This window comes from Streptomyces sp. NPDC058000, assembly GCF_042886435.1.
Lineage (GTDB): Bacteria > Actinomycetota > Actinomycetes > Streptomycetales > Streptomycetaceae > Streptomyces.
Map to the genome: position 1 here is coordinate 236,697 of NZ_JBHVQS010000002.1, position 226,203 is coordinate 462,899.

The window sequence follows — 226,203 nt, forward strand, 5'->3', positions numbered from 1 at the left end:
CGGCGCGCAGCCTCCGCCCGGCGGCGTGGGCACGGCTGAGGACCACCGCGGGCCCGGCGAAGAGGCTCTTGGTGAACATCGCGGCACTGACGGCCGGGCGGTCCGAGGCCACGATCGAGATGTCGTCGCCGTGGTCCCGCAGTCCGCCGTGCCCGGTGAAGGCCCGGAAGCCGACCGGCCATACGAGATCCGCACCACCGGGAGAATAATCATGCGTCATGCGGAATACTTTTGCAGGGAGTTGGCGGGCTGTCCAGCGCTTTTCGCCCCCCGCGTCAGGTCCGGGCACACGCCACTTCCGCACGATGGCCCGATGCGGCGCATACGAAAGTGATCAGGTTTGCGGCGAGCCGGCCCGGAACATGAATCAACCGCCCCGACGCCCTCCCCGCTCCGCGCAGCGTCCTTCACCCCGGGCAAGGGGCCCTGTGTCGCGCAGTCGAGCAGGCCACCAGGCGAGGAAAGGTATTCCAGCCCATGCCCCACGTGCCGCCGCTCACGTCGCCGCATTCCACCGCCCCGTCCTTACCGACCGAAGCCTGCGCCCCCACCCCACCCACCGGCCATCACCCCATCAACGGGCAGGGACCCGCGGCGAGTTGCCCGTCGCGCACCCTCGACACGCGCCCGCTCGGATGAGCCGGCCCGCCCCCGGCCGGGACGGTGCGGCCACCGCCCCCGCACCCCGCCGGCGCATCGGTCTCGAACTCGAATTCCCGGTCGTGTCACGCGCCACCGGCCGGGGCATGGACCGCGCCACGGCGGCGAAGCTGTGGCCCGCATTCGCCGCCCGGAACGCCTCGTGGACCCTCGCCCGGGAAGAGATCACCGGCATCACCCTCGGCGTGACCCGGCCCCACGGGGAGTACGCGGACCACGTGAACACCGACACCGGCATCTGCACCGTCGAGCTGTCCCTGGCCCCCGCGGAGACCGTCGGCCAGGCGGTGACGGCCGCCCACACCGTCCTGCGCGATCTCCGCCAGGCCCTCGACCCCCTCGGCCACACCGTGCTCAGCGCCGGCATCCAGCCCCACACCTGGTTCGACTCCGCCCGCAAGACCCGGAAGGACTGGTACCTGCTGCTGGCCCGGCGCTGGCACTTCCACCACTGGTTCGTCCCGATCGCCTCCCACCAGGTGTCGGTCGACGTCACACCGCACGAGGCGGCCCGCGCGGTGAACGTCCTCAGCGGCTTCGCCGGGGTCTTCACGGCCCTCACGGCCGGTTCGCCGATCGCCCGGGGCCGGATCCAGCCGTGGAAGGAGACCCGGAACTGGGTGTGGCACGAACGGAGCGGGAGGGTTCCGGCCGAAGAGGCGCGGTACACCTCCAACGCCATTCCGGCGGCCCCCTACCCCGACATCGGGGCGTACATCGAGCACTACTGGGCCTCCCACATCTACTTCCTCACCAACCGCAAGAGCGGCGGCTGCGAGGTGCTGGGCGGCGCGTCGTTCCGGGACTTCCTGCTGTCCCCGGAGCCGGTCCCGGCCCGACAGGTCACCGGCGAACGGATCATGGTCGCCCCCGAGCGGAACATGCTCGACCGCATCCACCAATACGGCTGGCCGGCCGCCAAGTTGCACTACGGCTTCGACCCCGGCACCCACCTCGACGACGTCCGCGCCGCCCTCACCCAGGGCCGGATCGGGCCGTACTTCGAGGAGCACGCGGTCAACTGCTACGTGGAGAACCGCACCAGCGGCGTCGCCCCGCAGGGAGAGGAAGGCGTCGCCGCGGCCCTGACCCTCGGGCTCGTGGAACGGCTCGACGAGGCCGAGGCACTGCTGCACAAGGTCCCCTGGGACGACTGGCGCACCCTGTGGGTCCGTGCCAGCAAACACGGACTCGGCGCGGAGGACCCCGCCTCGCTCGCCCGTATCCGGGAGCTCCTGGAACTCGCCGCCGACGGCCTACGCGCCCGCGGCGCCGGGGAAGAGACCTACCTCGCGCCGCTGTTCACCCGCCTGGCGCGGCGCGAGACCCCCGCCGACCGCATGCTGGCGGCGTTCCGCGACGGCGGCGTCCCCCGCCTCCTCGACGCCTTCGGCCACACCCCCTGACACCACCCGACCACGACGCCGCCGACTCCGGCCCCGCCGCCCCACCTCACCCCTTCGACCGGCGCCGCCCACTACGCCGCGGCGCCGGCTCGGCCCCACCGAGCAGACTCAACCGCCGTTCCTCGCCGTGGGTTTCGACCTGCACCACGACCCGGCGGAGCAGCTCCGCCACGCACCGGCACTCCGCACCGTCGAGCTGCCCGGTGACGAACGCCTCCTCGGCGTTGAACTCGGGCACGACCCGGCACATCAGGGCCTCGCCCTCCGCCGTCAGGCGGAGCAACACCAGCCTGCCGTCGTCGGGGTGGTCGGCGCGCCGTAGCAACCCCCGGGACTCCAGGGTCCGGACGACACCGGTGAGGGTCCCCTTGGAGATCCCGACCTCCTCGGCCACGTGCCGGGTCTCCGACTCGCCCCGGATCCACACCACCCAGAGCACCACGAACGCGGTCCACGTCAGGTCCGGGCCGCGCAGCACGGAGTTCTCGACGTGCTGCCGTACGGCCGAGGCCGCGCGGTGAACGCCCGCGACCACCGCCATCTGCTCGTAGTGCACCGGAAGGCCGCCGAGCTTCACCTCGACCAGTCTCCCGACCTCCTCAACGGAACGCTGGCCCAGCACGGAACCCTCCTCCATCGGCGATGCACACCGTGCCCCGCGGTGCGGGCACGAGACCGTTCGGAGCCAAAATATACGCAGTAATCATGACAAATCGGCGAACCACACGCCGGGAGGACGGGCTCGACCAGTTGCCGGCCCGACTCGTGGCCCCTTCCGTCACGGAGGCGACGGTCGCGCTCCCCTCCGCCCCGCTCGGGGGCGGAGGGACGCCGCCGTCACGCCGTTCCGTCCGTCCCCGTGCCCGTCCCCTCCCCCGGTTCCGGGAGCCAGTGCGACATGAAGGGCCGACTGGTGACGAAGTCCCGGAACTTCAGGGCGGCCGCGGACGCGTAGGCGTCCTCGTGCCAGACCAGGGTCAGGGTCCGGTGACAGTGGGGGGCGTCGACGCGCACCCAGGCGCCCTGGTGGCGGGTGGCGAGCCGGCGGGACATGGCCGGCACGAGGCCGATGCCCAGGCCGGCGCTGACCAGGTCTCCGCTGGCACCCGGCTCGTCGCCCTCGCAGGACAGCTTCGGCGTGAGGCCCTCCGCGGCGAAGAGGCGCTCCAGTAGGGCGCGGGGCCAGGTCCCGATGCGGGTGGTGACGAAGGGTTCGTCGGCGAGCTCCGGGATGGTCACCCGGTCCCGGTCGGCCAGCGGGTGCCCGAGCGGCACGGCGAGCAGCACTTCCTCGCGTGCCAGCTCGACGATGTGGAGGTTCGGACCGGTCAGCGGCTGGGACGCGATGCAGAAGTCGACCTCCCTGGCGCGCAGTCGGCGCTCCATCTCCTCCGCGGTCGCTTGGAAGAGCCGTACCTCAGCGCGGGGGTAGGCGGCGCGGAAGGCGCCCAGGAGGTGGGTGAGGGTCAGCAGGGTCTCGGCGGCGACGGAGACCCTGCCCAGGACCTGGTCACGGGCTTCGAGCAACGCCCGTCGTCCGTCGTCGAGTTCGCTCAGTGCGCGCTCGACGTGGCGCAGGAACGTCATGCCGTACTGGTTGAGCCGGATGCGGCGGCCCCGCCGGTCGAAGAGCGGTGTGCCCACCTCGGTCTCCAGTCGGGCGATGGCGCGGCTGAGCGAGGGCTGGGCGACCCGTAGTTCCTCCGCGGCCCGGCTGACGTGTTCGTACCGGGCCACGACCTGGAAGTAGCGCAGCTGCAGGAGATCCATCGTCGACCTTTCCTTGGTTGTTCGTGATCCTCACCATGGGACTGGTCCCGCTCGTGGCGCTCATGCACACCCGTGCCGCGCTCACCCGGGATCCCGCCCCTCGACCGCGGCCGGATCCGGGCCGGGTGACGGCAAGAAGGGCGGGCGGGGCGGGCGGAGCGGTCAGGGGGCCGGGGCGGTCGTCAGGGTCAGGGCCTCGGGGAGGGCCGCGCTGGCATCGCGGAGGTGGGTGGCCAGGTCGCTGCGGGTGGGGTCGCCGGGCAGCGACGTCCAGCTGTCCAGTGCGCAGTGGAAGGCGGCGACGAGCAGGTCGACGGCGAGCCGGGGGCGGAGGTCGTCCGCGGCGGGGAGGCCGAAGCGGCGGTGGAGGACGTGGACTGCGGCGCGGCTGGTGTCCTGGCAGAAGCGCAGGCCGTGCGCGTCCATGGACGGGTTCTGGGCGGCCAGCCGGCGGCTGAGGCGAACGCGTTGCGGCCAGTCGGCGGCGGGCGTCCCGTCCAGTGCGGTGAGCAGCGCCTCCTGGAGCAGTTCCATGAGCGGTCCGCCGGTGGGCTCGCAGGTCTCCAGGTCGGCCAGGAAGGCCCGCCAGAGGTCCTGGAGCGGCGCCATGGCGACGTCTTCCTTGCTGGTGAAGTGCCGGAAGAAGGTGCGCTTGGAGGTGTCCACCGCATCGCAGAGCTCGTCGAGCGTCACGCGGTGGAAGCCGCGCTCGGTGAAGAGTTCCAGGGCGGTGTTGACCAGGGCTTCCCGGGTCCGCAGCTTCTTGCGTTCGCGCAGCGGCAGGCGGTCTGCGGCGTCGAGCGGTGGAGGTGGGGTGCCCATGCCGGACAGCGTACCCGAGGGGTGAATGCCACTTGCGAGCTTATGCCACTCAGTGGCATAACTGGGGATCACTGGTTCCCGTCGTCTCGCGAAGGGTGCACCGCGCCATGCGTGCTCTGCTCGTCGACCGCTCCACCTCCACCGGCCTCCGGCTCGGCCGGGCCCCCGAGCCCGAACCCGCGCCGCACCAGGCCCTGGTACGGGTGGCGGCGACCTCCCTCAACTACGGCGAGGTGAGCACCGGCCTCCAGCAGGCCGCCAACGGCACCGTCCTGGGATGGGACGCGGCCGGGGTGGTCGAGCGCGCGGCGGCCGACGGTTCCGGCCCGGCCGCCGGCACGCCCGTGGTGACCCTCGGACCGGGTGGGGGCTGGGCCGAACTCCGCGCCGTGGACACCGACTTGATGGGAGTGGTACCCGACGGCGCCGACCCCGGAGCGCTCAGCACCATCCCGGTGGCCGGCACCACCGCACTGCGCGCCCTGCACCGCCTCGGCCCCCTCCTGGGACGACGCGTCCTGATCACCGGCGCCACCGGCGGCACCGGCCGCTACGCGGTCCAGCTCGCCCGACGCGGCGGAGCGCACGTCACCGCCTCCACCGGCTCCCCGGAACGGCACGGTGCGGGCCTGCGCGACCTCGGCGCGCACGAGGTGGTGGCCGACCCCCGGCAGCTCGCGGCCGCCGTGGACGGCGTCGTCGACCTCGTGGGGGGACCGCAACTCGTCGACGCCTACGAGCGGTTGGCCGAAGGCGGCACGTTGGTCGCGGTCGGGCACTCCGCCCATGCGGACGAGTCCTTCCCCTACGGGGCGCTCTTCGGCGACCAGGGGCGGCACGACCGTTCCCTCACCACGTTCTTCCTGCTCGGCTGCACCGGACTCGCCCGCGACCTGACATGGCTCGCCGACCGGGTCGCGGCCGGCGAGCTCACCCCGCACCTCGCCTGGCGCGGCACCTGGGACGACGCCGCCGGCGCCCTCGACGCCCTGCTCGGCCGGCGGCTGCACGGCAAGGCCGTCCTGGACATCGGCTGAGCCGGGCGGCTCCGGAGCCGAGCCGGTGGGCGGGGCGGGCCGGTGGTGCGTAGCGTGGTGGCTGAGGAGGGGCGTCCCGCTCTGGAGGCGCGTACGTGAGGTCGGACATCGACTACCGGGCGCTGTTCGTCGCCACGCCGAGCCCGTACCTGGTGCTGGGTACGGACCTGGTGGTCGTCGACGTCAATGACGCGTACTGCCGGGCCACCGGCCGTTCCTGCGAGGAACTGGTGGGGCAGCACCTGTTCACCGCGTTCCCGGACAACCCCACGGACAGCTTGGCCGACGGGGTGCGCAACCTGCGCGCCTCCCTGGAACGGGTGCTGGCCACCGGCCGGACGGACACCATGCCGGTGCAGCGGTACGACATCCCGGTGCTCAACCGGCCCGGGGGCTTCGAGGAACGCTGGTGGTCACCGGTCAACACGCCGGTGCACGGACCGGACGGGCAGGTGGCCTACATCATCCACCGGGTGGAGGACGTCACCGATTTCGTGCGTACCCGCCGGCTCCACGGCCCCCGCCCCTTGGCCGAGCGGGCGCAGAGCATGGAGGCCGAGCTGTACGTCCGGGCCCGTGAACTGCAACGGCTCAACGACGAGCTGCGGGCCGCGCACGCCCGGGAGCGCCAGGTCGCCGTCACCTTGCAGGAGGCGATGCTGCACTCCCCCGACCTGGCCCGGCACGGGGACGTCGCGGTGCGTTACCTGCCGGCGGTCGGCTCGCTGAACGTGTGCGGCGACTGGTACGACACCGTCGACCTGGCCGACGGTCGCTTCTCGGTCGCCGTCGGCGACGTGGTCGGTCACGGCCTGGAGGCCGCCACCGTCATGGGCATGCTGCGCAGTGCGCTGTCCGCGGCCAGTCGGGCGGTGTCCGGGCCCGCACAGGCGCTGGAGGTACTGGGCCTGTACGCCCGCTCGGTGGACGGTGCCCTGGCGACGACCGCGGTCAGCGTCTTGATCGACACCCGCTCGAAGCTGATCGTCTACTCCAGCGCCGGCCATCCGCCTCCCGTGCTGCTCGGCGCCCAGGGCACCCACCAGCTGCTGGACCAGGCCACCGACCCGCCGTTGGGGGCCCGGCCCGAGCACGTGCCCCGCCCGCAGGCCGGCACTTCCTACCGCACCGGTGACACCCTCGTGCTGTACACCGACGGCCTCATCGAGCGGCGGGGCGAGGACATCGACGCCGGTCTGGGCCAGCTCACCGACGCGCTGTCCACCATGAGCCACCTCAGCCCCCAGCGGCTGGCCGACGCCCTGCTCGCCCGGCTCGGCGTGGCGGGCGGCGCCCGGGACGACGTCGCCCTCGTCGTCGTCCGCCTCTGACCCGCGGGCAGCCACTCGTAGCCGCCGCCCCGCGTCGCGCCCGCCGCGGGGGGACAGAACCGCGTATGGGGCCTATGCCCGGAGATTATGCGACCGATGACCAACAGGTCTTGGACAACATCACAGCGCCGCATGAAAGTTGAGGGGCCGGAGCTCGTGCCACACCGGATCACACGGCAAGGACGGTCTGATGTCTCACGCGTGCCCGATGTCCGCCGCGTCCCCGACGCATCGGAACGCGACGCCGTGCCCCCTCCCCAGCACGTCGTCCGGCGCCCCGTCCCCTCTCCCCCACCCGTGCCGCGCCACGCACCGTGCAGTGCGTTGACGACGGTGGGCTGCCGGTCCCGGTCGCGCTCACGGACTGGCCCTGCCCACCTCCCCCTCGCAGTCGCGGGCACGAGAAAGGTTCGCTGTGGTACTTGCCGAATCCCACGTCCGTCCGGAGATCCGCCGGGAGAAACCCGTCAGGGTGGCCATCGCCGACCATCAGGAGTTCGCCCGCGTCGGAATCGGCGCGCTGTTGGAACGGGGCAAGGAGATCCAGGTGGTCGGCGTGGCCGAAGACTCTTCGGGGGCGTTGGACCTGGTGGCGAGGGAGCGGCCCGATGTGCTCCTGATGGATGCGTCGCTCCCGCCCAAGGGGTGGCACGAAGTGAGCAGCGTCGTGCACCGGGCCGGACCGCGGCGATGGCCCACCCGCATGATGGTCATGGTGGAACGGCACACCGACGACCTCCTGTTGAGCGCCATGCGGGGCGGCGTCACCGGATACGTGCTCAAGGACTCCCCGGACTGGATCCTCTCGACGGCCATCCGCTCGGTCGCCGAAGGGGACACCTTCCTCGCGGGCTCGGTGATCCGCCGCCTCTTCTCCGGTTTCACCCTCCTGCCGAACGACGGCTCGGCCGGCCTGTCCGCGGAGTTGGCCGAACTCAACGAACGGGAGCTGCACGTGGTCCGCGGCATCGGCGGCGGACTGTCGAACCGGGAGATCTCCCGGCGCCTCGGCGTCGCCGAGAACACCGTCAAGTCGTACGTCTCGGTGATCATGGCCAAGCTCAAGGTGCGCAACCGCGTGGAAGTGGCTTTGACCGCCTGCCGGCTCGGCCTCGTCCCGCTGCGTTCGTTCACGGACGCGGAGCGCCCGCGGAACCCGTGACGGCCCCTGGGCGGTCGGCCGTCAGCAGTGCGTCCAGGTGCTGGGCGAGCTGCTCGATGCCGGGGTACTCGTAGAAGACCGCCAGCGGTACGTCGAGTCCGAAGACCTCGGCCACCGCCCTCCGTACCCTCGGCACCTTCAGGGAGTCACCGCCCAGGGCGAAGAAGTCCCCCTCCTGACCGTCCGCGGCGACGCCCAGGACGTGGGACCAGATGTCGGCCACCTTCCGCTGTGTGGCGGAGAGTTCGGCGGACCGGGCGTCCGACGCCCGGTCCGTGGTGGTCGCGTCCTGGGCGGTGGCCTTCAGGGTGCGCTTGTCCACCTTGCCGGAGACCGTCAGTGGCATCGCGTCGATCAGCACGAACCGGGCGGGCACCATGGTGTGCGGGAGGCGGGCCGCCAGTGCGGACCTCAACTCCGCGGGGGAAAGCGTGCCTTGTTCCCTCGGCTGGACGTAGGCGTGCAGCTGCCGGTCGCCGGTGTCGCCGGTCACCGGGATGACCGCGGCGTGCAGGACGCCGGGGAGCTCCGCCACGGCCACCTCGATCTCGCCTAGCTCCACCCGGACACCGCGGATCTTCACCTGGTCGTCGATCCGGCCTTCGAAGACGAGGGTGCCGTCGGGCCGTCGGGCGGCGAGGTCGCCGGTGCGGTAGACGCGGTAGCCCGGTGCGTCGTGCGGATCCGGGAGGAAGGCGCGCTCGGTCTCGGCGGGGCGATGGAGATATCCGTGCACCAAGAAACGGCTGCGGACGCGTATTTCTCCGATGTCGCCGTCCGGTACGAGGGTGCCGTCCTCGTGGCACAGCAGCACTTCACGGCCGGGCAGCGGAATTCCTATGGGCACCGTTCGGGAATCGTCGGGGCTTTCCGTGATGCGGTGGTAGGTCGCCAGAATGCATTCGGCCGGTCCGTACATGTTGAAGAGGTCGGCCCGTGGGAAGACCCGCCGTGCCTCCTGCGCGAGCGCCGGCGACAGGGCTTCGCCGGCGATGGTGATACCGCGCAAGGCGTCCAGGGTGGCGTGCCCGTCCGTGGCCGTCACCGCGTCGAAAAGCGCGCGATACAGGCTCGGTGCGGTCTGAATATGGGTCACGTCATGGCGTCGTATCCAGTCGAGTACGAGGTGCACATCGGCCTTGACGGACGGCGGCGGCATCACCAGCGTCGCGCCGGTACCGATGGCGGAGAAGATCTCCACATAGGAGGCGTCGTAGACGAACTGTGCCCATTGGAGCACCTTCGACCGTTCGGTCATGCCGACTTCCGCCGTGAACCAGCGGGTGAACTCATCGATATTGGCGCGTCGCTGGACGATGCCTTTCGGCGTGCCGGTCGAGCCCGACGTGTAGACGATCACGGCGGTGTCCTCGGGGACGGCCCCGGACTGGCGGCGTCGGCCCAGGCGCTCGACGGCGGCGGTCGCGGTCCCGTCGATCTGCACCACGGCGAGGTCCGGTCCGGCGAGGTCGCGGACCATACCGTCCCCGCGGCCGCCGGCGTCGGTCACCAGGCATCCGGCCCCGGAATCGGCCAGCACGGTGCGGTTCCGGGCGGCCGGCTGGGCGCCGTCCAGCCAGACGAAGGCGGCACCGGTCTCCACCGTCGCCAGCATCGCCGCCACCGCGTCCGGTCCGCGTTCCAGGCTGAGCGCCACCGTCGTGCCCGCCTCGGCGCCGGTGAAGGCGAGGACATCGGCGTAATGGTCGATGCGGTCGCGCAGTTGGCCGTACGACAGGATTTCGCCGTCGGAAATGATGGCGGGGCGGTCGTCGCCTTTGCGGATTCGGTTCGTGAAGTCCATCTGCTGGTGTGTGGAGATGCCCACGCCGCACGCTCCGTTCTGGTGGCATCGGGGATATGCACGCACCTGGGCAATGGCCCGTATCAGATGCGTCGAAGAGTGCATCGACCGGCGAGCGGTCAACTTCGGGCAGGTTATGGGCGGGCCGGAAAGCGGGTCAAGTGGCGTGTTATTTTCCGGAGTTGTTCGGCTACTTCCGGGCGGGCGGCGAAGTACCAACGAAGATGCCCGGATATGCGGAGGTGCCGGGTCGGCCATGAATAGGGAGGTCCGACATTGACGCTGGCCGGGAACCGCGTCAAAGATCCTCGCGGTACATCGTGAACTTCTGGGAGAACCCGTTGGTAAGGAGTGCACGGAACTCCGGCCAGGCGCCTCCTGGTGTGACCGGCGAGGGGAAGACACTGGAATGAATGCGGCGAGCCATCCCGATACATCTCCCGGGAATCTGGTGGAGGCCCTGCGGCGTCGTGCCGAGCGGAACCCGGACGACGTTCTCTACACGTTCCTGCGCAACGGTGAGGAGGCGGCGGAGAGCCTCACCTGCGGCGCACTGGACCGGGCGGCGCGAGCCCGCGCCGTCCAGCTCCGGAACGCGGGGCTCGCCGGCACCAACGTGCTGCTGGCCCATCCCCACGACCTGGAGTTCGTCCGCGCCTTCGCCGGCTGCCTGTACGCCGGTGTCGCGGGCGGCCCGGTCAAGTTCCCGCGCAGCAACCACGACCTGCGGCGGCTGCTGCCGGTGGCCCGGGCCGCCGGGACGACCACGGTGCTCACCACCCGCACCGGCCACCAGGAGCTGCTGGAGCGCTTCCCGGACGCGGCGGAACTGCGTGACCTCCAGTGGATCGAGACCGACGCCGCCGACGGGTCGGCGGCCGACGACTGGACTCCGATCGAGGTCTCGGGGAGCGACCTGGCGCTGCTCCAGTTCACCTCCGGCTCCACGGGGCAGCCCAAGGGCGTCATGGTCTCGCACGACAACTTCGCCCGGCAGTCGTCCGAGATGAACGACGCCCTGGCCATCGGGAGCGACGGCGTCCTCGTCTCGTGGGCGCCCTTCTTCCACGACCTCGGCCTGGTGTTCAGCGTCGTCAACCCGCTGTGGCTCGGCACGCCCGCCTACCTCATGGCGCCGGAGTCCTTCATCCGCCGCCCCCGGCGGCTCCTCGAAGCCCTCTCCCGGTTCCGCGGCACCCACTGCGGCGGCCCCAACTTCAGTTACGACCTCTGCGTGCGCAGTGCGGCGGACGACGTGGACCAACTCGACCTGTCGAGCTGGCGGGTGGCCGTCAACGGCGCCGAAACGGTGCGGGACGCCACACTGCGGACGTTCGCCGAGACCTTCAAGTCCGCGGGGTTCGACCCCCGGGTGGCCACTCCCGTCTACGGCATGGCCGAGACCACGCTCATCGTGACGGCCAAGCGCCTCGGGGAGGAACCGCGGACCCTGTGGGTCTCGGCGAGCTCCCTCGCCAGCGACCGGATCGTTCCGATGGCCCCGGAGAGCGCCGACGCCACGCCCGTCGTCAGCTGCGGCGTCACCCAACCGGGCACCCGGGTGCGGATCGTCGACCCCGTGCGGGCGCTGCCCCGCGACGACGGCGAGATCGGGGAGATCTGGGTGCAGGGCCCCTGCATCACCGGGGGGTACTGGAACCTTCCGGACGTCACCGAGGAGACCTTCGGGGCCAAGATCGCCGGGCAGGAGGCGGAGGGCGCCTTCCTGCGGACCGGTGACCTGGGTTTCCGGTACGACGGGGAACTGTTCGTCGCCGGACGCCTGAAGGACGTGATCATCCTCCAGGGGCACAACCACTACCCGCAGGACATCGAGTACGTGGCCGAGAGCTGCCACCCCTCCCTCGCCAGTGGCGCATCGGCCGCTTTTCCCCTCGAACGCGACGGCGAGGAACGACTCGCCGTCGTCGTCGAGGTGGCCGGCGGGGTGGCGAAGGAGATCGGCGCCGAGGCCCTGGCGCAGCAGGTCAGGGACGCCATCTGGGAGGACTGCCAGATCACCGCGGCCGAGGTGGTGATCGTGCGCCGGGGCGCGCTGGCGAAGACCACCAGCGGCAAGATCCAGCGTCGCGAGTGCCGACGCCGCCTGGAGAGCGGGGAGTTCGACCGGTCGACCCTGGCCACCCTGAGTTCCGCCCCGGGCCGCCCGGCCCCCGGCGGCACACCCGCCGCCGCGCCCGCGCTGCCCGGCACCCTCCTCAAGCCGCTGGTGCGCACCCTGCTCTCCCGCATCGTCGGCGTTGCCCCGGCGGAGATCGTCGACGACCGGTCCTTCTCCCACTACGGCCTCAACTCGATCGGCGCGGAGCAACTCGCCGCCGCCCTGGAGCCCGTGGTGGGGCGGCCGGTGCCGGTGATGCAGGTGCTCAACCACGCAACCGTCGACCAACTCGCCGCCGCACTGGGTGCGTTGGGAGGGGCGGAGTGAGGAGCGCGCCCGACACCGCCGGCGGTACCGTCGCCGACCCGGCCGGGCACGACATCGCGGTCGTCGGGATGGCCTGCCGCTTCCCCGGCGGGGTGCGCAGCCCCGAGGACCTGTGGCGGCTCTCGCTGGCGGGGGCGGACGCCGTCGCCGAGATCCCGCGGTCCCGCTGGCAGGCCGCCGACCGGTACGCGCCGGATCCGGAGCAGCCGGGTGCGATCAGCACCAAGTGGGCCGGCTGCATCGAGGACGTGGACCGTTTCGACGCCGGCTTCTTCGGCATCTCACCGCACGAGGCCCGGCAGATGGACCCGCAGCAGCGGTTGCTGTTGGAGACGGCACACGAGGCGTTGGAGGACGCCGGCGTGCCGCGGCGCTCTCCGCTGCTGGCCGGCGGCGGCGTCTTCGTGGGCATCAGCGGCAGTGACTACGGCCGGCTGCTGGGCCGGGACCTGGCGGCCGTGGACGCGCACTTCAGCACCGCGCAGGCCAGCTCGATCGCCGCGAACCGCCTGTCCTACGTCTTCGACATGACCGGACCGAGCATGGCGGTGGACACCGCCTGCTCCTCCTCCCTGGTCGCCGTGCACCTCGCCGTGCGCAGCCTGCGGGCCGGGGAGTGCGGACTCGCCCTCGCGGGCGGTGTCAATGTGGTGCTCGCGCCCGACCAGTGGGTGTCGGTGTCCAAGGCGGGCATGATGTCGCCGACCGGCCGGTGCCGCTCCTTCGGGGCCGGGGCCGACGGGTTCGTCCGCAGCGACGGCTGCGGGGTGGTGGTGCTCAAGACACTGGCCCGGGCGCGCGCCGACGGCGATCGGGTGCTCGGGGTGATCCGGGGCTCCGCGGTCAACCAGGACGGCAGCAGCAACGGCCTGACGGCACCCAACGGCCCCGCCCAGGAAGCGGTCATCCGCGCGGCGTTGGCCGATGCCGGTACCGACCCCGCACGGATCGGCCTGGTGGAGGCGCACGGTTCCGGCACACCGCTGGGCGACCCCATCGAGATCGGTGCGCTGGCCGCCACGTACGGGCGGGCCGGCGAGCCGACCGACCCGTGCCTGGTGACGTCCGTCAAGTCCAACCTCGGCCACACCGAGGCCGCGGCGGGCATGGCCGGGCTGATCCGGCTCCTGCTGTGCCTGGGTGCCGGGCAGGTGCCGCCGACGCTGCACACCTCCGCCCTGAACCCGCGGCTGCCGCTGGACGGCACCCGCCTGGCCATCGCGCGGCGGACGGAGGAGTGGCGGGCTCCAGGGCCCCGGGTCGGCGCGGTGAGCTCCTTCGGGTTCGGCGGCACCAACGCGCACGTCATCGTCGAGCAGCCCGCCCCGGAACCCGCCCGGGAGCCGTACCGACCGCCCGCGCTGCACGTGCTGCCGCTCTCCGCCGCCGCCCGGGAACCGCTGGCGGAACTCGCCGCCCGCTACCTGACGGCCCTGGACGCCCTGCCGGACGGCGATCAGCCGCTGGGCGACCTGTGTCACAGCGCCGCCGTGTGCCGCGGGCACCACCCGGTCCGGGCCGCGTTCACCGGCCGGGACCGGGCGGAGCTACGGCGGCAGGTGGCCGCCTTCCGTCAGGACGCCCCGGGCCCGGACGCCTCGCCCACGACGGGCGGCGCGCCGTGGCGGGACACCGTCTTCGTCTTCTCGGGGCAGGGGCAGCAGCTGGCCGGGAGCGGCGCGGAGCTGTTGGCCGAGCCGGTGTTCGCCGCGCACGCCCGGCGCTGCGCCCGGGCCTTCGACGCGGAACTGGGCGTATCCGTCCTCGACGAGCTGGGCCGGGAAGCCGGGGCGGCCGAGCCGTCCGCCGGGCGCACCGACGTCGAACAGGCCCTGCTGTTCACCCTCCAGACCGGACTGGCCCGGCTGTGGGAGTCGTTCGGGCTGGCGCCCGCCGCGGTGCTCGGGCACAGCGCGGGCGAGGCGGCGGCGGCCCACGTCAGCGGGCTGCTGGACTTCGATGCCGCGACCGCCCTGGTCCTCGCACGCGGCGCGGCCATGCAGACCGCGTCGGGCGCGGGGCTCATGGTGTCGGTGTCGGCGCCGGTGGAGGACGTCGCCCCGCTGCTGGCGGGGTACGGGGACGCGCTGGTGGTCGCGGTGGAGAACGGGCCCCGCAGCGTGGTGGTCTCCGGGCCGGCGGCCGCGGTGCGGGAGTTCACGGACGAGGTGGCGCGCCGCGGGTTCTCCCACCGGCCGCTGCCCGGCGGTTTCGCGTTCCACAGCCCCGCCATGGCGCCGGCGGCCGCCGCACTGCGCGGTACCGGCGCGGGCCGGCCCACCGGCCCGAGCGCGGTGCCGTTCTTCTCGTCCGTCACCGGTGCGCTGTTCGACGCCGCGCGGCGGGACCCGGGGCACTGGGCGGACGGCGTCGCCGGGCGGGTGCGCTTCCGGCAGGCCGTGCGGTCGGCGGTGACCTGGGGCTTCGGCAACTTCCTCGAAATCGGGGCGCGTCCGACCCTGGAGGGCGCGGTGCGCGCCACCGCCGCCGAGGCCGGTACGGCGGCGCAGGTGCTGCACGGTGCGCGGCCCCGCGGCGACGGTGCCGCGGGCCCCCGCGCCGTACTCGCCGAACTGTACGGGCGCGGCGCCCACATCGACTGGCAGGCGGTCTGCGCCGGGGGCCGCTATCTGCCGGGCACGCCCGCGTACCCCTGGCAGCGGCCACGCCACTGGGCGCTGCCGGACCGGCCCGGCGCCGACGAGGAGCGCGCCGCCCCGACGGACCACGAGCCGACGCCCCCGCGCGTCAACAGGAGGAATCCCTTGACAGAGCAGCACGACTGGGCGGTCGACGAGGTCCGTGGCGCACTCTCCCAGGTGCTCGGCCATCCGCGGGAGGACATCGCGCAGGGGGCCCGGTTCCTGGAGCTGGGCGCCGACAGCATTCTGTTGCTGCGCCTGGTGACCGCCGTCAACGAACGGCACGGCACCGGGTTCAAGGCGCACGACCTGTTCGAGACGTACGCGACGGTCGGCGATCTCGCCGCGGCCCTGGCGAAGGAGTCCGCGGCCCCGAGCCCGGCGGATCCCGTACCACCGGTGGCGGCCGCGCAGCCCCTCGTCCCGGCGGCGCCCCGGCCCGCCACGGCGCCCACCACACCCCTCGTCGAGCAGGTGGTGCGGGATCAACTCGCCTTGATGCAGCAGCAGTTGTCGCTGCTCGGGCAGTCGGCGGAGGGGGTGCCGACGCCGTCGGCCACAGCCCTCCCCGCGGCGCAGACCGGCCCCCCGGCGGTGACCACGCGCCCCGCCCCGGCGGCGCCGCCGGCACCCGTGCGCGCGGGCGCCCGCCCCGGCGCGGCGGCGGCCGGTAGCGGGCTGACCGGGCGCCAGCAGGAGTACGTGGACGGCATCGTCCGGCGGATGGAGGGGCGCAGTCCGCGGTCGAAGCAGCTCGCCGGCCGCTACCGCAAGCACCTGGTGGAGAGCCGCACCTGGGCCAACTTCCGCCCGGAGCTGAAGGAACTCAACTTCCCCATCGCCGTGCGGCGGGCCCGCGGCGCCCGCTTCTGGGACGTGGACGGCGCCGAGTACACCGACTACTGCCTGGGCTTCGGCGTGCACTTCCTCGGCCACAACCCGCCGTACGTCGAGGAGGCCGTCGCCCGGCAGCTGGGCCGCTCGGTGTCGCTGGGCCCGCAGCAGGAGCTGACCTACCGGGTCGCCGAGCAGTTCTGCCGGGTGACCGGGCACGACCGGGTGACGTTCACCAACACCGGTTCGGAAGCGGTGATGGGCGCGGTCCGGCTGGCCCGGCTGGCCACCGGCCGGCCCAAGGTGGTCTATTTCGAGAAGTCGTACCACGGCATCACCGAGGGGATGCTCGGGCGGGGCACCGGGGAGTTCGGTGGCGTCGACCCGATCTCCCCCGGCCTGTCTGGCGGTGCGCTGGCCGACGTGGTGGTGCTGCCGTACGACGATCCGGCCTCCCTGGACTACCTCCGGGCGCACGTCCACGAGATCGCCGCGGTCCTGGTCGAGCCGGTCCAGGCGCGCAACCCGGTGACCCAACCCGTGGCGTTCCTGCGCCAATTGCGGGAGCTGACCGCGACCACCGGCACCGTTCTGATCTTCGACGAGATGATCACCGGCTTCCGGGTCGGGATCCGCGGTGCGCAGGGCCTCTTCGGCATCACCCCCGACCTGGCCACGTACGGCAAGATCCTGGGCGGTGGGCTGGGCATCTCGGCCATCGCCGGGAAGAAGGCGCTGCTGGACGGTCTCGACGGCGGGGACTGGTCCTACGGTGACGACAGCGCACCGTACGCGGAGACCACGCTGTTCGGCGGGACGTTCCAGAAGCATCCGCTGTCGATCGCCGCGGCCGGGGCCGTGCTGACCCACCTCGAAGAGCACGGGGAGCGCCTCTACCAGGAGGTCAACGACCGGGCCGCCGGACTCACCAGCGCGCTGTCCGACCTCTTCCGGCAGCGCGAACTCCCCTACTCCGTGGCCACGTTCGGCTCACTGTGGCGCTTCCAGTACGGCGGGCTCTCCAATCTGTACCAGCCGCTCCCCCTGGAAATGCTGTACCACAGCCTGCTCGCGGACGGTCTGTACGTCTGGGAGGGCCGGACGTTCTTCCTCTCCACCGAACACACCGACGGCGACGCCGAGCGGTTCCTGGCCGCGGTGGACCGGAACCTCGACGCGCTGCACGAGGCCGAATTCCTCACCCTGGGCGGCGCGGACCGGCCCGGCCGGACGGCGACGCCCGCGGTCCCCGCACCGCCGCGCGCCCAGTGGCCGATGTCCGCCCAGCAGCGGGAACTGTGGGCGCTGTGCCGGCGCGCGGAACCGGACTCGGTCGCCTACAACGAGGCGGTGGTGCTCGAACTGCACGGCCCGGTGGACGACGCGGCCCTGGGCACGGCCCTGGCCGCCGTGCGGCAGCGGCATCCGGCCCTGCGCGCCGTGTGCTCGCCCGACGGCGCGCAGTTGAGCGTCGTCGAGACCGCGGACGAGGTGCTGCGGTGCGCCGAAGCGGCCGACGACGCCGCGGCGAAGGCAGCCGTCGACGCCTTCGTGAACGCGCCGTTCGTCTTCGAGGCCGGGCCGCTGTTCCGCTGCCTGCTGCTGCGGCGCGCCGAGGACCGCAGCGACCTGGTGATCGCCGCCCACCACCTCGTCTTCGACGGGATGTCCGTGAGCACGGTCCTCACGGATCTGGTCGCCGCCTACGCGCAGGCGATGGAGGGGGTGGACCCGGCGGCGGAGGTCGCCGTCCGGCAGCCGGTGGCGCTGCCGGCCGGCCCGGTGTCGACGGACCTGGTGAGCTACTGGCGCCGGCGGCTCGCCGACTCCCCCGCTCCCTTGTGGGGCGCCGGCCCGGCCGCGGACGGCGCCCGGCCCGGCCGTCCGACCCGCCGGACGTTCCAGCTGGAGCAGGAGGTGTGGGACGCCGTGACCGCGCGCTGCCCCGCGCTGCGCTGCACCCCGTTCATGGTGGCGTTCAGCGCCTTCACGGCGGCGCTGCACGCCACCTGCGGCCGGGACGACCTGGTGGTGTCGGTCCCCGTCGATCAGCGGCCCGGCGAGCGGGAGCGGGACTGGGTCGGGCACTACGTCAGCTACGTGCCGGTGCGCAGCACGGCGGGGGCCGCCGACGTGCGGGCCCACCACGACCGGACGAGCCACCTGCTGACCCAGGACCTCGGGCACGCCGACGTCCCGCTGCACACCGTGTTGGACGCGTTGGAGCAGGAGGGCACCGTGCCGGACGCCTGGCGCACGCGCCGGGAGGTGACCTCCGTGGTCTTCGATCTCAACCCGGCCGTCCCCACGGTGAAGTTGGGCGCGGTCACCGGCGAGCTCCGGTTGCCGGAGGTGGCGGAGGCCAAGTTCGACCTCTTCTTCGACGTCATCCCCGTCGAGGGCGGTGTCCTGGTCGACATCATGCACCGGGACCACGTGCCCGCCGGGGACGTGGAGCGGCTGTGGACGCAGTGGTGCGCGGCGCTGCGCCGGATCATCGACGACACCGCGGTGGAATGAGCCGAGCGGGGGGCCGGGGCGGGCGTGGTGGTGCATCGCGCCCGCCCCGGCCGCGGCCGGTATCGGTCCTGGTCCTGGTACCGGTACCGGTACCGGTCAGGCTGCGGCGAGTTGTGCGCGCAGCGTGTCCAGGCCCATGGAGCCCAGTTCCAGGGCCCGCCGGTGGAACGCCTTGAGGTCGAAGGCGTGACCGTGCCGGGCGCGCGCCTCGTCCCGGGCGGCCAGCCACAGCCGCTCGCCGATCTTGTACGCGGGGGCCTGCCCCGGCCAGCCGAGGTACCGGTCGATCTCGTCCCGGGCCTGGTGGGGGTCGGCGAGGGTCCGCGTCAGCAGGAACTCCAGGCCCAGGGCAGGGGTCCAGCGCGCGCCCCCGTGGAAGCCGCAGCCGGCCGGAATCCGCAACTGGAGGTGCATGCCCACGTCCACCACGACGCGGGCGGCCCGGAACAACTGCGCGCCGAGCATGCCCAGCAGATCGCCCTCGTCGTCGAGGTGGCCCAGTTCGCGCATCAGACGTTCGGCGTACAGGGCCCAGCCCTCGCCGTGCCCCGGCACCCAACACAACAGCCGCTGGTAGGAGTTGAGGCGGTCCGCGCGGTGCACGGCGGTGCCGATCTGGAGGTGGTGGCCGGGCACGCCCTCGTGGTACACGGTGGTGGTCTCCCGCCAGGTGGCGAACACCGCACGGTCGCGCGGGACCGACCACCACATGGTGCCGGGCCGGCCGAAGTCCTGGCTGGGGCCGTTGTAGTAGGCGCCGACGCCGCCACCGGACGGCGCGATCCGGCAGCTGAGCGTCATCAGCTCGTCGGGGATGTCGAACTCGGTACCGCGCAACCGGTGCAGTGCCCGGTCCGACAGCTCCTGCATCCACGCCCGCAGCCCGTCCTGGCCGTGCACCTGGTAGCGGGGGTCGTCGTCGAGCAGTGCGGCGGCCTCGGCCGGAGTCGCCCCGCTGCGGATGCGTCCGGCGACCTGCCGCAGCTCCTCCTCGATGCGGAGGAACTCCGCCCACCCCCAGGCGTAGGTCTCGTGCGGATCGAGCCGGGCGCCCGTGCAGGACCGGGATTTCAGCCGGTAGGTGTCGGCGCCGACGGCGTCCCGCTCCGGTGCCCGGGGCGCGAGCCGGTCGCGGAGGAAGCCGGCGAAGTCCGCGTACCCCTCGGCGGCGTCCCGCGCCCCGGTCTCCAGGGCGGTGCGCAGCGGGCCGGACAGCCCGTGCGCCGCCGCGGGGGCAGTCACCGTGGTGAAGTACGACGGTTCGCCGCGCAACCCCGCCCAGCGCGCGCACTGTTCGGCCACCTGCCGCACCTGCCGCACGGCCGGCGCCGTGCCGCGGTCCACCGCGGTCAGCAAGGAGGCGCGCAGCCCGGTCAGCGCGACGGGCACCTGCGCCAGCCGGTCCGCCACGGCCGCCCAGTGCTCCGGTGCGTCGGCGGGCATCAGGTCGAACACTTCCCGCAGGTGCTGGACGGGGCTGAACGTCACGTTCAGGGCCGCCAGGTCGAGTCCGGCGGCGTGCTCCTCCTGGAGCAGCCGATGGCGTTCGAGGAAGACGGCCCGGGCGACGGTCTCGGCCTCGTCGGCGGGAGTGGCGGCCTCGACCCGGCGGAGGGCCCGGGCGCTCAGGTCGGCGCGCGCCTCGTATCCGGCCGGCGAGAAATCCGTCAACTCCCGCTCATTTCCCGGGACACCGAGATAGCTGGCCATGATCGGATCGAGTTTCGCGTAGTCGACCACATACGCGTCGCATATTCTGTGCACCTCTCCGGGAGTGGTGCACGCATCACTGTCATTCGGGGAATGCAATCCCACGCTGGTCCTCCCGGGGCAGGCGGAATACCGCTCCGTAGAGTCGGGAACATCGGGTAGTGAGCCGAGGGTATCCGCTGCCCGGCAGCGGATGACCAGCACCTTGGTTTCTTTTCCGGGGCACGAAGGTATATCCGCGCATGCCCTTTGGTAGTGCCCGTCCGGCGCTTGGTGTGGAGGCCGGCGTCAAGTGGTGTGATCTCGTTGACTTGCCCCCTCGGCGCGGACACGCTGAAGCTCCGGAATGGCACGCGGTGCGGAAATCCGGATCCCCTCTTCGATGAATGTCTCGCGTTCCGCAGATCGAGGAAAGGTATGCAGATGAAGAGTGAGAACGGGGACGCCACCCGGTCCGTATCCGCCGCGGACGGCGACCGGGTGATTCCCGCTTCTCCGGCACAGCACCACCTTTACCGGCAGCAGGCGACACCGACCGCGGCCGCCGGCGGCCTCGCGCACTGCCTCACGCTGCCCGGGACGACCGCGGCCCCGACGCTGCGGGCGGCCGTCGCCGACCTGGTGCGCCGGCACGAGGCCCTGCGGACCCGCTTCGCCGTGCGGGACGACGGCGTGGTGCAGGTCATCGCGGCGTCCAGCGGGTTCGACTGGCAGCTGCGCGAGGCCGCGGACGCGCCCTCGGCGCGCGCACTGCTCGCCGCGGAGGCCGTCAGGCCGTTCGATCTGCACGCCGGCCCCCTGCTGCGGGCCGTTCTGGTCCGCGCGCCCGGCGCCGATCCCACCCTGCTGCTCGCCGCCCACCGGACCGTCGCGGACGCCCGGTCGATGGCGGTGCTGGCCGACGAGCTCGTCCGCGGCTACCGCGCCATGCTCCTGGGCGAGTACGAGCCGCGCGAACCCGCGCCCTCCTACGCGGAGTTCACGGCCCGGCACGAGGCGTGGCTCGACACTCCGGAGGGGCACGCCGCGGCGGCCTTCTGGCGGGAACAGCTCGCCGACGAAGCGCCGCGTCCGCGGTGGCCCTCCGGTGGGCGGGACGCCGGCTCCGCAGCCCTCCGGCGCAGCCACCGTTTCCCGCTGCCCGCGCCGGCCGTCACCGCCCTGGAGGCGCAGTGCCGAGCGGCCGGAACCTCCCTGGCCACCGGCCTGTTGGCGGTCTTCGCCGTGTTGACCAGCCGATACGGGGGCACCACCGACGTCCGGGTCGCCGTCCCCGACACCGGCCCGGACCCCGCCCCCCTGCCGTTCCCCGACCCGGTCGGCCCCCTGGGCGCCACCTCCGTGCTCCGCTGCGACCTGACCGACGCCCCGTCCTTCGGCGACCTGCTGTCCCGGGTCGCCCGGACCGCGGAACGGGCGTCGGCGCACCGGCGGTTGCCGCTGGAGAGCGCGTCTCCGCACCTCGCCCCCGCGCACACCGCCACCCACCACGTGGCCTTCACCGCCCGCGACACCCCGGGGCGGCGCTGGGAGGTGCCCGGGGGCACGGTCGTCGAGACCGCGACACCGGACACCGGCGCGTTCGCCGGGCACTGCGACCTCGCCCTCGACGTGATGCCGACCGACTCGGGTCACGAGGCCGTGCTGCACGCGGCGGAGGGCGTCCTCGACGACGACGCGATGGCCGCCCAACTGGCGTGCCATTACGTGCAGTTGCTCACCGGCGTCAGTCATGACCCGGACGTCTCCGTGGCCCGAGTGCCACTGCTGACCGCCGAGGAGCACCGGCGGCTGGCCGCGCCGCCGCGCCCGAACCCGAGGCCGACTCCGGAGGTGGTCTGCCACGAACGGTTCGCCGCACAGGCCCGGCTGCGCCCCGACGCCACCGCCGTGATCTGCGCCGGCCGGACCCTGACCTACCGCGACCTCGACCGTCGGAGCAACCGGCTGGCGCACCACCTCCGCGCCCGGGGAGTGCGCCCGGAAACCCGCGTCGGCCTGTCCACCGCCCGCACCGAACACCTCATCGTGGCGCTCCTGGGCATCCTCAAGGCCGGCGGGGCGTACGTCCCCCTCGACCCGTCCTCACCACCGGAGCGGCTGCGCCACATCGCCGAGGACGCCGGGATCGCCCTGCTGGTGCGCGACGGCGGCGAGCCCGGCGCACCGCTGGCGTACGACGGGCCGGTGGTCGACCTGACCGCGGACGCCGACGCCCTCGCCGCCTGCCCCGACCACGCCCCGGAACCGGCGGCGACCGGCGACGACCTCGCCTACGTCATCTACACCTCGGGCTCCACCGGACGCCCGAAGGGCACCCTGATCCCGCACCGCAACATCCTCCGGCTGTTCGACACCACCCAGCAGTGGTTCGGCTTCACGGACCGGGACGTGTGGACGCTGTTCCACTCGTACGCCTTCGACTTCTCGGTGTGGGAGATCTGGGGGGCGCTGCTGCACGGCGGCACCCTCGTGGTGGTGCCGTACGACGTCAGCCGGTCCCCGGAGGACTTCCTGCGCCTGCTGCGCAGCACCGGCACGACGGTGCTCAACCAGACGCCGTCCGCCTTCCACCAGTTGATGAAGGCCGAGGAGGCAGCCCCCGCGGGCGGGGCGACCGGCGGGCTCGCGCTGCGCTGGATCGTCTTCGGCGGCGAGGCCCTTGACCTGCGGGCGTTGCGCCCCTGGCTGCTGCGACACGGTGCGCAGCGGCCGCGGCTGGTGAACATGTACGGCATCACCGAGACCACCGTGCACGTGACCTACCGGCCGATCACGCTGGCGGACACGGTGGCGGGACCGCGCAGCGCCATCGGCCGGCCCGTGCCGGACCTCCAGCTGTACGTCCTGGACGCGTACGGCCAGCCCGTGCCGCCGGGCGTGCCGGGCGAACTGTTCGTCGGCGGCGCGGGGTTGGCCCGCGGCTATCTGAACCGGCCCGAACTGACCGCGGAACGCTTCCTCGCGCATCCCTTCGGCGACGATCCGGACGTCCGCGTCTACCGCACCGGCGACCTGGTCCGGCTGCTCCCGGACGGGGACCTGGAGTACTGCGGACGGCTCGACGACCAGGTGAAGCTGCGCGGGTTCCGGATCGAGCTGGGCGAGGTCGCGGCGGCGCTGGCCGAGTCGCCGGCGGTCGAGGAGGCGGTGGCCGTCCTCAGGACGGATCCGCAGGGCGCGGAGTACCTCGCCGGGTACGTGCGGACCGCGGACGGGGAACTCGACGAGGCGCCGCTGCGCGACGCGTTGGCGCGGCGGCTCCCCGACTACATGGTGCCCGCGGCCCTCGTGGCCCTCGACCGCTTCCCGCTCACCGGCAACGGCAAGGTGGACCGCGACCGGCTGCCCGATCCCCGGCCACCGCACACCCCGGCGGAGGCGGCGAACACCGCCGTCGACGACGCCGCCGCCGTCGACGGGCGGGACGACGTGGAACGCGCACTGGCGGGCATCTGGGCCAAGGTGCTGGGACTGCCGCGGGTCGGCATCGACGCGAACTACTTCGCCTCGGGTGGCGACTCCATCCGCAGCATCCAAATCCTGGCCAGGGCCCGGGAAGAGGGCCTGGACTTCGCCATCCCCGACCTCGTCCGCCATCCGACGATCCGCGCACTCGCGCCGCTGGTGAGCGTGTCGGCGCGGCCGGCGGCGGCCCGGGCGGACGCGCCCTTCAGCGCCCTGAGCACGCGCGAGCGGGCCCGGGTCCCCGCCGGGGTGCTCGACGCCTATCCCCTCTCCTCCCTCCAGGCCGGGATGGTCTACCACAGCGAACTGACCGGGGGCGGCGGCGAGCAGCTGTACCACAACGTCACGAGCTATCACCTCCGCACCCCGTACGCGGAGGCGGCCTGGCGCACGGTGATCGGGACCGTACTGGCCCGGCACGAGGTGCTGCGGTCCTCCTTCGACCTGGACACCTTCGACGAGCCGGTGCAGTTGGTGCACGACCGGGTCGAACCGCCGCTGACCTTCGAGGACGTGAGCCACCTGGCGGAGGCGGAGCAGCGGGCGGCGGTGGCGGAACGGTTCGCCGCGGAGCGGCGCCGCCCCTTCGACTGGCGGGTCGCGCCGCTCATCAGGTTCCACGTGCAGCGGCGCTCGGCGGACACCTGCCAGCTGTTCGTGGTGGAGCACCACGCGATCCTGGACGGCTGGAGCGAGCGGTCGCTGACGGCGGAACTGCTCGACCGGTACCGCGGCGAGGTGGGCGGCGCCGCCCACTCCTGGCCGGACGCGGCCCCCGCGTCGCGGTTCCGCACCTTCGTCGCGCTGGAACGCGCGGCGCGGGACGACGCCGCACAGCGGGAGTTCTGGGCCGCCGAACTCGCCGGCGCCGAAACCGCACCACTCCCCCGCTGGCGGTCCGCCCGGCCCACCGGGGAGATGGTGTGCGCCGAGGCGCCGCTCCCCGCCGCGCTCTCCGACGACCTCCGCGACCTCGCCGATGCCCTCGGGGTGCCGCTGCGCATCGTCCTGCTGACCGCGCACCTGCGGGTGCTGGGGCTGCTGGGCGGCAGTGACGACGTCCTGACCGGCGTCGTCTGCAACGGGCGGGCCGAGGAACGCGACGGCGACAAGACGCTCGGGGTGTTCCTGAACACCGTGCCGATGCGCTGCCGTTTGGCCGACGGGACCTGGATGGACCTGATCGGGCGGACCGCGGAGCTGGATCTGCGCGTCCAGGACCACCGGCGCTACCCGGCGGCGGACCTGATGTCGCTCGCCGGCACCGGCCCCGCGTACGACACGTTCTTCAACTACACGCACTTCCACGTGTCGCAGTCGGTCGGCGCGGGCGACGGACTGGACGTCCTCGCGGAGGAGTGGGCCGCGCACTCCAACTTCCCCTTCGGGGTGGAGTTCTCGCTCGACGACGCCGCCGACCGGCTGGTGATGGCGCTGCGGTACGACGCCGGCCGCTTCGAGGCCGCACAGATCGAGCTGATCGACGGCTACTACCGGACCGCGCTCCGGGCCATGAGCGAGGACCCCTCGGCCCGGTACGCCGACCACCCGCTCCTGTCCGGGACGGAGGAGAAGTGGCTCGCGCAGTGGAACGACACCCGGCGGGAGTTCCCCGAGGACCACGTGCTGCACCACCTCGTCGCGCGACAGGCCGCCCGCACCCCGCAGGCACCGGCCGTCCGCTTCGAGGGGGCCACGCTCACCTACCGGGAGCTGGACGAGGCCGCCGGTCGCCTGGCGCACCGGCTCCGGGAACTCGGCGTCACCCGCGGCCGGTTCGTGGCGGTGCTGCTGGAGCGGTCCGCCGAGCTGGTGATCGGCTTGCTGGCCGTCCTGAAAGCGGGCGGCGGCTACGTCCCGCTGTCGCCGGAGGACCCGGACGAGCGGGTGCGCGAACTGATCGAGGACGCCCGGCCGACCGTCGTGCTGACCACCGGGGCCGCCGCGGCCCGGCTGGCCGGTACCGGGGCCGTCGTGGAGTGCGTCGACGGCCATGAGCGGCGGTGGGCGGACCGCCCGGCCACCGGCCCGTCCGACGCCGCCGGCCCGTCCGACCCGGCGTACGTGATCTTCACCTCGGGTTCGACCGGGCGGCCCAAGGGCGTCGTGGTACCGCACCGCGCGATCAGCAACCGGCTGCTGTGGATGCAGGCCGAGTACCAACTGCGGTCCGGTGAACGGGTGGTGCAGAAGACCCCGGCCACCTTCGACGTCTCGGTGTGGGAGTTCTTCTGGCCGCTGATCACCGGCGCCGTGGTGGTCCTCGCCCGGCCGGGCGGCCACCGTGAGCCGCGCTATCTGGCGGAGCTGATCGCCCGGGAGGAGGTGAGCACGGTCCACTTCGTCCCGTCGATGCTGCGCGCGTTCCTCGACACCCTCGACGACCGCGACCTGGCCCGCTGCGCCCCGTTGAGCCGGGTCTTCTGTAGTGGGGAGGCGCTCGACAGCGCGCTGCAACGGCACTGCCTGGCACGCCTGGACGTCGACCTGTTCAACCTCTACGGCCCGACCGAGGCGGCGGTGGACGTCACCTCCTGGCACTGCCGGGACGACGGGCGGGAGGCGGTGCCCATCGGCCGCCCGATCGCCAACACCGAGACCCACGTCCTGGATCGGCACCGCCAACCGGTGCCGGTCGGCGTGACCGGCGAGCTGTACCTCGCGGGCGACTGCCTCGCGGACGGCTACCACGGGCAGCCCGAGCTGACGGCGGAGCGCTTCCCGCGCCTGACGCGCCGGGACGGGACCGGCGTCCGGCTCTACCGCACCGGCGACCTGGCCCGGTGGACGCCGGACGGCGTCCTGGAGTACGTCGGCCGCGTCGACCACCAGGTGAAGATCCGCGGGATGCGGGTGGAGCTGGGCGAGATCGAGGAGGTGCTGGTGCGGCACCCGGCGGTGCGCGGGTGCGCGGTCCTGCTGACGGCGGACCGGCTCACCGCGTACCTGGTCGGCGCCGACGCACCGGACACCGCCGGGTGCGCGGCCTTCCTCAAACAGCGGCTCCCCGCGCACATGGTCCCGTCCGCCTGGCACTGGATCGACCGGCTGCCCCTCACGCCGAACGGCAAGGTGGACCGCAACGCCCTCGCCCGCCTGGCCGCGGCGGAGCCACCGCCCACGACCGCCCCGGCCCCGCCGCGGGACGACTGGGAGGTGCGGCTGACGTCGGTGTGGGAGGACGTGCTGGGTGCCCCGGTGCACAGCGTCCACGACGACTTCTTCGACCTCGGTGGGCATTCCCTGTCCGCGCTGCGGCTGGTGGCGCTGGTCCGCCGCACGTTCGGCGCCGAGCTGCCGCTGTCGGCCCTGCTCGGCCACGCCACCGTCGCCGAACAGGCCGCGCTGCTGCGCACCGGCGCGGCGGCGCCGGCCACGGGCGGCGCCCCGGTCCCGCTGCGCCCCGGGGGCGGCCGGCGCCCGGTGTTCCTCGTCCACCCGGTGGGTGGCACCGTCTTCGGCTACCGGGATCTGGCCGCGGCATTGGCCGACGGCCACCCCGGCCTGCCCGTCTTCGGCTTCGCCGCCCGCGGCTTCGAGCCCGGGCAGCGCCCGCGGGAGACGGTGGCGGAACTGGCCGACGAGTACCTGGCCGAGCTCTTCCAGGCGCAGCCCGAAGGCCCGTACCGCCTCCTGGGCTGGTCCTTCGGCGGCCTGGTCGCCGTCCAGATGGCCACCGCGCTGCGCGACGCCGGCCAGGAGGTGGAACTGCTCGGCGTACTGGACAGCGCCTGCCCGCCCGCTCCCGCACCGACCGTGGCCGACGAGGCGGACGTCCTGCGCCACTTCGCCGAGGACCTCTACCGCTCCGCGGGCCTGACCCGCCCCGCGGAGGACGAGTCGGCCCGCCCCCTACGGCTCCGCCCCCTCCTGGACGAGCTGCGCGCCGCACAGGTCCTCCCCGACCTGGAGGCGGACCGGTTCACCCGCGCCTTCGACGTCTTCCGGGCGCACCTCTCGGCACAGGCCGGCTACCGCCCGCCCGCCTACCCAGGACGGCTGCTGTACGTCCACAGCGACGACCCCGACGGCACGGACCGCGCGCAGCGGTGGCAGCGGGCCACGGGTGCCGACCTCCTCGCCCGGCCGGTCCCCGCCGATCACTACGCGATGTTGCGCCCGCCCCACGTGGCCCGCATCGCGCACACCATCACGCAGTTGCTGGACAACGGTACGGAGGGACGATGACGGGCCCGGGAGCGATACGGCCACTGGCCACCGCGGCACAAGCGCGACTCTGGGCGGCCGAACAGGTAACGGCGGGGACGGGCGAGCTCAACGTGCCGGTGGCCCTGCGGCTGCACGGCCCGCTCGACTCCGACGCCCTCGTGCGGGCAGTACGCGCCCTGATCACCCGGCACGAGTCCCTGCGCAGCACCTTCGCCCTGGACACCCGCGGCAGACTCCGCTGGACGGCCCACGTGCCGGAGCACGTCCCCGTCCACGTCGTTGACCTCACCGACCGGTCGGACCCGCACGCCGCGGCGCAACGCTTCATCGAGGACATCGCCTGGCGCCCCTTCGACCTGGCGTCGGAGGTGCTGCGGACCGCGGTGCTCACCCTGGCCCCGGACGATCATGTGCTGGTGTGCACCGGTCACCACGTGGTCTTCGACGACTGGTCGGTCGCGGTGTTCTTCCGGGAGTTGGAGGTGCTGTACGCCGCGGCCCTCCGGGGGCTGGACGGCGCCCGGATGCTCCCGCCGTTGACGTTCGGCTACACCGAGCTGAGCTTCGAGGAACAGCGACTGCGTTCCCGTGGCGCCCTGGACGAGCAAATGGCCTACTGGGTCGGCCAGTTGGCGGGCGCCGAGCCGGTCGCCGTGCCCGCGGACCGGCCGCGGCCCGCGGTGCGCACCGCACACGCCGACGAGCACCCGTTCGCCCTGCCCGGCCCCCTGGTGACCCGGCTCGACGAGGTGGGGCGGACTTGTGGCGCCTCCCCCTTCATGACGCTGCTCGCCGGGTTCCACGCGCTGCTGCGGCGGTGGACCGGGCAGACCGACATCACCGTGGGGACGCTGGTGACCGGCCGCACCACACCGGAACGGGAAAAGTTGATCACGTGCCTGGTCAACACGCTCGCCATCCGCTCGACCGCCCCCGCGGGGGTCGCCTTCGCCGACCTGCTCGCCGGGATCCGGCACCGCACGCTGGACGCCTTCGCCCATCAGGAGGCGCCGTACGACCAGGTCGTCGCCGCGCTCCCGGAGCCGGCGCCCGCCGGCCGACGCCCGCTCGTCCAGGTCACCTTCGAGCTCCAGAACACCACCACCGACGTGGCCGCGCTGCGCGGCGGCCGGGGCGAACTCCCCGTCTTCCGGGGCCTGTCGACCGCCGCCCATCCCGTGCCGCGCCTGACCGCGCGCCACGACCTGGAACTGGCGCTCGGCACCGGCGCCGGGGACGCGGAGCTGTCCGGGCGGGTCGTCTATCCCACGGACCTCTTCGACGCGGGCACGATCACGGCGGTGGTGCGGGACTTCCGGGCCCTGCTGGACGAGGTGGCGGCCGATCCGCTCCGCGCGGTCTGAACCCGCCGTCGGCCGCTGAGCGGCACCGGCCCCGGATCCGAACCGTGCCCGCACCCCGTCACGTCGGCCCCCGCACCGCCCCGCACACCCGCTCTGGCAAGATTCGCCGGTCCGACCTTTTGGAGGTAGTCCGGTGACTCACGACCAGGATGTGCGTACGCCCACGGTGGCGGCCGGCGAACAGGCCCCGGCGGCGCGCGGCCGGCCGGCGATGGTGGCCACGGTGGTGTTCCTGCTGTTCACCGTCATGCTCGGGGGTGCCCTGCCCACCCCGCTGTACGGGCTCTACAGTGCCCGCTTAGGGCTCACCCCGGTGCTGGTCACCGTCGTGTTCGCGCTGTACGCGGTGGGCGTGGTGGCCGCCTTGCTGCTCGGCGGGGTGTCCGACCGGATCGGCCGCCGGGCCGTGATCGGGCCGGCCATGCTCATCGCGGCGGTGAGCTGTGCGGTGTTCGCGGTCTTCCCGACGCTGCCGGGGCTGCTGATCGGGCGTCTGCTCAGCGGCATCTCGGTCGGGCTGGCCACCGGGGCCGCCACCGCCTATCTCCGGGAGCTGCACCCGCGGCCGGCCACCGCCGCCCTGTTGGCCACGGTGACCAGCATGCTCGGCCTGGCCGGCGGGCCGCTGCTGGGCGGTGTGCTGGCCGAGTTCGCGCCCCGCCCGCTGCTCACGCCCTATGTGGTGGTGGCGGCCCTGCTGCTGTCGGGCCTGGTGCTGTTCCGGCTGCCCGAGACGGTCATACCCGCCCAGGGGCGGTTCCGTGTGCAGCGGTTGGCGGTGCCGCCGCAGGCGCGGAGGGTCTTCGCCCCGGTGGCGGTCTCGGTGTTCGCGGGCTTCTCGGTGCTCGGTCTGCTGGCGGGCCTCACCGGCACGTTCCTGGCCGAGGGGCTGCATCGGCACAGTCCGCTGCTGACCGGGCTGGTGGCCGGCTGCGCCTTCGCGGCGGCCGGCCTCGCGCAGGTGGTGTCCGCCCGGGCGGAGGCGGTGCGGGCCATCGTGGTGGGCATGCTGATGATCCCGGTGGGCCTGGCGCTGATCATCGCCGCGCTGCCCGCCCGCTCCCTCACGCTGTTCCTGGTGGGGGCCGCGCTCGGGGGCGGCGGTGCGGGAGCGGCGTTCCGCTCCGGCCTGACGGCGCTCACCGCCCGGGTGCCCGCGGCCCGCACCGGCGAGGTCGCCTCCAGCTACTTCGTGGCCGCCTATCTGGGGCTCACCCTGCCGGTCATCGGCGTGGCGGTGCTGCTGTCCTGGTTCTCCCTGGTGACCGCCGCGGGCGCATTCGCCGGGGTCGTCACCCTGCTCGCCCTGGCCGGGGTCCGCAGCGCCCTCACACTCCGCCGAAACGGCGACTGAACTCCCTTTTTACATAATCCCGTTGGAAAATTGGCAGGAATTCGGCGTCCCGTCACCGCCCGGTGGCGGGACGCCGTACTGCGCGGCGACGCCGGCCCCGCAGAAGGCGGGCACAGTTCGGCCGCAGCACGCCGATCGCCCCGAACCTGATCGCTCGCCCTGACCACTGCCGCGTCACAACGTCGTCCCTCGCTCCGAACGTCGTCCCTTTCTCAGGGGGCAGCAGCCCGGTCGGCGAACGGCAAGACCTCCCTTTGCGCCGACTTCCGCTCTTCGGTCCGCTCGCTCTGTCGGGGCCCCGCGGCGCCTCCTATAGTGATCATCCGAGATCCCGGACCTGCCGAATATTCCTGCACGCTCCGAAAAGCAATGAGACAAGGACAGTGCCGTGAGTGGGAAGTTGAACGGGAAGGTCGCCCTCGTCACCGGTGCGAGCCGAGGAATCGGCGCGGCTGTCGCGAGGCGGCTCGCCGAGGACGGCGCCGATATCGCCCTCACCTACCGGTCGAACCGCGAAGCCGCTCACTTCACCGCGGATTCCGTGGCGAAGGAGACCGGCCGGCGGACCCTCGCGATCCGGGCCGATGCCGCGGACGCCGAGGCGATCACGTCCGCGGTGGAACAAACCGTCCGGGAATTCGGCCGCTTGGACATCCTGGTGAACAACGCCGGGGTCAGCGACATGACGCTGCCGAACATCGTCGACATGCCGGTGGAGACCATCGACCGGATGCTCGACGTGAACATACGCGGTGCGATCCTCACCGCCCGCGCGGCGGCCCGGCACCTACCGTCCGGCGGGCGGATCATCACCATCGGTTCATGTCTGGGCGAGCGGGTCACCGGCCCCGGCTTCGCGGTCTACGCGGCGAGCAAGGCGGCGATCACCGGTCTGACGAAGGGCCTGGCCCGCGATCTCGGCCCGCGCGGGATCACCGTGAACGAAGTGGCGCCGGGGCCGACGGACACCGATATGAACCCGCAGGACGGCCCGGCCGGAGAACTCCAGAAGGGACTGTCCCCGCTGAACCGCTTCGCGGCCCCGGCCGAGATCGCCGCCGCCGTGTCGTACCTGGCGTCCCCGGAGGCCGCCTTCACCACCGCCGCCCGGATCGGGGTTGACGGCGGCGGCACCGCGTGATGCGGGCCCGACGCGCGCCTGGCACGGCTCAGTTGGGCACGGCGAGCGGTGCGCCGCGTCGTTCGACGGCCTGCTGGTAGAGGCGGCCGGCGCGGTAGGAGGAGCGGACCAGCGGGCCGGACATGACGCCGGCGTAGCCGATCTCGTCGGCCTCCTCCTTGAGCTCCACGAACTCGGCGGGCTTGACCCAGCGCTCGATGGGGTGGTGCCGCACGGAGGGGCGCAGGTACTGGGTGATCGTGATCAGCTCGCAGCCCGCGTCGTGCAGGTCCTGGAGTGCCTGGCTGATCTCCTCGCGGGTCTCGCCCATGCCCAGGATCAGGTTGGACTTGGTGACCAGGCCGGCCTCGCGGGACTTGGTGATGACCTCCAGCGACCGCTCGTAGCGGAAGCCGGGGCGGATCCGCTTGAAGATCCGCGGAACCGTCTCGACGTTGTGCGCGAACACCTCGGGGCGCGAGGAGAAGACCTCAGCCAGCGCGTCCGGCGCTCCGTTGAAGTCGGGGGCCAGCAGTTCCACCTTGGTGTGCCCGGCCTCGCGGGTCGCCGTCATCGCGTGGATCCGGCGGACGGTCTCGGCGTAGAGCCAGGCGCCGCCGTCCGCCAGGTCGTCGCGGGCGACGCCGGTGATCGTCGCGTAGTTCAGGTCCATGGTGACGACGGACTCGCCGACCCGGCGCGGTTCGTCGCGGTCCAGCGCCTGCGGCTTGCCGGTGTCGATGAGGCAGAAGTCGCAACGGCGGGTGCACTGGTCGCCGCCGACGAGGAAGGTCGCCTCACGGTCCTCCCAGCACTCGAAGATGTTGGGGCAGCCCGCTTCCTGGCAGACCGTGTGCAGACCCTCGCTCTTGACCAGGCCCTGGAGGTGGTTGTACTCGGGCCCCATCTTCGCCCGGGTCTTGATCCACTCGGGCTTGCGCTCGATGGGGGTCTGACTGTTCCGGGCCTCCAAGCGCAGCAACTTGCGTCCGTCAGGCGCGACAGCAGGCACGTCCGGTACCTCTCTTCTGCCCCCGCAAGGGGTATGGATCATCCTTCGGCCGGCCCAGGCTACGCCCACCAACGGGACGCGACCGGTGCGATTCGGCCCGGCCCGATCGCCGGCGAACGGGCCGGAACGACCGCGGTGTCGGGGCGGAACGCCCGGAGAAGCTGGCGTGAAACCGCTGTCCTCCGGCCATCGAGGAGCGGGGTGCGCGCCGGTTCGGCGTCCCGTTCGGTCGGCCCGCGGACCGCCGGACGGGGCCGCGTTGCCCGTTTGCCTCTTTTGAAAGGCAATGGCCAACTCGTTCAGATCGCCGCTGCGCCGAGAAGAGAGATGGTGCTACTGGGGTAAAAGTGGTGAGCTGTGACAGAGGAGCTTTATGCATCGCACAGACGAGGGACCAAAGACGTCCATGACGGGGCGTCAGGCCGAGCTGCGTCGACTCGGCGCCGCCCTGGAGGACGGCGCCCACGGCGGCCCGGTCCGCGCTCTGGTCACCGGCGAACCGGGCATCGGGCGGACCACCCTGCTCCGCACGTTCTCGGCCTCCGCCCGCGCACAGGGCCACGTCACCATCGACGTGCTGTGCACCCTGCACGACCACCAGCCGCCGTTCGGCCTCGCCCGCCAACTGGCCGCGAGAATCGCCACGTTACTGCCACCGGAGCATCCCCGCCGCACCGCCCTCGACGCCGCCTTACCCGCGGCGGCCGGCCGCACCAGCCCACCGGACCCGGCACCGGCGGAGACGGACGCCTTACTGGCCCACGTCCGGGCCGCCCTCACCGCGCTGACGCCCGACGGTCCCGTCGTCCTCACCCTCGACGACGCCCACCGGGCCGACACCGCCTCACTGGACTTCCTCCGCCGACTCCTCCTCACCCCGCCCCCCGCCCGCCTGGTCCTGATCGCCTCCGTACGGGACGGCGAGAGCCGGGGCGGCGGTCCCGGAGAGCTGCACGAACTCTTCGTCGGCGCACGGCACATACCGCTGGTGGGGCTGGCGCCGTCCCAGTCCGCCGCGCTGATCCGGCGCGTGGCGCGCCGCGCACCGGCCGCCGACGTCGTCGCGGAGTGCCACCGTGCCTGTGCGGGCAATCCCTACCTGCTCACCGAGGTCGCCCGGATCCTGCGCGACCGGCCCGCGACCGGCGCCGAGCCGACGCCGGCCGCCGCCCTGCGGCCCGCCCCCGTAGCGGAGTTGATCGGGACCCGGCTGGCCGGGCTCGACCCGAACGCCGGGAAGGTCGCCCTGGCCATCGCCATCGCGGAGACCCACTCCGCGGCTGATCCCCTCCTCGTCTCCCACCTCAGCGGACTGACCCTGGCCGAAACCCTCGCCGCCGTCGACCTGTTGGTGTGCATGCACCTCGTCGGCGATGACCACGAGTTGTCCCTGCGCCACCGGGTCGTACGCAACGCGCTGCTGGGCCGGATGACCCTGATGGCCCGCAACGCCGCCCACCTCGCGGCCGCCGCCTACCTCCACGGCAGGCAGGCGCCCGCCGAACGGATCGCCGATCACCTCACGGCGTCGACGGTGCCGCTGGACGAACCCTGGGCCGCGCCGGTACTGCTGCGGGCCGGACAGAAGGCCCTCGCGGCACGGGAACCGGACCGGGCACGGCGCTATCTGGAGCACGCCGTCCAGGCGGCGTCGGGTGAGGACCGGAGGGTCGCGGTCCTGGAGCTGATCGACGCCAAGATCGGTATCGACCTGGTCCAGGGCCTCCACGAGGCGGTCAGGACGCTGGAGGAGACCACCGAGGACGCCCTCCGGCTCCCCCTGCTGGCCCGCGTCAGCACCGCGCTGTACCTGGGCTCCGACCCCGGCACGGCGGCCCGGACGCCGCTCACCGCCGGCCGCGCCCGGTCCGGCCGCTCCGACTGGCAGCAGGTACACCGTCTGCTCGACGGCCTGCACGCCTACCCGCTGCCGAGCGCCGCGCACCTCGGCGAGGAGCGCCTCGCGCCCAAGGGCCACGGACTGGGACGCCGCACGGCCGCCGAGGCCGACTTCTGCGGCCCGGACCGCGTGGCGGCGGCGACCTCCGTCGTGAACGCGCTGCGCAGTCACCTGACGTGCCGGCCGGCCGAGGCGGTGCGCGGCGCACGGGAGGCGTTGCGGGAGGAGACCGGGCTGTGCCTGCACCCGGTCCTCAGGCTGCTGGCGCTGATGGTCCTGACGTGGAACGGCCGCGACGAGGACGTGGCGGCCCAACTGCGGCTCCACCACGACTGTGCGGACTGCCACGAGCACCCGCTGAACCGGGCCCTGCTGTTGCCCGTCACCGCACGCCTGGCCCTGATGCGCGGCCGGCTGCGCACCGCGCACGATCAGCTCGGCGAGTGCCTGGACGCGCTCGTGCACTACGGGACGCGGCCCCAACACCCGCTGCTGCTCTGGATCGTGGGGACGCTGGCCGAGGTCCGGCTCGCCATGGGGCTCGGCGCCGAGGCCCGCGCGCTGCTGCGCGAGCACGGCTGCCTGGGCGGCCTGCCACCGGACTGGCTGCACCGCGACGTATGGCTCACCCGCGCCCGGCTACGGGCCGACAGCGGCGATCTGCCGGGCGTCTCCACGGACCTGGCGGAGGTGACCGGTACGACCACCCCGCTCGGCCCGACCGGCGGCGTCCACGCGTACGTCCACACCGTCGATCTGCTGACGCAGTTGGGACGCGACGCGGAAGCCCGGGACACCGCCCTGGCGCTGCTGCGGACCGCCGAGGCCATGGACACACCGCGGGAGCGCGGTATCGCCCTGCGGGTGCTCGGCGCGCTGGGCGGGGCGCCCGAGGGCGAGGGGCTGCTGCGCGAAGCGATGCGGCTGCTGGCGGGCGCGCACGCCGACTTCGACCTCGCGCACGCCGCCGCCGACCTGGCCTGCCTCCTGTTCGACGACGGGCGCTACGAGGAGGCGATGGCGGAGCTGAGCACGGCGCTGGAACTGGCGGACCGCTGCGGCGCACGGCCGCTCGCGACGCGGGTGCGGCAGCGGCTCGCCGCCGCGGAGGGGCGGTCCGCCGGCCGGTCACCGCTGGGCGGCGTACTGAAGCTGACCAAGCGGGAGAAGCAGATCCTCATCGACGCCGTGCGGGGCTCCACCAACGAACGCATCGCGACGACCCTGCACATCACCCGCCGCACGGTCGAACTCCACCTGTCCAGTGCCTACCGCAAGCTCGACATCACCGGCCGCAAGGACTTCCCGCACCTGTTCCGCACCGCGGGGCTGTGGCCCTTGCTGGTGGATTCCGCCGCCATCTGACCGGGGGCCGCGTTCCCGCACCGGCCGGGGAGCTTCGGGAACGCGGATTCTCTCGGGTCCCGTCCGGCGCCCCTCGGTACCCGGCCGCACGCGCTACGGCACGGGCCGTGATGTGCCGCGCCCCGGCCGCCGCCACGATGGCCCGAGGCACCCGACTGCCCCTTGTCCCGGTTGTTCGGTTTCCCTTCCCACTCCGGAGGTTTTCTGATGGACCAAGACGACAGCCGCACCGATCCGTTCACCGCAGTGGTGGTGCTGTCGGGAGGCATGGACTCCACGACGCTCATGGCGCACTACGCCGCACTGCACCACTCGCTGATCGCCGTCACCGTCGACTACGGGCAACGCCACCACCGCGAGATCGAAGCGGCCCGGACGGTGGCCGCCCACTACGGCGCCCAGCACCACGTGGTGGACCTGCGGAGTTTTGGGTCGCTGCTCCGTGGGTCGGCGCTGACCGACGAACAGGTCGACGTCCCCGACGGGCACTACGCGGAGCAGTCCATGCGGGCCACCGTCGTGCCGAACCGCAATGCGGTGCTGGCGAACGTCGCGGTGTCGGTCGGGGTGGCGCACCGCGCGTCGGTGGTGGCCCTGGGCATGCACGCCGGTGACCACTTCATCTACCCGGACTGCCGGCCCGCGTTCGTCAGCGCGCTGCGCGACCTGGTCGCCGTGGCCAACGAGGGCTTCGCGGTGCCGCAGGTGGAGGCGCCGTTCCTCTCCTGGTCCAAGGCCGACATCGCCACGCACGGCACCCGGCTGGGCGCCCCGCTGGAGATCAGCTGGTCCTGTTACAAGGGCGGCAGCCGGCACTGCGGCACCTGCGGCACCTGCTACGAGCGGCGGGAGGCGTTCCGGAACGCCGGGCTGGCCGACCCGACCGACTACCTCGACGATGTGACGGACTACGCGGCGCCCTGATCACGCCCGGCCCGCCCGCGGGCCGGCAGCCGGAACGGGCCGGACTCCCACAACAGGAGTCCGGCCCGTCGGCCGTCGGGTCCCCGGTACGGCGCCCCCGCCCGGCGCCGGGTGCGGTCACGCCGCCCGGTCCGCCCCGAGGATCAACTCGCCCAGGTCCGCGGCCGAGTGCAGCACGACGTCCGGCCCCTCGGGCGTCCCCTCGGGCGGCAGACCGCCGCCGTTCCCGGTGCGCACGCCGACGACCACGGCCCCCAGCCGGCGTCCCAACGCGATATCGGACGGGGTGTCACCGACGACGTAGAGCCGGTGGTCGGGCGCGTGGCCGAGCCCGTCCAGCGCGCGCCGTGCCAACTCTGTCTTGCAGTCGGCGTCGGGGACCTGCGCGTCCCGAACCGCCAGATCGTCCCGGGTCAGGACCGGACCGAAGCACTCCCGGACCGCGTAGCGCTCCAGCAGGGCGACGGTGGACTCGGTGCCGACCCAGGAACTGACCAGCGCGAGCCGCACACCGGCGCCGGACAGTCCCAACAGCATCGGTACCACTCCCGGGTAGAGCGTGCCGTGCGCCATGTAGCGGTGGGCCACCTCGTCCACCCGGTCCCGCACCCGCACCGACCCGATGTGCAGGGCGCCGCTGGTGATCGCGGACCAGTAGCCGAACCCGAGGATCTCCTCGCGGGGCGGCGGTGTCACCCCCTCTTGCCTGTGCAGGTCCAGGACGAACCGGTGGAACATCTCGTAGAAGTCCAGCAGGGTGCCGTCCCGGTCCAGCACGACCGTCGTCCGCGATGCGCGGCCTATCTCATCCGTCATGTCGATCACACCCGTAACGGTACGGCGAGTTCGTCGGCTCCGGGCGGTGCTTCCCAGGGGAAGACCGTCCAGTCATCCACCTCGACCGCCTGGAAGTCGGCGGTGTTCGCGGCGCCCAGATTGCGCACCACCACGACGGTGCGGACCTCGGCGGCGCCGAGCTCCAGCACGGTGCGCTTGGCCAGGGCCATGGTGCCGCCGTCGCCCATGATGTCGTCGACCAGCAGCACGCGGGAACCGCTGAACGACCGCTGCGGGACGACGTAGTTGAGGACGGCCTCGTCGCGCTCGCTGTAGCGGGAGTTGGAGGTGTTCCGGGGGATGCCCAGGATGCGGAAGTCCTCGATCGCCAGCAGGTTCGACAGGGCGATGGCGGGCGGCAGGCCGCCGCGGGCGATGCCCGCCACCACGGTCGGGGCGAAATCACTGGCGCGGATCTCCTCCGCCAGGCCGTTCACCATCCGGCCCATCGCTTCCCAACTGATGGTCAGCAGACGGTCCCGTCGCCACATCGGAGTACCACTCATCGCTCGCCTCCCGAGCCGATCGTCATGGTGCCGGCCGCGCCGGCGGGCCGGTCGTTCCACCGGTCGACCACGTCGGCGGTGCCCGGACCGGTCCCGATCAGATCCACCGGCAGTCCCAGTCCTTCCTCGATCCGCGCCACGAACGCCGCCGCCGCCTCGGGCAACTCCCCGGTGCGCACGGCGCGGCACGACGCGTCCACGTGGTCGAGGAAGGTCAGCGCGATCCGGGTGGGCCGGTTGACGCGGACCGCGGCCCGCGCCTGGTCCAGGTCGAAGGTGCCGGCCCGGCGCCGGCGCCCGGTCACCGTGCCGTACTCCACGATGCCCAGCCGCTCGGCCTCTTCCTCGGTCATCTCCGTGGGGAACGGCCCCGCGCCCACCCGGGTCGGATAGGCCCGGAAGACCAGCACCACCTCGTCGATGGCCGTCGGACCGAGTCCGGCGTCCGCGGCCGCGGTGCTCGCCGTGCTGTCCTTCCCGACGGTGTACGGGTAGGTGCCGTACAGCACCGACAGGCCGAAGCCGTTGGTGCCTTCGACGTGTACCCGGTCGCCGGCGTCGATCGCGTCGTTCGCCTCCCGCACGGTGTCCGCGAGGTAGGGGGCCAGTTCCGGGACGTCCTCGGCGCGGCGGGCCGCGCGCATGGCGCGGGCGGCCAGTGCCGGGCCGTGTCCACTGCCGGTGCTGCGCACCCGCTCGCTCAGCACCGCGTCGGCCGCCTCCGCGGTGACGTGTTCGGGGTCGATGACGGTGGCGCGGAAGTCCACGCCCACCCGGGACTCCGCGGAGAACTCCTTGATCTCCCGCAACAGGACGTCCGGGCGGATCAGCACGCCGGCGCCGAGCAGCAGGCGGGTGGCCGGGCGGATCACCGCACTGGGCAACTGGCGGAGTTTCATGGTGCGTCCGGCGTGCACCACGGTGTGTCCGGCCCCGGGCCCCAGGCCGGCACGCACCGCCACCGCGGGTTCGTCCCGGACCGCCAGGTAGCTGGAGATCTTCCCCTTGGCCTCGTCGCCCCACTGGCCGCCCACGATCACCGTGCCGGGCATGTCCGAGCTCCTTCCGAAGACTGTCCGAGCACTTCCTCGGCCCGGCGTACGGTGTCGTGCGTCAGGCTCTCGCAGAAGCCGGTGTCCGCGGCCGGTCCGGCGAGTGCCGCGAGGTCCTCCCGGGGCAGTACCGCGGTCACCGACGCGTCGTCCGCCAGCACCGACACCAGGTCGCGTGCGTCCCGGGCGGCGATCCCGCTGGCCCGTTGCAGGGCCCGGTAGGCGTCGATCCGGTCCGTTCCGCGGTCGACCATCGCCAGCAGCACGGCTTCGCTGAGGTGACTGTGGCGCGACCGGTCGAGGTTCTCCTGCATGCGCTGCGGGAAGACCCTCAGGTCGTCGACCACGGCGGTGGTGGTGACCAGCATCTCGTCGAGCAGCACGCACGCCTGCGGCAGTGTGAAGCGCTCGTTGGCGGAGTTGGCCAGGTCCCGTTCGTGCCAGGTCACCACGTTCTCCAGCGCCGGGCCGACCAGCGACCGCAGCAGCCGGGCCAGGCTGCAGATGCGTTCGCTGCGGACCGGGTTGCGCTTGTGCGGCATCGCGGAGCTGCCGATCTGGTCGCCTTCGGCGAAGGACTCGGCGAGCTCCCCGATCTCGGTGCGTTGGAGATTGCGGATCTCGGTCGCGAGGTTCTCCAGGCAGGCCGCGGTCAGCGCCGCCCAGGAGACGAACTCCGCGATCCGGTCCCGCGCCACCGCCTGGGCGCAGACCTGGGGCTCCGGCAGGTTCAGCCGGGCCAGCACCGCGCGCTGCACATCCATGCCCTGCGGTCCCAGACCGCCCAGCGAGCCGACCGCACCGGCGACCTTGCCCATCACGGCGCGTCCGCGCAGCTCTTCCAGCCGGGTGCGGCAGCGGGTCAACTGGTCGAGGATCACGGCGAGTTTGAAGCCGAGGGTGACGGGCTGGGCGTGCTGGCCGTGCGTCCGGCCGATCATCACCCGCCCGCCTTCCTTGGCGATCTGCCGGCACAGCGCGGTCATCAGGGCGCCGAGTCGTTCGCCGAGGATGCCGATCGCCTCGTCCAGTTGGAGGGCCAGCGCGGTGTCGATGACGTCGCTGCTGGTCACGCCGTGGTGGACGTAGCGACCGTGGGGTGCGCAGGTCTCGGCGAACTGCTGGACGACCGCGTAGAGCTCGTGCCGGCTCACCGACTCGATCTCGGCGATCCGCTCCAGGTCGCACCGGTGGTCGCGGGCGCGGGCGGCGATGGCCTCGGCCGCGTCGGCCGGGATCACCCCCAGCCGGCCCTGGACGGCGGCCAGCGCCCCCTCCACGCGGACGAAGAGCTGGTAGCGGTTGCGGTCGCTGACCAGGAGGCGCATCTCCTCGCTTCCGTAGCGGCCGGCCTCCCAAGGGCTCGTCATCCGGTGGCCTCCTGGCCGTAGTCCAGGGCCACCTGCTGGGTGCGTTCCAGGGCGTGCGGACGGCTCTCCGACAGCCCGGCCGGCGTCACGCGGATGAACTCCGCCTGCGCCCGGAGTTCGGCCAGCGTGTGGGCACCGGAGTAGCTCATCCCCGACCGCAGTCCACCGACGAACGGCCGCAGCGTGGCGGCCAGCGTCCCGGTGTACGCGAAGGTGGCCTCGACGCCCTCGGGGGTGTACTCGTCCAGCTCCGCGCGGCTGACCTGCTCGCCGCGGGCCCGCTTGAGGGTCAGCTGCATGCCGAAGGTGACGAAGCCGGTGCTGACCTTGGCGGGTACGCCGTTCCGTTCCACCAGGCGGGCCGCGCTCTCGTCGGCGCCGGCCAGGGCACTGCCGAGCATCACCGCGTGCCCGCCCGCGGCCAGGGCCTTGACCACGTCGCCCGGCGCCTTGATCCCGCCGTCCGCGATCACCGGGATCCCGGAGCGGGCCGCTTCCTCGGCGCAGTCGAGGACCGCGGTCAGCTGCGGCACCCCGCTGCCCGCAACGATCCGGGTGGTGCAGATGCCGCCGGGGCCGATGCCCACCTTCACGGCGTGCGCGCCGGCGTCGATCAGGTCCCGGGTGGCGGCGGCGGTGGCGACGTTCCCCGCGATCAGCGGCGTCTGCGGGAAGCGGGCCCGCAGCTTCTCGACGGAGGCCAGGACGTACTCCGCGTGGCCGTGGGCGACATCGGTGACCAGGACGTCCACGCCGGCCTCCACGAGGAGGGCGGCCCGCTCCAGGTAGTCGTCGGTCACCCCGACGGCCGCCCCGACCCGCAGCCGCCCCTGCCCGTCGACGCTGGCCCGGTCCGCCCCTTCGGGGACGGGCGACGCCTTGACGGCCGCGACTTCGGCGGCCTGGTCCTCCGCCGTCTGCATGCGGTGGACGATCCCCAGACCGCCGGCCACCGCCATCGCGACGGCCATCCGCCGGCCCGTGCACCAGGGGGTGTTGGCGGAGAGGACCGGCACCCGCAGGGAGATCCCGGCCAGCTCGGTGCTGGTGTCGGTCGCCGAGCGGCTCACCACCGAGGTGCGCCGGGGTACCAGCAAGACGTCGTCCAGGCTGAGCCCGGTGCGAATTTCACGAACTGCCACGTGCGTACTCCTCCGATCGTGGACGGCTGCCACTGCTCACTTGCGGGTCTGGAAGACCGTCGCCACGAGCTCCTGTCGGGCCGGCCCGTACTCCTCGAAGATTCCGGAGTAGGCCGCGGACGTCATGGCGGCCGGGGTGCGGATGCCGCGCATGCTCATGCACAGGTGCTCGCCGGTGGCGATGACCGCCACGTCGTCCGACCCGGTCACCTTGGTGACCTCGTCCGCGATGTCGCGTACCAGTCGCTCCTGCACCTGTAGCCGGTGCGCGTGCCGCTGGGCGATCCGGGCGAACTTCGACAGCCCGAGCACGTCGCCCTTCGGGCGGTAGGCGATGGTGATCGCGCAGGAGAACGGCAGCAGATGGTGTTCGCACAGCGACCACACGTTGATATCCGAGACCATGACCAGTTGCCCCTCGGTCTGAAGGGGGAACAGGGTGTCCACGACTCCCGCGTCGTAGCGGGAGAACTCCCGCCACCAGCGCGCGAACCGCGCCGGGGTTTCCTTGAGCCCGTCGCGGTCGGGGTCCTCGCCGATCTCGATCAGCAGCTTGCGCGCGATGTCCTCCAGCGGGTCCGGCGCCTGCGGCCCGGAACCGTCGAGGACACTCAGTTCGGTGACTCCGCTCACTGTGCTCACACGCCTCTCCTGTCGCCCCAGACGGCGACATGCAATCGAGTGGTCAAGTTCCAGCCGCGCGCCACGACGTCGTCGCCCAGGGCGGACAGGTGCCGGCCGACCTCGGTCGGGACCTGCCCCTCCGGCATGATCCACACGGGCCGCGTCCCGTACCGGTCGACGAGGGACGCCACCTCGTCCAGGTCGCTCTTGTTGCGGCAGACGAATTTGAAGGCGGTATCCGGGACCGCCGCGAACGCCCGCAGCGCCGCCGGGACGATCCGCCGCGACTCCGGGTCGCCCGAATGCGAGAGTTTGGGCGAGACGTTGAACCGCACGCCGAGAGCCACCAGGTCGTCCCGCGGAACCACGGTGCCGTTCGTCTCGATCTCGACTTTCCGCCCGGCGGCCCTCAGTTCACGGAGCAGCGGCAGCAACCTGCGCTGCTGGCTGAGGGGTTCCCCACCGGAGACCACGATCAGCGGGACCTCGAAGTCGAGGAGGGTGCGCAGGACGTCGGTCCACGCCATGGGCCGCAGTTCCTGCCGGGGATCGTAAGCGACCCCGGAGTTGCCCATACCGGTCCAGTCCCAGGTGTACGGGGTGTCACACCAACGGCAGGACAGGTTGCAGCCGCCCAGCCGCACGAAGGCGCACCGCTGCCCGGCCGAAGGCCCTTCTCCCTGTACGGCCCTCAAGTGGGGCCGAAGATCTCGTTGACGACGAGCTTCGGTTCCACCGCGGCACCACCTCCTTCCCGCTGCGCGGGCCGTCCGGAGTCGTCCGTCACGGCCGGAACTCCGCCCAGGTCTTGGCGGTCTCGGAAACCCGCACCGCGGTCAGCTGCGGATACTGCGGAAGCCACCGCTCGTACAGCCACTGCGACAGGTTCTCGGCCGAGGGATTGCGGTCCAGCACGTCATTGAGATGACGGTGGTCGACCTCGGCGTCCAACCACTGGCTGAAGTGCTTGAGGTCGCCGTAATCGCGGACGAAACCCGCCTTGTCCAGGCCGTCGACCGGTGCCGAAAGCTCCAGTTCCACGATGTAGTTGTGGCCGTGCATCCGGCCACAAGGGTGTCCGTCAGGCAGCTCGGCCAGCCGGTGACTGGCCGAGAAGTGGAACTCTTTGGTGATCCGAAAAGCCATGCAGACCTCCTGCTCGGGTAGGACCGCTCGCCGCGTCACGTCGTGGCGGACGCACGGCGAGGCGCGCCGACCCCATGGTGTATTCGGCATCCCGCGGACACATCACGGCCGGGACCGTGACCGGAGCCACGGCCTACCGAGAGGCAGCGGACGCGGTACCGAATCAGCGCCGTGCGGCGTGCCCCGGCGAGCGCCGCAGGAGGAAAACCCCAGGCATGGCCTGTCGCCCGTTGCCCTTGGCAGGGGACACCGGTCAACCACTGGCCGCCGCCGCCGATTTCACCGAGACTCGGTTCACCAAGGTGCCCAGCAGGCCGCAGGACCCATCCGTCCCGGCTCCGGCACCGCCGGCCGCGGCGGTCCCGGCCCCGTTCCCCTGGCACCGCGCGCTGTCGCACACCGACCCCATGAGGGCGGTGACCCGCGCAGACCGACAGCGCTCCCGTACTCCCCACACACGACAGGACATTCAGTGACGAGCACAGACAGTGCCGACTTCCGCTTAGCCGACATTGCCCTCGCCACGGCGGGACGAGCCGACATCACCCTGGCCGAACACGAAATGACCGGTCTGATGGCCCTCCGAGCGGAGTACGAGGGCCAACGGCCGCTCGCCGGCGCCCGGATCAGCGGGTTCCTCCACCTGACGGTGCAGACCGCCGTGCTGATCGAGACGCTGGTGGCCCTTGGCGCCGAGGTCCGCTGGGCCGGCTCCAACCGGCTCTCGACGCAGGACCACGCCGCCGCGGCCGTGGCCGCCGGCCCCCCTGGAGGCCGGCCCGTCCCGGTGTACGCGTGGAAGGACCAGAGCCTGGAGGACTTCTGGCAGTGCGCCTTGGAGGTCCTCTCCTGGCCGGACGGCGGCGGCCCCAACCTGCTGATGGACGACGGCGCCAGCCTCACGCTGCTGCTGCACCACGGAGTGGAGTACGAGAAGACCGGCGCCGCTCAGCTGGACGACGGGCCGTCGGACCCGGGCGACCTGGCCATGCTCGACGTGGTGCGGCGAGCGGCGGCGCGCGACTCCGCGTACTGGACCACCCTCGCGGCGAACGTGCGCGGAGCCAGCGAACAGACCACTACGGGCACCAGCGTCCTGCGCCGCCTCGAAGAGTGCCGGGCCCTGATGTTCCCCACGATCAGCGTCAACGACTCGGTGACGAAGGCCAAGTTCGACAACCGCTACCAGTGCCGGCAGTCGGTGGTCGAGGCGCTCAAGGCAGCCACCGCCACCCAGATCGGCGGGAAACTGGCCGTGGTGTGCGGGTACGGCGACGTCGGCAAGGGGTGCGCCGATGCGCTGCGGGCCCAGCTCGCCCGCGTCGTCGTCACCGAGATCGATCCCATCTGCGCGTTCCAGGCCGCGATGGACGGCTTCCTGGTCGCCCCCCTCGACCAGGTCGTCGGCGAGGCGGACTTCGTCATCACCACGACGGGCTGCCCGGGCGTCGTCACCGCAGCCCACCTGGCACGGATGAAGCACCGGGCCATCGTGGGCAACATGGGGCACCTGGACTCGGAGATCGACGTCGAGGCCCTGGCCCGGATTCCCGGTGTGCGCAAGGTGCCCGCCAGGCCGCAGGTCCACGAGTGGGTGTTCCCCGACGGCCATGCGGTGATCGTGCTGTCCGAGGGCCGGCTGATGAACCTCGGCAACGCGCCGGACCACCCCAGCTTCGTGATGTCCAGCTCGCTCTCCAACCAGGCACTGGCACAGATGGAGCTGCACACGAACGTGGGCGGGTACGGGCCGGGCGTGCACCACCTGCCGAAGGTCCTCGACGAGAAGGTGGCGCGGCTACACCTGGGCACGCTGGGCGCGGAACTGACCACGCTCACCGCAGCCCAGGCAGCCCAACTCGGCGTGGCCGTCGGCGGCCCTTACAAACCGGACAACTACCGCTACTGACCGCCCCGTCACCCGCTCCCCAACCCACCGACCCACCGACTCACCAACTCACCAACTCACCAACTCACCAACACCAATCGTCGCTTCACGAATGAGGTACGCAGGTGTCGCACCCCGACATCGCGGTCACACAGCTGATCGCGCACTACGGCCTGGAGCCGCTGCCACTGGAGGGCGGCTTCTTCCGGGCCACCTGGACCGCACCGGACGAACGGGAAGGACGGCCCGCGGGCGCCGCGATCATCGCGCTGCTCACCGCCGAGGGCGAGCAGTTCTCAGCGATGCACCGCCTGCCGGTGGACGAGTTGTGGCACTTCTACCTCGGCGATCCCATCGAGCTCCTCCTGCTCGACCCGGACGGAACGGACCGGGTGGTCGTGCTCGGCCCCGACGTGTTGGCGGGACAGCACGTGCAGCTCCGCATTCCCCAGGGGACCTGGATGGGGGGCCGGGTCTCCGAGGGCGGGCAGTGGTCCCTGTTCGGCTGCACCACGGCACCTGGTTTCGTCGCCTCCGACTACGAGGGCGGCGACGTCGAGGACCTGTGCGCGCAGTATCCGCAGGCGGCCGAACGGATCAGGGACCGCTGCCGGGTCGGCGTCCCCCTCCGACGGGCGAACGACTCCTCCACCGTCCCACCCCAAGGACAACACCCCTGAACACCCAGAAGCCCCGACACCCCGGCGCTCAGTAGCTCAGTAGCTCATAGCCCTGTCGGGCGCCGTGACCCGCGTAGGCGAAGCGCTGCACATCCCGCCCGGCGAGTTCGTGCGCAAAGCCCTTCACGGTCTTGGCGAAGTGGTACTCATCGCGGGAGAGGCGCTGAAGCAGATGAATATCGGCCAAAGAATCAAGCACCTTCCGCGCCCTCAACCCATCGGTTCCGAGCAGTCCCGCCGCTTCGGAGACGGTGACGGTGTCCCCCACACCGGCCGCGAGCAGCCGAAAACCGCGGGCAGCCTCCGGCTGTAAATATCGGTAGGACCAGGAAAGCACCGTGTACATGTTGCTGATGTCATCGCCCGTGTTGTACAGGTATTTGAGCAACGAATCCGATCCGCAGCGTTCGCAGATATCCATGCCACCGACCGCTTCCCGGCGCTCCGCGGCAATACGCACGGTCAAGGGCAGGTATCGACACACACAATGCGCCTTCCCCTTCGGCGGCAAGGGCGCACCACCGAGACGGGACAGCAACTTGGCACACTCAATTTCGGTCAGATGCGGCACGGTGATGCGATAGGAACCGTCCCGGGTGACCAGTCCCGTCAGGCGACTGCGACTGGTGATCACCGCCATGCACCGGGGAGAAGCCGGTAGGAGCGGGCGAACCTGTTCCGCGCTGGCGGCGTTGTCGAGGACGATCAACAACCGCTGCCCCGTGAGCAGACTGCGGTAACTGGCGGCCAAGTGGTGCAATTCCCCGGATAGTTCATCCGGTACGGCACCCAACGCCGTCATGAAATTCCTGAGGACCTGGTGACTGCTGACCGGCTGACCACCGGGGCCGAATCCCTGGAGGTCCGCGAACAACACCCCGTCGGGGAAATGACTCCGCACACTGTGCCCCCAGTGCACGACGGTGGCCGTCTTCCCCACGCCCGCCGCCCCTTCGACCACGGTGACCACGGCTTGTCCGTCGTTCTGCCGGTGCACCTCGGAGAGCATGGCGTTCAATTCATTGAGCGCGCCCTCCCGGCCGGTGAAGTCGGAAATGCTCCGGGGAAGTTGAATGGGGCACATGCGCCCGTTCTGCCGTCGCGGGGCCCGCACGAGCAGGGCGAGGAGACTTCCCTTTGCCTCCAAGGCTTCGTCGCACAGCCGCACCAGAGCTTCGGCCGGCTGTTTCTTTCCCGTCTCCACTCGACTCAGGTGACTTCTGCTATAATTCACCAGTCGGGCCAGATCCCCGAGGGACAATCCGCGCTCTTCGCGCAGGAGCCGCAACGATGAGCCGAACGAGGCATTCGCAGAAATTACTCGCTTCGTCATCCGCTTTTCTCCATGTTGCCGTGCGCCATGCGGCAACTTGGCTTGCGCGAACGGGCTCGCCGAACCCTGTGTGAGGCACACAGAAAAATGCCCCGGCACCCGCTCCGCTTCGCAAAGCCCAAGCTTCCAGCAAAAGTCAGCCGTGCGGAACCAGTTCAGGCATGAGAATCGTCAAGGAACTGAAGATTTCCGGCCCATTCTTCCCCTCTGCGCGACGTCCGTCCCGACGGCCCCCTGAACCGGCCACCGGGTCGTTGCCGAGCACCTCTGAATAAAACTCTACGCCGCCCATGGCCATGTCATATTCATATTTGATCACACCTGTGCGCAGAGGAACATGGCGCGATCGGCGATTGTCCGGAACCAGCGGTTCACCCTCATCGAGCACCGCCCGCACCCTCCGACCGAGGCGCGGCGACGTCCCCGCGTCGCCACCCTCGTCGTCCCTTCGCCGACAAGGCGTCAGCTGATGTGATGCGTCACCGCTTCCCGTCCGTCCGACGACGGATGCGCCCGCACCGCACGACGCCGACGCCCGCACCCGCACACCACCGAGCCGACCGGAGAACGAGAAGGGAGCGGACGACGCCCGGCGGACGCCCGCTCCCCCACCCACCGCGCCGATCGGCCCTGCGCCGCCGCGCCGTTCCACCGTCACGTCCAGCGCAGGGAGCGGACACCCGACCACCGGCCGGATTCCCCGGACGACACCACCGGCGAGCGGCACCCACAGGACCGCCGCCCCCCGACGGACGCGTCACGCCAACCCCTCACCAGGGCCCACGACTTCCGTTCGGGACCTTAGGCGTGAGAAGTGAAGTTGGCCTCGGTTGCGGCCTCCTCGTCAGACCCGTTTTGCGGCGGTACGGGGAGGTTTGACACCGTGAAAAATCGGCCACAGACCACAAGTACGGCGAGTGCGGCGAGTCCACCGGCGCCCGAGATGGCGAAGCTCGCCCCACTGGCTCCGTACTGCGCGGCGCTGCCGGCCACGGCCGTGCCGACCGCGACACCGACGCCCAGCGCGGTCACCAACCAGGAGAACGCCTCCGTCACCGTCCCGGCCGGCGCGGCCCGGTCGACCACCACGAAACCGCAGGCCAGCACCGGCGCGAAGAACAGCCCGGAGAGCAGGGCGAGCAGGATCATCCAGGGGAGACCGGGCGTGAGCATCAACGGCAGGTAGCAGAGGGCCAGTCCGGCGGTCAGCGGGCGCAGTCGCCGCTCGGGGGTGCCGGGCCAGGACCGGGAGCCGTAGACCAGACCGCCCGCGAGCGCACCGAAGGAGTTCGCCGCCAACAGGCACGCCGGGATCAGCCCGGAGCCGTGCTCGTCACCGTAGGCGACCGCGGAGATCGACAGACCGCCCAGCGACACACCGACGAAGAGGATCGTGCCGAGCAGGACCAACAGTCGGGAGGAGCGGAGCGCGCCGAGCCAGTGCGCGGTGCGGGCGGCGGCCCGCCAGTGCCGGGAGGGGCCGGCGGTGACCACGACCAGCGTCCCGAGCACGCCGACGGTTCCGGTGACGATGAGGGCGGCCCGCTCGGAACCCGTCGCGATCAGGAACGTCACCAGCAAAGGCCCCAGCGCGAAGAGGATTTGCTGGGCCGCGGCATCGAGCGCGTAGGCGGCCTGCACCCGTTCCTGGCTCTTGAGGAGGCCCGGCCACAAGGCCCGCATCCCGCCTTCCAACGGTGGCGCGGCCAGGCCCGCCAGGGCGACCGCGGCGACGGCGAGGGGCAACGGCTCGCGCCCCACCACCGCGAGCAGTACGAAGCCCGCGCCGGAGAAGAGTGCGCCGACGGTCATCACCCAGGTTTGGCCGCGCCGGTCGACGGCCCGCCCCAACAAGGGCTGCCCCACCGCGACCGTGGCGCCGAAGAGCGCGGCAAGACCGCCGGAGACGCCGTACCCGGCCCCCTCCGAGCGGAGGAACGTCATGATCCCCAGCGCCGCCATCCCGTGCGGCAGCCGCCCGAGGAGCGTGCCGCCGAGTAATCGTGCGGTGTGCGGGGTGCGCAGCAGGCTCCCGTAGCCGGTCCCCATGTCCCTCCCTCTCGCCAACAGGAGGCCCTGCGGCAGTAGTACGTATAACTCCCTTGCGATGTCTACCATGTTGGGAGCGAGCGGGTCTACTCGCTCCCAACCGAGAGAGGATCTCCCCAGTGGCCGACAAGGCACGCCCCACCTCACGCGACGTGGCCCGGGAGGCGGGCGTCTCCCAGGCGACGGTCTCCCTCGTGTTCGGTGAGAAGTGGCACGGGCGGGTCTCGGAGCGGATCGCCACGGCGGTCCGGGACGCCGCGAACACGCTGGGATATCGGCCGAATCTCGCGGCCCGGAACCTGCGGACGGGACGGACCAGGACCGTGATGCTGATCGTCCCGGCCCTCACGAACGAGTACTACGCCCGCCTGTACACCGGTGCCGCGCAGGTGGCGGCCCAGCACGGCCTCGGGGTCGTGCTGTACCCGTCCCCGTCGGACGGCCGCCCCGCCCGCAACCCGTTCGTCTCGGCGCGAGCCAGCCTCGACGGGGTGCTCGCTTCGTCGATGGCCTCGGACGTGCTCTCCGCCTTCGACGGCGACGGGCTCCCGCTGGTGATGCTCGACAGCGATCCCGCCAACTCCCGGGCCGCCACCACCGTCAACCTCGACGTGGTGGACGGCATGCGCCAGGTGGCCACGCACCTGCTGGCCCTCGGCCACCGGCGGATCGCGCACATCGCGGCCGAGGTGGACTCCTGGACGTTCGCCGTCCGGTCACGAGCGCTGGCGGCGGCTCTGGACGGCACCGGGGCGGAACTGCGCACCGTGCACGCGGCGCTCACCATGGACGCCGGACGGCGCGCCGCGGAGACCGTGCTGCACGACTCCGGGCGCCGCCCCACTGCGCTGCTGTGCGACTTCGACTTCCTCGCCGTCGGAGCGTTGAAGGCCGCCCGCCGGCTCGGTCTCCGCGTGCCGGAGGACGTCTCGGTGACCGGCTTCGACGACCTCACCATCGCCTCGGCGGTGGAACCGGAGTTGACCACGGTGCGCCTGCCCGCGAAAGAGGTCGGCAGGCAGGGCATGACCGCCCTCGTCTCCGTACTGGCCGACGAGCAGCCCGGCAGCCCGGCCGACATTCCGGTCTCCCTGGTGGTGCGCGGCTCCACCGCGGCGCCCCCGGCGTAACGGGCCGCCCGGCCGGTCCTCAGGCCCTGGGCTGGGTGAAGCGGATGCGGTTGCCGAAGGGGTCGCGGAGTCCGCAGTCGGTACCGTACGGGCGGTCGGTGGGTTCCTCGGTGAACTCCACGCCCCGGCTCAGCAGCGTCTCGTACGTCTTGCGGCAGTCGTCCGTGGTGAAGATGAGCCAGCCGCCCATCGCCCCCTTGGTCACCAACTCCCGGACCTGCTGGGCCGTCTCCTCGGACATCGCGGGCGCGCCCGGCTTCTCCAGCAGGATCTGGCGCTCCGGGTGGCCGGGGACGCTGACGGTCAGCCAGCGCATGAAGCCCAATTCGACGTCGGCGGCGACCTCCAGGCCGAGCTTGCCGACGTAGAAGTCGAGGGCGTCGTCCTGGTCCAGGACGTATATCTGCGATTGCGTGATGGCGTTGAACATGTGCACCACGCTACTGAGCGGGCCGGCCGAAAACTTATCCAAAACTGCTCAGTCGGCGGACGGTACGGGCGGCACCAGCCGGGCGGGCGGCACCGGCGGGGCGGGCGGTTCGGCGGTCGGCCGCATCCACGCCATCGTGAAGCACGTCGGTACGCCGGCGGCCGGCGCTTCCTTGCGGTACGTCCGCGGGGACCGCCCGACGATGTCGCGGAAGGTGCGGCTGAACGTGCCCGGGCTGCCGAAGCCGACCTCGAAGCAGATGTCCGTCACGCTGCGGTCGGTCTCCCGCAGCAGGAACATCGCCCGTTCGACGCGGCGGCGTTGCAGATACCGGTGCGGGGTCTCGCCGAACGTGGCCCGGAAGGTGCGCGTGAAGTGCGCCTCGGAGACGTGGGCGATCCGGGCCAGGGCGGGGACGTCCAGCGGCTGCGCGTAGGCGCGGTCCATGACGTCCCGGGCCCGCAACATCCGGCGATTGGTCTCTTCGACAGTGCGACTCACGGCCCCATCACACCACGGTGCACCGCCCCCGCCTAGGGGAAACAGCTGGTCAGGGCCGCGGACCCAGCCATGGCCACGGCCACGGCCCACTCGACGGACCCACCGGACGGACCCTAGGTACGGGTACTCAGGCCGAAGCGCCACACGCTCTCGACAATGGATCCGGACGCACCGCATTGCACATCTACGAGGGGGTGAGCGGTATGGCGAACATCGGCTACGGGGGGCCGCCCCGGGCCCGTCCGACCGGCGGGCTGGACTGGCTGTGGATCGCGTTGGGGATGGTGCAGCTGCTGGCCGCCGCTCCGATGCTGGCGCTGATGGTGGGCGGCGGTGTGGTGACCGGCATCATGGGGCTCGCCGGCGGCGGAACGCCGGGCGAGGCGCTCCTGTTGGCCGTGCTGCTGGGCTCGGGCCCGGTGGTGGGCCTGGCGGTACCCCTGAGCACGCCGACCGTGCCGTCCCCCTCGGAAGTGCCTCCCACAACATGCGGGTTTCGAGAGGACTTTCGCCAACGGCGACCCGGGGAAACGGGAGCACCTGCGGGCCTCTCGCGGAACTTTCACAGATGACCATTTCTGCGAGTGACTTGCCGTAACCGACATCACGCACGGCTACATCGGTGTCCCGTCTCACTCAACGTTGTCGTTGTCTCAGGTGTCCTTGTTGGATTCGCAGTTGATCTCAGATGGCGTTGTCGCCGCCTGGCAGCGGCAGCCCCACCCCCTGCCGTCCACTGACCGGTGGACCCAAGGTTCAACCGGCCGGGCGTGTCGGGCTCCGCCCTCTGCCGACCACGATCTCGGGTATGAGTCAACTCCCTGTGCGGATAGCCCGTTGGAGCGCCCGGCACGCCTGGCGCGCGATCGCCGGCTGGTTCGCGTTCGTCATTCTGTGCCTCGGCGTCGGCCTCGCGGTCGGCACCCACGAAGCCACTACCGGGGACTACCGGATCGGTGAGGCAGGGCGGGCCGAGGCGATCGCGGCCGCGGGCGGCATCCAGCAGCGGCCGACCGAGCAGATCATCATCCACGCCAGGTCCGGACCGCTGGACACGGCGGCCGCCGCTTCGGCGGCGCAGGACCTCACCGAGCGGATGCGGACGCTTCCCGAGGTGGACAGCGTTGCGGCTCCGGTCCGCTCCAAGGACGGCAAGGTCCTCAGGGTCTCGGTGGTCCTGAACGGCCCCGAGCTGGACGGGAAGAAGAACGTCGTCCCGCTCCTCGCACAGACGGCGAAGGTTCGCGCCGGCCACCCGGACCTGGTCGTGGAGGAGACCGGCTCCCCCTCCATCAGCAAGGGCGTCAACGACCAGCGCGGGAAAGACCTCACGCTCTCCGAGCGCATCACCCTGCCGGTCACGCTCATCACTTTGCTGATCGTCTTCGGATCGGTCGTCATGGCCGGTGTGCCGCTGCTGCTTGCGCTCTCGTCGATCGCCGCCGCCCTGGGGCTGTCCATGATCGCGTCCCATGTCCTGCCCGACCCCGGTGTCGGGACCAACCTGATCCTGCTCATCGGCCTGGCGGTAGGCGTCGACTACACGCTCTTCTACCTCAAGCGCGAACGCGAGGAACGGGCCCGTGCCGGGGGGCGGCTCGGTTCCGAGGCCCTGGTGGAACTGGCGGCGGCGACCGCGGGCCGGGCCATCGTGGTCTCCGGTCTCGCCGTGATCGTCTCCACCGCGACCTTGTATCTGGCCACGGACGTCATTTTCTCCTCGCTGGCGACGGGCACGATCCTGGTCGTGGCGGTCGCCATGGTCAGCTCCCTGACCGTACTTCCCGCACTCCTGGTGAAGGTCGGCCGGCGGACCGAGCGCCGGGCGAGCCGCGGTAAGCCGGTCCGTGCGAAGCGCGCGGAGGCCGAGACGGGCCGGGTGTTCGGCGCCTTGCTGAGGCCCGCGCAGAAGCATCCCGCCCGCACGCTGTGCGTGTCGGTGCTGGTCATGCTCGCTCTGGCGGCGCCCGCGCTCGGCCTGAAGCTCGTCGACCCGGGCAAGGACACCTTCTCCCGCGGCATCCCGGCCATGCAGGTCTACGACCGGCTGAACGCGGCCTTCCCGGAGCTCCTGGTCAAGCACGTGGTGGTCGCGCGCTCCACTCCGGACCGAGCGGCCCAGGTGCAGCACGCGCTGGCGGGCCTCGGCCGACGGGCGCAGGCCGATCCACTGTTCGCCCGGGACGCCGAGCCGGCGGTGCGTACGTCGGCCGACGGCCGGGTCAGCGTGCTGGAGCTGGCCGTCCCCTTCCCCGCACCGTCCGCCGAGGCGATCGAGTCACTCGACCACATACGTAGGGACTATCTGCCCGCCACGGTCGGCAGGCTGTCTGGTGTGGAGACGGGGGTGACCGGTGACGTGGCCCGAGGCCGCGACTACGTGGATCACGAGAACAGCAAGCTGCCGCTGGTCATCGGGTTCCTACTGCTGGTGACCTTCGTGATGACCGGGTGGGCGTTCCGCTCGGTGGTCATCGGCCTGATCGGCGTCGTACTCAATCTGCTGTCCGCCGGGGCCTCGCTGGGCCTGCTGGTCGTGTTCTTCCAGGGAACGTGGGCAGAGCGCCTACTGGCCTTCGACTCTCTTGGCGCCATCGCATCCCGGGTGCCGCTGTTCCTCTTCGTGATCCTGTTCGGCCTGTCGATGGACTACCAGGTCTTCGTGGTCAGCCGGATCCAGGAGGCCAGGCAGAACGGGATGTCGGCCCGCAAGGCAGTGCTGGACGGCATCAGCCGATCAGCCAAGGTGGTGACCAGCGCGGCGATCGTGATGGTGACGGTGTTCGGTGCCTTCGTCGCCCTGCACCTCACCGAGATGAAGCAGATGGGCTTCTGCCTGGCGGTGGCCGTGCTGCTGGACGCCGTGGTCATCCGGCTCATGGTCCTGCCGTCGCTGCTGCTGCTCCTCGGCGAGCGGGCATGGCGGCCGCTGCGCTCGGCGCGACGGGCGCAGACCGCTGTCCCTGCTGCCGGCATGCCGCAGAACGTACGCTGACGATCATGATTCAACGGCCGCAGCCCGACGACCGGTTCCGCACCCGAACCCTGCACCGGTGGTACGCAGTCTCCTGGGTGCTCCTGGGCCTGTGTCCCCCGGTCATCTCCACGCTGCACCACACCGGCACGACAAAGTACTGGTCGTTGGCGCTGCTGGCCGTGCTCGCCCTCTGCTACGCGACCGTTGTGGCCTTTCCCCGCAATCCCGTGCTGCGCCCCCATACCTTTCTGGGCGTGCTCGTCCTCGGCTTGGGCGCGCTGTCCCTCCTACGCGGCGACGGCGCGGCACTGTTCATCGTGTCGCTCCCCCACTTCTGGCTCTTCGCCAGGAGCCCGCGGTACTCGATCGCCCTCAGCGGCGCTGCCGCCGCGGCCACCGTGGTCGGCATCATCCGCCATCAGAGCTGGCACGCGGAGGATTTCTCCACCGGCAACATCGTCTTCACCCTCATCGGCTATACGGCGGGCGTGCTGCTCGGACTGGGGGTGGTCCGGATCGTCGAGCAGAGCGACGAGCGCGCCCGCCGCCTGGGCTCCGAGCTGGAGATCGCCCAGTCGCGCCTGGCCGAGGCGCACAGACTCCAGGGCGCCACGGCGGAGCGCGAGCGGCTCGCGCGGGAGATCCACGACACCCTCGCCCAGGGCTTTGCATCCATCATCGTGCTGGCGGAGGCGGCCCGCTCCAGCCTCGACACCGACCCCGGCAGGATCGCCCGGCAGCTGCTCTCGATCGAGAACACCGCACGCGAGAACTTCGCCGAGGCGCGAGTACTCGTCGGCTCCGCCCCGCAGAGCGGTCTCGCCCTCGGCTCGGTCGCCAAGACCCTGCGCCGGGCCCTGGACCGGTTCGCCGAGGACACGGGGCTCACCGTCACCGCGGACCTGCCGGACGTCGAGTGCGACCAGCCGACCCGGATCGCGCTGCTGCGCTGCACCCAGGAGTCCCTGGCCAACGTCCGCAAGCACGCGGCCGCCTCCGCGGTGGAGATCGTCCTCACTCCGTCTCCGTACGGCGTCGAACTGGAGATAACCGACGACGGCAGGGGCTTCGTGGTTGAGGACTCCCACGGCTTCGGGCTCAACGGCATGCGCAACCGCCTCGCCGAACTCGGCGGCGAACTCACCGTCACCAGCTCCCTCGGCGACGGCACCCGCGTCCTCGCCGTGATTCCCACGAACAGTCAGGTGTGACGACATGACAGCTCGGACAGAGACGAACGGGCTCCGCATCATCGTGGTTGACGACCACACGGTTATGCGCGCCGGGGTCGTCGCCCTGCTGGCCTCGGACCCCACCATCGACATCGTCGGCGAGGGCGGCGACGGCCGCGCGGCCGTCGAACTCGTCGAGCGCCTGAAGCCGGACGTGGCACTGATCGATCTGCGGATGCCGGTCCTCGACGGGGCGAGTGCCACCGCCGAGATCGTCGCCCGCCACCCGGGCACCCGGGTACTGATCCTGACCACGTACGACACCGACGCGGAGATCGAGCGCGCGGTCGAGGCCGGCGCGATCGGCTACCTGCTCAAGGACACCACGCGTGACCAGCTCGTCGACGCCATCCGATCCGCGTCCCGCGGCGAGACCGTCCTGGCCCCGAGGGTCGCGGAGCGGCTGGTTGCCCGCATGCGGCAGCCCGCTCCGGTGGCCCTGACCAGCCGGGAGGTGGATGTGCTCAGCGCGGTTGCCGACGGGCTGTCCAACGTGGAGATCGGCCGGCGGCTGGTCATCGCGGAGGCCACGGTGAAGACCCATCTACTGCGGGTCTTCGCCAAGCTCGACGTCAGAGACCGCACGCACGCGGTGGTCGTGGCCCTCGAGCGCGGACTGCTGGAAAGGCGTTAGCCCAGGTGACAAGGGTTCCCGGAGCGCGGGGCTCTGCTAGCTGGAAAAACTACGCGCTGCGGAAGGCTGCGGGCCGCGGCAGGCCCCGTGGGAGAGGAAAGCCACGATCGCGAAGCGGCTGACCAAGGCGGCGGCTCACAAGCTGATCGGCACCCTGGTCGGATCCTGACGCCGTCAGTCCTCCGCCTCGTCGTCGTCGAGCCCGGCCACGTCGGGGTCGCGCAGGGGCCGCAGGCTGCCGCCGGCCGGTGCGGAGGCGGGGCCGGGCCGGGCCGCAGAAGCGTTCGCGTCCCCGTGGACGAAGAGCACGCAGGGCAACGGGCGCACAGAAGCTCGCGTGCGCACGCAGTCAGCTGTCCGGAGTCGACTCCCACGACGGCGGCTCCACCAACAAGGGCCAGGACAATGACCAGGAGGTAGGAGTAGTAGGAGGAGTAGGAGTAGGAGTAGGAGTAGGAAGCATTCCGTCTCGCCCTGTGTTGTCCTCCTAGATGAACGTCCCTGCGTCACACGCCACTTCACCCCTCGACCGATCGCGAGCCCGTCCCATGAGGATCGTCATCATCGGTGCCACCGGCACCATCGGTTCAGCCCTCGCCGGCGTTCTGGAAGCGCATCCGGAGCATGAGGTGATCCGCGCCTCCCGGAGCGGACCCGTCAAGGTCGACCTGGCGGATCCCGACTCGATCGACACCCTGTTCGCCACGCTCGGCCCCGTCGACGCCGTTGTCGCCGTCGCGGGGAGCGGCACGATCGCCCGCATCGACGCCTCGTCCGACGCCGACTACTTCACCGGCCTCGACGGCAAGCTGCTCGGCCAGATCCATCTGACCCGCCGCGCCGCCCGCCACCTCACCGACGGCGGCTCCCTCACCCTCACCGGCGGAATCTCGCAGTTCACCGAGCCCGGCCTGACCTTCGGAGCCGTGGTCAACGCGGGCCTCGACGGATTCGTCCCGGCCGCGGCGCAGGAGATGCCCCGCGGCATCCGGCTCAACTCCGTGAGCCCCGGCTGGATTTCGGAGACCTTGCAGGCCATGGGGCGCGATGGCGCAGCGGGCACCCCCGTCGCCGAGGTCGTCCGCGCCTACGTCGAACTGATCGAAGGCACCGACCGCGGCCGCATCGTCGAGCCGGGCACGCCCGCCGCCCGCAAGGGCTGATCCCCGGGGCGGTCCGGTGGGTCGGGAGCGGAAGGGCGGGCCCGATCTGAGAATGGGCGACGAGCGACCTCAGGTACCCGGCCACCGCTTCGGGTCCAGGGCGATCTGCCGCAGTTGCTTCACCGTCAGTGCGGGGACCGTGCGGGTCGCGGCGAGCGCGGCCCAGTTGGTGTCATCGGCGCGGCCCGGTCTCATCTGCTCCTCCTGCCCCGGCGGCCCGGTGTGTGTGCTTATGCGCGCTTGCGCGTGCGTGTGCGCCGCTTTCCTCACTTCTTTGATGCAGTGGGCGGGGGAAAATGTTTCACGGCATGCGCAGTCTGCCTCCCGGTACGGACGGCTCAGCGAGGTGCCGCGAGGTCCTGGGTCCACCAGGGGCCGCCGGAACCGTGGACGACGCCGATACCGACCGCGGTGAACCGGCAGTCGAGCAGGTTGTCGCGGTGCATGGCGTCGCCCATCCAGTCGTGCACCACCGCGGCAGCGCCCTCCGGGCCGCGGTCGAGATTCTCGCCCCAGCTGCTCCACTCGTATCCGGCGGCGGTGATCCGCGCATCGGGGCCGACGCCCTCCGGCGAGACGTGCTCGTAGTAGTCGCGGGCCGCCATGTCGGCGGAGTGCCGCTGGGCCGCCGCGTGCAGTCTCCGGTCTATGCGGAGCGGACCGCAGCCGGCCTGCGCACGGCTGCGGTTGATGAGTGCGATGGCCTGTTCCTCCAGGTCGGGCGGGGTGGCCGTGGGGGACGGCGGGGCCGGCGGGGCGGGGGTCGGGGTGGCGGCGGCGGTGCGCGACGGGGTGGGCGTGGGCGTCGGGGTGGGCGTGGGGTGGGGCGCGGGGGCGGCCACGGTGCGTCCCGCCGTGGGCTCGGCCTTGGGCCCGGCGGTGCGCTCGTCCTCTGACGCGCCGGGACGCCACAACAAGGCGACGATGACGGCCACCGTGAGCGCCACGGCGCCCGCAACGGCCGTCGCCCTGGCGGCCCGGCGTGGGCGGGGCGGTCGCCGCGGCGCGTGGTGTGCGCGGTGGCCGGCCCGCGCCACGCCACTCGACACCGCGTCGCTCGGCACCTCGCCGCCCGATACCGGGGCCGTCGAGGCAGTGGGGGCGGCGACCGGGGCGGTGGCGGCGACGGACGCGGTGGAAGCGTGCAGGCCGGCGGGCGGGGTGAGGTGCGCGGGGAGCGGCAGCATCGCGAGGCCGGCCAGCAGTCCCTCGGCGGGCAACAGGTCGTTCCAGTGCCCGGAGCAGGTCGTGCAGTGGCGGACATGGCGGGCTATCCGTTTGCGCCACAGCGGCGCGGGGTTGTTGTCCCAGGCGGCGGTCACCTGGGCGAGTTCGGGGCAGGGCGGATTCCCCGCGAGGACGCGGACGACGACGCGTCCGGTCTCCAGCTGCTGCTTCATCCGCTGTACCCGGACCGCGGCGTGACGTGTCCCGCAGTCGAGCGCGGCGGCGAGTTCCGGTCGGCTGATCTCGCCGGCGGCCTCCAGCCACCACAGCGACAGCAGTGCGCGATCCCCTTCGTCCAGCCAGCGGGTGGCCTCGGCCACCTCACGACGCTGACCGGACAACCCCAGTCGCAAGATCGTCAGGTCCACGAAGTCGGCGGAGCGGTCGGACTGTTCCACCGTCTGGTCCAGGCCGACGACGGGGGCCTTGTGGGCAACGGTCCAGCGGCGCCGTACCTGGTTCATGGCGATCGCCACCAACCAGGAACGGAAGGACGCCGGCTCCCGCAGCTCCGCCAACGACTCCAGGACGCGCACCATGGTCTCCTGCACCACGTCGTCGACGTCCGCGTGGCCGTCCAGCGCACGGCCGACGACGTTGTAGATCAGGGGTAGGTACGCGGAGAGGAGTTGCTCCCGGGCAACGTCGTCTCCCGCCCTGGCCGCCTCGACGGTCGCCGTACCGTTTTCCCACTTCACGCCTGTTCGGTCCTGTTCATCCGCGTACACCTTCCTGGCCCCGTGCTCAGGTGACCCGTCCGGCGCACGGCGATAACAGAAAAACCTACGTCGCCGGCGAACGTCGTCTCGGCACCGGCCCCCGGCCGCTCCACCGGCCCGCAGCCCTGGGGGGCGGCCACACCGGCAGACCTACCGAAAAATTCCAGCGCACTTTCCGTTGTCCGGCACCACGCCAGGGGTCTCCCCAGTACGGACCGTTCACCAGACGGCCCGCACCCACCCACCATCGCTGCCCCCAAAGGCCCCACAACCAGACCTGACCGGCAACCCAATCCCCATCGAAATCACAAACGGAATCAGAAACGGAAACGGAATCCATGAACCACAACGACACCCCCCACCCCACCTCCCACCCCACCCCGCACAACGAAGCGCCGGCCGACACCAGCCACAACCCCAACGCGCCCACGACACACCGACGTCACGCCGCACCCCGCCCCGCCCGCCAGCCCGGTGGCAACGGCGGGAGCCACCGCGCCGAGACCGCCCGCTCCGGGGCGAAGACCGCACTGCTGGCCGCGGCGGCCGTCCTCACCGTGAGCGGCACCTGCCTGGTGCTGATACGCCCCGGCTCCGGGGCCGACCAGACCCTCGCGGCCGACCAGTCCGCATCAGCACCCACCGCAGCCACCTCCGTCCCCCCGGCATCGAGCAGCGCCTCGCACTCTCCCCGCCGCCACAAGCCGACGCCCACGCCCACCAGTACCGAACAGCACCACGAGCAGCGCCCAACGCCCACGACTGCCACCCCCGACAACCGCACCCGCCCGACCCACCGCACGACGCCGAACCCGCCCCTCGGTGACTCCGGAACAGGCGGCGGCACCACGCCCCCGGCCGGGACACCGGCCGCGACCGGCACCGCCGCGGAGTTCGCCCAGAGGGTCGTCGACCTGGTCAACGCCCAGCGGGCCCAGCATGGTTGTGGCCCCCTCACCGTCGACCCCCACCTGGCGGCCGCGGCCCAGGCACATTCCGACGACATGGCCGCCCGGAACTACTACGCCCACGACACCCCGGAGGGCATCGACCCGGGAACCCGCATGACCCGTGCCGGATTCCCCTGGCAGAGCTGGGGCGAGAACATCTTCAAGAGCCCCAAGGACCCGGCCACGGCGCTGGACGGGTGGATGAACAGCCCCGGACACCGCGCCAACATCCTCAACTGCTCCTACAAGGCCACCGGCGTGGGCGTCAACCTCAACCCCAACGGACCTTGGTGGACCCAGGACTTCGCCACCCACTCCTGACCCACGAACCAGTCACTACGAACCAGTCACCACCGGCGGTGACTGATCACCAGCAGATCACGGCCGGCCAGACGACGCAGCGCGGCGCGAGCGGGCAACCACACCGCTCGGCCGAGGTCACGAGGGCACGGGCACGGGCGTAAGCGGAGCCAGAACCGAAACCACAATCAGAACCGCCCCGGCAGGCGCGCAACGATCAAACAGGCACCTGCGCCCGAGGCGTAGTGGACCCCAACACAACGGCACCGTTGCCCGACCACTCCGCTGCGCCCGCTGGCCACCTGCCGCAGCCGGCCTATGCCCTACGCCCTACGCCCTGCCCCGAAGGACCCGCCGATAGGCTCGCGTGATGACCATCAGCGACCTGGAGGAGCTCTCCCAAGCCTGGGACGAGATCCGCGCAGACTACGACTCCCTCTCCGTCGACGCGTACGACCAAAAAGTCCTCGACTGCGCAGCGAGGCTAGCCGCCGACCCGAGTGGGGAGTCGGCCTATGCCTGGACGCTCGGTCTGGTGCTGATGGCTCCCTACCTCGCCTGGGCGCTCGACGACACCGGCAAACCCGAAGCCGGCGCGGCTCTGCGGGCCACCGACCGCGCACTGCGCGACGGCCCCTGCCGCCACGACCAACACCCCTACTTGGAACACGACGAGGAAACCGACCTGTACCTCGCCGAACAGCTCTGCGGCCTGGCGGATCCGGCCGCGGACTGGGAGGAGAACCACTCCCGGGAAGAATGGCTCTGCCCGCGCAACGTCGCCGGCTTCGCCCGCATCGCCCTGGACATCATCGAGCCCGGCTCCGCCGAGAACATCCCGCCCCGGCTACCGACCGGCACCCAGGACACCATCGACACCCTCGCCGCGGTGCTCCACGGCTACCCCGAGCCAGGCACGGACCTCGCCTCCGTGCTCTCCTCCCCCGCGCTGGACCTCTCCACCGCCGACCCGCAGGACCGACCCGGCCACCTCCTGACCGTCCGGGCCGTCACCGGTTACGTGACCTCCGACCTGTTCGAGGACACGTCCGTACTCGACGAACTCATCAGCGCCGTGGAGCGAACGCTTCCCCACTACGCGCAGCCGACCTGCGCCCACGACCAGCACATCGCCCCACCCAACTGGACCCCCGACCTCGCCGAACTCGGCATCACCCTCTCCTCACCCGCCGGTCGCGCCCGCTACGAGCGCGACCGCCGACAAGACCGGGACGCCCCCCTGGAACACCTCCTGTGTCCAACCTTCCTCGCGCCCCTCGCCCAGGAATCCCTGAGCGCCCTCCAGACACGACGCAACCAACTCGCACACGGCCACACGACATCACCCTCAGACCAACATTGACCCTCAAAGAACCCTGACGAAGAGGAACGGCCCCCATCGGGTACGCCCCGCGGTGGAGGAGTGGGCGCCCTACGACTGGCAAGGCAAGGCGATTCAGCGTCACCGGGGCGAGACCCAGGCCGCGTTCAGCCTCCGGACGGGCACCAAGGAGGACCAGGAGAACTGGCGGAGTGACTGGCGGAGTGGCTGGCGGCGGAGCCGTGCCCGGTGGAGCTGCGCAGCTGTGAGCTGGAACACAGTTGAGGTTGACCTTGGGGCGGGGTGGAGGCTCGTCGCAGCGGCCCGACACCGACTCGGGCGTAACAGATCTGAAGGGACCGACATGTCCATCACCCTTTCCGACCAGGGGCAGGACCGCCCGGAGCTGCAGAAGGCGATCGAGGAGATCGTCGAGTCCGGTTTCCTCGGGGTGCAGCTGCGGGTGAACGACGAGCAAGGCGAGTGGGTCGGCAGCGCCGGGGCACGCGAGCTGGGCCTGAGCGCCGAGCCGCTGACCAACGGGCATTTCCGCATCGGCAGCAGCACCAAGAGCTTCGTCGCGACCTCGGTGCTCATGCTGGTGGCCGAAGGCAGGATGGGCCTGGACGCCCCGGCCGATGACTACCTGCCCGAGTACGGGCTGGACCGGCGGATCACCGTGCGGATGCTGCTACAGCACACCAGCGGGATCTTCAATCACACCGGCGAGCTCTACGAGGACGGGACGTTCGTGCCGGGGATCCCCATGCCCTACGGCATCACAGGCAAAGAGTGGGTGGACAACCGGTTCAAGACCCACCGGCCGGAAGAGCTGGTACGGCTGGCGCTGTCCAAGCCGGCGCGGTTCGAGCCGGGGGCGGACTGGAGCTACTCCAACACCAACTACGTGCTGGCCAGGCTGCTGATCGAGAAGGTCACCGACCATTCGTTCGCCGAGGAGTTGCAGCGGCTGATCCTGGAGCCGCTGGCGATGACCGGCACCGTGGCACCGGGCACCTCGCCGGAGATCCCCGAGCCGCACAACCACAGTTACTACCGCCATGAGGACGCCGGGCAGGAGAAGACGGTCGACATCACCCGTCAGAACCCCTCCTGGGTTGCGGCCGGTGGAGACATGATCTCGACCACTCAGGATCTGCACACGTACTTCTCCGCGCTGATGGGCGGCAAGCTCCTGCCGGCCGGGCTGCTGGCCGAGATGCGCACACCGGAGGCGAAGGTCGGCTACGGCCTGGGGCTGTTCGTACAGGACGCGGGCCCGGGCGGCGGCACCCTCTTCCACCACAACGGCGCCCAGGGAGGCTCGGTGGCGCTGATGTACAGCACACCCGACGGCAGCAAGATCCTGACCGCCGGGCTGAACTGTGTGGACGACGCCGACCTGTCCATAGCAGCGGCATTCCAGAACGCCCAACAAAGGCTCGTCAACGAGGTGTTCTGCGGCGGGCAGGCCGATCCGGCTCAGCCGACGGACTGAACACCCGTGCCCCGTACGCTTCGAGGGTCGACTCCTTCCGGTCGTGCATCGGGGAGAACGCGAACCGGGGCCACGCCGAGCTGCGCGAGCTCGGCGTGGCCCGTCCACATGCTCGGCCGGGTGTGCGTAGTCGCCGAGCTCAAGCACAAGGCAGGCTGAGCGGATGATGAGCGGAGTCACGATCGGGCAGGCGGCGGCGTTCGTCGGCGTCACGGTGAAGACGGTGCGGCACTACCACAAGCTCGGCGTGGTCGAGGAGCCGGAGCGCGACAGCTCCGGCTACCGGCGGTACGGATCGGCCGACCTGTTGCGGCTGGTGCAGGTCCGGACGCTGGCCGCCGCCGGTGTGCCGCTGGCCGAGATCAGACCCCTGCTCGACGCCGATGCCGAGCAGTTCGCCGCCGTCCTCTCCGACGTCGAGCGGCAGCTCACCGAACGGATCGCAGACCTGATCACGCGCCGCGACACGCTGCACCGGCTCGCCGACGGCGACCGGGCCCTGCTGCCCGACCGCGCTGTGGCGCTGCTGGAGCGGATGTCCGACCTCGGCCTCGGCCCCGACTACGTGGCCGCGCAACGCGAGGCCCTGGTGCTGGCCCGGGCGCTGGTGCCGGAGGGCTTCGACGGCTTCCTGAGCCAGCTCGAACACCGGCTCCACGACCCCGAGTACATCGACCTGACCAAGCGCGGCCGGGAGGCCGAGACCTGGGAACCGGACGACCCGAGGATCGAAGAACTTGCGACCGCCATGGCCGACCACTACCTCGCCAACCCCGCGCTGCTGGGGAATCCCACCAGCCTGCGAGCCTGGACCAACGCTTCCGCCCAGTACAAGCTGATCAACAACCACCGCGAGGACCAGGCACCGATCTCAGCCCGACTGACCGCGCTCACCGAGACCAAACTCCGCGCCGCCGGCGTAACCATCCCACGCCGGTGACGAGAGCCTGACGGAGCATCAGCCCCGCGACCGACCGTGATCGTCGAATGCCGATTGACCGGGAAGTCCTGTGCGGCGTTCGCCACGCGCCACACACCGGGATCCGGGATCCAGCGGGAACCTGCCACCGGAACTCAGCACCGGCGCCTCGTTAGCCAGTGAATGCCGCAGGAGAGCGCCCGTTTCCAGTCAACGAGTAATCACTCGATGAGTGACCATCGGAGGATCGAGTGGCGCAATTTCCCGATTGAAGAACTCCATGAAATCCTCGCTCTGACGGTACAGCACATCAAAGCCTGCTGAGGTTTCTTCGATCGCCACTTGATCCGTGATCCGGTTGGCTCCCGCCGCGTTCCCGTCGTCGTCGTAAACCACCTCGTACATGACCTCGTCACCGAGGATCACAGCCTCAGGCACAAGATGGTCAGCTTCGATTTCGGAGATTCTACGGGAATCCAATACCCGAATATTGTCACCCAATTCCACGCGCAGGCGAAGCACGAACAACTCCCACTGCACGTACGGAGTGACGGGGAATTCAACTACGCGAATCCGACGCTGCAGGATGCCCAAGGCAGCGGCCTTCTGGAACTGCGTAGCATAGATTTCACGCTTCTCCTCAATCAAGGAGAGCGCTCTGTTCCACTCGCCGGCAGCAAAGGCTTCCCAGCTGGGAAAGCCTCGCTCCTGGAAGCTCTGCCCACGCTCAAGCTTCCTCAGGAAGCTGACGCCGCCCTCATAATGGCGGCGAAAGTCCGCGTGATACTTTGGTCGGTCCAGATGCTCTGAGGTGCTGCGCTGAAACGACTCAAACACTGGGGATATCCGGCTTCGCCGCGATCATCATACTCCTCGGAATGACCACGAGACGCTCATCAGCCCCAACCGAAACACCCGCCGGAAGTGTTTTCCCGAGCGAATCGGTCAGGTCTCTTCCGATGATGGCGACGTCTCCGTTCTCAAGCTCCCAGATGTCTGGACAGTCAGGGTCATCGGTTGTGTGCCCTAACTCTTGCGGCGATTTCCCCAGCCGCCTCTTGAACCTCGTCGTCGGGTCGGCTTCCCACGGCCTGGCCATAACCACCCCTTCCGAATAATCTGAAACGTTTCGAGCTCAGCGCCTGAACCCTGACGCGACTAGTAGCAAACACTGAGCCATGCAGGGAAAACGGACTCTGGTATATGCCAGAGGAATACCCTTACGAAGCCACTTGCCCGTTCGGATTGGCGATGCCACCATACTGGCCTTAAGACGGTCACGCAGCCCCGCATGGGCCCAGATGGCCCGTTTTTTGCACTTATGGGAAGAAATTTGGAATAGCAATCATTCAAATGGGGGAACCGTGGACCAGGAATTAACGTCTTTCGCACAGGCCGCTGGAACCACCTTAGTCACTCTGATGACAACCGAGGCATGGCAACACACCCGTGAAGGTTTCACTCGCCTGTGGCAGCGCCTACAGCCTGACCGGGCACAAAACATTTCCAATGAATTGGAAGCGAGTCGCGAAGAAGTGCTGCGCGCTCGCTCAGCGGACGACCAGGAGATGTTGGGTGAACTCCGCCTGCAGTGGGAGGGCTACCTCCGTCGGCTGTTGCTCGCCCATCCAGAAGCCGTCGAGGACCTGCGCAGGTTGCTCGACGAGGTCAGCCCGGAACCTGCTCCGTGTGCTGCACCGGTCACTCAGCACGGAACCGCGTCCGGGCGAGCACGGATCTACCAAGCGGGCCGAGACATGCACATCAATGAGCGATGAGGGGCCCGATGGACGGCCGGGCCGAAGACGGCGGCCGCGTCTACCAATCATCGCGTGACCAACACATCAGCGAGTACCACTATCACGGCAGCGATGAACTCGGCCTGTCCGGCCCCGACTCGGTGCGACACCCGGCGGTGGGCCGAGCACCCGTGGTTCTGCGCGACCGGGCCGAAGTGCTCGACCGCTTACGGGCAAGCGTCTCGGCGGGAGACGGCGGCCATGCCTTCGTTCTCCACGGCATGGGGGGCTGCGGCAAGACTGCTGTTGCCTACGCCGTCTTTCACTTCGCCACGGAGACCAGGGGCTGTGTCGGCCTCTGGGTGAACGCCTCCGAACGTGCCAGCCTGCGTTCCGGCATGCTCGCCGTCGCCGCTGACCGTGGCGCCACGGACGGTGAGCTGTTGGCCGCGCGCAACGGCCTTCGGCCCGGAGCCGACCTCGTGTGGGAACACCTCAACCGGCCCCCCGAGCCGTGGTTGCTGGTGCTGGACAACGCAGATGATCCCGAGATTCTGCGAGATGGCAGCTGGCTGCGTACCAGCCCTCGCGGCATCGTCGTGGTCACGACCCGTCGTGCGGCCGCGCGCTGGTGGCCGGGAGCGGAGTTGCAGCACATCGGGGTCCTGCCGCGGGAAGACGCCGCGCGGGTGCTGTGCGACCTCGCACCGCAGAGCGGCACGTTCAAGCAGGCCGCGGAGATCGCAGACAGACTGGGTCGACTGCCGCTCGCGCTGACACTGGCGGGTGGCTTCCTGTCCCACCAAGTGCTCGACCCCTGGACGATGGACGCCTACCGGCGCCACCTCGAGGAAGGAGAACGCGTCGAGCTCATAGACCAAGGAGCTGACATCTTGTCGAATGAAGACCCACGTCACCTGGTGGGGCGTACCTGGCAACTCACACTCGACGCCTTCGAAGCACACGGTCTTCCCGAAGCGGTGACGCTGCTTCGCTTGCTCGCTCGATTCGCTTCGGAACCACTGCCGTTGTCTCTCCTGAATCGCCCGGAGATCAGTGGCACACTCCCTCGGGCTCGTACGGAAATGGCGCTGCGAGCGTTGCTCGACCAGTCGCTCACCGAACTGGTCGACGTCGGTGTGCGGTGTGTACAAACCCACGGGGTGCTGCTCGACAGCGTTGCTTCCGCCACGCCATCGGAATCGCTGACCGCCCTCAGTTCGACGGCCAGCAGGTTGCTGGATGCCAGCATCCCCGAGTTGCCGGATGCCGGCCCGGAAGACCCGCAGTTACGACTGCTCGGTCCGCATGCCATCGCCATGTTGCGGCGTGGTGCGACTCCCTCAACGATGGCCGATCTGGTGGGTATCGCTACGCGCTTGGCCACGGCTCTGCACCGTACGGGCGACTACCTGTCCGCCTGGGAGACTGCCCATAGTGCGGCAGAGCTTTCCGAGCAAGCCCTTGGTGTGGAGCATCGCTTGGTACTGGCTGCACGTTCGAGGGCCGGTCGAGCACTTTTCCGGCTGGGAAGATATTCCGAGGCCGAGCCGCTGTTGCGTCAAGTCAGGGGCGTTCAGGAGCAGTTGTTCGGAGCTGATGATCCGGACACCTTGGAGAGTAGCCACGGACTTCAGCTGGTTCTTGGGAATCTCGGCAAGCGGGCGGAAGCTCTTTCGCTGCTCCGTGCCACGATTACGGGCCGGCGGTCGGCACTCGGACCTGCGCATCCGTTGACGCTGCGCTCACAGGCCAGCTTGCTGACGATGCTGTCGGCGTCCGAACTCGAAACGGAAGAGAACTCTGCGTTGCTCTCCTTGTCCGCAGATTGCGAGCGGCACCTCGGTCCGGACCACACGATCACCCTGGGAGCAAGGCATAACCACGCCTGGGCGCTTTACGTGCTCGGGCGATTCCACGAGGCCGACGAGGAGATCCGGCTCGTCTCTGACATGTATGAGCGCCGATTTGGGCTCGACTATCCCATCGCGCTCTCGGCACAACAGTTGCACGCCCGTATTCACCATAGACTCGGGCACTTCGAGGCAGCAGTAGATCTCATGGATGACGTCGTGGCACGGCGAGCCAACAGCCTTGGCGCTGACCATCCTTTCACTGCCGCGAGCAGGAAGGTGTTGGCGGAGCTCAAGGAGCATGGACGACCCGCACCTTGACGCAAGTCAAGGTGCCGAGGAGTACCACGCCAGCAGTGCCGGCCCGGATCGGCTCGGGACGGTGGTGTGAGCCGCCCCCTCACATCCCCGCTGCGAGGTCGCTCAGCGCATCGGTCCAGTGTTCGGCGCTGTCTGGCGAGAAAGCGGCCGCGTCCAGGGCGCGGAGGCGTTGTTCCAGGCGCTCGGCCCGGGCTTCCTGGGCGTCGCAGCCGTACTCCGGCTCCTGCTGAAGAGCGGCCAGGGCGTACTCGTAGATGAAGGTGACGAAGGTGGTGAGGCTGCTGTTGAGTGGTCGGGCCTCCGCGTAGTCGGTCTCCGCACCGATGATCTCCACCGCCCCGGAGGGGCTCAGCACCAGGTCGTCGTCATGCCACGTCCCCAACCAGCGGTAATCGTCCAGCCCTTCGGGGACCTGTGGGGCGTCAGGTTCGTCAGGATCTACTGGGCCGACGCCGACCTGGTCCAACGGGGCCGGGCCGTCCGTGGCGAGGTCCTCGTCCAGGCACAGGCCGGGCAAGGGGGAGAGCGGAAGGCCGATGCCGCAGAACACCTCGTGGTCCTGTGCGGCCAGGTCGGCGCTCACCAGGCTGTCTGCGAGGACGAGGACCTGGTCAGCCCCCCAGAGGTCGACGAGGTCGGAGTACGACGGCCTGCCGGCCGCGGCGCGGCTGGTCGCCTCGCCGCGTCCTTCGGCCGTGGGGAAGCCGGCCGGGTCGAGTTCGGCGCGTTCCCCCGCGCCGGATGCCAGCCGTTCGGTGTCGAGACGGAGGGCGAGGGGCCCGGCGGAGGTGCCGAGCAGGAGCAGCCCGTCGCCGGTGAGGTGGGCGGTGCGGGTCCACGCGCTCACCCGGAGATCGAGCGGTGCCTGGCCGGTGTCTGTACGCAGCAAGTGCACGCCGTCGCCGTACGCACAGGCCACGAGGGGAAGCCGGGTGTCGCCCGACTCCAGGCACGCGGCACTGAGGTGCAGCGGCCTGTCGGGAAGGATCCGTGCCTGGCCGAGGGGCTCGCCGGTGCGCGGGTCCCAGGCACGTAGCCGGGACGTGGAGTCCGTGGTGAGTACCGCGTCCGGCACACCTGCCGTTCCCCGCGCCCAGGTCATGTGCGTGATGTCGGTTTCCGAGGCGGTCCAACGGGCGGCGAGCCGGCCGGTTCCCGTCTCGTAGACGGACGCGAGTGCTCCCTCGCTCACCGCGGCGTACGTCGTGCCGGCGAGGACGCCTGCGCAGAGGCAACCCGGGCTCCGCAGTTCAGGCAGCGGCACTTCGGCCAGGCACGTCCGGTCCATGGCGTCCCAGACCCTGATCCCGTCGAAGGAGTGGACGGTCACGATCCGGGGTTCGGTCGAGCCGGTTACGGTGCCGACGAGACTGGCGCCGGCGGACACGTCCCGCGGGTAGGCGTGGCGGACGCGGTTCAGCGGCTCGACGACGTCATGCGTTCCGGCTCCGACAAGCGAGGTGGGGCCGGCGACCAGGGCGAACGTGCGCTGATCGGCGTCACAGACCATGGGGGGTGCCAGCCGTTCCCCGGTGGTGGCGGCCAGGACCGTCAAGCGGTGCGGGGTGGTGAAGCTGATGCTCGCGTAGGCCGTACTGCCGTTCCACGGGGCGGTTTGCGCGGCGATCACGGGGCCCGGCCAGCTGGTCCACGCGTGCGGCGGGGCGTCGTCGGCGGGCCGCAACCGGGCCCAGAGGGGGGTGAACGGCGGGGTCATGCTGTCTCCAAGCCGGTTCTCGTGGTGTGCGCAGACCAGTGGCGGGGGGGATGCCTGGGCGGTGCCGCCCCAGCCTGTCACCTGCCGCACATGCGGGCGCTGGGGGCTGTACGAGACCGTGCCGCCTCCGCGAGCGACCTCGTTGAAGCCGAACGATGCCTTGCGTACGGCAAGGGGCGGGGCGGAGACGTCCCAACAGACGGCCTGCTCCGCTCCGGAGCCGGAGCACACAGCACTTGCTCAAGTCCGTCCGGAACGGCCTTGCACCCCGCGTGCGCCCTACAGCCTTCGCGGTGCACCCCGACATGACAGGTCAGCTGCGCCCGCCCCATAGGAAGCCAACTGGCGTTGCTGAGACGAAGCCGTTGCCGCCGATGGGGCTGGCGACGGTGTAGGCGAGGAAGGGCAGCGTCAGACACGCGGTCCGGAGCGCGGCTGGGCGCCAGGCGCGGGGCGCGCATGCGGCGCTTTCGCGCCTTTTCACGCCTTGAGGAACAATCAAGCGGAACCACCAAGCGGAATGAGCGCGTCTGACCTGGTGGACCAACGAGTAGGTACAGCGAGTAGGTACAGGCAGCAGGGACGTGTGGCGTGGGCGTAGTACTGCCGGGGTGGGCGGACGAGATTCTCGACATCATCGGCGTCTCATGGCCGAATGTCGACGAGGACGACTACCGCGCCATGGCGGACTCCTTAAGGGAGTTCGCCGACGACATCGACGACGGTGCCAACGAGGCCCATCAGGTGATCCAGGGCCTGGTGGGCTCGGCCGGCGGATCCTTGGGAGTGGCGGCCCTTGAGGCCCACTGGGGCAAGGTCAACGGGAAACATCTGAAGGGGCTCGCCGAGTGCGGGCGCCTGGCCGGGACCGCCATGGACGGGGTGGCCGTCCTCATCGAGGGCGCCAAGATCGCCGCCATCGCCCAACTCGCCATTCTGGCGGCGGAGGTGATCGCCGCGCAGGCCGCGGCGCCGTTCACCTTCGGCCTGTCGGAGGTGGGGGCGCTGGCGGGTACGCAGGCGACCCGACTCGCCGTCCGCAGGATCATCAAAGAGGTCTGCCAGCAGGTCGTCGAACAGATCGTCAGCATCGCCCTGACCCCGATCGAGGAGGCCATCGGTGCGATGGTCGGCGACCTCGTGGTCCAGGTGGGGGCGAACGCCCTGGGGGTGCAGAAGGGCATCGACGTCGGCCACGCGGCCCAGGCGGGCAAGGACGCGGGGAAGGCCGCCGCCGGCGGGATGCAGTTGCTCAGCGCCGGCGAGGAAAGCAGTAGCGGCGGGGGCGGAGGCAGTGGAGGAGGTGGCGGCGGAGGCGGGTTCACCTTCGATCCGGAGGCGCACGACTCCGCGGTCACCGGCCTGAAGGGCGCCGGCGGCACCTTCCGCAACAAGGCCGGCGGCAAGATCGGACGGGCCAAGAGCCACCACGGCCGGACCCGCGGCAAGGACGCCATCGCCAACGCCGCCGCCCCGATGATCGACAAGGCCATCGGCGGGCTGGAGAAGGGCGTCAAGCGGACGGCCGACCACCTGGACGATCAGATGGTCAAGGGCGTCAAGCAGATGAAGCTGAACCATCGCGAGAACGACGCCGGTATCGCGACCACGCTCCAGGGCATCCAGAAGAAGTCGAACGGTGAGGCGCCGACCTACCACGTGAGCGACAAGGGGAAGGTCACCCGCCTCTCCTCCTCCGGACACGAGGACCTCACCGACAAGGACCGGAGCCGCCTCACGCCCATAGGGCTTCTGAGCGACGATCACGTGCCCCGGCGGGAGGCCAGCAAATACCCGTTGCCACCCTCCGGAGAACGGAAACGGAAACCCTCGAAGCAGGTCGACTTCGGCAGTACGGACCTCTCCCGGGCCACCGAGTTGGCGCGGCACTCCAATACCGGGCCGGGCAGTAAGCAGGGTGACTACGGGCGGACCGCCAAAGGGAAATTCACGAGCCGGAACTATGCCGCAGCACGGTACGGTCAGCCCGGTTCGGAAGACGAGTTCATCCTCGTCGGGCGCAGTAAATGGCCGGGCATGCACTCGGAACGCCAGGTCGGCATCCCCTTCCTCGACTCCGGGAAATCAAAGGGGATGTCGGAGCTCTACACCGAGCGGGAACCGTGCACGACGGGCCCCGGCACCAGGGATTGCAGCGCCTGGATGTCCAAGCATCTGCCAGACGACGTCAAGGTGTCGCACACGGTCGAGTACGGCGAAACGGCGGAGTCCAAGAAGAAGGGCAACGACGAAATGGAGCAGCATCTGAAGAAAATCAACCGGCACAAGAAGTAGCCGAAGCGGAAATTGACCCGGAGAAGCCGCCTCCGTTAAGATCACGAAATTCTTTCACCTTAGTCGACAGGACGGAACATGCCTCACCTCACCGACCGATCAATGATGGAGTCGGTTTTCCCTCCGGCGGAGCTCGTCACGCTGACGGAAGAGCAGCTGCCGGCCGAGCTCGATGAGGTGACGCGTTCACTCCTGACCGCCACCGGCCTACCGAGCGACCGGAGTTCCGTTTTCCAGATCGACGGCGGGCTTTTCGTGGACGAGCGGCCCAGCCGGTTCCGCCGGTGCGCGCAGCTGAGTTATTTCTCCGAGTACCACGATATGCCGGCAGGCTGGGAGGACTGGCTGGTACTGGGCGAGATCTATTACGACGGCATCGCCCTGGATCCGGTTTCCGGAGCCGTCCACTGCCTGCCGGACGGCGAGTTCACGGCGCAGCCACTGAACCGGAGCCTCGATACCTTCCTCTATTTCCTCTACCTGCTCGAACTCGAACGCCCCCACTACGACTACACGGTGTCGGAGGACCTTCCCGATCCCGAGGGCGTGGCGGTCTCCCTCCGTGAGCGCATGCAGAGCGCCGACCCGCTCCCGTTCGAAGGGGTGGAGCCGGTCTGGTCCGAGGAGTTCGACTGGGACGCCGAGGACGCCCCGCGCCTGCCGACGTGGGACGGTGTCCTCTCAGACGTGTACGAGACGGTCGGTTAGGCGGAGCCCCCATGACAGTCCCCGAGGGTGAACTGCGGCATTTCGGACAGGAGACGGCGGGTGATCCGGCCACCGCGCCGGCGAGCGTCCGGCGACTGGCCCAGGTCGCCGTCCCGTGGCAGGTCGGCCCCTACTTCTCCACCTCCGCCGACGACCCCGTCCCGTTGGACGCCTATGCGCAGTCCGTCGGGCTGGAGGACATCGGCGAGGAGTACCGGCAGTTGGCCCGCCTGGGCACCGACCGCGGATACGAGATCTGCGTCACCCCCGAGGGCGGGGTGCGGGCGGTGCTGCTCGGCTTCCAGGAGCCGAGCAGGTTCGTGAACTCCTCCCCCGAGCAGTTCGCGCGGTCCCTCCTCGAACTGGACCAGGCGCTGCGCACCCTCCTCGGAACCGACCTGCCGGAGACCGCCGCGGAGGCGTTCGCCACGGCGGAACGACGGCTGCGGGCCCTGGACGAGGCCGCCTTCGCCGACCGTGAGAGCTGGTGGCCGCAGGTCCTCGACGACATTCGCGACACCGCGAGCACCGAGTGGTACGCGGCCTTCGAGTACGTCAGCGCCGACGGCGAGAAGCAGGTCGTGACCCGCTCCGGGGGCATCTGCCTGCACCCCGAGGAACGACTGTGGTCCGCACTGCGCGGCGCGGGCGTCGAGCCCGGGCAAGTCACCAGGATCCACACGGAGTTGGAGTCCTGCTTCCAGCCGGGCCACTACTGCTCGCTGTGGCTGGGGCAGATGTTCCCGGACGCCGAACTGACCCACAACTTCCCGTACGGCGAGACCGCCGCGTCCCGGGCCGAGGGCATCCGCCTGCTGCGCGAGGCCGCCGCCCGGACAGCCGAACAGTGATGACCGCGCCAGGGGGATGACCGCACGATGACCACCGCACGCCCGACACCGGCCCTGGCACCGGACCCGACACCGGTCCCGGACCCGGCCCCCGACATGGCGGCCTGGCCGCCGCTGGACGACCGCCGCGCGGACGCCGGCCGGGCCCTGCTCGACTGGGCCGCCACCACCGACGGCAGCCTCCCCCGGCTCTGCGTGCTCCGCGGCGCCCGGGGCAGCGGCAAGAGCCATCTGCTCGCCTGGCTCCTGGTCGGCTCGCCGGCCGACCGGCGGACCACCGCACATGCCACGGTCCCCGCCGCGGGGCTGATCACCGACGCCGTCGCCTGGGAGATGGGCCGCCAGCTCGGCTACGGCCCGCTGCCGCCGCATCGCCTCCTGGACCGCGTGGCGGCCGACGAACGGCCACTGCTGCTCCTGGTGCCCGACCTCCACCTCGCCGGCCGCGGCGCGCCAGGCGACGCCCCGGCGGGCCCCCGGCAGATCGTCGACGAACTCCTTCTCCCCCTCCTGCGGTTGTCCCACGTGCGGGCCGTCGCCGAGACCGGCACCACCGATCTCCTCGCCGACGAGGTCGAGGCCCCCTGGACCATCGACCTGGGTGACGCCCCCTATGCCGGCGCCACGCCTCCGGCCGCCACCGCACCCGGCGGCGCCCCGCCCGCGGACTTCGCGTCCCTCGACGCCACCGTTCCGCGTACGGCCGCCGGCAGGCCGGTCTGGGACCAGGCACCGCCGTCCGCCCGGGAACACATCCTCGACGCCGCCCTCGGCGTGGACGACGGCGGCACGGCCGCCCGCGCCCTGCTCGCCGACCCCGGGTTCCTGGTCCACGGCTCCCCCACGGCCATCACCGCCGCACTCCGGGACGCCACCACCGTGGCCCCCGCCGGTCTGCGCGCCATCTGGAGCCGCGCCGCGCCCCACCTGTCCGCCGCGGACGGCGCTCCCGAGCGCGCCGCCCTCCTGCACGCCGCCGCCCTGGCCACCAGCCCCACCCTTACCGAGTACCTGCGCCCACTGGCCCAGGCACACCCGTGGACCGCCAGCTGGGCCCGCCACGACGCGCCGGTGGCCGCCCACTGCCTCCTGCCAGGCAAGGACGGCAGACTGCTCGTCGCGGACCCGCTGGGCCGCCTCTGCCTGCACGACCCGACCACCGGCGAACGCACCGGGGCGCTGCCCTCGCCCGCGACGCTCCGCCCCTACGGCATCGCCGCTGCCGACCCGGACACGGTGCTGCTGTTCGACGAGAGCGGGCCCCTGTGTCCCCTCACGCCCGACGACGAGGGCATGGCCGCCACCGTTCTGGGCCACCTCGCCGCCCATCACGGCGAGGCGGCACTGACCTCCGCACCGTCCCGGCCGACCGCCCTCGGCTCCTGCGGTCGGACCGGAACGGCCGTCGTCGGCGACGCGAGCGGGGCCGTCCATCTGTGGTCGCTGGCCGAGTACCGGCCCCTGCCGCACACCCGCCGCCTCCACTCGGCCCCCGTCACCGCCACCGCCTGCCTGCGGCTGCCCGAGGACGACCTCACCTTCGTCTTCAGCGCCGCCCTCGACGGCACGATCCGCCTGTGGGAGACCTCCGGGGATCCGATGGAGGCCCCCGTGGACCGGCGGCCGGCCCTCGTCACGGCCCTGGCCGCCGCCGACACCCCCGTCGGCCCGGTCCTCGCCGCCGCGTGGAACGACGCCGAACTCCACCTCTGGCACCTCGCCGACGGAGCCGTCCGCACGCTGCCCCTGCTCCACCGCTGCAACACCCTGACGCTCACCCCGTCCGGCCGGCTGACCCTCGGCGGCCCCGACGGCCTCCACTCCCTCCAACTCGACCTCGACCGGCTCTGGCCCTGACCCACCCCGAGGGCCGGCTCAGGGGCCAACGCCCCTCCCCGGCCCTCCTGAGGGAGCCGCTCAGGACCGCCACCGACCCGGCGCTGACCGCACTGACGCACAGCCGGTCGGCGCTCTCGCCGCTGCACGGGCGCGCATCGAGAGCAGCGTCGAACGTGCGCTCCAGACCGGGCACCAGCTGAGCGCACGCGAGTACGCGCCGCTGGACGTGCCGAGCCGCCAGCACGACGGCGAGGGCGGCCACGTGCAGATGTCACAGGTCACCGACTCAGTGCGAGTACGGGCTCGGTGGCTGCCTGGTCGAGGGCCTCGCGCGGGGCGGTGTTATGGGTGAGGCGGACCTCCTTCGGCAGGCGCGGGCCGTCGAAGCCGGTATGACCTGCCGCCGCACGCCAGGACGCCACGGCGGGCCCAGCCCGGCCCGGTTCACCCTTGCCTCCTTCACCGGCGGACCGACTCCAGCCGGGCGGCCCGCGCCGTAGCGCCACAGGCACCCGGCGCAACAGAAGGCCCCCCAGGCATGCTTGGAACCCGGCGATGAGGTCGGCGTTCGGCAGTCCAGGCGACAATTCCCCCGGTCAACCGCGCCCCGCCCCCAGGAGCGCCCCGCCATCCGGCGACACGGTCGAAAACCCGGCGATCAGGTCATCAAAGGCCGGGTGGGTGGACTCCTCGGCCCGGCCGAGCGCGGCGCAGGCCATCGCCTTGCCCACACCCCACCGCGGCGCTCAACTACCCCAAGGCGCCCGGGCTTTCGCGCCGGATACCTGCTCGACGCTCGCATCCCCGCATCCTCGTATCCTCGCGACTTCGCAGGTCAGCAGCGGCTTTCCGCCAGGGCCCGTCCGGCGGACCAGCCGATCCCCCATCCCACCGCATCCCGGGGCCAGACGATCCTTCTGGATTTCGTACACGAGTGCACTTATGTGTTATACGCACTCAGGCCACAGAAACACACCCGACCCCGCTATGCTCGCTGTCGCGCAGCGAGTTGTGGTGATTACCACACGTCACCGCTAGCTGCCATGGTGCCGCCGATCGCACAAGAGCTCGGGCGTCCTGGGACCCGGCCTGATGCGTGTGGAACGCCGCCTGGGAATGCGCTGTGGCCAAGCAGTTGGTGCGCGCGATCCCACGGCTGTCGATCTTGTGCAGGCGGCCTCCCGATGGTGCCCACGGACGCCATGTTTATCGCCCTGTCCATCCCATTAGCGCTCTGAGGATGCCGATGGTTCGTGCTGGTTCGCCCCCCGGAGGGCCGGGGCCCGCCTCCGCCCCAATATGGCTGCTGCCATCCGTACTCCTGGCCGTGTGTACGGCCGTGGCCGTGTCGTTGACGCCGTCAATGGCCCGTGCCCCGGTCGCCGCGATCGGCATCGTCGCCACGGTGGCGGTGGCCATCGCAGCCGGGGAGACGGCACGCCGAGGACGTGCGCTCGAAGAACTGCGTCAGCGGTACGCCGAGCGCGAGTCCATCCTGCAAGGCCATCTGGCCGAGCAGGAAGCCGAAACCGTACGGATGGCCAAGGAGACCCTGCCCACGGCCATGGCCCAGCTTCAGCAGGGCATTCGGACCGAGGAGGTACTCCGGAACGTCGTCCATGTCTCCCGTGTCAGCCCCGAGTTCGAAGCCGCCTACCGGGCAGTGCTGCGCTACGTCCTGGAGGCCGTCGAGGCCGAGGAAGACCTGCGCGACTCCGCCCAGCGGGCCTTCGTCAACATCGCTCGACGCGTCCAGGCCATCGTCCACCAACAGGCCCAGGAACTACGGGAGATGGAGGACAAGCACGGCAACGACCCGGAAGTCTTCGGCGACTTGCTCCAACTCGACCACCGCACCGCGCTGGTCGGCCGGCTCGCGGACAGCATCGCCGTACTCGGTGGGGCCCGGCCCGGCCGTCAGTGGCAGCAGACCATCCCGCTGTTCAATGTGCTCCGCGGTGCGATGTCCCGGATCATCGACTACCAGCGCGTCGATCTGCACTCCGTGGCCGAGGTCGGCATTCTCGGACGCGGCGTCGAGCCGCTGATCCACGCCCTGTCCGAGCTGTTGGACAACGCCACCCGCTATTCACCGCCCCAGACACGGGTCCATCTGACCGCGACCGAGATCCAGACCGGCGTGGCCATCGAGATGGAGGACGCCGGGATCGGCCTGACCGACGAAGCCCGCATGCGCGCCGAACAGGCCCTGGCGCAGGACTCCCCCACCGGAATCGACCTCGACGACCTGGGTGAGTCACCACGACTCGGCCTGGCCGTGGTCGGCCGGCTGGCCCGCACGAACGACTTCAAGGTCTCCTTCCGGAGCTCCGCGTACGGCGGGGTACGCGTGGTCCTGATCGTCCCGCCGGAGCTCATCACCGCGACTCCGGTGCCCGGCGGAGCCATCGCCAAGGCCGCCGTCCTGCCGCCGCCCCGGCGCCGCGGCGGTCCGATCCGCCACGTGGAGGGGGCCGTCGAAGAGCCCGTGCCCACCGCCTCTCCGCGTGGCGCCAACGGGCTCCCGCAGCGCAGGCGCCGCACCCGCGCCATGATTCCGCCCCTGCGGCAGAAGCCCGCAGCGTCGTCCACCACCACTGCATCCGACGCCCCGGCGTCAGCCGCTCCTCCCCCACAGGCCGGGATGTGGCTGGCCGCGTTCCAGGAGGGCATCTCCGGCGAGCCCCGAGCCGAGTCCCCAGCGCATCCCGACGGCCTGAGCGATAAAGAGCCCGAGCGTAACTGAGTCATTAGGTAAGGATGAGTAAGTAAGTGGTGACACAGCAGCGACTCAATATGAACTGGATGCTCGAGGGCCTGGCGTCCAGTGTTCCGCACACCCGTGATGTCGTGGTGCTGTCCTCGGACGGTTTGTGTATGGCTCAGTACGGCACGGACGAGGACACCGCGGATCGCCTCGCTGCGGCCTGCGCCGGTCTGCAAAGCCTGTCGGCGGCCATCGCCACGGAATTCCCGCACGGCAACGGGCAGATGAAGCTCGTCGTCATCGAGGTCAACGGCGGCTTCTTCTACCTGATGGCGGCCGGCGCCGGGGCATATCTGGCGGTGCTGGCCGATGACAACGTGGACGCCGGCCTCATGGGACAGGGAATGCGGGACTTGGTCGCCCGGATCGGTCAGCACCTCACCAGCCCGCCGCGGGCCGACCGGCAGGTCCCATGAGCGACGCAGAACCAGAAAAGCGCCGGAGCTGGGAAGAAGGCGGTCCCGAACGCCTCTACATCCTTACGTCCGGCCGAAGCGCCCCGTCCGCATCGGCCCCCCTGGACGTGGTCACGCTGATCGTGACCCGGAACCGGCCCACTTCGAGCATGCAGCCGGAGCAGGGCGCCATCCTCCGGATATGCGACTACCCGCTGTCGGTCGCGGAGATCTCCGCATACGTCCATCTTCCGGTCAGCGTGGTCACGGTACTGCTCGCGGAATTGCTGGACAGCGGCCATGTCGAAGCCCGGGCGCCGATCCCGGCCGCGTCGTTGCCCGATGTCGAACTGTTGGAGGCGGTGATGCATGGACTGCAAAATCTCTGAGCCCGTCGTTGGCCCCCGGAGCGAGGACACTCTGCCGGCCTCGGTTTCCACCGCGGTCAAGGTAGTGATCGTCGGTGGCTTCGGGGTGGGGAAGACCACCCTGGTCGGATCGGTCAGCGAGATCCGTCCGCTGACCACCGAGGAAACGATGACGCAGGCCGGTGTCGGGGTGGACGACATCGCCGGCGTCGAGCGCAAGACCGAGACGACCGTGGCGATGGACTTCGGCCGGATCAGCCTCAGCAGCGAGCTGGTGCTGTATCTCTTCGGGACCCCGGGCCAGCAGCGTTTCTGGTTCCTGTGGAACGGCCTCTTCGAGGGCGCGCTGGGGGCCGTGGTCCTGATCGACACCCGGCGTCTGGACGACAGTTTCGACGTGATCGGCCGGCTTGAGGAACGCGGTCTGCCCTTCGTCGTCGCCATCAACGCCTTTCCGGACGCCCCTTCTTATCCCATGTCGGAAATTCGCGCGGCCATGGATCTCCCCGATGACGTACCCATGGTCGATTGCGACGCCCGTGACCGTGGCTCCAGCCGCGATGCCCTGCTGACCCTCATTCGCTATCTGTACGCCCTCACCACCACAGCTCCGGAGACCCGGTGACCGCCTCTCACGCACACCAGCCCCGTACGACGTCTGCTTCTGGACCGCCCCCGGAATGTCCCGCTCACGCCCGAGTCGGAGAAACCGACGGACTGGCGCGGCTTTTCGGTCCCGAGGCGGTCAACGACGCCCCGGGCTTCTACGAAAGACTGCGTGCCAAGCACGGCACCGTGGCGCCTGTCCTGGTGGACGGTGACCTGCCGGCCTGGCTGGTCCTCGGCTACCGGGAGAACCTCGAAGTGCTGCGTACGCCTTCCCGTTTCAGCCACGACTCACGTATCTGGCACTGCTTCAAGGAAAACCAGGTCGCAGCGGACTCACCGCTCATGCCGGCTCTCGCTTGGCAGCCCGTCTGCCTCTTCATGGACGGCGCGGAGCATGAGCGGTTTCGCGTCGCGCTCACCGAAAGCATGGCCCGCTTCGACCGCCGTGGGATCCGCCGTTGCGTCACCCGGTCCGCCAACCAGCTGATCGATGACTTCGTCGGTGAGGGACAGGCCGACCTCGTCAGCCAGTTCGCGGAGCAACTTCCCCTGCGCGTCGTGGCGCAGCTTCTCGGAATGCCCGACGAGGAGGGTGCGGATTTGGTCGAAGCCACCCGTGACCTGCTCAAGGGCTCGGAGACGGCTTTCCAGAGCAACGAATACCTCGTGGAGACTCTGGAGCAGCTCGTTGCCCGCAAACGAGAGGCTCCTGGTCCCGATTTCACCTCGTGGTTGATGACTCACTCAGCCAAGCTGACCGACGAGGAAGTGGTGCAGCATCTGCGGCTCGTCGTCATCGCCGCGAACGAGAACACCACCAATCTGACCGCGAACACCTTGCGCATGATGCTCACCGATCCCCGCTTCCGGGCGTCGCTCGCGGGTGGCAGCATGACCCTGCCCGACGCACTGGAACAAATGCTGTGGGACGAGCCGCCGACCGCAGTGGCGCCCGCCCGGTGGGCCACCGGCGACACCGAACTCGCCGGTCAGTCCATCAGGGCCGGCGACATGCTCCTCCTCGGTCTGGCCGCCGGCAACGCCGATCCTGTCATCCGCCCCGATCTGTCCGTACCCATGCAGGGCAACCGCTCCCACCTTGCCTTTACCGGTGGTCCGCACGAGTGCCCCGGCCAGGAGATCGGTCGGGCCATCATCGACACCGGAATCGACGTCCTGCTGATGCGGTTGCCCGATATCGATCTGGCCGTTCCCGAGAGCGATCTGAAGTGGGTGTCCCATTGGATCGCCCGCCATCTGACCGCGCTCCCGGTGAAGTTCACGGCGAGTTCCCAGAAGAGTCGCCGGGCGTCGGTCAGTGGCTCGGGGAACGATGTGTACGGCACACACGTCCTCCAGGATTCCACCGCCGGCAGCCGGGGAGGCGCGGATGAAGCTCTCCCGTCGAGCTCCTCTGCGGGCCCGCCGAAGACGCATTCGTCCTGGTGGGGCATGTTGAGGCGGTGGCTGTCGGGGAAGTAGCTCGTTAGCTGCTTCCGGGAGCGCACGTCGCACGCCTCTCGAAACCGCAAGAGACGCATGTCGGGGCACTGGTGCACGTATCGGTGCCCGGCAGGTGTCTCTTGCGGTTTCCATGCTTCTATGAGCAGCCGGTAGTCCACTGGTGATGGAAAACTGCCCCAGCGTCGCCTACGAGCATTCGCGGTAGCGGGACGATTCGAGTGACCAGTCGTAGTTTGCGCGAATCCAGTCCTGTAGGTGCGCCGCCTGGTGAAACGCCGCCGAGCGTTCGCGTTCTGATAGCTGCTGGCCGCCGAGCCAGTCTTCGAAAATCGACCTTCGATGGGTGAATCGGCGAACGCGGTCATCCAGGAGGCCGGCGACCTTGATTTGCGCCGTTCGGCGATCGCAGTGGGCTTCGCTTTGAATGACCGAGATGGCGTTGAACGGCTCCCCAGCCGATTCCTCCTTGCTCGCCGACCAGAGGTCGTTGACGAAGATGATGGCGTCTGCGGTGTCGGCTTCCATGCCTTGGAAGTACGGATTCAGCGCCACTTCGTCGGAGATCTCGAAGGCGCAGGCGCACTCGTTCAGATCGGCTGAGGGTGCCGCGGCAATGGTGTAACGGCGCAGCGTGATCAGCTCCTTCAGCGAGATGGGCGCCCCATCGGCCCTGATCATGGTTTCCTTCAGGTTCCCCTGGAAGTATCCGCGCCATCGATCAGCTGAACGCTCAACCCATTCAGGCGACATACCCTCCACGCTTCTTCTGCGGATGTCGCGGAATGCGCCGATAACTGGCACCTCGTCGACCTCCGACATGAAGCAGGGATCGCCTGCGATGCCGGTTACGGCCGCGACAAGTTCGGACGCTTGGGTGATATCGCAGGCGAGCGGACCGCCGTCGAACAGGTCGTCGAACCGGAAGAACCACCCCAGCGCGTCGGCAGCGATGCGAAGTCCGCGGGCCGTGGCCTCCGGATAGGCCCGCGCGGCCAACTCGACCATTCTCCATTCCTTGAAACTTTCGGCGTCGGCGTCATCCGCGATGAGGCGGTATCTCCGCAGCCATCGCTCGTGGCCGGCACGGATGGCTTCCAGGTGTGGATTGACTCGCGGCGGAAAGGGGATGGTGCTGCCGAAATCTTCGAGCCGCATGACTGCTGCTACCTGCTTTCACGTGTGCCCAGCCGCCATGGTTTTGCTGGATCAGAAACGGCCGGAGAGTTGCGCCAGGGCTGATCGGTGCGATCGGTGTCCGTGTGGACTCGTCGACACCGGAGAAGGTCCGGGGCCTATGTCACGTCTCGCGCATTCCACGTTGCGGGGAGGAGAGGCAACCGCGCCGTTAACGTACGTGCAGGTGGCGGGCGGAAGGAGCACCAGGGCAGCCATCGCCGATCACGAGGCAGTATGTCCAGTATTTGCGGTAACGGCGCGGTTTGCTGCACGGCAATGCTCCTCAGGGACCTGGTAGAGCATCTAGCGAACTTGCCTGCGGCTATCAACTGCAGGTTCCAGCCACTTCGTCCATCGGAGTAAGAATCGCGCAACGTCGCATGGGTGTACAGGGGGCTTCGTGAATCACCGCCCGCCGGCGAGATGCGCCCCTGCCTGGCTCATGTGCCGGACGTGGCCCGATGGGGCGGGCGTGGTCCCACCCGGCTCGGCGGAGGTCCGCGCGAAGGTGGTTCCGCCGGTGCCACGGCCACCGCCACAGGCGCCTCGGCGTGCGGTGCGCTGACCGCCTCCGCCAGGCTCACCGCCAGGCCACGGGGACCTGTGCCGGTCAGGCGCGGAGATGGGCGAGGACGGCGAGGACACGGCGGTGGCCCCGTTTCGTGTCGGTCGTGTTCCTAACCGACTTCTGGTGCGTCGTAGGAAAAGTCGTACCCGGTGAAGTCGGTAACCGGTACGTATCCGATGCGCTGGTAGAGGGCGTTGCTGGTGGGGTTGGCGGGATCCGCGAACAGTACGACGTCCGTCGCGCCTGCGGTCAGCGCGGCTCTGCTCACCTCGACCGTCACGGCGCCCGCGTAGCCGCGACCCCGGAGGTGGGCCGGGGTGTAGACGGGGTCCACCCGGATCATGCCGCCGATCATCGAAGTCGAGCCTGCCATGGAGACTGGAGTGCCGTCGGGGGTCTCCCAGAACGTGAAGTGTTTGTCGGCGAAGCGCGAGTCAGCCCAGGAGTCGGCGTCGATGGCGGGGGCCTCTCCTACGGCGGCGACGAATTCGGCGCACCAGCGGATGAGTTGCTCATGGTCCTGCGCGTCCACGACGCGGCCCCGGCCCTCTGGGAGCGGCGCCGGTGGGGTGAGCGCGCCGAGGCGGTAGAGACGGGCCCGCCAGGTGGATACCGGCGCTGCGCCTGTGTGCCGCTGCCATGTCTCGGCGAAAGCGGTGGCGGTGTCGTGGTCCGCGGTGACGCCGGAGAGGGGGTGGCCGAGGTCGGCCAGGTGGGCGGCAAGGTGGTCGGCGTGCTCGGGAGGGAGAGGGGTGAGAGTCAGACGGTGGGACGGAGGGCAGTAATAGACGGCCCGGACCTCGCCTCCTGACTCCAGTCGGCCGAATACGGTGGCTTCGGCGCCGTATACGTCCGCCCCGCGTGTTCGCAGTTTCTCGGTCACCGTCAGCGGCGTGGTGTGCAGAGCGGGGCGCGAGCACAGGAAGTCTCCGGCTCGGGCGAGAAAGTCGTCGACGTCTTCGGTGAGGTGCCAGGCATCCGGACGCATGGTTCATGCTCCCGTATGTACCCGCCTCGGGTCAGCACTTGCCCAGAGATGAGCCGTCGCCCAGACTCATCCAACGTCCGCCAGCCACGCGGGCGTTCCGGGTAGATGTCGGAACCGATCTGCGGTCCGGTGTCAGTCACCTACCGGGGGTTGTCGGTCCGATGCCGACGGCTCGCCGGCGGGGTCTGGCGCCTTCCCAGATACGGCCGTCCGGATGGCCCCCGGCTGACGTCGCGCTCGCGGGCCAAGCGGGGCGAAGGCGAGGACGCCCGGCCGGCCGGTGGCGGCTCGGGTGGTGATGTGCTCCTTGGCGGTGAGGTTCGTTCCGTCGGCCAGGGAGGTCACCCAGAACACGTCGGCTGCCAGGTAGTGGTCGACCACCGGGGGGAAGGACAGCGCGTACGGTCAGAAGAACGTTTTGTCCCAGCTGTCTGTTCCGATGGCGTGGATGGCGTTCTCGAAGCCGTTGGCGATCCGCTGGATACCTGCGTCGCCGGAGATGAAGATGTCATCGTTCTCGGCCAGCAGCACGACGTCTTCGGTATCCCAGGCGGTGCCGATCAGCACGAGGGACTGGCCGATGCGCTTCGCGTCGATGCGGACGTTCCGGGGGAGGGCGTGCGTGGCTTCCAGGGTCCTGTCCACCGAGGTCGTGAGCTCGACTTCGCGCTGCCGCCACGTCCAAGTCACGGTGAGTTCCCCGTAGTTGGCCAGGAAGTCCCGGAGGCGAGGCGTGACTTCGTACCCCTCTTCGGCGTATCGACGGCAGGCGTCCTCGATGTCCAGCGGACCGGTCTCAAGGCGCGCCTCCCCTGCGACGAGGGCTCGCAGCCGCTGCACCGCTGGACGGTCAGGGGTGTTGTTCATCCTGTCAGGACCTCTCCTCCGAATCCGGGCACCCACGTCTTGCAGTTGTCGCACATCCCGAATTTCTTTCCCTTTGTGTTGATGGTCACCAGGTCGACGTTCTTCGGATCCGCGCCGTCCTTGATCGCGTTGGTGAACATCCGTGGTTCGGCGCAGACATTCGCCGGGCGGCCATCCTTGTGGTGCGATTCCTGGGGCAGCGCGTCGTTCACGGCCTGCTCGTGCCCGGTGCCCGGGCCGCTTTCCCCGTAGTAGACCTTACCGGTGGTCCGGTCCTTGCCCGCGCTGTAGGCGCCCGGGGGCTTCTCGTCCTCGGCGAGGCCGTCCCAGACCTTTTGCTTCCGCTGCTTCGCCAGGTCCATCAGCTCCTTCTTGAGCGGATTCACCTGGTTTTGGGCCATGAGGCCGAGGGGGTCGCACCAGGTGTGCGGATTGTGGACGTAGGCGTCGGGGTTGGGCGCGGGGCTCAGGCCGAGCGGGTCGGGGCTGGTGTACCGGGCGGTTTGGGGGTCGTAGTAGCGGTTGAGGTTGTAGTGGAGGCCCGTTTCGGGGTCGAAGTACTGGCCGGGGAAGCGCAGCGGCGTCTGGGTGGTGTTGCCGGTGGCCCAGGTGGTGTCGCCCCAGAGGGTCGTCGTGGCCTGCCAGGCGATGGTGTCGGTGGCCGTGTCGACGAGTTCGGTCGGGGTGCCGACGAGGTCGGTGACGATCGCGAAGAAGCGGCGGTCGATCTGGTCCTGCGGGGTGTCGGCCGTCGCGGGGGTCGTGATGGTCTCGGTCTGGGCGAGCGGGTGCTGGCCCCGGTGATCCCAGCTCATGGTGTAGGGCCCGGGAAGGTACGGGGCGTGGGTGGTCTGCTCGGCGAGCTGTGAACCGTCCCAGGTGAAGTCGGTCCGCTCTTCTACGGTGACGCCGTCCGCGGCCAGGCGGTGCTTGGCGATCCGGCGGCCGAAGGGGTCGTAAAGGTAGCGCCAGCGTGTGCCGTCGGGCGTGATGACGTGGGTGAGGCGGTCCTCGGCGTCCCAGGTGTAGTGCCAGTTCGCGGGCTTTTTCGAGAGGCGGGTGACCTGGCGCAGGGTGGTGCGGCCCGCGGCGTCGTACTCGTAGCGCACGCGGCCCGCGGTGCTGAGCTGGGTGCCGCTGTACGTACGGGTGCCGACTGCCGCCTGGGGGGCTCCGGTTGTGGGCCAGTCCGCGGCGGTGAGGTTGCCGGCCGGGTCGTAGGCGTAGTTCTCGGTCCAGGTGGCGGCATGGACGGCGGTGACGCGTCCGGCGGCGTCGAGGTCGAAGGTACGGGCACCGCTGAGCTGGTCCTCCACACCGGTGAGGGATCCGTCGGCCCGGTAGGTGTAGTCGCGGCGTTGCAGTACCGACTGCTCGGACCGGAGGATCTGGCCGGTGAGGCGGTGTTCGGCGTCCCAGGCGCTGGCCAGAGTGAGACGTTCGCCGATGGTGCGCTCATTTTCGCGCCCGGCCGCGTCGTAGGCGAAGTCGAGCCTGCCGCCGGGGGTGGCGAGGGAGGTGCGGCGACCGGCCCGGTCGTAAGTCCAGGCGCTGGTGTGGCCGCTGGGGGTGGTGCGGCCGGTGCTTCGGCCGAGGGTGTCGAGGGTGTGGGTGAGGGTGAGTCCGTTGACGGTCTCGCTGATCAGGTTGCCGAGGGCGTCGACGGTGCGGAGCACATCGGCGTCCGGGCTGGTGGCCCGGATCTGGTGCCCAGCGCTGTCGTAGGTGTAGCTCGTGATCGCCCCGTCCGAGTTCTTCGCCACGAGCTGCCCGAGTACGTCATAGGAGTACTGGATCCGCTGCCCCAGTGGGTTGGTACGTGAGACGACCTGGCCGACCGCGTCCAGTTGGTAGCCGACGGTCCGGCCGTTGAAGTCGGTCTCCGATATGAGCTGGCCGGCGGGGTCGTACGTGTAGTTCCAGGTCTGCCCCAGGGCGTTGGTGACCTCCACGAGCTGCATATGGGCGTCGTGGCTGAAGGCGAGACGGGTACCGTCCGGGTCGGTGCGGGCGGCGAGGGTCGCGAAGGGTCCGTACTCGAAGGTGCTGGTCTGCCCGAGACGGTCGGTGTGGGTGAGCAGATTGCCCTCGTCGTCATACGCCCAGGTCTCGACGGTTCCGTCGGGCGCCGCGTACGACGTCAGCTTGCCCTCGATGCTCCAGGTCAGCCGGGTGATACCGCCCAGCTGGTCGGTGATGGCGACAACCCGGCCGAAGGCGTCGCGCTCGTACCTGCTGGTGGCACCGGCCCGGTCGGAGACCTCGATGGGCAGGCCGACGGCGTTGCACCGGATACGTGTGGAGTGGCCGAGGGCGTCGGTCACGAAGGCCAGGTGCCCGGACTCGTCGTAGCCGTAACGGGTGGTGGCCCCGGTGGGGTCGGTGAGCGAGGTGCGGCGGCCGGCCGCGTCGTAGGTCTGCTGCCAGGTCAGCCCGCCCGGACGCGTGATCAGCGTGGGCAGGATCGAATCACCGAAGTAGGCAGCCGTGGCCTGCTCGCCGTCCGGACGCGTGACGGAGATGATGCTGCCCGTGTCGTCGTAGGCGAACCGGGTGGTGCGGCCGAGGGGGTCGGTCTGCGAGAGCAGGGTGTCGTACTCGTCCCGTTCGAAATATGTGGTGTTCCCGAGCGGGTCGGTCTGAGCGACGATCTGGGCGTGTTCGTTGACCTGGTACCGGGTGGTGTGGCCGAGCGCGTTGGTCTCGCAGTGGACCTTGATGCCGGTGTCCGGATCCGGATCGCCGTACTCGAAGTGGAACCTGAGCGTGCCGTCGGCGCACCCTTCCTCCACGACCCGGTCGAACGCGTCGTAGGTATAGAGGTATCGGGTGCCGTTCCGGTCCGTCCAGGACAGGATCCGGCCCTGAGCGTCGTTGGCGAAGAGCAGCGGGCGCCCGGAGGAGTTGTGGACGGCGGTCAGGTGCCCGTCGGTGTAGCCGTACCGGGTGAGCAGCAGATCGCCGCCGTCCTCGCCCGCTCCGGCCAGATGCAGCGCGCTGATGCGGCCGGCGTCCACGCTGGCCAGGATGCGGTAGCCACCGGAGTGCGTCATGCTCAGCGGCGAGCCGTCGGTGTCGTAGGCGAACTCGACGCGGTGGCCGGCCCGGTCGCGGATCCCGGTCAGCAGGGCCGCCTCGCCATCGGGCTGGCGGGTGAACTCCCGGACCAGGCCCGTGGCGACGTCGGTCAGGGTGTAGTCGCCCGTCCGGTCGTCAATGCCGAGGTCCAGGCGGGCGCCGGCCGTCGCCTGAGCAGGCTCGTCGGGCGTCGGGTGCGGGTACGCCTGCGCGGTCCGTTCCGCGCTGAGGTAGACGACGCCCTCGTCGTCGATTTCCAATCGTTCGTCGAAGGTGCACACCCAGCGCGGGCCCATCCAGCGCCCGGCCCGGTAACCGGACTCGAACGACCGCCTGAACAGGGGCGGCAACGCGCCAGGCAGTGACACGTCCGTCTGGTCGATGAACATCCGCCCGGTCGCCATGTCGACGGGCTCACCACCGGGACAGACGGACTCCTGCGGCCGGCCGGCCTCACGCGGTTTTCCCACCTGATCGCGACCGCGGCCGCCGGTCGGCTTACCGCCCCCGCGACGTCCGCCGCCACCCGTGGTGTGCGGGGCGCGCGGCATGTCCCCCTTGTTGCCCTTGAGGAGCTTGTCGAGTTCCCCGGCATGCTTGGCGTCGTTCTCGGCATGGTTGGTGGCGACCTTCTTCAGCCGGTCACCCGCCCCGTGGTACAGGTCCTGGACGGCCTTGCTCGCGTCCTTGGCAATGGTCTTGCCCACCTTCTCGGCACCGTGCTCCAGCGCCTTGACGATCCGGTTGCTCACTCGAAGCTCACCCCCGCAGCCTTCGACTCGAAATCAGCGGCGTGCGACGCCACCGTCCGCGCATGCCCACGCAACAACTCGGCGCGCTTGTGCAACTCCTCCGGATGGATGGAGAAACTCTCCCCCGCACCTCCCCCGCCCCCGCCACCGGCGGAGACGCCGAGCGCGGACTCGGCGGCCTGGAAGACCATGCCGCTCACCGCCTTACCGACCACCTCCACCAACGGATTGATCGCCGCCTCGACGACCTGCCCGATGATGTACTGCTCCAACTGCTGCTCAAGGAAGTTCACGAGCTTCTTGCCCGCCGCGATGACCAACGCCTCGGCCGCCTCCGCGATCCCCAACGTCGCCACCGCAGCGGCCTGATCGGCCACGAACGTGATGGCCAGCACGATCAGTTCACCGATCGCCTCGACCTTCATCGCCACGATCGTGTCCGCCGCGACATCCAACGCGGTGGCCACCGTGTGACAGGCATTGACCAGCTCCGTCATGTGCCCGTTCGACAGCTGACCCCACTTGGCCAACAACGCCTCGTACGACGCCCCCTGATACACCTCCGCCATCTGGTGGATCGTCGAGGTGGAGTCCTTGTGGGTGTCGTCCAACTTCTGCGCGAAGTCCCTCACATGGGACGCGAATTCACGGACCTTGTCCTCATTGACGCTCGGCCAGTTCACCCCGATGAACTGAAGGAACGACACCACCTCATCAGGCAGCTCGATCGCCATGCTGCTCCCCCCGGGTTATCCACGACAGCTCACCAGACTCCATTCAAGAATTAGCAATGGAAAGGCAAATTAGAACCCTGGAGATCACCATAAGTGCATCCGAATGGCCATAGCGGCGCTTGTCGTCCTGTCCCCGGGCTGAAGGCCGCAACCTCGGCGGCAGCATCCCTACGGCTACCGGATCGCTGACGCGGGTCCGCACCCCAACCCGGCCAAAGCCCCCGAAGCCAAACGCCTCCACCGACTCGAACCCGACCCCGAAACCGCCCCCGCCATCGTCCGCATCTTCCGCGAATACCTTCGCGGAAAGGGCCTCTACGCCATCGCCGAGAGCCTGACCCGCGACGAACACGCCCAGTCCAAGAGCGCGGTACGCACCATCCTGCGCAACCCCCGCTACACCGGTCCCGAGGTCTCGAAGATTCACCGGACAGGCCCCAGCCAGGTGTGGTGTCCGCTGGACCAGAGCCGTGCCGGGCAACCCTTGCGGGCGGTCGAACGTCATCGACGATGACATGCGTCAACGTGTTCGCCACCGGCACGAGGCGCCTGCCGCGCCGTCACCGCCGGTTGGCGACCCGACCCCGCAAGGAGCCCGCCATGTTCCCTCCCCCGTCCCTGCGCCGGTGGGCCCCGAGCCTGGCTGCGGCCGGTGCGCTCCTCCTGTCGGCGGCGCCGGGAGCAGCCGCGGCCAGGGGGCCTCACCTGTCGTATACCGGCGCCGGGCCCGGGGTCAGGATCGAGGTGAACGGGCCGGTCGCGTTCGGCATCGCCGGGATGCCCGCCGGAACGGACGAGGTGACCGTCACCTCGCCGGCCCTCGTCGAACCTGTTCCGCTCACCCCGCTGGAAAAAGGGTCCGTTCAGTTCGTCCAGACCGACGCGCCGGGAACCCGGCACCGCATCCGCGGTGACATCGTGCCGGGCACGTACCCCGTTACCGCGACCAGCCACGGCCGCACTGTCGCCACTGCTCGGATAGCAGTCGTCGCCGAGGGATCGGCGGTGATAGGCCGGTTCGTCGTCGGTGACGCGAAGCGCCCTTTGCCGGGCGACGGGGACCCCGGCGCCGTGCGGCCGGGCAGCGACGTCATCGTGGTCCTGACCGATCGGCAGCCCGCTGCGGGCGAGACGTCGCTGACGGTCAAGTCCCCGCTCTTCGATGGTCCGTTGACGCTCAGGGAAGGCGAGGACGATCCCGGCTGCAAGTGCGACGACGGGAGCACGCTCTTTGGAGGGCACACCGCCGTACGGGACGACATACCGGCGGGCAGGTACCCGATGACGGTCGTCAGCCACCACGGGCAGGAGACCACCACCCGGCAGGTGACCGTGGCCGGCCCAATCGTCCCGCACAGCCGCCTGCCCTGGCTGATCGGGGGCGGCGCCGCCGTCGCGCTCGTGGCGCTCGCTTCCGTCGCCGTACGCCGAGGGCGACGGAAGCGCCAGGCCGCCGACTAGGCCCTGTCCGACGGGTCGGACCGTCGCGCGAGTGGCGACCGGCCGACCGGGGATTGGCCCTCATACCAAGCAGCTCGGACGCATATGGTCGACGCCGAGCGTGCCGAGGTCGCGCTGCCCGTCCTCAGTGAGGGAGTGAAGGTCAGCTGCCGGCTCTGAGGGCGTCCAGGTGCCGTCGCAGTACCTGCCGGAGCAGCTTGGGCGGATAGCGGTCCGGCAGCAGCGTTGCCTGGAGATTGAGTCCGTCGAGGAGGGCGGCCAGTCGCGTGCTTTCCAGTTCGACGTCCATGCTGCCTGGCAGCCCGCCGGCGCACCGGGCTTCGTGCAGCACGCGCGACATCAGGGTGTGCAGGTCGGCTTGCATCTCGGCAGCGCAGGGCCGCAGTTCGGGGCGGGTGTGTGCTGCGGCGGTGAAGGCGAGCCAGAGCGCGGACTCCTGGCGGCGGGCCTCGTCCAGGGGAAGGAACTCGGCCAGGAGCTCTTCCGTTCCGGCCCGGCGGTCGGTGCGGCCGTCGGGAGTCAGGAGCCGCTCGGCGTGGGTGCGGATGCGGTCGCCGATGCGCCGGCTCAGCTCCCTCATCGTGAAGGTCATCAACTCGTCGTGGTCGGCGAAGTAGTGACGGACCGAGCCGATGGCGAGTCCGGCTTCATCGGCGACGTTGCGCAGCGACGCATGCTCCAGCCCATGCCGGGCCGCGACGGACAGGACGGCCTGCGCCACTGCCCTGCGGCGGGCCACGGGATCGACGATCTTCGGCATGTTGCCTTTATAGCACGACCGAGCTAATATTTTTTAGCGTAACCGTGCTACAAAGATGGGTGGTATCTGCGTGAACCCCTGGCTGCTCGCTGCGATCATCGCGGTGGTCGTGATCGCGGTCGTGATCAGACGGATGATCGGTGAACCGGTCAACGCAAAGGACCTCTTCATCGCCCCGGCGATCCTGACCGGGATCGGCATCCTCTCCCTCATCAAGAAGACGGATCTGACCGGCACCGACCTCACCTGGGTCATCACGGGCGCCGTCCTCGGTGCGGCACTCGGCGCACTCCGCGGCGCCACCATTCAACTCGTCGACAGGGGAGGTGTCCTGTGGCAGCGATACACCGGCCGCACCTTCCTCACCCTGATCGGCACCCTGGCGGTCACGGCCGGCTTCAGTGTCCTGGCGGTGAAGATGGGCATGCACGAGAACGCACGCCCCCTCCAGCTCTCCATCGGCGTGAGCTTCCTCGGCGAGTCCCTCATGGTCGGCCGCCGCGGCATGACTTCGGGGATCCCCTTCGCCCCGGCACGTACTCGCTGACTCATTGCCCTACCCCGTGCCCGCGTCGTCCGGCGGGTCATGAGCGGAGCCAGAGGCGGATGGCAGCAACGGTCACGGTGCCGTAGAAGACGTACGCCCTCTTGTCGAAGCGGGTGGGTGCGCCACGAGGCGCCATGGAATCGAGTGAGGTGAGAGACCTTCACCGCCGGGTTGTCGCAGCAACCCGGCTGAAGCATGGGGCAGTTCGCCTCGGGGGATGCCGAGGCGGGCGGTAAGCAGCCCCGACACCGGCCCCGTCGGCGGGCATGCTGCTCCGGGGCGGCACGTGCGTGCCGCCCCGGAGCAGCACACGGTGAGCGGACTGACCTCGGCAAGGACCCCGGCCCCGGACACCGGACGGGAAGGCCCCGACCGACGTCCCTCGCCCCAGAAATCGCAGCGCTGATGAAGCAGTTCGGGGTGGCCGGGCCGCTGCCGCCGCCCCGCCTACGGTCGGACGCGTTCCGACTCCAGCCTTTTCCGCACAGGCGGAGGCGAACCGGTGGAGCTGGTGTTGTCCCATGTGGAACGGTTCCCTGCTCCGCGCGGCGGAGGTGAACGGCTCGTCAGCACAGGACCCACAGGTTCGAGACGACATACCGGGCGATCCAAGCGGAGCGACCGTCTCGTACTGCGTGAGAGTCCCCCGGAAATACTGGTGAGCCGATGACCGCCCCCGGTTATCCTCCCTCCTCCTGAACAGACCGGGAGGTCCCTCACCATGAGCAGCACCACGTCGTCCTTTCCCGAGCGGATCGAGCTCTCGGGGGAGGGGCTCGTCCTGCGCGACTGGACGGAGGCGGACCTGGCCGCGATGCCGGAGCTGTTCGACCACCCCGACATCGCGTACTGGACGCCGATCGTCTCCCCCTTCGACGAAGCGGCCGCCCGCGCACGGCTGGACCGGGACCGGCAACTGCGGGCCGAGGGTACGGCCATCCTGCTCGCCATCACCGTCGACGGCGGCGCACCGCTCGGCGAGGTGATGCTGCGACGTGCCCCCGAGGGCACAGAGCTCGGCTACGCCGTCGGCCCGGCGCACCGCGGCCAGGGACTGGCAGTACGGGCGGTACGGGTCATGGCTGCGTACGCCTTCGAGCAACTGGGCGTGGACCAGGTGATCCTGGAGCTGGAGGCCGACAACGCCGCCAGCGTCGCCGTGGCCACCAAGGCCGGCTTCAGCCTGCTCAACGTGCCGCTGATCAAGGGGCAGGAGAAGGGGCGGCCCTACGCCCTGCAGACATGGGGCCTGAACCTCACCTGATCCTGGTCCTGATCCTCGGACTCCGTCCCCCTTGCCACACACGGCCAGTGCCCTCACGCGATCACGCTGATCGTGTGCGGTGCCGATCACGAGGTCAGTACGCGACTGCGTGGTTCGTCAACACGAGCAGGGCCTGCGGGAGCGTGGTGGCGTGGCGGGCGCCGATTCTCCTCAGTGCCCGCTCCAGCCAGTCGGCCCGGCCGACGTTCGTGCGCCTGCGCGCTGGTGACGTTCCCTCACCCACTGGGTGCCCAACCCATAACGCCCCGGCTGGTGTTGACACTCCCCACACAGTGGAGTGGTGTCTCACGTATTTACGCGTCAGAGCCGCCGGCCAGCCCCGCGGCTCTCACGCGATCTGTTCCCCGTCGGGGTAGTCGGTGGACTTCGACAGCTCGTTCCAGGCGGCTGTCTCCGCATCGAAGGCGGAGCGGGCTTCGGCGACGAGGCGGAGGGCGTCGCTGCCGAGGATGAGGTGGGTCGGCGGCTTTTCGGCCTCCACGATGGCGAGCAGGGCGCGGCCGGCTTGGGCGGGATCGCCGAGCTGCTGACCGCGCATGTCGAGGCGGCGTTCGCGGATCGGGGCGAAGAGCGGGTCGTAGTCGGCGATGGTGCTTTCTACGCGGTGCATGGAGCGGCCGGCCCAGTCGGTGCGGAAGGAGCCGGGCTCGATCGCCGTGACGTGAATGCCGAATGGTGCGACCTCTGCGGCGAGCGTGGCCGCAATGCCCTCGACGGCGAACTTGGAGCCGTGATAGGCGGCCAGGCCGGGGAACGCGCGCAGACCGCCCATGGAGGTCACGAACAGGATGTGCCCGGCACGGCGCTCGCGCATCCGGGGCAGAACGGCTTGGGTGACCGCGATGACGCCGAAGACGTTGACGTCGAACTGGTGGCGGAAGGTGTCGGGCGGGGTTTCCTCGAAGGTGCCCTCGACGCCGTAGCCAGCGTTGTTGACGAGTACGTCGATGGGGCCCACCTCGCTCTCGACCGCTGCGACGGTCGGCGCGATGGCATCGGTGTCGGTGACGTCCAGCACGCGGGCGTGAGCGCGGCCCGGAGCGAACTGCTCGAAGGCGGCGATCTGGTCCGGGTTCCGAACGGTGCCGATGACGGTGTGGCCGGCCTTGAGGGCGGCGGTGGCGAAGGCGCGGCCGAGGCCGCTGCTCACGCCGGTGATGAGAAAGGTGCGGGACATGTGTCTCTCCGTTGGAATCGGCAGTGTCGGATGGTGGAGCGCATTAGCCCGTCGAACGCAGTGCGCGCGGGCTTCTCGGCGTGCTCGTCCGTGAGGTCGTAGTGGCCGGTGAACCTGCGGAAGACGAGTGGCCCGAAGAGGATGTCGATGACGTCGTCCACGTCGGTGTCGCCGTCAACGGCTGTTCGCGGATGCCTTGTTCGCGGTGGTGACCGCACCTGGATCGGTGGAACGTTGCGGCGCCGCGGAGCCTTCCGCGGGCTTGGACCTCGCCAACCACAGGCCGGTGAACACGGCGGTGGCCAAAGTGACGGTGCCGGCAGCGAGGAAGCCGCTGTTGAGGCCGGTCTCGAAGGAGGCGCCGCCGGATTGCCGGGTGCGGACGATGGCTCCGAGCACCGCCACGCCGAGCACCGCGCCGATCTGCCGGGTGGTGCTGCTGATGCCTGATGCGAGGCCGCCTTCCTGCGGGCTGACTGCTTGGATGGCGGCTCCCGTCAGTGGGGACATGGTCAGGGCGAAGCCGATGCCGACGACTCCCAGCCGCCACCACACGTTCCCGTAGCCGGTGTCGGCGTGCACCATGCCGAGCGCCAGCAGTCCCAGGCCGGCCAGGGCCAGGCCGGTGGTAACCACGATTCGGAAGCCGTACCGGGCGGCGAGCCGACCCGCGTACGGGCTGACGATCACCATGGCGAGGGATGCCGGCAGGGTCTGCAGGCCGGCGCGCAGGATCGAGCTGCCCTGGACGTACACGAAGAACTGGGAGAAGAAGAACGACGAGCCCATGAGCGCGAACCCCACCACGACCATGGCGGTGTTGGACACGGTGAACAGCCGCTGCCGGAACAGCCGCAGCGGCAGCATCGGAGCGGAACGACGCGCTTCGACGGCGACGAAGGCGGCGAGGAGGATCACCGCGGCGGTGAAGCTGCCCAGGATCACCGGCGATGTCCAGCCGCGGGCACCACCCTCGATCAGCCCGTAGGTCAGCACCCCCACCCCCAGAACGGACAGCACCGTCCCCGGGACATCGATCGCGGGGGCGCTCGGATTGCGGGCCTCTTCAAGGCTGCGCAGACCGACCAGCAGAAGGACCGCGCCGATGGGCAGATTGACCAGGAAGATGGCGGGCCAACCGAAGGCATCCGTCAGCACGCCGCCGGCCACGGGGCCTGCGGCCAGACCTATTCCGCTGAATCCGGCCCACAGCCCGATCGCCTTGATTCGTTCTTGCGGCACGGGATAGGCGGCGGCGAGCAGGGCCAGCGAGGCAGGGCTCAGCGCCGCGGCCCCGATGCCCTGCAGCACCCGGCCGGCGACCAGCCAGCCGACCGAGGGCGCGAGGCTGCACAGCACCGACGCGATGGTGAACACCGCCACGCCGGTCAGGTACACCCGCTTGCGGCCGAACCGGTCGGCGAAGACACCGCCGGACAGCAGCAGCATGGCGACCAGCAGTACGTACGCGTCGACGATCCATTGCAGACCGGTCAGCTGAGTGTGCAGCCGGTGCTGCATATCGGGCAGCGCTGCTCCAACAACCGTGTTGTCGAGCAGGACCATGAATTGGCCTAGGCAGGTCACCGTGAGCAGCACGGCCCGGTTTGGTCGACTGCCTACGGCCGCAGGCGATGCAGCCATGGGGATTCCTCTCAATCGTCAGTTGCGCCTCTCCACGGCCGACGCGGTCAGCCTCCGGGCGCTTTAAAGCAGTCAGTGGCTGCGTTAGGTGACTGTAAGGAGGGTTGCCTCGCAAACGCAAGTCACGACTGCGTTAAGGTGGGGGCATGAACGAGCGACAGCGAGCCCGGCGGCCCGGCGGGCGCAGCGCCCGCGTCGGCGCGGAGGTGCACCAGGCCGTCACCGACCTGATCAGCGAGCGCGGCTACGGCAACTTCACCGTCGGCGAGGTCGCAGCCCGCGCGGGCGTAGCCGACAGCAGCATCTACCGCCGGTGGGGCAGCCTGGAAACCCTGCTCACCGACGTGGCACTCACCCGCCTCAACGCGCAGTCGCCGATGCCCGACACCGGGAGCCTGGCCGGCGACCTGCGCACTTACGCGGCCAACGTGGCCCGCGAGATCACCGGACCCGACGGTCTGGCGCTACTGCGCCTGTCCGTCGCCCTGTCCAGCAACGGTCGCCAGGGCCTGCAGGCGCGTGACGACCTCCTCGCCGAACGCACCCGGCAACTGCAGTCCATGCTCGATCGCGCCCGCGAACGCGGCGAGCACGCACCCGACGCGTTCGGCGTGCTGGACCACATCCTGGCCCCGATGTATATCCGCGTCTTGTTCGGCATGGGCCCGCTCACCCCGGACTACGTCGACGGGCTGGTCGACCGATTGCTGTGACCTCGACCCGGTCCCCGGGATCAGCCCTCGGACGCGGCGCCAGGGCTCCGTGAGGTGCTCGCCGGCACGCGCCCGCCAGCTCAGGCATCCGGCCCTTGGCCGGCGGGCCGTCGCCGCGGATCGGGGTGCAGTCGACGTCCAGGCGCGGGTCGTAGGCGTCGGGTTCGTCGGCGAGCTCGTGGGTGGAGTATTCGCCGAAGCGACGGATGTGCTCACGGCTCGGCGCGAAGAACAGGTGCAGCTCATACACGCTGATCAGCCGCTTGAACCGCGGATACGCGGTCCGCTCAATCGAGGTCACAGCCCCACCTCGGCCCCAGACGACAGCCCAAAGTCACCCTCAACGAGGCCGGGCTGAACGGGCGACGGGACCCTCCGCTCCCACCTCCAAGATCATCCCATGGCCCGTTTGGTGCGTATCTGGGTCACACCCCGGGTTTCTCCATCCGGCCGGAGGAGTTGCATGCGCGCGCCGATGTGTTGCGCGGGCATGCGCGGACGGTCGCGTCGCATGCCGCTGAATTCGAGTCGAAGGCTGCGGGAGTGAGCTTCGACTGAGCAACCGGATCGTCAAGGCGCCGGAGCACGGCACGGAGAAGCCAGGCAAGACCCTGGCCAAAAATGCGAGCAAGGCAGTCCAGGACCTGTACCACGGGGCGGGCGACCGGCTGAAGAAGGTCGCCACCAACCACACCGAGAACGACGCCGGACACGCCGCGGAACTCGACAAGCTCCTCAAGGTCCACCAATGCGGTGACCCGGTTCGAGTACGACACCGAGCACCGGATGACCGCCTGGGTGGACTCCAACGACTCCCGCCACGAGTACACCTACGACCACCGCCACCGCTGCACCGCCCAGTCCGGCGCCGAAGGGCATGTGGCGAACCGCTTCACCTACGGCGCGCCAGATGCGGAGAACGACCACGGCACCACCACACTCACCGACGGGCAGGGAGCCGTCGCCCGGTACCTCATCGATGACAGGCTCCAGGTCGTTGCCGTCACCGACCCGCTCGGCGCCGTCACACATTTCGTCGGAGGCGACGACTCGGCGGCTGCGGATCCGGGGCGACCTCCTGGTCGACGGAGTACTCGGTCCGGAGGTCCCGGTTCCGCTACTCGTCGGCCTCGGAGTCCACACCGCTCCGCTGCCCGTACCACGAGTGCCGACGGCCCTTGGCAGGTCCGGCGCGGCCGCCCGGGCGATCTTCCAAGTGACCGGCGTTGACGCGACGTTGCCGCACAAGAGCCCGTGTACCGGCCACGCCGAGCAGGCCGGCCGCTCCGCCAATGACCGCGGCCGGTAGAGGCCGACGCCACGGTCGATCTCCGCTTGGTACGGGCGGAATGCATCGGGTGCGGACGTGCTTCCGTCAGCCGACACGACCGAATCGGCGGCGTCTTTGACACCGAGTCGACCGAGAACTCGTCTCGACATACGCCGGCGCCATCACGCACCGCACCTGACGCGTCGCGGTACGGAGCGGAACAACCGTCGAGGACGGGGCAGGCGGCACCCTGGGGGAAGAGAAGGTGTGAAGGCGGGAGAGGAGGCGTGATGCGAACCAGCGACGAGATCTATCACCGGGTCCGCTGGGACCCGCGCTTCGACCCGGCCCGGTTCGTGCTGGGGATCAGCCAGCGCAGGGATGCCGTCGAACGCATCCCGCTGCCTTGCTTTGTGCCTGGGGGCGACATCCCCTGGCACCGGGTGGTGTACATCGAGGCGGACGGCGAGGTGGTCTGGGACCGGGCCACAGGTGTGGACCGCATCGACGCGTCAGGGGCCGGCCGGGTGCGGGCCCCGCAAGCGGACCTGAGCTTCGCCAGGGGCGAGCCCGCCGGCATCCTCGATGTGTTCCCGACGGCCCGCACGGCGGTGGCCTGGATCCCGCCTGCGGAGCTGTGGCCGCCGATCCAGGACATCCGCCGCGATCACGATCCGCAGATACACCGCTGGCCGCCGCACGTCAATGTGCTCTTCGGCTTCGTTCCGGAGTCCGACTTCGAGCGGGCGGCCCCGTTGCTCGCCGCAGCGACGGCCGAGACGCCGGTCTTCACCGCCCGGCTGGGCGGGGTGCGCACCTTCCGGCAGAGGGCGTACGTCACCGTGTGGCTCGATCCGACGGCGGCCGGCACGGCACCGTGGGCGGATCTGCACCGCGTACTGCAGCAGCGGTTCCCGCGCTGTCGTGGGCCCGCCAAGAACTTCACCCCACATCTGTCCCTGGGCCGGACCCGGGATCCGCGGCGAGTCACCGCCGACTGCGCCACCCGGCTCGACGCCATGACGGCGACGGTCTGGGAACTCGTCCTGCTCTCACGCAGGGGCGACGAGCCGATGAGGCCACGGGCCACGGTCGCCCTGCGCACGGGCGAGATCCGCTGGCTGCCCGCGCTCGGCCCCGAAGCACCGGGCCCGGAGGACACGGCATGGCTCTCCGCGATCACTGACAGATGAGGCAAGGCCAGGTGGGGCAAAGCGCCGCCCGCTGAGGCGGTGGATCTCGTCGTGGCCTTGGGCGGTACGCAGGTCTTGCCCCGCAGCGGCACGTCCCGCCAGGGCAGCTGCTTCAGGTCCTGGTGTAGGGCGGTTGGTCTTGATCAAGATGGGCTCGCCGCCGTGGACGGGCTGCCTGGCAAGCACCTCGTCTCCGGCGCCGTCACCGGCCGCGGCGGCCGCTTCGGCGGTCGGAGCCGCGGCCGCCGGTGCCGACAGCGCCACCCGTGGCTCCGCTGGCCGCCGACCGTCGGCCGGATCCGCGGACAGCCTTGCCGCAGGCAGCGCCGGTCGCAGCCCGACGGTCGGAACTGCCGCCGCGCACACCGACGGCACCCCCCGTGGCCCCACCGGATCCCGCCCGGTGGGCACAACCGCGCCCGCCGGTTGCGGAGGTGCCACCAGCCGTTGCCGACCCGGCCGCGGCCCGGCGGTCCGAGCCCCGGCCTCCCGTCCCAGTGGCAGCACCTGGCGCCGCCTTGGCCCCGCCGCCGTTTCGACGTCGGCGGCCGGATCGCCTGCCTGGCTTGGTGCCGGTCTCCCGGTCCGGGCGGGACGCCGTCGGTGTCGCCGGCTGGGGGACCTCGATGGTGACGGCCACACCGGACGGCTCGCGGGCACCGGTGATGGTGGTCAGTTCCGCGTCGCTCGACGTGATGCGGGCCGTCCGGGGACGGATGCCCGCGGCCGACATCAGCTGGGTGACGTCCCGCTTCTGGTTGGGCAGGACCAGCGTGACCACACTGCCGGAACCACCGGCGCGGGCCGTACGCCCTCCCCGGTGGACCTTGTGGTCGGTGGGGGGATCGCCGATCACCTTGGTGATCTGCGGCAGGAAGCCCATGTCGGTCATCTGGTCGGCTTCGTCCAGCACCGTGATGCGTACGCCGTCGAGCCGGCAGTCCCCGCGTTCCACGAGGTCATTGAGCCGGCCGGGAGTCGCCACGAGCACCTCGACACCGCGTCGGAGCGCACCGGCCTGCTTCATGATCGACAGCCCGCCGACCACAGTGGTCAGCCGGAGGTTCACCGCCGTCGCATAGGGCGTCAACGCGTCCGCCACCTGCTGGGCGAGCTCACGGGTGGGCACCAGCACGAGGGCGAGCGGAGCCTTGGGCTCCGCACGCAGTCCGGCCGTGCGAGCCAGGAGCGCCAGTCCGAACGCGAGGGTCTTGCCGGATCCGGTGCGTCCGCGTCCCAGCAGGTCACGACCGGCGAGCGAGTTGGGCAGCGTGGCGGCCTGGATGGGGAACGGGGTGGTCACGCCTTGTGCGGTGAGGGTCTTCAGCAACCCCACGGGCATGTCAAGAGCGGCGAAGTCCTCGACGGCGGGAAGTGCGGGTGTCGTGCTTTCCGGCAGCTGGAATTCCCTCGGCGACGACGCGGACGGCGAGGGCGACGAGGCGCGCCGGTTCGACTTCTGGAGCCTGCGGGACATGCAGTTGTTTGCCTGTCTGGAAACAGCACAAACCGGGGTCCGCACCATGACGGTGCGGACCCCGGTGAGCGGAAACGCGTCCGGCGATTAGGCGGGGACGATGTTCTCCGCCTGCGGGCCCTTCTGGCCCTGCGTGACGTCGAAGGAGACCCGCTGGCCCTCCTGGAGCTCACGGAAGCCCTGGGTCGCAATGTTCGAGTAGTGGGCGAAGACGTCAGGGCCGCCGCCGTCCTGCTCGATGAAGCCGAAACCCTTTTCGGCGTTGAACCACTTCACGGTTCCCTGTGCCATAACCATTCTCCTTCTGTAGGCAGAGGCCCCATCCGGAGATGCCGGAAAAAAATAATGCACCTGAAGGAGAAACATTCCCGTCAGGCGCACACAGATTCATGGGTACCACAACTGCAACTCCAGAACCTTAACACAGCTCGGCGGCCCGTGGTGGATCATCGAGGCGCGCGCCGGGTTCCTCAGAGCCTTTCGATCATCGTGACGTTCGCCTGGCCGCCGCCTTCGCACACGGCCTGGAGTCCGAACCGGCCGCCGGCGGCCCCCAGTGGGTGGCCGAGGGGGCGCATCCGCCGTGAAGTCGCGACCGACGAGGTCTGGCACCTGGCCGGCCGCGGCCTTCGCGAGGCCAAACCTCCTCGGCCGTGGCCGGCGGGGCGCCAGGCCCAGTTCACGAATGAGGCGGCGGACCAGCTCCGGACCCTCGGCGACGCCCCAACGGTCCAACTGGGCCTGGATGCGCCGGTGCCCGTAGGTGCCATCGGATATGCCGAAGCCAGCAATGCCTCGCACGACGCGCCCTGATACGCCTCGGCCAACTGGTGGGTCGTCGAGGTGGAGTCCTTGTGCGTATCGTCCAGCTTCTGCGCGAAGTCCCGTACGTGGGTCGCGAATTCGCGGACCTTGTCCTCGTTGATGTTCGGCCGGTTCCCCGATGAACTGAAGGGACGACACACCTCATCAGGCAGCTCAATCGCCATACGGAATCCCCCTGCCATTTACATCCCCCTTGGTGGAACGTGCCGCCTACAGGGCATCAGGCTTGCGCTGCCGGGTTCGCGACTACGACCCGCTCTACTTGCAGGATCGGTCCGCCATGAGCGCGTACGCGGACTTCCACGCACGGGCAAGGTTCCCGAAGGCACAGGCCGGGCAACGGGTCGACCTCAAGCCACACACGCTCGCACGACCAGATTTCGCCACGTTCGTGCACCTGTGCTCTGGTCACGCCCCCTCGCCTACTGGGCATCCCGACCCATAGATGGAAGGACTCTCCAGCTGGTGTTGGCGCTCCTCAGCTCAATCGCGAAGGGACAACCGGCCGCACAGGCGGAAGCGGCGCCTGGAGGCGGTCGGCTTGCCGTGCAGAGGAAGCGACTCCGACACGGCCCACAGACGAAAGAAATAGCGGTGCGCCCCGTGGCCCGGCGGAGGCATCGGACCGCCCCAGCCCGGCCGGCCGAATCCGTTCGGCCACTCCTGACCGCCGGGAGGTGCCCCCCCTTCCGCCGCACCGCTGCTCCCCGGATCGATCCCGGTGACCAGCCAGTGCAGGAACGACCCGCCCGGGGCATCGGGGTCCTCGCAGAGCAGGACCAACTCCGACGCATCGTCCGGTACCGTCGACCAGGTCAGCGGTGGCGAGAGATCGTCGCCCTCCCCGCTGTGGCGTCGAGGGATCACCCCATGGTCAGCGAACGCCTCGCTCCTGAGCTCAATTCCCGTCATGTGCGCGGCTCTACCCGCAACACTCCGGTCGACACCAGTCCAGGTACGCAGGACACCCGATCGGCCGGGTACGTCGACCAGGGGGCCGGGAACCTGTAAAGGGACGCCTACGGAGTACGAGATGCCGACGAGAATCCTGCTTGAGGGACGCCCCGGCGTGGGCAAAACGACCGTTGTCCGCCGATTGGCGGGCCTCCTGCACACCCGCAGGATTGTCGGCTTCACTACGGAGGAGATCCGGCAAGGGGGCACCCGGACCGGGTTCACCCTGGAAACGCTGGAGGGCGGTCTGCGAGCCGTACTCGCCCATGTCGACTTCCCAGGTCCACCACGAGTGGGCCGGTACGGCGTCGACTTGGGCGTCATAGAGCGGCTCGCGCTGCCACCGCTCAGGTCGGCGGCAGCGGATCCGGTACCTGGAGAGTTCGTGCTGATCGACGAACTCGGCCGCATGGAGCTGGCCTGCGCCGACTTCCAGGACGTGGTCCGGTACCTGTTCGAGGCCGACATCGACATCACCGCCACGGTCCACGCAAAGAGTGACCCGTTCACCGACGTCCTCAAGAAACGCGCCGGCATCGAACTCGTCCAAGTGACCCAGGCAAACCGGGACGCCCTTCCCGAGGCCCTGGCAGCCCGGTTCGAGAATCCATGACGACCGTCACCTGGGCACCGTCGTGCATCCACCAGCCCTGGTGCGCTCCTGTACGTCTTGCACCAGGACATCGCCTGGCAACTCCTCCCGCTGGAGCCGGGGTTCGGGTCCGGGCAGACCGGCTGGCGGCTCCTGGACCGCTGGCAGCAGGCCGGAGTCTTCGAGCGGTTGCACCGAATCCTGCTCGCCGACCTCAACGCGGCTGGCGAGCTCGACTGGACCCACGCGTGCGTGGACGGCTCCCACGTGCGCGCGAAAAAGGGGGAGCCGCGACCGGTCCGTCGCCGGACGACCCGGCCCGCCCCGACGGCGGCCGCAGTGCCTCCTGGGCGACATGGCGTACGACTCGAAGGCTGTGCGCGGTGAGCTGCGACGCCGCCGCATCCAGGCGGTGATCTCCCGCAAGGGCTCCCCGAACATCACGGGCCTGGCAAGCTCCATCCCCAAGCTCTCGGCTTCGCTTGAGCAGGGGAGACCCCATCCGTCGTCGAGCGGACCTTCGCCCTGCTCCACCAGTTCAAACGCCTCGCGGTCCGCCGGGAACGAGGTATCGAACTCCACCGCTCCTTCCTCTCGTTGGCTTGCAGCCTCACCTGCTGGAGACGCCTCAAGAAGACCGGATCATGATCGCGTTACGAGCTCGGAGGAAAGGGTTTGAGCGAGGCGGCGCCCCGCTGCTACTTTCGTGGTGGACCGTGAAGTCGTCGTATGGAGGTGAGCCCCGTGAACACAGTTACCCATGGGTGCTCCCTCAACCCGTCACGGTCCGGCGGCTGACGTTCGGTGTCGCCAGGAGCGCCTGAGATCGAGGCACTCCTGGAAGGAGACTCCGATGGATACGAAGCCTTTTGCATCTGGCCCGAGCGAGAACGCGGTGATGATCACGCGCGTCGCGGACAGGCAATGGCATGCACTGGATGACGACCTGGTGGTCGGCCGCGGGCATGCGGTGCACCGGCCCGACGGACGCTTGTTCGTCAGCATCGACGCCTGGCACGACGCCACCTTCGACCGGCTCGCCGAGGCGATGCTGGCGGAACTGCCGGCGCCGCTGTACACGGTGGTCGACGAAGCCGACGTCGAGCTGACGGCCGGCTGGCGGCGGGCCGGTTTCACGATCCGGCGCCGCGAGTGGGAGTACGTCGTGCCGACCGACCCGCGGGTCACAGGGCTCGAAGCAGTCCTGCCGCCTTCGGGCGTGACGATCGTGCCCGCCGGTCAGGCGGACGAGAGTCTGCTGCGGGCGGTGGACCGCGCGATCCGTGACGAAGTCGAGGCGACCGTCGGGTGGCAGTCGATGCCCGCGGAGGTGATTCCCCACCCCGAAGGCGACACCATCGTCGACCCGTCGAAGTACGCGGTGGCCGCGGCGCCGGACCGCTACCTGGGTCTGATCCGGGTGGTGACGGTGAACCGGCCGCGCATCGGGCTGGTCGCGGTCCGGGCCGGCGAGCAGCGCCGCGGCATCGCGCGGGCGCTGCTGGCCCACGCGCTGGGGACGCTGCACCGCTCCGGGTCCGCCGCGGCCTGGACCGAAGTCCACGAGTCCAACCAAGCAGCCTCGGCGCTGTTCGAGGGCATCGGCGCCCGGCCGATGAGCAGCAACCTGGAGCTGGTGCGATGACGAAGAACAAGAACGTCATCGAAGTCGAAGGCAAGGTCGTCGAGTGCCTGCGCAGCGCCATGTTCACCGTGGAGCTCGACAACGGCCACCAGGTGCTCGCGCACATCAGCGGGAAGATCCGCAAGAACTACATCAAGATCTATCTGGAAGACCGGGTGCTGGTGGAGCTCCCGCCGTACGACCTGACGCGCGGCCGGATCGTGTTCCGGTACCGGAACTAGCGGCAGTCGGCACCTTCCGCGGTAGCTGATCCTGGGGCCCCGGTCACGACGTTTCCATGACCGGGGCCCCGATGATGGCTCGCACGGCCGCGGCGGACACCACTCCAGCCGCCGCCAGCAGGTCTGGCCCGAGCCGAACCCCGGCTCCAGGGGCAGCAGTTGCCAGGCGAAGTCGTTGTGCAGCACGTACAGGATGCCCTGTAGGCACAGCCGGTCCCGCACCGGCCGCGGGCCAGGAGCCTTCTCGGGCCAGGACGGCAGCAGCGGCGCGATCAGCGCCCACAGGTCATCGTCCACCAACACGGCCGAACAGGGCCGTTCAACAAGATCGTGTTACGAGCTCTTACCAGGGCACATATGCGAAACCGGCCGTGCGCAGGCTCGCCTTCGGCGTTCACCTCACCACCCGGCAACCGTGCCGTCCCCGGACCGCACAAGCCGCCTTGCAGTTGGTCCTCGCTGCCTACGTCGCGAGCAACACAAAGTCCCAAAGCCTCGACACTGTCGAGTCCCCTTCACCCGCACGGATTGACGCGACTGCCCACCACGCTATCCGTCCATGACAGTGAAGTCGTCTCACCAACCACCAACTGCTGGAGGTGACCATGACGTCGGACAACTGCTGCCTTCCGCCACCCGGTGACACGGCGTCATGGGCAGCCAACTGGCTCCCGGGACTGGCCCAGTGGATGCAGGTGCGGTGCCGCAGCGCAGCCTCAGGTACGTCGGCGTCGGCCGGCGCCGACGTACTTGTGAGGGTCTGAGCTGTCTTGCGGTTGACCGGATCCCAAGTCCGGGAGAGAGCCGCAGTGCCGAGCAGGCGGTGGATCTCCCGGCCGGCAAGGTCGTGGCCGAACCTGAGTCCTCGCCCAGCGCTGGTCAGCGTTGCCGGCCGGCCCGCAGCGTCGTAGGCCCATCGGCTCTCTACACCACTGGGTGTACGGCGCAAGGTGCGTCCACCAAGGCTGTCGTATCCGAACTCGATGAGTGCCGAGCCCTGTTGCTCGGCCAACAAGCGGCCTACGGGATCTCGTAGCTGAGGGCGAGCTCCGTGAAGCCATTGGCTGCCTACAGCAGACGGCCTTCAGCGTCGTAGTGGTAACGCGTTGCGCCAGCTTGCGAGTCCTCGCGAACCACGCGGTCGAGCACGTCGCGGGTATCTGGCCGCTGATACCCCGCAAACAGAAAGGATCACGATCGGCTGACCGCGACCAACGCGCACGACCGAAGGGAGGCGCAGAAAATACAAACACCCGCACCCGGCCGGAGGCCGAGGCGGGTGCCAGTTGCGCGTGCCCGCGAAGCGAGCAACATGTACAGGATGTGTCATGGTGTCCGAGGGGGGACTTGAACCATACGCACATGCCGGTGATGCGGGGCGAATTGCAATTGCCGTAGCCCAGTACGACCGACACGCGTCTATCGCGCGCCGCGCAGGAAACTCCCTCCCCCCACCGCAAGTCAGTGCTCCGCGGGCGACTGTTAAAACACTCGTCCGAGCGAATGCTCATGTCTGATACGGGCGGGTCGCGCCCGACGCGTCGTCAGCCAACCATGGCGGAATAGGGAGATCAGGAACGCGGCCGCTGTCCCCTCCTCACCGATCGGTCTGCGCACACGGGCAGAGCCCTTCCACCACGTCCCCAGCAGCACGGTAGGGAGATGACGTGCCAGCGGCAGGCCCAGGACGGGGCGCTCAGCGAAGCGCACGCGCTCTTCACCTCGTGGCCGGAGGCACGACCGCACCATGCACCCGAGATGACCGTGGTGTCGAAACTGGTACCTGGCTCGTCGGCCCGGCGCAACGAGTACGACTGGGACGACGTCGACGCCGCCGTCACCGTTCAGGATGTGGTCAAGGCCATGGAGTCGTGTGGAGCCGTTGTGTCGGGACCCTTTGGCAAAACCTGGCCAACGACACACCGGAGCGCGCTCTTCGAGTACATCGACGGCTTCTACAACTCCCCTCGTGTCCAGGAACGGCTCGGTTTCCTCAGCCCGATCGAGTTCGAGGAGAATTACCACGCTGGCCAGGCGACGGCCGAACCAACGAACCTGAACACCCGCCAACCCGCTCTGACCAGCTGATCAGCACCTCCCGCGCAACGGGGGAAGCTCACCCAGCCGGAGCATCCGACGCCGGTCACGAGTGCCGAGTCCGGCGCCGCCGCGTGTGCGATTCACCGTCACGACGGCGCCTGACGACGGTCGCAGCAGGCGCTACGGGGTCCCCAGGCACCGCTGCCCAGGGGGCCCTTCGGTGTTCAGGGCCCGGCCCTTGCCGTAGGCGACGCCACCCGGACTCAGTCGCCCCCGTCGTGCATCAAGCCGGCGGGCCCGGCGAGGTGCCACGAGCGCCGGTGCTGCGCCTGTTGGCCTGCGTCGGGTGCCGGGGCCCCGGATCGAAACCTTACTGGGGCCGGTCGAGGTACCACCTCCACCGCGCGTTTCCGTTGGTGATCTGCTTGAGTGAGACGTAAGCCTTCGTCGCGTTGTCCTCGTTCAGGCCCTCATTTGAGTGGTACGCATTCCTGATGACGACCCTCGTGCCGAAGCGAAGGATCTCACCGTTGTCACTCACCTTGCCGCTGGTGGTGATATTGCCGCTTCCGGCGTTGAGGCTTGATCCGGTGATGGCTCCGTTGTTGGCGATCCCGTAGGTGGCACCGGCCTTCAGACTGGCCCCCTGGACGGTTCCGCTGGTCGTGATGTTGCCGGAGCCGGCGTTGAGGCTTGATCCGGTGATGGCTCCGTTGCTGGCGATCCCGTAGGTGGTGCCAGCCTGCAAACTGGCCCCCTGGACGGTCCCGCTGGTCGTGATGTTGCCGGAGCCGGCGTTGAGGCTGGATCCGGTGATGGCTCCGTTGTTGGCGATCCCGTAGGTGGCACCGGCCTTCAGGCTGGCCCCCTGGACGGTTCCGCTGGACGTGATACTGCCGGAGCTGGCCTCGATCTGGACGGTTCCTGCTTCGTTGGTGATGGTGCCGTTCACGATGAGCTGGGCCATGACGATGACGTCCTCCTCGAAGGTGGTGCGGCCGTGGAGGGTGGTGGTCTTGTTGCTGCTGTCCGCGGTAAGGGTCTGGGGAACGTTGATCCTCTTGGCGGTGAGTTCCTTGGCCACGATGGTGGGTTCTTTGACGGTGACCGTGGTGGACAGGTAGTGGTGCTGGTCGAATTCCTTGGTGTCCGGGTTCGGCGTTCGCGCGTCGAGGACGAATGTGGTGGTGTCGGTGATCCCTTCGATCTGCACGCTCTGGCCGGTGACCTGCTGGGGGTCCCGGCCGTCGTAGGACAGCCAGTACTCGGTCTCGTGCTCGCTGCCTTCCCAGCGCAGCGTCGCGGTGCCGTTGTTGGGGATCTGTGGTTGTTCGCAGGAGAAGGCGCGGAAGAAGAAGAAATCGTCCACGGCCTTGGTGATCGACACGGTCCAGTCCTCCTCGTCGAGTTGGTTCGTCGCGGTGGACGCGGTGAGGGCCAGCGACGCTTCGCCGGGCAGGCGGCCGACCGGGATGGCGTCGAGGATGAGGGTGAAGTGGGCGGTGTCGGTGAAGATGAATTTCCCGCCCGGGCCCGACGGCGTGCACACATAGGTGGCCCGGTCGCCGCTGGGGGTGATGCTCCAGCTCCGGCCGCTGCTGGAGTGCTTGTAGTCGATGTTCCCGGGGTTGCTGGTGAGGTCGGTGTTGCTGTCACCCACGGGGAGGGTGACGGTGATCCGGGTGCATTCGGCATCCGGGACGCCTGCGGCCTTGGTGAACCTGAGCCGGATGACGCCGAGTTTGGTCTTGCTGGCGGTGGAGACCGAGAGGGGCGCGGGGTCGTCGGGCACGGCTTCCAGCAGCCGGTCGGCGGTGATACTGCGGGAGTTCATGGGGGACTCCTGAGGCGAGTCAACGTGGAGCGGGAACCTGCGGGGGCCGGGTCAGGCGATGACGGTGACGTCTCCTTCGGCGCGGGCGGTGAGCGCCTGCGTACTGGCGTCGTCGCTCCGGGCGAGGAACGTGTCGGTGCCGCCTTCCCGGACCGCGATCCGGCCGGTGGCGGTGAGACTTGCGGCCTCGATGTCGGGGTCGGAGACGGTCACGGTGGTGGACTGGTAGTGGTGGACCGTCTGGGCTGACGAGTTGGTCGTCTGCGCGTCCAGGACGAACGTGGTCGTGCGGCTGAGCCCGGCGAACCCGGGCAGGTCGGCCGTGTCGAAGCTGCAGTGCCGGGTGGCGGGCACGCTGATCCTCTCGGTCCGGTCGTCCCAGGAGAGGTGGTATTCGGTGTTCTCCGGGCTGCCCGTCCAGTGCAGGGTGATGTGTTCGCCGTTGCCGACGCGGGTCTGCTCACTGGAGAAGTTCTCGAAGACGAAGGCGCTGTCGGCCTTCTCGAATCCGTCCAGGCTTGTGGTGTGGTGGTCCTCACCGCCGTCGGCGATCACCGTCTGCGTGATCCCGAGGGTGGCCGCGCCGGGTGTCTGGTTGACCGGGATGCTGGACAGGATCAGGGTGAAGTCGCGGGAGCCGTCGAAGACCGCCTCCCCCTCGTCCGGGGTGCACACGAACGTCACGGTGTCGTCGTCGGAGCGCGTCTGAGCGCCTTGGTTGACCAGGAAGCGCCTGACGATGGCGTAGCCCTCGTTCGACGGATCGACGACGGTGAGAATCCTCAGGAAGCGGGCGCGCAGTGGTGGATCGAAGACGCGCTCGATGCGCGAGGTGTCCTGGACGGGATCCGTGTCGAGGTCGTCCCAGATCAGTCCGTCCATGGACGACTGCAGACGCAGCATCTGGACCTTGTAGCGGTGGTCGATCCCGGTCCTGATGTCCAGGTTGACGATGTCCTGGCCGACCCCGTAATCGACAACCAGGGCGGAGTCCTTCGGAACGAGTCCGCCGGTTTTGTAGTAGAGGTCGTCCCGGGGGTCGAAGATGTTGGCGAACCGGTGGCCGGGAGCCTCACCCCATTCGGGAGCGGTCGGCACGGGGGCAGCAGGCAGCCGGAGGACGGACCACGTCGCGCCGGTGCTGTCACGCGGGTAGTCGTCGATGAGCATGTAGTTGGCGCGCGGTTCGTCGTTGACCAGGTCCGTGGCCGCATCCCCGCGGGGCAGCGACACGCTGATCCCCGTACAGGTCACGTCCGGGGCCGCGGCGGGTTTGGCGAAGGTCAGGAAGATGCTGCCGCGCTGGACCTCGGTGGGTGTGGAGACGATGAAGCGCGTGGGCGGGGTGGTCTGTGAGGTGACCGACAGTGGTGCGTCGGAGGTGGTGGGATGCACGGTAGGTCCTCCCGGGGCGGATACGCCCGGACTTTGGGAATCGGGGTAGTCAGGGTCGGTCGACGGCAGGAAGACGGACGGCAGGTGTCAGCTCGTGGCGGTGGCCGGATCCGGACGGATCAGGACCGGCCGTCGGGCGCCCGCCGAAGGGTGACCGGCAGGTCGGTGCCGCGGCGGGTGTACGTCCCGGAGCCGGTGGCCGTTTCGTCGGTGATGCGCAGGGCGACGGTGCCGGGTGAGCCGGTCAGCGGGATGCGGTCGAGGATGAGGGTGAACGTCGCGGTGTCGTCGAAGGCGGCTTCGTGGCGCGGGTTCTCCGGGGTGCAGACGAAGACGGTTCGGTCGCTGTGGGAAGTGCTCTTGCGGATGTGCCAGGTACGGCCGCGCGGGGCGGCGTACGTGGCGTCGATGCGGTCGGGCCGGTTGGTGAGGGCCTTGGGCCCGTTGCCGGTCGGGACCTCGACGGTGATGCCGCGGCAGCCGGCGTTCGACCTCACGGCTTCGGGGTCGCGGGTGACCGTGATCTCCAGCCGGCCCTGGCGGGGATGGCCGGGGGCGGCCTGGGTCAGTACGGGCGGGAACGTGGTCAGCGTGTAGCGCAGGGGTGCCGTGACGGCGGGCTCGGTCATGCGGTGACAGTCTCCTGATGTCTCGTCAGGAACGGGGCGTGGGCTCCGGGCCGGTCTGCTGCGTGGCGGGGTGGAGCTGGAGGTAGCCGGCGCGCGCGGTGGGCATCGCGTCGTCGGGGTGGACGAGGTGGTCGGCCGGGATCAGCAGGCGCTCGTCCCAGTCGAGGTGCTCGGTCTCGGTGGCCTGCGGCTGGGCCCAGCTCCAGGTGCCGTGGCGTGCCGAGAGCGGCGGGACGACCAGGGCCGCGTCGTCGGGGGCACAGGTGGCCCGGAAGGTCCGCATGCCGAAGGTGCCGTCGGCGTCGGTGGTGAGCCGCAGACGCAGGTAACGGGCGGGGACCGGGGTGGCGAGGGCGTGGTCGTTGGCCGGCTGCCGAGTGTCGAAGTCCCGTGGTTCCCAGCTGCCGTCGTCGCCGGAGACGGACGACTCCAGGAGCGGGGTGCCCGGCCAGTCGCCGCCTCCGGCGGTTCCGGTGTGGAGGGAGTATCCGGTGAGCTGCCGGGCGGAGCCGAAGTCCAGGGTGATGGTGCTGCCGGCCGCAGGAACGTCCAGGCTGCGGAACTCCGCCGAGGGCGACGCGCTGTCGGAGATGTTGCTCAGCGGGTGGTCCGGGTCCTCGGTCATGGTGGTGCTGAGGCTTCGCCGGTTGCGGGTGGTGGCTAGGAGCGGGTTGAGGCGGAAGGAGGCACGGACGGCGGCGAGTGCCCGGTGGACGCGCTCCGGGTCGAGCCGCAGCGAGTGGACCGGGAGGATGTCGGTGGTGGCGTGGACGGGCAGGTGGGGGTGGGCGAGCAGGGTGACGTGACGCGTGAACGGGCGGGTGGTGGGCCGGGCGGGCAGGGCGAGGTCGCTGCCGTTGGTGGTCGCCCGGAGGTAGTCGTGGTCGGCAGCGGGATCGAGGGCGCGCAGCAGTCCGTAGTCGACCGGTTGGCCGGGATCGGAGCCGAAGTAGCCGATGAGCCCGTCGTCCAGGGCGTGCGGGTCGCCCAGCCGGATCGCCCAGTTCTCGTCGTACTCTGTGCCGCCGGACGGGTACAGAACGGATGGGCCCAGAACGGTGTCCCAGGACGGATCGGCCGGTAGCTGGTGGTGCAGTTCGATGTCCAGGGTGGCATGGACGAGCGCGACGGGCCGTCCGATGAGCAGGCCGGGCAGCCGGCTGTCCTCGGCTGCGGGGTCGGCGATGGCGCGAAGGCTCTTGTCGATGGTGGCGACCAGGGCTTCGAAGGCGCCGGCGGAGTCGTCGCGGTCGAGCAGGCCGGTCAGGAAGCCGGCCAGCTGCGGGTGGTCGGTGGTGAACCGGGGGTCGGTGCGACCGGTGTACGGGGAGTGCGGGAGCGGCGTGTAGGCGGTGACCCGGGTGTTGTCGCTCGTGGTGATGGTCCGCAGTTCGCCCAGGGCCTGCCCGGTCGGGCCGTACACGCCCAGGGTCCGGTCGAGGTGGTTGACCAGGAGCAGGCCCGCCAGGCCGTCGGCCTGGCCGGACGGCGCCTCGGTGATCGCCAGTCGGGTGTCCTGGAGGATGCGGGGCGGGAGCTGGACGAACCGCTCCGGGTTGACCAGCCGGGGCTCGGTGTAGAGGTCGCGGCTCGGGGCCACCGAGGGGGTCTTCAGGGGGTACTGGTCGTACCAGTTGCCTCCCGCGCCCGAGGTGACCAGGTCGGCACAGCGGCCGAAGCGGTCGACGATGCGCAGGTCGGTGAGGAAGAACTGGCCCGCGCGTACGGGCTGGAAGCGCTTCTGGTGGGGCCCGCCGGCCGGGTCGGGCACGTGGTTCTGCTGCCCTGTGAGGGCGGCGACCTCGGGCTCGGTGGGCACTTGGGCGCCGCCGTCGAGTTGCAGTAGCCAGTCGTTGAAGCCGTCGAGCGTCTGGGACAGGATGTCCAGCGGTTCGAGCTCCCTGCGCAGTGCGGCCAGGCCCGCGGTGTCGGCGCTGGGGTAATCGGCCCGGTAGCGGGCCAGTTGTTCGCGCAGCACGTAGACGGTGGTGGGGGCGAGGTAGGCGCGGGAGCGGAAGAGCCGGTTGAGGACGTCGCCCTCGCTCTCGAAGTCGGCTTTCAGGGTGCCGGTGCCGTTCCAGAGGTAGCTGTAGGAGTCCAGTCCGCTGTCGGGCGGGGGCGCGGTGAAGGTCCAGTGGTAGCCGTCGGCGGTGTGGTACGGAGTCGGGAAGTAGTTCAGCTTCCACATCAGCAGCATCGGCAGCCAGGGCTGGCGCCATGGCGCGCAGTACTCGGCCAGTGGGCCCCTGGCATGGGTGGCGGGGTTCTGGGTGATGGTGTGCAGGGCGGTGTGGCCGTTGTCGGGGGTGCGTGCGGCCTCGTCGAGGAGGGCGAACTCCCTGAGCAGGTCCGCGCAGGCGGCGGGCAGTCCGATGATGCCGGGGTCGGGCGGGCTGGCAGGCGGTTCCGTCCAGTCCGCGCCGATCTTGACCTCGGTGAGCAGGTGGGAAGGCAGCCGGCAGGGCAGCGGGTTGTCGCGGTCGCGGGTGAGCGGGACGGTACCGCCGCCGGTGCCTTCGATGAGGAAGGCGGGGTCGGACGGCTTGTAGAAGTTCTCCTGGGGGAGCCGCTTGAGCTGGAGGTGGTCGGCCAGGCCCTTCGCTGTGGCCCACGCGTCGATGGCGTCCTGGAGGTCCTGTCCGTCTGCCGCCTCGGGCATGTGGTGCCGGAGTTCGGCGAGCCGTGCCAGGGCCTCGTCGGCCTGTTGCGCCGGGCCGTCGTTGGCGGGGTTGAGCAGTCGGTCGCACTCGGCGTCGAACTCCGGGGGCAGGTCGTCCGGGCGTTCGCCGGCGGGCAGATGCCGCAGCCAGTGCAGTGCCCAGACCCGCCACTGGTCTTCCGTCAGGTGTCGCAGGACGTGGTCGTACTCGGTCTGGGCCGCGTTGAGTTCGTCCAGGGGGAACGGCTCGTCGTCCGCCGTACCCGAGCGTCCGGAGGCGGGCTCCCGGTCGTCGCGGGGGACGATCTGCCAGGTGTGTCCGCCGTCGCTGCCGGAGAACCAGCTGCGGTGGGTGACCTCGGCCAGGTCGCGGTCACCGTCGGCACCGTCGAAGGTGTCCAGCGTGCCGTGGTAGAGCGCGCTGAAGAGCTGGGCGGTGCGCGACGAGCGGGTCTGGTGGCCGATCAGGGTGGTGGCGGCCTCGCCGGTGCTGTGCCCGAACGCGATCTTGATGTGGGTGGCGTCGGGACGGTCGTCTTCGGGGGCTTCGCCGTCGCGCTGCCATTCCAGGCCGAGCGCGGTGCCGTGGTACAGGCTTCGACTCGTCTGCGGGGCGGCGGTGACCTCGAAGCGCCGCACGGCGACGGGCCCGGGCCCGGCCTCCAGCATCCACAGTTGGACGTAGCGGGCGGTGACCGGCTGCTCGGGCGTGTACTCGATGACCGGGGTGCCGGCGTCGAAGTCCTGGTGGTGAGCGGATGGCCAGTCCGTACCGTCCACGGAGGTCTGTACGCGCACGGCGGGCAGCGGGTGCCGATCGTCGGAGTCGCCCACCAGCACGTGCAGCGAGGTGACCTGCTGGACGCTGCCGAGGTCGACGGTGATGCGGTCCGAGCGGACGGGCGCCTTCTCGCTCAGGTAGTAGGTGTCGTCCTGGTGGTCGAGGGCGTTCGCCACGTCGTGCCCGGCCACGGTGCCCATGCCGCCCTGGACGGTGGCGGTGCGCCCGGCCACGGTCCAGCCGAGGGCGGCGATGACGTCGGCGGCCACGTTGCCGTCGGCATCCGGGGGCAGCAGCCCGGGGATGCCGGCCGCGACGTTGAGGATGTCCTTGTCGGTGTCGCTGTACCAGCCGACGACCAGGTAGCTCAGGGTGGCGTCGGGCGGGTAGCTGTCGCCGTGGGCCGGGTCCTTGAGGTCCTGGAGGTCGTCGTGGAGGGAGAAGACGTTCTCGTGGTAGGGCTCGAAGGCGGCGAAGCTGGGCAGGCCCGCGCCCACGGCGGTCAGGAACGGTTCCCGGTCCCCCGGCGGTTCCTGCCAGGGGCCGCCGGCGAGTTTGTGGACGCGGCCGAGCCAGTCGACCTCGGGGGCATCCGTCCTGCGCGGGTTGACGAAGCTGTTGATCACATCGTTGTCGTCCCAGAGGTCTCCGTCGTCGTCGGAGTACAGGTAGTCGCTGTGCACGACCCAGCCGACGGCCTTGGGGACACCACGCACCCAGGAGTAGCGGACGACCAACCAGCGGTTGGGCACCAGGGGAAAGTGGGTGTCCCCCTCGCCCTCGGCCACGAAGCCGTCGGTGAGCGCTTCCGGCAGCTCCCACTGGACGTGCACGCCCTCGAAGGTCTCGTCCGCGCCGACCTCCTTGGCCCCGCTGAACGCCTCCGGTTCGGCGGCACCTCGACCCTCGGCGTCCGGCAGGGTGCCGAGCATACGGTCGAAGCTCGGCTGGTAGCGGTGGAACGGGTGCAGGGTGCGCACCTTCCGGTTGGCCAGCAGGGCGTGGACCTGGACGGGCACGATCAGGTCGGTGTCGCTCACGTGGTCTCCTCGGCGGTGGGCGCAGGCAGCAGGAGCTGCTCCAGCGGGGCGTTGACGAGTTCCAGGGCGAGCTGGCCCGGCGACAGCTCGCCATCCGCGCCGCAGGCGGCGGACAGCGCCGCGACGAAGCCGTCCGTGCCGTGGAGGTCGAGGACATCAGGCAGGGCGCCGGGACGGCCGGGGCGCAGATGGTCGAAGACGGTGCGCCCGCTCGCCGGGTCGGGGAACTCGGTGCCGGTGGGGTAGCCGATGTCGTCGCCGGTCAGGTGGCGCAGGCTGACGCGCTGTTCGGAGTCGATGCCGAAGTGGATGCCCTGACCGGGCTCGCGGATGGTGACGCTGTCCGGGACGTCGTCCCACAGCACCAGCAGGATGTCGGGTGCCAGGTGGTCGCGGCGCAGCTCGCCGACCTGCTCGCCGCCCCGGGTGGCCAGCAGGTCGAAGACGGGCCAGGCGCGGACCAGCTCGGAGTTGATCAAGAGACCGGCCGCTGGGAACCGGCTGCCGGGAGCGCGGGCCAGCCGCTCGCGCAGCAGCGGGTCGAGGTCGCGGTCGACGGAGGTGTGGGCACCGACGTCGGTCGCGCCGGCCACCAGTGCCTGGATCCAGGCCTCGTCAATGCGGAAGGCCCGCAGGCTCTCCGGTGGCAGCAAGCGCGGGTCGGGTACCAGGTGGTTGAACGGCACGCCGCGCAGCAGGGCGAGACGCTCCAGCCACTCGGGCATGGTGGGGGTGCTCGCGGTGACCACCGCGCTGAGCGACTGCCGGGCGCGCGGGTCGGCGAGCAGCGCGGCTGGTTCGGCGCGGGCGGTGCGCGTCGCCGGTACGGGAACCGGTTCGGGGCGCAGGTCGGCTCGCAGAGCCTGGACCAGGCGGCGTCCCAAGCCGGCCGAGGAGAGTTCGCTCAGTGCCATGGCGGCGGGCCGGGCGTCGGGGTCGTGCCGGGCGCGGTCGGGGTCACTGCCGAGCGCGGCCAAGGTGGCGGCGCGGTCGGACAGTGCGCGCCGCGCTGCGACCGCCTCGGCGCTGTAGTCCGGATCGGCGAGCGCGATGGTGCGGCCGAGCGTCCACGCCGCCGCGTAGCTGACGTCGAACACGCCGTACTCGCGGTCGTAGATCAGCGCGTGGTCGGCGGTGGTGTGCGGGCCGTCGAGGGTCGCGGTGGGAAGGGGTGGCGTGGTGAGCGGGCTGAACGGGCCCCGGTACCAGGCGTAGGTGGCTTCCCCCGCCAGGGTGCGGTGGGCGACGGCGCTGTAGCCGTGGTGCAGCCGGGTGCGTGCGTACTGCTCCTCGGGCGTGGCCGCCGACCCGGATGCAGGAGTGTGGCGCAGCGCAAGGTTCTCCGGATCCTCGGCGCCGGGGGCGACGAGGCCGCGTAACAGCGTGCCGGGGTCGAGGGTGCCGTCGGGGGCGTTGGTGAACGACCAGGACCACAAGCTGCACAGCCGTACGTGCTCGCTGCCGGGAAGGCTGCCGGGGGCGAGGCGACCCAGGTGGCCTTCCAGGGAGACCAGGTGTACGGCGTAGGTGCCGGGGGTGCGGGGGAAGCGGTTGGCGGCGACGACGGCGTACTCGCCTTCGGTCAGCACCTCGCCGTCGTCGCGGAGCTGGGGCGCGGTGCGCACGTCGCGCACGTGAATGAGGTGGAAGAGCTCGTCCTCGCGTGGGACGACCGCGTGGAAGACGTCGACCGGCACGTCGATGGTGCGGCAGGGCAGGTCGTCGTCGATGTCTCCGGACAGCTCCGGCCCGGCGGTGCCCGCTTCGGCGGGGTTGCGGAGTTGGCCGATGGGGCGGGTGGTGAATTCGCCCTTGGCGTCGGGGTCGTCGACGGCCTCGCTCTCGGCGAGGACCAGCAGCGCCAGCCAGGGTGCGGGGACCGTGGCCCGTCCAAGCAACTGGCGCTCCCACGGGAGGATCGCCCGGTTGAGCGTGATGTGCGGCAGGACGTGGGTGTAACGGCCTGCCGCTCCGGCCGCGGGGTAAGTGGCGTGGACGGAGGTGGGGTCGAGGTGGAACCGGGCCGCGCGGATCTCGTAGCGGCCCTCGGCTCTGGGCAGTTCGGCCGTGGCGTCTACAGGCCGGCCGTCCTTGGTCAGGCGGTGTTCCACCGTGATGGTGTAGACGCCGGCTGTGGTCGCGGGTGCGAGGTGGTCGTAGAACGTGACGTCCAGGTCGGGGCGGGCTGGCACGGTGGTCACCTCGCGGCTTCGGTCAGGAGCGGGGCATCGGTCAGGGTGGTGCCGATCAGCCGGGCGGTGCGGGTCAGTGGGCCGTCGCTGCCGGGGGCCAGGCCGAGTGCGGCGAGCGCGTCGTGCGCCCGGGTGCGCCGGCCCACGGTCCCGGTCTCGGGATCGGTATCGTCGAGAGTTTCGCCGATCAGCGCGATGCTGTGGGGGTCGGCGACCGGGGAGGAGCCGGCCACCGTCTCGTCACGCAACGGCATCCGGCCGGGAGGCAGGCCGTCGACGTCCAGGGCCTCGGCGGGTACCGGTCCGACGCCGAGACTGCGGGTCGGTCCGGGCACCTGGATGGTCAGCCCGGTCAGACAGCCGTCGACCAGGCCGGGCTGGTCGAGCGCCTGGTCGGGTTTGGCGAGCGGCTTGCCCCACAGCGCCTGCGGCAGGCCCTCGCGGGTGGCGGTGACCGTCCAGCGGGCACATTCCCAGCCGTACTGGTCGCCGTGCTGGTCCAGGATCCGGACGACCTGCTCGGAGACGACGCCGGTCAGCCTCATCGGGCGGATGTCGATCCGGGCGTCGTCGCTGCCCGCGAAGAGTTTGCCGTTGAGGGTGATCTTCGAGGCGGGCAGCGCGGATTCGACGGCCACGGTGAATCCGTCGATGCGCACCAGCTCCGGTTCGGCGGCCGCCGTACGGGCCTCGGACTCGGCCTGGGTGACGTCCGGCAGCTCGCAGCCCTGCTTCAGGACGGTGCGGGAGGGTGCGGGCAGCTGGACGTGGAAGTCCTCCCATTCCGCCGGGGGCGCGCCCTTGCGGTCGGAGCCGAAGCCGAGGGTGAAGGTGATGAACCAGACCTTCACCCGGGCCCTGCCGCCGACCGGCGGCAGCCACAGCTGGAGGTCGACCCCGACCTCCAGAGAGATGCGTATCCGCACGAACAGCACCTTGACGGTGGCGGCGACGCCGATGCTCAGGCCCAGCGCCAGGTCGGCGTAGAACGGCTTCCACTGCACCAGCGCGTGTACGTAGGCGGTGAACCAGGCCCGCAGGTTGATGCCGTGTCCGTTGTCGTAGACGGCGGCCAGCTCACCGCCGGCCATGAACGCCCCGTCGGTCAGCGCCGCGTACGCCTGGGCCCGGATGGACACCGGGCCGCGCTCCCACACCAAGCCGATGCGCGGCGGCTTCGGGTAGTACGCCGGCACCCGGAACCGGGGGTGGTAACCGCCGGCCGAGAGGACGAAGCCCTTGCGGACCCCCTGGGCGGGCAGGTCCTTGCCCCACACGTAGAAGGAGATCCCGCCGGTGAGGGTCGCCTGCGGATCGAGAATGTACGAGCCTCCGGCGATCACGGTGTCCATGGAGAAGCGGCCGAGCGCGGAGTCGTAGGCGAAGACGAAGTCGACGATCACCTTGCCGAGCGGGCCGCCCAGGGACAGGCCGAGGTCCGCGGCCGGCGCGAACGCCTTGCTCTCGTCGGGAACGGTGGTGGGTGGCAGTGCCAGTGTGGTGCGTCCTGCCAGCATGGCTTTCCAGCCGGCCTCGCCCCACTCCACCAGGGCGATCGCCCTGGCCTGGATGAACCGGTAGACGGTGAACTCCATGCCGCCCGCCACCCAGTACTGGCCCTGGGCCGGGGTCACCCAGCCGCCCGGGCCGACCAGTTCGTTCATTGCCTGGGCCGGAGTGAGCTTCTCGACCTCGCCACCGGGCCCGGGCGGGCGGGCGCCCAGCCGGTTGACCAGCGGGAAGTGGTTGACCTCGCTGGTTGTGGGGATGCGTACGGTGCTGTTGATGCCGAAGCCGAGGGCGATCCCGGTGAAGGTGACCGGGCCGACGCTGAACAGGCCGTTGACGCGGTTCTTGCCGGCCACGAGTTCGGCGTAGGCGAAGATCGAGTCCCAGCCCGCCTGGTTGCGGGCCCAACTGCCGGCCAGCTGCAGGCTGATGAGGTCCTGGATCTCGATCCGGCCTGTGGCGGCGAAGGCCAGCTCGAACTTCGGGCCCAGGTCGAGGCGCGTGAACGCTCCGGCGATGGCCACCTTGGGTGGGCCCGGGCGCTCCAGGGCCACGCTCGCGCCGCGCAGCTCCGGGGTGACGTTCCAGTCCTTGTCCACCCCCAGCCCGAGCCCCAGGAGTTCCACCGTCAGCGGGCCCACCGTCATGGTGGCGTCCAGCGCGACGAAGAGACGGCCGAAGGCGTAGCCGAGCCCGGCGCGGTGGAAGCGGACCGGGCCGATGGCGAACCCGCCCAGGTCCTGATCCTTGGCGGGCTCGCCCTTTTCGGCCGCCCGCTCACGGCCCAGTACGACGATCCCGCTGCCGGCCGGTGCGTCCGGACGTCGGACCAGGGAAAGCAGCGCCACGCCCCCGGCGGTAATCGACGCGCTTATGGTCGTGCCGCGCTCCAGAGGCTGCTCCAGCAGCACGAGGGGCAGTCCCCGACCTTCCCCCGGCAGGCCCTCCATGAGCAGGTTCAGCCTCTTGACCTCGTCCACCGGCAACTGACGGGCCGCGTAGACGAAATGAACCGTGTCCACCACCAGATCGCGACTCGCTGGAATGCGCTCGCCCAGCAGAGGGAGATCCGACGCCCTGGCCTGCACCTTGCCTTGAACGGCCACCAGCCTCGTGGCCGATGCCCCGCTCAACGCCGGCACCGACGCCAGCACCAGCCTCACAAGACCCACTTCCGCCGACATCGCCAGCGAACCCTGTTTCGAGGTTCCGGCGGGGAAGCGGTACAGGAACGAGGCGGCATGGAAGGCCGGGACAAGAGCCGCTACGTCCGGAGGGATGTCGATCCCCATGGCGTCGGCCACGAGAGCCAAGCTCAGGGCTTCACCGTCGTCCTCCAGCGATGCGCTCAGTTCCCAGGCTCCTGAGCTCGGCTTGTCGATGGTGCCCTGGAACGCGAGCAGGATGCGTTCGCCTTCGTCGCCACTCTGCGCGGGCGCCTCCAGGACCAGGCGCGCTGTGTACTCCTGGTCGTACCCGTGGCCGCCGGACCGCTTGGTCAGCGCCACGGTGACGTCGAGGTCGGCGGTGATGTCGCCCAGTTGGAGCCGGGTGTCCACCTCCACCCGGAACCCGGAGCTTCCGACACTCCTGTCATACGCCAGCGCAAGGCGCACCACGGCGATGTCCTTCAAGAAGGGCGGCAGGTCGGCGCCGAAGAGCCCGAAGAACGCCTCAGCGATGTTCCCCTCCTTTCCGGACTCGGGCTCCACGATGAACTCAAAACTCTTCTGTCCCGCGTCGAAATCGAGCATGCAGGTGATGAGGAGCGGCTCCCCGCCCTGGACGGGGAGCTCCGCCTGGGCATAGACCTCACGGACGGCAGCCCCATCCAGCATGCGGATCTCGTAGACCAGCAGGAGGTCCTGCAATCCGATGTCGCTGAGGACCGATGCCACGGGATGATCCTTCAGCGACACGGCGATCTGGACACCGACGATTTCGGCGTCGTCAGCCACAGATTCCGAGCCATCGGCAGCAAAGAACCACAAGGAGATCGCCGGCGCATCCGGGGCAATGGTTCCGCCGAGACACAGATTCTCCGCATCCGGGTCGATTCCCGTGAGGCTCTCCCCGACGGCGAACCAGTCTGCGAGAGCCTTGACATTCACCGCTTTCTTGAGGTCCCCCAACCCGTCCGGGAGCCCATCAGGAAGAGCCAGCTCCCGCCCCGAAGAAATACCGTTCAGCCATTCCCGGAGCATGCCGACAGTCATCGCCACAGCGCATTCCTCCCGAACATTTGACCAAGCAGGGCGCGGGCCACGGTAAGCATTGAACGCGAAGCGCCAGCGAACAGTACCAGCGCCAGAATCAATCCACATCGGAGGTAATTGAGTCAGACGGAAGGCGGTAACCTCTGATGCTTTTGTCGATTTTCGCAACAGAATCTAACTATTGAGCACTATATTGACATTCAAGGCGATCTGGCAGCACTGATCCCCTCAAGGCGGTCATGGATCTGTATCGAAATAGATCGAAAAGTGGCTTCCGGAGAGCGAAGAGTCGGTAGCTGAACGTCGCGCGATGGCGTCCAAAAACGGCCTCTCGCCTTCTCGTCGAGGCTGGGGCACGATGTAGTTCCGCTCTATTCGCCTGCACCTTTGATAATTCGGGAGGCGGCTGCGCGTGCCCGTGAAGAAACGCCCTCGGAATCCGGAGCCCGAAACGAATCTCCGGCATGGTGGAAAAATGTCTGACGCCTGCCCTCGATGCCGCTATGCGAGGAACAAGAAAGCCGGAGGGAAACTGCTCCACGGCATCCCGGAGGTGACCGACAATAAGCAGTTACGCGAGGTCCTCGTCAAGATTGATCATAATCTCAGGCAGGACGAGGCGCTGATGCAGGATGAAGCCGCAACTTTCATCATGGGTGTGCTAGAGGCAAAAATCGGCGGGAAGGAGTACTTCCTCGTCGCCTCCAGTGGGCGGAATCCTGACCCATGGATCGAGAAAAAGCACCTCGCCGGCATCACCTATCACCAGGGAGCCTGGGAAACGGTGAATCCACAGGTACCCGAACGTCACACGGGTTGGTGGACCATCCGAAACGAGAACGTAGATCTGGACACAAGCATACGCAGCGTGTCAAATCCGTGTGCCGCCATGAAGCTCCTTCTTGGACTGGGCAGAAAAAAACCTTCATGGAAATCCGTCGAATATCTGCGCATGAGCGAGATGGTGTTCGTTGGCCGCAAGGCGGACGACCCCAGCAAGCGGCAGTGGCACGGAAAGGGCGCCACAAGCTCATGGACCGCCCACTCCTGCGACGCGTGCGAGGCCCGCATCCCGTACCTGATCTGTGATGTCCCCGCAAACCAGATAGTCGACTGACTTATCGCAACCCCCGAAAGAGAAAACTCCTCCACGCCCCGTCGCGCCCTCCGCCGCGGGGTGTCCGGGATGCGTACGCACGTGCCGATGCCCACCCCCAGACGCGTTCCGGCTCTGCCCCAGCTTCGCGGGACGCCCGTGGTCACCGGCCAGATCGTCAACGGCAATGGCGTGCGCGGTGCCCGGATGGAGCGCGGCGAGCGGCAGCTGGTGGCGTTGACGATGCAGGTCGACGAGGTGATCGTCCTGACCCGCAAGGCCACTCTTGGGAATCCGGCGCAGCCACAGCGCTGACTCCACGAGGCCGCAAGCCCTGAACACACATGATCTCCACGTGAGCCCGACACGCCCCCCACGACGGAGCTCGGGAGAAACGCCAGGTCAGCGCACTGCTCCGCCAAGGGCCCGCGCACCCATTTCGACCACCCATCCGACCTCTTTACGCAAAAAGCCTGGTCAGCGCACTGACCAGGCTTTTTGCGTGTGTGTCCGAGGGGGGACTTGAACCCCCACGCCCGATAAAGGGCACTAGCACCTCAAGCTAGCGCGTCTGCCATTCCGCCACCCGGACTTAGGTGATCTTCGCGGGGCGTGCCCCGCGGCGACATGGACAACAATACCAAGGTTTCGGAGTGGCTTTCACCTGCGTATCCATGCCAGGCATAAGGGGCGCTTATGAGGGCAGTGAGGGCGGAACTGGCGAGGGGCGCGTGAGGGGGTGCGGTGAGGTCGAGGGCGTGGGCGTAGGGGTGAGCGTCGGTGGTGGGCGGGCGATCACGGCGGCGAGCGTTGAGCACCACCCCGCGCCATCGCAGCATCACGACCCCACGACATCGCGCCATCACGACCCCGCGGCGTCACGGCGTCACGGCGTCACGGCAACACGGCAACACGGCATCAGGTGGTACTCGGGGAAGTTGCCTGGGAGGGGTTCGTTGGTGGGGCCTTGGGTTACGGCGTGGGCGAGGAGGTCGCCGCCGATGAAGGCGCCGCGCCAGGAGTTGCCGAAGCCGCCGAAGAGTTCCGCGCGGTCGCCCCGGGAGCCGGGCGCGTTGTGGCCCACCTTGAAGGCGCGGATCTGCGGGGCGAGGCGGTCGAAGGTCTCCTCGCTACCGCACGAGAGGGTGGCCACCAGGGCGGCGTTGCTGGCGTTCATGGCGGCGAGGAGTTCCGCCTCTGTGTCGACGAGGACGATGGTGTCGACGGGGCCGAAGGGTTCGGCGTGGCCTTGGTGGCGTTGATCAAGGGGCCGAAGTCGAGGTCGGGGAGGGGGGCGGCGGGGTCGGGGACGGCCAGCGGGTGGCCGAAGCGGATGCTGCGGACGGCGGGGAGGTAGGCGGTGAGGAAGTCGGTGAAGGCGTCGCGCTGGACGACGAAGCGAGGGTAGGCGGTGCAGCGCTGCTTGGCGTAGCCGAAGGTCTTGCGGAGTTGTGGGGTCAGGGACGGCCAGTCGGTGAAGTTCCAGACGGCCCAGGTGTTGAGGCCCTCTTGTTCGAGGACGTGGCGTTTGCCGAGGTCGGCGACGGCGGTGGCGACCCGGGCGCCGGTGTCGCGGCCGGGTCGCCACTAGCGAAGGAGACGCAGCCGATCTCCGGTGAGCGGACGAGGGAGGGGGAGAGCATGCTTCCGCTGCCGCTGACCAGGGTGATCGGGACGCCTTCGCGGGCGGCCAGGGCGCTGGCGAGGGTGCGGCAGACCAGGCCGCCGTCAGTGGGGGTCTTGGCGATGACGGCATTGCCGGCCAGGGCCTGGACGAGCATGGCGTGGACGAGGACCGACATCGGGTAGTTCCAGCTGGCGATGTTGCCGACCGGGCCGGGCAGCGGGGACCGGCCGACCAGCATCCGGTCGATCTCGGTGACGTACCAGCGGACGCCGTCGATGGCGCGGTCGGCGTCGGCCTGGGCGAGCTTCCAGGGTTTGCCGATCTCCCAGACCAGGAGCAGGGCGAGCAGTTCGCGGTGTTCGGTGAGGGCGTCGAGGGTGGCGGCGATCCGGGCCTTCCGCTCGGCCAGGGGGACCTCGCGCCAGGTGCGGTGTTGGTCGAGGGAGGCGCGTACGGCGCGGAGGGCGGCGTCCGCTTCGAGGCGGGGTGGGCCGGCGATCGGGGTGCCGTCGACGGGGCTGGTGGCGGGCTGCGGGTGACCGTCCGGGTGCCAGGTGCCGGCCCAGAGGTTGCCGACCTGGTCGTCGTAGAACGCCTCGGGGGCGACGGCCCGGCCGCGCTGCCAGGCGTCCGACCAGGAGGTGCCGGGCTTGCGGACGAGGAATGGGGCCTCGTCGAGGGCGGGATCGGGGGTGGGATCGAGCCTGGGGGCGGGGGTGGGTGCCATCGAGTGTCTCCGCTCTCGGTGCACGGCCGGAGGGGCTGGGCCGGGGGACGGGAAAGGGCAAGCGCCGGGCCGGCTGGCCGGTACGGACTGGTGGGTGGCGTGATCGCTGCGGTCCTCCGCGCTTCCCCTGGACAACGGGTGGGTGATGAGGGATAACGGAGTTCATACAGTATTCGTCGACCGAAGACTGTATACAGTCTTCAATCGGCAATCCGATCTGTAACCCGATCCGCAATCCGTCCAGGTCGAGGCAGCGGAACAGCAACCGCGGCCCGAACGAAGGGAAGCGATGCACATGCCCGAAGACGCACAGGGCACCCAGGACGCCCAGGGCGCTCTGGATTCACGGGACGCCCAACACCTCATCTCCGGCGGGCACTTGGTCGCCAAGGCGCTCAAGGCGGAGGGGGTCGAGGTCGTCTACACCCTCTGCGGCGGCCACATCATCGATATCTACGACGGCTGCGTCGACGAGGGCATCCAGGTGGTGGACGTACGCCACGAACAGGTCGCCGCCCATGCCGCGGACGGCTACGCCCGGCTCACCGGTCGGCCCGGTTGTGCGGTGGTCACCGCCGGGCCGGGCACCACCGACGCGGTCACCGGGGTCGCCAACGCCTTCCGGGCCGAGTCGCCGATGCTGCTGATCGGCGGCCAAGGGGCGCGCACCCAGCACAAGATGGGGTCGCTCCAGGACCTGCCGCACGTCGAGATGATGACGCCGATCACCAAGTTCGCGGCCACCGTGCCGGACACCGCACGCGCCGCCGACCTGGTCTCGATGGCGTTCCGCGAGTGCTTCCACGGCGCGCCCGGTCCGTCGTTCCTGGAGATCCCGCGCGATGTGCTGGACGCCAAGGTGCCGGCCGCGACGGCCCGCGTGCCACGGGCCGGGCACTACCGGGCCTCGACCCGTTCGGCCGGCGACCCCGAGGACGTCCAGCGGCTGGCCGACCTGCTGGTGCGGGCGGAGAAACCGGCGATCCTGTTGGGCAGCCAGGTGTGGACGACGCGCGGGACCGAGGCCGCGGTGGAGCTCGTCCGGGCGCTGAACGTCCCGGCGTACATGAACGGGGCCGGGCGCGGGACGCTGCCGCCCGGCGATCCGCACCACTTCCAGCTGTCGCGGCGGTACGCGTTCGCCAACGCCGACGTCATCGTGATCGTCGGGACGCCGTTCGACTTCCGGATGGGGTACGGCAAGCGCTTGTCGGCGGACGCGACGGTGGTGCAGATCGACCTGGACTACCGGACGGTGGGCAAGAACCGGGACGTCGACCTGGGGATCGTGGGTGATGCGGGCCTCGTCCTGAAGGCGGTCACCGAGGCCGCTTCCGGGCGGATCAACGGAGGTGCCGCCCGGCGCAAGGAGTGGTTGGACGAGCTGCGGGCCGCCGAACAGGCCGCGTTGGCCGAGCGGTTGCCGCAGCTGCGGTCGGACGCCTCGCCCATCCACCCCTACCGGCTGGTCAGCGAGATCAACGACTTCCTGACCGAGGACTCGATCTACATCGGGGACGGCGGCGACGTGGTGACCTTCTCCGGCCAGGTCGTCCAACCCAAGTCCCCCGGTCACTGGATGGATCCCGGTCCGCTCGGCACGCTCGGCGTCGGCATTCCCTTCGTGCTCGCGGCCAAGCAGGCCCGGCCGGAGAAGGAAGTGGTGGCGCTCTTCGGGGACGGCGCGTTCAGCCTCACCGGATGGGACTTCGAGACCCTGGTCCGCTACGACCTGCCGTTCATCGGCATCGTCGGCAACAACTCCTCGATGAACCAGATCCGTTACGGCCAGCGGGCCAAGTACGGCGCGGAGCGGGAGCGGGTCGGCAACACCCTCGGCGACGTCCACTACGACAAGTTCGCCCAGATGCTGGGGGGTTACGGCGAGGAGGTCCGCGACCCCGCCGACATCGCCCCCGCCCTGCGGCGGGCGCGGGAGTCGGGGAAGCCCTCGCTGATCAACGTGTGGATCGATCCGGACGCCTACGCCCCCGGAACGATGAACCAGACCATGTACAAGTAGGAGGGAGTCCGCCGTGTCCAAGGCACTCGACGGCATTCGCGTCCTCGATATGACGCATGTTCAATCCGGGCCATCCGCAACGCAGTTGCTCGCCTGGCTCGGTGCGGACGTGATCAAGCTGGAGGCGGTGAGCGGGGACATCACACGGCGTCAGCTGCGGGACGTCCCGGACGCCGACTCGCTCTACTTCACGATGCTCAACTGCAACAAGCGCAGCATCACGCTGAACACCAAGACCCCGCGCGGCAAGGAGCTGCTGACCGAGCTGATCGCCCGCAGCGACGTCCTGGTGGAGAACTTCGGCCCCGGCGCGGTCGACCGGATGGGCTTCACCTGGGAGCGCATCCAGGAGATCAACCCGCGGATCGTCTACGCCAGCATCAAGGGCTTCGGCGAAGGTCCGTACACCGGCTTCAAGGCGTACGAAGTGGTGGCGCAGGCGATGGGCGGCGCGATGGCGACCACCGGCTTCGAGGACGGGCCGCCGCTGGCGACCGGTGCGCAGATCGGCGACTCCGGCACCGGGGTGCACTGCGTCGCCGGCATCCTCGCCGCGCTCTTCCAACGCACCCGGACCGGCCGCGGCCAGCGGGTCAACGTCGCCATGCAGCACGCGGTGCTCAACCTCTGCCGGGTGAAGCTGCGCGACCAACAGCGGCTCGCGCACGGGTCGTTGGCGGAGTACCCGAACGAGGACTTCGGTGACGAGGTGCCGCGCAGCGGCAACGCCAGCGGCGGCGGACAGCCGGGCTGGGCGGTGAAGTGCGCGCCCGGCGGGCCCAACGACTACGTCTATGTGATCGTGCAGCCGGTCGGCTGGCAGCCGCTCACCGAGCTGATCGGCCGGCCGGAGCTGGCGCAGGACCCGGACTGGGCGACGCCGGAGGCCCGGCTGCCCAGGCTGTCGAAGATGTTCCAGCTGATCGAGGAGTGGAGCAGCACGCTCCCCAAGTGGGAGGTGCTGGCGCGGCTGACCGCCCACGACATCCCCTGCGGGCCGATCCTGTCGACCAAGGAGATCATCGAGGACCCGTCGCTGGCCGCCAACGGAATGGTGGTCGAGGTCGCGCATCCGCAACGCGGCACCTTCACCACGGTCGGTTCGCCGCTGAAGCTCTCCGACTCCCCCGTCGAGGTCCACCGTTCGCCGCTGCTGGGTGAGCACAACGCGGAGGTGTACGGCGCGGAACTGGGACTGGACGACGCGGAGCTGCAGCAGCTGAAGACGGCGGGAGTGATCTGATGGAGAGTCAAGTAGACGTGGTGCGGGGTGTGTTGGCGGCGGTGCGGGCCGAGGGGCGGGCCGTGCTCACCGCGCCCGAGGGCAAGCTGATCGCCGAGGCGTACGGGATCCCGGTGCCGGCCGAGGGACTGGCGGAGACCGTCGAGGACGCGGTGGCGCTCGCCGACCGGATCGGCTTCCCCGTGGCGCTCAAGATCGTCTCGCCGGACATTCCGCACAAGACCGAGGCGGGCGGGGTGCGGACCGGTCTCGGCTCGGCGGCCGAGGTGCGCGGCGCGTTCACCGGGATCGTGGCGAACGCACGGGCGTACGCCCCGCAGGCGCGGATCGCCGGTGTGCAGGTGCAGCAGATGGTGCCGGAGGGGCAGGAGGTGATCGTCGGGGCGGTCACCGATCCGACGTTCGGGAAGGTCGTGGCGTTCGGGCTGGGCGGCGTGCTGGTCGAGGTGTTGAAGGACGTCACCTTCCGGCTCGCGCCGGCGTCGGCCGAGGACGCCGCGTCGATGCTGGACGGCATCCGGGCGGCCGAGGCGCTGCGGGGGGTGCGCGGCGGCCCGGCGGTGGACCGTGCGGCGCTCGCCGACCTGATCGTCCGCACCTCCCAACTGGCCGCGGATTTCCCGGAGATAGCGGAGATCGACCTCAATCCGGTGTTCGCCGCGGCGGACGGGGTGACGGCCGCGGACGTGCGGATCCTGCTGAGCACGGGGGCACCGCCGCAGCGTCCGCGCCACACCCGGGAGGAGATCCTCGCGGCGATGCGGCGGCTGATGCGGCCCCGTTCGGTCGCGGTCATCGGGGCCTCCGGCACGCCGGGCAAGATCGGCCACTCGGTGCTGCGCAATCTGCTCGACGGCGGGTTCACCGGCGAAATCCATCCGGTGCACCCCACCGCCGACGACATCCTGGGCCGCAAGGCGTACAGGTCGGTGCTGGACGTGCCGGGCGAGGTGGACGTGGCGGTGTTCGCCATCCCCGCGCCGCTCGTACCCGCGGCGCTGGAGGAGGCCGGCCGCAAGGGCGTCCCGAACGCCGTGCTGATCCCGTCCGGCTTCGCCGAGACCGGTGAACACGCCCTACAGGAACGGATCGTGGCGATCGGCGCGGAGTGGGGCATCCGGCTGCTCGGGCCGAACATCTACGGCTACTACTCCACCTGGCAGGACCTGTGCGCCACGTTCTGCACGCCGTACGACGTCAAGGGCGGGGTGGCGCTGACCTCGCAGTCCGGCGGCATCGGGATGGCGATCCTGGGCTTCGCCCGGACGACCAGGACCGGTGTCTCGGCGATCGTCGGGCTCGGCAACAAGGCGGACGTCGACGAGGACGACCTGCTCACGTACTTCGGCGAGGATCCGCACACCGACTGCATCGCGATGCACCTGGAGGACCTCAAGGACGGTCGGGCGTTCGTCGCGGCGGCCCGGGAGACCGTACCGAAGAAGCCGGTGGTGGTGCTGAAGGCGGGCCGCACCAGCGCCGGGGCGCGGGCCGCCGGTTCGCACACCGGCGCGCTGGCGGGCGATGACGCGGTCTACGACGACATCCTGCGGCAGGCCGGGGTGATCCGGGCGCCGGGCCTCTCCGACCTGCTGGAGTACGCCCGGGCGCTGCCCGTCCTGCCCGTCCCCCAGGGCGACAACGTGGTGGTCATCACCGGCGCCGGCGGGTCCGGGGTGCTGCTGTCGGACGCGCTCGTCGACAACGGGCTGCGCCTGATGGACATCCCGGCCGATCTCGACGCGGCGTTCCGTCGCCTGATCCCGCCGTTCGGGTCGGCCGGCAACCCGATCGACATCACGGGCGGCGAACCGCCCGCCACCTACGAGGCGGCGCTCCGGCTGGGGCTGTCGGATCCGCGGATCCATGCGCTGGTGCTGGGGTACTGGCACACCATCGTCACCCCGCCGGCGGTCTTCGCGGAGCTGACCGTGCGGGTCGTCGAGGAGTTCCGGGCGCGCGGCGTCGAGAAGCCGGTGGTGGCGTCGCTGGCCGGGGACACCGAGGTCGAGGAGGCGGCCGCGCGGCTCTTCGCGCACGGGGTCGTCGCCTACCCCTACACAACCGAGAAGCCGGTGGCGGTGCTCGGCGCGAAGTACCGCTGGGCACGGGCCGCGGGGCTGCTGAGCACCTGAGGCCGTTCTCCCGGAGCACGAAGAGATCGAGCAGAGGGCGCGCTGATCGGGTTCTTTCAATACCGAGGTGAACGGTATGGAGCACAGCGGACGGGACAGCACGGGAACAACAGGGATCACGTATCGGGAAATCACCGACGGAAAGGGGCGGGTCTATCGGATCGGCGAGACCGACCGGGAACTGCTCGGCGGCCACTCGCGGAAACTGATGGTGTATCTGCCGTGGCTGGCGATGATGGCCATCAGCGTCTCCGAATACGCCTACGGATCGGCCGAGGACACGCTGTCGCACGCACACGGCTGGTCCCAGAGCGACACCTTCTGGATTCTGAGCGTGTGGGTGTTCTTCCAGGCCGGAATCGCCTTTCCGGCCGGCTGGTTACGGGAGCGGGGCACCCTGACCGCGCGCCGGGCCATGTTCATCGGGGCGGTGCTGACCCTGCTGGGCTTCGTGGCCCTGGGGCATCTGCACCACGTACTGGCGGCGATCTGTGGTTTCGGGGTCGTGGGCGGCATCGGCTCCGGGCTCGTCTATGCCACCTGCATCAACATGGTGGGCAAATGGTTCCCGGAGCGGCGCGGTGCGAAGACCGGATTCGTCAACGGCGGATTCGCCTATGGAGCGCTGCCGTTCATCTTCGTCTTCAACTACGCCTTCGACACCTCGGATTTCGATGAGGTGCTGGACGGCATCGGAATCTATGTACTGATCGTGGTGGCGGGTTGTGCCTGGTTCTTCAAGGACCCGCCGAAGAATTGGTGGCCCGCCGAGGTCGATCCGTTGAACACCGGCGGGTCGGGGCAGCGCACGGTATTCCTGGCGAAGAACCCGCCGGCGGTCCGGCAGTTCACGCCCAAGGAGGCGGTCCGCAGCGGCATGCTCCCGCTGATGTGGGTGAGCGTGGTGCTGACCGCCGGCGTCTCGATCTTCGGGATCTCGTTCCAGGTGGACTTCGCTAAGGAGGTGGGATTCGGTCCGATGGTCGCGGCGTCGTCCATGGGGGTGATGTCCGTCGTCAACGGCGTCGGCCGGGCCGTGGTCGGCTGGTTGTCGGACCTGTGGGGCCGGAAGACGACCCTGGTCTTCGTGATCGTCGTCCTGGGACTGGCCCAGTTCGGGGTGTTGTGGGCCGGGGACCTGCACAGTCAGTGGCTGTTCCTGTTCTTCGCCTTCCTCTCCGGATTCGGCGGCGGTGCCTTCTATCCGCTCTTCGCGGCCCTGACCCCCGACTACTTCGGCGAGAACTACAACGCCACCAACTACGGCCTGGTCTACAGCGGGAAGCTCATCAGCGGCCTGTTCGGCGGCGGACTGGGCTCGATGGTGGTCAGTGCCTGGGGGTACAACGGCGCGTACCTGCTGGCCGGCGGCGTCTCCCTGGTGGCGGCGGCGTTCACCCTGCTGTTGCACCAGCCGGGACGGACCCGGTTACGCGATGTGGCGCCCAACCCCCGGCCGATCAGCCGGGAAATGACCTGAGCGGGACGACGACACGTTCGGGTGCTTTCCGAAACAGTTGGGAACCGTGCCGTGTCCTGGGGGCGGCAAGGCCGTTTGGGTGAGTGCCGACGGGGAGCGTGCCGTGCGCGACAGCACACGGCCGGTATGACCGTCGCGCCGGCGGAAGACACCGCTCGTTCTCTGTATCAGAAAGGGACTGTCCACCATGACGTATTCCAAGGCCGCTGCGGTTGTTGCCGGCGCGGTGATGGCACTGGGCGTCGCCGCCCCCGCGTTCGCCGACGGCCACCGGGGGGTCGCGGGAGCGGCCGACAACCTGCTCAACAACAACACGGTCTCCAAGGGCGTCGTCAAGAAGCCCAACGTCAACATCGACGCCGTGGTCAACGCCGTCGCCAAGACCGCGGACAAGCTGAAGTCGCCCCAGGGCGGCACGGCCAGGAACGTGGTCGGCCGGGCCGGTCATTCGCACCGCTGACGGTCATACCGCCGATCGGCGACCGAACGACGGACGCCCCGTCCCTGCTACGGCAGGGGCGGGGCGTCCGCGCGTCGTGCGGCCGGAACCGGGCCGCGACGCTCGCGTGCGTCTCGGTCGGTGCGCGGTGCTACTCGGACTTCGCCTCACCGTTGGTCACGGCCCGATCGGCGATGGCGCGGTGGTGTTGGACGACTTCTCCGATGATGAAGTCGAGGAACTACCGAGGCGGACAGCCAGCCCCCTCTGTACCTGCCTCGTAGCGATGAGATCCCAGCTCGCAGCCCTGGTTCCTCGCTCCCCCGGGTTCGCTCCCCCGTTCAGGCCACGTTCCCGCCCGTTGTGCTCACGGCTTCGGAACTCGGCCCGGTCTCCCAAACATCTCCCAAACGATCACGAGAATGCTGCAGGTCACCCCTAAAGGTTGTCCCGTAACGGCGGGGCGCAAGTGAGATGATCTCTCATGCCGTCTGTATGCTCGCGACCACTGACAACGCCCGCGGCGGCCCAGTAACGCCCATCTGGACCTGACCCGGGCGGGCGGGGACCACCGGCGGATGCTGGCTATGCTGAGAATCCCGGAAGGAAACGGCTGACCCCGGGCGCCCGCCGAAGGCCCGGCCGACGCCGGGGCGGCGAAAAGGTTGGTGTGCGGGGCCGGCGGAACCGGGTAACGTCTTTGTCATGTTCTTCCAGACGCCGATTTACGAGTGAGCGTGATGGGCCCCTCCTGACGTCCTTCGACGTCGCCGCCCGTCCCCCCACCGATGAATCCGTAGATCACTTCACATCAATACCGGGAGAACCCGTGACCGTGAGCAAGAACATCAACAACCCCGTGGGCATGGGCGGCGGCCAGCGCAAGAAGCTGTCCCGCACCGAACGGCAGAACAACGGTCCGCACCGCAACCTCGACCGCCAGGGTGCAGCCGAGCAGAAGGCGGAGCTGGTGCGCAAGATGCGCGAGAAGGCAGCCGCAGCTGAGGGCGCCGGGCAGGCGGGCGACGACACCGCACAGAGCTGACGCACCGCCGCAGCAGAGCGGCACCGTACAGGGCAGGGCCCGGACCGCGACACGCGGTCCGGGCTCTGCTGCCGTACCGGGCGCGGCCGGTCCCGATCAGCTCTCGGCCGACCACCCGCGTCTCAGCCGACCACCCGGGTCAGCCGCAGATTCAGCAGCCCCGCCACCGCCGCCACCCCGAGCTGCACCAGGAGCGTCACCACCAGCGCGTTCCCCGTGCCCAGCCCGGGCGACACCGCAGCTATGGGTTGTCCCGTAACTGATCTTCGAGTCTCCACGGGCGCACACGCCGTGTGCCCACTGGGTGAGGAACCCGTCGGTGGCGGCGACCTGCTGGCTTTCGTGGACTGACGAACGCGCCATGCACGTTCTCGGGGTCAAGAACCTTCGGGGAAGTTGGTCTCCCGGTTATCGCCCAAATGATCAGCTGGCAGCCGTCGCGGAACCCTTGGCCTCTCCCCCGCCGCTGGTCACGGCCCGGTCGGCGATGGCGCGGTGGTGTTGGACGACTTCTCCGATGATGAAGTTGAGGAACTTCTCGGCGAACGCCGGGTCCAGGCGGGCCTCTTCGGCCAGGCGGCGCAGGCGGGCGATCTGGGCGGCCTCGCGGGCCGGATCGGCGGGCGGCAGGCTGTGCCGGGCCTTGAGTTCGCCGACCTGCTGGGTGCACTTGAACCGCTCGGCGAGCAGGTGCACCAGCGCGGCATCGAGGTTGTCGATGCTGCTGCGCAGGTAGAGCAGCCGCTCGCGGGCCGCCTCGTCCGCGACGGAGGCCGCGTCGCCGGCCGCCGGTGCTGTCCCTTCGCTCATGTGCGTCTCGCCGTTTCTGGTCGGGTTCAAGGGGCTTCGTCCGTGATCAGCTGGTGCGTGATCGCCTGCACCCTACCCGGCCGGGGGCAGGTCATCGCCGCTGGTCTCGCGGATCGGACGGGGCCCGGACCGGTAGGGGCGAGGATCGGCCACCTGCGGTCGCGGCCCGGATCAGGCGTCCTCGCCGTCGAGTTCGTGATACGTCCGCCGGGTGTGCTCGGTGTGCGCGCGCATCACGGAGGTGGCGCGGGCCTCGTCGCCGTCGGCGATCGCGGCGATCAGGTCGCGGTGCTCGGCCCAGGACCGCCTGCCGCGCTTGCGGGCGACCGGGGTGTAGTACCAGCGCACCCGCCGCCCGACCTGCGCGGCCAGTTCGGCGAGCACGGCGTTGCCGGCCAGCTCGGTCACCTTGGCGTGAAACGCGGCGTTGAGGGCCACCGCGGTCTCCACGTCGTCGTCCTGGACGGCGCGCTCGCCCTGCTCGCAGAGTTGCTCCAGCTCGGCGATGCCGGACGGGTCGGCATGGACCGCGGCGAGCCGGGCGGCCTCGGCCTCCAGCAGTGTGCGGACCGTCAGCAGTTGGTCGGCCTCCTCCTCGGTGGGCTCGTGGACGAAGGCGCCCTGGGCGGGGCGCAGATCGATCCAGCCGTCGGTGTTGAGCCGCTGGAGCGCCTCGCGGACCGGCTGGCGGGAGACCCCGAGATGGCCCGCCAGTTCGCTCTCGACCAGGTGTTGGCCGGGGCGGAGCGCACGGGTGGTGATCAGTTCGAGCAGTGCCTCGTAGACGCGCTCGCGGAGCGGGCCGGGGCGTTCGAGCTTCGGTACGGCGCCCTGCGGCAGTCCTCTGGACAGCATCGGGGTCCCCTCCCTAATTGGCTATCGTCTACAGTCTACTGAGCGCGCCCGCTCCTCCACAGACCGCCGCGGTGATCCGCAGGGCGGTCCGCACCGGCGGCGCCGGGTGAACGCCCGTACCGGACAATGGACATCGGCGAGCGCGGCCACCACCGCAGACAGAACCGGGGCTGATCAGACATGGGACGGGTCACCGAGCGACGCCGCGTCATCCGGATCCGCGACGGTGCGGTGAGCAGCCGGCCGGACACCCTGGTCGCCGAGGAGCCGATGGAGATCAGGCTGAACGGCAAGCCACTGGCGATCACCATGCGGACCCCCGGTGACGATTTCGCGCTGGCCGCGGGTTTCCTGGTCAGCGAGGGCGTCCTGGCCCGCGCGGACGAGCTGGCGACCATCGTGTACTGCGCGGGGGCGACGGCGGACGGCGCCAACACCTACAACGTCGTCGACGTCCGGCTGGCCGAGGGGGTCAGCGTCCCGGACCTCACCCTGGAGCGGAACGTCTACACGACGTCGTCCTGCGGGCTGTGCGGCAAGGCCAGCCTGGACGCGGTGCGGACCACCGCCCGCTGGACGCTGGACACCGCCCCGGAGCCTGCGCTCCGGATGGACCCGGAGACCCTGGCGGCCCTGCCCGACCGGCTGCGGGGTGCCCAGCGGGTCTTCGACCGGACCGGCGGTCTGCACGCGGCGGCGCTCTTCACGGCGGACGGCGAACTGCTCGACGTCCGCGAGGACGTGGGGCGGCACAACGCGGTGGACAAGATCGTCGGGCGGGCGCTCCAGGACGGCCGGCTGCCGCTGTCGTCGTGTGTGTTGATGGTCTCCGGACGGGCCTCGTTCGAGCTGGCGCAGAAGGCCGTGATGGCCGGCATACCGGTGCTGGCCGCGGTCTCCGCACCGTCCTCGCTGGCCGTCGACCTCGCCGTCGAGACGGGACTGACGCTGGTCGGCTTCCTGCGCGGAAGGTCGATGAACGTCTACGCGGGCGCACACCGGTTGGCGCTGGACGCGGCGGCCGCCACGGACTGAGGCCGCCCGGCGCGCGCCCCGACTCACTCCCCCGGCGCCACGATCCGGGTCAGCAGGGCGACCAGTTGCGCGCGCTCCTCATCGTCGAGCGCGGCGGTCAGCTCGGCGTTGGCCTCGTCGCCGAGCCGTTGGGTGCGGCGCAGTCGCCGCTCCCCCTCCGCCGAGATCTCGATGGCGTTCTTCCGCCGGTCCCTGGGGTCGGGGGTGCGGGTGACCAGCCCGTCCTTCTGGAGGTCGTTGACGACCGCGACGATGTCCTTGGGGTCGATGCCGACGGTCCGGCCTAGTTCCGCCTGGGAGACGGGGCCGAGTTCGGCGACCGCGGCGAGCACGGCGTGGTGCATCATCCGCATGCCCTCGGTGGCGAGTGCCTCGGCGACGAGCCGGTGGCCGCGGGCGGCGGCGCGGCCCAGCAGCCAGCTGGGGAGGGCGCGGATGGGGCTGGGGGCGTAGGGGGCGGGGGTGTCGGCCATGGGGGCACCGTACCCAGAAATCCATGGGTTCCACCAACGTAGGGATTGCCAACGAAAAACCATTGGCAGCCCCAATGGTTTCTGTTTATCGTTGGGGCATCCAATGAAACCGGCCGCAGTGCGGCCCGTTCCCCCGGAGGTGACGGCCCGTGCGCCGTGTCCGATTCCATGCCTACGGCGGCCCCGAAGTCCTGCGCCTGGAGGAGGCCGAGGACCCGACCGCCGGCCCCGGCGAACTCCTCGTCCGCACCGAGGCGATCGGCGTCACCCTGCCGTCGGTGCGCCGGGTGCGCGGCGACGGCAAGGGCGGCGGCGATCCGCTGCCCGGTGTCATCGGCGGCGAGATCGCGGGCGAGGTCATCGCGCTGGGTCCGGACGTCACCGGCTTCGCGGTCGGCGACCGGGTCACCTCGCTCACCCTCACCGGCTCCTACGGCGAACTCGCCCTCGCCCCCGCCTCCCTGGCCAGCCGCATCCCCGACGGCGCGAGCGCGGTACAGGCGGTGGCACTGGTGCGCAGCGGTCACGTCGCGCTGGCCGCGCTCAGCACCGCCGCACCGTCCGGCACCGAGTCCGTGCTGATCACCGGCGCGGCCAGCGGCACCGGGCACCTCGCCGTCCAACTGGCGAAGCTCCAGGGCGTACCGCGGGTGGTGGCCGCGGTCAGCTCACCGGCCAAGGCGGAGTTCCTGTACGGGCTGGGCGCCGACGAGGTGGTCACCTACGACCAGGAGTCCTGGGGCGAGCCGGTCGACATCGTGCTGGACGGGGTGGGCGGGGAGCTGCTGCCGCGCGCACTGGCCGCCCTCGCGCCCGGCGGGCGGCTGATCTTCTTCAACTCCGGTGGCGGCACGGTCCCCGCGTACGAGCTGCTGGCCGGCGCGAAGACCATCACCGGGCTGACCATGCGACGCTTCGCCACCGTCCACCGGGAGCGGTACGAGCAGCACCGGGCGCAGCTGTGGGAGCTGGCCGGGGCCGGCCGGCTGCGGGCCGCGGTCCATGCCGAACTGCCGCTGGCCGACGCCGCGCAGGCGCACGAGATCATCGAGGCGCGGGCCAACCTCGGGAAGGTGGTGCTGCGGCCGTGACGCGCCAGGAGTGCGGGCCGGCCTGCCGGGCCGCACCCAGTTGCCCCACCGGCCCCAGGTGGCGCACACGGCGCAGCGCCCCCGGCCCGGGAGAGTGAATTCCGGGCCGGGCGCGGAGAACCGACGCAGGCTCCTTGTCGCACCCACCGCACGGCAGTAGCTTCCGTCGCATCTGCACATAGGACGTTGGATGTCCTGATGACCCGACCCGATGCCTCGAAGGGCAGGCCGGACCATGACGTCAGATCTCCGCGCGCACCCCCGCCCCCGCCGCAGACCCCGGCGCCGCCGCGCCCCGGCAGCCGTCGCCGCGCTGACCGCCACGGCACTCGCCGCCCTGGCGACCGCCCCCGCCCGGGCCGCAACCGACGCCCCCTCAGGCGGCTTCGACCAGCAGGTCCTCTTCAAAGCGGCCTACGAGAAGGGCTACTTCTGCTTCCGTATACCCGCCATCGTGCGGACCGTCCGGGGCACCCTCCTCGCCTTCGCCGAGGGCCGGGTGCACGACTGCGGGGACGCCGGCGACATCGACCTCGTCGTCAAGCGCTCCACCGACGGCGGCCGGACCTGGGGCCCCCTCCAGGTCGTCAACCACGGCAACGGGGACACCCACGGCAACCCGGCGCCCCTCGTGGACCGCCGCACCGGCCGGATCGTCCTCGCCGAGACCTACAACAAGGGCCGCGCCGACGGCCTCAGTTGCGACGTCCCCTGCGACCGCACCCCGCACCTCCAATACAGCGACGACGACGGCGCCACCTGGTCCGCGCCCCGCGACCTGACCCGCAGCCTCCGCCCCCGGCAGTGGAACTCCTGGTACGCCACCGGCCCGGTGCACGGCATCCAGCTCACCCACGGGCGGCACCCGGGGCGCCTGGTCTTCGGCGTCAACGCCGAGAGCTACGCGGGCAACCGGATCACCGCCAACCACGCCGCCCTCGTCCACAGCGACGACGACGGCACCACCTGGAAGGTGGGCGCGCTGGACAGCTGGCCGCTCGCACCGGACGGCACCTTCCGCCAGAAGCCGTCCGAGATGACGCTCCTGGAACGCGCCGACGGCTCGATCTACGTCAACGGCCGCGAACAGGACGGCACCGACCTCGGCAACCGCACCGCCGCGGTCAGCCGGGACGGCGGGGACTCCTTCACCGCCCCGTTCCGCGCGATCCCCGACCTCTACGCCCCGATGGTGCAGGCGTCGGCGCTGCGCCTGCCGCGCTCGTCGGCCGCCGGCGGCCGCAGCCGCACCCTGCTCGCCGCACCCGCCGACCCCGACCGCCGCCGCACCATGACCATCCGCTCCTCCTACGACGAGGGCCGCACCTGGGAGGGCGTGGACCGGGGCGCCCGGGTCACCGCCGACTGGTCCGGCTACTCCGACCTGGTCGCCGTCTCCCCCACCGTCACCGGCCTGCTCTACGAGGGCGGTGCCGCCGACGCCCGGGACGAGATCCGCTTCGCCCGCTTCACCGAGCAGTGGCTCGGCCCGCGCCGCGGCCCGGACCCGACCACCCCCGACCTGGCCCGCGGCGCCCGGCCGGCCCTGGTCCTCGGCGGCGCCCGGCTCACCGACGGCCCCTTCGGCCGCGCGCTCTCCTTCGACGGCACCGACGACGCCGTGCGCCTCCCCTACCGCGACTCGCTCCCGCTGGGCAGCCGGGACTTCACCTGCACCCTGTGGTTCCGCTACCGCGCCACCACCGGCGAACAACCGCTGCTGTGGATGGGCGGGGTGGGCAGCCGCTCCCCGCAGGTCGCGATCGAGGGCGACCCCGCGCACGGCCGGATCACCGCGCACCTCACGGCGGTGGCCGGCGCCCGGCCGCCGGCCACCGCCCAGGTCGCCACCGGCAGCGCCGACAACGACGGGAACTGGCACCACCTGGCGTTGCGCCGCACCGGCGGCCGACTCCTGCTGACCGTCGACGGCACCGCGGCCGCCGCCACCGCCGACGTCCCCGGATCGGTCAGCAGCACCTCGGTGTTCGGCGTGCACCTGGGCCAGCGGCCGGACGGCCGGGCCCAGTTCACCGGTGCGCTGGCCCAGGTCCGGGTCTACCGCCGGGCCCTGACCGACGCCGAACTCTCCCGCGTGCGCGGCGGCGACGCCTCGGTGGCCGGCCCGCTGGTGCTCGGGCTCCCGCTGGACCGGGTGGACGGCGGCCGCTGACCGGACGGGTCGGGTCCGGAGCCACCGGACCCGACCACCGGCTGCCCGTCGGCGTCCAACTGCGCCGCGTACCGCTTGGCGAGCACCGCACACACCATCAGCTGCATCTGGTGGAACACCATCAGCGGCAGCACCGCCAGCCCCGCCTGGGCGCCGAAGAGGACGCTGGCCATCGGGAGCCCGGCGGCCAGGCTCTTCTTGGAGCCGGCGAAGGTGATCGCGATCCGGTCGGCGCGCGGGAAGCCCAGCTTCTTCGAGCCGTACGAGGTGGCCGTCAGCATGGCCGCCAGCAGCACCGCCTCCACACCCAGCAGGCACAGCAGCCGCAGCGGGGAGACCTGGTGCCAGATGCCCTGCACCATGCCGGCGCTGAACGCGGCGTAGACGACCAGCAGGATCGAGCCGCGGTCGACGTACCCGAGGACCTTCTTGTACCGGATGAGGAACCCTCCGACCCAGCGCCGCAGCAACTGCCCGGCGAGGAACGGGAGCAGCAGCTGGCAGACGATCGACACCAGGGAGTGCGCGGAGAAGCCGCCGCCGTTGCCGGACAGCACCAGTCCCGCCAGCAGCGGGGTGATGACGATCCCGACGATGCTGGAGAACGAGCCGGCGCAGATCGCCGCCGCCACGTTGCCGCGGGCGATGGAGGTGAAGGCGATGGAGGACTGGACCGTCGACGGGACCAGGCACAGGAACAGCAGGCCGGTGTACAGGGCGGGCGGGAGCACCAGGGGAACCAGGCCGCGGGCGGCCAGGCCGAGCACCGGGAAGACCAGGAACGTACAGGCCAGAGTGGTCAGATGGAGGCGCCAGTGCCGCAGTCCGTCCATCGCCTCCCGAGTGGAGAGCCGGGCCCCGTAGAGGAAGAACAGCAGGGCGACGGCCCCGGTGGAGGCGCCGTCGGCGACGGTGGCGGCGGCGCCGCGGGCCGGCAGCAGGGCGGCCAGCCCGACCGTGCCGAGCAACGCGAGGATGTAACCGTCCACGGGGAGCCAGGAGGGGAGGCGGAACACAGGGCGGCGCATGGTCTCTCTTCGGGTTCGACGGCTCACGGACGGTGGCATGGACGGTGCCCTCTCCAGACTGCCGGGCGGAACGGCAATCGGGAACCCCTCTTACTGTGGTGACTGTCATCATGAAGAGCGATAACGCGCGATACTGCGCGACATCACGTGAGGAGGCGTCGTCCGTGTTCGAGCCCGCGCAGCTGCGCACCTTCCTGGCCGTGGCGCAGACGCTGAGTTTCACCCAGGCCGCGCACCGGCTGGGGCTGCGCCAGTCCACGGTGAGCCAGCATGTGCGGAAGCTGGAGGAGGCCGCCGGGCGGCGGTTGTTCGCGCGGGACACCCATGCCGTGGAGCTCACCGAGGACGGCGAGGCGATGCTCGGCTTCGCGCGCACCATCCTGGAGGCCAACGAACGGGCGGCGAGCTTCTTCGCCGGGACCCGGGCTGCGCGGGCGGCTGCGCTTCGGCGCGTCCGAGGACTTCGTGCTGACGCGGATGCCGGAGGTGCTGGAGGGGTTCCGGCGGGACCACCCCGAGGTGGACCTGGAACTGACCGTGGAACTGTCCGGCACCCTGCACGAGTTGCTGGCCGCCGGTCGGCTGGATCTCGTCCTGGCCAAGCGGCGGCCGGAGGGTCGGCAGGGGCGGCTGGTGTGGCGGGACCGGCTGGTGTGGGTGGGCGGTGAGCGGCTGCGGTTGGATCCGCAGCGGCCGGTTCCCCTGGTCGTTTTCCCGCCACCCGCGGTGACCCGGGCGCGGGCCCTGGAGGCGCTGGAGCGGCAGGGCCGGGAATGGCGGATCGCCTGCACCAGCGGAAGCCTGAACGGGCTGATCGCGGCGACCCGGGCGGGGCTGGGCGTGATGGCGCACACCCGCGGGATGATCCCGCCGGGCCTGGTGCGGATACCGTCCCGGGCCGGGCTGCCGGAGTTGGGCGGGGTGGACTTCGTACTGCTGCACGGGGAGCGGGCGGGGGCGGCGCGCGGCCCGGCGGAGGCGCTGGCCGAGGCGATCCTGGCGGGCGGCGACCGGCTGCACCTCCCGTAGACGCCCCGGCCCTGGGGCCGGTCCTGAGGATCACGGCCGGGTCCGGGGCGGAATCCGCCGTACCGCTCGGGCCCGCCGCACCCTCCCCGGGCGGCGTCGGCCGGTCGGACGGCGCCTGACCGGGATCTCCCGAGAATCTCCCGCGGATCGTCGCAGCGCCTCGGGATATCCCTCCGACGTGCTCTGACGTGGAGACAGATGCAGAGATTCGGTGCAGATCCGGTCCCGGCACGGTGTTCGTCCGGCCACGGATCGACTGGGTAATGTCCGCGGTTACCCGAAGTAACCCGATTTCCCGGCCTGGCCGGTTCCGGCTGCCCCGGCGCCGCGGCGTGGTACCGCACTCCCACCCGCCTTCCCCGTGGGGTACGGTCGCGGCCTTGTGAGAAGCACCACGAGGAGCTGGGTCATTGCGCGAGTTCACCGTCCCCCCTTTGGCGACCGCGCCCCGGGTCGGCGGGCTGGCCGACTCGGTGTACGACAACGCGGAATCCGACCCCGGACGGACCGCGCTGGCACGTAAGGACGCCGCCGGGCAGTGGCGAAACGTCACCGCCGGGCAGTTCCGCGACGAGGTCACCGGGCTCGCCAAGGGCCTCCTCGCCCAGGGCGTCCGGTTCGGCGACCGGGTCGGCATCATGTCCCGCACCCGCTACGAGTGGACGCTCTTCGACTACGCACTGTGGTCGATCGGCGCCCAGTCCGTCCCGCTGTACCCCACGTCGTCGGCGGAGCAGGTCTTCTGGATGCTGCACAACGCCGAGGTGTCGGCCTGCCTGGTGGAGCACGAGGACCACGCGATGACCGTCGGCTCGGTCATCGGCAGGCTCCCCCAACTGCGGAAGTTGTGGCAGCTGGACGCCGACCCGGTGGCCGAGCTGACCGCGGCCGGCGCGCACATCGACGACGAGGTGGTGCACCGGCACCGGATGGCGGTCACCCCGGAAGCCGTCGCGACGATCATCTACACCTCGGGCACCACCGGCCGCCCCAAGGGCTGCGTGATCACCCACGCCAACTTCATGGCCGAGGCCGACAACATCGTGCTCCGGTACGACAAGGTCTTCCGCTCCAAGCCGGGCGACGAGGCGGCGACCCTGCTCTTCCTGCCGCTGGCGCACGTCTTCGGCCGGATGGTGCAGGTCGCGGCGGTCCGCGGCCGGGTCAAGCTCGGCCACCAGCCGGAGCTCTCGGCCCGTGCGCTCCTCCCGGACCTCCAGGCGTTCCGCCCCACCTTCATCCTGGCGGTGCCGTACATCTTCGAGAAGGTCTTCGCCGCGGCCCGGCGGCGGGCGGAGGCCGACGGCAAGGCGGGCCCGTTCGACAAGGCGGTCGAGGTCGCGGTCCGCCATGCGGAGGCAATGGAGCACAAGGCGTTCGGTACCGCCTCCGGCCCCAGCGCCGCGCTGCGCTTGCAGCACCAGCTGTTCGACAAGCTGGTCTACAGCAAGGTCCGTGAGGCGATGGGCGGCCGGGTGCGGCACGCCATGTCCGGCGGCTCGGCCATGGAACGCCGGCTGGGCCTGTTCTTCGCCGGCGCCGGCGTGCGGATCTTCGAGGGCTACGGGCTGACGGAGAGCACCGCGGCCGCCACCGCGAACCCGCCGGAGCGGACCCGCTTCGGCACCGTCGGCACACCGGTCCCCGGCACCACCATCCACATCGCCGAGGACGGCGAGATCTGGCTCTACGGGGGCCAGATCTTCCAGGGCTACCACAACGACACCAAGGCCACCGACGCGGTGCTCCAGGACGGCTGGTTCGCCACCGGGGACCTCGGCTCGGTGGACGAGGACGGCTATCTGACGATCACCGGCCGGAAGAAGGAAATCCTGGTCACCTCGGGTGGCAAGTCGGTCTCGCCGGTGCCGCTGGAGGAGCGGGTGCGGGCGCATCCGCTGGTCGCCCAGTGCATCGTCGTCGGCAACGACCGGCCGTTCATCTCGGCGCTGGTCACCCTGGACCCGGAGGCGATCGCCCACTGGCTGGCGATGCGCGGCAAGCCGGAGATGCCGCCGCGCGACCTGGTGCGCGACCCCGATCTGGAGACCGAGATCCGGCGCGCCGTGGTCGCCGCGAACACCCTGGTCTCGCAGGCCGAGTCGATCCGCACGTTCCGGATACTGGCCAACCAGTTCTCCGAGGAGCACGGCCTGCTGACGCCCTCGCTGAAGCTCAAGCGCAAGGCGATCGAGACGGCGTACGCGGCGGAGGTGGACGCGCTGTACCGGGGGTGAGCCGACACCCCAGGAGAGCGCCGGCCGGGCGCGCGGGTGAACGGCCAGCGGGTTCGTCGGCGTGCGCGGGAATGTCCGGGGACGGATGATCGTTGTCATCCCAGAACACGAAAGCCGACGTAAGGATCGAATCCCCCGTGAGCACGGTTCCGTCCATCACGCTCAACAACGACGTCACGATGCCCCAGCTCGGTTTCGGTGTCTGGCAGATCCCCGACGACGAGGCGTTCGCCGCCATCGGCCACGCCCTTGAGGCCGGATACCGCAGCATCGACACCGCGGCGATCTACGGCAACGAAGAGGGCACCGGCAAAGCCCTCGCCGCCTCCGGCATCCCGCGCGAGGAACTCTTCGTCACCACCAAGCTCTGGAACTCCGAGCAGGGCTACGACTCCACCCTGCGCGCGTTCGACACCTCGCTCGCCAAGCTCGGGCTGGAGTACGTCGACCTGTACCTCATCCACTGGCCGCTGCCCTCCCGCGACACCTACGTCGACACGTACAAGGCGTTCGAGAAGATCTACGCGGACGGCCGCGCCAAGGCCATCGGCGTCTCCAACTTCTTCCCCGCCCACCTGGAGCGGCTGCTCGGCGAGACCTCCGTCGTCCCGGCGGTCAACCAGATCGAGCTGCACCCCCAGCTCCAGCAGGCCGAGTCCCGCGCCTTCCACGCCCGGCACGGCATCGCGACCGAAGCCTGGTCGCCGCTGGGGCAGGGCAAGGGCCTGCTGGCGGACGCGGCGATCGCCAAGATCGCCGCGAAGCACGGCAAGACCCCGGCCCAGGTGGTCCTGCGCTGGCACCTCCAGCTCGGCAACGTGGTCATCCCCAAGTCCGCCACCCCGTCGCGGATCCGGGAGAACTTCGACGTCTTCGGCTTCGAGCTGGACGACGCCGACCTGTCGGCCCTGGCCGGCCTGGACTCCGGTAAGCGCCTCGGCCCCGACCCGGCCACGTTCGAGGTGGCCTGAGGCTCGATCGCGGCGCGACCTGGGGGCGCCTCCCCCGGGTGTCCGACCCGGGGCCTGGCCCGGTGTCGCGTGCGTGGTGCGGTGTGGCGCCGTCCGTCCCGTCGGGGGCGGGCGGCGCCGCCGTATGCCGGGGCGGCCCGGGTGGCCGGGGCGGTGGGCGGCGTGGCGCCGCGCCGGAGCGGGCCGCCGGGACGCGGCCCCGAGTGGCGGGGTCGGCGGGCGGCGGCAAATGTGGAAAGGGGCGGCCGCAGCGGAACCGGCCGCCGGGGCGGCTGCCGCTGGGCAGCTACCACTCCGCTCCGAGGAGGCACCGATGCCCGACGTCACCACTCCCTACGCACCCGGGACGCCCTGCTGGATCGATCTCGCGGCCCCCGACCAGAAGGCCGCCATCGACTTCTACTCCGGCCTCCTCGGCTGGACCGGGGAGATCGGTCCTCCGGAGACCGGCGGTTATGCGGTCTGCCAGCTGAACGGGAAACCCGTGGCCGGCATCATGGCCGCGGTCGCGATGGGCGACCAACCCGCCCCGCCGACCGTCTGGACCACCTATCTGACCAGCGCCGACGCGGAGGCCAGCCAACGTTCGGTGGCGTCCGCCGGCGGCACCGTGCTGATGCCCGTCATGGACGTGATGTCCCTCGGCCGGATGTTCATCGCCGCCGACCCGACCGGGGCGGTCTTCGGCGTCTGGCAGCCGCTCGACTTCCCGGGCGCCGGGGTCGTCAACGAGACCGGCGCGCTGATCTGGAACGAGCTCAGCACCACCGACCGGTCGGCCGCTTCCGCCTTCTACCGCGCGGCCTTCGGCATCGAATCCGCCACGATGGAGGGCGCCGAGCACTACTACGCGCTCCAGGTGGACGGCCGTCCCGTGGGCGGCATGCAGCCGATGCCGGAGCACCTGCCGGCCGATACGCCCTCGCACTGGCTGACGTACTTCGCGGTGGCGGACACCGATGCGGCGGTCGCCAAGGTCGCCGCGGCCGGCGGCAGCGCGATCATGGAGCCGTTCGACATGATCGCCGGCCGGATGGCCGTGGTGACCGACCCGCAGGGCGCGGTCTTCGCGATGATCCACCCGAAGCCGATGGAGTGAGGCCGGAGGACGGCCCTCCCACCGACGGCACGGCCCTCTCGCCGACGGGACGGCAACGGTGCGCCACGTCGTCGTCTTCGTCGTCATCGTCGTCGTCTTCGCCGGCTTCGTCTTCGGTGTGTGACGTCGATTCGGCGTTGCGCGGGACGCCGAGATAGTGCGTCAACTTGGCTTTGGTGAGCCGTAATTGATGGTGCGTCAGGCGGTGTTCGGGGCCGGGTCCGGGTCGGGTTCGGTGATCTCGCGGACACTCGGGGGCGCTCGGCATACCATCCGGGCAGACGCGCTCATACGTTCGCACGTTCGGATTCCGGGACGTTCGCCTGTCCGGGGCGTCCGAGCGGCGGTACGAGACGTCCGGTGGTGTGCGCGGACGGGGAAACCAGGGGGAGTTGGCGATGTCGGGGCGGACCAAGCGGTGGATGGTGGCCGTATGGGCGGTGCTGGTGGTGGCCGGGGGTGCGGGGACGCTGATGTTCACCGAGCCGGCGGGCGGCCGGGGCGAGGGGGCGCGGGTGAAGCCGTCGCCCGCCGCGTGGCCGCACGGCGGCGGCCCGGGCTCGCCGTCCAGACACTGCCCGCCCACACCGTCGCCGACGCCCACACCGGCACCGCCGCCGACCGCCGGCACCGGGTCGCCTTCGTCGACGGCGACCTTCCCGTCGCCGGGGCTGGTGGTGGTCTGCGTATACACCACCAAGCACAGCTGACCGGGCGGTCGACCGCCGGCGCTACGGCTGCTCCTGCGCGCGGGCGGTGTGCACGGTCTGCGCGGAGAGCAGGAAGACGTCCGGGCGGCGGGTGATGCCGGCGGGGTCGTAGGGATCGGTGAGTCGGGTGAGGGTGCTCAGGTCGTCGGGGTCCAGTTGGTCGCCGTAGTGCTCGGTGGCGCGGCTGAGATTGGCCTGGATGTAGTGCCGGACGTCGGCGGCGAGCGGCGCCGGCAGGTCCAGCAGGAAGCTGCGGGTGCGCGGCGTGCGCAGACCTGCGTTGGCCAGGAAGGCGGGCCAGTCCTCCAGGGTGTCGGTGGCGTCGGGCAGAGCGGCCCGCATGTCGGTGAACCAGTCCTCGGCGGCCGCGTCCAGCCGGGCCTGGAGTCCCGGGCGGCCGATGCCGATGTCGCGCGGCAGGAACCGCGGGGCGAGGCCGCCTTCGCAGACCGCGAGCAGTCCGCCGGGCCGTAGGTGGCCGGCGAGGGCGGCCACCGCGCCGCGCTGGTCCCCGATGTGGTGCAGCGCCTTGCTCGACCAGATGAGGTCGGCGCCGCCGAGCGAGTCGAGGCCCTGCGGGACCTCTGCGCAGTGGGTGTGGATCCGGTCGGCCAGCCCGAGCCGCCCGGCGCGGGCGCGGGCCCGGGCCAGCAGGGCCTCCGTGGCGTCCACCGCGCACACCTCGGCGTCCGGGAAGGCCCGGGCCAGCAGGCAGCTGACGACGCCGGGGCCGCTGCCGACGTCCAGGATGCGGCGGACGGTCACCGTGCCCGCCGGACCATCGTCGGGGCCGTCGGGGGCGAGCAGTGCGCGGAGCCAGGCGGCGGCCTGCTCGTAGAGCGGCGTCTGGATGGCGGCGCCCCGTTCGAGGTGCGGGCCGAGCACTTCCCAGTCGATGGCGGCGCCGTCCTGGTCGGCGGCGCGGTGCAGCTGCCCGGGCACGGGGTGGTCGTGACTGCTCATGGCATCGAGCCTCCGATACGGGGTGGTCTCCGGCAAGCGGCCGGCCCGGTCCGGCGGCCCGGCCGCGGCCCCTGGTTCCGGCCGGGGGCGGGGTCACCGTAGGGTCTTGGCCTGTGGGTACTCCGGGATGGATGCCGCCGACGGAGACCGAGCGGCGGCTGTACGAGGCAATGGCACGTGGGGACGGGGACCGACAGGTCGCGGCGATCGCCGGTGAGGATCTGTATCTGGCGGTGCCGCAGCAGGGGCAGGATCCGCTGCCCGTCTACGACGATCCGGTGGCGGGCGGTAAGTGCATTCCCGTGCTGACGCGCGGCATGCTGCCGCCCTGGGAACCGCAGCGGTTTTTCGACCGGGTCTCGGTCGAGGAGCTGGCCCAGGACTGGCCCAACGACAAGTGGCGGCTGGCGATCAATCCGGGCACTCCGTTCGCCTCGTACCTGTTCGCGACGCCGGCCCACCGCGCCGGCTGGCTGCGGATGCGGGCGCAGGTGGGGGTGCGGCCGGGCGGGCTGCTGGTCACCCTCCACGGAGGGCCGCTGCACGGTCCGGTGGCGCAGGGACTGGCCTGCGGGGCGCCGCTCGCAGTGCACCACAGCGTGCCCTGGAACGAGTTGGGGACGGCGTTCCTGGATTACTCGACGGACGCGGAGACGCTGCGCGCGCAGTGGTCGGTGGTCGATCCGGTGAGCTGGCAGCAGCGGTTCGACCAGTTGCTCGGCGGGCAGTTCGTGCCGGCGGAGATCGAGGCGGCGCTGCGCGCCCGCGCCGGGGGGTCCGGCACGGGGTCCGCCGGGGACGCACCGGCCGACGGTGGTGCGGCGCCCGCGGTCCCGGAGCTGGTGGACCGGTACGAGGCGCGGTTCCGGACGGACGGGCTGCTGCCGGCCGAGGGCCGGGTGGGGTCGCTGGCCGCGCTGGACCTGGCGCATGCGGTGGGCCTGGTCCGCTGGGGCCTGGGCGCGCAGCTGTGCGCGCCGCCGCAGGCCGAGCAGGCGGTGACGCGGGTGGCGGCCCGGGCCGCGGAGGTCTACGGCTCGTGGGAGGAGTTCGCCGCGGGCTACGCGCTGGGGCGGGCGCTGGCGTTCGACAACGGCTGGTTCGGGCCGGCGTACGCCGAGGCGGTGCACCTCCACCGGGTGCTGACGCAGGATCCGGCGTCCCCGTGGCGGGCCCTGCCGTTCGGCTGACGTGGCCGCGGCGGCGCCCGCCGGGCGACCGGGCGGCCCTCTCGTCGCTGGCGGCCGCCGCGCCGGGGCATGATGCAGGACCGGGGACCGGGACGATGCCGGACCAGTACGGCACAGAGGACGGATGCGACATGGGCGGGAGCGGTATGGCGGGCGTCGGGCGGCGGCGGACCGGGGCGGCGGAGGTCCGGCATGGGGGCTGAGGCCGCACCGTCCACGGCCCCGGTGCGGACCGGGCCCAAGCTCCCGGCCGGCCGGTCGCGCTGGAGGCGGTACCGCACGGCGCTGCGCCGGACGCCGCTGTCCGTCTGGCACGACGACGTAACGGACTACGCGGCGAGCCTGACGTACTACTCGGTGCTGGCGCTGCTGCCGTCGGCGATCCTCACCATCTCGCTGATCGGGCTGGCCGATCCGGCCGGTACCGAGCAGTTGATCAACCGGCTCAGCTCGATCGCGCCGGCCGAGTCGGGGGTGACGGTCCGGCACGCGCTGGTGGTCATGGCGCACCAGCGCACCGCTGCCTGGGTGGTGGTGGGCGGTGCGGCGGTCAGTGCGCTGTGGTCGTCGTGCAGTTATCTGGCGGTGTTCCGGCGGGCGCTGCACGCGATGCACCGGACGAAGGACGACCGGCCGCCGTGGCGGAAGGCGCCGCGGATCATCGTGACCTCGCTGCTGCTGATGGCGCTGCTGATCTGCAGTGCGGTGGCGCTGCTGGTGAGTGGTCCGGTCGCGACCGCGCTGGGCCGGGCGCTGGGGTTCGGCGAGGTCGGCGAGACGCTGTGGAACGTGTTCCAGTGGCCGCTGTTGTTGGTGTTGGCGACCGTGTTGGCGATGGTGCTGTTCCGGTCCGGGCCGCCGTATTCCCGCGGGGTGCGGCGGGCCGGGCCGGGCGGGGTGCTGGCGGTGTTGCTGTGGCTGGTGTCGTCGGCGGGCTTCGCGTTCTACGCGTCGTACGTCGGCACCTTCAACCGGTTGTACGGGTCGCTGGCCGGGCCGGTGGTGTTCCTGATCTGGCTGTGGTTCTCCAACCTGTCGCTGCTGTCCGGTGCGCAGTTCAACGTGGAGCTGGCGCGGGCCGGGCGGGTCGTCAGGCCGCGCCGTCCGAGCTGACTGCGGGCCGGTCAGCGGGCGCCGTGGCCCGCGGCGATCTCCTCGATGCGGCGGGCCAGGCCGAAGTCGAGGTGGGTGATCCGGCCACCGATGCTGTGGGTGTTGACCGCGACGGTGACCTGGTTGTAGGTGAGGGTCAGGTCGGCGTGGTGGCCCAACTCCTCCTGGATCTGGGCGATGTGGATGACCATCGCGGCGGCCTGGAAGTGCCGGTCGAAGCGGTAGCTGCGGTTCAGCCGCTCGCTGTCGACCGTCCAGCCGGGGAGATCGATGAGGCGGTCCTCGATCTCCGCGTCGTCGAGTGGTTCCACCTGCGCGTTCATGACGCCTCCCGCCGTGTGCCGGTCGCCGCCGCTGGGGTCGCGGCAGTTCCAGCCTGGCATGCCGGGGGCGGTTCCGCGTCCGGCCACCGGGGGCGGGTGGGGCGGCCGGTGCGCCGCGGGCCGCTGCGCCGGCCGCCGAACGCCGAAGTTACCGCAGGTAACGCCTGGCAGGTCGGCTACCGTCGCCCCCATGACGACTGCTACGGCGTCCGCGCCGGAAACCACGGGTGTGGGCACCCTGTTGCGGGAATGGCGCGACCGGAGCCGGATCAGCCAGCTGGAACTGGCACTGCGCGCCGACTCCTCGGCCCGCCACATCAGCTTCATCGAAACCGGCCGCTCCCGCCCGAGTCAGGAGATGGTGCTGCGGCTGGCCGAACACCTCGACGTACCGGTCCGTGAGCGCAACGCCCTGCTGATCGCGGCCGGTTACGCCCCCGCCTTCCCGGAGACCCCGCTGGACGACCCGTCGATGTCCGCGCTCCGGGCCGGCATGGAGCGGCTGCTGGCCGGCTACGACCCGTACCCCGCCCTGGTGGTCGACGGGATGTACCACGTGCAGGCGACCAACCAGGGCCTCGGCGTGCTGCTGGACGGCGTCGATCCGGAACTGCTCCGGCCGCCGGTCAACGCCCTGCGGCTCACCCTCCACCCGCGCGGCATGGCCCCCCGCATCCACAACTTCCTGGAGTGGCGGGAGCATCTCTTCGCCCAACTGGACCGGCAGTTGGCGCTGATGAGGTCGGCACCGCTGCGCGCGCTGCACGACGAGCTCCGCTCCTACCCGTTGCCGGACGGCGGACGGGAGCCCGCGACCACGGGCGAACACCCGCCGTTCGCCCTGCCGCTGGTGATCGAGCACCGCGGCACGGTGCTGTCCTTTTTCTCCACCATCGCCACCTTCAACACACCGATGGACGTGACCGTTTCGGAGCTGGCGCTGGAGGCGTTCCTGCCCGCCGACCCCGAAACGGCCGCGCATCTACGGAAAGTGGCCGAGTAAGGACGTTTCAGGCCGCCGGTACGCGGTCCAGGAAGCCGAGCACCGACGCGATCCGGCCGTCCCCGGCCAGCCGCACCACGTCGAACCCGGCGACCGGCGCCGACCCGTCCGGCGCGACCAGCTCCCAGCCGAACCGCGCGATGTCGTGGTGCCCGTCCACCGCACCCAGCGGCCGGAACACGAAGCCCGGGAACTGCTGGTGCGCCCCGGCGATCAACGCCGCGAGCCCGTCCTGCCCGGCGACGTCGGCCAGCGGGTCGGTGTAGGTGGCCGCCTCGGTGAAGGCCGCGGCGACGGCCTTGTCCCGCGCGCCCTCCTCGGTGGCGTTCCACGCCGCCAGGTACCGCTCGACGGCGGCCGCGTGGTCGATGGCCTGCTCGGGGGAACCCTGCTGCACGTTCTGTGACATCTCGAACTCCTGGCGATATCCGTCGGGTATCCGGTACGCATCCGGTTCGGATCCGAACCGGACTCGGTACGCATCCGGCGCGAATCCGGTTGGCATCCGGTTGGCATCCGGCCGACACATGACTGACGGGGTGTCAGCAGTGTCAGCACCGGTTCACGGGCCGGAGTGCGCCGGTCCGTGAACCGATGCCTCGACTCTGCCGGAGCGGCGGGCGCGGGTCGATTACGTGCAAAGTAATGCCCCTGGTCGCAGCAGTGCGGCCAGGGGCAGTACGGTCCGGGCGGGGCCGGTCGGGGCGGCTAGTTCGCCGCGGCGCCGGCGCTCACGGCCGGCTCCGCCGGGGCGGCCTCGGATGCCTCCGCCGCCGGCTCCTCGGAAGCGTCCGCGGCCGCGTCCGCCCGGCGTTGGCGGTCCGCCGAGCGGCGGGCCGCCATCAGCGCGTACACCAGGATCCCGGCGAAGAGGAACAGCACGCCCTGGTAGATCGCCGCGTAGCCGGCGCCGGCCACCAGCCAGAAGGTGAAGCCGAAGGCGATCAGCGCGAGGGCCAGGTCACGGGCGAAGCGACCGGGACGGACCCGGTCGCGGCGGCCGCTGAGCAGGAAGTAGATCTGCGCGCCGGCGGCGAGGAGGTAGGGAACGGTGGCCGAGAAGGTGGTGATCAGCACCAGGATCTCGAAGACGCCGCCGCTGCCGATGAAGTAGTTGATCACGGTGAGGGCGGTGGCCAGCACGGCGGCGGCGAGCACGCCGAAGGTCGGCACCCCGCGCCGCTTGGTGAGGAAGGCGGCCGGGAAGAGCCCGTCCTTGGCGGCGGCGTACGGGGACTGGGCGCTCATCAGCGTCCAGCCGTTGAGCGCGCCGACGATGGAGATCACGGCGGCGGCCGCGATGACCGTACCGCCCCAGTGACCGCCGAACATCGCGTCCACGGCGTCGGAGAACGGCGCCTTGGAGTTGACCAGCTTGTCGTGGGGGACGGTGCCGAAGACCGACACCGTGCCCAGGAGGTACACGACGGCGGCACCGATGGTGCCCAGGACGGTGGCCCGGCCCACGTTGCGCTCGGGGTCGCGGACCTCGCCGGCGCTCATCGCGGCCGATTCCACGCCCACGTAGCTGTAGAGGAGGATCGCGGCCGCCGCGGACAGCCCGCCGAGGGTGCTGCCGCCGCCCTCGTGGAAAGCCCCGAGCTTGTGCGGGTCGAAGAAGAACAGTCCGACGACCGCGATGAACAGCAGCGGCACGAACTTCAGGACCGTGGAGACCAGTTGGACCACGCCGACGTACCGGGTGCCCGCGAGGTTGGCGAGGGCCGGCAGCCACAGCGCGCCCAGCGCCACCATCAGGTCGACGCCCCGGGACGCGTGGCCGGGGAGGAGCACGTGGACGTAGCCGACGGCGGCCACCGCCAGCGCGGCGTTGCTGACCCAGGTCATCGTCCAGTACGACCAGGCGGAGAGGAACCCGGCGAAGTCGCCGAACGCCTCGCGGGCGTACACGTAGGGCCCGCCGGTGTCCGGGTGGCGCTGGGCGAGCCGCCCGAAGACCAGGGCGAGCGAGATCGCCCCGAGGGTGAGGACGCCGAAGGCGACCAGGCTGATGGTGCCGAACGGGGCGACCGAGGCCGGCAGCAGGAAGATGCCGCCGCCGATGATGTTGCCCATCACCAGGGCGGTAGCGGTCATCAAGTTCATCCGGAACGGACGCTTTGATGAATCGTGCAGGTCAGAGGCGGTAGGGGTGGCCTCTGCGGTGGGATCGCGGTGCATGGTGTGTGACGCGTCTCTCATCGTGCTGGCTCGCCGGGGTGCCGGCTGGGCCTATCGTCACCGGCGGCGCGCACCGCTCAAAATCGCCGCGAATCGTCCTGTCAGCCCCGCCGGCCGGGCGAATATCTTCGGTGGCGGCGCGTGACTGCCGGACGGACGATGCCCGAACCGGCGAGCGGTCCTCGGCCCCGCTGGGTGCCCGCTGGGTGCCCGCTGGGTGCCCGCTGGGTGCCCGCTGGGTGCCCGCTGGGTGCCCGCGAACGTCGTCCTGGCGGCTGCGGTCACCGCTGTGCGGCGGACGCGGTCCGGGTGGGGTCCCTTTCAGCCGTGCCGGGACGAGGTGCACAACGCGGCCCGTAGGACGTCGCTACGGTGCGCAGGCGCCTTCGGGCGGGCCGGACTTGCGCCGCAGGCCGTTGGGCTCCGGTTCGGGCGGCCGGTGCGGCTCCTCCGCCGCCGCGCCGACGGGCAGTTGCGGGCCGTCCACCTCCCGCAGCCAGCGGCGCAGCACCTGGTGGACCTGCTCGGCGCCGGTCAGCGGCGCCCCGTCGGGAACCGGCGGGGTCAGTTCCGCGGGCCAGAGGAGGAAGGGCCGACTCTGCGGGCCGCCCAGCCCGCCGTGCGAACCGATCTGTTCCTCGAAGGCGTGCACCGCGCCGGTCGCCGGATCGCAGGCGGAGTTGATCATGAGGTCGGCGACGTGCGGGAACCGATCGGTGCGGCGGACCGCGTCGACCGCACCGGGCCCGAAGGGCGCCAGCGGGTCGGCACCGATGACCCGCCCGGTGTCGAGGTGGTGCTCACCGCCGTCCGGGCCCAGCGCCACCGCGCCGTGCACGGCCGACCGGACGAGGACGAAGCCGACGCCCGGGTGGCCGGCGAGGGTGCCGAGCAACGCCGGGTGGCGGCTGTCCAACTCCTCGCGGGTGATCCGGTCGGGGACGTCCGGGAAGGACACCAGGCCGAGGTTGCCGGAGGCCAGGACGACCGGGTGCGCACCGCGCCGGTCCCCGTCCGCCGCGCCCTCGGGCCGGCCCAGCGCCGCCCGCGCGGCCTCCCGGGCCTCGGCGCCGCTGGGGGTGCGCCCGGCCCGCCGGCGGACCGGCAGCCCGCACCCGGCGCGGACCAGGTCGCCCAGGGTCAGCCCGTAGCGGTCCCGGAAGGTCGCGCCGGGGCTCTGGCCGTGGTCGGAGAGCAGCACGATCCGGTACGGCCGGGGCGCGTGCCGGGCCGCCTCGGCGATCAGCGCGATGCACCGGTCGAGTCGGCGCAGTACCTGGTGGGTGTCGCGGTGGGTGGGCCCCGAGTGGTGGGCCACCTCGTCGTAGGCGACCAGGTCGGCGTAGACCGCCGTACGGCCGGCCAGCATGTCGCCGACGACGGCCGCCACCACCACGTCCCGCTCGACGACGGTCGCGAAGGCCCGGATGACCGGGTAGAGGCCGCCGCGCTTGACCCGCGGGCGCTCGCGGCGGCAGCGGCTGCGCAGCGCCTGGCCGATCTCCCGGAGGACCTCGGCGCCGAACGAGACCGCGGTCCGGGTGGCGTTGGCCGGGTCGGAGAAGTACGCGAAGTAGCCGGCCCGGGAGCGGTTGTACCGGCCGCGCCGGGCAGCCACCGACATGACCAGGGCGACCTGGTCGGCGCCGCCGCTGAAGAGGTTGCCGCGGCTGGCGCCGTCGTACGCGAGCAGCCCCTCGTCGCCGGTGCGGGCGACGGCCCTGCGCTGGAGTTCGGCGGCGCTGCTGGGCCGGTTGCTGACGATGAGGTCGCCGGACTCCTTCTCGTACCAGCGGAAGGCGGGCAGGTCCTCGTTGCTGCCGTGCAGGATGGCGAGTTGACTGGCGCCGGTCTGGCTGGACCAGTCGGTGTGCCACGGGGTGAGCCGGTGGGTGGTGTCGATCCAGCGGGCGACGTGCGCCATCAGCGGCCGCTCGCCGCGGGTCGCCGCCCGCAGGACGTCGTGGCCGACGCCGTCGAGTTGGAGGAAGACCGTCCCCGGCGTGGCCGGTCCGCGGTCCGCACCGGCCCGCCTCCCGCGCCGGCCGGCCAGCCGCACCAGCCGGCGCCGGTACGCCTCGTCGTTGCGCACCGCAAGGAAGGTGGAGGTCGCCGACGACGCCGCGGACATCACCGCCGCGACGATCACCGCGGTCTCCGGCGTGGTCTGCCCCCGCCCCTCCGGAATCACGTCCAGCGCGACCAGCAGCAACGAACCGTTGAGGAAGAACACCAACAACCCGAGCACCAGCGCCGGCACCAACAGCAACGCGCGCACCAGCAGCGGCCACACCAGGGCACTGAGCAGGCCGAACGCGCCGGCGCCGAGCACCGCGGTGAACGCGGTGCGGGTGAGACTGTCACCGCCGGCGGCCTGGAGCCGGAAGTCGGGCAGCACCACGGCCAGGGCGAGCAAGGTCAGACTGGAGACCACCCAGACGGCCAGCACCCTCAGGAGGGCGCCGCCGAGGGCCTTCCACCGCGCGGTCCGCACGCCGTCCCGTCCTCCGCACTCCGGCCCGCCGCACCGGCCGGGCGGGCATTCCGGCCAAGGGTGTCATCAAAGCGGGCGGGTGTCATAAAACGCCTGGGGGTCATAAAGCGGCCGGGTGTCATAGAGGGGTCGGGTGTCATAAAGCTGTGGCGGGGTGCGGGCGTTGCCGGGGGGGGCGTGGTGCGGTGGGCGGTGCCGCGCCGGAGGGACGGCGAGTGGGTGGTGGCCCCGGCACCTGTTTCCCGAGCGATGAGGGAGGACCGGTAGGGACCGGCAGGGACCGGTAGGTGGGGAGCGGTAAGGACCTTGCGGATGCCTTCATCACCATCCGCAGTCTCATCCGTCGCTCTTGGGCCGACTACCGCTGGATTCATCGCCCCGCCCGTCGCCCGTAGACCCCACGCCCGTATGGTGAGATGCAGTTCTTGCAATGCGGGATGGTGCGGGGCTTAACTCAGGTGGTGGCACAAGCCCGGAGCGATCTTCGCTCCCGAACACGGTGGAGAATCCATGGACTTGAGGATTTACGACAGAGTTTTCCTGATCACCGGCGGGACCAAGGGCCTTGGGTTGGCCGCCGCCCGCACTCTGGTTGCCGAGGGGGCTCGGGTGGTCGTCTCCTCGCGCAGCCAGGACGCGGTGGACGAGGCTGTGGCGATGTTGGGCGGCCCGGAACACGCCCTGGGCATAGCCGCCGACAATGCCGACGTCCAGGCCGCCGACCAATTGGTAGCCGCCGCCCTTGATCGGTTCGGCCGCCTGGACGGCGTACTGATCAGCGTAGGCGGGCCGCCCACCGGCCCGATCACCACGATTACGGATGACCAATGGCGGGACTCCTTCGAGTCGGTCTTCCTCGGCGCGTTGCGCTTCGCCCGCACCGCCGCACCAGTACTCCCGCCTGACGGGGCGATCGGTTTTGTGCTGTCCTTGTCAGTGAAGTCCCCCTGGCCGAACATGAGCGTGTCCAACGGCCTACGCCCAGGGCTCGCCATGGCAGCCAAGACACTGGCCGATGAGCTCGGGCCGCGTGGCATCAGAGTCAACGGCTTCGTCGTCGGCTCCATAGCAACCGATCGCCTCAAAAGCCTGGAGCAGGCCAACGACGATCCGCAGCGAGCACGCGCCGAACGGACAGCCGAAATCCCACTGCGCCGCTACGGCACGCCGGAGGAGTTCGGCCGCATGGCTGCTGTCATCCTGTCGCCGACAGCGTCCTACATCACGGGCACCATGATCCACATCGATGGCGGCGCCCTACGCACCCTGTGACGCAACTAGCAACTGCGCAACATCGGCGACGGCATCCCGACCACGCCCATCTGCGCAGCCTCTGAGCGGGAACAGCGGCCGCGGGCACGGAGCGGCTACAGGCACATCGGACGTCGGGGCGGCAAGCGGCCGGCCTGGCCGGGAGGTGGACGGAGCGTGTCGGTGGAGGTCACCTGGTGGGGACATGCCACCGTGACGGTCGAGGACTCCGGTGTACGGATGCTGACCGACCCGCTGTTCGTGGCCCGGCTCGCCCACCTGCGCCGCCGGCGGGGCGCACTGCCACCGCCCGAGGCGGCCCGCGCCGACGCGGTCCTGATCTCCCACCTGCACGCCGACCACCTGCACCCGGCCTCGCTGGCCCGGCTCGCCCCCGGCACCCGGCTGATCGTGCCGCAGGGCGCGCCGGCCGCCGTACCGGGCCTGCGCCGGGTGGCGGCGGCCAGGGGCCTGCCGGTCATCGAACTGCGGCCGGGTGAGGAGTGCCCCATCAGCCCGGCCCTGGAGTCCCCGACCGCAGGTCCGAGCACCACCGTCGTGGGCCCTGCCGGCACGACCACCCCCCGCACTCTGACCATCCGCGCGGTGCACGCCGCGCACGACGGCCGCCGGCTCCCCTACGGGCCGCACCGCGTCCCCGCCCTCGGCTACGTCATCCACGGCACGGCCCGCACCTACTTCGCCGGCGACACCGGGCTGTTCCCGGAACTGCCGGACGAGGTCGGGCCGTGCGAGGTGGCGCTGCTGCCGGTGGGCGGCTGGGGACCGTTCCTCGGCCACGGTCATCTGGACGCCCGGCGGGCCGCGGTGGCCGCCGCCCGGCTGGCACCGTGCAGCGCCGTGCCGGTGCACTACGGCACGTACTGGCCGATCGGACTGGACGCCGTGCGGCCTCACGAGTTCCACGCGCCGGGCCAGGAGTTCGAGCGGCAGACCGCGCTGGTCGCGCCGGAGATCACGGTGCACCGGCTCGGGCACGGCGAGTCGGTGCGTCCGAGGATCACCCGATGACGCCCACCGGAAGCGCACTGACCGCCGCGACACTGGCCAGCACGACACTGACCGGGACCACACCGGACGGGACCACACCGGCCGGCACGACGCTGAGCAGCACGATGTTGAACGGCACGACTCTGAACGGCGCGACGTTGAACGGCTCGATGTTGAACGGCACGATGTTGAACGGCACGACGCTGGCTGACGACCTCCACCAGGTGCTCGCCCACGTCCCGCCGGAAGCGACCCAGCAGGCGGTGGGCTACCCGTCGCTGTTCCTCCTGGTGGTGCTGGGCTCACTGGTGCCCGTCGTCCCCACCGGCGCGGTGGTCAGCTCGGCCGCGGCGGTCGCCTTCCACCACAGTTCGCCGCTCGCCCTGCTGTTCGTCTTCGTGGTCGCGTCGTGCGCCGCGTTCCTCGGGGACCTGGGTCTGTACTGGCTCGGGCGGCGCGGCTTCCGCTCCCGCAACGGTTCGCGCTGGCTGGCCCGGCTACGGGCCCGCGCCGCACCGGAACACCTGACGCAGGCCCAACACCGGCTGCGGGAGCACGGCGTGCTGGTGCTGGTGGTCTCCCGCCTGATCCCGGCCGGCCGGATCCCGATCATGCTGGCCTGTCTGCTCGCCGCGATGCCACCCCGGCGCTTCGCCCGCGGCGACCTCCCGGCCTGCCTGGCCTGGGCGGCGACGTACCAGTTGATCGGCCTGCTGGGCGGCTCCCTCTTCCGCGACCCCTGGCAGGGGGTGGCCGCCGCGATCGGCCTCACGGTGCTGTTCGGCGCCGCACCGGCCGCGTGGCGCCGCCTCCGCCCGACACCGGCGGACAGCGAGGGCCGGACAGCTGAAGAGGACGGCTGACGCGAACGGGGGGGAAGGGGGAGGGGGGAGAGAAGGTGGTGGGGTGATGGGCGAACGGGACAGCGGGGCTGGTCGCCGGAGACGTCGGGGCGGGGTGCCGGCCGAGCCACCGCCTCACCGGAGCCACCGTGAGCTGAACCGCGAGAGCCCTCAGCGTTCCTCCAGCACCCGCGACGCCCCCACCGGGAGGTCCCACAGGTCCGACCGCGGGCGGCCGGTCGCCGCCCAGGCGGCCCGGATGCGGTGCAACGGCTCCAGCGGCGGTTCGGCGGAGAGCAGGAACGTCGACCAGTGCATCGGCGCCAGGAACCGCGCGCCCAGGTCCTGGCAGGCCCGTACGGCCTCCTCCGGGTCGGTGTGCACCGGCCGCAGCATCCAGCGCGGGTCGTACGCCCCGATGGGCAGCAGCGCCAGGTCGATGTCCCGGTAGCGGCGACCGATCTCCTCGAACCAGTGGCCGTAACCGGTGTCCCCCGCGAAATGGATCCGCCGTCCATCGGGGGCGGTGAGCACCCAGCCGCCCCAAAGGGAGCGGCAGGTGTCGGTCAGCGTCCGCTTGCTCCAGTGGTGTGCGGGCACGAAGTCGATCCGCACCGGGCCCTCGGGGCCGGGCAGTTCCACCGCCTCCCACCAGTCCAGGTCGGTGATGCGGGTGAAGCCACGCCGTCGGGCCCAGGCCGCCAGCCCCGCGGGGAGCAGCAACGGGACGTCGCGCGGCAGCCGCTTCAGCGTCGGCGCGTCCAGGTGGTCGTAGTGGTTGTGGCTGACGACGACGGCGTCGATCGACGGCAGGTCCTCCCAGCGGACCCCCACGGGGGTGACCCGGGCGGGCGTACCGAGGATCTTCCGGGACCAGACCGGGTCGGTGAGGACGGTCAGTCCACCGATCCGGATGACCCAACTGGCATGCCCGGCCCAGGTCAGCGCGATGGTCGCGGGCCCGACGTCCGGCATCGGGCCAGGCTCGAAGGGGAGTTGCTGGATCTGCTGGAGCGTCTCGGGAGACGGGCGCAGCTTGCCCTCCCGCGCGATCCGGGCCAGTGCACGGACACCGGGCAGCGGCGCGGTCAGCCGGTCGGTGAAGTCCCGGGGCCAGGTGCGGGGCTCCTCCAGGGGGCGCGGCTCGGCGAGCGGCGGCGCGGTATCCGGGAGCGCCGCGGTCGCGGTGTTCCCGGCTGTACCCGCGACCACTCCACCACCGACCCCTTCTGTAACGGCGTTACGGTCACCGACAACGACGCTACGGTCGCCGGCGGACCGGTCGATGACGCCGCGGTCGCTGGCACTGCGATCGTTGACGCCGTGGTCGATGACACTGCGATCGCTGGCACTGCGGTCGCTGGCACTGCGGTCGCTGGCATTGACGCTGAGATCGCTGGCGCTGAGCTCGTCGGCGGGAAGGGCATCGGCGTGCGGGGCGTCGGCGTGACGCTCAACTCCGTGCCGGTCAACGGCCTGGCGGGTGCCGTCCTGACGTTCGTCGGCACCCGCACGCTGCTCGGCGCGGGCGGGCTCGTCCAGGGAGCGTCCGGCGGGAGAGCGCTCGGTCTGTTCGGTCATCCAGGGGCTCCATTCGATGGCCGGGCGGAACCGGAGTCACGAGGCGGGCGGGTGAGCTGCGGCGGGAACACGGAGACGAAGACAGAGGCGAAGAGGGAGAGGGAGACGGAAACAGAGGTGGGGAAAGAGATGGGGACAGAGGCGAAGGCGAAGGGGAAGACGAAGGTGAAGGCAGGAGCTCGGGCAGAAACGGAAACTGAGGTGCGATCGGGCAACGAAAGGCCGGGAAACCGGAGCGGCAGCGGCGCCGCACCGCTGCCCCGGACACCGCTGCGGCCGGCAGATCAGCTGTCCTCGCCCCCCTCCGCGTTCAGCCCCCGCCCCTCGGCGAACCGCTGCCCGTCCGGACGCGGCCCGCCCAGTTCGGCCAACGTCCGCTCCAGATTCCGCAACCCCACCCGCACGTGCGGCAGTGCCAGGGGATCCGCCGCGTCCAGCACCCGCTGTCGCAATTCCATGTCGGCGCCGAGCAGGGCGGCCGCCCCCAGCCGCACCCGCAGGGCGTCCGAGGCGTCCTCGAAGCGGTGGCCGCCGCGGGCCGCCCACGGCGCCAACTCCCGTTCCAACGCGGCTGATCCGGCAATCCCATGGGCGCCGAGCGGCCGCCGCAACGGTTCGAGGTCGGCGTAGACGTGACTGCCCGCATGCGGCGGGCGGCAGAGCGCACCGGCCCCGGTGAGCGTGCGGTACAGCGCCCCGGTGAGCGCCCCGTACACCCGAGCGACGGCCGCGGTCCGCTCCCGTACGGCATCGGGTTCACCGAGCGCATGAGTGACCGCACAGACCAGCGGCCCGGAAAGCGGGGTGTGCAACCGGGCGAGCGTCCGGAACACTGCGTCCCGTAGGACGGCGCCCCGGCGAGTGCCCGGAAAACGGGCCAGCGCAACGGGCCAGGAGACGGGCAGCAGCGCGGCCCGCAGATCGGTCAGCACCACGACCTCGCCGGGCAACATCTCGGCGGGGCTGAGCACCACGGTGTCGTGCGGATCGTGCAGCAGATCCCGCCGCGACTCGTCGCTGATGACCCACAGCCCCTCCTCGGCCGCCGCCTCGCACACCTCGTGCAGTTGCTCCGGCGGCGGGCAGGTGCCGGTCGGATCGTCGGCTACGGAGAGCACCAGAACGCGCGGGGTGTCGCCGTGCATCCGGGCCCGTCGTACGGTCTCCAGCAGCGCGAACGGGTCCGGCAACCCACCCGATTCGGCCGGCACCGGCATCAAGTGGACCGGCCGGCCGAGCAGCCGGGCGGGCGGCGCGTACCACTCGGCACATGGCCGCGGCAGCAGCACCGCACCGTCGGCCGCGGCGTACAGCGCGAGGAGCAGAACGGCCGCCCCGGGGGCGGCGAGCACCCGGTCGGCGGGGGTGAACAGGCCGCGGCGCTCCCAGTAGCCGCAGGCGGCGGTGCGCAGTGGTTCGGAGCCGCCGGGGGGTTCGAGGGCGGTGCGACCGGCGGCGGCGGAGAGGTACGCGGCGAGTTCCGGGAGGACCGGCAGGCCCGCCGGCGGGGCCGGGTCCGGCTCCCGCTGCGGATCCGGTGCGGTCCGCTGCATCCGTACCTCCACTCCACGGCGGCCGGTCGATCGTGGGCCCATCACATGATGAACGGCCCCGACCACCTTCGCAGATCACGGGGTGGCGACCGGGGACGACACGTCAGCGGACAGCGACCACTGGGACGGACGGCCGGCTACGGCCAAACGGGGCTGACTACGACCAGACGGACCATCGCCTCGCCCGGCAGTACATGTGGCGATACGTGCGGCAGCACGTGCCCAGCCGGTATCGCGGCACGCGTGGCAGTGCATATCGCGGCACGCATCAAAGTCCGCGACGCCATGCATGCCTCCGTACGTGCCTCATACGTTCCGCCGTACGTACCTCCGTACGTGCCGCCGTACGTGCCGTGTCGCAGTCCGCGCCTCCGTACGAGCACCGCAGTGCACGTCACACGACGAACCGCAGGGCGGGCGCAGGAGGGCGGACGCAGGAGGACGGGCGCAGGACGGATCAGGAGGCCGGCGGATCGCTCAGCAGACGAACCAGCAGGCACCCTCACCCCGCCCGCCCCCTACGAACCCGCCTCCCGCCCGCCCTCCGGCGCCTCGTACCGGTGCACCGCCACCTCTTCCGTCGCGCCGGACACTCCCCACTCCTGCCGCTCGGTGCCGCGCCGCACCCAGCCCCGGCGCTCGTACAGCGCAACGGCCGAGGTGTCGGAGGTCTTCACCTCCAGGACGAGCCGCACCCCGCGGGCTGCCGCCTCCGCCTCGACAGCAGCCAGCAACCGCGCGCCGAGACCGTGGCCGCGTGCGCCTGGCGAGACGTAGAGCCGGCTGACCTCGCTCCCGCACAGCGCGGCATGGCCGAGCACCACCCCGCCCCCCTCGGCGACCCAGGCAGCAGTCAACCCGTCAGGAGTGAGCCATCGCACCGGTTCCTCGGGCCAATGGTGGGGGTAGCCGCTGTGCGCATGCACTTCGGCAAGGACCGCCGCACAGGCACCGAGATCAGCATCGACCCGCCTCCGAACCACCCACGGCACCCGTGCATCCACCCCTGCCGCGCCGCCCCACGCCCCGTTCATCGTCTCCCCCTGCGCATCCATCCCCGCCTCATCCTTCATCCCTCAGCCGTCATCCCTGCTTCCACATCTTCTTCCGCCCCCTACTCCCACACCAACCACACGCTCCACACAGGGCTCATCCCCCCAGCCCCCGACAGTGCCCCACTCACAAACACATCCGCACACGCCCACATCCACGCAGAAGAACGCCCCCCAAACCCAAAGCCCGAAACCGGGAACTCCTGACCCGGAACCCGGAACCCGGAACCCGGAATGCGTAACCCGGAATGCCGAAAGCCCGACCCGCCACGCCATGCCCCATCAGGTGCCCCCGGCCTGCCCCGCCCGTCCAGGGGTACAGGTGACCCAAGCGAACGCGAACGCTCCTCACCAACCTCGACCGGTGAGCGTTCGACCGGATCACCGCACGCGAATGGCCGGTCGCCCAGCGCGCACTCCCCCGGCTGACCCGCAGCGCCAATCACGGACTCCTGCGGCTCAGCGTCGCAGTTGGATCGGCAGCCCTCCGCCGCACCCCTGAGCCTGGAGATCAACGGTGAACGGCGCACCGTCTGGCGGCTGTTCGTCGGCAACGGTCAGTACCGCGGCCTGGGCACCGCTCCCGTACGCCGGCACGACCTTGCCGACGGCGTACTCGACGTTCGAGTGGTGCACGGAAGCCGACTGGCCCGCACCCGACTCCTCGGCGCCGCCCTCCCGGGCACCCCGCGCAATACCCCGGTCCTGGGCGAGGCCCGCCTGCCCCGGCTACGCATCGGTGGCCTCCCGGACGGCACCCCACTCGCCTACAACGGCGAAGTCTCCACAACCCCCGGCAAGTTGACCCTGGAGAAGAAAACGAAGCCCTAACCGTCTACCACCCCCTCCCCACCTGACCGACCCGCCACCCAACACGGATTCCGCCCCACCCCGGGGCTCCAAACACCGCCCCCTCTCCCCCCCCCGCCCCACCCCCTCCCCACCCCTGACCCACCCTCACCCGCCAGCCCTCAGCCCTCAGCCCTCAGCCCTCAGCCGAACCCTCGCACCCCTCCCCCAAGCCCCTCCCACACCCCGCACCCACCCCTCTCCCCACCTTCCCCCGCGTCCACATCACAAGACGCATCTCTCGCGATACGAGACGCCGGCGTACGGTGTGAGGGCAGCACACCGCAGGGCATCCGCACCCGGCCGTGGCCCGTCATGGCCTCGTGCGACAGCCCCCGTTGTCCACGAAGGAGCCGACCCATGCCACAGGAATCCGCCGTATACACCCACGGCCACCACGAGTCCGTACTGCGCTCTCACACCTGGCGCACCGCCGCCAACTCGGCCGGGTACCTGCTGGATTCACTGCTGCCCCACATGCAGATCCTGGACATCGGCTGCGGCCCCGGCACCATCACCGCCGACCTGGCCGCCCTGGTGCCGGACGGTCAGGTCACCGGCCTGGAGCACGCACCCGCCGTACTGGACCAGGCCCGCGCCACGGCCGCCGCCCGCGGAGTGGAGAACATCCGCTTCACGGTCGGCGATGTCCACGCGCTGGACTTCCCCGACGACACCTTCTGCGTGACCCACGCCCACCAAGTCCTGCAGCACGTGGGCGATCCCGTGCAGGCTCTGCGCGAGATGCGTCGCGTCACCAAGCCAGGCGACATCGTCGCCGTTCGCGATTCGGACTACGCAACCATGACCTGGTACCCGGAGGTTGAAGGGATGGCCGACTGGCTGGACCTGTACCACCGGGTGGCCCGGGCCAACGGCGGCGAGCCGGACGCCGGACGCCAGCTGCACGCCTGGGCGCGCCAGGCCGGCTTCCCGCAGGAGAACATCACCGCGACCGCGAGTGCCTGGTGTTACCGGACTCCGGAGGAGCGGGCCTGGTGGTCCGAACTATGGGCGGACCGCACGACTTCCTCCTCCTACGCCAAGATCGCGGTCAACGGCGGACATGCCACCACGGACGACCTGACCCGCATCGCCGCGGCGTGGCGGGAGTGGGGAGCTCAGGAGGACGGCTGGTTCGCCATGCTGCACGGCGAGATCCTGTGCCGGGTGTGACGTAGCGTCAGTTCGGCATTTCCGCCACCCCGTCTCCATTACGTCGGCACGTCACGGTCACACCGCCATCCAGGGTTCGCGCAGCCGCAGGGGCCCAACTAGGCTGTTTCCTATGGACATTCTGGGGACCTCACTTCGGGTATGTGTCGGCGACCTCGATGCCGCGGTCAACGTCTACGAACGGTTGACCGGTGCCGAGGCGATCCGCTTCCAGCGGGGCGGGGTGGCGGTCGCGGCGGTCGGGTGCTTCTTCCTGATGAGCGGCCCCGAGGCGGAACTGTCGGTACTGCGAAAGATCGCCGCGACCATCGCCGTGAAGGACGTCGATGAGGCGGTGACCGACCTCACCGCGGTCGGCGCGGACATCATCGCCGGGCCACTGCCCACCCCCATCGGTCGCAATTTGATTGCCCGTCACCCGGACGGTTCGGTCTTCGAGTATGTCGACCGCAACCCGGGCGCCTAGGAGCAACCCCCGTGGCATAGGGGCCAGTTCGACCGCCTGATGTGCGGAGGCGTTGCCTTTCGGCGGACTCGGCTACCGATGAGTCGCTGGCACCGCGCCTAGGTATCGTCGCGCGGCGCCCCGCGTCATCCGCATGTCGGTCACACCTCCAGGATGATCTTGCCTCGGGTGCGGCCGGCCATGCTGAGACGGAACGCCTCGGCGGCTTCTCGCAGTGGGAACACCGCGTCGACCGGCACGGCCAGCTTTCCCGCGTCCGCGAGGATGGCCAGTGCGGTCAGGTCGGCGCTGTCCGGTCTGACCCACACCATGTGGCCGCCCTTCGCCCGGACTTCGCCGTCGGCGATCGACACCACGCGACTGCGGTCCTTGAGCACCTCCTGCGAGACGTCCACGGCCCCGCCGCCGACGAAGTCCAGGGCGACGTCGACGCCTTCGGGCGCCAGGGCCCGGACCCGGTCCGCGAGGCCGTCGCCGTAGGTCACCGGTTCGGCGCCCAGGGATCGTAGGAAGTCGTGGTTGCGCTCGCTGGCCGTGCCGATCACGCGGGCCCCCTCGGCGACCGCGATCTGGACGGCCAGTGAGCCGACTCCGCCGGCGGCGGCGTGCACCAGCACCAGGTCGCCCGCCTTGGTCCGGGCCCGCTTGAGTGACTGATAGGCCGTCAGTCCGGCCAAGGGTAGGCCGGCGGCCTGTTGCCAGCTGAGTGAGTCGGGTTTGCGGGCCAGGGTGCGCACGGGCGCGGCGACGAGTTCGGCGTAGGTGCCGTGTTGCACCTCGTCCTTGCGGACGTAACCGATGACTTCGTCACCGACCGCGTACTCGGAGGCGTCGGCGCCCACCGCCTCGACCACCCCCGCGACATCCCAGCCGGGGATGAGGGGGAAGTGGACGTGCATGATGTCGTGCAGGTAGCCCGCGACGATTTTCCAGTCGACCGGATTGACGCCGGCGGCCTTCACCCGGATCAGCACCGAGTCGGGTCCGACTTTGGGGTCGGGTTGCTCGGAGTGGGTGAGAGCTTCGGGGCCGCCGTAACTGTTCGTGGTAATTGCTTTCATGACCGTCACAACGCGTGACGATCCGTGAGGATTCCGCGTCCTCGCGATCTTTTCCAACTGGCATATGCCAACGCGGTGCGCGGCGCGAACCGGGCGGTGTCGGCGGCGCCGCCCGGCCCGCGCCGCGTCCGCTACGCCGACTCCGCCGGCCGCATCCGGAACTCGTACCGCTCCGGCAGCGGATGCTCCGCACGGGCCCGCGCGGCGATCTCCGCGGTGACCGGGCCGTCCCCCGCCACCAGCCGCTCGGCGATGGCGTACCAGGTATCGCTCAGCACTTCGGCGCCCTCCCGTAGGTCGGCGATCTCGAAGCCCTCGTCGAAGATCTCGCGTGCCGCCCGCGGCTGTCCCTGGTCGAGCAGGACCTGTGACGCCAGCAGACGGAAGCGGCCGTCCGCACGGTCGGTCGGGCGCAGTGCCGCGAGCATTGCGGCGGCCTCGTCGGCCCGGTCCGCCGCGAGCAGCGCGGGAACCGCCGTGCGGGCGAGGGCCGGCAGGGTCTCCCGCCAGATCCGGGCGGTCGCCGGTTCGTCGGACGCGGCCGACTTGGTGGCGCAGGCGAACGCTTCCGAGAACCGGTCGGCGGCGCGAGCGGTCTCGCCCGCCACGCCCTCGGCGACGGCCAGGCAGTACAGCGGCAGGCAGCCGGCGCCGTGTGCCAGCGCGCGCTCCCAGCTGCGGACGGCCTGGGCTCGGTCGCCGGCGTGCCACTGGGCGAGTCCGAGGTGGTACTCGGCGGCCGGTCCCGGACGGGCGGATTCCAGCAGGTCACGCCAGGCCGGGGAGACCGGCGCCGGCCCGGGGACCGGGCCCGCGGCCGGCAGTTCGCCCGTCCGGAGCAGCGTCAACCAGGGCTGTTGCGCGGCGCCCAGCGTGGCCGGGTCGAACGGTGTGCCGGGGAGGTCCAGGCCCGCGCGGACCGCTTCGAGGGCGCCCCAGCCTGAGCCGGTGGCCAGTTGCTCCTTCGGTTCCTGGTCGGCGTACGGGAGCCAGGCGGCGTACGCGGCCTCGACGTCGGCCCGTGGCAGCACCGTCGACAGCCGGGTCTCGACGGCGTCGCGCGCCGCCGTCCAGTCCGCGCCGTGCACCGCGGCGGGGTCGGCGGCCAGTGGCCCGTACGCCTCCAGCCAGGTGAACTCCCCGCCGGCGTCGAGCGGGACGTGCTCCAGTTGGGTGCGGGCCAGGCCCGCCTGGATCTCCGCGTAGCCGGCCGTGCCAGGTTCGGTGAGCCACCGCTGCCAACGTCGGCCGGCTCGCCCGGATCCCCACAGGAAGAGCTTGCGGCCGGGCAGGGTGTCGGTGGAGGTCTGTACCAGGCCGTGGCCGTCACGGTCGAGGGAGGCGATCCAGGGGCGTGCGCCCTCGGGCAGGTCGTAGAAGTAGTCCGCGGGGTATGTGCTGCGCAGCGGGTAGGTGCGGTCGTCCCCGTCGGACTCCGGTACGGGAACGCGGCGCAGGGTGCGTTGGTATCCGAAGTGCCAGGCCGCCTCGGCCGGGGCCAGTACGCGGGTGTGTGCGTCCTCGGGGACGGCGGTGTTGGACCACCAGTAGGCCGGGACGGTGTGGTGGTGCGGGTTGCGGATCCGCACGCCCACGTAGAGGAACTCCGCGCCGTCGGGCAGCCACAGGTCCACCTGGAACGGCAGATCGCGCAGCCGCTCCCACTCCCACAGCCGCAGCATCACGCCGCCGTCGGGGGCCGGCACCCGGGCTGCGTGCAGCGGGGCGCACGCGAGGGTGGTGTGCCCGGTGGCGCCGATGTTCCACTCGATGCCGCCGGAGAACCACGCCCCGTTGAGGGCGAAGGCGGCGGGTTGCAGCACCGGGTTGCGGTAGAGGAGTTCGCGGCCGGTGGGCTTGTGGTGGAGGGAGTACACGCGGCCGCCGAGTCCGGGCAGGACGGTGGCGCGCAGCCGGTCGTTCTCGATCACCAGCGCGTCGAGGTCGGTGGGCCGGCGGTCGCGGCCGTAGCCGTCCCGCATCCGGGTGGGCTGGATCGAACGCAGTGGTTGATAGCCGATCTGCCGCGCCATGTCGGCGGGCAGGGCGGTGTCCCGGGGGATTTCGATGCGGTGCGCGTCGCCGGCGTCGTGCAGCGCGGGCAGCGGGTTGTCCGGGCCGAGGGCGGCCATGGGAAGGGTCAGGGTGGTGCGTCGCACGCTCGTGGCCACGGCTGCCTCGCAAGATCGGACCGGACCCCCTCGGCTGCGGCGGCCCCCTGTTGACCATGGAACAACGTGATGGCCCGTCTGAACAGGGCACCTGGTGACCGGGTGGGGTCAGGGTTGCGCAAAGACGCCCGCAAGGAGGTCGGCCAGCAGCACTGCCCCGGATCCGTCGGGGTCCCGGTCCGGGTCGTAGATCGCCACGGTGATGCCCACGCAGCGTGGGGAGGCCGCCAACGGGGCCAGAAGTGCCCGCAGTTCCTCGGTGAACAGGCCGCCTGGGTCGGGGCTGTCCACCGCCGGCATGACGGTGGGGTCCAGCACGTCCGCGTCCAGGTGGATCCAGAAGCCGTCGAGCGGGGAGTTCTGGAGGTGCCGGAGCGCTGCCCACGCGACCGTTTCCGGGCCGCGCCGCCGGATCTCGCCGACGTTGGTGCAGCTGATGCCGAGTTGGGCCAGCTCTGCTTGGTCCTCGTCCGCATCGCGGACCCCGAGGAGGCTCACGTCCTCGTCGCGGACATACGGGCGCAGCCCCTCGATGTCGGTCAGATCGGCCTGGCCGCGGCCGGTGATCTGCGCGACGCCCTCGCCGGCGGCGGCGCCGACGGGGCCGGACACTTCGGTGTTCCCCGGGTGCCGGAAGTCGCCGTGTCCGTCCAGATAGGCGACGCCGTACCGCCCCGACCGCCGCAGTGCGAGCACTGCCCCGAGCAGGATGCTGCAGTCGCCGCCGAGGACGACCGGGAAGTCGCCGCTGCGTACGTGGCCCTGTACCCGGCGGGCGAGCCGCGCGCTGTACGAGGCGATCGCCGGGGCGTGGAAGTCCCCGTCTCCCTCGCGCCACTCCCCCAGGCCGTAGCGGGGCGGCACCACCACCCCGCCCTCCAGTGCCCCGAGGCGCCGCAGCAGTCCCTGTTCCCGCAGCGCTCCGGCGAGCTTGTAGCAGCCGGGCACCGTACCGGGCGCGGGTGGTCGCAGTCCCAGGTTGGACGGGGCATCGATCAGCACGTTCCGGCGCATGCGGCGATCGTAACGGGCGGCGTGCAAACGGCCCGTCGTTGCAGGGGGTTGCACCGTAATACCCGGGCGGTGCGGGTTTCGAGCGCATAGCCTCTACTGCTGCACACGGGAACGGCCGAGCAGAACGGAAGCGGTGGAGATGGCCACGCAGCACACCTACCGAGTGATCGTCCGCGGCAAGTGGGACAACCTCACGGAGGAGGACCGGGCGAAGCTGCTCGCCGAGGTGGAGGAGCACGGGCTCGCGCAGATGCGGTTCACCGCCGAGGGCTCGTTGGCCTACGACACCGCGTTGCACGCCTTCAGTTACCGCTACGTCATCGTCGCGGACGCCGAGTACGGCGAGGAGATGGCCGCTGCGCTCGGTGAGGAGAAGGCGGAGGGCGCGCTACGGGCGGCGGGGCTGGGCTATCGGGAGCTGCGGTCCACCGCGACCGACATGGACACGATGAAGATCAACCGGAAGGGCCGGTAGCGACCCTCCCGGTGGCACGTCTTCTGTTGGTGCGTCTCCTGTCGGGGCGTCTCCTTTGGTGGGTGTTACTTCCCCGGTTGCTGCGGGAGCGGCTCGTTGAAGCGGAGCCGATTGCCGAAGGGGTCGGTCAAGGTGAGGCAGGTGCCGAACTCGTCCTCCTCCAGGCCGGGCCGCAGGTAGGGGTAGTCCTTGGCGGTCAGTTCGGCGTGCAGGGCTCGCACCCCCGTCAACTCGACGTAGACGGTGGAGCCGGGGGTCGCATCGCCGTGGTGTTCCGAGAGGTGGAGGACCAGGCCGCTCCGGGAGACCTGGGTGTAGAGCGGCATACCGGGTGCGAAGCGGTGTTCCCAGTCGATGGTGCAGCCGAGGTAGTCGACGTAGAAGGCGTGGGCCTTGGCCACGTCGAAGATCCGGAAGATCGGTACCGCGCGTCGGACCGCGACGTCCCCCGTGGCCAGGGATTCGCTCACTCCGCTTCACCGTCCCTCTGGACGTCCCGATCGGCCGGGTCTGCCTCCTGGTCCGCCTGGTCTGGCTGGTCTGGCTGGTGTTCCTCGTCCGCACGGACCATCTCGCGGGTGATGGCCCAGCGTTCGTGATCGCGCCAGGCGCCGTCGAGGAAGAGGAAGTCCGGGGAGAAGCCCTCCAGGCGGAAGCCCGCGCGCTCGACCAGGGAGATGGACTGCTTGTTGGACGGCTGGATGTTGGCCTCCAGGCGGTGCAGGCCCAGGGGGCCGAAGGCGTGGCGGAGCACCAGTCGCAGGCCCTCGCTCATCAGGCCGCGTCCGGCGGCGGGGGCGAAGGCGCCGTAGCCGATGGCGCCGCTGCAGAAGGCTCCGTGCACGATGTTGTTGATGGTGAGGTAGCCCGCGATGCGGTCGCTGTCGTGCTCGCAGATCAGGAAGCCCTCGCGGAGGGGTTCTTGAAGTCGCGCCAGGTAGCCGTCGAACGCGGCGTCGCTGTCCGGGGGGAAGAGCCAGGGGCGGTGCAGATCGGCGCTCTTTCGGCTGAGCGCGGTGAACTCCTCCCGGTCGTCGGCGGTGAAGTGCCGGATACCCACCCGGGGGCCCCGCGCAAGATAGCGGTCGGTGCTCGTCATCAGCAGATCGTACGAGGGGTGGTGGCACCGGACCAACCGTCCCCTTCTTGCGGACGGCGTGCCGCCCCGTGGGCTCCGGGCGGCCGTTGACCGGTCCGGAGGCCACGGGTTCCGTCCGGTGCGGGACGGAAGGGTGCGGGTCCGTTCAGCGCCATACGGGTGCGTCGGTGCCCCAACGACCCGGCGGCGTCGCCCAGTTCACCGGGCCGCCTTCGAAGGACGCCGGGGGGAGTGCGTGCTGTATCCGGCCTACGGGGCTGTCGGTTTCACGGAGGTAGCGGGCGGGGTCGTAGTCCGTAGGGGAGGTGGGGTCTGTGGTGTCCTCGGGGGTGGTCGGCTCGGGTTCGTCCTTCAGGTCGTGCGTCAGCCAGCGCGCCGTACGGGCGAGTGCCAGTGTCGCGAGGCGTGAACCGCCGGTCCGGGACTGCTCGGTCAGTGACCGCAGTACCGCGGCGGCCAGCAGGTATCCGGTGCCGTGGTCCAGCGCCTGTGCGGGCAGCGCGCCAGGGGTCCCGTCCTCGCTCGCCTCGATGGCGGCGATGCCGGTCGCGACCTGTACGACGCTGTCGAATCCGCGTCGGCCGCCCCAGGGGCCGTCGTCGCCCCAGGCGGAGAGCCGGGCCACGATCAGGCCGGGGCGGCGTTCGGCGAGGCTCTCGGGGGCGAGCCCGAGGCGGTCCAGGGCACCGGGCCGGTATCCGGTCACTACGACGTCCGCCTCGGTGAGCAGCGCCTCGAAGGACGCGCGGCCGCTGCGGGACCCCAGGTCCAGCGTGGTGGAGCGCTTGCCGAAGCCGGTGTCGCTGTGGGCGTCCTGGCTCTCCGGGAGCTGCGGGGCGTCGATGCGCAGGACGTCGGCGCCGAGGAGGGCGAGCGTCCGGGTGGCGACGGGGCCGGCGATCACCCGGGTCAGGTCCAGGACGCGCAGCCCGGCGGCGGGCAGCACGGGGTCGCCGGCGCGGGCCGGCAGCGGGCGCGGTGCGGTGCCGGCGCCGAGGGTCTCCCGCGTCAGCAGCGGGTGCCGGGCGACGGTGGCGCCCTGCTCGTGGGCGGACCACTCCTCGGGGGTGCGGGCGGCGACGGCCAGTCCGCCCGCCGCGTAGACGGCCTCCTGGAGTTCTTCGGACCGTCGCCCGGCGATCGTGGCCTCGGCGTCCGCGGGGCCGGCGGTGTCCGGGAGGCCCAGTGCGCCGAGCAAACGGGTGCGGTGGTGCGGGTAGTTGGCGTGGGTGCGCAGCCAGCCGTCGGCGGTGCGCCAGAAGCGGGAGAGCGGCGCGAAGGTCGAGGGGGCGCGGCCGTCGATCCGCAGGTGTCGTTCACTGACGAAGGCGGTGGCCACGGCGGCGTCGTCGACGTGCACGGCGGGCCGTGGGCCACCGTCGCGCTGTGCGGCCAGTTCGGCCGCGGCGAGTGCGCAGACGGCCACCGTGGAGCGGGCCAGGGCCATGGCCGGGAGGCGGGCCGCCAGCAGGCCGGGCGGCCCGCCGTAGGTGATCCGCCGCGTGAGTGCGGGGTCGCCGCCGAGCGCTGCCCATGCCTGGTCCGTACCGGCGGTCTGCCGCCGTGCCGTGTCATCTCGTTGCACCATCAATCAAGTGTGGCACTGAGTGCCACCAATGGCTAGTAGTTCGGGTCTTCGTCAGCGATCTACGGGGTGCTGCGCCGACCAGCGTTCCCCGGCGCCGGGCGCGGCCAGCGCCAGCTTGCGGTGGGCCCGGCACAGCACCCCGCGGACCACGATGGGGTGAATCCGGCGGATCGCGGCCAAGTAGAGGCGTCCGCCGTGGTGGTGGGTGTGGACCACCGTGCCGAGGGTGACCAGGTCGTCGGCGACCAGGAGTGCGGCGCGGAAGTCCAGGTGCCCGGCGTTCTTGCCGAGCAGGGTCTCGTCGCCCTGTCGGGCGAGGACGGGGAACGGCGCCTTGCGCAACGCCCGTTCCCACGCTTCGGGCTCGCGTGGCATACCTGGACGCAGTGGCATCTGCCAGGCGTCCTGGAAGTCCGTCCGAGGAAAGGCACTGCGTGCCAGGCGGGCGCCCGCCGGGAGGGCGACGACCGACGGCCGGTCCCATTGGAGGCGGTTGAACAGCCGCACCCGGGGCGAGCGGCGGGCGGGGGTGCGGAGGTGTCCGGTGGCCGCGCGTTCGAGGTTGTCGAGGAGTTCCTCGGTGACGGTGCCGTGGACGGCGCGGATCGCCAGGTGCCAGGCGAGCCGGCGGGCGAAGGGGAGCCGGGACTCCAGGACATGGTCGACCCGGCAGCGGTCCGGCCCCAGGGGGTGGACGGTGAGTTCGTGGTAGCCGGCGCTCTCCCCGGAGCGGCCGGGGGTGAAGGCGAAGCGGATGCGGCGGCCCGGTTCGTAGGCGACGACGCGATAGCGCACGGATCCGTGGCCGCCGTCGGCACCGACGCCCAGAGGGCGGTCGAAGCGCAGGGGCGGCCAGGCGGGCGCCGGGAAGAGCGGGTCGGACTCACTGCCCAGGTGGTCGAGCAGGGCCCCCACGGCATCTGCGGGGGCCTGGACGGTGCGGGTATGGCTGTCGCGGACCGTGTGCACGGAGCACCTCCATACGGTGGCGTATGTTTTCACCATACGGTACCGTATGGTCATGGTGCGAGAGCGAGCGAAGGGGACCGGCGGCGCCGCACGGCAGCGGCTGACCGTGCAGGACTGGGCCGACGCGGCCCTGGCGGCCATGGGGGAGGGTGGCCTCGCGGCGGTCGCCGTGGAGCCGTTGGCGGCCCGACTGGGCACCACGAAGGGCAGCTTCTACTGGCACTTCGCCAACCGCGACGCGCTGATCGAAGCCGCCCTGGACCGCTGGGCGGAGACCCGCACCGAATCCGTGATCACCGAGCTGGCCGACGAGCCCGACCCCGGCGAGCGGCTCCGCCGACTGTTCCTGCGGGCCACCCGCCGGGCCGCCGAGGACCCGCTGGAGGTCTCGCTGCTGGCCTCCGCGGCCGATCCCCGGGTGTCGGCCGCGCTCGCCCGGGTGACCGACCGCCGTATCGGCCATATCGCCGCGCTCTTCGCCGAGTTGGGCTTCCCGGAGGACGAGGCGCACCGCCGCGGCCTGCTCGCCTACACCGCCTATCTGGGGCACACCCAGCTCAGCCACTCGGTCCCCCGGTCCCTGCCGGCCGGCCCTGCCCGCGAACGCCACCTGGACGCGGTGTTGGAGACTTTGTTGCATCCGGCGGGAACACCCGGGACCGCTCCGAACGTTCGACAATCGAACCCGCAGCACCGAGCAGCGGAGCCCACTGCCGAGAGGGGGTGAAGGCGCCCGACGCGGCACCCAACAGGACCGCCACCGCGCCATGTCGGCCGGCCGGCGAGCGGTGTCCGGTACAACCACACACGGAGATCAGCGCGGCGCACACGGCTCGCCTCACGGCAGGCACGTGACACGGCAATCGGCGGTGACGTCCTCCTGGCGAGCGACTCACCCCACCCGCACGGGAGGAACCGTGACCGAAACCATCTCCTTCCCCCAGGACCGCACCTGTCCCTACCACCCCCCGACGAACTACCGGCCGCTGCGCGAGTCCGGTCCGCTCTCGCACGTCACCTTCTACGACGGCCGCAAGGTCTGGGTGGTGACCGGGCACGCCGAGGCGCGGGCGATGCTGGTCGACCAGCGACTGTCGTCCAACCGGCAGAATCCGGGGTTCCCCATCCCGATGAAGCGGCTGGAGGGCATCCGGCGGGTGCGGACCCCGCTGATCGGCATGGACGACCCCGAGCACAACACCCAACGCCGCATGCTGATCCCGAGCTTCAGCGTCAAGCGGATCGCCGCGCTCCGACCGCAGATCCAGCAGACCGTGGACGACCTCCTGGACCGGATGCTGGCACAGGGCCCACCCGCCGAACTCGTCTCCGCGTTCGCCCTGCCGGTCCCCTCGATGGTGATCTGCTCGCTGCTCGGCGTCCCGTACGCGGACCACGAGTTCTTCGAGGAGCGGTCCCGCCGCCTCCTCCGCGGGCGTTCGGCCGAGGAGAGCGAGGAGTCCCGGGTCGAACTGGAGGGATACCTCGCGGAGTTGATAGCCCGTAAGGAACGGGTCCCGGGTGACGGCCTGCTGGACGAGCTGATCGCCGAGCGGCTCCAGGCCGGCATGCTGCAGCACGAGGAACTGGCCCGGCTGGCCATGGTCCTGCTGGTGGCCGGCCACGAGACCACCGCCAACATGATCTCGCTCGGCACCTTCGCCCTGCTCGAACACCCGGACCAGCTGGCCCAGTTGAGGTCCGACGAGAGCCTGATGCCGGCCGCGGTCGAGGAGTTGCTGCGGTTCCTGTCCATAGCCGACGGCATGCTGCGGGTGGCGACCGACGACATCGAGATCGCCGGCCACACCATCCGCGCCGGCGACGGTGTGGTGTTCTCGACCTCCCTGATCAATCGGGACGAGACGACCTATCCGTCACCGGACGAACTCGACTTCGACCGCTCGGCCCGCCACCACGTCGCGTTCGGTTTCGGCATCCACCAGTGCCTGGGACAGAATCTGGCCCGCGCCGAGTTGGAGATCGCGCTGCGCTCGCTGTTCCGACGCATCCCCGATCTCCGACTCGCCGCGCCGGCTGCCGCGATTCCGTTCAAGCCGGGGGACACTCTCCAAGGAATGATCGAACTGCCGCTGGCCTGGTAGCGCCGATCGGCACCACCGGAGGCGGCACGCCAACGAAAGGGGTCCGGCAATGCGGATCACCATCGACACGAATCGCTGTATCGGCTCCGGGCAGTGCGCGCTGACGGCGCCGTCGGTCTTCACCCAGGACGACGACGGGTTCAGCGCGCTGCTGCCGGGCCGGGAGGACGGCGGGGGCGACCCGCTGGTGCGGGAAGCCGCCCGCGCCTGCCCCGTGCAGGCCATCGAGGTTGCGGAGGACTGACGCCGGCAGGGGCCACCCGCGGACGACACGGATGACGCCCGCCCCGACCGACCACCGACACCGGGCGGCCGCGGCGCGCACAACACGTACCGCCCCTGACTCTCCCCCCTACGGCATCCACCCCATCCGCTACGGCACAACCCCCTGGGTGACGGGGAGTTCGAGGACCCCGGTGTCCTCGGGCGCGCTGGTGACCGTCACCCGCTTCACACCGCGATTGCCCACATAGGCGGAGTCACTCGCGGCGATCACCAACCGCAGCCGGTGCCCCGGCTGGTAGCGGTGCACGATGCCCGGGAGTTCCACGGTGAACTTCCCCGTCACATCGGGCACCCTTGCCGGGGCCACCAACCGGTGCACCAACGTCTTCTGCCCGTCCGGCGCGACGTCGTAGAGCTTGGCGAAGAGCACCAGCTTGTCGGCCGCGTCCGAGGAGTTCTGCACGCGCTCGGCCTGCGGCGAGACGACCTTCAACGTCACCTTGGGTGCGCCCACCACGTCCAGCGGCCCGCCCGCCACCGGAGCCGAGGTCCAGTCCAGGTAGGTGCCCTTGATGTCGTACGGCTGCGGGTCGGGGAGCCCCAGCATGCCGGCCAGCGAATCCTCGGAGTGGCTGGTGGGCACCCGCAGATTGCGGTATTCGCGACTGCCGCGGGCCACCTTGGCGCGGTTGTCGACGAGCTTGCCGTCCCCGGACAGATACAGCCGGCGACTGCCGCCCGCCGGGTAGGCGGACGCGGTGGCGTAGGTGGGGCCGCTGCTCACCCAGTCCCGGTAGTACGCGAAGGCCGGTCCGGTACCGGTGCCCGTCCGGTGCTGTAGATAGCGGTCGAACCAGGCGAGGATCCGCTGCCCCACGTAGCTTGAATCCAAGTTGCCTTTTCCCAGGTCGAGTTCGCCTTCCGCCGGGTCCTTCATCCCGCCGCTGTGACCCCAGGACTGCCAGATCATCTTGACCGGGGTGCCCTGGTTGGCGAGGGTGCGGTAGGTGGCCGCGGCCTCGTTGAGGTTGAAGAGGGTGTCGGCCTGCCCCTGGACGAGCAGAGTGGGTGCCTTTACGGACTTCAGATAGGAGACCGGGGAGACGCTGCGCGCGTACTGCAGCATCGCCTGGGTCTCGTCGGCCGGGTACGTGTGGGAATCCAGCAGACGCTTGGTGCGACACGCCGACGCCACGAAGTGCAGGCAGCCCGCGCCGCCGGCCCGCGACAAGTCCAGCCCTGGGTGGAGCAGTCCCTGCGCCTCACCGATGAGGAAGAACCCGTTCGTCCATTGGTACTTGTAGACCCCGGGGACCGGGCCGCTGACGCCGTCCGTGCGATCGGCGTTGTTCGGGTCGAGGGAGTAGGAGAGGTCGTTCCAGGTGATCAGCGGGACCAGCGCGTCGACGCGGTGGTCGACCGCGGCGGTGGCCATCTGGATCGCCCCGCCGTACGACCCGCCGATCATGCCGACCCGGGGATCGCCGGGGCGGTCCTGGGTGACGAAGTCGATGCGGGTGCCGTCGTCGGCGGTGCGCGTCCCGGCCAGCAGGTCGATCAACTGGCTCGCCGCCCTGCCGTCGATCTTGGGATCGTCGAGGGAGATGGGGCAGCCGGTCTTGCCGAAGCCGAGGCCGGAGTAGGCGAGCGCGACATAGCCGCGGGTGGCGAACGCCCGGGCGGTGGCGTCGGTCGAGCCGTCCGCCTTGCTGCCGCCGAAGCCGTTGGTGGTCAGCACGGCCGGCGCCGGATGCGCGGCGTTGACGCCCGACGGGCGGTAGAGGTCCGCGTCCACCGCGCAGTGGTGACCGCCGGCCCGCACGGTCACCTTCACCGCGGTGACCGTATACGGCGTGGCGGCGGACCCCGCGGCGGCAGCGGGGGCGCTCAGGACGAGAGGCGCGGTGAGGGCGGTGCCGGTCAGCAGGGCGAGGGACATGCGGAGCACGGGGCGGGACACGACTCGGGACACGCTGGGCACGCAGACCTCCAGAGGACACGTCGTACCAACCAGTCGGTAACGGCGCGCTCATGTTGTGACACGAGTAACGGACATGTCAACGCCCGTGACACGCGTTGGTGATAGGACGTCAGTTCATTGCAACTGGCGGAGAAATGAAGCGATGGCCTGCCATCTGAGCGGCGAGCAGAACACGGTTACAGCCACGGGGGCAGGTGCGGACACGGCATCCGACGTGGGTGCCTTCCTGACGCACCATCACTGGATCGGCGTGCCGTGAGCCGCCGGCCGGGTGTGCGACTGCGTCGCGAACTGCCGCACGCCTCCACCGGCGGAACAGTTCCCCAGCCCACCGGCGTCATACGTCTCCGGTCCGCAGCCGCACCACACTGTCGCCTCCGCCCCGACGAGGGTCGTTCCGGGGCGTACCCGGCCGTGCCCCGTCGGCCGGGTAAGGCACTGCGTCGTCAGCTGGTCGCTCGTCGGCGCCCCGGCACACTGCGCAGGAAGTGGTCGAGGACCCGGACGCCGAAGTGCAGGCCCTCCACGGGGACCCGTTCGTCCACGCCGTGGAAGAGTGCCTGGTAGTCGAACCCCTCGGGCAGCTTCAGCGGTGAGAAGCCGTAGCCGACGATGCCCAGCCGGGAGAACTGCTTGGCGTCCGTGCCGCCGGACATGCAGTACGGCACGGCGTGGCCGTCCGGGTCGAACCGCTCGATCGCGGCCCGCATCGCGGCGAACGACGGGGAGTCGACCGGAGACTGCAGCGCGACCTCACCGTGGTGGTAGTCCCAGGTGACATCAGGCCCGGTGAGCTCGTCCAACGTCGTACGGAACTCCGCCTCGCCGCCCGGGACGACCCTGCCGTCCACATAGGCGACGGCGGATCCCGGGATCACATTGACCTTGTAACCGGCCGCCAGCATCGTCGGGTTGGCGCTGTTGCGGACCGTCGGTTCGACCAGCTTGGCGGCCGGACCGAGCTTGTCCAGCAGCGCATCAACGTCGAAGTCGGGCCGCTCGGGGTCGACGTCGATGGCGTGCAGTGCGGCGAGCTCGCGCAGCGCCGCCCGGACGGTGGGGGTGAGCCGCACCGGCCACTCATGCGCACCGATCCGGGACACCGCGTCGGCCAGCCGACTGACCGCGTTGTCGCGGTTGACCTTCGAGCCGTGCCCGGCCCGGCCCAGGGCCGTCAACTTCAACCAGGCGGTGCCGCGCTCCCCCGCCGCGATCGGGTAGATCCGCATCCCGCCACCGGCGTGGAACGTGAAGGCCCCCGATTCACTGATGCCTTCGGTGCAACCCTCGAAGAGGTCGGCGTAATGGTCGGCGAGGAATCCCGAGCCGTCCTCGGCGCTGGCCTCCTCATCGGCGGTGAACGCCAGCACGACGTCGCGCCTGGGCCGCACTCCGCTGCGCGCCCACTGACGGACGACGGCGAGCATCATCGCGTCCATGTTCTTCATGTCGATGGCGCCCCGGCCCCAGACCGCACCGTCGCGGACCTCCCCCGAGAAGGGGTGGACCTGCCAGTCGGCGGGCTCGGCCGGAACCACGTCCAGGTGCCCGTGCACCAGGAGTGCGTCGGCGGACGGGTCGCTTCCCTCGATGCGGGCGACGACATTGGTGCGCCCCGGGCTGCGCTCCAGCAGCACCGGCTCGATGCCCACCTCGGTCAGCCGCTCGGCGACGTACTCCGCGGCCGGGCGCTCCCGGCAGCTGCCGTCTCCGGCGTTGCTCGTGTCGATGCGGATCAGATCCGAGGTGAACCGCACCACCTCGTCGAGCGCCTGCTGATCGACCGTCTCGGCACCCGGGCCGGAGGTGTGCTCCGCCAGCTCAATCTCAGCCATATTGTTCCTCCACGGCGGACGAGACGACCGTGGTGACCGCCTTGAAACACCGGATGGCTTCGTACATGTCCTGACTGGTATACGCGACGCGGCGCTCACCGCAGCGCTCCACGCCGGGCACGCATGTCGCCGCTCCCACCAGGTGCTCGGCGTCGAACTCCAACTCGAACCGGAACGGGCCGCCACGGACCGGATCGTGACGCACCGCGAGCGCCGCGCCCTTGCAGGCCGCGGCCTGGATCTCGGCCGCCGTGCGGGCCGGCGGCCGGCACACCGCCGCATACCGCGAGACATAGTCCTTGACCGCCACACCGGGCGCCTGCGGGGTATACCCCTGTGCGTCCTCGCAGGTCCGATCGTCGCCCGTCACCAGCACCACGGGCACCCCGTACTCCGCCACGACGAGGGAGTTGAGATACCCCTCGCTGGCGCGTATGCCGTCGACCCAGACGCCGGTGAGCGTATTGGCGAGATAGGTGTGCGCCAGCACGCCCTCCGTCCCGGCACCGGTGTGGTAACCGATGAACGCGATGCCGTCGACGTCACCGCGCTGCACGCCCTCGACCATGCTCAGCACCTTGTGGCGGCCCGTCAGCATCTCGGCGCGTGCGTCGAGCTGTTCCAGCAGCAGGTTGCGCATCGTCCAGTGGGCCTCGTTGACAAGCACCTCGTCCGCCCCGCCGTCGAAGAACCCGGCGATGGCCGCGTTCACATCGGAAGTGAACATGTGGCGGCAGCGCTCCCACTGCGGTGTGCCCGGCAGCACATCGGCGGGCCACGTCACGCCCGTGGCACCCTCCATGTCCGCGGAGATCAGGATCTTCACATCTATCAGTCCCATCGCAGGTGAGAGGTCGCATGCACAGCCCTTGACCGATCACGTTACGCGGGCGTGAACACACCGACCAGGGCTGTGGATAACTCCGGAGGTCCAGACCACTGAAGATCATCTACGCAGCTGGTACGCGCCACCTGCCACGCGCGTTCACACGCCTGACCCGGCCCGCCCGCCCTCCCCTCCAGACCCGCCCACCCCCCGAAGGGGGGTGGGCGGCGGGGAAAAACTAGAGGGTGAGGGCGGGGGGGAACTAGAAGGGGTCAGGGCAGGGGGGAACTAGAAGGGCTGAGGGCGAGGGGGAAGCTAGAAGGGGCGAGGGCGGGGGACTGCGGCGAGAGGCGTGCCGGCGAAAGACGTGCCGGTAAGAGGCGGGATGGTAGGAGACAGGACGGTAGGAGGCGGGCCGGTAAGAAGCGGGGCAGCACTGGAGGCGGCGGCAAGAGGGGTGCCGACGAGAGGAACGAGGGCAAGAGAGGTGACCGTGAGAGGGGCGAGGCCCGGAGGCAACACCTCCAGGAACGCAGGCGGCGAATCGCCCCCCTCCCCCACCCCGGGAATACCGCAAGTACACGGCCCACAGCGCAACGCGCGCAGGGCACGAGGACTACAGCCACATGCCACACCGGACTTCAGGACCAGCGCCCTACTGACCTACCGGCCTATAGACGCCTGCCACTCCGCACGACCACCACAGACCATCACCATCACGATCACAAACCACCCCACTACGCGCACAGCACACACAGCAGCGGACCAGCGGGCCAGGCAGCAGGCAGCGTCACGGATGCCAGCCGCGCCCCATCAACAACACGGGACCGCACGCCATCACACGTACCCGATTCCTCATTCGAGTTCCTCCTGGCAGCGCTCCAGCCACTCCAGGTCCGCCTGGATGTGCAGCATCGCGCCCTCTATCAGCAGGTGCGCGACCCGGTTGTCGCGGTCTTCGGAGGCGGCCAGACGGGATAGTTCCCGCATGCGCTTGAGGTAGTGCCGGCGTTGCTTGTTGATCAAGGCGACCTGGTTGGTGGTCCCGGCGCGGGAGGCGAGCGCCAGTTTCATGAAGAACTCGTCGCGGGCCCGCGGCTCGACGGTGGCGTCCTCGAACCATGCGCCCACCGCCTCACGGCCGGCCGCAGTGATCCGGTAGATCCGCTTGTTCGGGCGGTCCGGCTGCTGGACCTCCTCTCCCTCGATGAGGCCCGCCTTCTCCAGCCGACCGAGGGTCACGTAAATCTGACCGACGTTCGGTCGGGGGTAGGCGGCGCCCAGGAGTGTCTCCAGGGCCTGTTTGAGTTCATAGCCGTGCGCGGGTCCGCTGACCAGCAGCGCCAGGAGTGGCAGCCGCACGCTCTCCCTCTCCGTGAGCCCTCGACGCCCATGATGCGACGCCCCTTGCTCAATGCCCGTTGTCCATTGTCCGTTGCTTGGCGTCTGTTGCCTGTTGCTCGTTGTCTGTTGCTCGATGTCTGGTTCCTGTAGTGGCGGTCACCGCGGTGGCCGTCCGGTCCGGAGCGGGTTCGGCCGGTTGCTGTCCCGTCTTGGAGGTTTTCCCCGGGAAGCCTTGTCTTCAAGACCTCGTCCGGAAGCTCTTCCTACGGCTTTGCCAACTAGCCCTCTCCGGAATGGCTAACAGGTATACAGGAGCGCGGCAGCGGGGCGGATGCCGGGGCGCGACCGGATCGCGTTCCGCAGGAGGGGCACTTCCTCACCCGCGCCCCGACTGCCAGCCCGACCAACCGGCCAACCGGCAGCCCGGCCGCCCATTCACCCACCTGTCGCCCTACTCCCTTACCTCATACGGGAGTTGGGTGACAGTCGGACACCCCCCGATGACATTCCGCACAGGATCCAGACGCCATACCCTACAAATCCGGGCACGTACCGTTCGACTTTCGTCATTCAGTTGACACCGAAAAGATGCGGCTACCTAACATGCATGCATAACAGCAACTCGCAAGCCGCCACGCCGACTTGCACCGTAAGAAGTGGATCCCGGTAGATGTTCACAGCCACCGCAGATCGCGGCCACCCGACCCCCGCCCAGGACACGGCCCAGCGCTGGTGGCGCGACGCGGTCATCTACCAGGTCTACGTCCGTAGCTTCCGCGACTCCACCGGAGACGGTACCGGAGACCTGGCCGGGGTCCGCGGCGGTCTTCCGTACCTCAAGAGGCTTGGTGTGGACGGGATTTGGCTCAGCCCGTTCTTCCCGTCCCCGCAGCACGACCACGGTTACGACGTGGCGGACTACCGCGACGTGGACCCCGCCTACGGCGATCTCAACGAGTTCGACCGGCTGGTGGCCGATGCCCACCGGCTCGGCCTGAAGGTGTTGTTGGACATCGTTCCCAATCACTGCTCCAGCGAACACCCGTGGTTCCAGGCGGCGTTGGAGGAGGGTCCGGGCGGCCCGTCGCGGGGGCTCTTCCACTTCGCGGAGGGGCGCGGGGAGCACGGTGAGCTGCCGCCCAACAACTGGCGGGCGATGTTCGGGGGGCCCGCCTGGTCCCGCATCGCCGAAGAGGACGGATCTCCCGGGCAGTGGTACCTCCACATGTTCACGCCCGAACAGCCCGACCTGAACTGGCGCAACCCGGATGTGGCGGCCGACTTCGACAAGGTGCTGCGCTTCTGGCTGGACCGTGGGGTGGACGGCTTCCGCATCGATGTGGCCGCCGGGCTCTTCAAGCACCCCGAGCTCCCCGACTCCCCCGACCCGGCGGCCGACGAGCGCACCCGTGACTCGGTCAACCCACTGGCCTGGAACCAGCCCGAGGTGCACCAGGTGTGGCGCGACTGGCGGGCGCTGTGCGAGGAGTACACCGCCCGGGACGGTCACGACCGCCTGTTGGTGGGCGAGGTCTCGGTGCGTACCCCGGGCGAGCAGGCCGCGTACGTGCGCCCCGACGAGCTGCACCAGGCGTTCTTCTTCCACCTGTTGACCGCACGCTGGGACGTCGACCTCTTCCGCAAGGTGATCTCCGAGGCGCTGACCGACATCGCGGACACCGGGTCCACCGTCACCTGGGTGCTCAACAACCACGATCAGGTCCGGACCGTGACCCGTTACGCGGGTGAACCGGGCACCCCGGCGGGCGCGTTGGGACCGGCCCGGGCGCGCGCCGCGGCACTGCTGATGCTGGCTCTGCCCGGTGCCGCGTACGTCTACCAGGGTGAGGAGTTGGGCCTGCCGGAGGTCGACGACCTGCCGGACGAGGTCCTCACCGACCCGATCTTCCACCGCACGGGCAGCCGGCAGCACATCCGGGACGGCTGCCGGGTGCCGCTGCCCTGGTCGGGGGAGGCCGCCCCGTACGGCTTCAGTGCGGCCGGGGCGACGCGGACCTGGCTTCCGCAGCCCGCGTCGTTCGCGGGGCACACCGCGGAGCGGGCGATGGCCGACACCGGGTCCTTCTGGCACCTCTACCGCGAGGCGCTCCAGTTGCGCCGGGGCCTTCCGCAGCTCGGCGACGGGCCGCTGCGCTGGCTGGAGTCGCCGCCGCAGGTGCTGGCGTTCGTCCGCGGCGACGGGCTGGTCTGTGCGGTGAACTTCGGCACCGGGTCGGTGCCGGCGCCGGTGGCCGGTGTGCCGCTGCTGGCCAGCGGCGCCTGTCCGGCCGGGACGCTTCCGGGGGCCACCGCCGCATGGTGGATGGACCCGGCCCAGCCGTTGCTGCCGTAGGCGGGCGGCAGTTCGGCGCGGTACCGGGGCGTCGGACGTCGGGGCGGTGGCGTCGGTCGGCGCCCCGATGGCGGTCAGTGCGGGGTACTGGGGAAGGGCGAGGACGGGGGTAGGGACGGGTGGGGACGGGCACCGCGCGGGGCACCGCACACGATGCCCCTGATGCCCTTGATGGGCCTAATAGCCCTAATAGACCTTTGGCGCATATCACACCCGTTCGCTCTTTTCCCATCGGTCGATCGGCCCGCATCCTTACGGGGTGCCCGCTATCAGGGCACGGGGCGTCGCTTGATTGCCGTAGCCGGTGGGATACCGGGTGGGCTCCCCAGGGGATGCCAGGCGGGCGACGCACACAGTGGGACAGGACACACCACCTCATGCACGGATCACGCACGGCACGTCGGAGCACCGCACGCTGCACACGTCGCGGACTGGCCGCCCTGGTGGCCACCGGAGCGGCGCTCACGGTATGGAGCGCGGCGGCGCCCGCCTCGGCGAGCTCCGGCAGCGACACCGTGGACGACGCCCAGGTCGTCTGCACCTCCGACCGGCCGGGACTGGCCCCCGCCCTGTCCCACGACATCGCCGGCGCCCTCCAGGGACGCCAGGGCACCTCGGCGGTCGCCCTCTACGACCGCCCCTCCGGGACCAGCTGCGCGTTCCAGGCGGGCACGTCTTTCGACTCCGCGAGTGTCGTCAAGGTCACGGTCCTGGGGGCGCTGCTGCGGCAGGCGGAGGAGGCGCACCGGGTGCTGACGCCGCACGAGGTCACGCTGACCACCGCCATGATCACCAAGTCGGACAACGCCTCGACCGATGCCCTGTGGCACCAGGTCGGCCGGGCCGGGATCCAGCACTTCCTGGACCTGGCCGGTATGCGGCACACCGTGCCCGGCCCCGGCGGCTCCTGGGGCCTCACGCAGATCACCGCCGCCGACCAGCTCACCCTGATGCGGCTGCTGACGACGGACAACGCGGTGCTCGACGCGGCGTCCCGGGACTACGCCCTCGACCTGATGCAGAAGGTCGTCCCCGAACAGCGGTGGGGCGTGCCGGCGGGGGCGCCGTCCTCGGCGACCGCCCACCTCAAGAACGGCTGGCTGCCGCGCGCCCACCAGGGCTGGCGGGTGCACAGCGTCGGTTCGTTCAGCGGCAGCGGCAACGACTATGCGATGGCGCTCCTCTCCACCGGGAGCGACACCATGGGCTACGGGGTGGCCACCGTGGAGGCGGCCGCCAAGGTCATCCACCGGGACCTGGCGGGTGCGGCCGGTGGCCAGGACACCGGGCAGGTCCCCGGCCCGGCGTCCGCGGCGGCGTCCGGAACCTGAACGGAACCTGTACGTTCCGGCCGGCCTCCCGGCTCCGCCTCGGATACCGGGGGGCGCCGGTAATACTGGCCGGGTGACCACTGCCCGCATTCTGGTCGTCGAGGACGATCACGGCCTGCGCGATGTGCTCGTCCGCGGACTGCGCGACGAAGAGTTCGACGTCATCACCGCCGCCGACGGCGCCACGGCGCTGCGCACCGCCGATGCGGCGGTGGACGCGGTGGTGCTGGACATCGGGCTGCCCGACGCGGACGGCCGGGACGTGTGCCAGGCCATGCGCGGCGCGGGGATCACCGCCCCGGTGATCTTCCTGACCGCCCGCGGCAACCTCACCGACCGGCTGTCCGGCTTCGCCTCCGGAGGTGACGACTACCTGGCCAAGCCGTTCCACCTGAGCGAGCTGGCGGCCCGGATCCGGGCGGTGCTGCGCCGCCGGGGCGAGACCGCCGCGCTCGTCGACCGTGCCGATGGGCTGCGGCTGGACCCGGTACGGCACTCGCTGACCGCACCCGGCCGGACGGTGCCGTTGACGCCGACCGAGTTCCGGCTGCTGGCGTGCCTGATGGCGGAGCCGGGGGCGGTGGTCCGCCGGCGGGCGCTGCTGCGGGCCGGTTGGCCGGAGGGCGCGCAGGTCAGCGACAACACCCTGGACCAATACCTGGCCCGGCTCCGGCGCAAGCTGCGCGAGGCCGGCACCCCGCACCGGATCGGCACGGTCCGCGGCGTCGGGTACCGCTTCGCATGAGGTGGCTGGGGCGCCCGGGGCTGCGGACGCGGGTGGTGCGGTGGTTGCGGGACGCGTTTCGTCCGTTCACGGTCCCTCGCTTCTCAGTCCGTCCCTTCGCGGTCCGTCCCTTCGCGATCCGTCCCTTCACAGTGCGTCGGTTCGCGGTCCGTCCGTTCGCGGTGCGGACGCTCCGGGGGCGGCTCGCCTTCCTGGCGCTCGTCACCAGTGCGCTGTGGGTCGCGGTGCTGACGGTGGCCTTCAATCTGGCCCTGGAGAAGCGGCTGCACGAGGAGACCGACGGCACCCTGCGGACCCGGGCGGAGGCGGTGGCCGCCACCGTGGACGCCCGGCCGGACGGGCGGCTGGCGGTCCACGAGCCGGTCCGGGACGCGGCGCTGGACAGCGGTGTGTGGATCTTCGAGGGGGGCCGCGTGCGGGAGCGGCCGGCCGGCGCACCCACCGCCCTGGGGGAGCACGCGGCCCAACTGGTCGGCCGGGGCGAGGTATTCCAGGACGTTGAAGTGGAGGGGCCCGGTGCGGGCGCGGTGCGGCTCTACGCGTACCCCGTCGCCGCGACTGCCGGGCGCGGTCAGGCCGGGACGGTCGTCACCTCGGTCGGTCTCGACCCGTACCGCAGTACCGCGGACATCGCGCTCGTCGGTTCGGTCACGCTGTCCGTGCTGCTCCTGGGGACCATCTATCTGGTGACCCACCTGGTGGTGCGCCGGGCGCTGCGGCCGGTGGCCTCGATGAGCGCCCAGGCCACCCGGTGGAGCGAGGTCGGGGCGGCGGAGCGGTTCGGGGCGGCCGGGCGGCCCGCCGAGCTCGCCGCGTTCGCCGCCAGCCTCGACGGTCTGTTGGACCGGCTCGCCGCGGTACTGCGCCACGAGCAGCAGCAGGCCGCCGAGCTCTCCCACGAGCTGCGCACCCCCCTGGCGCGGATCACCGCGGAGACCGAATGGCTGACCAGCCGGCCGCGCAGCGCCGCGGAACGGGCCACCTCGCACGAGGCGATCGCGAGTGCCGCGGCGACCATGCAGCAGATCTGTGCGTCGCTGCTGTCCGAAGCCCGGACCCGTGGTGCGGCGGTGCCGGGCAGGTGCCGCTTCCCGGATCTCGCGCACCAGTTGGCGGGGCGGATCGCGGCGGACCACCCCGATGCGCCCGCGGTGACGGTGGCGGGCGACGCGGCGGCCGTGGGAGTGCCGGCGGCGGTCGTGGAGCGGATCCTGATGCCGCTGCTGGACAACGCCCGCCGGTACGCGGGGAGCACCATCGGCCTCACGTGCACCGTGCGGCCCGGTGTGGTCATCCTCCACGTCACCGACGACGGGCCGGGGGTGCCGCCGGAGTTCGCCGGTGCGCTCTTCGAGCCCGGGCGGCGGGCCTGTCCGGAGGACGGGCACGACGGCGCGGGCTTGGGGCTGGCGCTCGCCCGGCGGTTGGCCCGCGCGGCCGGCGGCGACATCGTGCTGGACGGCACCGGCCCGGGGGCGCGGTTCGCGGTCACGCTGCCGGCGGGCTGACCTCGGCTTCCGGGTCGGTCGGCAGGGCGTCCCGCTTCGACCGGGTCAGGTACACCACCAGGGCGAGGATGACGGCCAGGAAGAGGGCGCTGGTGCCGACGGTGCCCAGGCCCAGTCCGCCGTCGCCGGACGGCTGGGAGAGGTAGTCGCCGAGCGAGGCGCCGAGCGGGCGGGTCAGGACGTAGGCGATCCAGAACGCCCAGACGGCGTTGAGGTCCAGGGCGAAGCGGGCCAGTGCCACCGTGCCGATGAGGACGGCGAAGACGACCGCGGAGAACCAGTAGCCCAGGCTCAGCCGCTCGGCGGTCAGGTCGCCGGCCGAGGTGCCCAGCGCGAAGGTGAACAGGATCGCCAGCCAGTAGAAGGCTTCCCGGCGCGTGGTGCGGATGGAGTGGATCGACAGGGTGCGTTCGCTCAGGTACCAGGCGCCGAAGGTCAGTGCCAGTGCCACGGCGAAGACCGCGGTGCTGACCTCCAGCGGGACGCCCAGGTTGTCGGTGAGGTTGTCGCTGATCAGCGTGCCGACGACGCTGATCAGGACGACGGCGAGCCAGTACCGGGCCGGGCTGTAGGAGCGGGCCCGGAACTGGAGGGCCAAGGCGGCGATCAGCAGCGCGGTCATCACGTAGGAGGTGCGGGTCAGGCCCATGCCGAGGTTGCCGTTGAGCAGGTCGGCCGCGGTCTCGCCCACGGTGGTGCACAGGACCTTGATCACCCAGAAGTGGACGGTGATCTGGGGGACTTTGTTCAGCAGGTGGCGTGGGCTCCGCGTGGGTGGCCCGGTCAGGGGCGTGCGCGCTTCGGTGGTCACGGTCGGGCACGCTGCCAGGGGTCACCTGAACGCTTCCTGACCGGTTGCGGGGCACGGAGCCGCGGCTTTCGGGTCGGTCGGAGGTGCCGGCGGGTCGGTGCGCCGCCCGCGCCGGGCCAGGGTGGAGTCCGCGCAGCCGGCGAGCACCTTCTGCAGCAGGCTGTACGCCAGGATCGGCAGCAGGACGTGCGGGTGGTCGGGGAAGCGGGTGGTGGCCAGGACCGCGCCGGCGCTGCTGTTGTTCATGCCAGAGGTGAACGTCAGGGCGACGGTGTCGGCATGAGCGGCTTTCAGGGCGCGCGCCAGGCACCAGCCGAGGAGGAAGGACGCCGCGCACATGACCGCCGCGGCGAGCGTGGCGAGGGTGAGCAGCGCGGGCCGGGGGCGGGCGATGAGGTCGGCGAAGGCACCGCAGGCGTTGAGGTAGGTGAGCGTGAGAGCCGCGGCCAGGGCGAACAGTTTCAGCCAGGGCATGGCCGCGGCGGCCCAGCGCTCGGGCAGTGCGGCGCGGACGGCCAGCCCGGCGAGGCAGGGCGCCACCACCGCGGTGGCGGCCAGCATGCCGCCCGACACCTGGGCCATCCTGGCGAGCGCCGCGGAGTAGTTGCCGCTGGTCACGGCGGAGGCGCCGGCCAGGGTGAGCGGGATGGTGAGCGGGCTGAGCAGCGTGGAGGACATCACCAGCCCGACGACCAGGGTGTGGTTGCCGCCGGCCCGGGTTCCCCAGACGGTGGCGCCGCCGGCGACCGGCATCGCGGCGATCAGTGCGAGCCCGGTGAGCAGGCCGCTGCCGCCGTCGGCGTCGGGGAGGAGCAGGAAGGTCCCGGCGAGCAGGATCAGGACGAGTAGCGGAAGGGCGGTGTTGGCGGCGGTTCCGGCGGCCAACAGGCCGGGGCGGCGCAGCAGGACCGTCAGTTCCCGTACGTGCACTTGGAGGGCCGCGGTGAAGAGCACGTAGCCCAGCAGCAGGGTCTGTGGTGTCAGGGTCGTCTGGCCGCCCGGCAGCGGCAGGGTGCCGCAGGGGAGGTTGCGGGCCCACTGGCCGGCGCCGGGCAGCACCGCCGCGGCGACGTAGGCGAGCGGCATGGCCCAGGTGAGGTGGCGTTGGGCGTGGGCGAGCAGGTGTCGTCCCCTGTGGGGGTGTGGTGCTGCGGTCGTCACCGGGGCGTCGTCCTCCGTTCGCGACAGCGACCGTCTACAGCCTTGTAGACGGTCTATGTCACCTTAGACGCCGGTGCTCCTGGCGGCAGTTGCGCCGCACCTGTACGAGAAGGGGTGACATCTCACCGCCGTACGAGAAAGGGGCGAATTCTCACCGTCAACTGAGGGTTGACGATCGGAAGATCGTCAACCTATGGTTGACGCATGACAGATTCCGTCCGCATGACGCATCCCGTCCGCCTCGACGATCTGATCGAGGCCATCAAGAACAACCGCTCGGACGTGCTGGAGCAGCTCTCCGACGCCGTGATCGCCGCGGACCACCTCGGCGAGGTGGCCGACCACCTCATCGGGCACTTCGTGGACCAGGCCCGGCGCTCCGGCGCGTCCTGGACCGACATCGGCAAGAGCATGGGGGTCACCAAGCAGGCCGCGCAGAAGCGCTTCGTGCCCAAGGCCCCGGGCGCGGGCTCGGACCTCAACCCCACCCAGGGCTTCAGCCGCTTCACCGAACGGGCCCGGAACGTGGTGGTAGGGGCGCAGAACGAGGCCCACGCGGCCCGGAACGACGAGATCCGCCCCGAGCACCTCGCCCTCGGCCTGCTGCGCGAACCGGAGGCGCTCGCCGTCCGGGCCCTCACCGCCCAGGGCGTGACACCGGAGGCCCTCCGCGCGGCCCTGACCGCGGCGCTGCCGCCCGCGGCCGATACGCTGCCCGCCCTCACCCCGTTCGACGCCCAGTCCCGCAAGGCGCTGGAACTCACCTACCGCGAGGCCCTGCGGCTGGGCCACAACTACATCGGCACCGAACACCTCCTGCTGGCCCTGTTGGAGCAGGAGAACGGTTCCGGTCCGCTCACCGACCTCGGCATCGAGAAGGCGGCCGCCGAGGCGTTCATCGGCGAGGCGGTGGCCGCGATCCTCGCCGCCCGGCAGGAGGAACAGCAGTAGCAGGACGGCCCTACGGGCGGGGCCGGGGCCGCTGCGCCCGGCCCCCGACCGGCCCCGCCCCTCAGCCGACCTCCGCGTCCGGGCCCGCCACCACCCAGTGCGAGGGCAGTTCGATGCGCGACCCGTCCGGCCCGTATTCCGTTGTCGTCAGCGGAAGTTGACCGGAGGCGGCGATCCGCAGCCCGTGGCTGCGCAGCAGTCCGGGCACCTCGACGTCGGGCATCTCCCCGGGGGTGAGTCCATGGGAGAAGACGGCGAGCAGCTTGGCGGGCGGTCCGGCCGGGCCCTGCGCCAGAGCCCGCAGGAGCTCCTTGGCGGACGCGGCCGGTTCGACGACGAAGAGCCGGCCGCGGGCGCCCAGCAGTCGGACGACGTTCGCCACGATCCGGGCCCGTTCGTCGGCGGCGCACTGGTGCAGTACGCCGCGCACGTAGACGTTGCTGTCGCCCAGTTCGGCGTGGAGCGCCCCGACGGCCGCCCCGTCGACGGCGTTCATCTGACGGAATTCCGCCACCCCGTCGGCGTCCTCGGCCCGGGCCCGCGAAATGGCCGCGGCGGAGGAGTCGATGCCGACGGCGCGCCCGAAGTGGCCTGCCAGGTAACGGGTCTGGGTGCCGTTGCCGCAGCCCAGATCGACCAGCGGCAGGGCGGCGTCGGCATGCCCGGCGAGCAGCGGGAGGTGGAGCCCGGCGGTCTCCGACGGGTCGGCATCCCAGATGACCTGGCCCGCGCCGGCCGGCGCATCGCGCCAGAAGCTTTCCCATGCCTGGAGATTGCGGTTCGTAGCGCTCATGGCCCCTTGCTACGCCTGCCGGCGATCACCGGCAAGAGGGGCGACGCCCCCTTCATCCGACGGGGTGTCGGGGGCCGGACCGCTGACCGGCCGCGCCGTTCCGCTCGGCGCGGCCCGTGGCGCACGCGGGGCAGCGACTGTTCGCACCAGACCGTCTTCCCGGTCGTGGTCCGGACGTCAAGTACCGCTTCCGGGGCGCCTCTTGGGCTCCGATCAGGGGTTTCCCCGGCGGGCCGCCCGGGAGGCCGGTACAGCGCCGCGCGGGGGAAACCACCCGAACCGGTGAGCCTGCCGACGCCCCGAACGGGTTACGGGACGACGCTCCCTCACTTCTCCATATGGGCCGCGAGGTTGTCGAGGATCGCGTCGTAGATACGGCCAAGCCCCTTGGGGGCGAAGGTCCGCTCGAAGAAGCCGCCGATGCCGCCGGCGCCCTGCCAGGTGGTGGTGACGACGACCCTGGCGCGGTTCTCCCCGGCCGGGGTCACGACCCAGGTGGTCACCATCGAGGAGTTGCGGTCCTTCTCCACCAACTGGCCGTCGGTCGGCTCGTCGACCTCCAGCAGACAGTCGCGCACCCGCTTGCTGGTGGCCTGGAGCTTCCAGTGGACGAGGGTGCCCTTGCCGTCGCCGCCCTCGCGGACCTCGTACTCACTGAAGTGCTCGGGCAGCAGCTGCCGGCGCGTGCCGCTGTAGTCGGCGAGCGCGTCGAACACGTCCTCCGGGTCCGCCGCGATCTCGCGCTGCGTGGTGGCCTCTACCTGCCCCATGTGTGTCTTCCTCCAGTAGTCGGCTGCCGGACCTGAGTGCGCCGCCAACCTGCGGTGCGCGGCCAAGCCAACCACCACTGGGCAGCGCACCCAAATCCGGGTTGACAGCCACGGGCCGAACAGATGTTCTATTGTCGAGGTGGGGGCTCGGCAGGATCACAACAGGAGGCCCGATGCGCTGGGACAATCTGGGAGAAAGCCCGTCCGCGCTGTTCGGCACGGACGTCGTCACCCGAACGGTGGACACCCCCGAATTCCGCGGCATCACCTTCCACGAGGTGCGTGCCCGCTCGATCGTCAACCGCGTGCCGGGCGCCTCCCGGATGCCGTTCGAATGGACCGTGAACCCGTACCGCGGGTGCAGCCACGCCTGCGTCTACTGCTTCGCCCGCAAGACCCACGGCTATCTCGACCTGGACACCGGCCTCGGCTTCGACTCCCAGATCGTGGTCAAGGTCAACGCCCCGGAGCTGGTGCGCCGGGAGCTCGCCGCGCCCCGCTGGCGCGGCGACCACATCGCGATGGGCACCAACGTCGACTGCTACCAGCGGGCCGAGGGGAGGTACGCGTTGATGCCCGGGATCCTCGCGGCCCTGCGGGACCACGCCAACCCGTTCTCGATCCTCACCAAGGGCACCCTGATCCTGCGCGACCTGGAGCTGCTGCGGCAGGCCGCCGAGGTCACCGACGTCGGCGTCTCGGTCTCGGTCGGGTTTCTGGACGACGCGCTGTGGCGGACCCTCGAACCCGGCACGCCCGCTCCCGGGCGGCGGCTCGACGTCGTGCGGACCCTCACCGCCCACGGCCTCACCTGCGGGGTGCTGATGGCCCCGGTGGTCCCGTTCCTGTCCGACTCGCCGGACCAGCTGCGGGCCACGGTCCGGGCCGTCGCCGAGGCCGGCGCCGGCTCGGTCACGCCGCTGGTGCTCCATCTGCGGCCCGGCGCCCGCGAGTGGTTCCTGACCTGGCTGGGCCGCCACCACCCGCACCTGGTGCGCCGCTACGAGACGCTGTACGGCGGCGGCTCGTACGCGCCCACGTGGTACCAGCGCCGGATCACCCGGCAGGTGCACGAGCTGGCGGCCGAGTACGGCCTCGGGCCGTTCCGGCCGGGCCAGGCCCGCCGGATCCCGCCGAAACCCGCCGCGGCTCCCGAACCAGACCCGGAGGCCACGCAGTTGACGCTGCTCTGAGGGCGCGGCGGTGTGCCGAACGGGCCCGTCCGCGACCTCAGGACCGGGCGGCGGCCGCGGGCGGGACGGCGTCCAGGGCACGCGCCAGGCGGTCGCGGGCGGCCACCTGGGCGGCGATTCGCCCGTCGATGACGGCGAGCCGGTCGCGGGCGATCCGCAGGCCCTCCGGTGAGGGCGGCGCGGTGGTCAGGTCGCCGTCCAGGCAGGCCCGGAAGCAGGCGACGTCGGCGAGGGTGAGGCCGGCGTCCAGGAGGTACCGGATGTTGCGGATCCGGACGACGGCGCGGTCGCCGTAGACCCGGTAGCCGTTGGCCGCGCGCTCCGAGCCGATCAGGCCCTCGCTCTCGTACTTGCGCAGCGCCCGCGGCGACACCCCGGTGAGGTCCGCCAGTTCCCCGATCCGCACCGGATCGCCTCCCCTCGTAGGGGCCGGTCCGGCAGCGCGGTGCGGCCGTGCGCCCCGGCCCGCACGTACGCTACCGACCCCCGGTCAGCCGACCACCGCACCCCCGTCCACCGGCAGGATCACCCCGGTGACGAAGGCCGCGGCCGGGGCGGCGAGCCGGGTGATGGCCCAGGCGACCTCCTCCGGGCGGCCGATGCGGCCCATCGGGGTGTGCTCGATCTGCCAGGCGCGCAGGGCCGCCCGGTGTTCCGGGGACCAGCCCTGGTGGTCCGCGATCGGGGTGTCGATCGCGCCGGGCGCCACGCCCACCACCCGGACGCCGCGCGGCGCCAGCTCCACCGCCCAACTGCGGGTGAGGAGTTCCAGGCCGGTCTTGGTGGCGGCGTAGACGGAGTTGCCCGGCCAGCCCCGTTGGCCGACCGAGGTGCTGATGTTCACCACCACCCCGCCGGTGCGCTCCAGTTGGGGCACCGCTTCCTGGGTGAGCAGGACCGGCGCGGCCAGGTTGGTGGCCAGTTGGGGTGCCATGGACTCCTTGGTGTGGGTGCCGAGCGCGCCGCTGCCGACCACCGCGGCGTTGTTGACCAGGACGTCCAGCCGGCCGTAGGTCTCGACGGCGTGCCGGACGACGGCCTCGGGCGTGCCGTCCGCGGTGATGTCGGCGGGGTACGGGGTGATCGTGCCGTCGGTGCCGGCGGCCAGGGCCGCGGTCTCGGCCAGTGGTCCGGGGCGGCGCCCCACGGCCACCACGTGCGCCCCTTCCGCCGCGAACGCGCGGGCCGCGGCCCGGCCGATACCGGTGCCGGCCCCGGTGATGACGACGACCCGGTGCGGGGTGCCGGGTAGTTCCGCCGTGGTGTGTGGGGCGTGCGGTGCCGGGGTGTTCTCAAGGGTTGTGTGTGCCATGTCGGGAGTCTCGGACCCTGTCCCCAGGGGCAAGGTCAAACGCGGTATCCGGGGGACGGCCGTCCGGCCCGAAATCCGATTGACCGGTGTCCACTGCGGATCCGACGCTCTGCGGCAGGGACCGGACCGGGGAGGCGGACATGACACGGGCCGACGTGCGGGGCGCGGACGAGGCTTTTGAGGGGACGGCGGAGCAGCCGCCGCGCGGGGTGCGGATACGCGAGATGACGGAGGGCGATGTCGACGCGGTCTCGGCGGTGCGGGTGCGCGGCTGGCAGGCGGCGTACCAGGGGCTGATGCCGCAGGCGTATCTGGACGCGATGAGTGTGGCGGAGGACGCCCGGCAGCGACGGGAGTGGTTCGCGCGCCGCCGGCCCGAGATGTGGGAGCTGGTGGCGGAGCGGGCCGGCGAGGTCATCGGCTGGTTGGCCGGCGGCCCCGCCCGGGACGCCGATCTCACACGGGAGCCCGTTCCCGCGCAGGGCACCGAACTCTCTGCGGAAGAACGGGAGTTGCCGGACGGCGGGCGCCCGGCTGCCGAGCTGATGGCCCTCTATGTGGCGCCCGCCCTCCTCGGCACGGGCATCGGCCGGGCACTGCTGACCGCCGGCACGGCCCGGGCGCGGGATCACGGATACGGCGCGCTGTACCTGTGGGTGGTCCACGGCAACGCCCGCGCCCAGCGGTTCTACGAACGGGCCGGTTTCGCACCGGACGGGGCACAGGAGGCGTACGACGTGGGCGGGTGGCGCGTCCCGGAGGTGCGCTACCGGCGGCCGCTCCCGTAGGCGGGCGGGCCGGCCCCGGGACTTCAGACCGGCGGGCCGGCACCGTTCCCCTGCCCCTGCGCCCCGCCGGCGGACGGACCGCCGGTGCCGACCCCGGGCGGGTCCTCGTGGACACCGAGCCGGGCCAGCGACGCGGCGGCGGCCGCGGCGAGCCGGGGGTGGCCGGCAGCCGCCCGCAGCGCCGCCACCGCCCGCTTGTCGCCGAGTGCGCCCAGGCCCTCCACACAGGCCAGCGCCACCCGCCAGTAGGGGTTGTGCGGGATCAGCAGCCGCTCCAGGGTCGCGATCAGGGCGGGGACGGACTGCGGGGCGCGGAGTTCGGCGAGCAGCCGGACGGGGTGCAGGGCGTAGGCGGTGCGCAGCGGGTTGGTGGCGAGGGCGGCCGCGGCGCGGGCGGTGCGCGGGTCGCCCAGCTTGCCGAGGGCGTGCGCGGCCGTGGCGCAGCGGACCGGTTCGCGGTAGTTCAGCAGCAGGACCAGGGTCTCGAAGGCGCGTTTGTCGCCGGCGCAGCCGAGGATGAAGGCGGCGATCTCCCGGGCCCACAGGGGGCGCTCCACCGCGGTCAGCATCCGGGCCAGTTCCTCGCGGCCCGCCGGGGTGTTCTTGCGGGCCAGACCGAGCAGCCGCTCGTAGGCGACCAGATCCTGCGGGGAACGGAGTTCGGCCCGCACCCGGTCCGTCAACTCGTGGAATTCGTCTTCCATTTGCCGCTTCCCTCCCTGCCGGCGGCCCTGGTTCGCAGGGCGTGGCCGGCACCACAACCTAATGACCCGCATTACCCCTGGCGCTGCGGTTACCCACCGGTTAACCTGCTGGAACGAGCAGCACCCCTGCTCGGGCGGCCTGGTGACGCAGCCGCCGGAGTGTGACGTCGGTTCGGCACACCACACAGCACCACGCGTACGCGGGCACAGCAGCCCCGCGCCACGCACACCCTCACAGCACGCCCCTCAAGAGGGGAAGCGGTACGGCCTCGGGACAGGGCCCGCCGCACTCCTCCACCACAGGCGCCGCTCGCAGTGCCGTGGCTTCCCGCGGCCCTTTTGCCGCCGGTCGGCCGCGCCCTTCCGCAGCCCCGCCCGTGCGCTCAACCCCTCAGTCGTCACGTCCTCCCCTGCTCCAGGGGAACACCTTCAGGAGTCTCGCGATGGGCCGTCAGTCCACCCCTGATCCCTCCACTTCCCCCTCCGCCGAACCCGCCGCCGCACCCGTTTCCGGGGCCCTCTCCACCATCGCCGTCGTCGGCCTGGGCACCATGGGCACCGGTATCGCCGAGGTGCTGACCCTGGCCGGCCGCGAGGTCATCGGCATCGACACCGACGAGGCGGCGGCGCGGCGGGCCCGCTCCGCCCTCGAAGCCTCCACCGCCCGTGCCGTGCAGCGCACGCGGATCACCGAACAGGAGCGGCAGGACGCACTGTCCCGGTTCCGCACGTTCGACGATCTCCAGGCCGCCCGGGACGCCGATCTGGTCATCGAGGTGGTGCCGGAGGAGTACGACCTCAAGCGGGAGGTCTTCACCGCGCTGGACGGCATCGTCCGCCCGGACACCATCCTCGCCACCGGCACCAACGCGCTGTCGGTGACCCGGCTCGCGGCCGACTCGATGCGCCCCGAGCGGGTGCTCGGCGTCCACTTCTTCAACCCGGCGCCGGCCATGAAGCTGGTCGAGGTGGTCTCCTCGGTGCTGACCGCGCCGGCCGCGATCGCCGCCGTCACCGACCTCGCCCACGAGTTGGGCAAGGACCCGATCGCGGTGGGCGACCGCCCCGGATTCGTCGCCGACGGCCTGCTCTTCGGCTACCTCAACCAGGCCGCCGCGATGTACGAGTCGAAGTACGCGACCCGGGAGGACATCGACGCCGCGATGCGGCTCGGTTGCGGCCTGCCGATGGGGCCGCTGGCACTGCTCGACCTGATCGGCGTGGACACCGCCCGGACGGTCCTGGAGGCCATGTACGCCGAGTCCCGCGACCGGCTGCACGCGCCCGCGCCGATCCTCGGACAGCTCGCGGACGCGGGGCTGACCGGCCGCAAGGCGGGCCGCGGCTTCTACACCTACGAGGCTCCCGGCTCCGCGACCGTCGTGCCGGACGGCCAGACCCCGGCGACCGGCGACGACGCCGGGCAGCCGGCCGGCCGGCCGGTCCGCAGCGTGGGGGTGGCCGGTTCCGGGACGATGGCCAGCGGCATCGCGGAGGTGTTCGCCAAGGCCGGCTTCACGGTGGTGCTGGCCGCCCGCAGCCTGGAGAAGGCGGAGCGGGCCAAGGCGCGGATCACGAAGTCGCTGGGCCGCTCCGTGGACAAGGGACGGCTGACCGCCGAGGCGCGCGATGCGGCGCTGGCGGCGATCACCCCGGCCGGGTCGCTCGACGCGTTCGCCGACGTCGACCTGGCGGTGGAGGCGGTGGCCGAGGACCTGGCCGTCAAGCAGCAGTTGTTCCGGACGCTGGACAAGGTCTGCAAGCCGGGTGCCGTGCTGGCCACCACCACCTCCTCCCTTCCGGTCGTCGCGTGCGCCCGCGCCACCTCGCGCCCGCAGGACGTCATCGGGATGCACTTCTTCAACCCGGCGCCGGCCATGAAGCTGGTCGAGGTGGTCCGCACCGTCCTCACCGACGACGAGGTGCACGCCACGGTGCGCGCGGTCTGCACCAAGGTCCGCAAGCACCCGGTGGACTGCGGCGACCGGGCCGGTTTCATCGTCAACGCGCTGCTGTTCCCGTACCTGAACAACGCGGTCAAGATGGTGCAGGAGCACTACGCCTCCCTGGACGACATCGACGCCGCGATGAAGCTGGGCGGCGGGTACCCGATGGGGCCGTTCGAGCTCCTGGACGTGGTCGGCCTGGACGTCTCCCTCGCCATCGAGAAGGTGCTGCACGCCGCGTTCCGCGACCCGGGGCTGGCCCCGGCGCCGCTGCTGGAGCACCTCGTCGCGGCGGGCTGCCTCGGTCGGAAGACCGGCCGCGGCTTCCGTGAGTACGCCCGGCGCTGACCCGCGGCGGCGCCCCGGAGCCGGGGGCGGGTGGGGTGGACTGCTGGAGCCGTCGAACGGTCGGTCCGGCGGTCCGCCCCAGGTCACGGGGGTCGGGGCGGTACCTCGTGCCGCAGGCCGCAGGAATATGCAGTACCTTCCCCACATGTCCCAGCCCGCTCGCCCGCAGTCGTCCGACGCCTCCGACACCCCCACTCCCGGCACCCGCCGGGCGGCCGCCCAACGTCTCAAAATGCGCCGCGAACTCTCGGCCGCCGCCATGGAGCTGTTCGCGACGAAGGGCTACGAGGCGACCACGGTCGACGAGATCGCGGCCGCCGCGGGCGTCGCCCGGCGCACCTTCTTCCGCCACTTCCGCTCCAAGGAAGAGGCGATCTTCCCCGACCACGACGACACTCTGGTGCGCGCCGAGGCCGTCCTGGACGCCGCCCCGCCGCACGAGAACCCCCTCGACACGGTCTGCCGCGGCATCAAGGAAGTCATGCGGATGTACGCGTCCGCCCCGGCGGTGTCCGTGGCCCGTTACCGCCTCACCCGCGAGGTACCCACCCTCCGGGAGGCAGAGATCGCCTCGGTGGCCCGCTACGAGCGGTTGTTCACCCGCTATCTCCTGGGCCACTTCGACGAGGGCGCGCACCGCGAGGGCGACGACGATCCGCTGCTCGCCGAGGTCGCCGCGTCCGCCGTGGTCACCGCGCACAACCACGTCCTGCGCCGCTGGCTGCGGGCCGGCGCGGAGGGCGACGTCGAGACCCAGCTCGACCACGCCTTCGAGATCGTCCGGGAGACCTTCGGCGCGGGCATCGGCGCCGGCCGGACGACGTCCACGGAGACGCCCCCGGCGACGGTCTCCCGGGAGGGCGAGGTGCTGGTCACCGTGGCCCGCACGGACGCCCCGCTCGACGAGGTCATGCGCACCATCCGCAAGGCGCTCAAGGAACCGCGCTGACCACGGCCCGCGGCCGCCGGCCGGGCCAAGATCCGCGGAGCGCCTGACGGGCCCGCTCCGCTCGTGCTATCCACGGGGACGTGGAGGACGCGAGCGGGGCGGGGCCAACTCCGGCCGCCCACAACACCATCAGCGGCGGACAGTTCGGTGAAGTCATCCAAGGCGGCATCGTCCACTACCACGCCGCGCCCCCGCGCGTCAGAACGCTCAACGCCCTGCCGCCCCGCCCCGCCGCCCTGGTGGGCCGCGCGCCCCAACTCGCCCAACTCCACTCCTTCTTGGCCCCCAACCGCCACCCGGCGGCGCCACCGGTGCTGGCCCTCACCGGCGTGGGTGGCGTCGGGAAGTCGGCTCTCATGGCGGCCGCGGCCCACGAGGCCCACAAGTGGTTCCCCGGCCGGGTCCTGTACGAGGACGCGGGCACGCACAGCGGCCGGGATCCGCTGAGCCTGGAGAAGCTGCTCGGCGCCTGGCTACGCGCCTTCGGCATCCCCGGCGACCAGCTCGAACCGCACTGCACCGGCCTGCTCAACCAGTTCCGCAACAAGTTGCAGGAGGCGCACGGCGGAGTGCTACTGCTGCTCGACGACGCCGTGGCGGAGCAGCACATCACCCCGTTGATACCTTCCGACTACCGCCATCGCCTCCTGGTGACCGTGCGCAAGGTCCCCGAGGACGCTCGGGTCAAGGTGATGCGCCTCGATTCGCTCGCCCCCGAGGACTCGCTGACGTTCCTGGAGTCCGCCGCCGCCGTGCCCGTCCCCCGGCAGCAACTGGCCGAACTCGCCGAACTGTGCGGCCACTTACCCCTCGCACTCGACGTCGTGGCCAGCCGGCTGCGGGACGCCACGGACAGTGCCGGGCAGGTCCTGGCGGCGTTGCGGCCACCGAGCGAGCGGCTGGCCGAACTCGATCCCGTCCGGCGGGCGTTCGCAGCGTCCTACGAGGCACTGGACGGCCAGGACGCCCGGTTGCTGTGCCACCTGGGGCTGCACCCCGGCACCGACATCGACATCGATTCGGCCGCCGCGCTGGCGGACGCACCCGCTACCGAGACCGACCGCGCCCTGCGACGCCTGGTCCAGGCCCAGTTGCTCCGCCGTACCGGCATCGACGGCCGGGTCCGGTTCCACGACCTGCTGCGGCTGTACGTGGGCAGGCTGGCCGCCGAACAGCCCACGCCCGTCCGAGCCGCGGCGCTGGACCGGCTGCTGGCCCACTACGGGCAGCGGGCCGCCACAGCGGGCGACGCGTGGTTCGACCGGGAGCACGAGACGCTGGAGGCCGCATTGTCGGCCGCGTTGGAGCACGGCATGTACGCCCGGGCCGAGGCCCTCGTGGATCCGGTGGGGGCCTATCTGCTGCGGCGTGCCCGTACGACCGAGGCGCTGTCCGTCATGGGCCTGGGGGTGGTCGCCGCGCAGCGCCGTGGCGACCACGGCCGGGAGGCGGAACTGCTGCGGGCCATGCGACGTCAGTACCGCGTCCTGGAGCACTGGTCGGAGGCGCGGGAGTGCGCCGAGGCCGGCCACGTCGCCCGTATCCGGGCCGGCGTGCACTCGGCCGAGTTAGCCGACGACCTCGGGGACCAGGCGGCGGAGATCGGGGATCACGAGGCCGCCGCGCGCTACTACGCACGAGCCGTCCGCGGCTGGTCCCGACGCGGTGATCGACGCCGGCTCACGGCCTCGCTGCTCGCGCAGGCCGACGCCGAGGAGCAGTTGGGCCGCTCGCACGAGGCGGCGCGGTCGCTCCGGACGGCCATCGCGACCTCCACGCAGAGCGGCGACTTCGCGGCGGCGGCGCGTGCGTGGGTGCAGTTCGCGGCCTGTGCCGTCAATCTTCACGACCGGGGGATGGTGCCGGAATTGCTGCACGCCGGCCTCGCTGCGGCACGCCGGGCGGACGATCCGCGGACGACGATCCATGTCCTGGAGCGGTTGATTCCGGCGGAGGTCGAGTCGGGGCGCCCCGGAGCAGCGGAGACACTGCTCCGCGACGGCCTGAGTCTCGCCGACGCCCACCACCTTCCGCTACTGCGACGGCGACTCCTGGCAGTGCGGCCGCCCTGGCTCAAGCTGACCCCCGGCCAGGACACGTCCAAACCAGCGAAAGCCACGCCACCCGACGACGCCGAGCAGTCCCCACCCCAGATCCCCCCGCCCCCCACGGCCCACACGCCCCGCCACATCCGCCACGTCCTCCTCCGGCTCTTCGCGCTCCCGCTGTGTGCCGCCGCGTGGGCCACCGGCTGCCTGGTCCGGGCCCTGGCGTACGGCGGTCCGGGCGCGGTGGAGCTGTGGCTCGCGCAGTGGGGGCTGGCCGCGGCCACCGCATGGGCGGCCCGGCGGGTGTGGCTGCGCGGCCGGGGCGGGCGGGCCGGCGATCTGGCCGCGGTCGCGACGCACCGGTGCCATGCGGCGGTGGGCGCCGCGCTGCTCCCGGTCGGCGCCTGGGTGGGCATGCCGGCGGCCGCCGCCGGCTCCGTGGCCCTGCTGGCGCTGCACTCCGCCGCCCAGTGGTGGCCGGCGCTCCGGACCTGGCGGCTCCGCCGAAGTCGCCCGAGTCGCCGGAAGTCGAGCCGACACCTCACCCGAATGGCGTAAGGGATCCCCGATTCGCCGTCCGCACACAGACCAGCACGTACCGCAACGAACCATCCCCCGATCGGCCCATTCGTTGCTCATGCGTGCCGACTGAATGACATCTGAGAGAAATTCTTGGCACTCAGTGTCTTGTCGGCTGGCACCGGGTGTCATACGTTGTGGGTGTCCGGGCGGCCGGCGCACCTACCCAACCCTGGTGTGCCGACTGTCCCCGCAAGCACTTTGCGCGCCCGGACGCCTGCGTCACAGGCACTCCCCCAGCTACCGCCGGGGGGACCCCACCGCGCTCACCCGCGCGATGCCAAGCACCACCGGCCGAACCGACGGCACCACCGCCGCTCCACCCCCGACGTTCCCTCAAGCCGTTCCCACGCGCTTCGCCGGAGGCATACCGTGAACCAGATACTCGATGCGATCCTCGCGCCGGACAGTACGCGCGAAGACTTCGCCGCCCTTCCCCTCCCCGAGTCCTACCGCGCGGTCACCGTGCACAAGGACGAGGTCGAGATGTTCGCCGGCCTGTCCACCCGTGAGAAGGACCCCCGCAAATCGCTGCACGTCGAGGACGTGCCGGTGCCCGAGGTCGGGCCGGGCGAGGCGCTGGTGGCCGTCATGGCCTCTTCGGTGAACTACAACTCGGTCTGGACCTCGATCTTCGAGCCGATGTCGACGTTCGGGTTCCTGGAGCGCTACGGCAAGCTCTCCCCGCTCACCAAGCGGCACGACCTGCCGTACCACGTCATCGGCTCCGACCTGGCCGGCGTGGTGCTGCGCACCGGCCCGGGCGTCAACGCCTGGCACCCCGGTGACGAGGTCGTCGCGCACTGCCTCTCCGTCGAGCTGGAGTCCTCCGACGGTCACAACGACACCATGCTCGACCCGGAGCAGCGGATCTGGGGCTTCGAGACCAACTTCGGTGGCCTGGCGGAGATCGCGCTGGTCAAGTCCAACCAGCTGATGCCCAAGCCCAAGCACCTGAGCTGGGAGGAGGCGGCGGCGCCCGGTCTGGTCAACTCGACCGCGTACCGGCAGCTGGTCTCGCAGAACGGCGCGGCGATGAAGCAGGGCGACAACGTCCTGATCTGGGGCGCGAGCGGCGGTCTCGGCTCGTACGCGACGCAGTTCGCGCTGGCCGGTGGCGCCAACCCGATCTGTGTGGTCTCCAGCGACCAGAAGGCGGAGATCTGCCGGAAGATGGGCGCCGAGGCGATCATCGACCGCAACGCCGAGGGCTACAAGTTCTGGAAGGACGAGCACAACCAGGACCCCCGGGAGTGGAAGCGCTTCGGGAAGCGGATCCGCGAGCTGACCGGCGGCGAGGACGTCGACATCGTCTTCGAGCACCCGGGCCGGGAGACCTTCGGCGCCTCCGTGTACGTCACCCGCAAGGGCGGCACGATCGTCACCTGCGCCTCCACCTCCGGCTACAACCACGAGTACGACAACCGCTACCTGTGGATGTCGCTCAAGCGGATCGTGGGCTCGCACTTCGCCAACTACCGCGAGGCGTGGGAGGCCAACCGGCTGATCGCCAAGGGCAAGATCCACCCGACGCTGTCGAAGACGTACACCCTTGAGGAGACCGGCCAGGCTGCGTACGACGTGCACCGCAACCGCCACCAGGGGAAGGTCGGTGTGCTGGCCCTCGCGCCCGAGGAGGGCATGGGGGTGCGCGACGAGGAGATGCGTGCCAAGCACATCGATGCCATCAACCTGTTCCGGGACGCGCCAGCGGAGCGGACCGGCAACCCCAGCAGGAACGTCTGAGGTCCACTTCATGACTGAGCGTCAGAAGGATCGTCCGTGGCTGATGCGGACGTACGCCGGGCACTCCACCGCCGAGGCGTCCAACGAGCTGTACCGGCGCAACCTCGCCAAGGGCCAGACCGGCCTGTCGGTCGCGTTCGACCTCCCGACGCAGACCGGCTACGACCCCGACCACGTCCTGGCCCGCGGCGAGGTCGGCCGGGTCGGGGTCCCGGTGTCCCACCTCGGTGACATGCGACGACTGTTCCAGGACATCCCGCTGGAGCAGATGAACACCTCGATGACCATCAACGCCACCGCCATGTGGCTGCTGGCGCTCTACCAGGTGGTCGCAGAGGAGCAAGGTCTCGACAAGGAGGCCATCGCCAAACTGTCGGGCACCACCCAGAACGACATCGTGAAGGAGTACCTCTCGCGCGGGACGCACGTCTTCCCGCCGGGCCCTTCGCTGCGGCTGACCACGGACATGATCACGTACACGGTCAACCACATCCCCAAGTGGAACCCGATCAACATCTGCAGCTACCACCTACAGGAGGCGGGCGCCACACCGGTCCAGGAGATCGCGTACGCGATGTCCACCGCGATCGCCGTGCTCGACGCGGTGTTCGCCTCCGGCCAGGTGCCCGAGGAGCGACGCGGCGAGGTCGTCGCCCGGATCTCGTTCTTCGTGAACGCGGGCGTGCGCTTCGTCGAGGAGATGTGCAAGATGCGCGCCTTCGGCCGCATCTGGGACAAGGTCACCCGTGAGCGCTACGGCATCGAGGACGCCAAACAGCGCCGCTTCCGCTACGGCGTGCAGGTCAACTCCCTGGGGCTGACCGAGGCGCAGCCGGAGAACAACGTCCAACGCATCGTGCTGGAGATGCTGGCCGTCACGCTCTCCAAGGACGCCCGCGCCCGCGCCGTCCAACTCCCCGCCTGGAACGAGGCGTTGGGGCTGCCGCGCCCCTGGGACCAGCAGTGGTCGCTGCGCATCCAGCAGGTCCTCGCGCACGAGTCGGACCTGCTGGAGTACGAGGACATCTTCGCCGGGTCGCACGTCATCGAGGCCAAGGTGGACGCCCTGGTGGCGGACTGCCTGGCCGAGATCGACCGGATCCAGGAGATGGGCGGCGCGATGGCGGCCGTGGAGTCCGGCTACCTGAAGTCGCAGTTGGTGTCGGCGCACGCCGAGCGCCGGGCCCGCATCGAGTCCGGCGACGAGAAGATCATCGGCGTCAACTGCTTCGAGGGCACCGAACCCAACCCGCTCACCGCGGACCTGGACACCGCGATCATGACGGTGGACCCGGCCAACGAAGAGCGCGTCGTGCGGGCCCTGGACACCTGGCGGGACAACCGCGACGAGCTGCGGGCCCAGGAGTCGCTGTCGGCCCTGAAGAAGGCCGCGGCGGGCGACACCAACCTCTTCCCGGCCACCCTGGAGTGCGCCCGCGCCGGCGTGACGACCGGTGAGTGGGCCTGGGCGCTGCGGGACGTCTTCGGCGAGTTCCGGGCTCCCACGGGCGTCTCCGGCGCGCCGGTGGCGGTGACCGCGGAGGCCGGCTCGGCGCTGGCGGCGGTCCGCGACAAGGTCGCGAAGACCGCGGCCGATCTGGGCGGCGGCCGGCTGCGGCTGCTGGTCGGGAAGCCCGGTCTGGACGGGCACAGCAACGGCGCCGAGCAGATCGCGGTACGCGCCAGGGACGCCGGCTTCGAGGTGGTCTACCAGGGCATCCGGCTCACCCCGGAGCAGATCGTGGCGGCGGCGGTCGCCGAGGACGTGCACTGCGTGGGGCTGTCGATCCTGTCGGGGTCGCACACCGCGCTGGTGCCGGACGTGCTGAACCGGCTGCGCCGCGCCGGCGCCGGTGACCTGCCGGTCATCGTGGGCGGCATCATCCCGTCCGCGGACGGCGCGGCCCTGCGCGAAGCGGGTGTCGCCGCCGTCTTCACCCCGAAGGATTTCGGGATCACGGAGATCATCGGCCGTATCGTCGACGAGATCCGCACAGCGAACCAACTCGACCCGTTGGAGGTCCCCGCATGACCGCCCGCCCGTCGCCCGCCACCACGCCGGCCGGAAGTCGCTCCGCTCCTGCCTCTTCCGTGGTTCAGCGGCTGCGTCCGCGCCGTTCGTGCCTGGCGGTGCCCGGCAGCAACCCCCGCTTCCTGGAGAAGGCCCAGGGCCTCCCGGCCGACCAGGTCTTCCTGGACCTGGAGGACGCCTGCGCACCGCTGGCCAAGCCGGAGGCGCGGCACACCATCGTCAAGTTCCTCAACGAGGGCGACTGGACGGGCAAGACGCGGGTGGTGCGGGTCAACGACTGGACCACCGAGTGGACCTACCGGGACGTCGTCACGGTCGTCGAGGGCGCCGGCCCGAACCTCGACTGCATCATGCTGCCGAAGGTGCAGGACGCCGCGCAGGTGACCGCCCTGGACCTGCTGCTGACGCAGATCGAGAAGACGATGGGCTTCGAGGTCGGCCGGATCGGCATCGAGGCGCAGATCGAGAACGCCAAGGGCCTGGTGAACGTCGACGCGATCGCCGCCGCCTCGCCCCGCCTGGAGACCATCATCTTCGGTCCGGCGGACTTCATGGCGTCCATCAACATGAAGTCCCTGGTGGTCGGCGAACAGCCGCCCGGCTACCCGGCGGACGCCTACCACTACATCCTGATGCGCATCCTGATGGCGGCCCGCACGCACAACCTCCAGGCCATCGACGGCCCTTATCTCCAGATCAAGAACGTCGACGGCTTCCGCGCGGTGGCCGGCCGGGCGGCCGCGCTGGGCTTCGACGGCAAGTGGGTGCTGCACCCGGGTCAGGTGGAGGCGGCCAACGAGGTCTTCTCGCCGTCCCAGGAGGACTACGACCACGCCGAGCTGATCCTCGACGCGTACGAGTGGTGCACGTCCGAGGCGGGCGGGAAAAAGGGTTCGGCGATGCTCGGCGACGAAATGATCGACGAAGCGAGCCGGAAAATGGCGCTGGTCATCGCCGGAAAGGGCCGGGCCGCCGGCATGGCCCGCACGTCCACTTTCGAAGCCCCGGAGGCATGAGCGCAATGCAGTTCGGCCGTACCTACGAAGAGTTCACCGTCGGCGACATCTACAAGCACTGGCCGGGGAAGACGGTGACCGAATACGACGACCACCTCTTCTGCCTGCTGACCATGAACCACCACCCGCTGCACATGGACAGCAACTACGCGGAGCAGACCACCGACTTCGGGAAGAACGTGGTCGTCGGCAATTACATCTATTCGCTGCTGCTGGGCATGTCGGTGCCGGATGTCTCCGGAAAGGCCATCGCCAATCTGGAGGTCGAGTCGCTGAAGCACGTGGCACCCACGTTCCACGGCGACACGATTTACGGCGAGACGACGGTGCTGGACAAGACGCCGTCGAAGTCCAAGTCCGACCGCGGCATCGTCTACGTCGAGACCAAGGGCTACAAGCAGGACGGCACTCTGGTCTGCGTCTTCCGGCGCAAGGTGATGGTCCCCACGGCCACGTACATCAAGGAGCGCGGCGGCGAGCAGCCCGGCCGCCCCGAGCTCGTGGCCCCCGCGGCCCGGAAGGAGAAGTGACCACATGGCGCGCCTCGCACAGACCGAGGGTCTGACCGACATCCAGCGGGAAATCCTCTCCACCGTCCGGGACTTCGTGGACAAGGAGATCATCCCGGTCGCCACGGAGCTGGAGCACCGCGACGAATACCCCACCAAGATCGTCGAGGGCCTGAAGGAACTCGGCGTGTTCGGGCTGATGATTCCCGAGGAGTACGGCGGGCTCGGCGAGTCGCTGCTCAGCTATGCGCTGACGGTCGAGGAGATCGCCCGCGGCTGGATGAGCGTCTCCGGCATCATCAACACCCACTTCATCGTGGCGTACATGCTCAAGCAGCACGGCACGCAGGAACAGAAGGACTATTTCCTTCCGAAGATGGCGGCGGGTGAGATCCGGGGCGCCTTCTCGATGTCGGAGCCGGCACTGGGTTCCGATGTTTCGGCCATTTCCTCCAAGGGTGTGCGGGACGGTGACCACTACGTCCTCAACGGCCAGAAGATGTGGCTCACCAATGGCGGCTCGTCCACCCTTGTGGCGGTGCTGTGCCGGACGGACGAGGGCCATCCGGAGGGCACTCCCCCGCACAAGTCGATGACGACCTTCCTGGTGGAGAAGGAGGCGGGCTTCGGAGAGGTCCGGCCCGGCCTGACCATTCCGGGCAAGATCGAGAAGATGGGCTACAAGGGTGTCGACACCACCGAGCTGATCATGGACGGGCTGCGCATTCCGGCGGACCGGGTCCTCGGCGGCGAGACCGGGCGTGGCTTCTATCACATGATGGACGGCGTCGAGGTGGGCCGGGTCAATGTGGCGGCACGCGGCTGCGGGGTCGCCCAGCGCGCCTTCGAGCTGGGCGTGACGTACGCGCAGCAGCGACACACCTTCGGCAAGCCGATCGCCCAGCACCAGGCGATCCAGTTCAAACTCGCCGAAATGGCGACAAAGGTTGAAGCGGCACATGCCATGATGGTTAATGCCGCACGCAAAAAGGACTCCGGGCAACGAAACGACCTTGAAGCGGGCATGGCGAAGTACCTGGCCTCCGAGTACTGCAAGGAGGTGGTCGAGGACGCCTTCCGTATTCATGGCGGCTACGGCTTCTCCAAGGAGTACGAGATCGAGCGCCTCTACCGGGAGGCCCCGATGCTCCTGATCGGCGAGGGCACGGCCGAGATCCAGAAAATGATCATCGGCCGTCGGCTACTTGAGGAGTACCGAATCCAGGGCTGAACGCCCCTTTTGGGCCGTTTTCCGGTAGATAAAGATCACACCGAGTCATCGTTCTTCGGCCACGGATTGGCTCTGGCTCTTGGCCAGTTGCCGCTCGCAACCGATAGCATCCCAGGAAAGCCGCCGTCCCCCGTATCCATACGCGGCATCCTCCGCTACGAAGGTCATCCATGCCCCACAGCCAATCCTCTGCACAACGCGGTCGCGTCCGCCTCGCGCGCGGAGCGTCGCCGTGGCTCCTCCCGACCGTGGCAACGGCAGCGGTCAGCCTGGCCCGGTCCCGTCGCTCGGGACGCTGGGCTGCCGTCGCCGTGCCCACCACCGCACTCGCGGCGGGCATGCTGTGGTTCTTCCGCGACCCCGAACGAGAGATCGCTCAGGGACGCGTCATCTCTCCGGCCGACGGCGTGGTGCAGAGCATCATGCCGTGGAAGGACGGCCGCACCCGCGTCGCGATCTTCATGAGCCCGTTGAACGTCCACGTCAACCGTGCGCCGCTGGCCGGCACGGTGACGTCCGTGGAGCACATCCCCGGCGGATTCGTTCCGGCGTTCAACAAGGAGAGCGAGAACAACGAGCGGGTCGTCTGGCACTTCGACACCGAGCTGGGCGACATCGAGATGGTGCAGATCGCCGGCGCGGTCGCCCGCCGCATCGTCCCTTACGTGCCCCAGGGCACCAAGGTCGAGCAGGGCGAGCGCATCGGTCTGATCCGCTTCGGCTCGCGGGTGGACGTCTACCTCCCGGAGGGAGTCGAGCCGGCCGTCGAGGTCGGCCAGGCCACTACCGCGGGGGTGACTCGCCTTGACCGTGATTGATCCCGAGACCCAGGCGGGCTGGGCGCCGGAGAACGACGGGGACGACGATGACATGCCGCTGTCGACGCGGCTGTCAATAGCGGACACCCTCACGCTCGGCAACGCCATCTGCGGCTTCATGGCCGTGTACTTCACCACCACCGGCGTCCTCATCCCCCACCTGACGGGGACCGAGGACGGCGGGATGGCGCGGCACAGCGCAGCGATGGCCGTGATCCTGATGCTCCTGGCATCGGTCTTCGACCTCTTCGACGGGCTGGTGGCGCGCAAGCTGCGGGCCTCGGCGATGGGGGCCGAGCTCGACAACCTCTCCGACCTGATCAGCTTCGGGCTGGCGCCCGCCTACTTCGTCGTGACCTGGGGCATGGTCGCCCAGGACGCGCACCAGCGGGTGTCGGTGGTCGCGGCGGTGGTGGTGCTGCTGGCGGTCGTGCTGAGGCTCGCCCGCTTCTCCTGCGTCACGATCCGTGACGGCATCTTCCAGGGCATGCCGAGCCCGTTCGGCGCCCTGACCGTCGTCGCCATCGTTCTGCTGGAGCTGCCGTTCCTGCCGACCCTGCTGGCGATCATCGGGGTGGCCTGGCTGATGGTGAGCCGGGTCGAGTACCCGAAGCCGCGCGGCCGGCTCGCGGTGGCGATGCTCAGCTGGATCGTGCTCAGCATGGGCATGCTCGCCGCCTGGGCCCTGGACGCCCCCGGCGGCCAGCTGCTGCTCCAGACCGGCTGCTCCCTACAGGTGGTCCTGGGCGCGATGATCCCGCTGTTCGCGACGGCCCGGAGGGTCAACGCCTTCCGCGACAACCGCCGCGAGTCGCGCGCCGAATCGCGCGCCGCGCACCAGCCCTGAGGGGCGCCCCCGAGAACGCCGAGAGGCCCCGAGCGGAACGATCCGCTCGGGGCCTCTTCGTATGGGGCGGAAGCCTTGGTGTCGGGCGGAAGCCTTCGACGAAGGGCAGCGCGTGCCGCCGCGACGCCTCAGACCAGGAAGTCCCGCGCCAGGCTCTCCGCCGCCCGCTCCAGCAGCGGACCCGCCTCGGCCATGCAGCGGGCCGGGTCCGACTCCAGGTCCGTCAGGGCGTACGCACGCTGGATACCGGCCGTGGCCAGCGCCTCCTGGGGCAGCTGGAGCCGCCCGCAGACCGCGACCACGTCGATGCCCGCGGCCCGCGCCGCCGCGGCGACCCCGGCCGGCGCCTTGCCGTGCAGGGTCTGCTCGTCCAGCGAACCCTCACCGGTGATCACGAACGTGGCCCGGGCCAGCGCCGGCGCGAACCCCAGCACGTCCAGCATCACGTCGATACCCGGCCGGAACGCGGCGTCCAGCCCGACCAGCGCGCCGTAGCCGATCCCGCCCGCGGCGCCGGCCCCGGGCGCCAGCGCGTGCTCCGCGGCCTTGGGTCCGACGGCACGTTCCAGCACCTCGGCATAGTGCGCCAGAGCCGCATCCAGGACGGCGACGTCCTCCTCGCTGGCACCCTTCTGCGGCCCGTAGACGGCCGGCGCGCCCTTGGGGCCGGTCAGCGGATTGTCGACGTCGCTGGCGAGCACGATCTCCGTACCGGCCAGCCGCGGGTCGAGCCCCGACAGATCGGCCGTGACCAACTCCCGCAGCCCGCCGCCGCCCGGACCGACCGGCGCCCCGTCGGCGTCCAGGAGCCGGGCGCCCAGCGCCACCAGCATGCCCGCGCCGCCGTCCGTCGTGGCACTGCCGCCGACCCCGAAGACGATCGAGGTCGCCCCCGCGTCCAGCGCCGCGAGCAGCAGCTCACCGGTGCCGTACGTGGTGGCCGTGAGCGGCGCGAAAACGCCCTTCGGGAGGTGCTGGAGGCCGGATGCCTCGGCCATCTCCACCACCGCCGTCCCGTCCTCGCGCAGCGCGAAGGTGGCCGTCACCGGCTCGCCGGTGGGCCCGGTGACCCGCGCCTCGTGCCGGGTGAAACCGGCCGCGAGGGCCGCCGCGGTCGTCCCGTCGCCACCGTCCGCGACCGGCACCGCCGCCACGTCCAGACCGGGAACCACGCGCCGCAGACCGGCCGTGACGTGCTCGGCGACCTCGACGGCCGTGAGCGAGCCCTTGAACTTGTCCGCGGCGATCAGCACATGTGCTGTGTTTGTCCTTGCTGCGTCCGCCACCGTGTTTCCCCTTGCTTTTGAACTGGCAGTCGCGCCGCTGTGACCTTATCCGCCCGACGCCCCCGTCGAACAGAGCGGTCGAAGATCACCCGTCCGCCCGCACCCCCTCCCACCTCTGGCCCCCACTTCTCCTCCCGGCCGGCCGCCCCCTAGGCTCACGCCGTGACGACCACGGACGACGACTACGCCACCTACATCGCCGGACTGCCTCGCGTGCTCGCGGGCGCGGCGGCCATCTTCCGCGACGCCGAAGGCCGCCTGCTGCTCGTGGAACCCAACTACCGCGACACCTGGGTCCTCCCCGGCGGCACCATCGAGTCGGACACCGGGGAATCCCCACGCCAGGCGGCGCGCCGGGAAACCGTCGAGGAGATCGGCCTGGACGTGGAACTGGGCCCGCTGCTCACCGTCGACTGGGTGCGCGGGGAGGCGCGGCCGCCGCTGGTGTCCTACCTCTTCGACGGCGGGGTGCTGGACGCGGCACAGTTCGCCGCGATCCGGCTACAGGAGGAGGAACTGCTGTCCTGGCGCCTGGTCCACTGGGACGAGGCCGAGAAGCTGCTGGCCAAGGACCTGCGGCTGCGGGTCCGCGGCGCCCTGGACGCCCTGGAACGCGGACACGGCCCGGTGGAACTTGAGGACGGCTTGCCGCCGGCCTGACGGCCCCGCGACCGGTGCCCCTGCGCGGCGCCCAGCCGGTCGGCAGACAGGCGCTGTCGGCCGGTACGCGCAGCACTGCCTGGCGCACGGAGCACCGCGGCGCTGCTGGGCGCACAGCACTGCACGGCCCGCGCACTGCTTGGCGCACGGCACTGCCGGTTTACTCGGGCGGTGCCGGTGCGCGTCGCACTCCGGTGACCTCGCTGAACTGTGGTGACTGATGCGCATCACGGTGAGCGAGTCGCGGCGTCGGCGTGGGCGTCGACGCCGACGCCGACGCCCGGGAGAACGCCTCATATCGGGAGCGCGTCTCATACCTGGGTGTGAGAACCGTGGGTTGATTTCTTCCCCTCGCCCGCCGCCTAGCCTCATTTCCATGAAAGAGATCGCGGCACGCATCGCGCGGGTGCCGGGAGTCGTCGGGGTCATGCTCGGGGGCAGCCGCGCACGAGGAACCAACCGTCCGGATTCCGACTGGGATCTGGGGATCTACTACCGGGGAACACCCGATCTGCCCGCCCTGGAGGCACTGGCGGCGGACGTGACCGGCGGCCCCGTCGAGATACACCCACCGGGCGCCTGGGGGCCCTGGGTCAACGGTGGGGCATGGCTGATGCTGCCCGACGGCAGCCATGTGGACTGGATCTTCCGGGATGTCGACCGAGTGCGGCAGGTGTGGGAGGACTGCCGCGCCGGGCGCTTCGAGATCGGCATGCAGACCGGCCATCCCCTCGGCTTCTGGTCCCCCGCCTATCCGGGCGAGGTCGCCCTCGGCCAGATCCTGGCCGAGGGCACCGGGGAGCTCAACAGCCTCAAGGAGGAGACCCGGTCGTACCCGGAGCCCCTGCGCAAGGCACTGACCGGTGCCGCCGTCTGGGACGCGGGATTCTCGGTGGCCATGGCGGCCAAGTCGTCCGCGGCCGCGGACGTTCTGCACGCCTCCCTGTGCCTCTCCCGGGCCATAGGTGCCCTCGTCCAGGTCCTGCACGCCCACCACGGCGTCTGGTGCCTCAACGAGAAGGGCGCCCTGGCCACCGCCGCCGCCCTCCCCCACACCCCACCGGACTTCGCCACTCGCGCCACCACCCTCCTCGGCGAACTCGGCCACACCGCAGCCCAGTTGAGCCACTCCGTCACCCTGGCCGAAGACCTGGTGACCGAGATACGGGGGGTGGTCAGCGCGGAGGGGTGACGACGCGAGGTGACGGAGTGGGGTGACGGAGTGGGGTGACGATGTTGGGGTGACGATGTTGGGGTGGAGGCTCGGGGCGACGGCGTGAGGTCAGGGCTCGGGGGTGACGACTCGGGTTGACGACTCAGGGGTGACGGGTGGTGTCGAGCCCGTGGGCTTTTGAGGCCGCTGCCTCCGACCCTGACCCGCCGGGCAGACCCTGGGCCTGGCGGGGCGGGCGGCGGCGCGGGAGGCCGACGGGGCGAGCGAGCGGCGGGGCGGGGCGGGCGGCCGGCGGGGTCAGCTGCTGACGCCCACCGCGTGGCCGTGGGTGGTGGGGTCGGGGATGAGGTCGAGCATGGCGCGGGCGACGTCGGCGCGGGGAATGGAGCTGCCGGACGGACCGGCTTCGACGGCGTGGCGGTAGTGGCCGGTGCCCGGCTTGTCGAGCAGGCGGGGCGGGCGTACGGAGGTCCAGTCGAGGTCGGTCTCGCGGAGCACGGCCTCCATGCGTTCCAGGTCGGTGTAGAGCTCCTTGAGGATCGCCCAGAGCAGGGGGCTGAAGACCCGGTGGCTGAGGAACGGCTGGCCGGCGCCGGTGCGGTTGAGCGGGCCCGCGCTGACCGCGAGGAGGCGGCGCACGCCGGTCGCCGCCATGGCCTCGGCGACCGCGCGGGCCGAGGTGGAGGCGGGTCGCAGCGGATCATGGCGGCCGATCTGGCCAATACCGGAGAGGACCGCTTCGGCGCCCTCGACGGCGGGTTTGACGGAGGCTGCGTCGAGCGCGTCGGCGCGGACGACCGTCAGGCGCGGATGGCGCTCGGTCAGCTTCTCCGGGCTGCGCAGTGCGGCGGTCACCTCGTGCCCGTCGGCCAGTGCCTGGCTGACGAGGTGCCGGCCGATGCCGCCCGAGGCTCCGACGACGGTGATTCTCATGGCTCCTCCAATGATCTGTCCTGGTCACCCCCACAAAAGAAGGGGTGAGTGAGCGCTCACTCACTCGTCAGTGTGAGTGAGTGCTCACTCACCTGTCAATGTAGAGTCGTCCTATGAGCCCTGAAGCTGCCGCCCCGCTGTCCGGAGGAGCTCTGACGCGCTCCCGCATCCTGGACGCCGCCGCCGCGCTGATGACGAGCGTGGGGCTGGCGCACGCCACGACGAAGCAGATCGCCAAGGAGGCGGGGTGTTCCGAGGCGGCCCTGTACAAGCACTTCCGGAGCAAGGAAGAGATCTTCGTGCAGGTGCTGCACGAGCGGGTGCCGCAGTTGGCGGACGCGCTGGCGGAGCTGCCGGACCGGGCGGGGGACGAACGCGGTCCGGCCGGGCACCTCGCGGAGGTGGCGCTGGCCGCCGTGCGCTTCTACCGGCGGTCGTTCCCGATCGCGGCATCGCTGTTCGCCAGTCCGGAGTTGCTGGCGACGCACCGGCGCAAGCTCGATGAGTTGGGCGCCATCGGCCCGCACAACGCGGGCCGGCAGTTGGCGGTGTATCTGGAGGCGGAGCAGAAGCTGGGCCGGGTCTCAGCCGCGGCGGATCCGCATGCGGCGGCCAATCTGCTGATCGGGGCCTGTTTCCATCGGGCGTTCCTCGACCTGTTCTTCGACGGGGAGGCACCGGCCGGTGTGCTGCGACCCGAGGGCGAGGAGGAGTTCGCGGCGGAGACGGTACGGGCGCTGTTGGGTGGGCTGACGCCGTCGGGCGACGGCTGAGCGTCCGGGAGGGGCAGGGGCGCGGCCGGCCCGGCCTGGTGTGGCGGTCAACCGGCCGGTCCGTTGCCCTGGACGGCTGGACGCACGCCACGACGCCTGGTCATCGGACACGCCTTAGCCGCCCGGACTCCTCGCGGCTCTCTAGGGCGTCTTGGCCGCCTCCGCTGGCCGGTCGTTTCGGGGGTCTGCGCTGCGGGGGCGCCGCACCGTCTCAGATGCATGCCTCCGCCGGGAAGAGGCCGTCGGCGGCGCGTTCGAAGGTGAGGAGGCGGCGCTTGCGGTCGAGGCCGCCGCCGTAGCCGGTGAGGCTGCCGTTGGCACCGACGACGCGGTGGCAGGGGACGATGATGCCGATCGGGTTGCGGCCGTTGGCCAGGCCGACGGCGCGGGACGCGTTCGGGGTGCCGAGCCGGGTGGCGAGCTGCCCGTAGGAGAGCGTCTCGCCGTACGGGATGGTGCACAGGGCGGCCCAGACGCGGCGTTGGAACGGGGTGCCGTGCAGGGCGAGCGGCAGGTCGAAGGTGGACAGTTCGCCCCGGAAGTAGGCGCGGAGTTGGGCGATGGTCCGGGCGAAGGGCGGTTCTGCGGGGTCGGCCGGGGTGCCGAAGGTCTCTTGGGGCGGACGGTGCCGCTGGTCGGTCATGTAGAGGCCGCTGAGGGCGTCGCCGTCGGCGACGAGGGTGAGGGGGCCCACGGGGGTGTCGTCGAGGACGGTGTGGGTGACGGGGCCGGTGGGGGCCGTAGTGGGTGCGGGCATGGTGGGGCTCAATTCGTCGGGAGGTGGTTGATGGGGTGGTCGTCGGTCGCCCAGAGGTACTGGACGGCGTAGGCGCGCCAGGGGCGCCAGCGGGCGGAATGCCGGATCAGGGCCGCGGGGGTGGCGGGCATGCCGAGGCCGGCGGCGGCGCGGCGCAGGCCAAGGTCGGTGGGGGTGAAGGCGTCGGGGTCGCCGAGAGCGCGCATGGCGATGCATTCGACGGTCCAGGGGCCGATGCCGGGGAGTGCGGCGAGGCGGGCGCGGGCCTCGTCCCGGTCGCTGCCGACGCCGAGTTGGAGCGTGCCGGCGGCGAGGGCGGCGACGACGCCGGTGAGGGTGGCGCGTCGGGTGCGCGGCATGGCGAGGGTTTCCGGGTCGAGTCCGGCGAGGGCGGTGGGGGTCGGGAAGAGGTGGGTGAGGCCGCCGCCGGGGTCGTCGACCGGTGCGCCGTGGGCGTGGACCAGGCGGCCGGCGTGGGTGCGGGCGGCGGCGGTGGAGACCTGCTGGCCGAGGACGGCGCGGACCGCGAACTCGTCGGCGTCGGCGGTGCGTGGCACCCGGCGGCCGGGGGCCTTGTCGACGAGTGGGGCGAGTTGCGGGTCGGTGCGGAGCAGCCCGTCGACGGCTTCCGGGTCGGCGTCGAGGTCGAGCATGCGGCGGCAGCGGGCGATGGCGCCGGCCAGGTCGCGGAGGTCGGTGAGGGAGAGGCGGCAGTCGATGTGGTCGGGGTGGGGTGAGAGGGCGACGATGCCGTGTCCGTAGGGGAGGTCGAGGGTGCGGCGGTAGGCGCCGTCCCGCCATTCCTCTACGCCGGGGACGCCGGTGGCGGCGAGGTGCCCGAAGAGGTTGTCGGGGTTGAGCGGCTGGCGGAACGGGAGGCGCAGGGTGAGGGTGCCGGGGGCGGCGGTGCGGGGGCCGGGGCGGGCGCGGCCGCGGAGTTCGGTCGGGGAGAGGGCGAAGACCTCGCGGACGGTTTCGTTGAAGGCGCGGATGCTGGCGAATCCGGCGGCGAAGGCGATCTCGGCCATCGGGAGTGCGGTGGTCTCGATCAGGAGCCGGGCGGTTTGGGAGCGTTGGGCGCGGGCCAGGGCGAGGGGGCCGGCGCCGAGTTCGGCGCGCAGTTGGCGTTCGATCTGGCGGGGGCTGTAGCCGAGGCGGGCGGCGAGGCCGGGGACGCCTTCGCGGTCGACGATGCCGTCGGCGATCAGTCGCATGGCGCGGGCGACCAGGTCAGCGCGTTCGTCCCACTGCGGGGAGCCGGGGCTGGCGTCCGGGCGGCAGCGTTTGCAGGCCCGGAATCCGGCTTGCTGGGCGGCGGCCGCGCTGGGGTAGAACCGCATGTTCTCGGGCTTGGGAGGCACTACCGGGCAGCTGGGTCGGCAGTAGATGCCGGTGGTGAGGACGGCGGTGTAGAACCATCCGTCGAAGCGGGCGTCCTTGGATTGCACGGCGCGCAGACAGCGCTCGGTATCGGTGTGCATGTCCTCCAGGATTGCTCAGCCGACCGGTGGGGGCTGGCGGAAATCCGACATCAACCTTGGCTCATCAGCGCGGACGTCGTTTCCCGGTCGGCCGGTCGGGTGCCGTGTGGTCATTCCTCGGCGAGGGCGGCCTGGTACGCGGCGTGGGCGCGGTCGTCGAAGACCACGAAGCGGATCTCGTCGAAGGCGTCGGGGGCGGCGGCGATCGCGGCGCGGACGGTGGCGACGGCGGTGCGGGCGGCGTCGGCGATCGGCCAGCGGTAGACGCCGGTGGAGATGGCGGGGAAGGCGATGGTGCGGGCGCCGAGTTCGGCGGCGGTCCGGAGTGACTGCGCGTAGCAGGAGGCCAGGAGCTCGCTGCGGTCCTCGGAGGTCGAGTGGACGGGGCCGACGGTGTGGATCACCCAGCGGGCGGGGAGTCGGCCGGCGGTGGTGGCGACGGCCTGACCGGTGGGCAGGCCGCGGCCGTAGCGGCCGGCGCGCAGGGCGCGGCACTCGGCGAGGATCTCGGGGCCGCCGCGGCGGTGGATGGCGCCGTCCACTCCCCCGCCGCCCAGGAGTGCGGAGTTGGCCGCGTTGACCACGGCGTCGACGGCCTGTTCGGTGATGTCGCCCTGGGTGAGGGTGAGGGTGGTGCTCATGGTGGTGAGCCTAGGGCTTGTCCGGTGGGTCGGAGTCGGGTGGGCCGCGGCGTCTGGCGCGGTGCATCGCAAGGCGCCGGAGCGGCCTGATAGCAGAGCCATTGGGGGCGTTTCGGCAACGCGGCGTGAGCACCTCCCAGCGTTAGCTGGGGGAGTGCCGTGCCAGACGCCGCGGACCCGGCCGTGGTCCACCGGACGAGCCCAAGGGCTCGTCCGACCGTGATCCGCTGGGCGTTCCCTAGCGGCGGCCGCCCCGGAGGCGGCGCCAGACCGCCTTGGCGGCGTAGTGGCCGGACATGCCGTGGACGCCGGGGCCGGGTGGGGTGGCCTGGGAGCAGAGGAAGACGGCGGGGTGGGCGGTCTCGTAGGGGACGCGGGTGAGCTTGGGGCGGATGAGCAGGCGGAGACCGGCGGCGGAGCCGGTGGCGGTGTCGCCGCCTACGTAGTTGGCGTTGCGGGCGGCGAGCTGTGGGGGGCCGGCGACGGCGCGGGCGAGGACCAGGTCGCGGAAGCCGGGGGCGAAGCGCTCGATCTGGCGCTCGACGGCTTCGGTGGCGTCGCCCTCCCAACCGTTGGGGACGTGGCCGTAGGCCCAGAAGGTGTGCTTGCCCTCGGGGGCGCGGGTGGGGTCGATGAGGCTGGGCTGGGCGGTGATGAGGAAGGGGACGGAGGGGTCGCGGCCCTCGGCGGCGGCGTTCAGGGCGGCGGAGATCTCGCCGCTGGTGGGGCCGATGTGGACGGTGCCGGCGCGCTGGGCCGCTTTGGCCGTCCAGGGGGCGGGGCCGGAGAGCGCGTAGTCGATCTTGAAGACGCTGGGGCCGTAGACGACGTCCCGGTAGGCGTTGCCGAGGCCGGCGATCCGGGCGAGGGCGGTCGGGGAGGTGTCGAAGACGTAGGCGCGGGCGGGCGGGAGGTCGTCCAGGCGCTTGACCTCGAAGTCGGTGTGCACGGCGCCGCCGTGCGCGCGGAGCAGTCCGGCCAGGGCGTCGGAGATGGCCTGGGAGCCGCCGCGGGGCACCGGCCAGCCGTTGGCATGCGCGGCGAGGGCGAACATCAGGGCCAGGCCGCTGGTGCCGAAGCCGCGGAGCGGGGCGATGGCGTGGGCGGCGAGGCCGGCCAGCAGGCCGCGGGCCTTCTCGTCCTGGAAGCGGCGGTTGAGGAGGGTGACCGGCTGCATGGCGACCAGGCCGAAGCGGGCGTAGCTGACCGGATCCTGAGGCAGGCCCAGCCACTGGGTGCGCAGGAAGTCGTGGGCCATGGCGTCCCACTTGCCGATGAACGGGGCGACGAGCCGGCGGTAGGTGCCGGCGTCGTGGGGCCCGAAGGACATGGCGGTCTCGCCGACGGAGCGCGCCAGGACGGCGGCGGTGCCGTCGGGGAAGGGGTGCGCCATCGGGAGGTCGGGGTGCAGCCATTCCAGGCCGTACCGCTCAAGGGGCATGGCGCGGAAGGCAGGGGAACCCACGGCGAGCGGGTGCACCGCGGAGCAGGGGTCGTGGCGGAAGCCCGGGAGGGTCAACTCCTCGGTGCGGGCTCCGCCGCCGATCGTGTCGCGGGCTTCGAAGAGGGCAACGGACATGCCGCGGCGGGCGAGTTCGACCGCTGCCGTCAGGCCGTTGGGACCCGCTCCGATCACGACGGCATCGAGCATCGTCGGCACCTGCGCCACTCCCCTCGTGTCCGACCCTCGTCGGTGAGGGTCAGTTGGCGGCAGCCAGCAGTCCGAGGATACGCCGCGCCGTTTCGGCGTCCCGTGCCGCGGTGAAGGGGAGGGCGTTGCCGCCGCCGATGCGGAAGGGCTGCCCGGCGACCGTGCCGCTGGCGCCGCCCGCTTCGTGGACGAGGAGCAGTCCGGCGGCGTGGTCCCAGGAGTTCTCCCAGCTGAAGGCCGTGGCGTCGAGCCGGCCGAGGGCTATGTGGAGGTATTCCAGGCCCGCGGAGCCGCAGGGGCGGGGGGCGATGCCGGGGGTCTTGAGGGCGGCCAGGACGCGCTTCTGGTCGTCGGTGGTGAAGTCGGGGTGGGAGGTGGCGACTTCGAGGGTGGCGCCCGGGGCCGGGTGGCCGGCGCGCAGCCGTTCGCCGTTGAGCCAGGCGCCGGCGCCGCGGCGGGCGACGGCCATCTGGTCGAGGGCGGGGGCGTACGTCCAGGAGGCGAGGACCTCGCCGCGGTGGGCGAGGGCGACCAGGGTCGCGAAGCCGGGGTCGCCGTGGACGAACTGACGCGTGCCGTCGACCGGGTCGACGATCCAGACGAGGGCGTCGCCGTGGAGCGCGTCGAGGACCGCGGGGTCGGCGTGCACGGCTTCCTCGCCGACCACCAGGGAGCCGGGCAGCAGGGCGGTGAGGGCGGCGGTGAGGTGCTCCTCGGCGCGCCGGTCGGCGGTGGTGACGAGGTCGTGCGGCCCGTTCTTCTGGACGATGTCGTCGGCCGCGAGCTGCCGGAAGCGGGGCATGATCTCGTCGGCCGCGGCCTGCCGGACGGCGGTCTCGACGGCGGCCGGATCCAGCCCGGAGAGGTCCGGCACGGCGGGCTCGGTGGCGCGGGGCGCCGCGGCGGTGGGGAGGAGGGTGACGGCGTCGGCGAGATCCGTGGTTTCTCCCTGGTGGTGGGTGTGCAGTGCTTCGATCATGTGTCCATCGAACCACGAGCCACTGACACTCCGACCGGACTCCAGGTGAACTCCCGGTGCCGCCCGGGCCACGGGCGGGTGCGGCCGGCACCCCTGCCGCCCCCGGCCGCGGCCCGCCCCGTCGACATCACCGCAGGTCAGCGGCCCGAGGTCGCCACCCCAGGTCAGCGCCCGACCGCGTATCCCTGCATGCCGCGCGGGTTGGCCGCGGCCGACAGCACTCCGGTGCGGGGGTCGCGGGCCACCGCGCTCAGCCGCCCCTCCGACCAGGCGCCGCCCACCGTGACGTCGTGTCCGCGCTGTCGCAGCCCGTCGATGACCGCGTCGCCGATCCGGGATTCGACGGTGACGCTGCCCGGTCGCATCCCGCGCGGGAAGAAGGAGCTGGGGAAGGAGTCCTGGTGCCAGTTCGGGGCGTCGACGGCGCCTTGCAGGTCGAGTCCGCCGCGGACCTGTGGGCGCAGTGCCACCGCCAGGAAGAAGTGCAGCTGCCACTGGTCCTGCTGGTCGCCGCCGGGGGTGCCGAACGCCATGACGGGGACGCCGTCGCGCAGGGCCAGGGAGGGGGTGAGGGTGGTGCGGGGGCGGCGTCCGGGGGTGAGGGAGTTGGGCAGGCCCTCCTCCAGCCAGGTCATCTGGAGCCGGGTGCCGAGCGGGAAGCCGAGGCCGGGCACGACCGGGTTGGACTGGAGCCAGCCGCCGGAGGGGGTGGCGGAGACCAGGTTGCCCCAGCGGTCGACGATGTCGATGTGGCAGGTGTCGCCGCGGGTGGTGCCGTCGCGGTCGACCTCGGGGGCGGCGGGCGGTTCGCCACGGCCGGGTGCGGCGGTGCCGGTACCGCGGGCCACGGTCGGCTCCCCGGCGCCGCTCGCCGAGACGCCCAGCGGGTCGAACCCGCCGGTGCCGGCGGCCACCGCCAGGGCGTGCTTGCTCAGCCGAGGGATGCGGCCGTCGGGGCTGCCGGGCCGTAGTGCGTACGAGGCGCGGTCGCCGATGAGGGCCCGGCGGGCGGTGTTGTAGTCGTCGCCGAGCAGGGTGGGGAGCGGGACGTCGGCGGCGTCGCCGTACCACGCCTCGCGGTCGGCCATCGCGAGTTTGCTGCCCTCGATGAGCAGATGGACGTAGTCGGGGCTGTGGTAGGCGGGCAACTCCTCGGGTATGAGGGCGAGTTGCTGGAGGAAGACAGGGCCTTGGGTCCAGCCACCGGCCTTGGCGACGGTCCAGTCCTGCCAGTCGTAGGTCACCGGGTCCTCGTAGGTGGCGGTGAAGGCGGTCAGGTCGTCGCCGGTGAGGGTGCCGGCGTGCCGTTCGCCGGAGGTGTCCATGGCGGGGCGGGCGGCGAAGCCGGCGAGCGCCTCGCCGATGAAGCCCTCGCGCCAGATGCGGCGGGCGGCGTCGATCTGTGCGGCACGGTCGGCGGAGGCGGCCTCGGCCTCGGTGACCAGGCGCCGCCAGGTGGCGGCCAGCGGCCGGTTGGTGAGGAGTTCGCCGGGGCGGACGGCGCGGCCGCCGCGGAGGTAGAGCTCGGCGGAGGAGGTCCACTCGGTCTCGAAGAGGGTGCGGACGGTCTCGACCGTCTCCCCGATCCGTTCGACGGCGGGGTGGCCGTGCTCGGCGTACCCGATGGCGTAACGGAGCACGTCGGCCAGGGACTTGGTGCCGTGGTCGCGCAGCAGCAGCATCCAGGCGTCGAAGGCGCCGGGGACGGCGGCGGCGAGCGGTCCGGTGCCGGGCACCAGGTCGAGGCCGAGGGAGGTGTAGTGGGCCGCGCTCGCCCCGGCCGGGGCCGGGCCCTGTCCGCACAGCAACCGTACCGGTCGGTCCACCGGGGCCAGGATGATGGGCACCTCACCGGCCGGCCCGTTGAGGTGCGGTTCGACGACGTGCAGTACGAATCCGGCGGCGACGGCGGCGTCGAAGGCGTTGCCGCCGTCCTCCAGGACGGCCATCGCGGACTGGGACGCCAGCCAGTGGGTGGTGGCGGCCATACCGAAGGTGCCTTGGAGGGTCGGGCGGGTGGTGAACACGGGGGCTCCTCGTCGTCACGGATCGTCGTGGGTCGTCGCGGCTCGTCGTAGTCGTTCCGGCTCTTCGTAATCGCTCCGGCCCGTTGTGGTCGTTCCGGCTCGTTGTGGTGTGTCTGTCACCCGTACCCTCCCCCCATGCTCCGGGATCTCACCTCACTGCCCCGCGCCGTCCGCGGGGTCCGCTGGGACGGGCTGGCGCTGGCCGCGGACGGCCCGGCCCGGCCGCCGCTGCGCTGGGAGACCGCCGAGGGCCGGCGACTACTGCTGCGGCAGGGCGGGCGGACGGTGCTGCTGGCCCGCCAGCGGGTGACGCACTACGGGGTGCACTACGCCCGGACCGGCGGGTACGTCTCCCCGCTGCCCCCACTGCGGGCCGCCACCGCCCGGGCCCGGCGGGCGGCGGCCGGGGACGACGAGGATGCCTGGGCGGCCCGCTGGGCGCACCACTTCGCCGCGGCGCTACGGGCGAGCCCCGTCGGGCCGCTGCACGAGGGTGACTGGCGGCTGTTGCCCGGTATGGGGCCGCGGGCGGTGGACGCCTACTGGGCGACGCTCGCCACGCACGACCCGGACCGGGGCCACCTCACCTGGTTCGGTTACGGCGATCCGGTGGTGGACCAACGTGACGTCCTGCCGCTGCGCCCGCTCGCCGCCCCGGACGCGGCGCGCGTGAAGGCGTACCGGCGCCAGTTCCGCGAGGGGGTGCTGCCGCCCGTGCTGCTGTGGGCGGTCAGCGGCCTGAACGCCCACGTGGTGCTCGACGGGCACGACCGGCTGGCGGCGGCGCTCGCCGAGGGCGGCCGCCCCCACGTCCTGCGACTGGGTCGGGCCCCGGCGGACGGACCGGTCCCCCTAAGCGGCGCGCACGTGCTGCGCGCCTACGAGGGGCGTGCGGCCGACCTGGAGCGGGCGCGGGCGGCCGGCGACCCCCTCGCGCCGGTACGGATCGCCGCGGTGGGCCGGCGGCTGGACGCGGAACTGCGCGCGCTGACCGACGGTTTCGGCCTGACCCGCGGCTGGCCGCTGCCCGGCGGCGCGCCCGCCTGGAAGGCGTTGGCCCACCGCCACGCCCCCGGTTGGCGCCCGGACGTCACCCGCTGAGGCCGGGGGAGGTTCCGGGCCGGGCCGGGGGTGCCTCCGACCAGACACGCGGCCGTCCTGGCCGGGCCTATCGAGCCCCGCCGGGCTCGGCCGGAACGGCGCCGGATCGCCCCCCACACCAGGTCCTTTTTGCCGGGAATGCTGCCGCCCGCGTTACGGTTGACACCGCTGCCGGCCGCGCGCCGTGCGGGGGAACGGCAGCCGGTTGCGGGAAGGACGGAGAGGGCCGTGCAGGGGAAGCACCACGGTGAGTACAAGGTGCCGGGCGGCAAGTTGGTGGTCGTCGACCTCGATGTGGTGGACGGGGCGCTGAACGGCGTCCGGGTGGCCGGGGACTTCTTCCTGGAGCCGGACGACGCGCTGGACGCCATCAACGGTGCGCTGGAGGGCGCCCCGGCGGACACCGACGCCCGGGGCCTGGCCGCCCGGATCGACGCGGCGCTGCCCGCCGGTGCGGTGCTGTTCGGGTTCAGCAGCGAGGCGGTGGGCATCACGGTGCGCCGGGCGGTGGCGGACGCCCGGGAGTGGACCGACTTCGACTGGCAGATCATCCACGAGGGGCCGCAGTCGCCGGCCCTGCACATGGCGTTGGACGAGGTGCTGACCGCCGAGGTGGCCGCGGGACGGCGGCCGCCGACGCTCCGGGTGTGGGAGTGGGACCGCCCGGCGGTGATCATCGGCAGCTTCCAGTCGCTGCGCAACGAGGTCGATCCGGAGGGCGCCGCGCGGCACGGCGTCACGGTCGTCCGCCGGATCTCGGGCGGCGGCGCGATGTTCGTGGAGCCGGGCAACACCATCACCTACTCGCTCTGCGTGCCCAACTCCCTGGTCCAGGGCCTGAGTTTCGAGGAGAGCTACGCCTATCTGGACGACTGGGTGCTGGGCGCACTCGGCGACATGGGCATCAGGGCGTGGTACAAGCCGCTGAACGACATCGCGACGGAGGCCGGGAAGATCGCCGGTGCGGCGCAGAAGCGCATGGTGAGTCCGGTAGGGGCGGCGCGCAGCGCTTCGGCTCGGGGTGGTGGCGGGCGAGGGACGGGCGGCGGCGCGGTGCTGCACCACGTGACGATGTCCTACGACATCGACGCGGAGAAGATGGTGCAGGTGCTGCGGATCGGCCAGGAGAAGCTGTCGGACAAGGGCACCACCAGCGCGAAGAAGCGGGTGGATCCGCTGCGGCGGCAGACCGGTCTGCCGCGGGCGGAGGTCATCGCGCGGATGATCGCGTCGTTCCGGGCCCGGTACGGCGGTGCGATGGGCGGGGTGTCGGCGCAGGAGTTGGCGCGGGCGGAGGAGTTGGCCGCCGGGAAGTTCAGCTCTCGGGAGTGGCTGACGCGGGTGCCGTAGGCCGGTCGACCGGTTCCCGGCCGGGGCCGCGCTGGCGGACGGGCGCGGCCCGGACGGGCGCGGTCAGTCGGCGGCGTGCGTGGCGAACCACGTCCAAAGACCGGTCAGGAATCGAGAAGCCCCGGTCGCCGCGCAGCCCCTAGGGGCTGTCTGTGGTTGTGATCAATCGGCTTGCAGGAGACTGCCGATCCAGATGGTCGCTGCGCGGAGATGGAGTCCGGCGAGGTAGCTCTC

The 226,203-nt window shown here is 71.0% G+C and carries 183 protein-coding genes, 1 tRNA gene and 6 pseudogenes (1 of these 190 cut by a window edge); 99 read left to right on the forward strand and 91 right to left on the reverse strand.

The annotated features are described in order from the left end of the window. Positions 1-220, reverse strand: the 5' portion of a protein-coding gene (argJ, locus tag ACFVT2_RS03875) for a bifunctional glutamate N-acetyltransferase/amino-acid acetyltransferase ArgJ (RefSeq protein ID WP_390011735.1). The gene continues 971 nt to the left of window position 1, outside the view; the window shows 220 of its 1,191 coding nt (coding positions 1-220); it begins with the start codon at positions 218-220; the stop codon falls past the left edge of the window. 415 nt (positions 221-635) lie between these two features. Here argJ and ACFVT2_RS03880 point away from each other — a divergent pair, with 415 nt between their 5' ends. Beyond that, complete coding sequence (locus ACFVT2_RS03880; protein ID WP_390011738.1) at positions 636-2,066, forward strand: glutamate-cysteine ligase family protein; 1,431 nt, start codon at positions 636-638, stop codon at positions 2,064-2,066. A 46-nt stretch (positions 2,067-2,112) separates the two neighbouring features. Here ACFVT2_RS03880 and ACFVT2_RS03885 read toward each other — a convergent pair whose 3' ends face one another. The 3 genes from ACFVT2_RS03885 to ACFVT2_RS03895 all read right to left on the reverse strand — a co-directional run bounded on the left by ACFVT2_RS03885 (position 2,113) and on the right by ACFVT2_RS03895 (position 4,658). Then, positions 2,113-2,703 carry a MarR family winged helix-turn-helix transcriptional regulator gene (locus tag ACFVT2_RS03885; RefSeq protein WP_390011740.1) on the reverse strand — a complete coding sequence of 197 codons (591 nt, stop codon included), beginning with the start codon at positions 2,701-2,703 and terminating at the stop codon, positions 2,113-2,115. A 200-nt stretch (positions 2,704-2,903) separates the two neighbouring features. Further along, complete coding sequence (locus tag ACFVT2_RS03890) at positions 2,904-3,836, reverse strand: LysR family transcriptional regulator (RefSeq protein ID WP_390011743.1); 933 nt, start codon at positions 3,834-3,836, stop codon at positions 2,904-2,906. 162 nt (positions 3,837-3,998) lie between these two features. Further along, positions 3,999-4,658, reverse strand: coding sequence for a TetR/AcrR family transcriptional regulator (locus ACFVT2_RS03895; RefSeq protein WP_390011746.1), 660 nt, complete (start codon positions 4,656-4,658; stop codon positions 3,999-4,001). Positions 4,659-4,765: 107 nt separating this feature from the next. On the opposite strand from ACFVT2_RS03895, the gene ACFVT2_RS03900 reads away from it, so the two are divergent. The 3 genes from ACFVT2_RS03900 to ACFVT2_RS03910 all read left to right on the forward strand — a co-directional run bounded on the left by ACFVT2_RS03900 (position 4,766) and on the right by ACFVT2_RS03910 (position 8,188). Next, positions 4,766-5,695, forward strand: a complete 930-nt coding sequence (locus ACFVT2_RS03900) for a zinc-binding dehydrogenase (RefSeq protein WP_390011749.1) — start codon at positions 4,766-4,768, stop codon at positions 5,693-5,695. Positions 5,696-5,790: 95 nt separating this feature from the next. Beyond that, positions 5,791-7,026, forward strand: coding sequence for a SpoIIE family protein phosphatase (locus tag ACFVT2_RS03905; RefSeq protein ID WP_390011751.1), 1,236 nt, complete (start codon positions 5,791-5,793; stop codon positions 7,024-7,026). A gap of 472 nt (positions 7,027-7,498) precedes the next feature. Beyond that, positions 7,499-8,188 (forward strand): LuxR C-terminal-related transcriptional regulator, encoded by a 690-nt coding sequence (locus ACFVT2_RS03910; protein WP_390011754.1) that lies wholly within the window; start codon positions 7,499-7,501, stop codon positions 8,186-8,188. On the opposite strand, the gene ACFVT2_RS03915 is transcribed toward ACFVT2_RS03910, so the two are convergent. After that, positions 8,157-10,016: an amino acid adenylation domain-containing protein gene (locus tag ACFVT2_RS03915; RefSeq protein WP_390011757.1), complete on the reverse strand. Its 1,860-nt coding sequence runs from the start codon at positions 10,014-10,016 to the stop codon at positions 8,157-8,159. The genes ACFVT2_RS03910 and ACFVT2_RS03915 overlap by 32 nt on opposite strands. 385 nt (positions 10,017-10,401) lie before the next feature. Between ACFVT2_RS03915 and ACFVT2_RS03920 the strand changes: the two genes are divergently transcribed. Further along, complete coding sequence (locus tag ACFVT2_RS03920; protein ID WP_390011759.1) at positions 10,402-12,441, forward strand: AMP-binding protein; 2,040 nt, start codon at positions 10,402-10,404, stop codon at positions 12,439-12,441. Continuing rightward, on the forward strand, positions 12,438-18,437 hold the full coding sequence (locus tag ACFVT2_RS03925) for an aminotransferase class III-fold pyridoxal phosphate-dependent enzyme (protein ID WP_390011761.1): 6,000 nt from the start codon (positions 12,438-12,440) through the stop codon (positions 18,435-18,437). The genes ACFVT2_RS03920 and ACFVT2_RS03925 overlap by 4 nt, the downstream gene beginning before the upstream one ends. A 96-nt stretch (positions 18,438-18,533) precedes the next feature. Here the strand turns inward: ACFVT2_RS03925 and ACFVT2_RS03930 are convergent, their stop codons facing one another. Further along, positions 18,534-20,201, reverse strand: a complete 1,668-nt coding sequence (locus tag ACFVT2_RS03930) for a DUF885 domain-containing protein (protein ID WP_390011763.1) — start codon at positions 20,199-20,201, stop codon at positions 18,534-18,536. Positions 20,202-20,570: 369 nt separating this feature from the next. Between ACFVT2_RS03930 and ACFVT2_RS03935 the strand changes: the two genes are divergently transcribed. The 4 genes from ACFVT2_RS03935 (at position 20,571) to ACFVT2_RS03950 (ending at position 31,644) form a co-directional block, all read left to right on the forward strand. Further along, the gene (locus tag ACFVT2_RS03935) at positions 20,571-27,803 is read left to right on the forward strand and encodes an amino acid adenylation domain-containing protein (protein WP_390011766.1); all 7,233 of its coding nucleotides are present in this window, start codon (positions 20,571-20,573) and stop codon (positions 27,801-27,803) included. After that, complete coding sequence (locus tag ACFVT2_RS03940) at positions 27,800-29,149, forward strand: condensation domain-containing protein (RefSeq protein ID WP_390011769.1); 1,350 nt, start codon at positions 27,800-27,802, stop codon at positions 29,147-29,149. Before ACFVT2_RS03935 ends, ACFVT2_RS03940 begins: the two co-directional genes overlap by 4 nt. A 133-nt stretch (positions 29,150-29,282) precedes the next feature. Then, on the forward strand, positions 29,283-30,503 hold the full coding sequence (locus ACFVT2_RS03945; protein WP_390011772.1) for an MFS transporter: 1,221 nt from the start codon (positions 29,283-29,285) through the stop codon (positions 30,501-30,503). Positions 30,504-30,891: 388 nt separating this feature from the next. Next, a complete protein-coding gene (locus ACFVT2_RS03950; protein WP_390011775.1) occupies positions 30,892-31,644 on the forward strand; it encodes an SDR family NAD(P)-dependent oxidoreductase in 753 nt (250 codons plus the stop codon). Positions 31,645-31,672: 28 nt separating this feature from the next. On the opposite strand, the gene lipA is transcribed toward ACFVT2_RS03950, so the two are convergent. Beyond that, positions 31,673-32,635: a lipoyl synthase gene (gene lipA / locus ACFVT2_RS03955; protein WP_390011777.1), complete on the reverse strand. Its 963-nt coding sequence runs from the start codon at positions 32,633-32,635 to the stop codon at positions 31,673-31,675. 406 nt (positions 32,636-33,041) lie between these two features. On the opposite strand from lipA, the gene ACFVT2_RS03960 reads away from it, so the two are divergent. Both ACFVT2_RS03960 and queC read left to right on the forward strand, forming a co-directional pair. Further along, a complete protein-coding gene (locus tag ACFVT2_RS03960; protein WP_390011780.1) occupies positions 33,042-35,900 on the forward strand; it encodes an AAA family ATPase in 2,859 nt (952 codons plus the stop codon). Positions 35,901-36,107: 207 nt separating this feature from the next. After that, on the forward strand, positions 36,108-36,824 hold the full coding sequence (gene queC, locus ACFVT2_RS03965) for a 7-cyano-7-deazaguanine synthase QueC (protein WP_390011783.1): 717 nt from the start codon (positions 36,108-36,110) through the stop codon (positions 36,822-36,824). Between the two features lie 117 nt (positions 36,825-36,941). Here the strand turns inward: queC and ACFVT2_RS03970 are convergent, their stop codons facing one another. The 8 genes from ACFVT2_RS03970 to ACFVT2_RS04005 all read right to left on the reverse strand — a co-directional run bounded on the left by ACFVT2_RS03970 (position 36,942) and on the right by ACFVT2_RS04005 (position 43,501). Further along, positions 36,942-37,640, reverse strand: coding sequence for an HAD family hydrolase (locus ACFVT2_RS03970; RefSeq protein WP_390011786.1), 699 nt, complete (start codon positions 37,638-37,640; stop codon positions 36,942-36,944). Positions 37,641-37,645: 5 nt separating this feature from the next. Next, complete coding sequence (locus tag ACFVT2_RS03975) at positions 37,646-38,167, reverse strand: phosphoribosyltransferase (RefSeq protein WP_390011787.1); 522 nt, start codon at positions 38,165-38,167, stop codon at positions 37,646-37,648. Continuing rightward, positions 38,164-39,219: an adenylosuccinate synthetase gene (locus tag ACFVT2_RS03980; RefSeq protein WP_390011790.1), complete on the reverse strand. Its 1,056-nt coding sequence runs from the start codon at positions 39,217-39,219 to the stop codon at positions 38,164-38,166. Before ACFVT2_RS03980 ends, ACFVT2_RS03975 begins: the two co-directional genes overlap by 4 nt. Continuing rightward, on the reverse strand, positions 39,204-40,589 hold the full coding sequence (gene purB / locus ACFVT2_RS03985; protein WP_390011793.1) for an adenylosuccinate lyase: 1,386 nt from the start codon (positions 40,587-40,589) through the stop codon (positions 39,204-39,206). Before purB ends, ACFVT2_RS03980 begins: the two co-directional genes overlap by 16 nt. Further along, positions 40,586-41,731, reverse strand: coding sequence for an IMP dehydrogenase (locus ACFVT2_RS03990; RefSeq protein ID WP_390011795.1), 1,146 nt, complete (start codon positions 41,729-41,731; stop codon positions 40,586-40,588). Before ACFVT2_RS03990 ends, purB begins: the two co-directional genes overlap by 4 nt. Positions 41,732-41,767: 36 nt before the next feature. Then, a complete protein-coding gene (gene folE, locus ACFVT2_RS03995; protein WP_390012238.1) occupies positions 41,768-42,364 on the reverse strand; it encodes a GTP cyclohydrolase I in 597 nt (198 codons plus the stop codon). Positions 42,365-42,369: 5 nt separating this feature from the next. After that, positions 42,370-42,999 carry a radical SAM protein gene (locus ACFVT2_RS04000; RefSeq protein WP_390011798.1) on the reverse strand — a complete coding sequence of 210 codons (630 nt, stop codon included), beginning with the start codon at positions 42,997-42,999 and terminating at the stop codon, positions 42,370-42,372. Between the two features lie 139 nt (positions 43,000-43,138). After that, on the reverse strand, positions 43,139-43,501 hold the full coding sequence (locus tag ACFVT2_RS04005; protein ID WP_390011800.1) for a 6-pyruvoyl tetrahydropterin synthase family protein: 363 nt from the start codon (positions 43,499-43,501) through the stop codon (positions 43,139-43,141). 472 nt (positions 43,502-43,973) lie between these two features. Between ACFVT2_RS04005 and ACFVT2_RS04010 the strand changes: the two genes are divergently transcribed. Together ACFVT2_RS04010 and ACFVT2_RS04015 are read left to right on the forward strand one after the other, a co-directional pair. Further along, on the forward strand, positions 43,974-45,410 hold the full coding sequence (locus ACFVT2_RS04010; protein ID WP_390011803.1) for an adenosylhomocysteinase: 1,437 nt from the start codon (positions 43,974-43,976) through the stop codon (positions 45,408-45,410). Between the two features lie 104 nt (positions 45,411-45,514). Beyond that, positions 45,515-46,069, forward strand: a complete 555-nt coding sequence (locus ACFVT2_RS04015) for a cupin domain-containing protein (RefSeq protein ID WP_390011805.1) — start codon at positions 45,515-45,517, stop codon at positions 46,067-46,069. Between the two features lie 28 nt (positions 46,070-46,097). On the opposite strand, the gene ACFVT2_RS04020 is transcribed toward ACFVT2_RS04015, so the two are convergent. From ACFVT2_RS04020 to ACFVT2_RS04030, 3 genes are all read right to left on the reverse strand, one after another. Further along, a complete protein-coding gene (locus ACFVT2_RS04020; protein ID WP_390011807.1) occupies positions 46,098-47,402 on the reverse strand; it encodes a helix-turn-helix domain-containing protein in 1,305 nt (434 codons plus the stop codon). Positions 47,403-47,538: 136 nt separating this feature from the next. Further along, entirely contained in the window at positions 47,539-47,790 is a 252-nt protein-coding gene (locus ACFVT2_RS04025) for a hypothetical protein (protein ID WP_390011810.1), read from the reverse strand. 413 nt (positions 47,791-48,203) lie between these two features. Beyond that, positions 48,204-49,451, reverse strand: a complete 1,248-nt coding sequence (locus ACFVT2_RS04030; protein ID WP_390011812.1) for an MFS transporter — start codon at positions 49,449-49,451, stop codon at positions 48,204-48,206. 119 nt (positions 49,452-49,570) lie between these two features. Between ACFVT2_RS04030 and ACFVT2_RS04035 the strand changes: the two genes are divergently transcribed. Then, positions 49,571-50,581, forward strand: a complete 1,011-nt coding sequence (locus tag ACFVT2_RS04035; protein WP_390011815.1) for a LacI family DNA-binding transcriptional regulator — start codon at positions 49,571-49,573, stop codon at positions 50,579-50,581. Between the two features lie 19 nt (positions 50,582-50,600). Here the strand turns inward: ACFVT2_RS04035 and ACFVT2_RS04040 are convergent, their stop codons facing one another. Together ACFVT2_RS04040 and ACFVT2_RS04045 are read right to left on the reverse strand one after the other, a co-directional pair. Next, positions 50,601-51,011: a VOC family protein gene (locus tag ACFVT2_RS04040; RefSeq protein ID WP_390011817.1), complete on the reverse strand. Its 411-nt coding sequence runs from the start codon at positions 51,009-51,011 to the stop codon at positions 50,601-50,603. A 48-nt stretch (positions 51,012-51,059) separates the two neighbouring features. Beyond that, positions 51,060-51,512, reverse strand: a complete 453-nt coding sequence (locus ACFVT2_RS04045; RefSeq protein ID WP_390011820.1) for a helix-turn-helix domain-containing protein — start codon at positions 51,510-51,512, stop codon at positions 51,060-51,062. A 203-nt stretch (positions 51,513-51,715) separates the two neighbouring features. On the opposite strand from ACFVT2_RS04045, the gene ACFVT2_RS04050 reads away from it, so the two are divergent. From ACFVT2_RS04050 to ACFVT2_RS04065, 4 genes are all read left to right on the forward strand, one after another. Then, positions 51,716-52,084, forward strand: a complete 369-nt coding sequence (locus ACFVT2_RS04050) for a hypothetical protein (protein ID WP_390011823.1) — start codon at positions 51,716-51,718, stop codon at positions 52,082-52,084. A gap of 236 nt (positions 52,085-52,320) precedes the next feature. Then, positions 52,321-54,507: an MMPL family transporter gene (locus ACFVT2_RS04055; RefSeq protein WP_390011826.1), complete on the forward strand. Its 2,187-nt coding sequence runs from the start codon at positions 52,321-52,323 to the stop codon at positions 54,505-54,507. A gap of 5 nt (positions 54,508-54,512) precedes the next feature. Then, positions 54,513-55,700 carry a sensor histidine kinase gene (locus ACFVT2_RS04060; protein ID WP_390011828.1) on the forward strand — a complete coding sequence of 396 codons (1,188 nt, stop codon included), beginning with the start codon at positions 54,513-54,515 and terminating at the stop codon, positions 55,698-55,700. 4 nt (positions 55,701-55,704) lie between these two features. Further along, the gene (locus ACFVT2_RS04065; protein WP_390011831.1) at positions 55,705-56,355 is read left to right on the forward strand and encodes a response regulator; all 651 of its coding nucleotides are present in this window, start codon (positions 55,705-55,707) and stop codon (positions 56,353-56,355) included. Between the two features lie 174 nt (positions 56,356-56,529). Here ACFVT2_RS04065 and ACFVT2_RS04070 read toward each other — a convergent pair whose 3' ends face one another. Then, positions 56,530-56,664, reverse strand: coding sequence for a hypothetical protein (locus ACFVT2_RS04070; protein WP_390011834.1), 135 nt, complete (start codon positions 56,662-56,664; stop codon positions 56,530-56,532). A gap of 239 nt (positions 56,665-56,903) precedes the next feature. On the opposite strand from ACFVT2_RS04070, the gene ACFVT2_RS04075 reads away from it, so the two are divergent. Beyond that, positions 56,904-57,518: a short chain dehydrogenase gene (locus ACFVT2_RS04075; RefSeq protein ID WP_390011837.1), complete on the forward strand. Its 615-nt coding sequence runs from the start codon at positions 56,904-56,906 to the stop codon at positions 57,516-57,518. A gap of 69 nt (positions 57,519-57,587) precedes the next feature. Here ACFVT2_RS04075 and ACFVT2_RS04080 read toward each other — a convergent pair whose 3' ends face one another. Together ACFVT2_RS04080 and ACFVT2_RS04085 are read right to left on the reverse strand one after the other, a co-directional pair. Continuing rightward, a complete protein-coding gene (locus ACFVT2_RS04080; RefSeq protein ID WP_390011840.1) occupies positions 57,588-57,713 on the reverse strand; it encodes a hypothetical protein in 126 nt (41 codons plus the stop codon). A 143-nt stretch (positions 57,714-57,856) separates the two neighbouring features. Next, positions 57,857-59,443 carry a sigma-70 family RNA polymerase sigma factor gene (locus tag ACFVT2_RS04085; RefSeq protein WP_390011842.1) on the reverse strand — a complete coding sequence of 529 codons (1,587 nt, stop codon included), beginning with the start codon at positions 59,441-59,443 and terminating at the stop codon, positions 57,857-57,859. Between the two features lie 359 nt (positions 59,444-59,802). On the opposite strand from ACFVT2_RS04085, the gene ACFVT2_RS04090 reads away from it, so the two are divergent. From ACFVT2_RS04090 to ACFVT2_RS04105, 4 genes are all read left to right on the forward strand, one after another. Further along, entirely contained in the window at positions 59,803-60,735 is a 933-nt protein-coding gene (locus ACFVT2_RS04090; RefSeq protein ID WP_390011845.1) for a CAP domain-containing protein, read from the forward strand. Positions 60,736-61,084: 349 nt separating this feature from the next. Beyond that, positions 61,085-62,077, forward strand: coding sequence for a hypothetical protein (locus ACFVT2_RS04095; protein ID WP_390011848.1), 993 nt, complete (start codon positions 61,085-61,087; stop codon positions 62,075-62,077). A 322-nt stretch (positions 62,078-62,399) separates the two neighbouring features. Continuing rightward, positions 62,400-63,533 (forward strand): serine hydrolase domain-containing protein, encoded by a 1,134-nt coding sequence (locus ACFVT2_RS04100; protein WP_390011850.1) that lies wholly within the window; start codon positions 62,400-62,402, stop codon positions 63,531-63,533. A gap of 163 nt (positions 63,534-63,696) precedes the next feature. After that, entirely contained in the window at positions 63,697-64,473 is a 777-nt protein-coding gene (locus tag ACFVT2_RS04105; protein ID WP_390011853.1) for a MerR family transcriptional regulator, read from the forward strand. Positions 64,474-64,662: 189 nt separating this feature from the next. Here ACFVT2_RS04105 and ACFVT2_RS04110 read toward each other — a convergent pair whose 3' ends face one another. Then, positions 64,663-65,289 (reverse strand): DUF6879 family protein, encoded by a 627-nt coding sequence (locus ACFVT2_RS04110; RefSeq protein WP_390011855.1) that lies wholly within the window; start codon positions 65,287-65,289, stop codon positions 64,663-64,665. Next, positions 65,282-65,551 (reverse strand): hypothetical protein, encoded by a 270-nt coding sequence (locus ACFVT2_RS04115; RefSeq protein WP_390011858.1) that lies wholly within the window; start codon positions 65,549-65,551, stop codon positions 65,282-65,284. The genes ACFVT2_RS04110 and ACFVT2_RS04115 overlap by 8 nt, the downstream gene beginning before the upstream one ends. A gap of 265 nt (positions 65,552-65,816) precedes the next feature. Here ACFVT2_RS04115 and ACFVT2_RS04120 point away from each other — a divergent pair, with 265 nt between their 5' ends. Both ACFVT2_RS04120 and ACFVT2_RS04125 read left to right on the forward strand, forming a co-directional pair. Next, positions 65,817-66,230: a hypothetical protein gene (locus ACFVT2_RS04120; RefSeq protein ID WP_390011860.1), complete on the forward strand. Its 414-nt coding sequence runs from the start codon at positions 65,817-65,819 to the stop codon at positions 66,228-66,230. 8 nt (positions 66,231-66,238) lie between these two features. Next, positions 66,239-68,365 carry a tetratricopeptide repeat protein gene (locus ACFVT2_RS04125; protein WP_390011863.1) on the forward strand — a complete coding sequence of 709 codons (2,127 nt, stop codon included), beginning with the start codon at positions 66,239-66,241 and terminating at the stop codon, positions 68,363-68,365. 79 nt (positions 68,366-68,444) lie between these two features. On the opposite strand, the gene ACFVT2_RS04130 is transcribed toward ACFVT2_RS04125, so the two are convergent. Beyond that, positions 68,445-70,082, reverse strand: a complete 1,638-nt coding sequence (locus ACFVT2_RS04130; protein WP_390011866.1) for an SUKH-4 family immunity protein — start codon at positions 70,080-70,082, stop codon at positions 68,445-68,447. Positions 70,083-70,673: 591 nt separating this feature from the next. On the opposite strand from ACFVT2_RS04130, the gene ACFVT2_RS04135 reads away from it, so the two are divergent. The 5 genes and pseudogenes from ACFVT2_RS04135 to ACFVT2_RS04155 all read left to right on the forward strand — a co-directional run. Further along, positions 70,674-72,377, forward strand: a complete 1,704-nt coding sequence (locus ACFVT2_RS04135; protein WP_390011868.1) for a nucleic acid/nucleotide deaminase domain-containing protein — start codon at positions 70,674-70,676, stop codon at positions 72,375-72,377. A 78-nt stretch (positions 72,378-72,455) separates the two neighbouring features. After that, positions 72,456-73,085 carry an SUKH-4 family immunity protein gene (locus tag ACFVT2_RS04140; protein ID WP_390011871.1) on the forward strand — a complete coding sequence of 210 codons (630 nt, stop codon included), beginning with the start codon at positions 72,456-72,458 and terminating at the stop codon, positions 73,083-73,085. A gap of 11 nt (positions 73,086-73,096) precedes the next feature. After that, positions 73,097-73,936, forward strand: a complete 840-nt coding sequence (locus ACFVT2_RS04145; RefSeq protein WP_390011874.1) for a nucleic acid/nucleotide deaminase domain-containing protein — start codon at positions 73,097-73,099, stop codon at positions 73,934-73,936. 27 nt (positions 73,937-73,963) lie between these two features. After that, positions 73,964-75,793, forward strand: a complete 1,830-nt coding sequence (locus tag ACFVT2_RS04150) for a WD40 repeat domain-containing protein (RefSeq protein WP_390011877.1) — start codon at positions 73,964-73,966, stop codon at positions 75,791-75,793. Between the two features lie 47 nt (positions 75,794-75,840). After that, positions 75,841-76,067: pseudogene (locus ACFVT2_RS04155) on the forward strand (MarR family transcriptional regulator); the annotation flags it as partial. 304 nt (positions 76,068-76,371) lie between these two features. Here the strand turns inward: ACFVT2_RS04155 and ACFVT2_RS04160 are convergent. Beyond that, on the reverse strand, positions 76,372-76,506 hold the full coding sequence (locus ACFVT2_RS04160; protein WP_390011880.1) for a hypothetical protein: 135 nt from the start codon (positions 76,504-76,506) through the stop codon (positions 76,372-76,374). A 632-nt stretch (positions 76,507-77,138) separates the two neighbouring features. On the opposite strand from ACFVT2_RS04160, the gene ACFVT2_RS04165 reads away from it, so the two are divergent. The 5 genes from ACFVT2_RS04165 to ACFVT2_RS04185 are packed head-to-tail and all read left to right on the forward strand — an operon-like array spanning position 77,139 to position 81,396. Further along, positions 77,139-78,521 (forward strand): ATP-binding protein, encoded by a 1,383-nt coding sequence (locus tag ACFVT2_RS04165; protein WP_390011883.1) that lies wholly within the window; start codon positions 77,139-77,141, stop codon positions 78,519-78,521. A gap of 50 nt (positions 78,522-78,571) precedes the next feature. Then, positions 78,572-78,958 (forward strand): roadblock/LC7 domain-containing protein, encoded by a 387-nt coding sequence (locus ACFVT2_RS04170; RefSeq protein ID WP_390011885.1) that lies wholly within the window; start codon positions 78,572-78,574, stop codon positions 78,956-78,958. After that, positions 78,955-79,326 (forward strand): DUF742 domain-containing protein, encoded by a 372-nt coding sequence (locus ACFVT2_RS04175; protein ID WP_390011888.1) that lies wholly within the window; start codon positions 78,955-78,957, stop codon positions 79,324-79,326. Before ACFVT2_RS04170 ends, ACFVT2_RS04175 begins: the two co-directional genes overlap by 4 nt. Continuing rightward, the gene (locus tag ACFVT2_RS04180) at positions 79,307-79,930 is read left to right on the forward strand and encodes an ATP/GTP-binding protein (RefSeq protein ID WP_390011891.1); all 624 of its coding nucleotides are present in this window, start codon (positions 79,307-79,309) and stop codon (positions 79,928-79,930) included. Before ACFVT2_RS04175 ends, ACFVT2_RS04180 begins: the two co-directional genes overlap by 20 nt. Then, positions 79,927-81,396, forward strand: coding sequence for a cytochrome P450 (locus ACFVT2_RS04185; RefSeq protein WP_390011894.1), 1,470 nt, complete (start codon positions 79,927-79,929; stop codon positions 81,394-81,396). Before ACFVT2_RS04180 ends, ACFVT2_RS04185 begins: the two co-directional genes overlap by 4 nt. Before the next feature lie 168 nt (positions 81,397-81,564). Here ACFVT2_RS04185 and ACFVT2_RS04190 read toward each other — a convergent pair whose 3' ends face one another. The 5 genes from ACFVT2_RS04190 to ACFVT2_RS04210 all read right to left on the reverse strand — a co-directional run bounded on the left by ACFVT2_RS04190 (position 81,565) and on the right by ACFVT2_RS04210 (position 89,541). Further along, on the reverse strand, positions 81,565-82,533 hold the full coding sequence (locus ACFVT2_RS04190) for a hypothetical protein (RefSeq protein WP_390011897.1): 969 nt from the start codon (positions 82,531-82,533) through the stop codon (positions 81,565-81,567). A gap of 698 nt (positions 82,534-83,231) precedes the next feature. Further along, positions 83,232-84,110 carry a GNAT family N-acetyltransferase gene (locus tag ACFVT2_RS04195; RefSeq protein WP_390011900.1) on the reverse strand — a complete coding sequence of 293 codons (879 nt, stop codon included), beginning with the start codon at positions 84,108-84,110 and terminating at the stop codon, positions 83,232-83,234. 405 nt (positions 84,111-84,515) lie between these two features. Continuing rightward, the gene (locus ACFVT2_RS04200; RefSeq protein WP_390011903.1) at positions 84,516-84,977 is read right to left on the reverse strand and encodes an SUKH-3 domain-containing protein; all 462 of its coding nucleotides are present in this window, start codon (positions 84,975-84,977) and stop codon (positions 84,516-84,518) included. Next, positions 84,974-88,807, reverse strand: a complete 3,834-nt coding sequence (locus ACFVT2_RS04205) for an RHS repeat-associated core domain-containing protein (RefSeq protein ID WP_390011906.1) — start codon at positions 88,805-88,807, stop codon at positions 84,974-84,976. Before ACFVT2_RS04205 ends, ACFVT2_RS04200 begins: the two co-directional genes overlap by 4 nt. Then, on the reverse strand, positions 88,804-89,541 hold the full coding sequence (locus tag ACFVT2_RS04210; RefSeq protein ID WP_390011908.1) for a WXG100 family type VII secretion target: 738 nt from the start codon (positions 89,539-89,541) through the stop codon (positions 88,804-88,806). Before ACFVT2_RS04210 ends, ACFVT2_RS04205 begins: the two co-directional genes overlap by 4 nt. A 283-nt stretch (positions 89,542-89,824) precedes the next feature. Here ACFVT2_RS04210 and ACFVT2_RS04215 point away from each other — a divergent pair, with 283 nt between their 5' ends. Both ACFVT2_RS04215 and ACFVT2_RS04220 read left to right on the forward strand, forming a co-directional pair. Next, positions 89,825-90,055, forward strand: coding sequence for a recombinase family protein (locus ACFVT2_RS04215; protein WP_390012241.1), 231 nt, complete (start codon positions 89,825-89,827; stop codon positions 90,053-90,055). 230 nt (positions 90,056-90,285) lie between these two features. Continuing rightward, positions 90,286-91,002 (forward strand): hypothetical protein, encoded by a 717-nt coding sequence (locus ACFVT2_RS04220; RefSeq protein WP_390011911.1) that lies wholly within the window; start codon positions 90,286-90,288, stop codon positions 91,000-91,002. Between the two features lie 142 nt (positions 91,003-91,144). On the opposite strand, the gene ACFVT2_RS04225 is transcribed toward ACFVT2_RS04220, so the two are convergent. After that, positions 91,145-91,762, reverse strand: a complete 618-nt coding sequence (locus tag ACFVT2_RS04225) for a TetR/AcrR family transcriptional regulator (protein WP_390011914.1) — start codon at positions 91,760-91,762, stop codon at positions 91,145-91,147. A gap of 55 nt (positions 91,763-91,817) precedes the next feature. Between ACFVT2_RS04225 and ACFVT2_RS04230 the strand changes: the two genes are divergently transcribed. Together ACFVT2_RS04230 and ACFVT2_RS04235 are read left to right on the forward strand one after the other, a co-directional pair. After that, entirely contained in the window at positions 91,818-92,309 is a 492-nt protein-coding gene (locus tag ACFVT2_RS04230) for a DUF1453 domain-containing protein (RefSeq protein WP_390011916.1), read from the forward strand. Between the two features lie 721 nt (positions 92,310-93,030). Next, positions 93,031-93,573: a GNAT family N-acetyltransferase gene (locus ACFVT2_RS04235; RefSeq protein ID WP_390011918.1), complete on the forward strand. Its 543-nt coding sequence runs from the start codon at positions 93,031-93,033 to the stop codon at positions 93,571-93,573. A 349-nt stretch (positions 93,574-93,922) separates the two neighbouring features. Here ACFVT2_RS04235 and ACFVT2_RS04240 read toward each other — a convergent pair whose 3' ends face one another. Together ACFVT2_RS04240 and ACFVT2_RS04245 are read right to left on the reverse strand one after the other, a co-directional pair. Continuing rightward, on the reverse strand, positions 93,923-94,771 hold the full coding sequence (locus tag ACFVT2_RS04240) for an oxidoreductase (protein WP_390011921.1): 849 nt from the start codon (positions 94,769-94,771) through the stop codon (positions 93,923-93,925). Between the two features lie 174 nt (positions 94,772-94,945). After that, complete coding sequence (locus ACFVT2_RS04245) at positions 94,946-96,415, reverse strand: MFS transporter (RefSeq protein WP_390011923.1); 1,470 nt, start codon at positions 96,413-96,415, stop codon at positions 94,946-94,948. Between the two features lie 146 nt (positions 96,416-96,561). On the opposite strand from ACFVT2_RS04245, the gene ACFVT2_RS04250 reads away from it, so the two are divergent. Then, a complete protein-coding gene (locus ACFVT2_RS04250) occupies positions 96,562-97,128 on the forward strand; it encodes a TetR/AcrR family transcriptional regulator (protein WP_390011926.1) in 567 nt (188 codons plus the stop codon). Here ACFVT2_RS04250 and ACFVT2_RS04255 read toward each other — a convergent pair. Next, the gene (locus ACFVT2_RS04255) at positions 97,085-97,429 is read right to left on the reverse strand and encodes a hypothetical protein (RefSeq protein ID WP_390011928.1); all 345 of its coding nucleotides are present in this window, start codon (positions 97,427-97,429) and stop codon (positions 97,085-97,087) included. The two genes, ACFVT2_RS04250 and ACFVT2_RS04255, sit on opposite strands and share 44 nt — an antisense overlap. A 124-nt stretch (positions 97,430-97,553) precedes the next feature. Then, positions 97,554-97,937, reverse strand: coding sequence for a hypothetical protein (locus tag ACFVT2_RS04260; protein WP_390011931.1), 384 nt, complete (start codon positions 97,935-97,937; stop codon positions 97,554-97,556). A 751-nt stretch (positions 97,938-98,688) separates the two neighbouring features. Between ACFVT2_RS04260 and ACFVT2_RS04265 the strand changes: the two genes are divergently transcribed. Continuing rightward, a complete protein-coding gene (locus tag ACFVT2_RS04265) occupies positions 98,689-99,591 on the forward strand; it encodes an RNA repair domain-containing protein (RefSeq protein WP_390011934.1) in 903 nt (300 codons plus the stop codon). A gap of 202 nt (positions 99,592-99,793) precedes the next feature. On the opposite strand, the gene ACFVT2_RS04270 is transcribed toward ACFVT2_RS04265, so the two are convergent. After that, a complete protein-coding gene (locus ACFVT2_RS04270; protein ID WP_390011937.1) occupies positions 99,794-100,933 on the reverse strand; it encodes a DEAD/DEAH box helicase in 1,140 nt (379 codons plus the stop codon). Positions 100,934-100,976: 43 nt separating this feature from the next. Between ACFVT2_RS04270 and ACFVT2_RS04275 the strand changes: the two genes are divergently transcribed. Beyond that, the gene (locus ACFVT2_RS04275; protein ID WP_390011940.1) at positions 100,977-101,159 is read left to right on the forward strand and encodes a hypothetical protein; all 183 of its coding nucleotides are present in this window, start codon (positions 100,977-100,979) and stop codon (positions 101,157-101,159) included. Here the strand turns inward: ACFVT2_RS04275 and ACFVT2_RS04280 are convergent. The 4 genes and pseudogenes from ACFVT2_RS04280 to ACFVT2_RS04295 form a co-directional block, all read right to left on the reverse strand. Next, positions 101,156-101,359, reverse strand: a complete 204-nt coding sequence (locus tag ACFVT2_RS04280) for a cold-shock protein (RefSeq protein ID WP_030069301.1) — start codon at positions 101,357-101,359, stop codon at positions 101,156-101,158. The two genes, ACFVT2_RS04275 and ACFVT2_RS04280, sit on opposite strands and share 4 nt — an antisense overlap. A gap of 179 nt (positions 101,360-101,538) precedes the next feature. Then, a pseudogene (locus tag ACFVT2_RS04285) lies at positions 101,539-101,681 on the reverse strand (acetyl-CoA C-acetyltransferase); the annotation flags it as partial. 44 nt (positions 101,682-101,725) lie between these two features. Beyond that, positions 101,726-102,031: pseudogene (locus ACFVT2_RS04290) on the reverse strand (IS3 family transposase); the annotation flags it as partial. A gap of 345 nt (positions 102,032-102,376) precedes the next feature. Continuing rightward, positions 102,377-102,805 (reverse strand): YbhB/YbcL family Raf kinase inhibitor-like protein, encoded by a 429-nt coding sequence (locus ACFVT2_RS04295; RefSeq protein WP_390011942.1) that lies wholly within the window; start codon positions 102,803-102,805, stop codon positions 102,377-102,379. Positions 102,806-102,926: 121 nt separating this feature from the next. On the opposite strand from ACFVT2_RS04295, the gene ACFVT2_RS04300 reads away from it, so the two are divergent. The 4 genes from ACFVT2_RS04300 (at position 102,927) to infA (ending at position 105,305) form a co-directional block, all read left to right on the forward strand. Then, positions 102,927-103,460, forward strand: a complete 534-nt coding sequence (locus tag ACFVT2_RS04300; protein ID WP_390011945.1) for a nucleoside-triphosphatase — start codon at positions 102,927-102,929, stop codon at positions 103,458-103,460. Between the two features lie 48 nt (positions 103,461-103,508). Beyond that, positions 103,509-103,826, forward strand: a complete 318-nt coding sequence (locus ACFVT2_RS04305) for a transposase (RefSeq protein WP_390012244.1) — start codon at positions 103,509-103,511, stop codon at positions 103,824-103,826. Between the two features lie 466 nt (positions 103,827-104,292). Then, positions 104,293-105,084: a GNAT family N-acetyltransferase gene (locus tag ACFVT2_RS04310; protein ID WP_390011948.1), complete on the forward strand. Its 792-nt coding sequence runs from the start codon at positions 104,293-104,295 to the stop codon at positions 105,082-105,084. Then, positions 105,081-105,305: a translation initiation factor IF-1 gene (gene infA, locus ACFVT2_RS04315; protein ID WP_390011950.1), complete on the forward strand. Its 225-nt coding sequence runs from the start codon at positions 105,081-105,083 to the stop codon at positions 105,303-105,305. Before ACFVT2_RS04310 ends, infA begins: the two co-directional genes overlap by 4 nt. Before the next feature lie 117 nt (positions 105,306-105,422). Here the strand turns inward: infA and ACFVT2_RS04320 are convergent. From ACFVT2_RS04320 to ACFVT2_RS04330, 3 genes and pseudogenes are all read right to left on the reverse strand, one after another. Further along, positions 105,423-105,608 (reverse strand): annotated as a pseudogene (locus tag ACFVT2_RS04320) (transposase); the annotation flags it as partial. A 160-nt stretch (positions 105,609-105,768) separates the two neighbouring features. Next, positions 105,769-106,320, reverse strand: coding sequence for a hypothetical protein (locus ACFVT2_RS04325; RefSeq protein ID WP_390011953.1), 552 nt, complete (start codon positions 106,318-106,320; stop codon positions 105,769-105,771). 53 nt (positions 106,321-106,373) lie between these two features. Continuing rightward, positions 106,374-106,454 (reverse strand): hypothetical protein, encoded by an 81-nt coding sequence (locus ACFVT2_RS04330; protein WP_390012246.1) that lies wholly within the window; start codon positions 106,452-106,454, stop codon positions 106,374-106,376. A 513-nt stretch (positions 106,455-106,967) separates the two neighbouring features. Here ACFVT2_RS04330 and ACFVT2_RS04335 point away from each other — a divergent pair. Then, entirely contained in the window at positions 106,968-107,393 is a 426-nt protein-coding gene (locus tag ACFVT2_RS04335; protein ID WP_390011955.1) for an IS3 family transposase, read from the forward strand. A gap of 322 nt (positions 107,394-107,715) precedes the next feature. On the opposite strand, the gene ACFVT2_RS04340 is transcribed toward ACFVT2_RS04335, so the two are convergent. The 6 genes from ACFVT2_RS04340 to ACFVT2_RS04365 form a co-directional block, all read right to left on the reverse strand. Then, a complete protein-coding gene (locus ACFVT2_RS04340) occupies positions 107,716-109,179 on the reverse strand; it encodes a hypothetical protein (protein WP_390011957.1) in 1,464 nt (487 codons plus the stop codon). Between the two features lie 51 nt (positions 109,180-109,230). Then, positions 109,231-110,574: a hypothetical protein gene (locus tag ACFVT2_RS04345; RefSeq protein ID WP_390011960.1), complete on the reverse strand. Its 1,344-nt coding sequence runs from the start codon at positions 110,572-110,574 to the stop codon at positions 109,231-109,233. Between the two features lie 119 nt (positions 110,575-110,693). Further along, entirely contained in the window at positions 110,694-111,203 is a 510-nt protein-coding gene (locus ACFVT2_RS04350; protein ID WP_390011963.1) for a hypothetical protein, read from the reverse strand. 25 nt (positions 111,204-111,228) lie between these two features. Beyond that, complete coding sequence (locus ACFVT2_RS04355) at positions 111,229-115,683, reverse strand: discoidin domain-containing protein (RefSeq protein ID WP_390011966.1); 4,455 nt, start codon at positions 115,681-115,683, stop codon at positions 111,229-111,231. Beyond that, positions 115,680-117,875, reverse strand: coding sequence for a hypothetical protein (locus ACFVT2_RS04360; RefSeq protein ID WP_390011968.1), 2,196 nt, complete (start codon positions 117,873-117,875; stop codon positions 115,680-115,682). The genes ACFVT2_RS04355 and ACFVT2_RS04360 overlap by 4 nt, the downstream gene beginning before the upstream one ends. A gap of 5 nt (positions 117,876-117,880) precedes the next feature. After that, complete coding sequence (locus ACFVT2_RS04365) at positions 117,881-121,282, reverse strand: DUF6603 domain-containing protein (protein WP_390011971.1); 3,402 nt, start codon at positions 121,280-121,282, stop codon at positions 117,881-117,883. Positions 121,283-122,075: 793 nt separating this feature from the next. On the opposite strand from ACFVT2_RS04365, the gene ACFVT2_RS04370 reads away from it, so the two are divergent. Together ACFVT2_RS04370 and ACFVT2_RS04375 are read left to right on the forward strand one after the other, a co-directional pair. After that, positions 122,076-122,717: a hypothetical protein gene (locus ACFVT2_RS04370; RefSeq protein WP_390011974.1), complete on the forward strand. Its 642-nt coding sequence runs from the start codon at positions 122,076-122,078 to the stop codon at positions 122,715-122,717. Positions 122,718-122,804: 87 nt separating this feature from the next. After that, the gene (locus ACFVT2_RS04375) at positions 122,805-123,011 is read left to right on the forward strand and encodes a hypothetical protein (RefSeq protein ID WP_390011977.1); all 207 of its coding nucleotides are present in this window, start codon (positions 122,805-122,807) and stop codon (positions 123,009-123,011) included. 192 nt (positions 123,012-123,203) lie between these two features. On the opposite strand, the gene ACFVT2_RS04380 is transcribed toward ACFVT2_RS04375, so the two are convergent. Both ACFVT2_RS04380 and ACFVT2_RS04385 read right to left on the reverse strand, forming a co-directional pair. Beyond that, a tRNA-Leu gene (locus ACFVT2_RS04380) sits at positions 123,204-123,288 on the reverse strand. Between the two features lie 294 nt (positions 123,289-123,582). Continuing rightward, a pseudogene (locus ACFVT2_RS04385) lies at positions 123,583-125,050 on the reverse strand (aldehyde dehydrogenase family protein). A 295-nt stretch (positions 125,051-125,345) separates the two neighbouring features. Here ACFVT2_RS04385 and ACFVT2_RS04390 point away from each other — a divergent pair. The 6 genes from ACFVT2_RS04390 to ACFVT2_RS04415 all read left to right on the forward strand — a co-directional run bounded on the left by ACFVT2_RS04390 (position 125,346) and on the right by ACFVT2_RS04415 (position 133,415). Next, entirely contained in the window at positions 125,346-127,073 is a 1,728-nt protein-coding gene (locus tag ACFVT2_RS04390; protein WP_390011980.1) for a thiamine pyrophosphate-binding protein, read from the forward strand. A gap of 13 nt (positions 127,074-127,086) precedes the next feature. Further along, positions 127,087-128,316, forward strand: coding sequence for a formyl-CoA transferase (gene frc / locus ACFVT2_RS04395; protein ID WP_390011982.1), 1,230 nt, complete (start codon positions 127,087-127,089; stop codon positions 128,314-128,316). Further along, positions 128,316-130,451: an acetate--CoA ligase family protein gene (locus ACFVT2_RS04400; RefSeq protein WP_390011984.1), complete on the forward strand. Its 2,136-nt coding sequence runs from the start codon at positions 128,316-128,318 to the stop codon at positions 130,449-130,451. Before frc ends, ACFVT2_RS04400 begins: the two co-directional genes overlap by 1 nt. 76 nt (positions 130,452-130,527) lie before the next feature. Next, the gene (locus tag ACFVT2_RS04405) at positions 130,528-131,931 is read left to right on the forward strand and encodes an OFA family MFS transporter (protein ID WP_390011986.1); all 1,404 of its coding nucleotides are present in this window, start codon (positions 130,528-130,530) and stop codon (positions 131,929-131,931) included. Between the two features lie 187 nt (positions 131,932-132,118). Further along, positions 132,119-132,391: a hypothetical protein gene (locus ACFVT2_RS04410; RefSeq protein ID WP_390011989.1), complete on the forward strand. Its 273-nt coding sequence runs from the start codon at positions 132,119-132,121 to the stop codon at positions 132,389-132,391. Between the two features lie 808 nt (positions 132,392-133,199). Continuing rightward, positions 133,200-133,415: a DUF6243 family protein gene (locus tag ACFVT2_RS04415; protein ID WP_390011991.1), complete on the forward strand. Its 216-nt coding sequence runs from the start codon at positions 133,200-133,202 to the stop codon at positions 133,413-133,415. Positions 133,416-133,838: 423 nt separating this feature from the next. Here ACFVT2_RS04415 and ACFVT2_RS04420 read toward each other — a convergent pair whose 3' ends face one another. After that, the gene (locus ACFVT2_RS04420; protein WP_390011994.1) at positions 133,839-134,225 is read right to left on the reverse strand and encodes a chorismate mutase; all 387 of its coding nucleotides are present in this window, start codon (positions 134,223-134,225) and stop codon (positions 133,839-133,841) included. A gap of 171 nt (positions 134,226-134,396) precedes the next feature. Beyond that, positions 134,397-135,080 (reverse strand): GntR family transcriptional regulator, encoded by a 684-nt coding sequence (locus ACFVT2_RS04425; RefSeq protein ID WP_390011997.1) that lies wholly within the window; start codon positions 135,078-135,080, stop codon positions 134,397-134,399. A gap of 180 nt (positions 135,081-135,260) precedes the next feature. Between ACFVT2_RS04425 and fdhD the strand changes: the two genes are divergently transcribed. Further along, positions 135,261-136,115 carry a formate dehydrogenase accessory sulfurtransferase FdhD gene (gene fdhD, locus ACFVT2_RS04430; protein WP_390012000.1) on the forward strand — a complete coding sequence of 285 codons (855 nt, stop codon included), beginning with the start codon at positions 135,261-135,263 and terminating at the stop codon, positions 136,113-136,115. Between the two features lie 23 nt (positions 136,116-136,138). Here the strand turns inward: fdhD and ACFVT2_RS04435 are convergent, their stop codons facing one another. Then, positions 136,139-136,588, reverse strand: a complete 450-nt coding sequence (locus ACFVT2_RS04435; protein ID WP_390012003.1) for a MarR family winged helix-turn-helix transcriptional regulator — start codon at positions 136,586-136,588, stop codon at positions 136,139-136,141. Between the two features lie 149 nt (positions 136,589-136,737). Between ACFVT2_RS04435 and ACFVT2_RS04440 the strand changes: the two genes are divergently transcribed. Next, the gene (locus tag ACFVT2_RS04440) at positions 136,738-137,679 is read left to right on the forward strand and encodes a zinc-binding alcohol dehydrogenase family protein (protein ID WP_390012006.1); all 942 of its coding nucleotides are present in this window, start codon (positions 136,738-136,740) and stop codon (positions 137,677-137,679) included. A 235-nt stretch (positions 137,680-137,914) separates the two neighbouring features. After that, complete coding sequence (locus ACFVT2_RS04445) at positions 137,915-139,852, forward strand: exo-alpha-sialidase (RefSeq protein ID WP_390012009.1); 1,938 nt, start codon at positions 137,915-137,917, stop codon at positions 139,850-139,852. Here ACFVT2_RS04445 and ACFVT2_RS04450 read toward each other — a convergent pair. Further along, positions 139,738-140,880 carry a bile acid:sodium symporter family protein gene (locus ACFVT2_RS04450; protein WP_390012012.1) on the reverse strand — a complete coding sequence of 381 codons (1,143 nt, stop codon included), beginning with the start codon at positions 140,878-140,880 and terminating at the stop codon, positions 139,738-139,740. The two genes, ACFVT2_RS04445 and ACFVT2_RS04450, sit on opposite strands and share 115 nt — an antisense overlap. 164 nt (positions 140,881-141,044) lie before the next feature. On the opposite strand from ACFVT2_RS04450, the pseudogene ACFVT2_RS04455 reads away from it, so the two are divergent. From ACFVT2_RS04455 to ACFVT2_RS04475, 5 genes and pseudogenes are all read left to right on the forward strand, one after another. Continuing rightward, positions 141,045-141,909 (forward strand): annotated as a pseudogene (locus ACFVT2_RS04455) (LysR substrate-binding domain-containing protein). Between the two features lie 410 nt (positions 141,910-142,319). After that, positions 142,320-144,146, forward strand: coding sequence for an AMP-dependent synthetase/ligase (locus ACFVT2_RS04460; RefSeq protein WP_390012014.1), 1,827 nt, complete (start codon positions 142,320-142,322; stop codon positions 144,144-144,146). 137 nt (positions 144,147-144,283) lie between these two features. After that, entirely contained in the window at positions 144,284-145,117 is an 834-nt protein-coding gene (locus ACFVT2_RS04465; RefSeq protein WP_390012017.1) for an aldo/keto reductase, read from the forward strand. Positions 145,118-145,430: 313 nt separating this feature from the next. After that, positions 145,431-146,216: a VOC family protein gene (locus tag ACFVT2_RS04470; RefSeq protein ID WP_390012020.1), complete on the forward strand. Its 786-nt coding sequence runs from the start codon at positions 145,431-145,433 to the stop codon at positions 146,214-146,216. 398 nt (positions 146,217-146,614) lie between these two features. Beyond that, positions 146,615-146,926 carry a hypothetical protein gene (locus tag ACFVT2_RS04475; protein WP_390012023.1) on the forward strand — a complete coding sequence of 104 codons (312 nt, stop codon included), beginning with the start codon at positions 146,615-146,617 and terminating at the stop codon, positions 146,924-146,926. Between the two features lie 21 nt (positions 146,927-146,947). Here the strand turns inward: ACFVT2_RS04475 and ACFVT2_RS04480 are convergent, their stop codons facing one another. After that, a complete protein-coding gene (locus tag ACFVT2_RS04480) occupies positions 146,948-147,889 on the reverse strand; it encodes a class I SAM-dependent methyltransferase (protein ID WP_390012025.1) in 942 nt (313 codons plus the stop codon). 131 nt (positions 147,890-148,020) lie between these two features. Here ACFVT2_RS04480 and ACFVT2_RS04485 point away from each other — a divergent pair, with 131 nt between their 5' ends. Together ACFVT2_RS04485 and ACFVT2_RS04490 are read left to right on the forward strand one after the other, a co-directional pair. Beyond that, entirely contained in the window at positions 148,021-149,079 is a 1,059-nt protein-coding gene (locus tag ACFVT2_RS04485) for a DUF1266 domain-containing protein (protein WP_390012028.1), read from the forward strand. Between the two features lie 192 nt (positions 149,080-149,271). Further along, positions 149,272-150,192 (forward strand): YihY/virulence factor BrkB family protein, encoded by a 921-nt coding sequence (locus ACFVT2_RS04490; RefSeq protein WP_390012031.1) that lies wholly within the window; start codon positions 149,272-149,274, stop codon positions 150,190-150,192. An 11-nt stretch (positions 150,193-150,203) separates the two neighbouring features. Here the strand turns inward: ACFVT2_RS04490 and ACFVT2_RS04495 are convergent, their stop codons facing one another. Beyond that, complete coding sequence (locus ACFVT2_RS04495) at positions 150,204-150,515, reverse strand: 4a-hydroxytetrahydrobiopterin dehydratase (RefSeq protein WP_390012034.1); 312 nt, start codon at positions 150,513-150,515, stop codon at positions 150,204-150,206. Between the two features lie 190 nt (positions 150,516-150,705). Here ACFVT2_RS04495 and ACFVT2_RS04500 point away from each other — a divergent pair, with 190 nt between their 5' ends. Continuing rightward, complete coding sequence (locus tag ACFVT2_RS04500) at positions 150,706-151,518, forward strand: helix-turn-helix domain-containing protein (protein WP_390012037.1); 813 nt, start codon at positions 150,706-150,708, stop codon at positions 151,516-151,518. Between the two features lie 7 nt (positions 151,519-151,525). Here ACFVT2_RS04500 and ACFVT2_RS04505 read toward each other — a convergent pair whose 3' ends face one another. The 3 genes from ACFVT2_RS04505 to ACFVT2_RS04515 all read right to left on the reverse strand — a co-directional run bounded on the left by ACFVT2_RS04505 (position 151,526) and on the right by ACFVT2_RS04515 (position 156,193). Next, complete coding sequence (locus tag ACFVT2_RS04505) at positions 151,526-151,927, reverse strand: nuclear transport factor 2 family protein (protein WP_390012040.1); 402 nt, start codon at positions 151,925-151,927, stop codon at positions 151,526-151,528. Between the two features lie 299 nt (positions 151,928-152,226). Further along, the gene (locus tag ACFVT2_RS04510; protein WP_390012043.1) at positions 152,227-153,624 is read right to left on the reverse strand and encodes an amino acid permease; all 1,398 of its coding nucleotides are present in this window, start codon (positions 153,622-153,624) and stop codon (positions 152,227-152,229) included. A gap of 442 nt (positions 153,625-154,066) precedes the next feature. Beyond that, positions 154,067-156,193 (reverse strand): phage holin family protein, encoded by a 2,127-nt coding sequence (locus ACFVT2_RS04515; protein WP_390012046.1) that lies wholly within the window; start codon positions 156,191-156,193, stop codon positions 154,067-154,069. Between the two features lie 510 nt (positions 156,194-156,703). On the opposite strand from ACFVT2_RS04515, the gene ACFVT2_RS04520 reads away from it, so the two are divergent. The 3 genes from ACFVT2_RS04520 to ACFVT2_RS04530 all read left to right on the forward strand — a co-directional run bounded on the left by ACFVT2_RS04520 (position 156,704) and on the right by ACFVT2_RS04530 (position 159,318). Further along, complete coding sequence (locus ACFVT2_RS04520) at positions 156,704-157,465, forward strand: SDR family oxidoreductase (RefSeq protein ID WP_390012049.1); 762 nt, start codon at positions 156,704-156,706, stop codon at positions 157,463-157,465. A 156-nt stretch (positions 157,466-157,621) separates the two neighbouring features. Continuing rightward, the gene (locus ACFVT2_RS04525) at positions 157,622-158,476 is read left to right on the forward strand and encodes an MBL fold metallo-hydrolase (protein ID WP_390012052.1); all 855 of its coding nucleotides are present in this window, start codon (positions 157,622-157,624) and stop codon (positions 158,474-158,476) included. Between the two features lie 164 nt (positions 158,477-158,640). Further along, positions 158,641-159,318, forward strand: a complete 678-nt coding sequence (locus tag ACFVT2_RS04530) for a DedA family protein (RefSeq protein WP_390012248.1) — start codon at positions 158,641-158,643, stop codon at positions 159,316-159,318. A 150-nt stretch (positions 159,319-159,468) separates the two neighbouring features. On the opposite strand, the gene ACFVT2_RS04535 is transcribed toward ACFVT2_RS04530, so the two are convergent. From ACFVT2_RS04535 to ACFVT2_RS04545, 3 genes are all read right to left on the reverse strand, one after another. Then, on the reverse strand, positions 159,469-160,509 hold the full coding sequence (locus ACFVT2_RS04535; RefSeq protein ID WP_390012251.1) for an MBL fold metallo-hydrolase: 1,041 nt from the start codon (positions 160,507-160,509) through the stop codon (positions 159,469-159,471). 653 nt (positions 160,510-161,162) lie between these two features. Beyond that, positions 161,163-162,431, reverse strand: a complete 1,269-nt coding sequence (locus ACFVT2_RS04540) for an aminotransferase class I/II-fold pyridoxal phosphate-dependent enzyme (protein WP_390012055.1) — start codon at positions 162,429-162,431, stop codon at positions 161,163-161,165. Positions 162,432-162,949: 518 nt separating this feature from the next. Continuing rightward, a complete protein-coding gene (locus ACFVT2_RS04545) occupies positions 162,950-163,423 on the reverse strand; it encodes a GNAT family N-acetyltransferase (RefSeq protein ID WP_390012253.1) in 474 nt (157 codons plus the stop codon). 531 nt (positions 163,424-163,954) lie between these two features. Here ACFVT2_RS04545 and ACFVT2_RS04550 point away from each other — a divergent pair. The 3 genes from ACFVT2_RS04550 to ACFVT2_RS04560 all read left to right on the forward strand — a co-directional run bounded on the left by ACFVT2_RS04550 (position 163,955) and on the right by ACFVT2_RS04560 (position 165,974). Beyond that, positions 163,955-164,314: a hypothetical protein gene (locus tag ACFVT2_RS04550; RefSeq protein WP_390012058.1), complete on the forward strand. Its 360-nt coding sequence runs from the start codon at positions 163,955-163,957 to the stop codon at positions 164,312-164,314. Between the two features lie 378 nt (positions 164,315-164,692). Continuing rightward, positions 164,693-165,508 (forward strand): methyltransferase domain-containing protein, encoded by an 816-nt coding sequence (locus ACFVT2_RS04555; protein ID WP_390012061.1) that lies wholly within the window; start codon positions 164,693-164,695, stop codon positions 165,506-165,508. A 112-nt stretch (positions 165,509-165,620) separates the two neighbouring features. After that, positions 165,621-165,974: a VOC family protein gene (locus tag ACFVT2_RS04560; protein WP_390012063.1), complete on the forward strand. Its 354-nt coding sequence runs from the start codon at positions 165,621-165,623 to the stop codon at positions 165,972-165,974. 140 nt (positions 165,975-166,114) lie between these two features. Here the strand turns inward: ACFVT2_RS04560 and ACFVT2_RS04565 are convergent, their stop codons facing one another. The 3 genes from ACFVT2_RS04565 to ACFVT2_RS04575 form a co-directional block, all read right to left on the reverse strand. After that, positions 166,115-167,035 (reverse strand): NADP-dependent oxidoreductase, encoded by a 921-nt coding sequence (locus tag ACFVT2_RS04565; protein WP_390012066.1) that lies wholly within the window; start codon positions 167,033-167,035, stop codon positions 166,115-166,117. Positions 167,036-167,166: 131 nt separating this feature from the next. After that, positions 167,167-169,206, reverse strand: a complete 2,040-nt coding sequence (locus ACFVT2_RS04570; RefSeq protein WP_390012069.1) for a DUF5107 domain-containing protein — start codon at positions 169,204-169,206, stop codon at positions 167,167-167,169. 108 nt (positions 169,207-169,314) lie between these two features. Further along, complete coding sequence (locus ACFVT2_RS04575; RefSeq protein ID WP_390012073.1) at positions 169,315-170,220, reverse strand: arginase family protein; 906 nt, start codon at positions 170,218-170,220, stop codon at positions 169,315-169,317. A gap of 139 nt (positions 170,221-170,359) precedes the next feature. Here ACFVT2_RS04575 and ACFVT2_RS04580 point away from each other — a divergent pair, with 139 nt between their 5' ends. Next, positions 170,360-170,695, forward strand: a complete 336-nt coding sequence (locus ACFVT2_RS04580; protein ID WP_390012077.1) for a DUF6204 family protein — start codon at positions 170,360-170,362, stop codon at positions 170,693-170,695. A 65-nt stretch (positions 170,696-170,760) separates the two neighbouring features. Here the strand turns inward: ACFVT2_RS04580 and ACFVT2_RS04585 are convergent, their stop codons facing one another. From ACFVT2_RS04585 to ACFVT2_RS04600, 4 genes are all read right to left on the reverse strand, one after another. Next, positions 170,761-171,165, reverse strand: a complete 405-nt coding sequence (locus ACFVT2_RS04585) for a glyoxalase superfamily protein (protein WP_390012080.1) — start codon at positions 171,163-171,165, stop codon at positions 170,761-170,763. Next, a complete protein-coding gene (locus tag ACFVT2_RS04590) occupies positions 171,162-171,794 on the reverse strand; it encodes a GNAT family N-acetyltransferase (RefSeq protein WP_390012083.1) in 633 nt (210 codons plus the stop codon). Before ACFVT2_RS04590 ends, ACFVT2_RS04585 begins: the two co-directional genes overlap by 4 nt. Before the next feature lie 145 nt (positions 171,795-171,939). Then, the gene (locus tag ACFVT2_RS04595; RefSeq protein WP_390012086.1) at positions 171,940-173,382 is read right to left on the reverse strand and encodes a CoA transferase; all 1,443 of its coding nucleotides are present in this window, start codon (positions 173,380-173,382) and stop codon (positions 171,940-171,942) included. Between the two features lie 51 nt (positions 173,383-173,433). Further along, the gene (locus tag ACFVT2_RS04600) at positions 173,434-174,351 is read right to left on the reverse strand and encodes a DUF2867 domain-containing protein (protein WP_390012088.1); all 918 of its coding nucleotides are present in this window, start codon (positions 174,349-174,351) and stop codon (positions 173,434-173,436) included. 46 nt (positions 174,352-174,397) lie between these two features. Here ACFVT2_RS04600 and ACFVT2_RS04605 point away from each other — a divergent pair, with 46 nt between their 5' ends. From ACFVT2_RS04605 to ACFVT2_RS04615, 3 genes are all read left to right on the forward strand, one after another. Next, a complete protein-coding gene (locus tag ACFVT2_RS04605) occupies positions 174,398-175,078 on the forward strand; it encodes a TetR/AcrR family transcriptional regulator (protein WP_390012091.1) in 681 nt (226 codons plus the stop codon). Positions 175,079-175,268: 190 nt separating this feature from the next. Continuing rightward, positions 175,269-176,456, forward strand: coding sequence for a cytochrome P450 (locus ACFVT2_RS04610; RefSeq protein ID WP_390012094.1), 1,188 nt, complete (start codon positions 175,269-175,271; stop codon positions 176,454-176,456). Positions 176,457-176,505: 49 nt separating this feature from the next. Then, positions 176,506-176,700: a ferredoxin gene (locus ACFVT2_RS04615; RefSeq protein WP_390012097.1), complete on the forward strand. Its 195-nt coding sequence runs from the start codon at positions 176,506-176,508 to the stop codon at positions 176,698-176,700. 129 nt (positions 176,701-176,829) lie between these two features. Here the strand turns inward: ACFVT2_RS04615 and ACFVT2_RS04620 are convergent, their stop codons facing one another. The 4 genes from ACFVT2_RS04620 to ACFVT2_RS04635 all read right to left on the reverse strand — a co-directional run bounded on the left by ACFVT2_RS04620 (position 176,830) and on the right by ACFVT2_RS04635 (position 182,685). Beyond that, positions 176,830-178,620, reverse strand: a complete 1,791-nt coding sequence (locus tag ACFVT2_RS04620) for an alpha/beta fold hydrolase (protein ID WP_390012256.1) — start codon at positions 178,618-178,620, stop codon at positions 176,830-176,832. 488 nt (positions 178,621-179,108) lie between these two features. Next, on the reverse strand, positions 179,109-180,497 hold the full coding sequence (locus tag ACFVT2_RS04625; protein WP_390012100.1) for a M20/M25/M40 family metallo-hydrolase: 1,389 nt from the start codon (positions 180,495-180,497) through the stop codon (positions 179,109-179,111). Next, positions 180,490-181,323, reverse strand: a complete 834-nt coding sequence (locus ACFVT2_RS04630) for a M55 family metallopeptidase (RefSeq protein WP_390012103.1) — start codon at positions 181,321-181,323, stop codon at positions 180,490-180,492. The genes ACFVT2_RS04625 and ACFVT2_RS04630 overlap by 8 nt, the downstream gene beginning before the upstream one ends. Positions 181,324-182,178: 855 nt before the next feature. Next, a complete protein-coding gene (locus ACFVT2_RS04635) occupies positions 182,179-182,685 on the reverse strand; it encodes a PadR family transcriptional regulator (protein ID WP_390012106.1) in 507 nt (168 codons plus the stop codon). 652 nt (positions 182,686-183,337) lie between these two features. On the opposite strand from ACFVT2_RS04635, the gene ACFVT2_RS04640 reads away from it, so the two are divergent. The 4 genes from ACFVT2_RS04640 to ACFVT2_RS04655 all read left to right on the forward strand — a co-directional run bounded on the left by ACFVT2_RS04640 (position 183,338) and on the right by ACFVT2_RS04655 (position 188,604). Next, positions 183,338-185,020, forward strand: coding sequence for a glycoside hydrolase family 13 protein (locus tag ACFVT2_RS04640; protein WP_390012109.1), 1,683 nt, complete (start codon positions 183,338-183,340; stop codon positions 185,018-185,020). A 377-nt stretch (positions 185,021-185,397) separates the two neighbouring features. After that, a complete protein-coding gene (locus tag ACFVT2_RS04645; RefSeq protein ID WP_390012111.1) occupies positions 185,398-186,351 on the forward strand; it encodes a serine hydrolase in 954 nt (317 codons plus the stop codon). A 73-nt stretch (positions 186,352-186,424) separates the two neighbouring features. Continuing rightward, positions 186,425-187,096 carry a response regulator transcription factor gene (locus tag ACFVT2_RS04650; protein WP_390012113.1) on the forward strand — a complete coding sequence of 224 codons (672 nt, stop codon included), beginning with the start codon at positions 186,425-186,427 and terminating at the stop codon, positions 187,094-187,096. A 131-nt stretch (positions 187,097-187,227) separates the two neighbouring features. After that, entirely contained in the window at positions 187,228-188,604 is a 1,377-nt protein-coding gene (locus tag ACFVT2_RS04655) for an ATP-binding protein (protein ID WP_390012115.1), read from the forward strand. On the opposite strand, the gene ACFVT2_RS04660 is transcribed toward ACFVT2_RS04655, so the two are convergent. Both ACFVT2_RS04660 and ACFVT2_RS04665 read right to left on the reverse strand, forming a co-directional pair. Next, positions 188,585-189,415 (reverse strand): hypothetical protein, encoded by an 831-nt coding sequence (locus ACFVT2_RS04660; protein ID WP_390012118.1) that lies wholly within the window; start codon positions 189,413-189,415, stop codon positions 188,585-188,587. The two genes, ACFVT2_RS04655 and ACFVT2_RS04660, sit on opposite strands and share 20 nt — an antisense overlap. 21 nt (positions 189,416-189,436) lie before the next feature. Continuing rightward, positions 189,437-190,576 carry a bile acid:sodium symporter family protein gene (locus tag ACFVT2_RS04665; RefSeq protein WP_390012121.1) on the reverse strand — a complete coding sequence of 380 codons (1,140 nt, stop codon included), beginning with the start codon at positions 190,574-190,576 and terminating at the stop codon, positions 189,437-189,439. Between the two features lie 204 nt (positions 190,577-190,780). Here ACFVT2_RS04665 and ACFVT2_RS04670 point away from each other — a divergent pair, with 204 nt between their 5' ends. Then, positions 190,781-191,527 carry a Clp protease N-terminal domain-containing protein gene (locus tag ACFVT2_RS04670; protein ID WP_390012124.1) on the forward strand — a complete coding sequence of 249 codons (747 nt, stop codon included), beginning with the start codon at positions 190,781-190,783 and terminating at the stop codon, positions 191,525-191,527. Positions 191,528-191,588: 61 nt separating this feature from the next. On the opposite strand, the gene ACFVT2_RS04675 is transcribed toward ACFVT2_RS04670, so the two are convergent. Further along, positions 191,589-192,320 (reverse strand): methyltransferase domain-containing protein, encoded by a 732-nt coding sequence (locus ACFVT2_RS04675; RefSeq protein WP_390012127.1) that lies wholly within the window; start codon positions 192,318-192,320, stop codon positions 191,589-191,591. 326 nt (positions 192,321-192,646) lie between these two features. After that, on the reverse strand, positions 192,647-193,090 hold the full coding sequence (locus ACFVT2_RS04680; protein ID WP_390012129.1) for an SRPBCC family protein: 444 nt from the start codon (positions 193,088-193,090) through the stop codon (positions 192,647-192,649). A 173-nt stretch (positions 193,091-193,263) separates the two neighbouring features. Here ACFVT2_RS04680 and ACFVT2_RS04685 point away from each other — a divergent pair, with 173 nt between their 5' ends. Beyond that, complete coding sequence (locus ACFVT2_RS04685) at positions 193,264-194,283, forward strand: Rv2578c family radical SAM protein (RefSeq protein ID WP_390012132.1); 1,020 nt, start codon at positions 193,264-193,266, stop codon at positions 194,281-194,283. A 37-nt stretch (positions 194,284-194,320) separates the two neighbouring features. Here ACFVT2_RS04685 and ACFVT2_RS04690 read toward each other — a convergent pair whose 3' ends face one another. Both ACFVT2_RS04690 and ACFVT2_RS04695 read right to left on the reverse strand, forming a co-directional pair. Beyond that, positions 194,321-194,689 (reverse strand): MerR family transcriptional regulator, encoded by a 369-nt coding sequence (locus ACFVT2_RS04690; protein ID WP_390012134.1) that lies wholly within the window; start codon positions 194,687-194,689, stop codon positions 194,321-194,323. Positions 194,690-194,773: 84 nt separating this feature from the next. After that, a complete protein-coding gene (locus tag ACFVT2_RS04695) occupies positions 194,774-195,595 on the reverse strand; it encodes an SDR family NAD(P)-dependent oxidoreductase (RefSeq protein WP_390012136.1) in 822 nt (273 codons plus the stop codon). 224 nt (positions 195,596-195,819) lie between these two features. Here ACFVT2_RS04695 and ACFVT2_RS04700 point away from each other — a divergent pair, with 224 nt between their 5' ends. Next, a complete protein-coding gene (locus tag ACFVT2_RS04700) occupies positions 195,820-196,383 on the forward strand; it encodes a GNAT family N-acetyltransferase (RefSeq protein WP_390012259.1) in 564 nt (187 codons plus the stop codon). 23 nt (positions 196,384-196,406) lie between these two features. Here the strand turns inward: ACFVT2_RS04700 and ACFVT2_RS04705 are convergent, their stop codons facing one another. Next, positions 196,407-197,087, reverse strand: a complete 681-nt coding sequence (locus ACFVT2_RS04705) for a HEAT repeat domain-containing protein (RefSeq protein ID WP_390012139.1) — start codon at positions 197,085-197,087, stop codon at positions 196,407-196,409. 443 nt (positions 197,088-197,530) lie between these two features. Between ACFVT2_RS04705 and ACFVT2_RS04710 the strand changes: the two genes are divergently transcribed. The 10 genes from ACFVT2_RS04710 to pssA all read left to right on the forward strand — a co-directional run bounded on the left by ACFVT2_RS04710 (position 197,531) and on the right by pssA (position 211,156). Continuing rightward, entirely contained in the window at positions 197,531-199,381 is a 1,851-nt protein-coding gene (locus ACFVT2_RS04710) for a 3-hydroxyacyl-CoA dehydrogenase family protein (RefSeq protein ID WP_390012142.1), read from the forward strand. Between the two features lie 145 nt (positions 199,382-199,526). After that, positions 199,527-200,330 carry a TetR family transcriptional regulator gene (locus ACFVT2_RS04715; protein ID WP_390012145.1) on the forward strand — a complete coding sequence of 268 codons (804 nt, stop codon included), beginning with the start codon at positions 199,527-199,529 and terminating at the stop codon, positions 200,328-200,330. An 80-nt stretch (positions 200,331-200,410) separates the two neighbouring features. Then, positions 200,411-202,936, forward strand: a complete 2,526-nt coding sequence (locus ACFVT2_RS04720; protein WP_390012148.1) for an NB-ARC domain-containing protein — start codon at positions 200,411-200,413, stop codon at positions 202,934-202,936. A 393-nt stretch (positions 202,937-203,329) separates the two neighbouring features. Further along, positions 203,330-204,703 (forward strand): crotonyl-CoA carboxylase/reductase, encoded by a 1,374-nt coding sequence (gene ccrA, locus ACFVT2_RS04725; protein WP_390012151.1) that lies wholly within the window; start codon positions 203,330-203,332, stop codon positions 204,701-204,703. Positions 204,704-204,713: 10 nt separating this feature from the next. Next, on the forward strand, positions 204,714-206,735 hold the full coding sequence (locus ACFVT2_RS04730; RefSeq protein WP_390012153.1) for a protein meaA: 2,022 nt from the start codon (positions 204,714-204,716) through the stop codon (positions 206,733-206,735). Continuing rightward, positions 206,732-207,751 (forward strand): HpcH/HpaI aldolase/citrate lyase family protein, encoded by a 1,020-nt coding sequence (locus ACFVT2_RS04735; RefSeq protein ID WP_390012156.1) that lies wholly within the window; start codon positions 206,732-206,734, stop codon positions 207,749-207,751. The genes ACFVT2_RS04730 and ACFVT2_RS04735 overlap by 4 nt, the downstream gene beginning before the upstream one ends. Before the next feature lie 5 nt (positions 207,752-207,756). Continuing rightward, complete coding sequence (locus ACFVT2_RS04740) at positions 207,757-208,281, forward strand: MaoC family dehydratase (RefSeq protein WP_390012262.1); 525 nt, start codon at positions 207,757-207,759, stop codon at positions 208,279-208,281. Between the two features lie 4 nt (positions 208,282-208,285). Continuing rightward, the gene (locus ACFVT2_RS04745; protein ID WP_390012158.1) at positions 208,286-209,491 is read left to right on the forward strand and encodes an acyl-CoA dehydrogenase family protein; all 1,206 of its coding nucleotides are present in this window, start codon (positions 208,286-208,288) and stop codon (positions 209,489-209,491) included. A 170-nt stretch (positions 209,492-209,661) separates the two neighbouring features. Further along, positions 209,662-210,309: a phosphatidylserine decarboxylase gene (locus ACFVT2_RS04750; RefSeq protein ID WP_100604263.1), complete on the forward strand. Its 648-nt coding sequence runs from the start codon at positions 209,662-209,664 to the stop codon at positions 210,307-210,309. Continuing rightward, on the forward strand, positions 210,296-211,156 hold the full coding sequence (pssA, locus tag ACFVT2_RS04755) for a CDP-diacylglycerol--serine O-phosphatidyltransferase (RefSeq protein WP_390012160.1): 861 nt from the start codon (positions 210,296-210,298) through the stop codon (positions 211,154-211,156). The genes ACFVT2_RS04750 and pssA overlap by 14 nt, the downstream gene beginning before the upstream one ends. 128 nt (positions 211,157-211,284) lie before the next feature. Here pssA and ACFVT2_RS04760 read toward each other — a convergent pair whose 3' ends face one another. After that, positions 211,285-212,409 (reverse strand): glycerate kinase, encoded by a 1,125-nt coding sequence (locus ACFVT2_RS04760; RefSeq protein ID WP_390012162.1) that lies wholly within the window; start codon positions 212,407-212,409, stop codon positions 211,285-211,287. A gap of 195 nt (positions 212,410-212,604) precedes the next feature. Between ACFVT2_RS04760 and ACFVT2_RS04765 the strand changes: the two genes are divergently transcribed. Then, entirely contained in the window at positions 212,605-213,102 is a 498-nt protein-coding gene (locus tag ACFVT2_RS04765) for an NUDIX domain-containing protein (protein WP_390012165.1), read from the forward strand. Between the two features lie 376 nt (positions 213,103-213,478). Continuing rightward, positions 213,479-214,294, forward strand: coding sequence for a nucleotidyltransferase domain-containing protein (locus tag ACFVT2_RS04770; RefSeq protein ID WP_390012168.1), 816 nt, complete (start codon positions 213,479-213,481; stop codon positions 214,292-214,294). A gap of 279 nt (positions 214,295-214,573) precedes the next feature. Here ACFVT2_RS04770 and ACFVT2_RS04775 read toward each other — a convergent pair whose 3' ends face one another. Then, the gene (locus ACFVT2_RS04775) at positions 214,574-215,209 is read right to left on the reverse strand and encodes an NAD(P)-dependent oxidoreductase (protein ID WP_390012171.1); all 636 of its coding nucleotides are present in this window, start codon (positions 215,207-215,209) and stop codon (positions 214,574-214,576) included. 113 nt (positions 215,210-215,322) lie between these two features. Here ACFVT2_RS04775 and ACFVT2_RS04780 point away from each other — a divergent pair, with 113 nt between their 5' ends. Further along, a complete protein-coding gene (locus ACFVT2_RS04780) occupies positions 215,323-215,982 on the forward strand; it encodes a TetR/AcrR family transcriptional regulator (RefSeq protein ID WP_390012173.1) in 660 nt (219 codons plus the stop codon). 211 nt (positions 215,983-216,193) lie between these two features. Here ACFVT2_RS04780 and ACFVT2_RS04785 read toward each other — a convergent pair whose 3' ends face one another. From ACFVT2_RS04785 to ACFVT2_RS04810, 6 genes are all read right to left on the reverse strand, one after another. Next, positions 216,194-216,739: a methylated-DNA--[protein]-cysteine S-methyltransferase gene (locus ACFVT2_RS04785; RefSeq protein ID WP_390012176.1), complete on the reverse strand. Its 546-nt coding sequence runs from the start codon at positions 216,737-216,739 to the stop codon at positions 216,194-216,196. 8 nt (positions 216,740-216,747) lie between these two features. After that, positions 216,748-218,220, reverse strand: a complete 1,473-nt coding sequence (locus ACFVT2_RS04790; protein ID WP_390012178.1) for an AlkA N-terminal domain-containing protein — start codon at positions 218,218-218,220, stop codon at positions 216,748-216,750. Positions 218,221-218,330: 110 nt separating this feature from the next. Then, entirely contained in the window at positions 218,331-218,861 is a 531-nt protein-coding gene (locus ACFVT2_RS04795) for an O-acetyl-ADP-ribose deacetylase (protein ID WP_390012181.1), read from the reverse strand. 238 nt (positions 218,862-219,099) lie between these two features. After that, on the reverse strand, positions 219,100-220,521 hold the full coding sequence (locus tag ACFVT2_RS04800; protein WP_390012184.1) for a phytoene desaturase family protein: 1,422 nt from the start codon (positions 220,519-220,521) through the stop codon (positions 219,100-219,102). A 40-nt stretch (positions 220,522-220,561) separates the two neighbouring features. Then, positions 220,562-221,491 (reverse strand): inositol monophosphatase family protein, encoded by a 930-nt coding sequence (locus ACFVT2_RS04805; protein WP_390012186.1) that lies wholly within the window; start codon positions 221,489-221,491, stop codon positions 220,562-220,564. A 164-nt stretch (positions 221,492-221,655) separates the two neighbouring features. After that, entirely contained in the window at positions 221,656-223,518 is a 1,863-nt protein-coding gene (locus ACFVT2_RS04810; RefSeq protein WP_390012189.1) for a gamma-glutamyltransferase family protein, read from the reverse strand. A 135-nt stretch (positions 223,519-223,653) separates the two neighbouring features. Between ACFVT2_RS04810 and ACFVT2_RS04815 the strand changes: the two genes are divergently transcribed. Both ACFVT2_RS04815 and ACFVT2_RS04820 read left to right on the forward strand, forming a co-directional pair. Next, positions 223,654-224,619: a hypothetical protein gene (locus ACFVT2_RS04815; protein WP_390012191.1), complete on the forward strand. Its 966-nt coding sequence runs from the start codon at positions 223,654-223,656 to the stop codon at positions 224,617-224,619. Between the two features lie 228 nt (positions 224,620-224,847). Continuing rightward, on the forward strand, positions 224,848-225,969 hold the full coding sequence (locus ACFVT2_RS04820; protein ID WP_390012194.1) for a biotin/lipoate A/B protein ligase family protein: 1,122 nt from the start codon (positions 224,848-224,850) through the stop codon (positions 225,967-225,969). Positions 225,970-226,203: the final 234 nt, after the last annotated feature.

Bases quoted from the DNA above. Each gene is read 5' to 3' on its own strand.
- ACFVT2_RS04235 (WP_390011918.1), top strand. From the start codon at position 93,031: ATGAGCAGCACCACGTCGTCCTTTCCCGAGCGGATCGAGCTCTCGGGG.
- ACFVT2_RS04705 (WP_390012139.1), bottom strand. From the start codon at position 197,087: ATGGAAGACGAATTCCACGAGTTGACGGACCGGGTGCGGGCCGAACTC.
- ACFVT2_RS04445 (WP_390012009.1), top strand. From the start codon at position 137,915: ATGACGTCAGATCTCCGCGCGCACCCCCGCCCCCGCCGCAGACCCCGG.
- ACFVT2_RS03900 (WP_390011749.1), top strand. From the start codon at position 4,766: ATGCGTGCTCTGCTCGTCGACCGCTCCACCTCCACCGGCCTCCGGCTC.
- ACFVT2_RS04115 (WP_390011858.1), bottom strand. From the start codon at position 65,551: ATGGCCAGGCCGTGGGAAGCCGACCCGACGACGAGGTTCAAGAGGCGG.
- ACFVT2_RS04130 (WP_390011866.1), bottom strand. From the start codon at position 70,082: ATGACCCCGCCGTTCACCCCCCTCTGGGCCCGGTTGCGGCCCGCCGAC.
- ACFVT2_RS04745 (WP_390012158.1), top strand. From the start codon at position 208,286: ATGGCGCGCCTCGCACAGACCGAGGGTCTGACCGACATCCAGCGGGAA.
- ACFVT2_RS04095 (WP_390011848.1), top strand. From the start codon at position 61,085: ATGACCATCAGCGACCTGGAGGAGCTCTCCCAAGCCTGGGACGAGATC.
- ACFVT2_RS04715 (WP_390012145.1), top strand. From the start codon at position 199,527: ATGTCCCAGCCCGCTCGCCCGCAGTCGTCCGACGCCTCCGACACCCCC.
- ACFVT2_RS04405 (WP_390011986.1), top strand. From the start codon at position 130,528: ATGGAGCACAGCGGACGGGACAGCACGGGAACAACAGGGATCACGTAT.
- ACFVT2_RS04750 (WP_100604263.1), top strand. From the start codon at position 209,662: ATGCCCCACAGCCAATCCTCTGCACAACGCGGTCGCGTCCGCCTCGCG.
- purB (WP_390011793.1), bottom strand. From the start codon at position 40,589: ATGACGAGCCCTTGGGAGGCCGGCCGCTACGGAAGCGAGGAGATGCGC.
- ACFVT2_RS03940 (WP_390011769.1), top strand. From the start codon at position 27,800: ATGACGGGCCCGGGAGCGATACGGCCACTGGCCACCGCGGCACAAGCG.
- ACFVT2_RS04245 (WP_390011923.1), bottom strand. From the start codon at position 96,415: ATGGCTGCATCGCCTGCGGCCGTAGGCAGTCGACCAAACCGGGCCGTG.
- ACFVT2_RS04510 (WP_390012043.1), bottom strand. From the start codon at position 153,624: ATGAACTTGATGACCGCTACCGCCCTGGTGATGGGCAACATCATCGGC.
- ACFVT2_RS03960 (WP_390011780.1), top strand. From the start codon at position 33,042: ATGACGGGGCGTCAGGCCGAGCTGCGTCGACTCGGCGCCGCCCTGGAG.
- ACFVT2_RS04370 (WP_390011974.1), top strand. From the start codon at position 122,076: ATGTCTGACGCCTGCCCTCGATGCCGCTATGCGAGGAACAAGAAAGCC.
- ACFVT2_RS04815 (WP_390012191.1), top strand. From the start codon at position 223,654: ATGCTCCGGGATCTCACCTCACTGCCCCGCGCCGTCCGCGGGGTCCGC.
- queC (WP_390011783.1), top strand. From the start codon at position 36,108: ATGGACCAAGACGACAGCCGCACCGATCCGTTCACCGCAGTGGTGGTG.
- ACFVT2_RS04080 (WP_390011840.1), bottom strand. From the start codon at position 57,713: ATGAGACCGGGCCGCGCCGATGACACCAACTGGGCCGCGCTCGCCGCG.
- ACFVT2_RS04280 (WP_030069301.1), bottom strand. From the start codon at position 101,359: ATGGCACAGGGAACCGTGAAGTGGTTCAACGCCGAAAAGGGTTTCGGC.
- ACFVT2_RS04265 (WP_390011934.1), top strand. From the start codon at position 98,689: ATGCGAACCAGCGACGAGATCTATCACCGGGTCCGCTGGGACCCGCGC.
- ACFVT2_RS04470 (WP_390012020.1), top strand. From the start codon at position 145,431: ATGCCCGACGTCACCACTCCCTACGCACCCGGGACGCCCTGCTGGATC.
- ACFVT2_RS04540 (WP_390012055.1), bottom strand. From the start codon at position 162,431: ATGCAGCGGACCGCACCGGATCCGCAGCGGGAGCCGGACCCGGCCCCG.
- ACFVT2_RS04770 (WP_390012168.1), top strand. From the start codon at position 213,479: ATGAAAGAGATCGCGGCACGCATCGCGCGGGTGCCGGGAGTCGTCGGG.
- ACFVT2_RS03885 (WP_390011740.1), bottom strand. From the start codon at position 2,703: ATGGAGGAGGGTTCCGTGCTGGGCCAGCGTTCCGTTGAGGAGGTCGGG.
- ACFVT2_RS04150 (WP_390011877.1), top strand. From the start codon at position 73,964: ATGACCACCGCACGCCCGACACCGGCCCTGGCACCGGACCCGACACCG.
- ACFVT2_RS04350 (WP_390011963.1), bottom strand. From the start codon at position 111,203: ATGACCGAGCCCGCCGTCACGGCACCCCTGCGCTACACGCTGACCACG.
- ACFVT2_RS04240 (WP_390011921.1), bottom strand. From the start codon at position 94,771: ATGTCCCGCACCTTTCTCATCACCGGCGTGAGCAGCGGCCTCGGCCGC.
- ACFVT2_RS04590 (WP_390012083.1), bottom strand. From the start codon at position 171,794: ATGACGAGCACCGACCGCTATCTTGCGCGGGGCCCCCGGGTGGGTATC.
- ACFVT2_RS04400 (WP_390011984.1), top strand. From the start codon at position 128,316: ATGGAGAGTCAAGTAGACGTGGTGCGGGGTGTGTTGGCGGCGGTGCGG.
- ACFVT2_RS04105 (WP_390011853.1), top strand. From the start codon at position 63,697: ATGATGAGCGGAGTCACGATCGGGCAGGCGGCGGCGTTCGTCGGCGTC.
- ACFVT2_RS04435 (WP_390012003.1), bottom strand. From the start codon at position 136,588: ATGGCCGACACCCCCGCCCCCTACGCCCCCAGCCCCATCCGCGCCCTC.
- ACFVT2_RS04020 (WP_390011807.1), bottom strand. From the start codon at position 47,402: ATGACGAAGCGAGTAATTTCTGCGAATGCCTCGTTCGGCTCATCGTTG.
- ACFVT2_RS04450 (WP_390012012.1), bottom strand. From the start codon at position 140,880: ATGCGCCGCCCTGTGTTCCGCCTCCCCTCCTGGCTCCCCGTGGACGGT.
- ACFVT2_RS04625 (WP_390012100.1), bottom strand. From the start codon at position 180,497: ATGGCTGAGATTGAGCTGGCGGAGCACACCTCCGGCCCGGGTGCCGAG.
- ACFVT2_RS04030 (WP_390011812.1), bottom strand. From the start codon at position 49,451: ATGGGGACCGGCTACGGGAGCCTGCTGCGCACCCCGCACACCGCACGA.
- ACFVT2_RS04495 (WP_390012034.1), bottom strand. From the start codon at position 150,515: ATGAACGCGCAGGTGGAACCACTCGACGACGCGGAGATCGAGGACCGC.
- ACFVT2_RS04805 (WP_390012186.1), bottom strand. From the start codon at position 221,491: ATGATCGAAGCACTGCACACCCACCACCAGGGAGAAACCACGGATCTC.
- ACFVT2_RS04500 (WP_390012037.1), top strand. From the start codon at position 150,706: ATGACGACTGCTACGGCGTCCGCGCCGGAAACCACGGGTGTGGGCACC.
- ACFVT2_RS04795 (WP_390012181.1), bottom strand. From the start codon at position 218,861: ATGAGCACCACCCTCACCCTCACCCAGGGCGACATCACCGAACAGGCC.
- ACFVT2_RS04615 (WP_390012097.1), top strand. From the start codon at position 176,506: ATGCGGATCACCATCGACACGAATCGCTGTATCGGCTCCGGGCAGTGC.
- ACFVT2_RS04530 (WP_390012248.1), top strand. From the start codon at position 158,641: ATGTTGAACGGCACGACGCTGGCTGACGACCTCCACCAGGTGCTCGCC.
- ACFVT2_RS04785 (WP_390012176.1), bottom strand. From the start codon at position 216,739: ATGCCCGCACCCACTACGGCCCCCACCGGCCCCGTCACCCACACCGTC.
- ACFVT2_RS04075 (WP_390011837.1), top strand. From the start codon at position 56,904: ATGAGGATCGTCATCATCGGTGCCACCGGCACCATCGGTTCAGCCCTC.
- ACFVT2_RS04565 (WP_390012066.1), bottom strand. From the start codon at position 167,035: ATGAAAGCAATTACCACGAACAGTTACGGCGGCCCCGAAGCTCTCACC.
- ACFVT2_RS04210 (WP_390011908.1), bottom strand. From the start codon at position 89,541: ATGGCGATCGAGCTGCCTGATGAGGTGGTGTCGTTCCTTCAGTTCATC.
- ACFVT2_RS04270 (WP_390011937.1), bottom strand. From the start codon at position 100,933: ATGCCCGTGGGGTTGCTGAAGACCCTCACCGCACAAGGCGTGACCACC.
- ACFVT2_RS04060 (WP_390011828.1), top strand. From the start codon at position 54,513: ATGATTCAACGGCCGCAGCCCGACGACCGGTTCCGCACCCGAACCCTG.
- ACFVT2_RS04090 (WP_390011845.1), top strand. From the start codon at position 59,803: ATGAACCACAACGACACCCCCCACCCCACCTCCCACCCCACCCCGCAC.
- ACFVT2_RS04195 (WP_390011900.1), bottom strand. From the start codon at position 84,110: ATGCGTCCGGATGCCTGGCACCTCACCGAAGACGTCGACGACTTTCTC.
- ACFVT2_RS04670 (WP_390012124.1), top strand. From the start codon at position 190,781: ATGACAGATTCCGTCCGCATGACGCATCCCGTCCGCCTCGACGATCTG.
- ACFVT2_RS04250 (WP_390011926.1), top strand. From the start codon at position 96,562: ATGAACGAGCGACAGCGAGCCCGGCGGCCCGGCGGGCGCAGCGCCCGC.
- ACFVT2_RS04300 (WP_390011945.1), top strand. From the start codon at position 102,927: ATGCCGACGAGAATCCTGCTTGAGGGACGCCCCGGCGTGGGCAAAACG.
- ACFVT2_RS04170 (WP_390011885.1), top strand. From the start codon at position 78,572: ATGAACTGGATGCTCGAGGGCCTGGCGTCCAGTGTTCCGCACACCCGT.
- ACFVT2_RS04595 (WP_390012086.1), bottom strand. From the start codon at position 173,382: ATGGTGCAACGAGATGACACGGCACGGCGGCAGACCGCCGGTACGGAC.
- ACFVT2_RS04100 (WP_390011850.1), top strand. From the start codon at position 62,400: ATGTCCATCACCCTTTCCGACCAGGGGCAGGACCGCCCGGAGCTGCAG.
- ACFVT2_RS04335 (WP_390011955.1), top strand. From the start codon at position 106,968: ATGACGTGCCAGCGGCAGGCCCAGGACGGGGCGCTCAGCGAAGCGCAC.
- ACFVT2_RS04685 (WP_390012132.1), top strand. From the start codon at position 193,264: ATGCGCTGGGACAATCTGGGAGAAAGCCCGTCCGCGCTGTTCGGCACG.
- ACFVT2_RS03890 (WP_390011743.1), bottom strand. From the start codon at position 3,836: ATGGATCTCCTGCAGCTGCGCTACTTCCAGGTCGTGGCCCGGTACGAA.
- ACFVT2_RS04520 (WP_390012049.1), top strand. From the start codon at position 156,704: ATGGACTTGAGGATTTACGACAGAGTTTTCCTGATCACCGGCGGGACC.
- ACFVT2_RS04125 (WP_390011863.1), top strand. From the start codon at position 66,239: ATGGACGGCCGGGCCGAAGACGGCGGCCGCGTCTACCAATCATCGCGT.
- ACFVT2_RS04295 (WP_390011942.1), bottom strand. From the start codon at position 102,805: ATGACGGGAATTGAGCTCAGGAGCGAGGCGTTCGCTGACCATGGGGTG.
- ACFVT2_RS04425 (WP_390011997.1), bottom strand. From the start codon at position 135,080: ATGCTGTCCAGAGGACTGCCGCAGGGCGCCGTACCGAAGCTCGAACGC.
- ACFVT2_RS04055 (WP_390011826.1), top strand. From the start codon at position 52,321: ATGAGTCAACTCCCTGTGCGGATAGCCCGTTGGAGCGCCCGGCACGCC.
- ACFVT2_RS04485 (WP_390012028.1), top strand. From the start codon at position 148,021: ATGCCGCCGACGGAGACCGAGCGGCGGCTGTACGAGGCAATGGCACGT.
- ACFVT2_RS04145 (WP_390011874.1), top strand. From the start codon at position 73,097: ATGACAGTCCCCGAGGGTGAACTGCGGCATTTCGGACAGGAGACGGCG.
- ACFVT2_RS04775 (WP_390012171.1), bottom strand. From the start codon at position 215,209: ATGAGAATCACCGTCGTCGGAGCCTCGGGCGGCATCGGCCGGCACCTC.
- ACFVT2_RS04740 (WP_390012262.1), top strand. From the start codon at position 207,757: ATGCAGTTCGGCCGTACCTACGAAGAGTTCACCGTCGGCGACATCTAC.
- ACFVT2_RS04790 (WP_390012178.1), bottom strand. From the start codon at position 218,220: ATGCACACCGATACCGAGCGCTGTCTGCGCGCCGTGCAATCCAAGGAC.
- ACFVT2_RS04310 (WP_390011948.1), top strand. From the start codon at position 104,293: ATGGATACGAAGCCTTTTGCATCTGGCCCGAGCGAGAACGCGGTGATG.
- ACFVT2_RS04200 (WP_390011903.1), bottom strand. From the start codon at position 84,977: ATGAACAACACCCCTGACCGTCCAGCGGTGCAGCGGCTGCGAGCCCTC.
- ACFVT2_RS04490 (WP_390012031.1), top strand. From the start codon at position 149,272: ATGGGGGCTGAGGCCGCACCGTCCACGGCCCCGGTGCGGACCGGGCCC.
- ACFVT2_RS04040 (WP_390011817.1), bottom strand. From the start codon at position 51,011: ATGTTCAACGCCATCACGCAATCGCAGATATACGTCCTGGACCAGGAC.
- ACFVT2_RS04165 (WP_390011883.1), top strand. From the start codon at position 77,139: ATGGCCCGTGCCCCGGTCGCCGCGATCGGCATCGTCGCCACGGTGGCG.
- ACFVT2_RS04375 (WP_390011977.1), top strand. From the start codon at position 122,805: ATGCCCACCCCCAGACGCGTTCCGGCTCTGCCCCAGCTTCGCGGGACG.
- ACFVT2_RS04695 (WP_390012136.1), bottom strand. From the start codon at position 195,595: ATGGCACACACAACCCTTGAGAACACCCCGGCACCGCACGCCCCACAC.
- ACFVT2_RS03895 (WP_390011746.1), bottom strand. From the start codon at position 4,658: ATGGGCACCCCACCTCCACCGCTCGACGCCGCAGACCGCCTGCCGCTG.
- ACFVT2_RS03980 (WP_390011790.1), bottom strand. From the start codon at position 39,219: ATGCCCGGCACGGTGATCGTGGGCGGCCAGTGGGGCGACGAGGCCAAG.
- ACFVT2_RS04005 (WP_390011800.1), bottom strand. From the start codon at position 43,501: ATGGCTTTTCGGATCACCAAAGAGTTCCACTTCTCGGCCAGTCACCGG.
- ACFVT2_RS04735 (WP_390012156.1), top strand. From the start codon at position 206,732: ATGACCGCCCGCCCGTCGCCCGCCACCACGCCGGCCGGAAGTCGCTCC.
- ACFVT2_RS04420 (WP_390011994.1), bottom strand. From the start codon at position 134,225: ATGAGCGAAGGGACAGCACCGGCGGCCGGCGACGCGGCCTCCGTCGCG.
- ACFVT2_RS04410 (WP_390011989.1), top strand. From the start codon at position 132,119: ATGACGTATTCCAAGGCCGCTGCGGTTGTTGCCGGCGCGGTGATGGCA.
- ACFVT2_RS04580 (WP_390012077.1), top strand. From the start codon at position 170,360: ATGGCCACGCAGCACACCTACCGAGTGATCGTCCGCGGCAAGTGGGAC.
- ACFVT2_RS04675 (WP_390012127.1), bottom strand. From the start codon at position 192,320: ATGAGCGCTACGAACCGCAATCTCCAGGCATGGGAAAGCTTCTGGCGC.
- fdhD (WP_390012000.1), top strand. From the start codon at position 135,261: ATGGGACGGGTCACCGAGCGACGCCGCGTCATCCGGATCCGCGACGGT.
- ACFVT2_RS04560 (WP_390012063.1), top strand. From the start codon at position 165,621: ATGGACATTCTGGGGACCTCACTTCGGGTATGTGTCGGCGACCTCGAT.
- ACFVT2_RS04710 (WP_390012142.1), top strand. From the start codon at position 197,531: ATGGGCCGTCAGTCCACCCCTGATCCCTCCACTTCCCCCTCCGCCGAA.
- ACFVT2_RS04700 (WP_390012259.1), top strand. From the start codon at position 195,820: ATGACGGAGGGCGATGTCGACGCGGTCTCGGCGGTGCGGGTGCGCGGC.
- ACFVT2_RS04230 (WP_390011916.1), top strand. From the start codon at position 91,818: ATGGGTGGTATCTGCGTGAACCCCTGGCTGCTCGCTGCGATCATCGCG.
- ACFVT2_RS03920 (WP_390011759.1), top strand. From the start codon at position 10,402: ATGAATGCGGCGAGCCATCCCGATACATCTCCCGGGAATCTGGTGGAG.
- ACFVT2_RS03935 (WP_390011766.1), top strand. From the start codon at position 20,571: ATGAAGAGTGAGAACGGGGACGCCACCCGGTCCGTATCCGCCGCGGAC.
- ACFVT2_RS04390 (WP_390011980.1), top strand. From the start codon at position 125,346: ATGCCCGAAGACGCACAGGGCACCCAGGACGCCCAGGGCGCTCTGGAT.
- ACFVT2_RS04555 (WP_390012061.1), top strand. From the start codon at position 164,693: ATGCCACAGGAATCCGCCGTATACACCCACGGCCACCACGAGTCCGTA.
- infA (WP_390011950.1), top strand. From the start codon at position 105,081: ATGACGAAGAACAAGAACGTCATCGAAGTCGAAGGCAAGGTCGTCGAG.
- ACFVT2_RS04680 (WP_390012129.1), bottom strand. From the start codon at position 193,090: ATGGGGCAGGTAGAGGCCACCACGCAGCGCGAGATCGCGGCGGACCCG.
- ACFVT2_RS04140 (WP_390011871.1), top strand. From the start codon at position 72,456: ATGCCTCACCTCACCGACCGATCAATGATGGAGTCGGTTTTCCCTCCG.
- ACFVT2_RS03970 (WP_390011786.1), bottom strand. From the start codon at position 37,640: ATGACGGATGAGATAGGCCGCGCATCGCGGACGACGGTCGTGCTGGAC.
- ACFVT2_RS04605 (WP_390012091.1), top strand. From the start codon at position 174,398: ATGGTCATGGTGCGAGAGCGAGCGAAGGGGACCGGCGGCGCCGCACGG.
- ACFVT2_RS04620 (WP_390012256.1), bottom strand. From the start codon at position 178,620: ATGTCCCTCGCCCTGCTGACCGGCACCGCCCTCACCGCGCCTCTCGTC.
- ACFVT2_RS04575 (WP_390012073.1), bottom strand. From the start codon at position 170,220: ATGCGCCGGAACGTGCTGATCGATGCCCCGTCCAACCTGGGACTGCGA.
- ACFVT2_RS04225 (WP_390011914.1), bottom strand. From the start codon at position 91,762: ATGCCGAAGATCGTCGATCCCGTGGCCCGCCGCAGGGCAGTGGCGCAG.
- ACFVT2_RS03975 (WP_390011787.1), bottom strand. From the start codon at position 38,167: ATGAGTGGTACTCCGATGTGGCGACGGGACCGTCTGCTGACCATCAGT.
- ACFVT2_RS04645 (WP_390012111.1), top strand. From the start codon at position 185,398: ATGCACGGATCACGCACGGCACGTCGGAGCACCGCACGCTGCACACGT.
- ACFVT2_RS04050 (WP_390011823.1), top strand. From the start codon at position 51,716: ATGGCGAACATCGGCTACGGGGGGCCGCCCCGGGCCCGTCCGACCGGC.
- ACFVT2_RS04730 (WP_390012153.1), top strand. From the start codon at position 204,714: ATGACTGAGCGTCAGAAGGATCGTCCGTGGCTGATGCGGACGTACGCC.
- ACFVT2_RS04640 (WP_390012109.1), top strand. From the start codon at position 183,338: ATGTTCACAGCCACCGCAGATCGCGGCCACCCGACCCCCGCCCAGGAC.
- ACFVT2_RS04065 (WP_390011831.1), top strand. From the start codon at position 55,705: ATGACAGCTCGGACAGAGACGAACGGGCTCCGCATCATCGTGGTTGAC.
- ACFVT2_RS04175 (WP_390011888.1), top strand. From the start codon at position 78,955: ATGAGCGACGCAGAACCAGAAAAGCGCCGGAGCTGGGAAGAAGGCGGT.
- ACFVT2_RS04190 (WP_390011897.1), bottom strand. From the start codon at position 82,533: ATGCGGCTCGAAGATTTCGGCAGCACCATCCCCTTTCCGCCGCGAGTC.
- ACFVT2_RS04780 (WP_390012173.1), top strand. From the start codon at position 215,323: ATGAGCCCTGAAGCTGCCGCCCCGCTGTCCGGAGGAGCTCTGACGCGC.
- ACFVT2_RS03880 (WP_390011738.1), top strand. From the start codon at position 636: ATGAGCCGGCCCGCCCCCGGCCGGGACGGTGCGGCCACCGCCCCCGCA.
- ACFVT2_RS04505 (WP_390012040.1), bottom strand. From the start codon at position 151,927: ATGTCACAGAACGTGCAGCAGGGTTCCCCCGAGCAGGCCATCGACCAC.
- ACFVT2_RS04340 (WP_390011957.1), bottom strand. From the start codon at position 109,179: ATGAACTCCCGCAGTATCACCGCCGACCGGCTGCTGGAAGCCGTGCCC.
- ACFVT2_RS04180 (WP_390011891.1), top strand. From the start codon at position 79,307: ATGGACTGCAAAATCTCTGAGCCCGTCGTTGGCCCCCGGAGCGAGGAC.
- ACFVT2_RS04480 (WP_390012025.1), bottom strand. From the start codon at position 147,889: ATGAGCAGTCACGACCACCCCGTGCCCGGGCAGCTGCACCGCGCCGCC.
- ACFVT2_RS04475 (WP_390012023.1), top strand. From the start codon at position 146,615: ATGTCGGGGCGGACCAAGCGGTGGATGGTGGCCGTATGGGCGGTGCTG.